The sequence below is a fragment of the Micromonospora sp. IBHARD003 genome (assembly GCF_056106285.1).
Window position 1 is genome coordinate 5,222,452 of record NZ_JBWBBX010000001.1, and the last position, 228,530, is coordinate 5,450,981.

A 228,530-nucleotide genomic window follows, 5' to 3' on the forward strand; every position below is an offset into this window, starting at 1 on the left:
CGCCACCCCCCACAGGAGAGGCCCCGGTCGCCGTCCGGGGGCCGCTGTGCGGCCCCGTACTCCGTTCAGCGCCGGGGGTGCGTTTTCTGTCACACACACGCCCGCCGCAGAATGTTGCAGGTTGTACAAGACATGGACGTACGCAACGGTAGCCGCGTAGCGTGCTTCTGCGCGCAGGGGCGTGCTGTGGCGGTGACCAGCCGCGATGACGAACGGGTAGTGGGAGTGCTGGGGGACGACGCGGAGCTGACCGCCGCGGTGCTCGCGGCTCAGGACGGAAGTGAAGACGCCTTCCGGACTGTGTACCGCGCGGTGCACCCGCGGCTGCTCGGATACATACGCACACTGGTCGGTGAACCGGACGCGGAGGACGTGGCGTCCGAGGCCTGGCTGCAGATAGCCCGGGACCTGGAGCGGTTCAGCGGGGACGCGGACAGGTTCCGCGGCTGGGCGGCACGGATCGCGCGCAATCGTGCCCTGGACCACATCCGGATGCGCGGCAGGCGCCCGGCCATCGGTGGCGACGAGACCGAACTCACCGGAAGGGCCGCCGAGTCCGACACCGCGGACGAGGCCATGGAGGCGCTCGCCACCGGCCGGACGATGGAGCTGATCTCCCAGCTGCCGCAGGACCAGGCGGAAGCCGTCGTGCTGCGCGTGGTCGTCGGACTGGACGCGAAGAGCGCCGCCAAGACGCTCGGCAAGCGCCCCGGAGCGGTCCGCACCGCCGCGCACCGAGGGCTGAAGAGGCTGGCGGAACTGCTCGGCACGGGTGACGGAGATCACGGCGGCGATCGGGATCGCGAAGACCACGGGGAAAGCGCGGGACCGGGCAACGGCACGAGCCGTGCGGGTTCCGGCAACCTGGGACAACACGGCGGGGAACTCGGCGCCGTACCCCCGCAGCGCCGCCCCCGCCGCGGAGTGGCACGCTCCGCAGGTGTGACGCATTCGCGTCTGCGGACGCAGAAGGACATGTGATGGCCGACGAGCGGTACCCATGGCTCGACCAGGAGGCCGCGGAGCGACTGCTGCGCGGTGAGCCGGTCGAGCCCGTCGGCATTGACGCGCGTAGCGACGCGCACCGGCTCGCGGCTGCCCTGGATGCTGCCCGCACCCCCGAGGCCGGAAACGAGCCCCTGCGGGGTGAGGAGGCCGCACTCGCCGCCTTCCGCAAGGCCCGCGACGGTGGAGCGGACGAACTGCTGCCGACCGTAAGGCTCGCGCCGCCCCCCACCCGTCCGCTTCGCTGGGCCCGCCCGTTGCGCTGGGGACTGGCGGCCTCGCTGGCCGGGGTCGCGGTCGGCGGTGTGGCCGTGGCGGCCGGGGCCGGAATGCTGCCCACCCCCTTCGGTGACGACCGCGCGCCGCTCCCCGCGGCATCGGTTTCAGGGCCCGCCACACCGGGGCCGGTCGACTCCGGTCCCGCGACGGACGGCCCCGACGCCTCGACACCGGTCGCGCCGCCGACGGGCGGGAGCGGTGAGGTGCCTCCGCCGTCCTCCGATGCCGCCGAGCCGTCGGCCGGGACGGAGGACCGCAAGCCGAGCCCCGGCGGTGGGCCGGGCACGCAGCGGCGCGGCTCCGGCGACAGGGAGTGGAACGGGCGCGGCGACTGGTTCGCCAAGACCGTCGCGGCCTGTCGCGACTACCGCAAGGGGCGGCTCGACGAGGACGGCAAGGCCCGGCTGGAGGAGCAGGCCAAGGGCTCGGAGCGGATCAGGCGCTTCTGCGACCGTGTGCTCTCCGGCGGTTTCGGCACCTCAGGCGGCAACGACGGCGGCAGCGGCGACGACAACGATGGCGGTGGCCGCGGCGACAACGGTGGTGATGGCGACAGCGACGGTGCGCCGGCCGCTCCGGCCCTGCCGGCCGACCCCGCGTCCCTGCCCCGGCTTCCGGTCGGCGCCCTGCCCGGACTGTCCGTGACGCGCCTTCCCGCGGTCACGCCGTCCGTCGTGCCCGTGTCCGTGGCCGCGCTCTCCGCCCGGGTGACGGCCACCTCTGCCGCCCCGGTCATCGCCGCCTGACTCTGAGCCGGACTCCGAGCCGGACTCCCCATCTGCCTCTGCACCTGACTCTTGGCCCGATTCTCCGCAGTCCTCTGGCCTGCGGTTTTCCTTTCCCGGGAAGAAATTTTCAGCCAGGTGTGACGTTTTTCGGCGGTGCGGCGCAGTACTAAGTGCCGACTGGTCATCGGCCGCGCAAGAGCCGGGGTTCCCCCCGTACCTACGGCTCAGCGCACATGGCGCGGGCGGGACACGTTCCCCCGGTCCCGCCCGCGCCCCCTCCACTCCCGACCGTCTCCAGCGGAAGACAGCGGACGACGACCGTCACCAGTGGACGACGACCTTGTCGCCCTTACGCACCTGGTCGAAGACCTCCGCGAGCTTCTTCTTGTCCCGGACGTTGACGCAGCCGTGCGAGGCGCCCGCGTAGCCGCGGGCCGCGAAGTCCGCCGAATAGTGCACCGCCTGACCGCCGCTGAAGAACATCGCGTACGGCATCGGGGTGTGGTAGAGCGTCGACGTCCACTTCTTCGCCTTCCACCCCACGTTGAACGTTCCTTCACGGGTCGGGGTGTTCTCCGAGCCGAAGCGCACGTCCATCGCCGCGACCACCTTGCCGTCGATCATCCAGGCGAGCGTCCGGCTCTCCTTGCTGATGCACAGCACACGGCCCTTCAAGCACTGCGGATCCGGCTTGTCCAGGGTGTTGGTGGTGGACGGGCGCATCTCGTCGGCGGTCGGCTTGTGGGTCGCCTTGGTCAGACCCTTCCAGGTCGCGGAGTCGACCGACCCGGTCACGGCCAGCCCCTGCTTCTTCTGGAAGGCGCTGACGGCCTCGGCGGTCATCGAGCCGTAGAAGGCGGTGGGAGCGCGGTGGAACAGGTCCATCTGACGCAGCCGCGCCTGCAGCTCGCGTACCTGGTCGTTCTCCGTTCCCTCCCGCATCAGCACCTGCTGCGCCGCCGACCGGTCCGCGGACGGCGAGGCCGACGACGGCGAGGCCTCCGGGGCCCCGCTCGGCTTGGCGTCCGTGACCGGATCGGCCGAAGCGCCGGCCGCCTTCGACGGCGCGCCCTCGGACGGCAGCGCCTGTGCCTTGCCGTCCCCCGACGACTGGGCACTGCAACCGGCGGCGAGAGCGATGGCAATGGCGGCCATCATCGATCTCTTCAGGACGGACGTACGACGCATAGGTGCCCCCCGGGATGGTGTGTGTGTCAGTAGGGATGCGCTCCGGCCGTGCTTGGTTGCGGTCGGGGGAGCATCCTGTGAGGAAGATCCCAGCGTGCGGCCGGTGCGCCGGCAGCAGGCACAGCAGAAACGCGGAAGAACACCTTTAGCAGCAGCTCCAGCGGGAGGCACGGCACATGGCGCGCGAGTCGGAGTCGGGACTGCCCATCCAGCCGGTGTACGGGCCGCACGCCCTGGACGGGTGGGAGGCGGACGGGCGGCTGGGGGAGCCCGGGGCGTACCCGTACACCCGGGGCGTCTACCCATCGATGTACACCGGACGGCCGTGGACGATGCGGCAGTACGCGGGCTTCGGCACCGCGACCGAGTCCAACGCCCGCTACCGGCAGCTGATCGAGCACGGTACGACGGGGCTGTCCGTGGCCTTCGACCTGCCGACCCAGATGGGCTACGACAGCGACGCGCCGATCGCCCACGGGGAGGTCGGCAAGGTCGGCGTCGCCATCGACTCCCTGGACGACATGCGGGTGCTGTTCGGCGGGATCCCGCTGGACAAGGTCTCCACGTCGATGACGATCAACGCGCCGGCCGCCGTACTGCTGCTGCTCTACCAGCTGGTCGCCGAGGAACAGGGCGTCGCGGCGGACCGGCTCACCGGCACCATCCAGAACGACGTGCTCAAGGAGTACATCGCCCGGGGCACCTACATCTTCCCGCCCAAGCCCTCGCTGCGGCTGATCGCCGACATCTTCGGGTACTGCAGGACCGAGATCCCGAGGTGGAACACCATCTCGATCTCCGGCTACCACATGGCCGAGGCCGGGGCCTCGCCCGTGCAGGAGATCGCGTTCACCCTGGCGGACGGCATCGAGTACGTACGGACGGCGTTGGCCGCGGGGATGGACGTGGACGACTTCGCTCCCCGGCTCTCCTTCTTCTTCGTCGCGCGCACGACGCTCCTGGAGGAGGTGGCGAAGTTCCGCGCCGCCCGCAGGATCTGGGCGCGGGTGATGCGGGACGAGTTCGGAGCGCGCGACCCGAAGTCGATGATGCTGCGCTTCCACACCCAGACCGCGGGTGTGCAGCTGACCGCCCAGCAGCCCGAGGTCAATCTCGTACGGGTCGCCGTCCAGGGCCTCGCGGCCGTGCTCGGGGGCACGCAGTCGCTGCACACCAACTCCTTCGACGAGGCCATCGCCCTGCCCACGGCCACCTCGGCCCGGCTGGCGCTGCGCACCCAGCAGGTGCTCGCGTACGAGACCGATGTGACGGCCACCGTGGACCCGTTCGCCGGTTCGTACGCCGTGGAGACGATGACCGACGAGGTGGAGGCGGCGGCGCTGGAGCTGATGGCGAAGGTGGAGGACCTCGGCGGCGCGGTCAACGCGATCGAGCGGGGCTTCCAGAAGAGCGAGATCGAGCGCAACGCCTACCGGATCGCGCAGGAGACCGACAGCGGCGAGCGGGTCGTCGTCGGGGTCAACCGCTTCACCCTGGACCAGGAGGAGCCGTACGAGCCGCTGCGTGTCGACCCGGCGATCGAGGCCCGGCAGGCGGAACGGCTGTCGAAGCTGCGCGCGGAGCGGAACCGGGCCGCGGTCGAGTCGGCGCTCGGCGAGCTGAAGCAGGCCGCGGCGGGTAGTGCCAATGTGCTCTACCCGATGAAGGAGGCGCTGCGGGCACGGGCGACGGTGGGGGAGGTGTGCGACGCGCTGCGGGAGGTGTGGGGGACGTATGTGCCGAGTGATGTGTTCTGAGGTGGGCGTTCTGTGCTGCCGGACCCGAACGGGTGATCCAGGGCCGAGTCCCTGCAGCCCGGGATACGCTCGTGGAGAGTGTTCCCCGAAACGAGGGTGCCGTGGCTGTGATGATGCACGAGACGTCGCTTGTTGATGCTGCCGATCGCCTCCGGGACGAGTTGCCCGGGCACCGGGTGGAGATCCTCAACGGGAGCATTGTTGTGACACCGCCACCGGATGGGCCGCACCAGGAGTCGCTGTTGTGGCTCACGGAGGAGTTCTTCCAAGCCGGTGCGCGACGGGCAGGCATCAAGTACCTCCAGGGCATCGGTCTGTGGCTGCCCACGGGCCCGGACGACTACGCGATTCCAGATCTGTCGGTCGTTGACGCCAACTTCAAGGACGCGCTCGTCGAGAGGAACTGCTACGGGCCGCACGTCTTCCGCATGGTCCTGGAAGTGACGTCCACCAACTGGTCGAACCACATGATCATCAAGGTCGAGACCTACGCCAGGGCCGGGATCCCGGTGTACGTCGTCGTGGACCGCAAACACGACCGGGTCCTGGTGCACACCGATCCCGAGGGTGACGAGTACCGCGTCTGCGCGACGTACAAGCGCGGGATGTCCGTGCCGCTGCCCGACTCGGTCGGCGTCGCCCTGAAGCTGTCCGCCGACCGGCTGCTCGACGGCGACGACTGACCCGGCTTCTTCCACAGGGTGGAGGGCGGCTGTCCACGACAAGGAACGCAAAGGCGGAGTGTCGTACCCATGTGCGACACTCCGCCTCATGCTGGGTGTGACAGATCTTCCGACTTACCTCGCGGGCCTCGTCCTGATCATTCTGCTGCCGGGGCCGAACTCGCTCTATGTGCTCTCGGTCGCCGCGCGCCGTGGTGTGCGCTCGGGATACACGGCCGCGGCCGGTGTCTGGGTCGGGGACACGGTCCTGATGACCCTGTCGGCCGCCGGGGCCGCCTCGCTGCTCCAGGCCAACGCGGTGCTCTTCGGGATCGTGAAGCTGGCCGGCGCGGGCTACCTGACCTGGATGGCGATCGGGATGATGCGGGCGGCCTGGGGCATGTGGCGCTCCCGGCACGAGCACGGAGCCGTGGCCGTGGAGGCCGGGGAAGCGGCGGGCGCCGCGGAGCGGCCGTTCCGGCGGGCCATGGTGGTCAGTCTCTTCAACCCCAAGGCGATCCTCTTCTTCGTCGCCTTCTTCGTCCAGTTCGTGGATCCGGGCTATGCCTACCAGGCGCTGTCCTTCCTCGTCCTGGGCGCGTTCGCCCAGCTGGCCAGCGTCCTGTACCTGACGCTGCTGATATTCGCCGGTACGCACCTGGCGTCGGCCTTCCGCCGTCGCCGCCGGCTCTCGGCCGGAGCCACGTCCGCCGCGGGAGCGCTGTTCCTCGGCTTCGCGGTGAAGCTGTCGCTCAGCAGCGCCTGACGCTGCGCCCATCCCCGGCGGCGTCTGATGTCCGGCGTGGCCCGGGTGCCCCGCCAGGCGGGGCGCCTCCGCCTCAACGCCGCACGACCTTCGCCAGGAAGTCCTCGAGCCCCGCGGTGTCTTCGCCCGCCCAGCCGATGTAGCCGTCGGGGCGGATCAGGAAGAGGCCCTTCCCGTACGCCTCGAGCGGCTCGGTCCGCAGGGTGCGCACGGTGCCGGGCAGGCCCTCGGGCAGTGCGGCTTCCGTACCCGCGGAGAGCAGGACGAACTGCGGTCCGCGGAAGGCGTCGAAAAGCCGGGTGCCGTCCGCGAGGCGTCCGTCGGGGGCGCGGTCCCCGGCCGCCAGGGTGCCCGCGGCGCCGTCGGCGAGCGGGCCGCCGCGGTAGCCGAGGCCCAGCTGGCGGGTGCTGCCGCCGCGTTCCTCCTCGCCCCGGTGGATCCGGGTGGACAGCCCGAGCATCTCGGCCGCGACGGGCCGGCGTTCCTCGGCGTACGAGTCCAGCAGGGACTCCGGCGCACCGTGACGGAGCACCTGGCCGAGCTTCCAGCCCAGGTTGTAGGCGTCCTGGACGCTGGTGTTGAGGCCCTGTCCGCCGGCGGGGGAGTGGATGTGGGCGGCGTCCCCCGCCAGGAAGATCCGGCCGTCGCGGAAACGCTCGGCGAGCGCCGCGCGCGGACGGAAGTCCGAGGCCCAGAGCACCTCGGTGACCTGGGCCGCCGTCAGATGGGTGCGATGGCCGACCAGGGCGCGTACGCCCTCGGCGGAGGTGTCCGGTGCGCCCGTGACGAACTGGGCGACGAGCTGGAAGTCCTCGGTGCCGGGGAGCGGGCAGATCGCGGTGTAGCCGTCGTCCCCGCCGAACATATGCCAGTTGTCCCGGTCCAGAGCCGGTATGCGGACGTCGGCGACCAGCAGCGGCGAGGGGTCGACGCTCTCGCCGTCCATGCCGATGCCGAGGGCCGCGCGCACCGTGCTGCGGCCGCCGTCCGCGGCGACGGCGTACCGGGCGCGGACGACCGTCCCGGACCCCAGTCGCGCCGTGACGCCGCCGGCGTCCTGACCGATCTCCGTGACCTCGTGACCGAAGGCCGTGTCACCGCCGAGCTCGCGGAGCCGGGCGAAAAGGATCTCCTGGGTACGCCACTGCGGCAGCAGCCAGGGCTCCCCGTACGGATCGGCGTCCGTCGGCTCGGCCCGGTCGAACATGTCGTGCTCGCCGTGCCGCTCGCCGTCCTTCCAGAGCAGGGCGAGCGGCGCGCTGCCACCCGCGGCCAGCACCTCGTCGATCACGCCGAGGTCGTGGAAGACCTCCATCGTGCGCGGCTGGAGACCCTTGCCCCGGGAGCCGGGGAACAGGCCCGCGTGCCGCTCGACGACGAGGGCGGCGACTCCGCGGCGGGCCAGGTCCACGGCGAGTGCCAGCCCGGTGGGGCCGGCTCCGACGATGAGGACGTCCGTTTCCTTAACGGTGTTAAGTTCCATGCCCCGGAGCATGCCCTTAACGGCGTTAAACTGTCAAGGTGGGACCTACCAAGATCGACCGTGCCCGCGTCGCCGACACCGCCCTGCGCCTGCTGAACGAGGTGGGCCTCGAGGGGCTGTCCCTGCGCGCCATCGCCAAGGAGCTGGACGTCAAGGCGCCCGCGCTCTACTGGCACTTCAAGGACAAGCAGGCGCTTCTCGACGAGATGGCGACCGAGATGCTCCGGCGGATGACCGCGGACACGGCCGGGTCGCTGTCCGGCGACTGGCGCGAGCGCCTCACGGCGGCGATGCGCGGGCTGCGTGCGCATCTGCTGCGCTACCGGGACGGTGCGAAGGTCTACAGCGGCACGCACTTCACCGACACGAGTTACGCCGCGCCCATGGAGGCCCATCTGCGGGCCCTGACCGAGGCGGGCTTCACGCCCGCGGCGGCCGGGCGGGCCTGGTTCACGGCGTACAGCTACACGATCGGCTACGTCATCGAGGAACAGGCCATGGGCCCGGGCCCGGCCAACGGGCCGGACGGCTACGACCTTCAGGAGCGTGCCGAGCGGCTGGCCGGTCATCCGCTGGCGGCCGAGGCCGGTTTCGAGATCTTCGCGCACCAGGACGAGGGTTTCGAGGCGGGACTGGCCGCGGTGGTGGCGGGCATCGGGCAGACCATGGCCCCGTGACGGCAGGCCGCGGCGAAGGGGCACCGGCTTGCCCCGGCGGCGCGACTGCTATCCGGCCCGGTCCCGTACCCCGGAGGCGGCACCCGATCGCTCCGGGGCAAGATCCAAACGACAGGACCTAGTGCTGTGACCGGATAGGTTCACCGGCTCGCGGTGTCCTGCACGGCGTCTCGCTGCGTTGTCGAATCACCCGAGTACATCCAGTACAAGGCCGATTCTCCGCCTGGCGATACACCGCACCGGACGCCGCGAGCTTCCCGGCAAACCTATCCGGCCACAGCACTAGCTGAGCACGGAGCGCTTCAGGGACCGCGCCCTGCGTGCCACCCGGCGCAGCGTCCCGCTGGCCCGCGCCGTACGGGCGAGCCGGCGCACGGCGGCATGGCGCGGCACCGGGATGCCTCCCGGCAGGCCCAGGACCGTCAGCCGGCGGCGGGTGAAGTAGCGCCAGGTGGCGGGTGACAGATGCGCCGACAGATAGGCCTCCGCCGCCGGCCGCAGATCGGAGCGGATCTGCGGCTGCATGGCGAAACCGACCGCCCGCACCAGCCCGGAGAGCTCCTCGTCCACCGGACCCGGGGTGCCTGCCGCCCCCTCCTCCAGGTCGGGCAGCAGCGCGTCGACGAGGGTGACCGGCACCCGGTTGCTGTTCTGGTACGGCGAGAGCCGGCCCAGCAGCCGCTCGGTGCCGATCCTCGCGACCGGTATGCCGTAGAACGTGCTCGCCGTGAGCAGCCCCGTGGAGAAGCAGCCCACGACCAGCCCCGGCCCGAGGCTCTGGTACAGCACCTCGGCGAGGCAGGGCTGCTCCAGTACGGTCAGCTCCGCACCCAGCCGTTCCGCCTCCTGCTCCAGGGCCCGGGACCACGCCGACGGCGCCACCGGGTGGGGCTTGAAGACGAGGCGCCGGTGGCCGAGGGCGACCGCGCCCCGGACCATCCGCAGATGCAGGTCCTCCTCCTCGGCGGGGGTGAGGATCTCGAGGGCGGCGAGGTACTGCCCCAGCAGCAGCGCCGGGGGCTCGGCGTCCTCGCGCCCCGGGGCACCCTCGGGTCCCGTCGGCGGCGGGGTGGCACCGGCGAGCTCCGGCGAGTCGCCGCGCTCCTCCTCGGCGAGTTCCCCGACCACCTTGGTGAACGCCTTCGTCGGCACCAGCTGCGGCCGGGCGCCGAACTCCGCCAGCAGCAGCGGCTTCAGGCCCGGCACCAGATCGAGGTGGAGCAGCCGCCGTACGCGCCCACCGACCAGCGGGTCGATCTTGTTGCGCGTCGGGCCGTAGCTCATCAGCCCGTCCGCGTACACGTCGAGGCGCGCGTCCGGGAACAACTGCGTGAGCGCCAGCGCCGGATTGACCTGAATGGACTCCACGGCGAGCTCGACGCGGTCGTCGCCGAGCCCCCACGCCGTGCGCAGATGCCGCTCCCACATCGGGACGTCCTCCGGCCGCGGCGTCCAGCCGCCGGGGTGCAGCGGGAAGATCGTCTCGTTCCAGGACCGCACCTCGTCGAAGCGACCGCGCAGCCGCTCGAAACCGGGCATCTCGTCCAGGGCGGGCGTCGTCTCCGGAACCGGCGCGTTGTTGCCGACGAGCAGGATCCGCCGGTCGGCGGGCGGGAAGCAGCCGCTGTCGAGGGCCGCGGCGAGGGTCACGGCGCCGTAGAGCGTGGAGGCGAAGAAGATCTGAGTGGTGCGCGGCGCCGGCATCAGGCGACCGCCCCGCCGGACGCGGCGGCGGCCGGGGCCGCAGCGCCCCGGCGGCGGCGCACCCGGCGCAGCCGGGACGCCCGTTCGGCGTCCATCGATCCGAGTGCGTCGCGAAGAATGTCCTGGGGCATCCTGCGCAGTGCGGCGGCACTCATCGAACGCAATTTCCGGGCCACAGCCGGTTCGTACCTCTCCGTCGATCCCAGATGATGAGAAATGAGCGCACAGTAGGTGCGCACGGCTTTGGGCAGCAGACGCTCGGAATCCGGATCTTTTGTCGTTTCTTCGAGTACTTGATCGAAAGCCCGGATGAAATCGAGCTGGCGGATATCGCCGATCTGTGTGAGCGACGATGCGACACCTCGCCGGTAGAAGATTCCGAGCAGACCCACCGCGGCGAAGGAATCCGTTTCGCGGTGCAGCCGCCAGATCCACGGCCGGTCCTCGGCCGTCCGCAGCCCGTCCGTGAAGTGCAGCAGCCCGCGGTCCAGCAGATCGCGCCGGTAGATGCCCGCCCATGCCATCGGGTAGTCGACGGAGGTGGTGCGGTCGGCCGGCAGGATCGCGTCGCGCGGGTGCAGCACCTCGTTCCTGCGGCTGATCGGCGCCCGGGCCACCTTGCGGTCACGGCCCGTGCAGCGCACGTGGTCGGTGCGGACGAAGTCGGTGCCCAGCTCCTCGATCGCGGCGAGCAGCCCGGTCAGATGGCCGGGCGCCAGCCAGTCGTCGCCGTCGAGGAAGGTGAGGTACTCCCCGCGTGCGGCGTCGAGGCCGGTGTTGCGGGCCGTGGCCAGACCGCCGTTGTGCTCGCGCCGGATCAGGACCGCCCCTGGAAGCTCCCGTTCCGCTCGCTCCAGGATCTCCCGGGTGCCGTCCGTGGAACAGTCGTCGACGAGCAGGAACTCGAAGTCCTCGCGTCTGTTCGTATACAGGCTTCTGAGAGTGTCGGGCGCATAGGGCTGCACGTTGTAGAACGGCACGATGACGGAGAGCTTGACCACCCACCGGACATTAAGCGCGGGCCCGTCATTCACCCTGACACCCGGGCGGACAGTGGGTGAACAGGGCGCGGCGGAATTGTTAACCGGTCGGACCCGCGGGCCTTTTCCCGATTCGTAGACCCGCTGTTAACCATTTGTTGCTGTCCAGTTGGGCCGCCGACCGGAATGCCTTTCTAACGTCCTCGTCGTGCCATCACCTACCAGCGAAGCGCTGCGCGTCGCCGTGCTCGCCGACTCCGACACCCGGTGGAAATGGGGTGCGCTCACCGCGCGCCGGATCACCGCGGTGGAGGCGGGGGACGAAGCCGCGAAGGGCACAGCGCTCACCGGATTCCTGCTGCGCGGCCGTGCCACGCCCACCGCCCGGCAACTCGCCGAGGTCGGGGTCACGGCGGACGAACTGCGCGAGGTGACCGGCGCCGAATTCCTCCGGGCGATACACGACGAGGGGTACGACGTCGTCGTCCTCGCCCTCGTCGGCGGCGCCGTACAGGCGATGCTGCACGGACTGGCCGCCCTGCGGCTGCCCCGCAGGCCCGTACTGGTCACCGGCTATGTCGGCGTGGTCTACGAGAAGCTCGCCGACGGCCTGCTGCTGCGGCACGGCGCCGATGTCGTCCTCGCCAACTCACGCCACGACGCGGAGCGTTTCCGCGCGGTGTACGAGGGCGTCGGCGCCGACGCGTCCGCCGTGACCGAAGCAGCGCTGCCCTTCCTCGGCGGAGCCCCGTACGTGCCCGAGGTCGGCCGCGACACCGTCGTCTTCGCGGCCCAGCCGTCCGTGCCCGAGACCCGCGCCGAGCGCATCCACCTGCTGCGCAGGCTCGCCGCGCACGCCCGGCTCCACCCGCACCGCGAGGTGCTGCTGAAGCTGCGCTCCAGGCCCGGCGAGCACACGACGCACCTGGAGGAACTGCCGTACCAGAAGCTGGCGGACAAGCTGCCCGGCGGACTGCCCCCCAACGTCCGTCTCGTGTACGGGAACATGGGCGAGGTCCTCGACCGGACCGACCTCCTCGTCACCGTCTCCTCCACGGCGGCCCTCGAAGCGCTGCACCGCCGCATCCCGACGGCGGTCCTGACCGACTTCGGTGTCCGTGAGGCGCTCGGCAACCACCACTTCCTCGGCTCCGGGCTGCTCACCTCCTGGGACACGCTCGACGCCGGCCACCGGCCGCAGCCGGACGAGCAGTGGCTGTCCCGGCAGGGAGTCGCCGCCGACGGGACGTACGAGACCGCGTTCGACGAGGCGCGGGGGCGGGTCGCCGCGCTGCTCGCGCTGCCCGGACTCCCGCCGGTCGCCCCGTACTACACGACGGCCACCGCGCCCGGCTATCTGCCCGGCATCCTCGCCCGCCACCACCTCGACGCCGACGGCGCCCCGCTGCCCGGCGCCGCCCCGGCGACCGAACTCACCGGCCTGCGCCGGGTGTTGCGCGACGCGGTGCGGGGAGCGGCGCGCGGCGCCTACCGCCACGGCGTACAGCGCATCGCCCCCGTCATCCGCCGTATGGGCGCACTGTGACCCCCCTGACGGCACCGAAGGAGCCCTCCGCCATGTCCACCGTCCTCGCCGTGATCCCCGCCAGGGGTGGTTCCAAGGGCGTCCCCGCCAAGAACCTGGCCCAGGTGGGCGGCATCCCGCTGGTGGCCCGCGCGGTCCGCGCCTGTCTCGGCGCCCGCCTGGTCACCCATGTCGTGGTCTCCACCGACGACGCCGCGATCGCGGACGCGGCCCGGGCCGCCGGTATGGCCGCCGGCGCGGCAGGCCGGATGGACTGCGTCCAGCGCCCTGCCGCCATCGCCGGCGACACCGCGACCAGCGAATCCGCCGTGCTGCACGCCATGGAAGCCCATGAGGCCATCCATGGCGCCCCGGCCGGTGTGGTGCTGCTCGTCCAGTGCACCAGCCCCTTCCTGACCAGCGACGACGTCGACGGTGTGGCATCGGCGGTGATCGAGGACGGCGCGGACACGGCCGTCACGGTCGCCCCCTTCCACGGCTTCCTCTGGCGCCGCACCCCCGAACTCGCCGCGCTCCCGGCCCAGTCCGGCGGGGCAGCCGCCGCGACCGATGCCGCGACCGATGACAGCCGGGGCGTCAACCACGACAAGTCCTACCGCCCCCGGCGCCAGGACCGTCCCGAGGACTTCCTGGAAACGGGCGCCGTCTACGCCATGGACGCCGAGGGCTTCCGCACCCACGGCCACCGCTTCTTCGGAAGGACCGCGCTCGTCGAGACCGACCCCGCACGGGTACTGGAGATCGACGACCCGCACGACCTGGCCCGCGCCCGTGCGCTCGCCCCGCTGCTCGACGCGGCGCCGCTGCCGGCCGGGGAGGACGTCGACGCCGTCATCCTCGACTTCGACGGGACCCAGACCGACGACCGTGTGCTCATCGACGCGGACGGCCGCGAACTCGTCGCCGTGCACCGCGGCGACGGGCTCGGCATCGCCGCGCTGCGCCGCGCCGGCCTGAAGCTGCTGATCCTCTCCACCGAGCAGAACCCCGTGGTCGCCGCGCGCGCCCGGAAGCTCGGCATCCCCGTTCTGCACGGCATCGACCGCAAGGACCTCGCGCTCAAGGAGTGGTGCGAAGAGCAGTCGGTCGCTCCGGAGCGGGTCCTCTACGCCGGAAACGACGTCAACGACCTCCCCTGCTTCGGGCTCGTCGGCTGGCCCGTAGCCGTCGCGAGCGCGCACGACTCCGTACGCGCCGCCGCCCGCGCCGTCACCACCACCCCAGGTGGCGCCGGTGCGATCCGCGAGATCGCCACCTGGCTCCTCGGCCCCACCCTCAACACCCCAACCCCGTAAGGAAATCCCTCATGAACTCCCGTCTGCGCACCCTCGGCGGCAAGACCGCGGGCCCCGGCCACCCCGTCTACATCACCGGTGAGATCGGCATCAACCACAACGGCGACCTGGAGAAGGCGTTCGCGCTGATCGACGCCGCCGCCGACGCAGGCTGCGACGCGGTCAAGTTCCAGAAGCGCACCCCGGAGATCTGCACCCCGCGCGACCAGTGGGACATCGAGCGCGACACCCCCTGGGGCCGGATGACGTACATCGACTACCGCCACCGCGTGGAGTTCGGCGAGGTCGAGTACCGCGCCATCGACGAGCACTGCGCGAAGCGCGGCATCGACTGGTTCGCCTCCCCGTGGGACACCGAGGCCGTCGCCTTCCTGGAGAAGTTCGATCTCCCGGCGCACAAGGTCGCCTCCGCTTCCCTCACCGACGACGAGCTGCTGCGCGCCCTGCGCGCGACCGGCCGGACGGTCATCCTGTCCACCGGTATGTCGACGCCGAAGCAGATCCGGCACGCCGTCGAGGTCCTCGGCAGCGACAACATCCTGCTCTGCCACGCCACCTCGACCTACCCCTCCAGGGCCGAGGAGCTGAACCTGCGCGTGATCAACACACTGATGCAGGAGTACCCGAACGTCCCGATCGGCTACTCCGGCCACGAGACCGGTCTGCAGACCACGCTCGCCGCCGTCGCCATCGGCGCCGCCTTCGTCGAGCGCCACATCACCCTCGACCGCGCCATGTGGGGCTCCGACCAGGCCGCGTCCGTCGAGCCCGGCGGCCTGCAGCGCCTCGTCCGCGACATCCGCACCATCGAGACCGCCCTCGGTGACGGCGTCAAGAAGGTGTACGAGTCCGAGCTCGCGCCGATGAGGAAGCTCCGCCGGATCGCGGGCGTCGTCGCCGAGGAGGCCGAGCGGACCGAGCAGGCCGAGCAGGCCGAAGCGGTCGCGGTCTGACGACCATGGACCTCGCCTTCGTCGAGAGCCCGGTCCAGCTCCTGAACGTCCTGGAGTGGAGCCATCTCAGGCCCGCCGGACCGCTGCCGTGCATCCCGTCGCAGCCGTCCGGCCCGGACACCGCCGGGAGCCGTGGTCGCGGACGAGCGGTACGTCAGCTCACCGTCGTCGTGCTGTCGCCCACCGACCCCATGTCGCGCGGTCAGCTGCGCCGCATGGCCGAGCTCGCCCGCGACGAGGGCGTCACCCTCCGCTGGCAGGAGGCGCGGGCAGGCGCGGGCGCGCCCCTGCGGACGGTCCGGGAGCTGGCGCCCCTGCTGCGCGACACGGAGCGGGTCGTGGTGGGCGACCCGTTCTCCCGCTATGTGCAACTGCTGCTGACCCTGGTGGGGACGAAGGACCTCACGGTCGTCGACGACGGCACGGCCACCATGGAGTACGTCGCCCAGGTGGCCAGGGGCGAGCGCCTGGTGCGCTGGCACCGCCGCGGGCGGCGGGGAGCACGCGAGCTCGCTCTCGCGCCGGTCTCCGCCGCCGCGCGCCGCCGGCTCTCGCCGTCCGCCACCCGCGAGGTCGAGGTCTTCACCGCGATGCCGGTGGACCCTCCGGCGGGCATCCGGGTGACCGCCAACACCTTCGCCTGGACCCGTTCCCGGTTCGGCCCGCCACGGCTCACCCGGGGGGCCGATCTGGTCGGCACCTCCCTGGTGGAGACGGGCGTGGTCGACCCGGCTCAGTACGAGGAGGCGGTCGCGGCGCTCGCCGCCCAGCACGGTGCCAACCGCTACTTCGCCCACCGCCGCGAGAGCGTCGAGAAGCTGCACCGGCTCGCCGCGCGGACCGGGCTGGAGATCGTCCGCCCCGATCTGCCGCTGGAGCTGATCGCACGGCGGGGCCCGATCGGACGCACGGTCCTGAGCTTCCCGTCGACGGTGGTGCACACGCTGCCGCAGGCCCTCGTGGGCACCGGGGTCAGGGTCGCGGTCTGCGATATTTCGCCCGAATGGCTGAAGGACACCGCATCTCCGCGAGCCCAGGGATTTCTGGCCGGTGTCACAGGCGCGGCCCGTGACGTCCACCGGATCGCGGCCCCCGCCTGAGGGGCACGGTCGCCTGCCGAAGGCCCGGTCGACGGGGCCCCGCGCGGGGCGGTACCGGCCGGTGCCGTCCACATCGTGGGCGTCGTGCAGGTGAATCGCGTGAGCTTACCCACACCGGCAGACGGCTATGCGTCGTCAGGCGTGTTTTCTTTCCCCTATAGGCTGAACTTTTGTTGATCTCGAGTTAGTTGGGACGTAAAGGGGCCTACCCTTCAACAGGTGAACCAGTTGATGTCCCGCGACCCCGATGCCGACCTGACCGGCGCCGCCGTACTGCCCGGCACGCTGTCCGACGCCCTGCGCGCGGAACTGATCCACTTCCGCCGGGACATGCATATGCACCCGGAGCTCGGGAACCAGGAGTTCCGTACCACCGGTGCGCTCAAGGCCCGGCTGGAGACCGCAGGACTTCGCCCGCGCGTGCTCGCGTCGGGCACGGGGCTCGTGTGCGACATCGGGACCCGGGCCGGGTCCCGTCCCATGCTCGCGCTCCGCGCCGACATCGACGCCCTGCCGATCCCGGACACCAAGGTCGGCGTGCCGTACCGCTCGACCGTGCCGGACCGCGCCCACGCCTGCGGACACGACGTTCACACCACCGCCGTGCTCGGCGCCGGACTGGTGCTCGCCGAGCTGGACCGGCAGGGGCTGCTGCCCGTAGCCGTGCGGCTGCTCTTCCAGCCCGCGGAGGAGGTGCTCCCCGGGGGCGCCGCCGACGCCATCGAGTCCGGGGTGCTCGAAGGGGTGGGCCGGATCATCGCCGTGCACTGCGACCCCAGGGTCGACGCCGGCCGGATCGGCCTGCGCGCCGGGCCCATCACCTCGGCCTGCGACCGGCTCGAGGTCACCCTCGACGGCCCCGGCGGCCACACCGCCCGCCCCCACCTCACCACCGACCTGGTCACCGCTGCGGCGAAGGTGGTCACGGATGTCCCCGCGCTACTGGCCCGCCGGGTCGACGCCCGCGCGGGACTGGCCCTGACCTGGGGCCGTATCGAGTCGGGCCATGCCTGCAACGTCATCCCGCAGCACGCCGAGCTGGCCGGCACCGTGCGCTGCCTGGATCTGCACGCCTGGCGTGAGGCCCCCGATCTGGTCCACGCAGCGATCGACGAGGTGGCCACGCTGCACCGCGCCAAGTCGCAGATCAACTACGTCCGCGGGGTGCCCCCGGTGGTCAATGACCCCGAGGTGACCGAGCTTCTGCACGAGGCCCACGCCGCACGCCGAGGGGCCCTGGCGATCGAGGACACCGAGCAGAGCCTCGGTGGCGAGGACTTCTCCTGGTACCTGGAGCACGTTCCGGGCGCGATGGCACGGCTCGGCGTGCGCCCGCCGGGCTCCACTGCCAGGCTTGACCTGCATAGGGGAGACTTCGACGTGGACGAGGAGGCTATTCGTGCCGGAGTGGAGCTGTTCACCGCTGCCGCCCTGCTCGATGGACACCGTTCGTAACCGGTCAGTTCATCTGAGGTTCGTGGAACGCGACGATACGATAACGGCTGTCGAACACTCCTTTACCTGACATCTACGCGCGTTACGATCGCGGAAAACCAGCGCCGGAAGTGGCGCTTTCGGTCAGGTTTAGAAGGAGCTCCCAGTGCGCCGGATCACCAGGATCGCCACCGTGGGCATCGCGTCCGCGGCTCTCGCACTGTCCGCCACCGCGTGTGGCGGCAAGAAGTCGTCCGAGGCTGCCTCGGACAGCGGCGATGTCAAGGTCGCCATCGCCTATGACATCGGTGGTCGCGGCGACCAGTCCTTCAACGACGCCGCCTACGCCGGCCTCGAGAAGGCAGAGAAGGACCTCCAGGTCAAGGGCTCCGAGGCCGAGCCCAGCGAGGGTGAGGGCGACCCGGACAAGATCCAGCGCCTCACCGCGCTGGCCCGCGCCGGCAACAACCCGGTGATCGGCGTCGGCTTCTCCTACGGCCCGGCCATCGCCGCGGTCGCGCCGAAGTTCCCGAACACCACCTTCGGCCTGATCGACGACACGTCCAAGACCGGCAAGAACATCGCCAACCTGGTCTTCAACGAGGAGCAGGGCTCCTACCTGGCCGGTGTCGCCGCGGCCAAGACCACCAAGTCCAAGACCGTCGGCTTCATCGGCGGTGTCGAGATCCCGCTGATCAAGAAGTTCGAGGCGGGCTTCGTGCAGGGCGTCAAGGACACCAACAAGAGCGTCAACGTCAAGGTCCAGTACCTGACGCAGCCGCCGGACTTCGGTGGCTTCGCCAAGCCGGACCTGGGCAAGGCCGCCGCGCAGGGCCAGCTCGACGCGGGCGCCGACGTGGTCTACGCCGCCGCCGGTCTCGCCGGCTCGGGCTCGATCGAGGCCGCCGCCAAGGCGAAGAAGTGGGCCATCGGCGTCGACTCCGACCAGTACAGCCAGAAGGGCCTCGCGGCCTACAAGGAGTCGATCCTCACCTCGGTGACCAAGGACGTCTCCGGCGCCGTGTACAACCTGATCAAGTCGGTCAAGGACGGCAAGCCGCAGTCCGGCGAGGTCCGCTACGGCATCGCCAAGGACGGCGTGGGCCTGGCCGGGTCCAACCCGGCCTTCGCCAAGATGGCCGAGGTGACCGCCGCCGTCGAGAAGGCCAAGGCCGACATCGCGGCCGGCAAGATCACGGTCAAGACCGCACCGTAACCTTGTAGCCGAACCCGGTTCGCGGGTCCGGAGTGTGCGCTGGTGACAGCCCCTCCGGACCCCGGACCCGGTTCTGGCCTCTATTTGGCATCGCTACGCGCGTAGAACGCTCTCGGGCGCGATAATTTCGCTCCACCCCCTGCTCGCGACAGCCTCCTTGCCCTGCCCGCTCCTTCTCTCGCCAAGGAGAGTGCGTCATCAACGCGTCCAGTCCGTCAACGCCGCCGGCTGCTGCTGTAGAACTGCGCGGTATCACCAAGCGCTTCCCAGGCGTCGTCGCCAACCACGACATCGACATCACGATCCACAGGGGCACGGTCCACGCCCTCGTCGGTGAGAACGGTGCCGGCAAGTCGACCCTGATGAAGATCCTCTACGGCATGCAGAAGCCGGACGAGGGCACGATCACGATCGATGGCGCACAGGTCGGCTTCCACAGCCCGGCCGACGCCATCGCGGCCGGTATCGGCATGGTCCACCAGCACTTCATGCTGGCCGACAACCTCACCGTGCTGGAGAACGTCGTTCTCGGCGGCGAGAAGCTGTACGGCATCGGTGGCAGGGCCCGCAAGAAGATCAAGGAGATCTCGGACGCGTACGGGCTGAACATCCGCCCGGACGTCCTGGTCGAGCAGCTCGGCGTCGCCGACCGCCAGCGCGTGGAGATCCTCAAGGTCCTCTACCGGGGCGCCCGCACCCTCATCCTCGACGAGCCGACCGCCGTGCTCGTGCCGCAGGAGGTCGACGCCCTCTTCGCCAACCTGCGCGAGCTCAAGGCCGAGGGCCTCACCGTCATCTTCATCTCCCACAAGCTGGGTGAGGTGCTGTCCGTCGCCGACGACATCACCGTCATCCGCCGCGGCACCACGGTCGGCACCGCCGACCCGCGCACCACCACGCCCAAGCAGCTCGCCGAGCTGATGGTCGGCAGCGAGCTGCCCTCGCCGGAGACCCGCGACTCCACGGTCACCAATGTGCCGATGCTGAAGGTCGACAATCTGCGGCTGGCCGAGACCGACCCCGAGGGCGTCGTCCGCGAGGTCCTCGCCGGTATCGGCTTCACCATCCACAAGGGCGAGGTCATGGGCATCGCCGGCGTCGAGGGCAACGGCCAGACCGAGCTGATCGAGGCCCTGATGGGCATGCGCGACCCGGACGGCGGTGTGATCACCCTCGACGGCAGGGACATCTCGCACGTGCCGACCCGCAAGCGCCGCGAGGACGGCATCGGCTACATCCCCGAGGACCGCCACCGGCACGGTCTGCTGCTGGAGTCCCCGCTCTGGGAGAACCGTATCCTCGGCCATGTGACCGAGCGCCCCAACAGCAAGCGGGGCGTGCTCGACTTGAAGGCCGCCCGCAAGGACACCGAGCGGATCGTGCGCGAGTACGACGTCCGCACCCCCGGTATCGAGGTCACCGCGGCCTCCCTGTCCGGCGGCAACCAGCAGAAGCTGATCGTCGGCCGCGAGATGAGCCACGCGCCCAAGCTGCTCATCGCCGCCCACCCCACGCGCGGTGTGGACGTCGGCGCGCAGGCGCAGATCTGGGACCAGATCCGCGAGGCCCGCCGTGAGGGTCTCGCAGTGCTGCTGATCTCCGCCGACCTGGACGAGCTCATCGGGCTCTCCGACACCCTGCGGGTGATGTACCGCGGCCGACTGGTCGCGGACGCCGACCCTGCCACGATCACTCCGGAGGAGCTGGGCTCGGCCATGACCGGCGCTGCCACCGGCCACCTTGAGCACTACGAGAACGGTGAGGGCCGATGAAGAAGTTCGACAAGGACCGGCTGCTCCTCGGCATCGCCGGCCCGGCGCTCGCCCTGGTCGTGGCCTTCCTGCTCACTTCGGTCGTACTGGTCGTCTCGGGGCTCGACCCCTTCAAGCCGTACTCCCTCATGGTGGAGCAGGTCGAGTTCACCGATGTCCAGGTGCTGATCATCAACCAGACCGGCATCTACTACCTCGCCGCGCTCGCCGTCGCCATCGGCTTCCGGATGAACCTCTTCAACATCGGCGTCGACGGCCAGTACCGCCTCGCGGTCATGCTCGCGGCCGTCGTCGGTGCCGCCGTGGAGCTTCCCGCGCCGCTGCACGTCCTGCTGATCATGATCGTCGCGATGCTCGTCGGCGCGCTCTGGGCCGGTATCGCGGGCATTCTCAAGACGACCCGCGGGGTCAGCGAGGTCGTCTCCACGATCATGCTGAACGCCATCGCGACCAGCCTTATCGCGTGGATGATCCTGCCCGCCAACTTCGGTGTGCAGGAGAAGGGCTCCAACGACCTGACCACCGGCACGATCGCCGAGTCCGGCTGGTTCCCGGGCCTGGAGCTCGAGGGCGGCAGCGTCTACGGCTTCACCTTCGTCGCCTTCGCGCTCGGCATCGTCTACTGGTTCGTGCTCAACCGCACGCGCTTCGGCTTCGACCTGCGCGCCACCGGCGCCAGCGAGTCCGCGGCCCAGGCGAGTGGTGTCAACGCGAAGAAGATGGTCATGACCGCGATGCTGATCTCCGGCGCGGTCGCGGGTCTCTCCGGCATGCCGATGCTGCTGAGCCAGACCCACACCTACAGCCTGAGCTTCCCGGTCGGTGTCGGCTTCACCGCCATCACCATCGCGCTGCTGGGCCGTAACAGCCCTCTCGGCATCTTCTTCGCCGCCCTGCTCATCTCCTTCCTGGAGAAGACCGCGGAAGGCCTCGGCCTCGAGGGCTATCCGAAGGAGATCGCCATGATCATGCAGGGTCTCATCGTGATCGCCGTGGTCGTCTCGTACGAACTCGTCCGCCAGTACGGGCTGCGCCGCCAGCAGCAGAAGGTCGGCGAGCAGCTTGCCGCCCAGGCCCGCAAGAAGAAGGAGGGGGTCGCGGCATGAGCGAGTCCACCAGCACCGTCTCGGCCGCGGCGATCGCGCCGAAGAAGAACGGCGGAAGCCGCAAGCTGTCCCTGCCTGTGATCATGCTCATGATCGCCGGCGGTCTCGCCCTGTTCTCGCTGGTCCGGGTGATCAGCGGCGCCAACGACCTCACCTCCGTCGGCCAGGTGTCCGGCGCGCTCCAGCTGGCCGTGCCCATCGGTCTCGCCGGTCTGGGCGGTCTGTGGGCCGAGCGGGCCGGTGTGGTCAACATCGGTCTCGAGGGCATGATGATCCTCGGCACCTGGTTCGGCGCCTGGGCCGGCTACCAGTGGGGCCCGTGGACCGGTGTCCTGCTGGGCATCGCCGGCGGCGCGATCGGCGGTCTGCTGCACGCGATCATGACGGTGACGTTCAACGTGAACCACATCGTCTCCGGTGTGGCCATCAACATCCTCGCCGTCGGTGTCACCCGCTACATCTCGGAGTTCACCTTCGCCGAGGCCGAGGGCGGCTCCTCCAAGCAGTCCCCGCGCATCGAGCAGATCGCCGACATCACCATCCCCGGGCTCTCCGACGCACTGGCCGATCTCCAGGCCAAGCACTGGTTCTTCGTGTCCGACCTCGCGGGTGTGCTCGGCGGTCTGGTCACCAACCTGTCCCTGCTGACCGTCGTCGCGCTCCTGCTGGTCCCCGCGACCTGGTGGATCCTGTGGCGCACCGGCTTCGGCCTGCGGCTGCGGTCCTGCGGTGAGAACCCCGTCGCCGCCGAGTCCCTCGGTGTCAACGTCTACAAGTACAAGTACATCGCGGTGATCGTCTCCGGCGGCATGGCCGGCCTCGGCGGTGCCTTCCTCGCCATCGTCTCCACGGGCATCTACCAGGAGGGCCAGACCGGCGGCCGCGGCTACATCGGTCTCGCCGCGATGATCTTCGGTAACTGGATGCCGGGCGGGCTGGCGCTGGGCGCCGGGCTCTTCGGCTTCACCGACAGCCTCAAGCTGCGCGGTGGCGCCGAGAACGTCCACGCCATGCTTCTGTTCCTCGGCATCCTGCTGGTGCTCGCCTTCGCCTGGCAGCTGTACAAGAAGAAGCACTGGCAGGCCGCGATCTGCCTGGGCGTCTCGGCTCTGATGTTCGCCTGGTACTCGCTGACGAGCACGCTGCCGAGCCAGTTCGTGGACGCGGCGCCGTACGTCACGACGCTGCTGGTGCTCGCACTGTCGGCGCAACGGCTGCGCATGCCCAAGGCGGACGGAATGCCCTACAAGAAGGGCCAGGGCAAGTGACGTCCGCCCCGGGCCCCGACGCCGCCGAGCCCTTCGACTGGGAGGCCCTGCGGGAGTCCGCGCGGGACGCGATGTCCCGCGCGTACGCCCCCTACTCGGGCTTCTCGGTCGGCGCGGCCGCCCGGGTCGACGACGGCCGCACGGTCATCGGCTGCAATGTCGAGAACGCCTCGTACGGGCTCTCGCTCTGTGCCGAATGCGGCCTGGTCTCGCAGCTGCAGGCCACTGGTGGCGGCCGGCTCACGCACTTCACCTGCGTGGACGGCAACGGCGACGTACTGATGCCGTGCGGTCGCTGCCGCCAGCTGCTGTACGAGTTCGGCGGGCCTGGGCTACTGCTGGAGACCGCCAAGGGCATCCTCACGCTGGCCGAGATGCTGCCCCTGGCCTTCGGCCCGGAGCAGCTGGGCCCTGAGAAGCTCGGCTAGACCCCCGCGGCCCCTCCGCTCCCGGCGGAGGGGCCGCACAGTTTCCGTACACCGCACAGTTTCCGTACGCCACTCGGTCTGCGTACGCCACGCGCCGTGCGCGCACTCTTCGTATCTCTCGCACCACACTGGTTCGTTCCTGGAAGGACCCCAGCACATGGACGCCATCTCCGTCATCCGCACCAAACGTGACCGAGGCGAACTCACCCCCGAGCAGATCGACTGGGTCATCGACGCGTACACCCGCGGCGAGGTCGCCGACGAGCAGATGTCGGCGCTGGCCATGGCGATCCTGCTCAACGGCATGAACCGGGCCGAGATCGCCCGCTGGACCGCCGCGATGATCGCGTCCGGCGAGAGCATGGACTTCTCCTCGCTGTCCCGGCCGACGGCAGACAAGCACTCCACCGGCGGTGTCGGCGACAAGATCACGCTGCCGCTGGCCCCGCTCGTCGCGGCCTGCGGGGCGGCCGTGCCGCAGCTGTCCGGCCGCGGACTCGGCCACACCGGCGGCACCCTGGACAAGCTGGAGTCCATCCCCGGCTGGCGGGCGCTGCTGTCCAACGAGGAGATGCTGAACGTCCTCGACACCACCGGCGCGGTCATCTGCGCGGCCGGCGACGGTCTCGCCCCGGCCGACAAGAAGCTCTACGCGCTGCGCGATGTCACGGGCACCGTCGAGGCCATCCCGCTGATCGCCTCCTCGATCATGTCCAAGAAGATCGCCGAGGGCACGGGCTCGCTGGTCCTGGACGTCAAGGTCGGCTCCGGCGCCTTCATGAAGAACATCGAGGACGCGCGCGAGCTCGCCTCCACGATGGTCGGCCTCGGCACCGACCACGGGGTCAAGACCGTCGCCCTGCTCACCGACATGTCCACGCCGCTCGGCCTGACCGCGGGCAACGCCCTCGAGGTCCGCGAGTCCGTCGAGGTGCTCGCGGGCGGCGGGCCCCAGGACGTCATCGACCTCACCGTGGCCCTGGCCCAGGAGATGCTCGTCGCGGCCGGCATCAAGGACGCCGACCCGGCGAAGGCCCTTGCCGACGGCTCCGCGATGGACGTCTGGCGCCGCATGATCGCCGCGCAGGGCGGTGACCCGGACGCCGAGCTTCCCGTGGCCCGTGAGCAGCATGTGGTCACCGCGCCGTCGTCGGGTGTCCTCACCCGCCTCGACGCCTACGACGTCGGTGTCGCCGCCTGGCGCCTGGGCGCGGGTCGCGCGCGCAAGGAGGACCCGGTGCAGGCGGGCGCGGGCATCGAGCTGCACGCGAAGCCCGGCGAGCCGGTGACGGCGGGCCAGCGCCTGATGACCCTCCACACGGACACGCCGGAGAAGTTCGCGTACGCCCTGGAGTCCCTGGAGGGCTCGTTCGACGTCGCCGCTTCGGACACCGAGTTCACGGCGAACCCGATCGTGCTGGACCGCATCGCGTGATCTGAGGCGGGCGTGCCCGCATATGCCTGTGGCTCTTTCGGGTGAACGGGACCGGTGGACCCCCGCCGGTCCCGTTCGGCATGCTGGGATCGGTGACGCACCAGCAGAGGAGACCGCCGTGAGCGCACTCACCGTCGAAACCGAGCCCGGTCAGGGCTGGGACGATCTCGTCCGTCTCTGGGATGAGACGGATGCACCCGAGGGCTGCAAGGTGGAGATCATCGAGGGGATCGTCACCGTGTCACCTACGCCCGCCAATAGCCACAACAGCGTCGCCGACTTGGTTCAGCGCCGCCTGTACGGGGTGATTCCTGGGGATTGGGGCATCTACCAGACTCTCGCCGTCGCCATCCCGTCCCGCCTGGGGATGTTCATCCCGGATCTGGTCGTGGCGCCCCGGTCCGCCCTCGGCGGGTCCGGGCACGATATCCCGGCAGCTGCGGCCGAGCTGGTCGTCGAGATCACCTCGAGGTCCAACGCGAATCACGACCGGGTCGAAAAGCTGCACGGCTGTGCGACGGCGGGAGTGCCGCTGTACCTGCTGCTCGACAGCTGGCATTCCGGTCGCCCCACCGCGACGCTCTACGGGGAGCCGAGGAACGGGATGTACCGCGTCCTCGACACGGTGAAGTACGGCGAGGACATCCACCTGCCCCAACCCTTCGACCTGACGATCGACACCAGCGCCTTCCCCGCCGACTGAGGGTGCCCGTCGCCCCTTCCGGCGATGAGTTGTCGCCCCCACACCGGTCAGATCCCATGTGGACAGCACTCGGCAGCCCCTCGTTCTCGAACTCACCGGCCGCATCACCCCGGCCGATGTGCCCCTGCTGTGCGCACGGCTGCGGGCCGGTGCCGAAACCCGGGACGGGCCGGGGGAGGTCGTCTGCGATGCCGCCCGGCTCGCCGTGGCCGACCTCGCCGCCGTCGACGCCGTCGCCCGGCTGCGGCTCACCGCTCGCCGCCTGGGCCGGGAGCTGAGGCTGCGCAACGCCGGGCCTGAGCTGCTGGGGCTGCTGGAACTGGTCGGCCTCGGTGAGGACGAGCCAGGCGTCGAGACCGCCCTCAGCCCTCCGCCTCCGCCTCCGCGCTGAGCCGCAGCGGCAGCCCGAACAGCGGGAACCAGCGCTTGGTGTCCAGGAAGAAGTCCATGCCGCCGACCTTGCCGTCCCTGACCTCCAGGACGATCAGCGACCAGGGCTCGTACCCCTCGCCGGACGCTATCGGGTGGTACTGCGCGAAGGCCGGGGAGCCGTTCGCCACGGTCGGCAGCAGCCGGGAGCCCCGGCAGACCTCGCCCACGCCCAGCATCCAGCCCACGATGTCGTCGTGGCCGCGCAGCCACAGGTCGTACGGCGGCATGGACATGGTCGCGTCCTCGTGCAGCAGCGCCGTCAGTGCCTTCATGTCGTATCCCTCGAAGGCGGCGACATAGCGCTCGAGGAGCCGCTGCTGCTCCTCGTCCAGCGAGTCGGCCGGGTCGGACTCCGCGGGACCGTGGTCGGCGAGGGTGGCGCGGGCGCGCTGGAGGGCGCTGTTGACCGAGGCGACGGAGGTGCCCAGCAGCTCGGCGACCTCGGCGGCCTTCCAGGCCAGCACCTCCCGCAAAATGAGCACGGCGCGCTGCTTGGGCGGCAGATGCTGCAGCGCCGCGACGAACGCGAGCCGGATCGACTCCCGCTCGACGGTCCTGTCGGCGGGGTCGGCCACCGAAGGCAGCACCCGCCCGTCCGGCACCGGCTCCAGCCAGGTGATCTCCGGACGGGCGTTGAGCTGGGCCTGGGCCACCGGCGTGGGGGCCGACAGGTCCATCGGGCGGGCCCGGCGGTTGCCCGCGTTCAGCATGTCCAGGCACACGTTCGTGGCGATCCGGTACAGCCACGAACGCAGAGACGATCTTCCCTCGAACTTCTCGAAGCTCTTCCAGGCGCGCACCATCGTGTCCTGGACGGCGTCCTCCGCTTCGAAGGCGGAGCCCAGCATGCGGTAGCAGTAGCCGGTCAGCTCCGTCCGGTGCCGCTCCAGCCGGGATTCAAGGTCCTGCGTCGTCGCCGGATCAGTCATCGGGTCCACCCTCTGTCGCCGTCCGTACCGGCCCATGCCGGCCTCTCCACCAGCTCTTCGGACGCTACAGGAGGGGACTGACAACGGGCTCAGGTCCCGGGCTTGCGCCCGTAGACGTAGACGTCGTCCCCGTTCTTCAGCAGGTTCCAGTACGCCTTCGCGTCCGCCGGTCGCATATTGACGCAGCCGCCGGAACCCGGAGGGTTGTACATGCTCTTGGTGACCGAGTGGAAGGCCTGCCCGCCGTCGAAGAACTGCGAGTACGGCATCCACACCTTGTAGATCGTCGACCAGTGCTTGATGCTGCGGTAGTAGACCTTCTTCGCACCGGTGCGGGTCTCCGCGCCGTCCCGCCCGGTCCGCACCGGCACCGGCCCGTACTTCAGCCGTGCCCCGTCCTGGATCCAGCTGAGCTGCCGGGTGAGGTCGACACAGGCGATCCGGCCCTTGTTCGTCGGGCACTTGCCCGCCTTGTTGGGGGTCCGGCCCGCCGCCCGCTGCGCCAGCATCGTGTTCATCGTGCGCCAGGTGAGCGGGCCCGCGTAGCCGATCGTCGGCGTGATGCCGTGCGCCCGCTGGAAGTTCTGGATCGCCTTGCAGTCGGCGGCCGACTGCCGTCCGTCGACGGGGCGGCCCAGGAACCTCTCGACCCGCGTCTGGTACGGCCCCGTCGACGTGGTGCACGACGCCGCCTGGGCCGGTGCGGCGCCGATCGTGAGGGTCAGGGGCACCAGCATTCCGCTGATGCCGAGGGCCACGAGGCCCCGTCTCCGCATGGTCCTTACATGTTCCACGGTCACCAACTCCCCAGTACGCGCAGTGCGCTTGCTCTGACCTATGGACGCGTACGGGGGAGCTGCGGTTGTAGGAAACGTGCGTGGATTTCCGCGAACCGGCCGCCGCCGGCGACTGCCGCCCCAGGGGCCTCAGGAGCCCCTGGGGCGGCAGTCGCGGGGCTCGGCGCGTACCCGCGTGGTCGTTCAGCCGTGTGCGGAGGGGCGGTTCAGTGGCGTGCCGCCGCGGTGGCGAGCGCCGGCCGCGGCCGCTGCTGCTGCTGTGCCGCGCGGGCCGCGTACGACCCGTACAGCGTGATCGACACGACGCCGAGGACGGCGAGCAGCCCCAGCAGGACCGTGCCGGCCCAGCCGCCGGAGTGGAAGGCGATCGCTCCGAGCGTGCCGCCCGCGCTGCTGCCCAGGTAGTACGCCGACTGGTACAGCGCGGACGCCTGCGCACGGCCGGTCTTGGCGGTGCGGCTCACCGAGGACGAGGCGACCGCGTGGCCCGCGAAGAAGCCGGCGGTGATCAGGACCAGGCCGGTGAGCACGGCGGCCAGCGAGTCCGCGAGCGAGAGCAGCAGTCCCGCCGTCGTCGTACCGACCGCGAGGTAGAGCGCACCTCGCCGGCCCATCCGGCCGACCAGCCCTCCGGCGGCGGCCGAGGAGACCGTACCGACCAGGTACACCAGGAAGACGGAGCCGATGACACCCTGGGAGAGGCCGAAGGGCTCACCGACCAGCCGGTAGCCGATCACCGTGTAGACCGCGCCGAAGACGGTCATGAACAGGGCGCCGATTCCGTAGAGCCGCATCAGCAGCGGGTCGGACAGATGCCCGCGGACGGTGCCCGCCAGCGCACGCGGACTCAGCGAGCCGGCGGTGAAGTGCCGCGCCCGCGGCAGCATCAGCCGGAAGACGCACGCGCACACCAGGGCCATCACACCGACCGCTGCGAGCGCCGCGCGCCAGCCCCACAGCTGCGCGACCCAGCCGGTGACGATCCGTCCGCTCATGCCGCCGATGCTGTTGCCCGCCACGAACAGGCCGATCGCCGCGACCAGTGCCTTCGGCCGCACCTCCTCGGCGAGATAAGCCATCGCCGAGGCGGGCAGACCGGCGAGTGCCGCACCCTGCACCGCTCGCAGTGCCACGAGCCACTCGAGGTTCGGTGCGAGCGGCACCAGCAGACCGACCGCCACCGCGACCACCAGCGACACCGTCATCAGCCGCACCCGGCCGAAGCGCTCGGACAGCGCACTCAGCGGAAGGACGCACAGGGCCAGTGCCGCGGTGGACGCCGACACCGTCCAGCTGGCCGCGCTCGCGGTGACCCCGAAGTCCGCGGAGATGGCGGGGAGAAGGGCCTGGGTGGAATAGAGGAGGGCGAAGGCCGCGACACCCACGGCGAAGAGCGCGAAGCTCATGCGGCGGTAGCCGGGCGCACCCGGGGCGAGCTGACGGGACGACGAGGTGAGGGCACCCACGGCTGTGGGTGCCCCGGTACTGGCGGAAGGCATACCCCGAAGGTAGGCGTCCGCTTTTGATGCGTCCAATGCATGGAACGGCTTTAATCGTTCCCATGGTGCATGACTACAGCTCACGGCCTCGGGTGTCACCGAACAGTTACGAAGAAGACATGCGGTTGCTGCTCGCTCCGCGTCTCGCGTACTTCGCGGGAGTCGCCCGCCACGAGCATGTGACCAGGGCCGCACAGGAACTCGCCGTCCCCCAGTCCACCCTGTCGCGGGCCATGGTCCGGCTCGAAGAGGACCTCGGTGTCGCGCTGTTCGCCCGCAAGGGCCGCACGGTCTCGCTGACCCCGGCGGGCCGCGCCTTCCTCACCGCCGTCGAACGCGCCCTGGCCGAGGTCGAGCGGGCTGCCGAGTCGGTACGCGCCGACGCGGACCCGTCCGCCGGCAAGATCGCCTTCGGCTTTCTGCACACCATGGGCACCGAGACCGTCCCCGAACTCATCCGGGCCTTCCGCGTCGACCACCCGCGCGTCCGCTTCACGCTCGTCCAGAACTACGGCGAGGCGATGATCGAGCGGCTGCGCGCGGGTGACCTGGACCTGTGTCTCACCTCCCCGGTGCCGGACGCGCCCGACCTGGTGGCGCGGCGCCTCGACGAGCAGCGGCTGCGGCTCGTCGTCCCCGACGACCACCGGCTCGCCACGCGCAAGCGCATCCGGCTCGCGGAGGCGGCGGACGACACCTTCGTGACCCTGGAGCCGGGTTACGGACTGCGCCGCATCACCGACGCCCTCTGCGCAGAGGCGGGCTTCACGCCCCGTGTCGCCTTCGAGGGGGAGGAGGCGGAGACCCTGCGCGGACTGGTCGCCGCAGGACTCGGGGTGGCCCTGCTGCCGCCCCCGCCCGTCCCCCGTCCGGGCATCGTCGAGCTGACGGTGACGGCTCCGCGCGCGGTACGCGAGATCGGAGTCGCCTGGCTGGACGGTCATCCGGACACGCCCCCGGTGGCGGCGTTCAAGAAGTTCCTGCTGTCGCGCAGGGGCAATCTGCTGCCGGACTGAGCGGCCGCGTGAGCCTGTGCATGCCGTTCGCGGCCTTGCCGGGGCTGAGTCCCGGGGTCCCGGGGTCCCGGATTCGCTCACCCCGCGCCGAGAGTGGCCTGGATCGCGGGCGCGAGGCCGTTCTCGATCTCCTCCGGGGTCAGCGCGGTGACCGCCGGCAGGCGCAGCAGATAGCGGGACAGGCCGAGACCGAGCAGCTGCGCCGACACCAGACCCGCGCGGGTCGCGGCCCGCTCCGGTCCGATGACGGCCGCGAGAGCCGGGGCGACCTGGGCGGCGAAGATCCGGTGCATGCGCTCCGCGGCGTGCTCGTTGGTCACCGCCGAGCGCAGCAGGACGAGCAGGGCGTCGTCGGCCGGATCGCCCTCCCAGCGGGCCAGGAAGTGGCGCACCATCACGCGTGCCAGATCGGGGGCCGCGACACCGGTGAGGTCGGGAAGGCGCAGATCGATGTCCAGCGCGGCGTCGAAGAGCCCGGCCTTGCTGCCGTAGTAGCGCATCACCATCGACGGGTCGATACCGGCGTCGGCGGCGACGGCGCGGATCGTGGTGCGTTCGTATCCGTGCGCGGCGAACTGTCTGCGCGCCGCGTCGAGGATCGCCGCCCTCGTGTGGTCGGAGCGCCGCGCCGGGGGCGTGTCCGCCGTCTGTCGTGTCATGCCAACAAATGTAGGCCAACGGCTGTTGACTTTCCAGTGCGGGTGGGCGCACCATGCCAACAAGCGATGGCCAACACGCGTTGGCATTCGACGACCGGACAGGATGCGGAGCCCCGCCATGACCACCAGCGCACTTCCCACCCGTACCGAGGTCGCCATCGTCGGCGCCGGCCCCACCGGCCTCGCGCTGGCCGTGACCCTCGCTCGTGCGGGCATCGACTTCGTCCTCCTGGACAAGCAGGCGGAAGGAGCGAACACCTCCCGCGCCGCCGTCGTCCACGCCCGCACCCTGGAGGTCCTGGACGAGCTCGGCGCCTCGTCCGAACTGATCGCCCGCGGAGTGAAGCTGACCAGGTTCGCCGTCCGCGACGGCGCGCGCCGTCTGCTCACCGTCCCCTTCGACGGGCTGCCCACCCCGCACCCGTACACGCTGATGGTCCCCCAGTACGAGACCGAGGCCGTGCTGCTCGACCGGCTGCGCGAGCTGGGCGGCGAGGTGCACCGGCCCTGCGAGGTCGCCTCGGTGACCCAGGACGACGACGGTGCGGAGCTCGTCATGAGCAACGGCGAGAAGCTGCGCGCGAGCTACGCCGTGGGCGCCGACGGCATGCACAGCGTCGTCCGGGAGTCGGCGGGCATCGGCTTCACCGGAAGCAGCTACGACGAGTCCTTCGTCCTCGCGGACGTCGTGATGGACTGGGCCCCGGGTCCCGCCGAGACCTCCCTGACCTTCAGTGCGACCGGCCTCCTCGTGGTCGCGCCGCTGCCCGGCGGCCGCTACCGCGTCGTCGCCACCGCCGACGACGCGCCGGTCACCCCCGATGCCGCCTGCGTCCAGCGCCTGATGGATCAACGCGCTCCCGGCCAGGCCCGGATCGACACACTGGTGTGGTCCTCACGCTTCCGTGTGCACCACCGGGTCGCCGACCGCTACCGCAACGGCCACCTGCTGCTCGCCGGGGACGCGGCCCATGTGCACAGCCCCGCAGGCGGCCAGGGCATGAACACCGGTATCCAGGACGGGTACGCCCTCGGAACGGCCTTCGCCACCGGACGGCTCGACGGCTACGAGGCGCAGCGCCGGCCGGTCGCCGAGCGCGTCGTCGCCTTCACCCACCGCATGACCCGTGTCGCCACCGTGCGCGGTGCCGTCGCGCGCACCGTGCGCAATACGGCCCTCCTACTGCTCGGCCGCTTCACCGGTCTGCCCAGGAGGCTCGCCACCGAGCTCGCCGAACTCGACTACCGGTGAGCCCCCTTACCGCGTCCCACGGGGTCCGGGGGCGGGCCACCTGCAGCGATGCGACGGGAAGCCGCCCGTATACGGTGCGGTCCGTCCCGGCTCCCGGAAGGATCCGGGAGCCACCCCGTCAGCGCCGGTGCCGAAGCGACCGTCCGAAGCCCGCCGCCAGCGGCATCCTCAGACCCAGCGGCGGCGGCGCCGCCAGGGCGTCCGCCACCGGGCGGGCGAACGCCCGCGAGAAGAGCGCGCCGAGAACGAAGTCCGCGGCCAGGGCCTGGACTTCCTCCTTGTACTGGCGCAGGGCATGGCCGTCCGAGTGCACCTCGAAGCGGCAGGTGTCCCGGTTGGCTTTCTTGGCCCGCTCGGCCAGCCGGTAGGAGAGCTCGGGATCGATACGGGCGTCATTGGTGCCGTGAACGATGAGGACCTGGCGGCCCGTGAGCTGCTTCACCGGTTCGGGGCGCGCCGCGACATCGTCTTCCGGCAGCCAAGGGGCAAGAGCCAGCACGGAGTTGACGGCGGCGTGCCCGGCGGCATGCAGCGCGGCCCGGCCGCCCATGCCATGACCGGCGAGACAGACCGGGACGTCCCCGTACCGCCGTACCACCTCGTCCGCCGCCCAGACCGCGTCCTGTGCGAGCCGCGCGTCCGGGCCGTTCCAGCCGCGGCCGCGGTAGCGCACGACATGTGCCACCAGACCGTCCTGCTGTCCCGCCCGTGCCAGTGAGCGGGCCAGCGGCAGCGCGGACGCGTGCGACACCGTCGAAGGGCCGCGCGCCGACTCCGGCTCCCCGTCGGGCAGCAGGAGCACCACCCCGCTCACGGCGCCATCCGGCGCGGCCGGCCCCGGCGCCACTCCCCGGACCGGCCGGCCCAGCCTCGCGGCCGCCGCCCCGCTTCCTTGTGCCGCGTTCGCCCCCGGACGGGCCCGCGCCGCTCCGGCCCTGTCGGCCGAACGCCCCCACCAGCGGGGCAGTGCGTGGTGTGCCATGACAGAACAGTCTCAGAAGTACACGTGTACTCCACCCGGCCGCACGGTCACTGTTACGTATCGACGCGTGATTCGTGTAGCGGCCCTCTACGCGCGTAGGGATTACAGTGCGGAAATGAAGAGCCAGACCACGCACGTGTCCTCCCGGGGGACGGCCCCCGGGCCCGAGGGGCCCACCGCGGACCAGATCCGCCGTGCCCCGAAGGTGCTCCTCCACGACCACCTCGACGGTGGACTGCGCCCCGGCACGATCATCGAGCTCGCCCGTGACGCGGGCTACGCGTCGCTGCCGGAGACCGAACCCGACAAGCTCGGCATCTGGTTCCACGAAGCCGCCGATTCCGGCTCGTTGGAGCGCTATCTGGAAACCTTCGCCCACACCTGCGCCGTGATGCAGACCCGCGAGGCACTCAAACGCGTCGCCATCGAGTGCGCCGAGGACCTCGCCGAGGACGGGGTCGTCTACGCCGAGGTGCGCTACGCACCCGAGCAGCACCTCGAAGCGGGACTGACCCTCGAAGAGGTCGTCGAAGCCGTGAACGAGGGCTTCCGCGAAGGCGAACGCCGTGCCCGCGCGAACGGCCACCGCATCCGCGTCGGCGCCCTCCTCACCGCCATGCGGCACGCGGCCCGCGCCTTGGAGATCGCCGAACTCGCCAACCGCTACCGGGATTCGGGCGTCGTCGGCTTCGACATCGCCGGCGCCGAGGCGGGCTTCCCGCCCACCCGCCACCTCGACGCCTTCGAGTACCTCAAGCGCGAGAACAACCACTTCACCATCCACGCCGGCGAGGCCTTCGGGCTGCCGTCGATCTGGCAGGCGCTCCAGTGGTGCGGCGCCGACCGGCTGGGCCACGGCGTACGGATCATCGACGACATCGAGGTCGCCGACGACGGCACGGTCACGCTCGGCCGTCTCGCCGCCTACGTACGCGACAAGCGCATCCCGCTGGAGCTGTGCCCGACGTCCAATCTGCAGACCGGCGCGGCGGCTTCGTACCAGGAACACCCGATCGGACTGCTGAGGCGGCTGCACTTCCGTACGACCGTCAACACCGACAACCGGCTGATGAGCAACACCAGCATGAGCCGTGAGTTCGAGCTCCTGACCAAGACGTTCGGCTACACGCTCGACGACATGCAGTGGTTCACCGTCAATGCGATGAAGTCCGCGTTCATCCCCTTCGACGAACGCCTCGCGATGATCAGCGACGTCATCAAACCCGGCTATGCGGAGCTGAAGTCGGAATGGCTGTTCCGGCAGACCGCCACGGCGAGTGAGAGCGCGCGCGACGAGAGCTGAGCGGGGGCCGGGGGAGGGCGGCGGCACGGCGCCGGCCCTTCCCAGCCCGGCCCTTCCCAGCCCGGCCGGATCTTGACCCCGGCCGGATCGTGAACCCGCCCCGGACGCGTGACAGTTCCGCGAACCGCTCCTGCCGGACAGCATGATGCGAAGGAAGCGCCGTGCCGCGGCGGAACCCGCCGAGGGGCGCGGTGGTGGTCGGCCGCTGTGCGGGCGTGCCGGGGGAAACCGGTCGGGGAAAATCGGGAACTCGGCGGCCCGGCCCGACAGGTAAGAGGCGACCGCATCAACGCGGACCGGCTCCTGTTCCCCTCTGCCGCTTCAGATCAACGCCATCCCTCACCGGCACGGGTGCTGCGCCGTGTCCGGAAAGGAAGGCACGCTTTGAAGCACACGAGACGGGCGACGGCTGCCGCCGTCGCCTTCGTCACGACTGCCTTGCTCATCGGTACGGCCGGTTTCGTTCCGGCACCCGCGCTGGCCGGAACCGGGCTCGCGTCCGGTGCCGCGTCCAACGCCCCCGGGAAGACGGTCACCCTCGTCACAGGCGACAGGGTGACCCTCGACTCTGCCGGACGGGTCGTCGGTGTGAAGGCCGCCAAGGGCCGGGAAGGCATGGGATTCCGCATTTCCCAGGCTGCCGACGGTCATACGCACGTCGTGCCGCAGGACGCGGGGCGGCTGATCGCGGACGGCACCGCCGACCGGCGGTTGTTCGACGTGACGCGGCTGGCGAGCCAGGGCTACGACGACGCTTCGCGGTCCGATCTGCGGCTCATCGTCACCTACGCCAAGGGGCGTTCCGTTGCGGCACGTGCGCTGTCGGACTCCGGTGCCCGGGTCACCCGGGACCTGCCCAGTGTCAACGGTGACGCTCTGCGGGCCCCCAAGTCCGAGGCGGCGACGCTGTGGCGGACCCTCACCGGCAACGGTGCGGCCTCGCGCTCGTCGGCGGCCACCACATCGCCGAAGGCCGAGAGGATCTGGCTGGACGGCAAGGTCAAGGCGAACCTGGATCGCAGTACCGCCCAGATAGGCGCACCGGGTGCCTGGGCTGCGGGCTACGACGGCAAGGGGATCACCGTCGCGGTGCTGGACACCGGGGTGGACGCCACGCACCCGGACCTGAAGGACCGCATCGGCACCACGAAGAACTTCTCCGCCTCCGCGGACACGGTGGACCGCGTGGGCCACGGCACGCACGTGGCCTCGACCGTCGCGGGCTCGGGGGCCCGGTCGGGCGGGAAGTACAAGGGCGTCGCGCCAGGGTCCCGCCTCATCGTCGGCAAGGTGCTCGACGACTCCGGTTTCGGCAACGACTCCGACATCATCGCAGGTATGCAGTGGGCGGTCGCCCAGGGCGCGAAGGTGGTCAACCTCAGTCTCGGCACTGATGACACCCCGGAGACCGACCCGCTCGAGCAGGCCGTGAACGAGTTGTCGGCGGACTCCGGCGCTCTCTTCGTGGTCTCCGCGGGCAACAGCGGTCCCGGCGCGGCCACCATGGGTTCCCCGGGCAGTGCCGCCGCCGCGCTCACCGTGGGCGCGGTGGACCGGACGGACGCCATCGCGGAGTTCTCCAGCCGGGGGCCCGCCGCCGACGGCTCCTTCAAGCCTGACCTCACCGCACCCGGTGTGGACATCGTCGCCGCGAAGGCCGACGGCTACGTCGCGATGAGCGGTACGTCGATGGCCAGCCCGCATGTGGCGGGCGCCGCCGCGATCCTGGCCCAGCAGCACCCGGACTGGACCGGTGAGCGGCTCAAGGCCGCGCTCACCGGTTCCGCCGTGCCGACCGCCGGTCTGTCCGCGTTCGCGCAGGGTACGGGCCGCACCGACATCACGCGGGCCACGAAGCAGCGGGTGACGAGCAGCCCCGCGCTGGGCTTCGGCACCGTCCAGTGGCCGCACGCCGACGACAAGCCGGTCGCCAAGGAGATCACCTACCGCAACGACGGTGAAGGGCCGGTCACCCTCGACCTGACCGCGAAGGCGGCCGGTGAGGACGGCAAGCCGGCCGCCGAGGGCATGTTCGACGTCTCGCCGAAGCGGCTCACTGTCCCCGCGGGCGGCACCGCGACCGCCGCTGTGACCGCCGACACCCGCGCCGGCACGGTAGACGGCCCGTTCAGTGGCTCCGTTACCGCGACGGGCGGGGACACCACCGTGCGCACCGCCATCGGTGTGGTCCGTGAGCAGGAGTCGTACAACCTCACGGTCAGGCACCTGGACCTGTCCGGCAAGCCCACCGGCGATTCCGAGACGGGCGTGTTCGCCCTGGACGGCCACCTCTCGCGGAGCTACTCCGACCCCGCGGACGGAGAGTTCACGGTCCGCCTCGCCAAGGGCCGCTACTCCCTCGAAGGCCGGGTCTCCACCGGAGCCGGCGGCCTCGCCGAAGGGAAGCTGGCCGTGCTGCTGCATCCGAAGTTCACGCTGACCAAGGACACCACCGTGGTCATGGACGCCCGGCAGGCGAAGCCGGTCCGGATCACCGTGCCCGACAGCGCGGCGAAGAACACCGAAGCCGCGTTGAACTACGGCGTCGACATCGACGGAGCGGGCCACACGACCACGTACATCCTGCGCAGCTTCGAGGACCTGCGCGTCGGACAGCTCGGGGCCCGGCTGCCGGCACGCGAGGCGTTCGCACAGTACAACGGGACGTGGAAGCACGGTGATGTGAACTACCGTCCGGCCTGGAACCGTACCGGCGCCCTCTCCGGGTTCACCGTGAACCTGAAGCGCAAGGACTTCGCCAAGCTGGGAATCACCATCGGCGCACCGGCCGCGGGCAAGACCGGCAGCCTCAGCGCCGCACCGCTCACACCCAAGAACGCCTGGTTCGATTTCTCCCAGGACGAGTACACCCTGCCGCGCACCGTCACCGACTACGTGCTGCCGGGCGTCAAGTGGTGGTACGTCGTGCACCAGTTCGGCGCTCCGGACGCGAACGGCGAGCCGGTGTGGGAGGGCCGCCAGACGGTCAACGAGGCCAGGTCCTACACAGCGGGCAAGGAGTACGCGCAGCCTTTCAATGTCGGCGTATTCGGTCCGCACCTCTACAGCGCGGGTGAGGAGGCATCGGGCGCGATCCGCCGCGGCGACACCTTCGCCGCCAGTGTGCCGCTGTTCTCCGACGGCGCCGGCCATGCGGGCATCTCGGGATACACCAAGGCCACGAGTGCCCTGTACGCCGACGGCAAGAGGGTGTTCACCTCGGACACGCCCCTGACGGGCGATTCGTACACCCTCCCCGCCGAGAAGCACACCTACCGGCTCACCACCGACGTCTCCCGTCCGGCCTCCCTTTCCGCCGTGAGCACCCGGGTGACCGCCGAGTGGACCTTCTCCTCCGCGCATGTGGAGGGAGACACCCAGAAGTGGCTGCCGTTGTCCGCGGTCCGCTTCACTCCCAAACTGGGGACGGCCAGTACGGCCAAGGCGGGTACGTCCTTCGCGGTCCCGTTCACGGTCGAGGGCGCGGCCACCGCACGCACAGCCCGCAAGCTGGCGTTCGACGTGTCCTACGACAACGGCAGGACCTGGACGGCGGCCAAGGTCGTCGACCGCAGCCGCCTCGAACTGCGCCACCCCGCCCGCCCCGGCACCGTCTCGCTGCGCGCAGCGCTCACCGACGCCGCCGGCAACTCGGTGAAGCAGACGATCTACAGCGCCTACCGCACCACCAAGTAGGCACGCACCACCACCTAGTGCTGTGGCCGGATAGGTTTGCCGGGAAGCTCGCGGCGTCCGGTGCGGTGGATCGCAAGGCGGTGGGGGTACCCCCGGCCGGAGGCTGGGGGAGGTCGCCCTTGTACTGGATGTACTCGGGTGACTCGACAACGCAGCGAGGCGCCGTGCAGGGCGCCTCGAGCCGGTGAACCTATCCGGTCACGGCACTAGGCACCCTGTTCTGTGGGCAAGCCCCGGTCCGCCGGCCGGGGCTTGCCCGCTGTGTGGGTCTTCCGGCAGTGACCAGAGCGGCCAGGCCGGCCCGCACATGGACCCGGCGGTCCTCGCCGGCGGTCCGGCTCCGTTCCGCCGGGTAGCGCGGGGCAGCCCTCAGGGAGCGATCCCGATCCGGCGCATCGCCGGGGCCGTCCCCTGCGAGGTGTCCTCCCGCAGCAGGGCGCCGCGCCCCTGGCGCTCGTCACCGGAGCCGGCGGAGCGGCCGGCCCGGCATCTGCGCCGCAGCCGGGCACGGCCCGCGGGCACGACGATCAGATGGGCCAGCGCCACACCCGCCGTGTTCAGCAGCAGCGAGTCCACATCGACGACCTGCCCCGGCACGCCGGTCTGCAGCAGCTCGATGCCCAGCGACAGCAGCGCGCCCGCCGCGACCGTACGGGTCATCGAAGCCCAGGGCGACACGGTGAGCCGCCCGCCCGCCATCGGCAGCAGTATCCCGAGCGGGGCGAGCAGCAGCAGCCCCTCGCCGATCCGGCGGGCCGCCTCCACCGGACCCAGCGCCAGATCCGCCTTGATGCCCGCGAACGGCTCCAGATTCGCCGCCGTCACCCACATCACGTCGAGGGGGCGAAGCGTCAGCCATCCCACGAGTGCCAGATGCGCGAGGAGGAGGACGCCCCCCGCCACGCGGAAGTGGATGGCGGCACTGCCGCCCGAACCTTGACGCTGCACGACCCCCAAGACGACACGATCGGCAGGATCGGTTCCGCCGCGTGACGGATCGCTCAGAAACCGCTCCCGGGGGTGGCCGGACCCGCCGTCGACAGCACCGATTCGGGCCGCTCCTTCACCGCATCCGTACAGCGGTAGCCGCGCGGGGCGTAGTCCCCGGGACCGCCCAGGACGACCGTCCCGCCGGAGGTCGCCACCGCACTGCCGGCGAGGGTGCACACGATCTGCGCCAGGGCGGTCGGCGGCAGGTCCTCCGGCTGCCGGCTCAGCCGCAGAGTGCCCTCGGGGTCGTCGTCCCGGCCCGGACTTACGGTCAGCGGAGCGCGGACGTTCGTGGTGAACCCGGCCTCCCGCTCGTCGGCCGACGGCTCCTCCTCCAGCTCGTGGAGCAGGATCGATGCGGCGGCCACCCGGCCTTCGCCGGGCTTCTCCGGGACCGGGACCGTCCGGTCCACGGCTCCCAGCGCGGACGCGCACACCAGGAACACCCGCACCGTGAGCACTCCGGGCTGTGTCTGCGTGGTCGCCTCCTTCTCCGGGGGCGTGCAGGACATCCGTGACGGCGCGGCCCCGGCGTCCACGGGCACGGAGGTGGTCCTGATACCGCAGCCGGCGACGGTGCCCGCGAGCACGGCGGCCACCGCCACGGCGCCTGCGGCACGCCGTGCCCGCCCTGTTCCTCCGGTCACCGCGCGTCGCCCGCCTCTCCACGGTCGCCGTCCTGGTCCTGGCTCCTGCCGCTCCGGCCGTCCTCGGCGATGTCCGAGGCGTCGCGCGGCAGCCGCAGCACGAACACCGCACCGCCGTCGCCGTCCGTCGAGTTGGCCGCCGTGATGCCGCCCCCGTGGATCAGCGCGTTCTCCATCGCGATCGACAGCCCGAGGCCGCTGCCCTCCGAACGCGGCCGGGAGGCACTGGCCTTGTAGAAGCGGTCGAAGACATGGGGCAGCACGTCCTCCGGGATACCGGGACCGTGATCCCGTACCTCGATGACCAGCTCGTCCATGCCCGTCTCGTCGGTCTCGGTCCGCACCGCCACCCGTACGGGCGAACCGCCGTGCTTGAGGGCGTTGCCGATCAGGTTGGCGAGGATGACGTCGAGACGGCGCGGGTCCAGACGGGCCATGATGCCGCGCTCCGCGTCGAGTTCGACCGCGTCCAGCCAGGCGCGGGCGTCGATGCAGGCGGTGACCTGGTCGGCCACGTCGACGTTGTCGAGGACGAGGCGCGCCGTACCCGCGTCAAAGCGGGTCACCTCCATCAGGTTCTCCACCAGGACGTTGAGGCGCCTCGTCTCGCTCACCACCAGCGCCACAGCCGGCGCGATCATGGGGTCGAGGCTCTCCTCCTCGTCCTCCAGGACCTCGGTCACGGCGGTCAGTGCGGTCAGCGGGGTGCGCAGCTCGTGTGACATGTCGGCGACGAAGCGGCGGCTGGACTCCTCCCGCGCGCTCATGTCCGCGACCTTCTTCTCCAGCGACTCCGCCGCACGGTTGAAGGTCCTCGACAACTCGGCCAGTTCGTCCGTGCCGGAGACATGCAGCCGGGTGTCCAGCTTGCCCTCGCCGAGCTGCCGGGCAGCCTCGCCCAGACGCCGTACCGGCCGGAGCACCGTCGTCGCCGCCGCCTGCGCGATCAGCGCCGAGCCGACCAGCGCGAGCGCCGTGGCGATGCCCAGGGACCAGGCGAGCGAGTTCAGATCCGCCCGCTCCTGCTCCAGCGACTTGAACATGTAGCCCGTAGGCCCGCCGCCGATGATCCGCGTGCCGCCCACCAGATACGGGGTGTTGCCGCGCTGGGTGCGCAGCCAGTACAGGTGGTACGGGTAGGTGTTGCCCGCCGTGACCGGCTGCTGCTCGTTCACCGCGTCCCGCAGCGACTGCGGCACGTCGTCGAGCGTGAACACATCCGGGTCGGACGCCCCGGTGATCGGCTTGCCCGCCTCCCGCTCACCGAGCAGCACCACGCTGTACCCGGCGTTGCCGGACGCCATCTGCTCGGCGGTGGTCTGCAGCTCGTTCTGCGTCGGCCGGACGGGCAGGGATGCGACCCGGTTCTGCATCTCCTGCCGGAAGTCGCCGAGAGCCGCGTCCTGGGTGCGGGTCAGGACGGCCTCGCGGTTGAGCCAGTAGGCGATCCCGGACGCCGATACGGCGGCCGTCAGCGCGACCAGGCCGAAGACGACGACGAGCCGCAGGCGCAGGCTGGTCCAGCGGAGTCCCGCGAGCACGGCTCTCTTCGCGGCACCCTTCTTCTCGGCTTGCGTCACCGGGCCGTCCCGCTCTTTGCCGGAGCCGGAGCCGGAGCCGCGGCGGGAGCCGGAGCCGGCGCCCGGTGGCGAGAGGTGGCCGCGTATGCGTCCCGTACGTCGGTCACTGGGGGACGTCCAGCCGGTAGCCGACGCCCCGGACGGTGCGGATCAGTGTCGGCGAGGACGGCACGTCCTCCACCTTCGCCCGCAGACGCTGCACACACGCGTCCACCAGACGCGAGTCGCCCAGGTAGTCGTGCTCCCAGACGAGACGCAGCAACTGCTGGCGCGACAGCGCCTGGCCCGGCCGGCGGCTCAGCTCGAGCAGCAGCCGCAGCTCCGTGGGCGTCAGCTGCAGATCCTCGCCGTTCTTGGTGACGGTCATCGCGGAGCGGTCGATCACCAGTGAGCCGAACGTCGCCGAGTCCGTGGACTCGCGCTCCCCGCGCCGCAGCACGGCGCGGATCCGGGCGTCCAGCACCCGGCCCTGCACCGGCTTGACCACGTAGTCGTCGGCGCCGGACTCCAGCCCGACCACGACGTCGATGTCGTCGCTGCGGGCGGTCAGCAGGATGATCGGCAGCTGGTCGGTGCGCCTGATGCGCCGGCACACCTCGAAGCCGTCGATGCCGGGCAGCATCACATCCAGCACGATCAGGTCCGGCCGCTGCTCACGCAGCAGTTTCAGGCCGTCCTCTCCCGTCGCCGCGGTGGCCACACGGTGGCCCTGGCGTGACAGCGAGAGTTCGAGGGCCGTGCGGATGGCGTCGTCGTCCTCGATCAGCAACAGGAAAGGCACGGAGGTCATTCTGGCCCATGGGGGTGGCCGAGTTCGACCGTTGGGGGCCGGGCACCTGCTTCGTGACGCGGACCCGGCCCCTGTGACAGCTCTGTGACAGTCGGCGGACACCGGCGTGAAGGTGCCCGGGCAAGCTTTTTCGCACACGGCCGGAAGACGGCCTGAAGCAGACTCCAACCGACGGGGGGCGCGAGATGAACGCACTGCACAGCACCACCTCAAGCGCAGTTGTCACGCGCCTGCACGACGTCGTGAGGAGCACGGAGAAGTCCGGCGTCGTGAACGGGCGGGGGTGCGTTCGCGGCGCCGGGCGCCAGCACAGGACTTCGGTGGCGTCCACGGCCTATATGACGGTCGTGGACGGCGGAGCCGAAGGTGCGGGCGCCGACGGAGGAATTGCGTACGGGGAGGTCAACGGGGAGCGGAGCCCGTCGGGCGCCGGGAACGCCGAGGCGGCGTTCACCGCGTACGTCCAGGAGCGCCGCGCCTCCCTGTACGCGACCGCCTACCACCTGACCGGTGACCGGTACGAGGCCGAGGACCTGCTGCAGAGCGCACTGTTCTCGACGTACCGGGCCTGGGACCGGATCAGCGACAAGGCCGCGGTCGGCGGATATCTGCGCCGGACCATGACCAATCTGCACATCAGCGCGTGGCGCCGCCGCAAGCTGAACGAGTACCCGACCGAGGAGCTCCCGGAGACGGTGGGCGAGACGGACGCGATGCGCGGCACCGAGCTGCGGGCGGTGCTCTGGCAGGCGCTGGCGCGGCTGCCCGAGCTGCAGCGCACCATGCTGGTGCTCCGCTACTACGAGGGCCGCACCGATCCCGAGATCGCGGACATCCTCGACATCAGTGTCGGCACGGTGAAGTCCAGCATCTGGCGGTCGCTCCGCCGGCTGCGCGAGGACGAGGCCCTCAGCCTCGGCCGTGACGAGGAAGAGTCCTTCGGCGAGCTGGTCGCCTGAAGGCAGCACGGGGGAAACGGGGACCCACGGGGGAAACGCGGGTCAACCGGGAAACCAGGGACCCACGGGGGAACGGGGGACCAACGGGGACACGGGGGAAGCACGGGGGAGCCGAGGGGATCACGGGGGATCCCCTCGGTCCAGCGGGGGAGAGGCACGGGACCGGCCGGGACGCATATGTCCCTGCCGGTCCTTCGTGTTCGGATGTGCCGGCACAAGTGCCGGTGCCGCTCCGCCCGTTCGACTGCGGCGTCTCCGTGTCCGTCTGCGACTTCTCTTTCCCTGTCTTGGCCTTCGTCGTCGTCTTCGTCGTCTTCGTTCTCGTTACGCCGCTTCCGGCGCCGGCCTGCGGCAGCGCCCCGCCGCCGCGGCGGCCAGCCGGCCGAGTGCCTCTTCCCTGCCGCAGGGGTGTGCGCCGAGAGCGCACTGGCGGGCGACGATGTTCCGCTCCGCGCGCATCAGACGCCAGCCACGCCGCACCAGGAAGGGGACGGACTTGCGGCCCTCGCGCAGATCGCGCAGCAGTCGGCGGCGGAAGGTGGTCGAGGGGCGTCCGCGCAGACACAGCGCGTCGGCGAGCAGACCGAGTTCCTGGCAGTGGCGCACGATGTCCGCGGCGAAGACGCCCTCCGCGACGAACAGCGGTGTGCGCTCGATGGCGAGCGTCTCCCAGCCGGTCCGGGAGCTGGTGGCGATGTCGTAGACGGGAACCGTCGTCCGCCCGGTGCGGCACAGCTCCTCGATCGCGCGTACCGCCGCGTCCGCGTCCCAGGACGCCGGGGAGTCCCAGTCGATGTCCGTGCTGCCCATGACCAGCGGCAGCGTGGGGTCGTCCCCTTCCTTGTAGAAGTCGTCGAGCCGCAGCGCCGGAAGACCGGAACGCGCGGCGAGGGAGGACTTTCCGGAGCCGGAGGGGCCGGCGAGCAGCACGACACGCGTGGGAAGAGGTTGGGAACTCACGGAACACCAGTGTGAGGCATTGACTCCCGTGGGGGATCCCCCCGGGGTCGAGTTGGTATCGAGCATCACAAAAGAACTACGCTGTGTGGTCGTTCCGTCACTCCAGCAGGCAGGATTCTCATGGCACGACTCACAATGCTCAGGGCCGCCGGCCTCACCGTCACCGCACTGGGCGCGGCGCTCGGCGGCGCCGGCACGGCCGAGGCGGCGCAGCTGGGCGACGTCGAACCGGCCGCAGCCGTAGGGACTCTGACCGGGACGACCGGGGACGTGGGCAACCCCGTCGAGCACATCCCGCTCAACCCGCTCGCGAACACGCCCGTCGATCCGCTGAACAACGGCGTCGCCACCCAGGTCGCCGACTTCAAGACCGTCGACACCCGCAGGGCCACCGGCTCGCTGGACAAGGTGTCGGACCTCCCGGTCGCGGGTCCGCTGCTGGGCGGTCTCACGCCGCGCTAGGGGGTTTCTGATGGGTCTCCGTGGAGGAAGGAGCGGCGTTCGGTGCGTGCTCTCGGAGTGCCGGCTGGAAGCCCTCGTACGGGACGTACTTGGACTTTCGGCCGGTGCGGCGAGAGTGCGTGCCGGGCGTCGCGACGCCGCGGAGATCCGTCAGAAGCCCCCTAGGGCCGGCCGCCTGCGCAGGTGCGGCCGGCCGGACGGGATCCGGCGACGGGGGAGTTGGCAGCCTCTGCCGCGCTGCACCAGGCGTGCGAGAGCCGCGCCCCCTCAGGACGAGGGGGCGCGGCTCTCCGGCTCCGCGGGTCGGGTCAGGGGCCTTCGTACGGATCTTGCCGGGCTCGCATGCCCTGGCCCCGCTCACTGACCCGGCTTGATCCAAACGAAAGACCCTAGTACGAGGAGCCCGACGCGCCCAGCGAGCCCGTGGGGTGCCACACCGTCTTCGTCTCCAGGAACGCGGTCATCCGTCGCGTACCCGGGTCGGCCGACCAGTCCTCGGCGCCCGGCCGGAGCACCCGCTTGAGGTTGTCGGCCGCGGCGACCTCCAGCTCCTTCGCCAACCGCTCGTCCGCGCCGGTCAGATCGATCGCGTTGACGTCCTGGTGGGCGGCGAGCGGGGCGGCGAGCTCGGACGTACGGCCGGAGAGGACGTTGACCACGCCGCCGGGCAGGTCGGAGGTGGCCAGCACCTCGCCGAGGGACAGCGCGGGCAGCGGTGCCTTCTCGGCGGCGATCACCACGGCCGTGTTGCCGGTCGCGATCGCCGGGGCGATCACCGACACCAGGCCCAGGAACGACGACTCCTGGGGGGCCAGCACCGTGACCACACCGGTCGGCTCGGGCGTGGACAGATTGAAGAACGGACCCGCGACCGGGTTCGCCCCGCCCACGATCTGGCCGATCTTGTCGGTCCAGCCCGCGTACCAGACCCAGCGGTCGATCGCCGCGTCCACCGCCGCGCCCGCCTTGGACTTCGACAGGCCCTCGGCGTCGGCCACCTCGCGCACGAACTGGTCCCGGCGGCCCTCCAGCATCTCGGCGATGCGGTAGAGGATCTGGCCGCGGTTGTACGCGGTGGCACCCGACCAGGCACCGAACGCCTTGCGCGCCGCGACGACCGCGTCACGGGCGTCCTTACGGGACGACAGGGGCGCGTTGGCCAGCCAGTTGCCCTTCGAGTCGGTCACCTCGTACACCCGTCCGCTCTCGCTGCGGGGGAACTTGCCCCCGACGAACAGCTTGTAGGTCTTGAAGACACTCAGGCGCGAAACATCAACAGAGCTCATGTGCGCTCCCCCTTCGGGGTCGACGGGGCGAGGTAGGCCTCCAGACCGTGACGGCCGCCCTCACGGCCGAAGCCCGACTCCTTGTAGCCGCCGAACGGCGAGGTCGGGTCGAACTTGTTGAAGGTGTTGGCCCAGACCACACCGGCGCGGAGCTTGTTCGCCACCGCGAGGATGCGGGAGCCCTTCTCCGTCCAGATGCCGGCCGACAGGCCGTACTGGCTGTTGTTGGCCTTGGCGACGGCCTCGTCCGGGGTGCGGAAGGTCAGCACGGACAGCACCGGGCCGAAGATCTCGTCACGGGCGATGGTGTGCGCCTGGGTGACGTTCGTGAAGAGCGTCGGGGCGAACCAGTAGCCGGACGAGGGCAGTTCGCACGGGGCGGTCCAGCGCTCGGCGCCCTCCGCCTCGCCGGTCGCCGCGAGCGCGGTGATCCGGGCGAGCTGCTCGGCGGAGTTGATCGCGCCGATGTCGGTGTTCTTGTCCAGCGGGTCACCGAGGCGCAGCGTGGACAGCCGGCGCTTGAGCGACTCCAGCAGTTCGTCCTGGACCGACTCCTGGACCAGCAGCCGCGAGCCCGCGCAGCAGACCTGGCCCTGGTTGAAGAAGATGCCGCCGACGATGCCCTCGACGGCCTGGTCGATGGGGGCGTCGTCGAAGACGATGTTGGCGCCCTTGCCGCCGAGCTCCAGGGTGACCTTCTTGTCCGTGCCGGCCACCGAGCGGGCGATGGCCTTGCCGACCGAGGTGGAGCCGGTGAACGCGACCTTGTCGACGCCCGGGTGCCCGACGAGCGCCTCGCCCGCGTCACCGTAGCCGGGAAGGATGTTGACGACACCCTTCGGCAGTCCGGCCTGGCGGCAGATGTCCGCGAAGAACAGCGCGGAGAGGGGGGTCGTCTCGGCGGGCTTCAGCACCACCGTGTTGCCGGTGGCGAGCGCCGGGGCGATCTTCCAGGCCAGCATCAGCAGCGGGAAGTTCCACGGGATGACCTGGCCCGCGACACCGAGCGGCCGCGGATTCGGGCCGTAGCCCGCGTGGTCGAGCTTGTCGGCCCAGCCCGCGTAGTAGAAGAAGTGCGCCGCGACCAGGGGCAGGTCCGCGTCGCGGGTCTCCCTGATCGGCTTTCCGTTGTCGAGGGTCTCCAGGACGGCGAGCTCGCGCGAGCGCTCCTGGATGATCCGCGCGATGCGGAAGAGGTACTTGGCGCGCTCCGAGCCCGGCAGCGCCGACCACTTCTCGAACGCCTTGCGGGCGGCCTTCACCGCACGGTCGACGTCCTCGGTGCCCGCCTGGGCGACCTCGGAGAGGACCTCCTCGGTGGACGGGGAGACCGTCTTGAAGACCTTGCCGTCGGCGGCATCGGTGAACTCGCCGTCGATGAACAGGCCGTACGAGGGCGCGATGTCGACGATCGACCGCGACTCGGGAGCCGGTGCGTATTCAAAGGACATGGTCATCTCGCTCAGTCCACCGTCACGTAGTCGGGGCCGGAGTAACGGCCGGTCGCCAGCTTCTGGCGCTGCATCAGCAGATCGTTCAGCAGGCTGGAGGCGCCGAAGCGGAACCAGTGGTTGTCCAGCCAGTCCGCACCGGCGGTCTCGTTGACCAGCACCAGGAACTTGATTGCGTCCTTGCTGGTGCGAATGCCGCCGGCGGGCTTCACACCCACCTGTACCCCGGTCTGCGCCCGGAAGTCACGCACGGCCTCGAGCATGAGCAGGGTGTTCGCCGGGGTGGCGTTGACGGCGACCTTTCCGGTGGACGTCTTGATGAAGTCGGCCCCGGCCATCATGCCGAGCCAGGAGGCACGGCGGATGTTGTCGTACGTGGAGAGCTCGCCGGTCTCGAAGATGACCTTCAGGCGCGCGGCACCGGAGGCCTCCTTGACGGCGAGGATCTCCTCGAGGACCTTCATGTACCTGCCCGAGAGGAAGGCGCCGCGGTCGATCACCATGTCGATCTCGTCGGCCCCGGCGGCGACCGCGTCACGGGTGTCCGCGAGCTTCACGTCCAGGGCCGCACGGCCCGCGGGGAAGGCGGTGGCGACGGATGCGACCTTGACGTCGGCGCCGCCGATGGCCGCCTTGGCGGTGGCCACCATGTCGGGATAGACGCAGACGGCGGCCGTCTTCGGGGTCGTACGGTCGGTCGGATCGGGGTGGACGGCCTTGGCGGCGAGCGCCCGGACCTTGCCCGGGGTGTCCGCGCCTTCCAGCGTCGTCAGGTCGATCATCGAGATGGCCAGGTCGATGGCGTACGCCTTGGCCGTCGTCTTGATGGAGCGGGTGCCGAGAGACGCGGCGCGCGCTTCCAGGCCGACGGCGTCGACACCGGGCAGCCCGTGCAGGAAGCGGCGCAGTGCGCTGTCGGACGAGATCACGTCAGCGAATGCGGGTGCAATGGTGGGCATGGTCACCAGGGGAGCATATCTACGCGCGTAGCGACTGTACAGTCCCGAGCCCGATCGGAGCCGGGACGCGATCCTGTACGCCGATCTCGGCCCCCGGGGCGCGTGAGGCAGAATCGGGGCATGACGACCCCCAGTCCGGGCCCCGAGCAGCAGCCCGCCGAGCCGACGTACGCAGACCGTTCGTACCGGTCGACCACTGCGATGGCCGTCGGCGTACCGATGCTCGCCGTCGTCGGCTGGATCGGCGTCGACGCGCTGGTGCGCGGCGAGGGGCGCGTTCCCTGGCTGGCCCTCGCCGGGCTGCTGTTCGTGGTGCCGCTGATCATCGCGTTCACCCTGCGTCCCGTGGTGTACGCCGGCGACGACCGCCTCCGGATCAGGAACCCGTTCCGGACGATCACGCTCCCGTGGGCGGCCGTCGCCGACGTCAGGTCCGGCTACTCGAGCGAGGTCTTCACCCGGCAGGGGACCAAGTACCAGCTCTGGGCCGTGCCGGTGTCGCTGCGCCAGCGCAAGCGCGCCGCCCGCAAGCAGGCGGTGGCAGCGCAGGACGACCCGCACGGACGCACCTCCGTGACGGCCGACGTCACCGACGCCATGTCCCGGCTGGCCCCCGCCGACCGGACCGTCGCGGATCTGAGCGAGATGGCCGAGCGCGGCGCCTCCCGCCCCGGCGCGCAGGGCGAGCCCCAGGCGCGCTGGGCGTACGAGATCATCGGCCCCGCGGCCGCGGGCGCGGTGCTGCTGGTGGTACTGCTGGCCATCGGCTGAGCCACCGCCCCGCCGGCGTCACGGCGGCCCCGACCACACCAGCAGCATGTACGCCCCGAACCACGCCGACGAGAGCAGCGCCCCGCCCATCACCAGCACGACGACGGCACGCCGCGCCCGCGCCACCGCCAGCGCGATCGGCAGCAGCAGCGGGAACGCGGGCATGAGGAAACGTGCCCGCGGGAAGTAGACACCGCCGCTGCCGAGGACGACGGTCAGCAGTACCCCCGAGAACACCAGCAGCAGCAGCGGCTGGCGGTCCGCCAGGCAGAGCAGGAACAGCCCGACGGACAGCAGCAGCACGAACGACACCAGGACCAGGTACAGCGTGGGCATCGCGTCGTAGGCCAGATGCCCGCGCATCCGCCGCAGCGTCTCCCGGCCGCCGTCCCATTCGTTGTGCCACAGCTTCTGCACGGCGAAGTACCCGTCCCAGCGGCCGATCCGCAGCCCCACCCAGGCGACGTAACCGGCCCAGCCCAGTGGCGCCAGCAGCGCTCCGGCGGCGGCCCTTCGGCTCCGTGTGCGCACACACGCCACCGCCCCGGCGAGGCCGACGGCCACGGCCACGGCGATTCCCGTCGGCCGGGTCAGCCCGGCCAGTGCGGTGAGGGAGCCCGCCCACAGCCACCGGCTGCTGAGCGCCGCGTACAGGGCCCACGCCGTGAACGCCGTGAACAGCGACTCGGTGTAGCCCATCCACTGCACGATCCCGACCGGCGAGGCGCCCCACAGCACGGCGAGCACGGTTCCGGTGCGCCGGCCGTGCAGCAGGTCGCCGACCGCGAAGACCCCCCACGCGGCGACCAGCGACGAGGCCACCGCGATCGCCAGCGCGACACAGGCGCGGGTGCCGGGCGTCACGGCGGCCACGGCCTTCACCAGCATCGGGAAGAGCGGGAAGAACGCCAGGTTGTTGGAGTCCAGGGCGGTCCCGAGCTCCCGCTGGTACCCGTGGTCGGCGATCCCCAGATACCAGCGCGAGTCCCAGGTGGTGGCGAGCGCAGGCCACAGATCGCCGCCCTGGGTGTGCGTCCAGCGGGCGAGCACCAGCAGCCCGCACAGCCGGACCGCCAGATAGCCGAGCAGCGCGGGCGTGACCCGCCGCAGAGCCGTGAGCAACCGCTGCTTCGCGCCCGGTACGCCGCCGCCCCCCGGGGCCGGAGGCCGACGGGAGGCGGGCACGGTGAGGTGGTGTGTTGCGGTGGGGGGCACTGCGGCTGCTCCGGTGGCTCGACGGGCGCTACCGGAGTTCACCTTCGCCCGCGCGGCCGGGGACGGGCACGGGGAGCTGCGTCAACTGCCGTACGGGATTCACCCGCAGGAAGACAGCGCCCGTGCCCGTGCACGGGCCTCAGATACCGGCGGCCGCCGCCAGATCCCTCTTGACCGCCGCGAGGACCTCGGCGGCGCGGCTCCGCGCCGTCGCGAGCTCGCTGGCACCGGCGACCGGGACCACGACCTCCAGGTAGCACTTCAGCTTGGGCTCGGTCCCGCTCGGGCGGACGATGACCCGGGCCCTGAACTCGCCCTCGAGGTGGTACCGCAGACCGTCCGTCGGCGGGAGCTGTGCGGTGCCCTTCGTCAGGTCCTCCGCCGAGACCACCTGCAGCCCGGCCAGCAGGACCGGCGGCCGCTCCCGCAGCCGGCGCATCGCGTCGGCGATGACGCTCAGGTCCCCGACCCGCACCGACAGCTGGTCGGTGGCGTGCAGTCCGTGCTCGACGGCGAGGTCGTCCAGCAGGTCCGCGAGCGTACGGTCGTGTGCCTTGAGCTCCGACACCAGCTCGGCCACCAGCAGCGCGGCGGTGATGCCGTCCTTGTCGCGGACGCCCTCGGGGTCGACGCAGTAGCCGAGCGCCTCCTCGTAGCCGTACCGCAGCCCCTCGACACGAGCGATCCACTTGAAGCCGGTCAGGGTTTCCTCGTAGCCGAGCCCGGCGGCCGCCGCGATCCTGCCGAGCAGTGAGGACGACACGATCGACTCCGCGAACGTGCTGTTCCCGTCCCGGGCGGACACGCCCTTGTGGACCAGGTGCGCGGCGAGCAGGGCGCCGACCTCGTCCCCGCGCAGCATCCGCCAGCCGCCGTCCGCACCGTCGTCGGGCACGGCCACGGCGCAGCGGTCGGCGTCCGGGTCATTGGCGATGACGACGTCCGGCTTGGCCTCGCGGGCCTTCACGAACGCCAGGTCCATCGCGCCCGGCTCCTCCGGGTTGGGGAACGCGACCGTCGGGAACGCCGGGTCGGGCTCGGCCTGCTCGTCGACGAGCACCGGCGCGGGGAAGCCGGCCCGCTCCCAGGCCGCCAGCACCACGTCCTTGCCGACGCCGTGCATGGCCGTGTAGACCACGCGGGCGGTCCGCGGGGAGTCCGCGCTCAGCACCGCGTCCGTACGCGCCAGATACGCGTCCAGGACCTCGTCCCCGAGCGTCTCCCAGCCCTCCTCGGGCCTCGGGACGTCGGCCAGGCCGCCCACCGCGTCGATCTGCGCGGCGATCTCACCGTCGGCGGGCGGCACGATCTGCGAGCCGTCCCCCAGGTAGACCTTGTAGCCGTTGTCACGCGGCGGGTTGTGGCTGGCGGTCACCTCGACACCGGCGACGGCACCCAGGTGCCGGATCGCGAACGCGAGCACGGGGGTCGGCAGCGGCCGGGGCAGCAGGGCGGCGCGCAGTCCGGCGCCGGTCATGACGGCGGCGGTGTCACGGGCGAACTCCGCGGACTTGTAGCGGGCGTCGTAGCCGATGACGACGAGGCCGCCGGTGTGGCCCTGGGCCTTCAGATACGCCGCGAGCCCGGCCGCCGCACGGATGACCACGGACCGGTTCATCCGCATCGGACCGGCACCGAGCTCCCCGCGCAGCCCGGCCGTCCCGAACTGCAGCGTCCCGGCGAACCGGGCCTCGAGCTCCGCCGTGTCCCGGGCCTCGACAAGCCTGGTCAGCTCGTCCCGTGTCTCGGCATCCGGGTCCTCGGCCAGCCAAGCCCGGGCCCTCGCGATCAGGTCCTGCGCCACGGTGATGTGCCTCTCTGACGTCGTTGTGTGCGGTATGGCTACGCCTACCCGTTCGGGGGCGGTGACGCTGCGCTGGGCGGTGGTTGTCGGGCTTGCCCCCTGGCGTGGGCGCGGCCGGGGTGTCCGTCCTCAAGCGCCGGACGGGCTTGGTTGGGCGGGCTTGCCCGGTGCGTGGGGTGCGGGTTGGGGGCCGCTGCGGGCCTCGCGTCCTGGACGGCATGATTTACGTCGTGCCCTACCCCTGCCGTTGCGGCACCGCTCGGGTTGCGCGCCACAATGGGGGTCCCCCCGGACGGAGTCTGGGGGAGCTTTAGTGTCCCGGACACGATCCCTCCGCGTCCCCTCTTCCCGCGGACGGCAGGCGGCCCGGGGTGGGGCCGTGCAAGGTCGGCCCAGTAGGGAGTGGTGGCACAACGCACCGGTGCGCAATCAAGCCCGTCCTGGGGGTCCCCCGGACGAAGTCTGGGGGAGTTTGAGGACGGACACACCGGGGCCCACCCGGTAAGGGGCAAGCCTGAACCGGCCCACCCCGTACCGCGGCGCAGCCTAGATGCGGGCCAGGACCTTGGTCAGCAGCTCGCCCATGCGGGCGGCCGAGTCGCGTCCCGCCTGGAGGACCTCCTCGTGGTTGAGGGGCTCGCCCGACAGACCCGCCGCGAGGTTGGTCACCAGGGAGATGCCGAGCACCTCCGCCCCCGCCTCACGCGCCGCGATCGCCTCGAGGACCGTGGACATGCCGACCAGGTCGCCGCCCATCACGCGGACCATGTTGATCTCGGCCGGGGTCTCGTAGTGCGGGCCGGGGAACTGGACGTACACGCCCTCTTCCAGCGACGCGTCGATCTCCTTGCACAGCGACCGCAGCCGCGGCGAGTACAGGTCGGTCAGGTCGACGAAGTTCGCGCCGACGATCGGCGACGCGGCCGTCAGGTTGATGTGGTCGCTGATCAGCACGGGCTGACCGGGGCGCATGCCCTCACGCAGACCGCCGCAGCCGTTGGTCAGGACGACGGTCTTGCAGCCGGCGGCCACGGCGGTGCGCACACCGTGCGCGACCGAGGCGACGCCACGACCTTCGTAGTAGTGGGTGCGGCCCAGGAAGACCAGCGCGCGCTTGTCGCCGATCTTGTACGAGCGGATCTTGCCGCCGTGTCCCTCGACGACGGGCGGGGGGAAGCCGGGCAGCTCGGTGACCGGGAACTCGGCCTCGGGAGCACCCAGGGCGTCGACGGCCGGCGCCCAGCCGGAGCCCATCACCAGGGCGACGTCGTGGGTCTCGGCGCCCGTGAGCTCGCGCAGGCGTGCAGCGGCCTCGGAGGCGGCGGCATAGGGGTCCGGGGTAACAGAAACGTTCACGGGGAAAGCCTAGCCCGTGAATCCCTACGCGCGTAGATGACGATGCTCACTAGTCTTCGGCCCAATTCTCGTTGTATTCCACAACAGCCCCGCCGGCGGTGCGTGCGTCCACGCGGGGGAACGCGCCGGAGAACCCCCGGCGCGTCACAGCGCCAGATCCTGCCGCCCGGACAGGACCCCAGGGGGCTTCTGGCGGATCTCCGCGGCGTGGTGACGCCTGGCCCTCACTCTCGCGGTTCCGGCCGAAAGCCCAGGTACGTCCAGTACGAGGGCTTCCAGCCGGAATGCCGAGAGAGCACGCACCGGACGCTGCTCCTTCCTCCACGGAGATCCGTCAGAAGCCCCCTAGCAGGGGCGCTTGCGGAGCTCCATCACATAGTCGTGCGGCGCTCCCGCCGACTCGGCGGCGTCGGCGATCTCGCCCAGATAGCGGGCGGAGGGCAGCCCGCCCTCGTATCCGTTCAGGACGTAGACCCAGGTCGGCTCCTCGCCGTCCAGCGTGTGCACCCGCACGCGCATCCGCCGGTATATGTCGAGCCCGACTCCCTCCCAGCGGTCCATGGAGTCCTCGTCCAGCGGGGCGATGTCGTACAGCGCGACGAAGACCTGGGAGCGCGGCGCCTCCACGATGGTGGCCAGCGCTCCTTCCCAGCCCATCTGCTCGCCGCCGAACGTCAGCCGCCAGCCGTTGAGCCAGCCCGTGCCGCGCAGCGGGGAGTGCGGGGCGCGGCGGGTCATCAGCCGCGCGTCGAGGTTGCCGGCGTACGCGGCGTAGAGCGACATGGGATCGAGGGTACGGGAGGGGGAGCGCCGACCGCCTGTCCCGAGGCCCGGTACGAGGACGGGAGCCCCGGTGCGCGGTGGCCGCCCCGGCGCCCGAAGGTGCGTGCCGCGTGCCGCGCACACGGTGTGGCGGGCCTGGTGCGCCGGGCCTTGTGCGGGGGCCGGCGACCACGTCCGGGCGCCGCCCGGACGGGTGCGGGAGCCCGGCAGCGCACCCCGGCGCGTTCCCGGACGGCCCGCATCAGGACCCGGCGCGAAGCACTTTGAGGCGTGCGGGACAATGGGTTCGACGGACCACCCGGCAGAGCGAGAGCGCGAGGCGTAACCCCAGTGACCCGGATCGTGATCATCGGTGGCGGACCCGGCGGATACGAGGCGGCCCTGGTGGCGGCCCAGCTCGGCGCGGAGGTGACCGTCGTCGACTGCGACGGCCTCGGCGGAGCCTCCGTACTCACCGACTGCGTACCCTCGAAGACCCTGATCGCCACCGCCGAGGTGATGACGAACTTCGACTCCTCCCACGAGGAGCTCGGCATCATCGTGGCCGACGACACCCCGCACATCGAGCAGGCCGCCCGGATCGTGGGGGTCGACCTCGGCAAGGTCAACCGACGGGTGAAGCGGCTCGCCCTCGCCCAGTCCCACGACATCACCGCCTCGGTCACCAGGGCGGGCGCCCGGGTGATGCGCGGTCGCGGCCGGCTGAACGGCCGGCAGGCCATGGACGGCTCCCGCCAGGTGATCGTCAGGGCGGCCGACGGCACCGAGGAGACCCTCACGGCCGACGCCGTGCTGATCGCGACCGGCGGTCATCCGCGCGAGATCCCCGACGCGCAGCCCGACGGCGAGCGGATCCTGAACTGGACCCAGGTGTACGACCTGGACGAGCTCCCCGCGGAGCTGATCGTGGTGGGCTCCGGTGTCACGGGCGCCGAGTTCGCCGGCGCCTACCAGGCCCTGGGCTCCCGCGTCACCCTCGTCTCGTCCCGCGACCGGGTGCTCCCGGGCGAGGACCCGGACGCCGCCGCCGTCCTCGAGGACGTCTTCCGGCGCCGCGGCATGAACGTCATGGCCCGCTCCCGCGCCCAGTCCGCCAAGCGCGTCGGCGACCGGGTCGAGGTCACCCTGTCGGACGGCCGGGTCATCTCCGGCACGCACTGCCTCATGGCCGTCGGTGCCATCCCCAACTCCGCCGGGATGGGCCTGGAGGAGGCCGGTGTCCGCCTCACCGAGTCCGGCCACATCTGGACCGACAAGGTCTCCCGCACCTCCGCTCCCGGCGTGTACGCGGCGGGTGACGTCACCGGTGTCTTCGCGCTGGCCTCCGTCGCCGCGATGCAGGGCCGGATCGCGATGTACCACTTCCTCGGCGACGCGGTCGCCCCGCTCAACCTCAAGACGGTCTCGTCGAACGTCTTCACCGACCCCGAGATCGCGACCGTGGGCTACACCCAGGCGGACGTGGACGGCGGGGTCATCGACGCCCGCGTGGTCAAGCTGCCGCTGCTGCGCAACCCGCGCGCGAAGATGCAGGGCATCCGGGACGGATTCGTCAAGATCTTCTGCCGCCCCGGCACCGGCATCATCGTGGGCGGAGTGGTCGTGTCACCGCGTGCTTCGGAACTGATCCATCCCATCTCGATCGCGGTCGACAACAATCTGACGGTGGAACAGATCGCAAACGCTTTCACCGTGTACCCCTCGCTTTCGGGCTCGATCGCGGAGGTGGCCCGCCAGTTGCACACACGGAAGACGGCGGGCGAGGCGTAACGGGGGCATTCGCGGGCCAAGCGGGACGTACCCCGGAGTCGGCGCGACGCTGCCATACCACAATTCGATCCGGCTTGTCCGAACTTTCGCCGATTCGGCGCAAAGCGCTGAAAGGGATCGGCCGGTCAGGTTACTGTCAGTTTCGTGTTCGCTGCAGAACGTCGTCAATTGATCCTCGAAATGGTGCGCGCCAACGGAGCCGTGTCGCTCCGTGAGCTCGCCCGCGTAGTCCAGACCTCCGAAGTGACCGTACGCCGCGACGTGCGGGCGCTCGAGGCCGAAGGACTCCTCGACCGCCGTCATGGCGGTGCGGTGCTGCCGGGTGGATTCACGCGAGAATCCGGCTTCCCGCAGAAATCCCATCTCGCGACCGCGGAGAAGACGGCCATCGCCGACGCCGCCGCGGCTCTGGTCGAAGAAGGCGAGGCCATCGTGGTCGGCGCCGGGACCACCACGCAGGAGCTGGCACGCCGGCTCGCGCGGGTCCCGGGGCTGACCGTGGTGACCAACTCGCTGCTCGTCGCGCAGGCGCTCGCGCACGCCAACCGTGTCGAAGTCGTCATGACCGGTGGCACCCTGCGTGGTTCGAACTATGCGCTCGTCGGCAGCGGGGCGGAGCAGTCCCTGCAGGGGCTGCGGGTCTCGCGGGCCTTCCTCTCGGGAAGCGGTCTCACCGCCGAGCGTGGTCTGTCCACGTCCAACATGCTGTCGGCCAGTGTCGACCGGGCGCTGGTGCAGGCGGCGGCGGAGGTGGTGGTTCTCGCGGACCACACCAAGCTGGGCACGGACACGATGTTCCAGACCGTGCCGACGGACGTCATCACACGTCTGGTGACGGACGAGCCGCCGTCCCACGACGACCGGGCCGCAACGGAGCTGCAGGCCCTCGCGGACCAGGGTGTCCAGATCGCGGTGGCCGGCGGAGGTGGTGAGAGTGGCCGCCCTCGCCATGAGGTCCCCTTGCCGGGGCAGCGCCGCACCCACACGGGACCGGGTCTGCGGGCCGCGGCTGCGGCGGCGCTCGCGGAGGCGCCGGACCGGGCGAGGGTGGCGGACCTCCGCCGACGCTGACGCTGCGCTGGCGGTGCGGTGGGCTGCGCGGGGCCGGTGCGGTTGTTGGGCTTGGCCGGGACCGGGTTGGCGGCCGGTGTGTCCGTCCTCAGGCGGCGGACGGGCTTGGGGTGCGGGGCGTGCCCGGGGCGTGTGCTGGACGTTGGGTGCCGCTGCGGGCCTCGCGCCTTGGACGGCATGATTTACGTCGCGCCCCCTAGCCATACCGTGAAGGCGTCCCTTGCGTTGGGGCGCGCCACAATGGGGGTCCCCCCGGACGGAGTCTGGGGGAGCTTGAGTGTCCCGGACACGATCCCTCCGCGTCCCCCCTTCCCGCGGTCGGCAGGCGGCCCGGGGTGGGGCCGTGCAGGGTCGGCCCCGTAGGGAGTGGTGGCATACCACCCGCCTCGATGCGGATTACGGCGACGCCGCCGCTCCCGAAGGGGACGAGCCCGGAGGGCCCCACCCCACCACCCACCACCCACCACCCACCACCCCCGCCCCAACGCACCGGCCACACCTTCAAGCCCGTCCGGCACTTGAGGACGGACACACCGGCCGCGCCCACGGCAGAGGGCACATACCCAGCCCGTCCGGCGTTTGAGGACGGACACCCAGGGCGCCAACCCGGGCACCGCCAAGGCACCCCCGGACGCCGCGACGCCCTACGCCTTCAGGCCGCGCAGCGTCAACCGCAGGAGGCGGTCCGGGAGGCCCGGGTCCTCGGGGGCCTGCTCCGCGGCCAGCGCGATCGCGTTCGTCAGCTGCATCAGATCGCCGATCGACACATCGCCGCGCACCACCCCCGCTTCCTGCGCCCGGGCCAGCAGACACGCGCCCGCCTCCCTCAGCTGCTCGCTGCACTGCGACAACGACGCCGACATGAGGGCCCGCGCCACACCCCTGTACTCACCCGTATGAGTGATGATCGCGCGCAGCCATTCGACCAGCGCCCCACAGGGCTCCTCCGCGGACGCCAGCTGACGCGACCGCTCCAACAGGGACGCCAGCGCTTCCTGGAAGACCGCGTTCATCAGGGCGTGCCGGTTCGGGAAGTGCCGGTAGAGCGTTCCGATCCCCACGCCCGCGCGCCGTGCGATGTCCTCCAGCGACGCGTCCGTGCCGTGCTCCGCGAACGCGGCACGCGCCTCGACGAGCAGCCGTTCGTAGTTGCGGCGCGCGTCGGCTCGCATGGGCCGGGCCGTGCCGGCCTCCGTGCTCATGGTCATGGCACCCAGCATGCCGTACGCGCGTGTGGGCCCACCGGGCGTACCCGATGGGCCCACACAGGGGACGTCGGTCCCGTCAGTCCTTGATCTCGCAGATCACCGCACCGGAGGTGAGCGACGCGCCGACTTCGGCGGAGAGGCCCTTGATGGTGCCGGAACGGTGGGCGTTGAGCGGCTGCTCCATCTTCATCGCCTCGAGGACGACGACGAGGTCACCCTCGTTGACCTGCTGACCCTCCTCCACGGCGACCTTGACGATGGTGCCCTGCATCGGGGAGGCGAGGGTGTCGCCTGAGGCCGCCGGGCCGGACTTCTTGGCCACACGGCGCTTCGGCTTGGCGCCGCCCGCCGCGGCGGTACGCGCGAGCGTCATGCCCAGGGACGACGGCAGCGAGACCTCGAGACGCTTGCCGCCGACCTCGACGACGACCGTCTCCCGGCCCGGCTCGTCCTCCGCCTCGACCTCGGCGGGGGCGGCGAAGGGCTTGATCTCGTTGACGAACTCGGTCTCGATCCACCGGGTGTGGACCTTGAACGGTCCCGAGGCCGGGGCGAACGCCGGGTCGGACACGACGGCGCGGTGGAACGGGATGGCCGTTGCCATGCCCTCCACCTGGAACTCCGCCAGTGCGCGCGCGGCGCGCTCCAGAGCCTGCCGGCGGGTAGCGCCCGTGACGATCAGCTTGGCCAGCAGCGAGTCCCAGGCGGGGCCGATGACCGAGCCGGACTCGACGCCCGTGTCCAGCCGGACACCGGGGCCGGTCGGCGGCACGAAGGAGGTCACGGTGCCGGGCGCGGGCAGGAAGCCCCGGCCCGGGTCCTCGCCGTTGATACGGAACTCGAAGGAGTGGCCGCGCAGCGGCGGGTCGTCGTAGCCGAGCTTCTCGCCGTCGGCGACGCGGAACATCTCACGGACCAGGTCGATGCCGGTGACCTCTTCGGTGACCGGGTGCTCCACCTGGAGGCGGGTGTTCACCTCGAGGAAGGAGATCGTGCCGTCCGTTCCGACGAGGAACTCGACGGTGCCGGCGCCGACGTAGCCGGCCTCCTTCAGGATGGCCTTGGACGCCCGGTAGAGCTCCGCGTTCTGCTCGTCCGTCAGGAACGGCGCGGGGGCCTCCTCGACGAGCTTCTGGTGGCGGCGCTGGAGCGAGCAGTCACGGGTGGAAACGACCACCACGTTGCCGTGCTGGTCGGCCAGGCACTGTGTCTCGACGTGGCGCGGCTTGTCCAGGTAGCGCTCGACGAAGCACTCACCGCGTCCGAACGCGGCCACGGCCTCGCGGACCGCGGACTCGTACAGCTCGGGCACTTCCTCCAGCGTGCGGGCGACCTTCAGACCGCGTCCGCCACCGCCGAAGGCGGCCTTGATGGCGATCGGCAGCCCGTGCTCCTCGGCGAACGCGACGACCTCGTCGGCCCCCGAGACCGGGTCGGGCGTTCCGGCGACGAGCGGGGCACCGGCGCGCTGGGCGATGTGACGGGCGGCCACCTTGTCGCCCAGGTCGCGGATCGCGGAGGGCGGCGGGCCGATCCAGGTCAGGCCCGCGTCGATGACCGCCTGGGCAAAGTCGGCGTTCTCGGAGAGGAATCCGTACCCCGGGTGGATCGCGTCGGCGCCCGAATCGGCGGCGGCCTGGAGGACCTTGCCCATGTCCAGATAGCTGGCCGCCGGGGTGTCACCGCCCAGGGCGAACGCCTCGTCGGCCGCGCGGACGTGCAGTGCGTCACGGTCCGGATCGGCGTAGACGGCTACGCTCGCGATCCCGGCGTCCCGGCATGCACGGGCAACGCGGACAGCGATCTCGCCCCGGTTGGCGATGAGCACCTTGCGCACGATGGCTCCCTCCTTGCTGTGTTGTGCCGGGGGGATGCCACCCCCGGTCTGCGGCTCCTACGCCGCGGGCCGGTCCCCGGGCCGGTTCGTCCCGACTCGGAGGACTCGGCGGGTCACCGCGCCGAAGACTTCGCTCAAACACGCTGAGTTTAGGGACTACCGACACGGGCTTTCGACCCGTTCCCACTCGTGAGCTTGCCCACACGGAGGGTGATCCGGGACATACCCATACCGTGAAACCCCTTGTCGCACCACGGTACGCCTGGTTCCTGCCGTGCAGCGTAGCCCTCCCGTGTGGTCTAGGTCTCTGACCAAGGATTAAGGCGGGTGACTTGATTCTTTGTGGAGTCCCTACGAATGGGCGAATGATTCTTTGCCCGTGTCCGGGGCCTTGTCCGTGGGTTTACCCGTTAGTAGCGTTCGCCGTGTCATTCGTACTGGTGGTAACAGACGCTCGGAACTGTGGGGTGGGCGCCGTGGCGCGCAGACTGGTGGCCTTCGTGGCCGCTCTCGTGCTCTTCCTGGAAGCCGTGGGGATCGTGGCGCTCAACGGCATCATGGCCACCTTCGTGGAGAAGCAGAACATGTCCCTCGACGGCATGGATCCCGGCGCCATGGCCACCGGCACCTGGGCGATGGGCGGCGTCTTCGGCTTCTATCTGGCCGGCTGCGGCGTGGTGCTGCTGCTCGCCGGTGCCCGCGACCGTGCGCCGGGCCGCTTCGGGCGTGTCCTGCTGCTCGTCTGTGCGGTCTTCCACGGTGTGTTCGGCGCGCTGACGGTGGGGCTGGTCGGCTGGGACGCCTTCGCGTTCATGATGGTGGTGCTGGGGCTGATCGTGCTGACGCTGGTGGCGTACGGGCCGGGCGCGCGGGCCACCGAAGCGGATCCCGAGGCCGGCGGGCCGGAAGGCACCGCAGCCCCTCAGGGCGGCGCGACGCCCGCCTGACGCGACGCCCGCCCGACGCGACCGACCGCTTGACGGGACCGACCGTGTGGTGTTGCCGCGCGCGGGGTGGTCGGCCGCGGTGGTCAGACCCAGAGATCCGTGATCCGGATCCCGAGCTCTCCGAGCAGTCGCCGCAGCAGCGGCAGCGACAGGCCGATGACATTGCCGTGGTCGCCCTCGATGGAGTCCACGAACGGTGACGAGCGGCCGTCCAGGGTGAACGCACCGGCGACCCGCAGCGGTTCGCCGCTCGCCACGTACGCGGCGATCTCGCCGTCCGTCGGGTCGCCGAAGTTCACCGTGGTGGACGCCGTCGCGGAGGCGCGCAGCCCGCTGGCGGTGTCGATGACGCAGTGTCCCGTCCGCAGGACGCCGGCGCGGCCGCGCATGGCCTTCCAGCGTGCGGTGGCTTCCTCGGCGTCGGCGGGCTTGCCCAGCGGCTCGCCGTCGAGGTCGAGCACCGAGTCGCAGCCGATGACCAGGGCCCCGGCGGCCTCGTCCCGGTCCGCCACGGCGGCGGCCTTCGCCTCGGCGAGCACCAGCGCCAGCTCGGCGGGGCTCGGCGCGGCCAGGGCGTCCTCGTCGACCCCGCTGACGATGACCTCGGGGCTGAGGCCGGCGTCGCGGAGCAGCCCGAGACGGGCGGGGGACGCTGAGGCGAGGACGAGACGGCGGCGCGACTGAACGGTCATGCCGGCCATCGTAGGCGGCCGGGTGTGACGTGGTCCGGGGAAGGGGAGGAACAGCGGCTCGGCTGCTCAGCGCAGGCCCACGGCGATCATCCCGATGATCATCACCAGGGCCAGCAGGATGCCCGCCCGGCGCAGCATCGCCTCCATGTCGCGCAACTCCTGGGGCGGTTCGTTCTCCGGGTCTGACCACAGCATGCTTCCGATCGTGCTGCGCGGACGCCGGGTGCGCCTGAGTACGCGTACTCAGGCGCACCTGTGCCGAAGGACTAGGGGGTTTCTGATGGATCTCCGTGGAGGAAGGAGCGGCGTCCGGTGCGTGCTCTCGGGGTGCCGGTTGGAAGCCCTCGTACTGGACGTACTTGGGCTTTCGGCCGGTGCGTCGAGAGTGAGTGCCGGGCGTCGCGACGCCGCGGAGATCCGTCAGAAGCCCCCTAACTCCTGTCCGCCGCCGGACGGCAGCGAAGCCCTCGCCCCCGGCGGCAGATCCGGGGGGAGGGCCTCAGGCCACGACAGGGGCGGCGTCAGCTCGGCCAGAACGTGCGCGTCCAGGCTCGCGGGCCCGGCCGCATCGCCCGGGTCCGGGCGATTCTGGCGGGGTCCGACCATTCCTCGGGCACCCTCGGCGCGCCGGGCGCGGCCGATGCCGTCGCCGCGGCGCGCGCCTGGACCACCGCGAGTGCGGCGGCCAGCTCCTCCGGGGTCGGGTTGCCCCGTACGACCTTGATCACAGTGGCTCCTTCCGACCGGGCCTAGAGGGGGATGTTGCCGTGCTTCTTCGGGGGGAGGTTTTCCCGCTTCGTCCGCAACTGACGCAGGCCCTTCACGATCTGGGCCCGGGTGTCGGACGGCATGATCACCGCATCGATGTAGCCGCGCTCGGCCGCGATGTAGGGGTTGAGGAGCATGTCCTCGTAGTCCTGGATCAGTTCGGCGCGGACCTTCTCGACGTCGTCGCCCGCGGCCGCGATGGTGCGGCGGTGCAGGATGTTCACCGCGCCCTGCGCGCCCATGACCGCGATCTGCGCGGTCGGCCAGGCCAGGTTGAGATCGGCGCCGAGGTGCTTGGAGCCCATGACGTCGTACGCACCGCCGAAGGCCTTGCGCGTGATCACGGTGATCAGCGGGACGGTCGCCTCCGCGTAGGCGTAGATGAGCTTGGCACCGCGCCGGATGATGCCGCCGTACTCCTGGTCGACGCCGGGCAGGAAGCCCGGGACGTCCACGAAGGTCAGCACCGGGATGTTGAACGCGTCGCAGGTGCGCACGAACCGTGCCGCCTTCTCGCTCGCGTCGATGTCGAGACAGCCCGCGAACTGCATCGGCTGGTTGGCCACGATGCCGACGGGGAAGCCCTCGACCCGGCCGAAGCCGGTGACGATGTTCGGCGCGAACATCGCCTGCGTCTCCAGGAATTCACCGTCGTCCAGCACATGCTCGAGGACGGTGTGCATGTCGTACGGCTGGTTGGCGCTGTCGGGGATCAGCGTGTCCAGCTCGCGGTCCTCGTCGGTGAGGTCGAGCAGGGCCTCCTCCGGGAAGGCCGGCGGCTCGGAGAGGTTGTTCGACGGCAGGTAGGACAGCAGGGACTTGACGTACTCGATCGCGTCCTTCTCGTCCCCCGCCATGTGGTGCGCGACACCGGAGGTGGTGTTGTGGGTACGGGCGCCACCGAGCTCCTCGAAGCCGACGTCCTCGCCGGTGACCGTCTTGATGACGTCCGGGCCGGTGATGAACATGTGCGAGGTCTGGTCGACCATCACCGTGAAGTCGGTGATCGCCGGGGAGTACACCGCACCGCCCGCGCAGGGGCCGACCACCAGGGAGATCTGCGGGATCACACCGGAGGCGTGCGTGTTGCGGCGGAAGATCTCGCCGTACATGCCGAGGGCCATGACGCCCTCCTGGATGCGGGCGCCGCCGGAGTCGTTGATGCCGATCACCGGGCAGCCGGTCTTCAGCGCGAAGTCCATCACCTTGACGATCTTCTGGCCGAAGACCTCGCCCAGCGCCCCGCCGAAGACCGTGAAGTCCTGCGAGAACACGGCCACCGGGCGGCCGTCCACGGTGCCGTAGCCGGTGACGACGCCGTCTCCGTACGGGCGGGTCTTCTCCAGGCCGAAGTTGGTGGACCGGTGCCGCGCCAGCTCGTCCAGCTCGACGAACGAACCCTCGTCCAGGAGGAGTTCGATCCGCTCACGGGCCGTCAGCTTGCCCTTGGCGTGCTGCTTCTCGACCGCGCGCTCGGAGCCCGCGTGCGTCGCCTCGTGGACGCGTCGCTGGAAATCGGCGAGCTTGCCAGCGGTGGTGTGGATGTCGATCTCTTGAGGCTCTGCCGGCTCGGACATCGCGCTGCGGCTCCCTGGCTGGTCACGGGGGTACGGGCTACTGACTCGTAGCGTATCGGCGGGGATACGGCGGCGCAGTGCGGCGTTTACCACACCCCGCTGAGCTTGCGTATGTGACGCGACGCGTTCCGGCGGGGCCGGTGTGTGACGCGATCGCGCCGCGGGCGGGCCCGGTTCGCGTGCCGGACCAGGGAGGGGCCAAGCTGTGCGACATGACCCCTCCCGCCGCATCCGAAGGCCGCTGGTCCGATCTCGACCGTCCCCCGCTGAACGCTGCCGCGCTGCGCCGCGCCCTGCTGCGCCCGGGCGGTCTGTGGACGTCGCTCGACGTCGTCCAGTCGACCGGCTCCACCAACTCCGATCTCGCGGCACGGGCCGCGGAGCTCCCGGAGGGTGCGGTGCTCGTCGCCGAGGAGCAGACCGCGGGCCGTGGGCGCCTCGACCGCAGCTGGACGGCCCCCGCGCGCTCCGGTCTCTTCCTCTCCGTACTCCTCAAGCCCGACGTGCCCGTCGCACGCTGGGGCTGGCTGCCGCTGCTCACCGGTGTCGCGGCCGCGACGGGACTGGCCAGGGCCGCGGGCACCGACTTCGCCCTCAAGTGGCCGAACGACCTGCTGGTGAAGATCGGGGGTGAGGAGCGCAAGACCGGCGGCATCCTCGCCGAGCGCGTGGGTGACGGCGTCGTCATCGGCATGGGCATCAACGTCACGCTGCGCGACGACGAGCTCCCGGTGCCCGAGGCGGGTTCCCTCGCGCTCGCCGACGCGATCTCGACCGACCGCGACCCGCTGCTGAGGGCGCTGCTGCGCTCGCTGGAGCACTGGTACGAGCAGTGGCGTGCGGTGAACGGCGACGCGCACCTCTCCCGGCTCCAGGAGACCTACGCGGCGGGCTGCTCGACCCTCGGCCTCCGGGTGCGCGTCGAGCTGCCCGGCGACCGGACGCTGATCGGGGAGGCCGTCGCGATAGACGCAGACGGACGGCTGGTCGTGACCACTCCGGACGGGAAGGACCACCCCATCGGGGCGGGTGACATCGTGCACCTGCGCCCGGGCGGCTGAACCGGGTGGCCCACCCGGACGTGAGCTAGGGCACACCTGCCGTATCGTTGAGGCGCGCCGGTGGGTCCGCGATATGCGCGGGCCGGCACGGCATGACAGATCGGCAGGGCAGTGCGCAGGGAACGGGCAGGAGGCGGCCGGTGACCGTCGACGACACGACTTCCGGTTCCGGCGCGGGCGCCTCCGGGGCTACGGGCGGCTCCGGCGGTCCGGGCGGGGCCGGCGACTCGGGCGCTTCCGGTGCCACCGGCGGTTCAGGAGGCCCCGGCGGGCGCAAGCAGCAGTCGTCGGACTCGGTCTATCCGACCCCGCACCACGAGGTGGACCACACGGCGGAGCCCACCAAGGACCCGCTCGCCATCCGGCTGGAACAGCTGATCCTCGGCGCCGACCGCCGCTACACCCCGTTCCAGGCCGCCCGGACCGCCGGTGTGTCCATGGATCTGGCCTCCCGCTTCTGGCGCGCCATGGGCTTCGCCGACATCGGTCAGGCCAAGGCCCTCACCGAGGCGGATGTGCTCGCCCTGCGCCGTCTCGCCGGTCTCGTCGAGGCCGGGCTGCTCAGCGAGCCCATGGCGGTGCAGGTGGCCCGGTCGACGGGACAGACCACGGCGCGGCTCGCCGAATGGCAGATCGACTCCTTTCTGGAGGGCCTGACGGAGCCGCCGGAGCCCGGTATGACCCGCACCGAGGTCACCTATCCCCTGGTCGAGCTGCTGCTGCCGGAGCTCGAGGAGTTCCTGGTCTACGTGTGGCGGCGCCAGCTCGCGGCAGCCACCGGGCGGGTCGTCCAGGCGGCCGACGACGAGGAGATGGTGGACCGGCGGCTCGCGGTCGGTTTCGCGGACCTCGTCGGCTTCACCCGGCTGACCCGCCGTCTCGAGGAGGAGGAGCTCGGTGAGCTCGTGGAGTCCTTCGAGACCACCTGCGCCGATCTGGTCGCCGCGCACGGCGGCCGGCTGATCAAGACCCTCGGTGACGAGGTGCTCTACGCCGCGGACGACGCGGGCACGGCGGCGGAGATCGCGATGCGCCTGATCGAGACGATGGGGCACGACGAGACGATGCCCGCGCTGCGGGTCGGGATCGCCTTCGGGACGGTCACGACGCGGATGGGCGACGTGTTCGGCACGACCGTGAACCTCGCGAGCCGGCTCACCTCGATAGCCCCGAGGGACGCCGTCCTGGTGGACGGGGCGTTCGCCGAGGAACTGGCGCGCACGGGCGACGCGCCGGTGTCGGAGGCCCAGGCCGCGGAGGAGGCGGCGGTGGCCGAGAAGGAGGGCGAGGAGGCGGCCGCCCCGAAGTACCGCTTTGCGATGCAGCCGATGTGGCAGCGGCCGGTCCGCGGACTGGGGGTCGTGGAGCCCTGGCTGCTGACGAGGCGGTCCACCTAATATCCCTCCCGGTGAACCACCGTTAACCGGGAGGCTTGATCATGTCCGATGCCGTGTCCGATGCCGGGGCCGGAAGCATGTCCGAAACCGTGTCCGAGCAGCGCTTCGGGGAGTTCGTCGTCGTACGCCGCCATGAGGGCGGACATGTCGCGGAGCTGGTGCTGGACCGCCCCAAGGCGATGAACGCCGTCTCCACCGACATGGCGCGCTCGATCGGCGCCGCCTGTGAGGCGCTGGGGGCCGACCGCTCGGTCCGGGTGACCGTGCTGACCTCGTCGAACGACCGTGCCTTCTGTGTGGGTGCCGACCTCAAGGAGCGCAACTCCTTCACGGACGCCGAGTTGGTACGGCAGCGGCCGACGGCCCGCGCCGCGTACACCGGGGTCCTGGAACTGCCGATGCCGACGGTCGCCGCGGTGCACGGCTTCGCCCTCGGCGGCGGATTCGAACTGGCACTCTCCTGTGATGTGATCGTGGCCGACCGCACCGCGGTCGTCGGACTGCCCGAGGTGTCGGTCGGAGTGATCCCCGGCGGTGGTGGCACGCAGTTGCTGCCGCGCCGGGTGGGTGCCGCGCGGGCCGCGGAGCTGGTGTTCACGGCCCGGCGCGTGGAGGCGGCCGAGGCACGGGAGTTGGGACTCGTCGACGTACTGGCCGAGCCGGCCGACGACGCCCGGAGTGCCGCGCTCGGCCTCGCCGCGCGGATCGCGGCGAACTCGCCGGTCGGTCTGCGGGCGGCCAAGCGGGCACTGCGCCTCGGGCACGGTCTGGACCTGCGGGCCGGCCTCGAGGTCGAGGACGCGGCATGGCGCTCGGTCGCGTTCTCCGGGGACCGCGCGGAGGGCGTCGCGGCGTTCAACGAGAAGCGCAAGCCGGAGTGGCCTGGCGAGTGAAATCGCCCTTGATGTCCCTAAGCTGGGGTAATGGGTGAGGATGTGCGATTGCGGGCCGTGGTGGCGCTCGCACAGTCGATGGCCGCTGCGCACACACCGCGCGAGTCATGGCGGGCGGCCGCGCTGGGCGCCTGCGACGCGCTGAACGGGAGCTTCGCCGCTCTGTCGGTATGGGAGCGGGACCAGGGCCGGCTGAAGGTGCTCGTCAACGCGGGGGACCGGGCGCCGGACGAGGAGGAGTTCCCCGACGGTGAGACGTACCCCGTGCACCGCTTCCCGGAGATCACCGAGTTCCTGCACGAGCAGTGGGCGGGGGGCGGTGCGCCGCGGGCCTGGGTGGAGACGGCCGAGGGACCGGTCGCCCCTGAGGCGGCCGGACCCGGTGGAGCCCCGGGCGATACGGCGGGGAGCGCCTCCGGGGAGCACGGCTACAGCCATCAGCGTGTCGACGCGCTGCGCCGGCGCGGGCGGGGCTGCTGCGTCGTCGCGCCGATCGTGCTGCACGGGCGGGCGTGGGGCGAGTTGTATGTGGCCAGGGCGGTGGGACAGCCGGTGTTCGACCGGGACGACGCGGACTTCGCGACCGTACTGGCCTCGGTGATCGCCGCCGGGATCGCCCAGCAGGAACGGCTGGAGGAGGTGCGGCGGCTCGCCTTCACGGATCCGCTGACCGGGCTGGCTAACCGGCGGGCCGTGGACATGCGGCTGGACGCGGCGATCGAGCAGCACCGGGTCGACCGGGCGGTGGTCTCGCTGGTCGTGTGTGATCTCAACGGCCTCAAGCGGGTCAACGACACCCTCGGCCATGCGACGGGCGACCGGTTGCTGGAGCGCTTCGGGTCGGTGCTGTCGCTGTGCGGTGCGATGCTGCCGGGCGCACTGGCGGCGCGGCTCGGCGGCGACGAGTTCTGTCTGCTGACGGCCGGTCCTTCGGCGGACGACGTGGTGAAGGTGGCCGGCGAACTGTGCCAGCGGGCGGGGGAGTTGAAGCTGGGCGAAGGGGTGGCGTGCGGGGTCGCCTCGACCGGCGACGCGATCGGCCCGGTCCGTTCGGCCCGGCGGCTGTTCCGTCTCGCCGACGCGGCCCAGTACCGGGCGAAGGCCGCCCGCGCGCGGGGCCCGGTGGTGGCGGGCCGCGACGACACGGTCCTCTCGCTGGCCGACACGCCCCCGGCCACCGCCCAGGACCGCCGCCGCTTCCGTGACGCACCCACGTGAGCGGCTCCATCCGGGGGCGGGCCTCTCAGGGGCCTGGCCCGTTGGCCGCTGTGCACACGGCGGGATCCTGACCCGCCGGTAAGATGATCGACGTACGGAGGTACGTCCAAGCGGGCAGGTCCGAGTCGGTACCGGCCGGACGGCCGACGGCCCGATGACCGGTCGGCACCGGCCGGTCGCCTGCTGCCGATCACCCTCACGAGCCCCGACGGGGCGGACATGGCCGACGAGGTACGCATCGAACTGCTCGGTGGTTTCCGCGTCGCGGTAGGCGACCGCGAGGTGGCTGCCGGGGCATGGCGGCTGCGCAAGGCCCGGAGCGCGCTGAAGGTGCTGGCCCTGGCTCCCGGCCGCAGACTCCACCGCGAGCAGCTGTGCGCCCTGCTGTGGCCGGACCTCGCCCCCCGGGCTGCGTCCAACAATCTGCACCAGGTGCTGCATGCCGTCCGGCGCGCGCTGGCGACCGCAGGTACGCCCGGCGATGTCCTCGTCCTCCGCGACGACATGGCCGTCCTCGCACCGGACGGCGGCGTATGCGTCGATCTCGACGAGCTCGACGAGCTGGACCGAGCCGCGGCACGGGCACCGGCCGAGGTCGGGGCGTCGGACCGGCGGGCCGCGCTGGCCCTCGCCGAACGCGAGCTGCTGCCCGAGGACGTCTTCGAGCCCTGGACGCAGGACGCGCGCGCCGCTCTCGCGGTGCGGCGCACCCGGCTGAGGCTCGGCCTCGCCGAGGCGCTCGAGCGGGAGGGCGGCAGCGCCGAGGCGGTCGAGGTGCTGGACGCCCTGATCGCCGAGGACCCTCTGTACGAGCCGGCTCACCGGGCGCGGATGCGGGTCCTCGCGGCCGCCGGACGGCGCAGTGAGGCACTGGCGGCCTATGAGCGGCTGCGGGACGCGCTGGGGGACGACACCGGCGCCGACCCGGATCCGCAGACCCGTGAGCTCTACCGGATGCTGCTGGTGGGCTCGGTCGCGGAGCCGGGTGAGCACACCGGACCCGGGGCGGGCCCGGCACTCGGGGCTCCGGCCGGCGGCCCGGGGAACGGGGCGGCACAGGCCCCGGTCCCGGGCCCGGTCCCCGCAGTGCCGCCCCGCCACAATCTGCCCGTCCAGCCGACCACGTTCATCGGCCGGGAGCGCGAGATCGCCGAGGTGGAGGACCTGCTGGCGCGGAGCCGGCTGCTGACCCTGACGGGTCCCGGCGGCTGCGGCAAGACCCGGCTGGCCCTGGCCGTGGCGGCGCGCCGTGTCGGCGTGGTGCGCGACGGCGTCTGGTTCGTGGACCTGGCCGCGCTCTCGGACGCGCGGTTCATTCCCGACGCGGTCGCAGCCGTGCTCGGGCTTCAGCTCCCGCCCGGCGACTCGGCACCCGCGGCGCTGGTCGGGCAGCTGGCCGGACGTGAACTGCTGCTCGTACTCGACAACTGTGAACATCTCCTGGACGCCTGCGCAGCCCTTGCCGCACGGATCCTGGCGCACTGCCCGGACGCCGCCGTGCTGGCCACCAGCCGCGAGATGCTGCACGCCTACGGCGAACGCACCTGGAGGGTCCCGTCGCTGGGGCTGCCGGACCCGCGGCGGCTGCCCCCGCCGGACGAGCTCACGCGCTACGCGTCCGTCCGGCTGTTCGTGGACCGCGCGGCCGACGCCGCCCCGCACTTCCGGCTCGACCCCGACAACGCGCCCGCCGTCGCGCAGATCTGCTTCCGGCTCGACGGAATGCCGCTCGCGCTGGAACTGGCCGCGGCACGGACGCGCATGCTCGCGCCACGCGAGATCGCCGAGCGCCTCGACGACGCCCTCGCCCTCCTCGGCGAGGGCGGAAGACGCCCGGTGACCCGTCAGCAGACGCTGCTCGCGACCCTGCGCTGGAGCCATCAGCTGCTCGCCGCCGAGGAACGGCTGTTGCTGCGCCGGCTCGCCGTCTTCGCCGGCGGCTTCTCGCTGGCCGCGGTGGAGCAGGTGTGCACCCGGGACATCGACCCCGCGACGGTGCTCGACCTGCTCGGCAGGCTCGTCGACAAGTCGCTGGTGCTCGTGGAGCGACGCCGTGACCGGACCCGCTACCGGCTGCTGGAGACCATCCGCCAGTACGCCAGGGAACGACTGCGGGAGGCGGGTGAGCTCGCGCAGACCGAGCAGAGGCACCGTGCCTTCTACCGGGCGCTCGCCGAGTCCTACGACCCGGAGGCGACCGACCGCGACTGCGACGGTGGCGTACGGCCCCGGGCAGGCGGCGACAGCGGCAGCGTCCGGACGTCGCTCGCGCTCGAGGCCGACCACGACAATCTGCGCGCCGCCCTGGCATCCGCCCTCGAGAGCGACCCGGAGGAAGCGCTGCGGCTCGCGGTGGCGCTGCGCGGGTTCTGGCTGGAGCGCGGCCACCTCGCCGAGGGGCGGCGCCTGCTGGACGACGCACTCGCCGCCGCGCCCGAACCGTCTCCCCTGCGGGCCCGCGCGCTCATCGGGCAGGGCGTGTTCGCGATCCGGCTCGGCGACGGCTCGCGGCTGGCCTCCATCGGTGCGGAGATCGTGGCGGTACACGGGGCGCGAGGGGACCGGAAGGCGCTGGCGTACGCCCACTACCAGCAGGCCGTCCTGCTGTGGATGCGCGGCACTTGGGACGAGGCGCGTACGGCACTCGACGAGGCCTGCGCGCTCGCCCCCGACGATCCGGCCGTGCTCGCGCCCGCCGAGCATCTGCGCGGGATCCAGGCGGTGTGCCGTGGTGAGGGAACGGTGGCGCGGGACTCCTTCGCCCGGGCCCTGGACCTGCTCGCGGAGACCGGAGGCGACGACGGGGCGCGTCCGTTCTTCCCGGTCATGACCCCGGGGTACGTGACCGAGGCCGACGACGACGGCACGGTGTCGCTGTTCTTCGAGGAGACCGTGCTCGCCGGGCGCCAGGTCCGGGCCGCCCAGGCCCGCGGCCATGCGCTGGCGGGCCTCGCCTGGGCGGGTCGCCTGGACGGCGATCTCGACGAGGCCGCGGCGGCGGCCGAACGGAGCGTCGGCTGCTTCCGCGCCCTCGGCGACCCGTACGGCGAGTCGCTCGCCCTCGGCACCCTCGGGAACATCTGCCGTACGCGCCGGGACTACGACAAGGCGCGGGACTGCCTCGACGAGGCCCTGCTCATCCGGCGCAGGCTCGGTGACCGCCGTGAGATGGGGATCTCGCTCGGCGCTCTGGGGCTGCTGGCCCTGGCGACGGGCGACGTGGGCCGCGCACGGGCGGCGATCGAGCGGGCCCGTACGGGGTTCGAGGAGACCGACGACATCCCGGGCACCGTCAACAGCCTGTTGCACCTCGGCCAGGTCGCGCGGGCCGCGGGCGATGCCGCGGCGGCACGGAACTTGCTGACGCGGGCCCAGGAGCTCGAGCACGTGGCCGGGTCGCGACATGCCGCCGGGTGGGTCGCCGTCATGCTGTCCCGGCTGGCGGCGGACGCCGGTGACCGTGCCGCTGCCGACGCGGCCGCCGCCCGCGCGCAGGCCCTGTTCACCAGCCTGGGCGACGCGGGGGCTGTCGCCCGGCTGCACGGGGCCGGGCCGGCTGCCGGGCGGCGGATGCCGGATGCGGGATGACAGATCCGTGCGCTCATGCCGGGGAGGGTCGGTACCGGGGTCGCCGCCGCCCGAGCCGGACAGCCGGCGACAGGCGGACGACCCCTTGCTCATCGATTGCCAAACACGTGCTCATCGGTTGCAAAGGAGCGTTTCCTACCTTTTGTGGTGCCGGATGAAACCCACGTACCAAGGAGGCCGGTCATGTCGACCGAGACGACGGCAACGGGTGTCCTCGGGGACGCCACCATCGGTGAACTCGAGGCGGAACTGCGGGGCACGGTGGTGCGCCCCGGAACGCCCGGCTACGACGAGGCCAGGGCGGTCTGGAACGCCTCCCACGACCGGAAGCCCGCGCTGGTGGTGCGTCCGGCCGGTGCCGCCGATGTGATCAGGGCGGTCGAGTTCGCCCGCAGCCAGGACCTGCTGGTCGCGGTGCGGGGCGGCGGCCACAGCATCGCCGGCTTCTCCACCTGCGACGGCGGCATCGTCATCGATCTGTCCGCGATGAAGGGCGTGCGGGTCGATCCCGGGCGCCGCCGGGTCGTCGCACAGCCCGGGCTCACCTGGGCGGATCTGGACCGTGAGACCCAGGCGTTCGGTCTCGCCGTGCCCGGGGGACTGGTCTCGTCGACCGGGATCGCGGGCTTCACCCTGGGCGGCGGTGTGGGCTGGCTCGTCCGCAAGCACGGGCTGGCGTCGGACAACCTGGTCGGCGCCGACGTCGTCACCGCGGACGGCCGGCTGGTGCACGCGAGTGCCGAGGAGAACCCCGATCTGTACTGGGCGCTGCGCGGAGGCGGCGGCAACTTCGGTGTCGTCACGTCGTTCGAGTACGAGCTGCACCCCGTGGGGCCGCAGGTACTCGCGGGGCTGGTCATCTACGGCGCGGACGAGGCGCGGCAGGTGATCTCCCGGTGGCGGGAGGCGACCGCCACCATGCCCGACGAGCTGACGACGCTGGTCAACCTGACCACGGCGCCGCCTCTGCCCTTCCTGCCGCAAGAGGTGCACGGCACCCGGATCGTGGTCATCGGCGCAATGTACGCCGGCGCACCCGACGCCGGGGAGGCGGCGGTCCGCCCGCTGCGTGCGCTGGGCACCCCGATCGCCGACGTACTGGGCCCCATGCCCTACACCGGGATGCAGTCGCTGCTGGATCCGCTGTGGGAGCGCGGTGCGCACAACTACTTCAGCTCCGCGTTCATCGAGCCGTCCGACGCGGCCCTCGACGCGGTGACCCGCCGGCACCTCACCACTCCCACCCCCCACAGCGAACTGCATCTGCACCAGCTCGGCGGCGCCTTCGGGCGGGTCGCCCCGCACGGGACCGCCTTCAGCCAGCGCGATGCGAGCGTGCTGTGCAATGTGATCGCACGCTCCCCCGAGCCGGAGGGGTTCGACGCGCACATCGCCTGGGCGCGCGCCACGCGCGAGGAGATCGCCCGCCACGGCGACGGGGCGATGTACGTCAACTTCACCGGTGACGCGGGCGAGGACAAGGTGCGCGCCTCGTATCCCGCGGGGATCCATGAGCGGCTGGTGCGGGTGAAGGACACGTACGACCCGACCAATCTGTTCCGGCTGAACCAGAACATCCGCCCGTCGTCCGGCGGGTGACGCGACGGGCTCCGCGCGGACCGAATCCCCCTCGGAGAGAGATGGTGACAGAGAGGGATTCAGTCCGTAGGGTGCTGAATATGGATATGCACACTGTCGCGGTGGGGACGTCCGGGACCACCGTCGAGGACGTCATCGCCGTCGCCCGCGGCAACGCGCGCATCGAGCTCACCGAGGGCGCGCTCAGCGCGCTCGCCGCCGCCCGCGAGGTCGTCGACGCGCTGGCCGCGAAGCCCGAGCCGGTGTACGGGGTGTCCACGGGATTCGGTGCGCTCGCCTCCCGGCACATCGGTCACGATCTGCGCACCCAGCTCCAGCGCAACATCGTGCGCTCGCACGCCGCGGGCATGGGGCCGCGCGTCGAGCGCGAGGTCGTCCGGGCGCTGATGTTCCTGCGGCTGAAGACCGTGGCGTCCGGCCACACCGGCGTGCGCCCCGAGGTCGCCCGGACGATGGCGGATGTGCTCAACGCCGGGATCACGCCCGTGGTCCACGAGTACGGCTCGCTCGGCTGTTCCGGCGACCTCGCACCGCTCTCGCACTGCGCGCTGACCCTGATGGGCGAGGGCGACGCCGAGGGCCCCGACGGGACCGTACGCCCCGCGGGCGAACTGCTCGCCGCGCACGGCATCAAGCCCGTCGAGCTGCACGAGAAGGAGGGCCTGGCCCTCCTCAACGGCACCGACGGCATGCTCGGCATGCTGATCATGGCCCTGGCCGATCTGAAGCGGCTCTACACCTCCGCCGACATCACGGCGGCGCTCAGCCTCGAGGCCCTCCTCGGCACCGACAAGGTCCTCGCGCCCGAGCTGCACGCCATCCGCCCGCACCCCGGCCAGGCCGCCGCAGCGGCCAACATGCGCGCCGTGCTGGAGGGCTCCGAGCTCACCGGCCACTTCCAGGAGGAGGAGGCGCCGCGCGTCCAGGACGCGTACTCGGTGCGCTGCGCGCCCCAGGTCGCCGGCGCGGGCCGGGACACCCTCGCGCACGCCCAGCTCGTCGCCGAGCGCGAGCTCGCCGCCGCCGTCGACAACCCGGTCGTCCTTCTCGGGGGCGAGGGCGCCGAGGGCGGACGGGTCGAGTCCAACGGCAACTTCCACGGCGCGCCCGTCGCGTACGTGCTCGACTTCCTCGCGATCGCCGCGGCCGACCTCGGCTCCATCGCCGAGCGCCGCACCGACCGGCTCCTCGACAAGAACCGCTCGCACGGCCTGCCGCCGTTCCTCGCCGACGACGCGGGCGTCGACTCGGGCCTGATGATCGCCCAGTACACGCAGGCCGCGCTGGTCAGCGAGATGAAGCGGCTCGCCGTCCCGGCGTCCGCCGACTCGATCCCGTCCTCCGCGATGCAGGAGGACCATGTCTCGATGGGCTGGTCCGCGGCCCGCAAGCTGCGTACCGCCGTCGACAACCTGACCCGGATCATCGCCGTCGAGCTCTACACGGCCACGCGCGCGATCGAGCTGCGGCGCAGCCTGAGCCCCGCCCCCGCCTCGCGGGCGGCGATCGCCGCGCTGCGAGCGGCGGGCGTCGAGGGCCCGGGTCCCGACCGCTTCCTCGCCCCCGATCTGGCCGCCGCCGACGCGTTCGTGCGAAACGGCAGGCTCGTCGAGGCCGTCGAGCCGGTGACGGGCCCGCTGGCCTAAAGGCCTTTCATCGCGCTCGGGCCCCGGGGACGCAACACCGTCCCCGGGGCCCGAGCCGTCCGGCCGAGCGCGACCGTCGGAGCCCGTCCGTCCGAGCCCGTCCGCGCGGGCCCGTCAGAAGGCGCGTGCGCCCCGGCGGATGGCGAACGACACGAATCCGGCACCGATACCGAGGAACGCGGCACCGCCGATGAGGTACGGGGTCGTGTCCACGGTGCCCGTGTCGGCGAGCCTCAGCTGCCCGGTGGTGCCGGCCTCCGTGCCGCCGCCCGCGGTGCCGCTCTGTGCTCCGCCCGACGCGGAGCGTACGGAGATCGCCGACTCGGAAGTGGAAGCTCCGGACGGCTGTCCGCCGGCGGTGCGCGACGCCTGCGCCGTCTCGCCCTCCGCCGTCGCGTTCGCCGACGGGACGAACCACAGTGCGCAGAGCAGGGTGCCGGCGGCGGTCGCGGTCAGCAGTGGGCGGCGGGCGACGGACACGAAATGATTCCCCTTGCGACAGCGGTGAATTGACCGCGTTCGGTGATGCTGCCGCGATGCTAATGAATGCAGCGGGTCGCAGGAAAGTGGCGGTCGCCCGGGGGCCTACCCTCCGTCGTATGACCACTTCTGAGACTTCCCGCTATGTGCGCCTGCATGTCGAATTGGTACTCGAGGTCACGGAACCGGAAGCCCTGACCGGTGCCGCGCTCGAGCGCGTCGAAGCCGACGAGCACATGCAGGACGACGAGCGCGGCCACGCACGCTCCGCCGTGCGCGAGGACTCCGCCGAGGCCCTCGCCTATCTCGTCGACCCCTTCGATCTCGTCAGCGAGGTTCCGGGCGTCGATCTCGCGCAGGCCTCCTGGAGCTGCGAGCAGGTCGACTACGACCCCGACGCCGAGGGGGACTGGGACGCCGAGGACGACGCCGACGACGCCGACGACGCCGAGGACGACGACGCCGAGGACGACGAGGACGGCGACGCGCGGGGGCGGTGACGCCGAGAAGCGGCGACCCCCGGCGGCGGTGATTCCGAGGGGGTGGACGGGAATGCCGGCCGCGGCCCCGGGCAGGAGAGGCGGCAGCCCCGGTGGCCGTCCGCCCGGACGGCTCGGCCCCCGGGCCCGCCGGGGCCGCAGCCTGGCGGGTGCGGGGATCCATCCGGGAACTGTCCGCCGGTGCCCCTGATCGAGCCCGGTGGACTGTGGCGTGGAACGTGTCTTGAGCGTGGCTTGAACCGGTCCGCTGTGGCGTACGTGCCCCTCTCCGGGGCCGTCGTTGCCGAACCGGAATCTTCCGGGCTGCAACCGTCCGGGAGCGCCGGGCGTCGATCAGTGGTGTTGCCCACATCTTTTCCGAGGTGTGGAACCGGGCGGCCCTTTATGGGTCTTCTTGAATGTAGTTGGCAGGGATCGGCGACGATGGAGAAGCGTGTGATGACGGACAGCAAGCGGCGTAAGGGCCTTGCGGCCGCGTCCGTGGTGCTCGGCAGCGTTCTGGTGCTCACGGGCTGCAGCAGCAGTGCCGACAAGGCTGCCGCCGACGGCTCGAAGAAGTCACAGAGCGACGTCGACGCCGCAGCCGCGAAGGACGCTTCCGATGCCCGAATAGTCATCACGCCGAAGAACGGCGCCACCAACGCGAGTATCAACAAGGACGCCAAGGTCACCGTCAGCGACGGCAAGCTCACCCAGGTCACGATGACCGCGGCGGGTGGCAAGCAGGTCAAGGGCACGCTGTCCGCCGACGGCACGAGCTGGCAGCCCGACGGCCAGCTGGAGCGGGAGACCAGCTACAAGATCGCCGCCACGGCCAAGGACTCCGAGGGCCGTGAGGCCCACGAGAACGCGTCCTTCACCACGGTCTCGCGTTCCAACAGCTTCATCGGGAACTTCACGCCCGAGGACGGATCCACCGTCGGCGTCGGCATGCCGGTCTCCATCAACTTCAGCAAGGCGATCACCGACCGGAAGGCCGTACAGTCCGGCATCAAGGTCACCTCCAGCAGCGGCCAGGAGGTCGTCGGCCACTGGTTCGGCTCCCAGCGGATCGACTTCCGCCCCGACCAGTACTGGCAGTCGGGTTCCACCGTCACGCTGAAGCTGGACCTCGACGGCGTCCAGGGCGCGAAGGGCGTCTACGGCGTCCAGCGGAAGACGGTCACCTTCAAGATCGGCCGGAACCAGGTCTCCACCGTCGACGCCTCCGCGAAGACCATGAAGGTCACCCAGGGCGGCAAGACGATCAAGACCATCCCGATCTCCGCCGGTTCGCCCGACAACCCGACCTACAACGGCCAGATGGTGATCTCCGAGAAGTTCAAGGAGACCCGGATGAACGGCGCCACCGTCGGCTTCACGGACGACGACGGCAAGGGCGAGTACGACATCAAGGACGTGCCGCACGCCATGCGGCTGTCCTCGTCGGGCACCTTCATCCACGGCAACTACTGGGGCCCCGACAGCGTCTTCGGCAATTCCAACACCAGCCACGGCTGTGTCGGCCTGAACGACGTCAAGGGCGCCGGCGACCCGAACCAGCCCGCCGCCTGGTTCTACAACAACTCGATCGTCGGTGACGTCGTCGTCGTGAAGAACTCCAAGGACAAGACGATCCAGCCGGACAACGGTTTCAACGGCTGGAACCTGAGCTGGGCGGACTGGAAGGCCGGCTCGGCGGTCTGATCCGCCCCACGCTTCCCCGTCCCGGCGGCGGCAACGGCGACGGCTCCCGGAGCGCGCTTCAAGCGCTCCCGGGAGCCGTCGCCGTTGTGCCCTGCCCTTGGCCTCTGGTGTGGTGCTCTGCCGTTGTGCTCTGCCGTTCCGGCGGCTCAGCGCGCCACGGAGGGGGCGGAGACCTCGTCGACCCCCCACTGCGCCAGCAGCCCCAGCGACGCCGCCGACGCCGACCCCGGCTCGGCGTGGTACGTCACCAGGTGCAGATCGTCGTCGTCGGGCAGCCGCAAGGTCTCGTAGGACAAGGTCAGTTCGCCCACCAGCCGGTGGTGCAGCCGCTTGGTGCCGTGGCCCTTCTCCTGCACCGTGTGCGCCGCCCACAGCGTGCGGAAGTCGTCGCTCTTGACCGACAGCTCACCGATCAGCGCCGACAGCTGCGGATCGTCCGGATAGCAGCCCGCACACAGTCTCAGCACGCTCACCACCTCGACCGTCTTGCAGTGCCAGTCGAGGTACAGCTCACGGGCGCCCGGATCGAGGAAGACCATCCGCGCCATGTTCCGCTCCTGCGGCGGCATCGCCGCGAAGTCGCCGAGCAGGGCACGCGCCATGGTGTTCCAGGCCAGGATGTCCATCCGGCGCCCGAGGAGGAACGCGGGAACGCCGTCCATGGCGTCGATCAGCTCCTGGAGCTGCGGCCGGACCTTCTGCGCCGCCCGCGCCGCGCGCTTCTTGTGCGGCTTCGGCTTGGCGAGATGGGTGAGGTGGGCGCGCTCCGTGTCGTTCAACCGCAGGGCCCGCGCGATCGAGTCGAGCACCTCACCCGACACGTTCTGGCCGTGGCCCTGCTCGAGGCGGGTGTAGTACGCGACGGACACCCCGGCAAGCTGCGCCAGCTCCTCCCGGCGCAGTCCGGGGACGCGGCGGTGACGGCCGAAATCGGGCAGGCCGACGTCCTCCGGCTTCAGCCGGGCCCGCCGTGACCGCAGGAATTCGCTGAGTTCGGCACGCTGGTCCATACCGTCAAGTATTCCGTCCCCGGTGTAGGTCCACGTGGCTGAACCTGACCCTGCCAGTAGTAGGAACAGCCGGCGTACGAACGACAGAGGGCTGGGTGTCCGGGCGCGAGGGGCGCAGTCTCGTAGCCATGACCACATATGCATCCACGGTTCCCGCATACGCCGCTCCCGCCGCACATGCCCCGCTGGAGCGCACCACCGTCCCGCGCAGGGCGGTCGGCGACCACGACGTGCTGATCGACATCAAGTACGCCGGCATCTGCCACTCGGACATCCACCAGGTCCGCGACGGCTGGGGCGAAGGGATCTTCCCGATGGTCCCGGGCCACGAGATCGCCGGCATCGTCACCGAGGTCGGACCCGAGGTGACCAAATTCGCCGTCGGCGACCGGGTCGGAGTGGGCTGTCTGGTCGACTCCTGCCGCGAGTGCGACAACTGCAAGGCCGGGCTCGAGCAGTACTGCAGCGTCGGCAACGTCCTCACGTACAACGGTCTCGACAAGAACGGCGAGCCGACCCACGGCGGCTACTCCACGCACATCGTCGTGGACGAGGCCTTCACCCTCCGTATCCCCGACGGGCTGTCCCTGGACGTGGCCGCCCCGCTGCTGTGCGCCGGCATTACCACCTACTCGCCGCTGAAGCACTGGAACGCCGGCCCCGGCAAGAAGGTCGCCGTCGTGGGCCTCGGCGGCCTCGGCCACATGGCCGTCAAGATCGCAAGCGCGATGGGCGCCGAACTGACCGTCCTGTCCCAGTCCCTGCGCAAGAAGGACGACGGGCTGCGGCTGGGTGCCGAGAACTACTACGCCACCAGCGACGACGCCACTTTCGAGGCCTTGGCGGGCACGTTCGACCTGATCGTCAACACCGTCTCGGCACCGCTGCCGCTCGACAGGTTCCTCGGCATGCTGAAGACGGACGGGGCGATGGTGAACCTGGGCGCGCCCGAGGAGCCCGTCTCGCTGAACGTCTTCTCGCTGCTCGGACAGCGCAGGACGTACGCCGGATCCATGATCGGCGGTCTGCCCGAGACCCAGGAGATGCTCGACTTCTGCGCCGAGCACGGGCTGGGCTCGGAGATCGAGGTGATCCGGGCCGACCAGATCAACGAGGCGTACGAGCGGGTGCTGGCGAGTGACGTCCGCTACCGGTTCGTGATCGACGTCTCCACGATCTGACCGCGCGGGCCCGCCGGTGCGTCCTCCCCGGACCGGTGCGGGGGGCGCTTCGAACTCCGGGTGGTACATGGTGCCGGGGTGGTACGGGTCGTGTCCCGTACCACCCCGGCAAGAGGAGGGTGAGAGGCGGTGAGTGCAGTGACGCCGGGTCATCTGCCGGGCCGCCACCGGGCTACTTCTCCGTCTCGAAGCGGGTGAGCAGCAGTTCCAGGGCCGCCTGGTCCGGCGCGATCCACGGGGCCGCCCCCGCCACCCCGCACAGGGTGTCGATCATGTGGCCGGTCATCCCCGGAGCCGGTGGCAGATGGGCGGAGAGGATGAGGGCGGGGTCCCGGTCCCGTATCGGCTCGAAGGCGCGGGCGAACTTCCCGGGATCGGCGAACTGCACCCACGGGCTGTCGACGGTGGCCCACAGCAACTGTGTGGCCTCCACGTCCTCGGGGTCGAGCTCGCTCACATCGGCCGCCTCGGCGAGTTCCTCGGTCGGCAGCGGGCCGCCGAAGCAGTGCGAGCTGAAGCAGGCGCCCGAGTGGTCGTCGAAGAAGCCCACGGTGGTCGGACTGGCGTAGAGCGGCGGGCGGAAGCCCGTGAGGGTGCGGTCGCCGACGTCCAGCGACTGTCCCGGGTTCAGCAAGTACAGCCGGTCGACCGGGATCGGCCGCTCGCAGGCGATCAGACCGGCGGTGCCGAAGGTGCACACGACCCTGGCCCTGGGCGCCGCGTCCAGCAGGTCGAAGAGACCGCCGGTGTGATCCCGGTCCGGGTTCGTCAACCAGATCCACCGCACATCCGCCGGATCCACGACGGATCCCAGTGACCGGGGGAAGTCCCGGTCCGGCAGCCCGAGCCCGGTGTCCACGACCACCGGCTCGGCCGCGAACAGCACGAAGGCGTTGACCGGGAGATAGCCGATGCCCGGCACCTCCACGCTGTCGCTCAGCAGGCTGATGTCCGGCCGCACCTTGTGAATGTGCATGCTTCCATCGTCTGCCCCTGCCCATATGCGCGCACCCGCGGCGTACCGGCCGGTCCGGGGCCGGGGGGAGCGGCCGAGCCGGCTGTCCGGTGCGCATGACCGGGGGACGCGGCTCCCGGACGCGTCCGTTCCCGTATCCCGTAGGGAAAGATCAGCCGGACCCCTCGCACTCGTCATACAACGGTACTAATTCCGTCACGCAGACTTCGTGCGTCCTCGACGCGGAACGCCTTGCCGAACAGGCTTCTGTGCAGCCGTGTTCCCGCCGCACGCCGGGGAAACCAGGAATTCTCCGACCTCGCCCGCCCCCTTGATGCGGGGGCATTCTTGGTGCGCCCGCCGGAAAACGCAGAGGCCGGGCGAACGGGGACTTCACACGGAGAGAGTCGAACATGGATGCGGAATGGGTGAAGAGTCTGCCCGATCTCGTCAGACGCAAGAGAGAACCAACGCTCAAAGACGCGGCGAAAGCCGTCGAGTTCATCCGTGAAGCGAGCCAGTGGCTTCACGAGAACCTCCCGCTGCGCCCCGACATCATCGACGAGATGACCTACGAAACGGCGATGTCCTACTTCGTCGAACACCGGCCTCTGGACCCCAGCGTGGCCAAAGGCGCACTGTTGCTGAATCCGCACCGGGAAGGGGCCGTTATCGTACAGATCTTCCTCGACACGTCCAACGAACCGGTGACGAAGCCCGATGGGAAGCCCTACGGCCGGCAGCTCATCGTGCGGCGTCTCGACCCGGAATTGTCAGCCACATTCGCCGGCAAGAAGCTCGTGATCGTCGAATAGGACCCAGCCGTGCCTCTTCCCCTCATAGCCCTGATTCTGATGGGAGCCGCCGCCTTCACGGCGGTGGTGCTCGCCATCGTCTACTACGACGACATCGTCGACTGGTTCAACAGCCGCAACGACCTCAAGAACGCGGACCGGGACCATGTCGGTGTGACGATCAAGACCTGGATGAACGGGGGTGACTACAAGGTCGTACAAGGGATCTTCAACAAGCGCACCGACCAGCTGGCGGACGGCCGCGTCATGCGCACCAAGGAGATCGACGACAGGCTGCGGCAGGTCCACGGCACCAACGAGCTCGTCATCTACGAGTGACCGGCAGGGCGGAACGGGCAAGCGGCGCGAGCACAAGACGCGAGCACACGACACGACGATGGGGAAGGAACACACGGATGGTGTCACCCGGCCGCCGGGAGACCCGGTTCACGGTGTCCGGCATTCCGGGCCATACGCCGGACGGAGTGGCCGCGATATGCCGGTCGCGGCTGCTGGACGCCGCCAACGGGCTCGCCAAGGCCATCGGCGCGGACGATTTCACCCTCGCGGTGGGGGCGGAGACGACCGGAGCGGCGGGCGAATCGACCGCCCAGGTCCCCCGGGCGCGCGCCGAAGAGGCGCAGTACGTCCCGGGGCCGGCGCTCCACCGATTCGACCAACTGGTCGTCCCGGAGGCGGTCGGCCGCGACCTCATGGCGGCGCTGGACGTCCTGAAAGTGCAGCAAAAGGTCTTCGGCGAATGGGGACTTCGGAGTATCGAGCCGTTCCCGCGCAGCGCACTCAACTTCCACGGGCCTTCGGGCACCGGAAAAACCCTCGCCGCCCATGCGATGGCCGACCGCCTGGGGCGGGGCATCCTCGCGGTCAGTTACGCGGAGATCGAGAGCAAATACCACGGTGACGGCCCCAAGAACGTCCAGAGGGTCTTCTCGGCGGCGGAGGAGTCGGGGGCGGTGCTCTTCGTCGACGAAGCCGACTCCCTGCTCTCCAGAAGGCTCACCAACGTCACCCAGGGATCCGAACAGGCCATCAACTCGATGCGCAGCCAATTGCTGATATGCCTCGAGCGGTTCCACGGCATCGTCATCTTCGCCACCAATCTCGCGGAGAACTACGACAAGGCCTTCGAGACCCGGGTGCGCCACATCCGGTTCACGCTCCCCGACAAGGCCGCGCGAGCCGAGATCTGGCGCCGCCATCTGGTCGACGGACTCCCGGTGGCCCCCGACGTGGACCCCGCACTGCTCGCGGAGAAGGCGGACGACGTATGCGGCCGGGACATCAAGAACGCGGTCGTGGACGCGGCCGTACGCGCGGCAGTCGCGCAGAGCGAACCGCTGGGCGTCGACGACTTCCTGGAAGCCGTCGACCGCATCAAGGACGCCAGGATCCAGCAGCCCCGCCCGCTCACCGGCGAAGAACGGCAGAAGGCGGAAGGCACCGTCCGCCGTGCCCTGGGGGCCCGTCAGGGCGCAAGCGGCGAACCCACCGGGGAACCCGGGGCCGGCCCGGTCCCCGGCTGAACGCAGGGCGCCATGCCGGTACCGGGCGGGCGGCTCCCGCCCGGTACCGGGCGGGTCATCCGGCCAGGGGCAGCGCGGCGGCTATCGCGTTCCGCTCCTTGCGGCTGATCAGGGGGAAGATGATCTTCAGGCCCTGCTCGTTCTCCGCCGAGGAGACGACGAACGACGAGTTGAGCAGACGCTCCTTGATCTCCGTACGGACGAGACCGGCACGCGGGATCGTCATCAGGTGCTCCTCCGGCTTGGCGAACGTCGGGTTCGCCCGGAAGACGAAGAGACGACGGTCCGTCATGGCCAGATACATCGGGGTCGGCACCGGGATCACGGACATGGCGCCGGCACTCGCGATGGCCGACGCCGCCGCGAACGCCGCCGTCCGGCGCACGGAGACCGTGCTGAGATTCACGATGGTCGTCACCTCGACCTGCTCGCCGGACTCGAGCATGGGGTCGATGGCGGCCAGAAGAAGGCGGCGGCGTCTTCCGTTCACGGGCGTGCTCCTGACAAGGCGGGGAGGGTCCGTCCGGGACTCTCCCGCACGGTCGGCGACCGTCGGGCCCTGCGCCGGGCGCAGGGCCCCGAGCCGGAGAACACGCAGGCCGGAGACCCCTCGCACGGCCGGGCCGGTGTGAGTCGTCGGCATACCTTGCCACACGCCTCACCGGGTCCCGCGGGCGCCCCGGAACGGAAGATTCCGCAACCTCACCCGGTGACGTCGGCCCTCGGCCTTCGCCACGCAGATCGGGCACGAGCCCCCGTCCCGGCGAGCCCCTGCTGCCGTGTGACCCGAGGGATCAGGCGCGCAGACCCGCGAGCCCCTCATACGCGGCCGTGACGATCGCCAGTCCCCGATTGTCGTCCGCCGGTTCGCGCATCTGATGGGTCACGTACGCCACCGCCATACGGGCGTCAGGATCGACCATGACCAGTGAGCCGCCCCAACCGCCCCACCCGTAGGTGTTGCCGAAGAGTCCGTAGCCCAGACCCCAGCGCATCGGCATGCCCAGGACGCGGTCATCGCCGTGGAACTGCTCCTCCCTGGCACGGTCACAACCCGCCTGCGACAGCAGCCGCACCCCCCGCACCGATCCTCCGCAGGCCATCACGGACTGGACGAGGGCGACCGAGCGGGCGTTGCCGAGCCCGTTCGCCGCAGGGATCTGCGCACGGCGCCAGGCCACGCTGTTCCCGTCCCGGACCCGTATCGGGGTCCCGGCGGCGGGAGTCGCGCCGCCGGCGGCCGCACTCGCGGCGTAGCCGTCGTCCCGGGACTGCGGCGGGATCGCGAGCGCCACCCGGTGGTCGTGCTCGGCGGGCAGGCCTATGTGGAAGTCCGCGCCCAGCGGGTCGGCAACCTCGTCGGCGAAGAACGCGCCCGGGGTCCGGCCGGTGATACGGCGTACGAGCTCGCCCACGAGGAATCCCTGGGTGAGCGAGTGGTATCCGGCCTCGCTGCCCGGCTCCCACTGCGGAGCCTGCGCTGCCAGTCGTTCCGTGGCGGATGTCCAGTCGTACAGCTCCGCCACCGGTCCGTCCCAGTCGGGCAGGCCGGCCGTGTGCGCGAGCAGGTGGCGTACCAGCACCTTCTCTTTGCCCGCCGCGGCGAACTCCGGCCAGTACCGGGCGACCGGCGCGGACAGGTCGAGTTCGCCACGGTCGGCGAGAACCAGCGCGCACAGCGCGGTCATCGTCTTGGTGACGGACCAGACGTTGACGATCGTGTCGCGCTGCCACGGGATCGTACGGTCGGCGTCGGTGAATCCGCCCCAGACGTCCACCACCGGCCGGCCGTCCACGAAGACGGCCACCGAGCCACCGGCGTCTCCTTCGTCCAGCAATGCCGCCAGCGCGCTGGGCACGGCAGTGAACAGATCATCGTACGAGCCCTGAATGTCCGCCATGCCGAGCATCTAGCCAGCCTGGGGTGATGCGAGGCAACTGAATTCCCGGCCCTTGGGGGTGACTATCCCTCAGGGGCTTCCGGCGCAGGAGCGATGCCGATCGGGCACGAGACCCCCGTGCCCCCGATCCCGCAGTACCCCGCGGGGTTCTTGTCCAGGTACTGCTGGTGGTATCCCTCGGCGGGATGGAAGGTCCGCCCCTCCGCCGGGAGGACCTCCGTGGTGATCGTGCCGTGCCCCGCGCCCGTCAGGACCTTCTGGTACGCCTCGCGGGAGGCATCCGCGGTCGCCGCCTGGGCGGGGGAGTGGGTGTAGACAGCCGAGCGGTACTGGGTGCCCACGTCATTGCCCTGGCGGAAGCCCTGGGTGGGGTCGTGGGCCTCCCAGAAGACCTTGAGCAGCTGCTCGTAGGAGACGACGGACGGGTCGAAGACCACCCGGACCGCCTCCGTGTGGCCCGTCAGGCCGGAGCAGACTTCGTCGTACGTCGGGTTCTCGGTGTATCCGCCCTGGTAGCCGACCAGCGTGGTGTACACGCCCGGGACCTGCCAGAACTTGCGCTCCGCGCCCCAGAAACAGCCGAGGCCGAAGTCCGCGGTCTCCAGGCCGTCCGGGTAGGGGCCGAGGAGCGGGTTGCCCAGGACCGTGTGGCGGTCCGGGATGTCGAAGGCAGGGGTTGCGCGGCCGCGGAGGGCCTGCTCACGGGTGGGCAGCTCGGGCACGCGGCGGGACAGGAACATGCTGGGCTCCTCGGTTTTTGGGGTCCGTACCAAGCAACGCGGCCGGACCCCCGGGCATTCCTGGCCCGGACCCTCTCCCGGCAGCTCACGCCCCGCCGCCCGGACAGGACCTATTGCAGCAGCGTCGCCGGGCTGCCGCCGTTCGCCTCGTATCCCGCCACCGCCAGCGCCCGGTACACCGCGTACTCCGCCGCCGGGTCGTTCCCGTGCGTCCAGGGCAGCGCCCCCACGTGCCCGTCCACGAGCACCACCTGGTGCATCGCCTCCGCCCAGCGCTCCATGCGTACCAGGAACAGCACCAGGAGGTGCCGTACCTGCGGGAGCACCGGATCACCGGCATCCGCTGTGTGCGTCGCGTGCAGCGCGCCCTCGACGGCCTTGGTGACCACGGCGCTCTCGTAGAAGCCGGAGACCAGATTGACCTCGGGCAGATGCTCGTACACCGCGAACAGCGGCAGTGCGGCCAGCAGCGAGCCCTGCGGGGCACGGGCGGCCGACGTCGTCGCGAAGTGGTCCGCCTCCTCGCGGGAGCCGTGCCACTTCTCGCACAGGTGGTGCAGGGCCGCGAGATGGGCGCCCATGTGCGTGGGCGCACGGTCGATGACCTTTGCCCACAGCTGGTCGAACTGCTCGTGGGAGTATCCGAGTCCACGGGCGACGGCCAGTTCGACGATGTACGGCACGGGGTCGCCGGGCGCCAGCAGAGCCGCCTCGGCGCAGACCGTGCGGGCCTCCTCCAGGATGATCCGGAAGTCGTCGCTGCCCGAGCCGCCGGAGGCCCGCCAGGCCTGCTGCACCAGGAACTCGGCGTGCACCGCCGCGCCGCCCGCGTCCTTGGGTGATTCCGCGCGCCAGGCGCGCAGCCAGGAGCCGCCGGTACCCGGCTGCTGCTGGAGCTCCAGCGCGGCGGCGCCCGCGAAGGCCTGGACGCGCTGCCAGCGCTGCTCGCCCTCCTTCGGGGTGCCCGCGAGCAGCTGGGAGGCGGCGCGCCAGTCCTGGGTGCGCTGGACGACGTCGAGGACGTCCAGGAGGTCCTGGTCGGGTCCGGGCAGACGAAGATCCAGCTGTTCCTGTCGCACGAAGCCGTACGTGGCGGGGTCGGCGGCGTCCGGTGAGCCGGGGGCGACCTGGCGGACGGCGCCCCGGCGGCGCATGACGAACGGGCCTATGACCGCGACGAGCATCGCCGTCGCGATCAGGAACCAGAGAATCTCCATACCGGCCATTGTCCCGGACCGCGTGGGGATGCGGACGCACCGGGACTACGCTCGAGCTCATGAGTGACCAGTACAGCAACGAGTCCGGCCACGAGCGCGGCTTCGAGACCACCGCCATCCACGCGGGCAACACCGCCGACCCGCTGACCGGCGCGGTCGTCCCGCCCATTTACCAGGTGTCCACCTACAAGCAGGACGGGGTCGGTGGACTGCGCGGCGGCTACGAGTACAGCCGCAGTGCGAACCCGACCCGGACGGCGCTGGAGGAGAACCTCGCGGCGCTGGAGGGCGGCCGGCGTGGTCTTGCCTTCGCCTCGGGTCTCGCGGCCGAGGACTGCCTGCTGCGTACGCTGCTGGTGCCCGGTGACCATGTCGTCATCCCGAACGACGCCTACGGCGGAACGTTCCGGCTCTTTGCCAAGGTCGTGCAGCGGTGGGGCGTGGAGTTCTCCGTGGCGGACACGTCCGACCCGGCGTCGGTGCGGGCGGCGCTCACCGACCGTACGAAGCTGATCTGGGTGGAGACCCCGTCGAACCCCCTGCTCGGGATCACCGATATCGCGCATGTCGCGAGCATCGCCCGGGCGGCCGGCGCGAAGCTCGTCGTCGACAACACGTTCGCGAGCCCCTATCTGCAGCAGCCGCTCGCGCTCGGCGCGGACGTGGTCGTCCACTCGCTGACGAAGTACATGGGCGGGCACTCGGACGTCGTCGGCGGTGCGCTGGTCACGGCCGACGACGGTCTTGGCGAGGAGCTCGCGTACCACCAGAACGCGATGGGCGCGGTGGCCGGACCGTTCGACTCGTGGATCGTGCTGCGTGGCATCAAGACCCTGGCCGTCCGTATGGACCGGCACAGCCAGAACGCGGCGCAGATCACGGAGATGCTGACCAAGCACCCCAAGGTGACGCGCGTCCTCTACCCGGGGCTGCCGGAGCACCCGGGCCACGAGATCGCCGCGAAGCAGATGAAGGATTTCGGCGGCATGGTGTCGTTCCAGGTCGCGGGCGGCGAGGAAGCGGCCGTCGAGGTCTGCAACCGGGCGAAGGTGTTCACGCTCGGTGAGTCGCTGGGCGGTGTGGAGTCCCTGATCGAGCACCCGGGCCGGATGACCCACGCGTCGGTGGCGGGCTCCGCGCTGGAGGTTCCGGCGGACCTGGTGCGGCTGTCGGTGGGGATCGAGTCGGTGGGTGACCTGCTGGCGGACCTGGAGCAGGCTCTGGGCTGACGGCTGACGGGCCCGGTTCCGGCCCGGCCCGTCATAGGGGCACGCCCCTCGCCTTCCGCGAGGGGCGTGCCCCTATGTGCCTTCTCGGGGGTGGACGTCCGGGGGCGGTGCCCCGCGGGGCCCGGCGGTCAGGCGCTGACCTTCTCGTCCTCCAGCATTCCGCGGATCTGTTCGCGCAGCTCCGGGGTGTTCTCGTGGCCGTGGACGGAGGCCGCGTGTTCGGTGGCGGCCCGGAGTACTTCTTCTTCCTCACCCGCGATGGTGAGGCTGCACTTCGTCTCGCTCGGGAACCTGCGGCAGTCGGCGACTTTCCTGGTCATGACGACCTCCCGTGCTGGTGTGGTTGCGCCGCTGATTCCAGACTAGAACCGCTGATTCCGGACGAGAAGCGCGGAACGCTGCGGAAGGGGCGCCGCGGGGAGGCCCTGCGGCCCGGGACCGCGTGCTACCAGCCCACGACCTCCGGGCTGGTCTCGGCAGGCGGCGTGGTCCACGGTTCCGCCGCCGACGCCCAGACGGCGAAAGCGATCACTGCGGCCACCAGCAGGGTCCAGCCGGTCAGGCGCAGGGTGCGGCGGCGGCGCAGCAGCCGTGCGCCACGGGCGGCCACCCGACCGGCGAGATCGGTGGGGACCGGCGCGGGAGGGGTGTCCAGCATCCGCCGGATCTCCTCCTCCTTGCGCCCGTCGCCGTTCGCGGCGCTCATGAGGCCCCCGCGGCCCGGAAGCGGGGGCGTGCCCCGTCCCCGCGCGTGCCCGGGTGGCGCAGCACGGCGACCGCGCGGTTGCAGATCGCCCGTACCCGGTCCACCGGCAGACCCAGCAGTGCCGCCGTCTGCTCCTCCGCCATGCCCTCGTACAGGCGCAGCACCACGATCAGACGCTCCTGGGCGGTGAGCGGGGACAGCGGGCAGCCTGCGTGGGCCCGGTGGAGGCGCCATGCCGAGCGGCCGAAGCGGACGACGAGGTGGGCGAGGGTCCGTTCGTACGGGTCCTCGCCGCGCAGCCGGCTCCACTCCGCGTAGGTGTGGGCGAGGGCGGCGACGAGCAGCCGCTGTGCCTGCGGATTGCGCGAGGGCGGTTCGCAGGTCAGCAGTGTCGCGGTATGCAGCAGCCGCCCCGCCGCGCCCCCGACGAATGCGTCGAAGTCCTGGGAGCGCCCGGAAACCGGGAGTTGCCACGGCTGCTGCATGTGCTCATATCAAGCCAGTCCGAGCACCGGGTCAAGGGGTCGGACACGTCCGGAACGAGCCCCGGCCGCGAACCGGGGTCAGGAACCGGGCTGTGCCTCCGTGTCGGCGGCGGGGAGACCTGCCTGACGGGCCGACAGAGCCGAGTTGAACCGGGTCAGCAGGGTGCAGAACGACTCCCGCTCCTCCTCGGTCCAGCCGTCCGTGACCTGGGCCATCAGCTCGCGACGGGACGAGCGGACCTCCTCCAGGCGGGCCTGGCCGCGCGGTGAAAGCTGGAGCACGACCGCGCGCCCGTCCTCGGGGTGCGAGGTGCGCTTGACCAGGCCGGTGTCGACGAGCGGCGCGACCTGGCGGGTGACGGTCGACGAGTCGATGCCCATCCCGGCGGCGAGTGCCTTGACGCCCATCGGCCCTTCCCGGTCCAGCCGGTTGAGCAGCAGATAAGCGGCACGGTCCATCGAGTTGCGAACCTGGCCCACTCCGCCGAGCCGGGTCTGCTCGGCACGGCGTGCGAAGACGGCCACCTGGTGCTGGAGGGCATCGAGGAGACCGGGGTTCAGATCAGTCGTCATGTCCGGTGATGTGGGCATGGCTGCGGTGGGCTCTCTCGTGCGGTGGTCGGTTGGTGGGGGACAGAGTACGCGGATGGGGGCGGGTGCGTACCGCCCTGCGGAATACTGTGGACAACTGTGTGACCGGGACGGCCGTCAGGCCGCTGAGCTGCGAGACTGGCTGTCATGAGCTTCCGTACGGCAGGCCCCTTTCACCCTCTCATCCTCGACGATGTCAGGGGGGCCCAGAAGATGCTCGCGGGTGTGGCCCGGCTGACCCCCATGGAGGGCAGCCGCTATCTCTCCGACCTGGTCGGATCCCCGGTCCATCTCAAATGCGAGAACCTCCAGCGGACCGGCTCGTTCAAGCTCCGCGGGGCCTACGTCCGGATCTCCGGGCTGCGGCCCGAGGAGCGCGCGGCGGGTGTCGTGGCCGCGTCGGCCGGAAACCACGCGCAGGGCGTCGCGCTCGCCTCGTCGTTGCTCGGTGTGCGCTCCACCGTGTTCATGCCGGTGGCCGCTCCGCTCCCGAAGGTCGCCGCGACCCGTGAGTACGGTGCGGACGTACGGCTGCACGGCAGCGTCGTGGACGAAAGCCTGACCGCCGCGCAGGAGTACGCGCGGGACACGGGGGCCGTGTTCATCCACCCCTTCGACCACCCCGACATCATCGCCGGGCAGGGCACGGTCGGCCTCGAGGTGCTCGAGCAGTGTCCCGAGGTGCGGACGGTCGTCGTCGGTATGGGCGGCGGCGGCCTGGCCGCGGGCATCGCGGTCGCGGTGAAGGCGCTGCGTCCCGATGTGCGGATCGTCGGTGTGCAGGCCGAGGGCGCGGCGGCGTATCCGCCGTCGCTGGAGGCGGGCCGGCCGGTGTCGATCGACGATCCGCTCACGATGGCGGACGGCATCAAGGTGGGCAGACCCGGGGACGTCCCCTACGCGATCGTCGAGGAGCTGGTCGACGAGGTGCGCACGGTGTCCGAGGACGCGCTCTCCTCGGCGCTGCTGCTGTGTCTGGAGCGGGCGAAGCTGGTGGTGGAGCCGGCGGGGGCGAGTACGGTCGCGGCCCTGCTGTCCGAGCCGCGTTCCTTCCAGGGGCCGGTGGTCGCGGTGCTGTCCGGCGGCAATGTCGATCCGCTGCTGATGCAGCGGATCCTGCGGCACGGTATGGCCGCGGCGGGCCGCTATCTGTCGCTGCGGCTGCGGCTCGCCGACCGGCCGGGCGCGCTGGCAAGTCTGCTGGGCGTGCTGTCGGAGGTGGACGCGAACGTCCTGGACGTGGCCCATGTGCGCACGGATCCGCGTCTCGGTCTCTCGGAGGTCGAGGTCGAACTCCAGCTGGAGACGAAGGGGCGCGAACACTGCATGGAGGTGGAGAGGGCGCTGCGCCATGCGGGGTACCGCGTGATGGGCTGAGAACGCAGAACGCAGAACGCAGGACGCAGGACGCAGGACGCAGAACACAGGACGGCGAGGACGCAGGACGGCGAGGACGGCGCGGGAGCGGTGGTTCTCGCGCCGCGGTCCGCTGTGAGGACTCCCCGACCCCCGCGCGTTGGCCGGGATGTATCGTGTCGCCATCCTTGACAGGCCGAAAATCGCCTGCGCGAAATATTTGCCAGGCCCAGACCTGCGCGGAAACGCGGCAGCACCGCGGACGGACCACGACAACGCTTCCCGGCAATGCTGCGCAACGCTTCACAACAGCGCTTCACAACGGCGCCTCACAACAGTGCTTCACGATGACGCTGCGCGACGCTTCACAACAACCTTCACAACAACCCTTCGCAGCAGCGCTGCACACCACCGCAACGCAGCACCTACGCGCCGCCGAGCGGGACGTACGCGGGCTCCGGAACCGCGCGAACTCCGAACTGCCACCGGGAGAACCCACATGCCAGGTGCCATCCACGCCGAAGGCCTGGTGAAGACCTTCGGCGACGTCAGAGCGCTGGACGGCGTCGATCTCGAGGTCCCCGAGGGCACCGTCCTCGGACTGCTCGGGCCGAACGGCGCCGGCAAGACCACCGCCGTGCGGGTGCTGACCACCCTGCTGAAGCCCGACAGCGGCAGGGCGGTCGTCGCCGGTATCGACGTCCTCAAGCACCCCAACGAAGTCCGCCGCTCCATCGGCCTCTCCGGGCAGTTCGCCGCGGTCGACGAGTATCTGACCGGCCGCGAGAACCTCGAGATGGTCGGCCGGCTCTACCAGATGAGTGCGGCCGCCGCGCGGAAGCGGGCCGCCGAACTGCTCGAGCGCTTCAACCTCGCGGATGCCGCGGGCCGCACCGCCAAGACGTACTCCGGCGGTATGCGCCGCCGCCTCGACCTCGCCGCGGCCCTGGTCGTGCAGCCGCCCGTGATGTTCATGGACGAGCCGACCACCGGTCTCGACCCCCGCAACCGCCAGGCGCTGTGGGAGGTCATCAAGGAGCTCGTCGGCGGCGGCACGACCCTGCTGCTGACCACCCAGTACCTCGAGGAGGCCGACCACCTGGCCGACGACATCTGTGTCATCGACCAGGGCCGGGTGATCGCCCGCGGTACGTCGGACCAGCTCAAGGCACGCACCGGAGGCGAGCGCGTCGAGGTCGTCGTGCACGGCCGCGACGAGATCCCCGTCGCCCGCGAGGTGCTGTCCGGTTTCGGCAAGGGCGAGGTCACCGTCGAGGACCACACCCGCAAGCTGATCGTTCCGGTCACCGGCGGCGCGAAACTCCTCGCGGAGGTCATCCGCGAACTCGACGGCCGGGGGATCGAGATCGACGACATCGGGCTGCGCCGCCCGACCCTCGACGACGTCTTCCTGTCGCTCACCGGCCATCACGCCGAGCGGGACGAGGACAACGGCGAGCCGGCGGACCGCCGGGGAACCGGCGACCGCAGCGGAAGCACGGCCATGGCCGACAAGGAGGCCGCGAAGTGACCACCGTCCAGGAGACAGCGGACCGCGCCGCCGCCCCGCGCGCCCGCGGAGGCATCGTCCGGTCCTTCACCGACTCGCTGGTGATCGCCAAGCGCAATCTGATCCGTATGACCCGGATCCCCGAAGTGGTCATCTTCGGGATGATCCAGCCGATCATGTTCGTGGTGCTGTTCAGCTATGTGTTCGGCGGCTCGATGCAGATCGGCGGCTCCACGGCCCCGACCGTCTACCGCGAGTTCCTGATGGCCGGCATCTTCGCCCAGACCGTCACCTTCGCCACGGCGGGTGCGGGCGCGGGCATCGCCGACGACATGCACAAGGGACTCATCGACCGGTTCCGGTCGCTGCCCATGGCGCGCGGCGCGGTGCTCACCGGGCGCACCCTGGCCGACCTCGTCCAGACCGCGCTGACCGTCGTGGTGCTCACCGTCGTGGCCCTGCTGGTCGGGTGGCGGATCCACAACGGCGTCCCCAAGGCGCTCGGTGCGTTCGCCCTGCTGCTTCTGCTCGGGTACGCGTTCTCGTGGATCGGCGCGCTCATCGGCCTGTCGGTCCGTACCCCCGAAGCCGCCACCTCCGGCGGACTGATCTGGCTGTTCCCCGTCACGTTCATCTCGACCGCGTTCGTGGACTCCAGCAAGATGCCCTCGTGGCTGCAGACGATCGCCGAATGGAACCCGTTCAGTGCCACGGTGCAGGCCTGCCGTGAGCTGTTCGGCAACCCGGGGGTCTCGGCGTCCGACGCCTGGCCGATGGAGCACCCGGTGTGGGCGTCGATCGTCTACTCGGTCCTGATCGTCGCGGTGTTCCGCACCCTGGCGGTGCGCAAGTACCGCTCGGCGACCGCCTGAGCGCCGCGCCGTCCGTCCCCCTGCGGCGACCCCTACGAACGAGGCCCCCCGCACCTCCGGGTGCGGGGGGCCTGTACGCAGGCGATGCGAGGCGGCTCAGCTCTGGTACGGCTTGGCCTCGAGGATCCTGACCATCGCGGTCTTGCCGTTGGGCAGCTCGTACTCGGCGTCCTCGCCGATCCTCTTGCCGTTGACGCCCGCGCCGAGCGGCGACTGCGGCGAATACGTCGCGATGTTGCCGGACGCGTACTCGCGCGAGGCCAGCAGGAAGGTCTCGGTGTCGCTCTCGTCGCCGTCGAAGGCGACCGTCACCACCATGCCGGGGGCCACCGTGCCGTCGTCCGCCGGGGCCTCGCCGACCTTCGCGTTCTCGAGGAGCTGGGTCAGCTGGCGCACACGGAGCTCCTGCTTGCCCTGCTCTTCCTTGGCCGCGTGGTACCCGCCGTTCTCCCGCAGGTCGCCCTCTTCGCGAGCCGCCTCGATCTTCTTGGCGATCTCGACGCGCGCGGGACCAGACAGGTACTCCAGCTCGGCCCTGAGCTGGTTGTACGCCTCCTGGGTGAGCCAGGTGACGTTCTCGCTGGTCTGGGTCACAGGTGCTCCTCGTAGGTACTGGGAATACAAAGCATCGCCCTACCCAGAAGCATGTGCCTTCAGGTGCGGGCGAAACCACGAGCCTAACAACGAGTGGCGAAAAGGGGGAGGACCAAAAGGCTTCAAGAATGCGTCAATGCAGGTCAGCGCCGAGTGGGAGTGATGAGTCTCAGTCTTTCGGCCCGCTGTCCGCAGTACATCCGGCCAGCTCCGCACTGGTCGCCCGTGCCGTTGTACGCACGGTGACCACCTGGTCGATACGGCTTTCGGAGCTGTCGAAGCGGACGTCCCTGCGACCGACTTCGGTGCCGTCCTCGGCACGGGAGCGCAGGGTGCAGTAACCCTTGGCGTCCTTGTCCTTGCGGACTTCCAGGTGGACCTTCACCTCGTCGTCCGCGGTCACATCCCATTTGATCATTTCGGCGCTGATCTTCTGGCCGCTGACGTAGTCGTAGCCGAACCAGCCGACCATGGTGAGCATGCCCACACCGAGGACGGCGCCCACGATCTTCAGCCCGCGGTCCGCACGCGCGTCCGCCGGACGACCGTAACGGCCACCGGGGACCTGCGGGCGTGCCGTGGTCATGATCGTCCTCCGGAAACAGGGGAGCCGGAATTTTTCCGCCCTTCGATTCCGTCACTATAGAAGCCCGCTATCCGCCTTCGACCGCCGCCCTGTGCCGAACGTCGTTGTGGGGGGCACGACAATTCGAGGCATCACCGAGGATCCGAGGATCGAGTCTTGACTGAGCAGCTGCGACTGATGGCCGTCCACGCCCACCCCGACGACGAGTCGAGCAAGGGCGCGGCGACGATGGCCAAGTATGTGTCCGAGGGGGTGGACGTGCTGGTCGTGACCTGCACGGGCGGCGAGCGCGGCTCCATCCTCAATCCGAAGCTCCAGGGCGACACGTTCATCGAGGAGAACATCCACGAGGTGCGCCGCAAGGAAATGGACGAGGCCCGCGAGATCCTCGGCGTGAAGCAGGAGTGGCTCGGCTTCGTCGACTCCGGCCTGCCCGAGGGCGACCCGCTGCCGCCGCTTCCCGACGGCTGTTTCGCCCTGGAGGACGTCGACAAGGCCGCCGGCGAGCTGGTGCGGAAGATCCGCGCCTTCCGTCCGCAGGTCATCACGACGTACGACGAGAACGGCGGCTACCCGCACCCCGACCACATCATGACGCACAAGATCACGATGGTGGCCTTCGAGGGCGCGGCGGACACCGAGAAGTACCCGGAGTCCGTATACGGCGAGGCCTTCCAGCCGCAGAAGCTGTACTACAACCAGGGCTTCAACCGCCCGCGCACGGTGGCCCTGCACGAGGCGCTGCTGGCGCGCGGCATGGAGTCCCCGTACGGCGAGTGGCTGGAGCGCTGGAAGGAGTTCCAGCGCGCCGAGCGGACGCTGACCACCTACGTCCCGTGCGCCGACTTCTTCGAGACCCGCGACAAGGCACTGATCGCACACGCGACGCAGATCGATCCGGACGGCGGCTGGTTCCGGGTGCCCATGGACATCCAGAAGGAGGTCTGGCCGACGGAGGAGTACGAGCTCGCCAAGTCCTTCGTGGACACCTCCCTCCCCGAGAGCGACCTCTTCGCGGGCATCCGCGACAATGCCTGACATGAGCGCAAGCGCAAACCTCGCCATGACCCACCTCGTCCCGTTCGCCGCCACGGAACTGGACAAGAACAAGGTGACCCCCGGGGTCCTCGGCTTCATCGTCTTCGCGGCACTCGCCGTGGGCGTGTGGATGCTGATGAAGTCGATGAACCGGCACATGGGGCGAGTGAACTTCGAGGAGGCGCCCGAGGCGGGCGCGCCGGCGGCGCCGAAGGGCACCGTCGGCGGCGAGGCCGCGGCCAAGGAGTAGCGATCGGGGCAGCCGGTTCGCTCGTGGTGCGCTGACGCGCCGGTGGGGGGAGACCCGGGGGGTTCGGCACCGGGTCCCCTCCCGGTGCCCGGGGGGAGTGCGTTACGACGGGGTCTGCTTCCCCGCCTTGGCCCGGTCGCGGAACCAGGCGCCCACTCCCACCAGCACGGCTGCCCCGGCCGCGTACACGGGCAGCCACTGGGTCGTCGTGGCCGACAGGCACACGGCAACGGCGTCATGACTCCGGACCGTCTGCGCGTGCGCCAGAGCGGTGCCGTCCCGGCCTGCCAGGTCCGCCAGCGCGGCCCCCGCCCGCAGCGCCTCGTACCTGCCCATCTCGGTGCACCCCCTGCGGGTGCCCGGCATCGGGAACAGCCAGGCCCAGCGCTGTAGCAGGGGTGCCAGCGTGATCGCTACGCAGAGGCCGGCGACCAGCGAGAACGCGGCCAGATTCCGTGCGTAGGAAGATCGGATGCCAGGCGTCCATTCCGGCAGCCGGTAAAAGGCGAAGACCACCGCGAGAAGCGTCACCCCGATATACGTGGCGAACCACTGCCAGGAACCCTGCGCCAGCGCGGCCGCCAGCACGGCGGCGAGTGCGATGCCGATGACCCCGGGCTGACCGGCGGTGTTGTGACTCGCGCCAGGGGATGCCGGAGTCCTCGCTCCTCGAGTACGGGGGTCGTTCACGGGAATCTCCTGCCGGGGTCGGAGGCCATCAGCATCCGGTACGTCGCCGCGTCGGCCCCGGCGCCATGCCGGACCGACCCCGGTGCCCCCGCCCGGTTGGCGGGCCGTGCACGTCATGCCCGACGTGGCCCCGGCCCGCACCTTCCCGGGCCGGGGTCGCGTCGGCAGCCAGGCCCGGACAGGACCTACGGCTGTGCCGCGTCCAGCGGCACGCCCATCACCTCGCGCGCGTGCCGGTCCGGCACCATCCCCAGCGACCATGCCTGCCAGCCGTCCTCCAGCCGGACCCCGCGCTCCAGGACCAGGGCGAACGCCTCCATGAAGTCCTCCAGCCCGGCGTCGCGGCTCGGATGGTGCCGGGCGCGGAGGGTGGCGAGTTCCTCCTGGGCGACGACCGTGCCGACCTCGACCCCGCCCGCCGACGCGTAAGGGAGCAGGGTGCAGCGCAGGAAGCGCGCCCAGTCGTCACCGCGGAGGTCCCCGTAGGAGGCGAACAGCGCGATCGCCTCGTCGCAGAGGCCCAGGGCCTGCGCCGGGCGGTTGTTGCCGGCGTCGACGACGGCCAGCTCCAGACAGGTCCACGCCTCGCCGTGCGCCACACCGATACGGCGGAAGTCGGCCCGGGCGTCGACGAGCAGCTGCCGGGCGAAGCCGGAGTTGCGCAGATTGCCCGTCTGGGCGGCCCGCTGGTCGCGGGTGGCGCGGCCCGAGTGGTGGCGAGCGCAGGCCAGGCCGTAGACGTCCCGCATCCGCGAGAACATCGTGCGGGCCCGTTCCAGCTCGCGCACCGCCTGGTCGCGGTCGCCGTGCTCCTCCAGGGCCTGGCCCAGGTAGTAGAGCGTCCAGGCCTCACCGCGCGCGTCCTCGCTGTCGCGGTGCCGGGGCAGAGCCTGCCGCAGCTGATCGACCGCCGCCGCCGGATCGCCGTCGACGAGCCGGGCCCGGGCGAGCTGGGTCAGCGCCCAGGCCTCACCGCGGTCGTCATGGGTGCGGCCGTACAGCCCGAGGGCTTCGCGCAGTTCCGAATCGGCCCGCGGCACATCGCCCATCCGCAGACACACCTGGCCCAGCTGGAAGTGCGTCCATGCCTCGCCGTGCAGGGACTCGCCGCCGCGGTGCAGTGTCAGCGCCGTGGACAGCAGCGTCAGCGCCTCCGCGAGGTTCGCCCGGTCGCGCTCCACCGCCGCGAGCGCGTGCAGCGTCCAGGCACGGTCGGCGGCGAGCTCGTCGGACGACTGGAGCGCGATCGCCTCGCGCAGCTTCGCCGCCGCCTCGGCGAGGCTGCCCTGGTGGTGCAGGGTGATGCCGAGGGAACACAGGGCCCGGGCTGCGCCCGCGTCGTGCTGCGCCTCGCGGTACAGGTCCACCACCGACGACAGCGTCGTACGGGCCTTGTCGAGCTCGCCCAGCTGGCGCGCGGCGATACCCGTACGCCACTGGACCGAGCGGATCAGCAGCCCCTGGTCGACGGCCTGGGTGAGTTCGCTGATCTCGCCGAGGCGGTACAGGTCGCCCCGCAGCAGGCAGTAGTCGCACAGTGCGCCGAGCAGATTCAGCACGGCCTGCTGGTCGATGCCCTCCGCGTGCCGCAGCGCCGCCGTGATGAAGCTGGACTCGTCGTCCAGCCAGCGCAGCGCCGCCTCCAGTGATGAGAAGCCATGGCCGTCGAAATGGTCGGCGCGGGTCGAGGTCTTGCCGTCGACCAGCCGGATCACCGAGTCGGCGAGCTCCGCGTACCCGATGATCAGCCGCTCCTGCGCCGCGGTGCGCTCCGTCTGCGGCTCCTCGTCCAGCAGCCGCGCATGGGCGAACGACCGGACGGCGTCGTGCAGTCGGTAGCGCTCCCCGCGCACATGGTCCAGGAGCCCCGCCCTGGCGAGCTCCGACAGCAGCCGCTGCCCCTCCTGCTCGTCCGTGCCCAGCAGAGCGGCGGCCGCGGCCGCGCCGAGCGAGGTGCGCCCCGCGAGGGCGAGCCTGCGCAGCAGCCGGCGGGCCTGCTCGCTCTGGTCCGTGTAGCGCAGCCACAGCGCCCGCTCGACGGGCAGCACCGGCCCGTAGTCGGACAGCCCGGCGGCCAGTTCGTGCATCGTGCGCGTCCCGAGCGAGGACCCGGCGATGCGGAGAGCGAGCGGCAGCCCGCCGCACAACTCCCTTACAGAGTCCGCCGACTGGGAGTCGTACGGTTCCTCGTCGCCCTCCTGCTCCTTCTCCGCGGTGGCCTTGAGCAGCTCCTCAGAGCCCGCCACATCCAGGGCTTCCACGGACAGCTGGTAGACCCGGGCCGGAACGTCCTCCGGCAGCTCCAGCGGCCGGCGCGCGGTGACCAGCACGAGCGAGTCCGACCGCTCCGGGATCAGCGTCCGGACCTGATCGGGGTCGCTCGCGTCGTCCAGGACGACCGTCACCGGAAGTCCCGTCAGATACTGGTGGTAGAGCTCGCTCAGCCGCCGCACCTGCTGCTCACCCGAGGACCGTTCGGTCCGGGGACCCGACGACGGCTCCCGGAACAGCAGCTGCTCGCGGGGGGCTCCGAGCCGGTTCAGCAGATGCAGCAGCGCATCCCGTGTGGGCAGGGGCTGTTCGGCCGCGGAACCACCCCGCAGATCGACGAGGCATGCGCCGCGGAAGTGGTCCTTCAGATCGTGCGCGGCCCGCACCGCGAGCGTGGTGCGCCCCGAGCCGGGCTCACCGTGCAGCACCACCACCGTCGGCTTCGTCTCCGTCGACGCCCGTGCGGCGTGGACCCACTGCGCGATCCGCACCATCGCGTCGCGGCGCCCCGTGAACGGCCCGTCCGGCACGGGCAGATGCCCGAAGGACTGCTCCAGCACACTGCGCCTGCGGGCCGCCTGGCTGCGGTCGGTGCCGCGCAGCGCCGGTGCGTTCCCCGTCTTCTTCACGGGCCGGGCCGCGGCGGCCGTCAGTATCCGCTGCTGGTCGAGGAAGGGGCGGATGCCCCGGACCTCCAGTGCCGTCAGCCACTGCAGCCTCAGCTGCTCCGCACCACCCGGTTGAGCCAGCGCTCCGGCCCTGCGGTGGGCGGCGGGCCAGTGCGAGGCGGTCACCTTGGCCACGGTCGTGGCGGCACCGGCCACGGCGACGACCGCGCCGGCGCCGAGGGCCGTACCCGTCGCCGTACCGAGTGCGAGGTCGGTGCCGATCGCCGCCATCGCCGCAACAGCCGTGACCAGTACGGGAGTCGACACGTTCTGGCGACGGAATCCCTCGGACAGGGACAGCTGCCCCGCCTCGGCGTCCTCGACCGCCCGGAGATACGCCTCGTACTCCTCGCGCGCCGATTCCGCCATCGTCTCCATCGCCGCCTGCGCGCGTGCCAGCAGCGCGGCGGAGTCGGGGCGTCCGCCCGAGCGCCGCGTGTCCTCTTCGACCGCGCGTGCCAACAGCCGCTCGGCTTCCGCTCGATGGCTGTCCCGCATATGGGTCCCCCTCCGAGAGCCTCCGGTTCCGGCGTCAAGTGTCCTGCGTGACGCGCGTCGGCGCGAGGGACTCGGAAGATCGCCCGCGCCGGATCGGGTCCGGGATGGTGTGGTTCGGGGCGGGACGGGGTGGAACATGGCGAAACGGGGGTCGGTGCGAGCGAGCGGTGAAGGCTCCGGAGCATCACCCGATAAGAGGACGTTTGTCCTGGTCTGTGGTGGGCACTTGATCGATAGCGAAGGAACCGACCAGGAAGGAGCACCACAGAGGCGGACCCACCGGTCGCCGCGACCATCGGTCGCCGGAAAGAACCGAGGAGGCCAATGACGTACTGACAACGGTGAATCTCGGGGAAGCGGGAGCGGGAAGAGAGCGATCTCTTCCCGCTCCGCCCGTGTCCGGGCCCCATCGCCGCGCCCGACAGGCACCGCCGCCGCACCTCCCGGCCCGCCACCCCCGCACCTCCCGGCCCGCCACCCCCGCACCTCCCGGCCCGCCACCCCCGCACCTTCCGGAGCCGGATCCTTCCGCCGTACGCGATCCGAGGCCCGGCCGGCGTGGGCTCGGTGACCGGCGTGGGTGGCCGGTGAGGCCGTCCGCGCCGGTGGCGGACGCGGAGGCCCGATGCCACCTGGACCTGTGTGCCCGAACGGGCAGCGGACGCCCAAGCTACTTGTGAGTTCCTCACGGGCCCTTCGTTACAGCTGTGACTGTCGACCGCCCTTCGCCCCGTGACAGCCTCAGGCCGTCAACAGCCGAAGGAGCGAGATGAACAAGGGCTACGCGGTCTTCTGCGATGCCGACCGGCAGTTCTACGACGCCCCGCACCGGCTCACCACGACCGGCGACGGCCTCGGGCGGCCGTACGAGGCGGCGCGGCGCGAGGCGCCGGCCGGCTGGCAGCGGCACCGGTCCGGCGACTGGCTCGCCTTCCGCCCCCTCGATGCCGAACTCCCTTCGCAGGGCTGGAAGATCCATGTCTCGGCCTGCCTCGACAACGCGGAGAAGGTACTCGCCCAGGTCTGGGACTACTGCGTCCCCCGGGACATCGCCTTCAAGTTCATGCCGAGCCGCTATCTGCTGCACACGCGCAACGCCAAGTACGCCGACCGCGCCGGCAGCGGCAAGTTCCTCACCGTCTATCCCGCCGACGACGCGCAGTGCCGCATCGTCGCCGAGGAACTCGACGCACTCCTCGCGGGGGAGCCGGGCCCGTACATCCTCAGCGATCTGCGCTGGCGGAACGGACCCGTGTACCTGCGCTACGGCAGCTTCACCGAGCGGCACTGCCGGGGCGAGGAGGGGGAGTTACGGCCCGCGGTCGAGGACGCCGACGGCCGGCTCGTACCGGACCGCAGGGAGCCCGCCTTCCACCTTCCGCCCTGGGTGACCCTCCCCGAGTTCCTCCGGCCGCATCTGGCGGCCCGCTCCGCGACCACCACCACCGGCCTCCCGTACACCATCGAACGCGCCCTGCACTTCTCCAACGGCGGGGGCGTCTACGCCGGGCGTGACGACCGCACCGGCCGCAAAGTGGTCCTCAAAGAGGCCCGCCCGCACGCCGGGCTGGCCGCGGACGGCGCCGACGCGGTGACCCGGCTCGAGCGCGAGAAGGCCGCGCTGGAACGGCTGACGGGGCTGGCCTGCACGCCCGAGGTGCTGGACTGGTTCACTCTGGGCGACCATCGCTTCCTGGTGCTGGAGTACATCGAAGGGCGCCCGCTCAACAACTTCTTCGCCCGCCGGCACCCACTGATCGAACAGGATCCGTCCCCCGAGGCCCTGGCCGCGTACACCGAGTGGGCGCTGCGCATCCACGGCCTGGTGACGGACGCCGTCGCGGCGGTGCACGCCAGGGGCGTGGCCTTCAACGACCTGCATCTGTTCAACATCATGGTCTCCGAGGACGAATCGTCGGTGGTGCTGCTCGACTTCGAGGCAGCTTCCGGCATCGAAGAGGACCGCCGGCAGGTCATCGCCAACCCCGGCTTCGTGGCACCGGCCGACCGCCGGGGCGCCGACGTCGACCGGTACGCGCTCGCCTGCCTCCGTATCGCCCTGTTCCTGCCGCTGACCAGCCTGCTGGCGGTGGACCGCGGCAAGGCCGCGCACCTGGCGGACATCGTGGCGGAGAACTTCCCCGTGGACCGGACGCTCCTCGACGAAGCGGTCGCGGAGATCACCCGCGGGCATCCCGCCCACGCCACCGCGCGGACGCCTCGACGGCCGGACCCCGCCGCGGGCGGCTATCTGCCCGTCGAACCGGGGGACTGGCCGCGCAGCCGTGACGCGATGGCCGCGGCCATCCGCGCGTCCGCCACGTTCGGCCGCGACGACCGCTGCTTCCCCGGTGACATCGCCCAGTTCGCGGCCCCGGCCGGTGGCGCCTGTTTCGCGTACGGAACGGCGGGAGTGCTCCACGCCCTCGCGCAGACCGGCTGCGGCCGGTGGCCCGAGGCCGAGGACTGGCTGCTGCGTGCCGTGCGCACAACGGCCCCTGGCACCCCGCTCGGCTTCTACGACGGCCTCGCCGGAATCGCCTGGACCCTGGACCGGCTCGGGCACACCGCACGGGCCATGGAACTCATGGACCTCGTCCGGGCCGAGGACTGGTCCGGTATGGCGCCCGATCTGCACAGCGGACTCGCGGGCATCGGACTCGCCCTCGACGCACTGGCGGTGTCCACGGGCGACGACTCCCTGCACCGGGCGGCCCTCCGCTGCGGGCGGCTGGTGTCCGAGAAGACCGCCACCGCCTCCGCCACCGGCAAGGCGAAGCAGCGGGCCGGGCTGCTGTACGGAGGGAGCGGCGCGGCCCTGCTCCAGCTGCGGCTGTACGAACGCACCGGTGACACCGCTCTGCTCGCCCTCGCCGCCGACGCCCTGCACCGCGACCTCGACCGGTGCGTCGTCGGTGCCGGCGGGGCGCTCCAGGTGGACGAGGGCTGGCGCACGATGCCGTACCTCGGCGCGGGCAGCGTCGGCATCGGCATGGTCCTGGACGACTGGCTCGGGTACGCCGACGACGAGCGGTTCACCCGGGCACGGAGCGAGATCGTGCAGGCCGCGCAGGCCAAGTTCTACGCCCAGCCGGGTCTGTTCCGCGGCGCCGCGGGGATGGTGCTCCATCTCGGCCGGACGCAGGCGACCGGCCCCGGCACCTCACCGGCCGACCTCGCCCGGCAGATCGGTGTCCTGTCCTGGCACGCCCTCCCGTACGAGGGACATCTCGCCTTCCCCGGCGAGCAGATGATGCGGCTGTCCATGGATCTGGCGACGGGTACCGCCGGATGCCTCCTGGCGCTGGGCGCGGCGCTCCACGACGCGCCGGTGCACCTGCCGTTCCTGCCGCCGCCCACCCCGGCCGCCGACGCGGCCCCCTGAACTGGCCCCTGGACACAGGGGTCATGGCAAGACATCCGTCCCCAATGAAAGGAAACGACCATGTCGCTTCTCGACCTGCAGACCATGGAGACCCCCAAGGACGAGCTCGCGGAGGAGTTCGGCGGCGGCCACGGTGGCGGCAGCCGCGCGAGCCTGCTGCTCTGCGGCGACAGCAGCCTGAGCATCACCACCTGCAACTGATCTCCGGCACCGCGCGGAGTCCGCTCCGCGCGGCGGTGACCCGGTCCCACCGGTCCCGGACGGACATCCGTCCGGGACCGGTGGGCCCCTCGTACGACGGGGAACGACCATGAGGCACAGTCAGTCCGCCGCCACCGCGCCGTACACCCCCGATGACCATGCCCTCCTCCGAGGAGACGCCGCGGCTCACGAGGAAGCCGAGGCCTCCGAGCGGGAGCACGAGCGGAACCAGAAGCAGGACCAGAAGCAGGACCAGAAGCAGGACCGGGAGCAGGACCGGGAACAGGACCGGGAACAGGAGCGGGAGCAAGCGCAGGAGATCCGCGGCGCCCGCGAGCTGCTCCGCGGCGCCGCGAGGGCATCCGCCGCACGGGTCGTCGCCATCACCGTGTCCGGCATCGTGTCGGCGGGAGCCGCGATCGCACTGCCCGCGGTGCTCGGCCGCACACTCGACCTGGTGCTCGACGCCTCCCCGCACGCCACGACCTGGCTCGTACTCTGCGCTGCCCTGATCGTCGTCGACCTGCTGTGCGACACCGCGTCGGCCCTGCTCACCGGCACGGTCACCGCGCACTCCGCAGCGTGGATGCGCCACCGTGCCCTGCGGCACTTACTGGCGGCCGGGCCCCGTGGAGCCGCCCGCTTCACTCCCGGTGACCTGGTGACACGGCTGACGGGGAACGTGACCGAAGCCGCCGTGGCCCCGGCCACCGTCGCGGCCGCAGCGCCCGCCCTGGTCCTCCCGCTGGGCGGACTGGTGGCGCTGCTGCTGATCGACCCCTGGACGGCGGCCGCCTTCCTCGCCGGAGCACCAGTGCTGGTGCTGCTGCTGCGGGCGTTCACCCGCGACACCTCCACGGCGGTGGCGCGGTACCAGCACGTCCAGGGCGACATCGCCGCCCGGCTGGTGGAGGCGCTCGGCGGAGCGCGCACCGTCGCGGCGGCCGGCACGCAGGAGCGCGAGCGCGCCCGGATCCTGGCACCGCTGCCCGAACTCGGCCTGCGCGGACGGCAGGTGTGGCGGGTGTACGGCACCGCCGTCGCCCGGGGAGCGGTCCTGCTTCCGCTGCTGGAGACCGCGGTGCTCGCGGTCGGCGGACTGCGGCTCGCGGCGGGGGAGCTGAGCGTGGGCGAACTGCTGGCCGTCGTCCGCTACGCCGCGCTGGCCGCGGGCATCGGCGCGGTCGTGGGACAGCTCGCCGCACTCGTACGCAGCCGTGCCGCCACCCGCCGTATCGCCAGGGTGCGGACCGCACCCGTCATCGCGTACGGGAAGCGGAAGCCGCCAGCGGACGGTCCCGGGCGACTGGAGTTCCGTCAGGTCACGGTGGTGCGCGACGGGCGCCCGGTGCTGCGGGACGTCGATCTGGTGGTGCCCGGCGGCGCGTCCCTGGCCGTGGTCGGCCGGTCGGGGGCGGGCAAGACGGTCCTGGCCGAGCTGGCCGGACGGCTCGCCGACCCCGACGCGGGAACCGTGCTGCTGGACGGCATCCCGCTCGCCGGGATCGAGCGGGACACGCTGCGGCGCGAGGTGGGCTACGCCTTCGAGCGGCCCGCGCTGTTCGGCGCGACGGTCGCCGACGCACTCGCCTTCGGCCCCTACGAGCCGGGCCGGGCCGAGCTGATCGCCGCCGCGCGGGCAGCAGGGGCCGACCCCTTCGTCCGGCGGCTCCCCGACGGCTACGCCACCCCGCTCCACAGGGCGCCGCTGTCCGGCGGGGAGACCCAACGCCTGGGCCTGGCCAGGGCGTTCGCCCATGCCGGTCGGCTGCTGGTGCTCGACGACGCGACATCAAGCCTGGACAGCGTGACCGAGCGTCAGGTCGTGCGGGCGCTGCTGCACGACGTACGGCCCGGCACCCGGCTGGTCATCGCTCACCGTGCGTCGTCTGCGGCCCGTGCCGATCTGGTCGCCTGGCTGGACGACGGCACGATCCGGGCGGTCGGGCCGCACGCCGCCCTGTGGGCCCTGCCGGAGTACCGGGCCGTGTTCGCCACGGACACCGGCGACGACCGAGACGACGGCGGTGACCAGGACGGCACCGGTGACCAGGACGACCGACGTGGCCGACGCGACCGCGGCGACCGAGACGACGGCGACGACCGAGACGGCCGTGACCACCGTGGCGACGGTGACGACCCTTGGGGCGGGGCACGTTGACGGCCCGGGAGCACACACGGGCGCCGGGGGGCGCGGCCGGACATTCGACCACCGGGTCGTTGTCGGCCGCCACAGCCGAAACGCCCGGCGCCGCCACGGCCGGGACCACGTCCGCCGCGGTCCGGAAGCGGCACCACGGCGCGAGCAGCCGGCGCGGGGCGCTGCGCCGGGTGCTGTCCCGGGCGGGCCCGTTCCTCCTGCCGCGGCGCCGCGCGCTGCTGGGCCTCGCCGGCTGGTCGCTGCTGGAATCCGGCCAGACCTTCCTCGGCGGGTACGGCATCGCCCAGGCCCTGGACCACGGGTTCCTCGCCGGACGGCCGGGAACGGGCCTGGTCTGGCTGGCGGTCGCCGCGGTGGCGATCGTCGCGGGCGGGGTGGCCACCGGACGGATGTTCCGCCGGCTGGCGGACCTCGTGGAACCGCTGCGTGACGGCCTGGTCCGCCGGGTCGTGACCGGCGCCCTCGGGACCGCGGTCTCGGGAGCCGGTGCCGGGGCCGGTGACGACCGCACGGCCGTGTCCAGGCTGACGCACCAGACCGAGGCGGCGCGGGACGGCTTCGCGGGACTGGTCCTGGTCCTGCGGTCGTTCGTCTTCACCTGCGCGGGAGCCCTGCTGGGTCTCGCGGCCCTCGCGCCCGCGCTGCTGACGGTGGTACTGCCGCCACTGGTCGCCGGTCTGCTGCTGTTCACCGCCGCGCTCGGCCCGATGGCCGCACGACAGCGGGAGTTCCTGCGTACCGACGAGGAACTCGCCCAGCGGTTCGGCGACATCGTGCCGGGACTGCGGGACATCGTGGCATGCGGCGCGGAGGAACGGACGGCCGCGGCGGCCGGGAAGCTGATCGACGCCCAGACCGGGGCGGCTCGTTCGCTCGCCCGGTGGGCCGCCGTGCGTACGCTCGCGCTCGCCCTGTCCGCGCAGATGCCGATCGTGCTGCTCCTCGCCGCCGCGCCGTGGCTGCTCCGGCAGGGGGTCACCGCCGGGGCGCTGCTCGGGGCGCTCACGTATCTGACCCAGGCCCTGCTGCCCGCCCTGCACACGCTGATGACGGGCCTGGGCGCGGCCGGCACCCGGCTGCTCGTGATCCTGGACCACCTCGCCGGCCGCCCCGACGGGCGGGGCCCCTCGGACGGGGTGCCCGCGCCACCGGCCGCGCCCCTCGCTGCACCCCCCGCCGGCGGGGCGGTGCAGGCACCGCGCGTGGAGCTGCGATCGGTGTCGTTCGCCTATGGGCCGGGGGCCCGGCCCGTCGTGGACGGACTCGACCTCGTCGTCGAGCCCGGTGAGCACCTCGCCGTGGTGGGACCCAGCGGCATCGGTAAATCCACACTGTTCGCGCTGGTGGCAGGGCTGCTGCGGCCGGACGGCGGGGACATACGGATCGACGGGGTGCCCGCAGGGCATCCCGGCCGGTGCGCGTCCCCGCAACCGCGGGCCCCGATGGTCCTGATACCGCAGGAGGCCTATGTGTTCAGCGGCAGCCTGCGCGAGAACCTGCTCTATCTGTGTCCCGACGGGGCGCCTTCTGCGGCGGTGCGGTGCGCGGTGGAGGCGATCGGGCTCGAACCGGTGCTGCGCCGCCTCGGTGACCTCGACCGACCGGTCGGCCCGGGGACCCTGTCCCAGGGCGAGCGACAGCTCGTCGCCCTGACCCGCGCCTACCTCTCCCCCGCACGGCTGGTGATGCTGGACGAGGCGACCTGCCATCTCGATCCGGCAGCCGAGGCCCGCGCCGAACGCGCCTTCGCCGAACGCCCCGGCACCCTGATGGTGATCGCCCACCGCCTCACCTCCGCACGCCGGGCCTCCCGGGTGCTCGTCCTGGACGGCGTGCACGCCGCTTCCGGCTCCCACGAGGAGTTGCTGGCCCGTTCGGAGCTGTACCGGGACCTCGTGGGGCACTGGGAGGACACGGGGGCCTGAGCGCCACCTCGCCGACGAGCGGAACGCGGCGGGACGCGGTGGGACGAATCCGGCGGGCCGTTCAGACCCAGCCCGCGTGCTGCGAGATCCGTATCGCGTCGACCCGGTTGCGGGCCCCGGTCTTGCGGGTGATCGCGGACATGTAGTTGCGGACGGTCCCCCGGGACAGATGCAGACTGCGCGCGATCTCGGCCACCGTCGAGCCCTCGGCGGCCAGGCGCAGCACGCTCAGTTCGCGGGGCGTCAGCGGCACTTCGGCGGCCTGGAGAAACCCGAAGGCGAGCGATTCGTCGACGAATCGCTCGCCCGCGGCGACTCTGCGGATGCCGTCGAGTAATCGCTGCGGGCCGCCGTCCTTGCTGACGTACCCCAGTGCGCCGGCGTCGAAGGCGCGCCGCAGCAGACCGGGCCGCGAACCCGTCGCCAGGACCAGCAGGGCGGCGCCCATCTCCGTGATGCGCCGGGCGAGTCCGGCCACCGCGCCGAGCATGGCCGAGCCCGGGCAGTCGATGTCCACGACGCACACATGGGGCCGCAGTGACTGCGCCTGTACGGCGGCGGAGCGCCAGGAGGAGGGAATCACCTCGATGTCGCCCTCCTTCCCCAGCAGGGCGGTCAGTGCCGACCGCATCAGGCTGGTGTCATGCACGAGCAGTACCCGTATCAACCCCGTCGCCTCCCCAACACGCGTGCACGGGGCGCCGTTGCACCGCACACATCTCGTCAGTCCATACAACCCGGTGCCCCGTCGCCAGAGGCCTAGTCGGACTGCGGGGTGCACAGGGGCGCATAATCTTCATACTGTGCGCCGGGCGTGCGCAGGCGTGCACCCGCGTGCGAAAGGCGTTTGGGCGCCCCCTGCATCGGTGAACACGATGGCGGTGGCTTGGCAGCCGGGGAACGGGCCCGGCGTGAGCAAGTCCGGCTCGCGGCTGCTGACCTGGTCGAGCGAGTTGTCACGAGCGGCGAGGCTGCCGTCCACCACGTGAGGGCGCATCACTGCACCTCGGCCAAGCGAGGCAGAGCCCGGCGGGCTTCGCCGATGGGGTCGGGCGTTGTGAGAGGCTGGGCCACATGAACCGGTTGGCTGGCGTGACCTCGCCTTATCTGCTTCAGCACGCTGACAATCCGGTCGACTGGTGGCCGTGGACGCCGGAAGCCTTCGAGGAAGCGCGGCGGCGTGACGTCCCCGTTCTGCTGTCGGTCGGTTACTCCGCGTGTCACTGGTGCCACGTCATGGCGCACGAGTCCTTCGAGGACGAGGCCACCGCCGCGTATCTGAACGAACACTTCGTGTCCGTCAAGGTGGACCGTGAGGAGCGTCCCGATGTGGACGCGGTGTACATGGAGGCGGTGCAGGCCGCCACCGGGCAGGGCGGATGGCCCATGACCGTGTTCCTGACCCCGGACGCCGAGCCGTTCTACTTCGGGACCTACTTCCCGCCCGAGCCCCGGCACGGTATGCCGTCCTTCCGGCAGCTGCTGGAAGGGGTCACCTCCGCCTGGAGCGAGCGGCGGGACGAGGTCGCCGAGGTGGCCGGGAAGATCGTGCGCGATCTGTCGGGCCGCTCGCTCGCGTACGGGGGCCAGGGGCAGCCGGGCCAGGAGGAGACCGCCGCGGCGCTGCTGAGTCTGACCAGGGACTACGACGCGGTGGACGGCGGATTCGGTGGGGCGCCGAAGTTCCCGCCGTCGATGGTCCTCGAGTTCCTGCTGCGGCACTGGGCGCGCACCGGTGCCGAGGGGGCGCTGGAGATGGCCGCCGACACCTGTGAGGCGATGGCCAGGGGCGGGATCTACGACCAGCTCGGAGGTGGATTCGCGCGGTACGCGGTGGACCGCCACTGGGTCGTGCCGCACTTCGAGAAGATGCTCTACGACAACGCGTTGCTGTGCCGGGTCTACGCCCATCTGTGGCGTGCGACCGGCAGTGGGACGGCCCGCCGGGTCGCCCTGGAGACCGCGGACTTCATGGTGCGGGAACTGCGCACCACCGAGGGCGGCTTCGCCTCGGCCCTGGACGCCGACAGCGCCGTCCCCGGGGACGGCGGCGGCCGGCACGCCGAGGGGGCGTACTACGTCTGGACCCCCGCCCAGCTGACCGAGGTTCTGGGCGAGGAGGACGCGGAGTTCGCCGCGCGCTGCTTCGGTGTGACCGAGGAGGGGACCTTCGAGGAAGGCGCCTCCGTGCTGCAACTCCCGCAGGACGGAGCGGTGGAGGCTCCTGGCGCGCCGGAGGACATGCCGGAAGGCGCGCGGGAGGGTGCGGGGGAAGGCACGGGCAAGGACGCCGGAGGGGACGCCGCCCGGTTCGCCTCCGTACGCGAGAGGCTGCTCGCCGCGCGCGAGCGGAGGCCCCGGCCGGGCCGCGACGACAAGATCGTCGCGGCGTGGAACGGACTGGCGATCGCGGCACTCGCCGAGGTGGGCGCACTCTTCGAGCGGCCGGATCTGGTCGAGCGGGCGACCGAGGCCGCCGATCTGCTCGTACGGCTGCACATGGATTCCGGCGCGCGTCTCGCCCGTACCTCCAAGGACGGCCGCGCAGGGGCCAACGCCGGCGTCCTGGAGGATTACGCCGATGTCGCCGAGGGCTTCCTCGCGCTGGCGTCCGTGACCGGCGAGGGCGTGTGGCTGGAGTTCGCCGGACTTCTTCTCGACATCGTGCTGGAGCGGTTCACGGGCCCCGAAGGGCAGTTGTACGACACCGCTCATGACGCCGAGCGGCTGATCCGGCGGCCGCAGGACCCCACCGACAACGCCGCTCCGTCCGGCTGGACCGCCGCCGCGGGCGCACTGCTCTCCTATGCGGCGCACACCGGCTCCGAGGCCCACCGCACCGCCGCCGAGCAGGCGCTCGGCGTGGTCAAGGCACTGGGCCCGCGGGTGCCCCGCTTCGTCGGCTGGGGGCTCGCCGTCGCCGAGGCCCTGCTCGACGGGCCGCGTGAGGTCGCCGTGGTCGGGCCGCAGGACGATCCCGCGACGCGTGCGCTGCACCGCGCCGCGCTGCTCGGCACCGCCCCCGGTGCGGTCGTCGCGGCCGGGGAGCCGGACGGTGGTGAGTTCCCGCTGCTCGCGCACCGGCCCCTGGTCGGCGGCAGGCCTGCGGCGTATGTCTGCCGGCACTTCGTCTGTGCCGCCCCGGTCACCGACGAAGCAGCACTGGTGGGGGAGTTGACCCCTGGGGCGTAAGCGGCCGCGAATACCCCCGGTGGTCCAAGCGAAACAAGCCATTCACCAAAACCAGCCATCGTCGACACGATTCCTGCCTATTCTCTTCACAGCTGACACACAGCTGCGTCGCGCGGGGCCGCAACGACGGGGTTCCGCCGTGCACGCAGGGGGGTTTCAGGGAGACGAGCGCGGTGGGCAAGGGGGCCTGCGGTGGGGGTCACCCTGCTTGAGGGGGGCCAATTGCTCACTTCCATATCCATCGCCGCCGTCTCCATGGTGCTCTTCTGGATGGCGGCGTTCACGCTCTGGTGGCAGATGCACGCCTGGCGTACGCCCGAGACGCTCGCGGCGACGCGCTTCGAGAGTCCGGCCGGCGCACACGGCCTGTCGTTCTCGCTGCTGTTGCCCGCCCGGCACGAGCAGTTGGTGCTGGAGCACACCATCGGCCGGCTGCTCGAATCCACCCACCGTGACTTCGAGATCATCGTCATCGTCGGGCATGACGACCCGGAGACCACGCAGGTCGCCGTGCTGGCCGCGGCCCGTGATCCGGACCGGGTGCGGGTCGTGGTCGACACCCACGACATCAAGAACAAGCCGAAGGCACTCAACACCGCCCTGCCGCACTGCACGGGCGATGTCGTCGGGGTCTTCGACGCCGAGGACCAGGTCCACCCGGAACTGCTCGCCCATGTCGACCATGCCTTCACCGCCACCGGCGCGGACGTGGTCCAAGGCGGCGTCCAGCTGATCAACTTCCATTCGTCCTGGTACTCACTGCGCAACTGCCTCGAGTACTTCTTCTGGTTCCGCTCGCGGCTCCACCTTCACGCGCAGAAAGGTTTCATCCCGCTTGGTGGCAACACCGTCTTCGTACGCACCGATGTGCTGCGGGAGGCCGGCGGCTGGGACCAGAACTGCCTCGCCGAGGACTGCGACCTGGGTGTGCGGCTGTCCAGCAAGGGCAAGAAGGTCGTCGTCGCCTACGACGCCGACATGGTCACCCGGGAGGAGACACCCGGCTCCCTGATGTCGCTGCTCAAACAGCGCACCCGGTGGAACCAGGGCTTCCTGCAGGTCTACCGGAAGAAGGACTGGAGGCAACTGCCCACGCTCGGGCAGCGGATGCTCGCCCGCCACACGCTCATGACCCCGTTCATGCAGGCGTTCACCGGTCTGGTCATCCCGTTCAACGTGGCGATCGCCCTCCTCCTCGACGTGCCCGTCGGGGTCGCCTTCGTCACCTTCCTGCCGTTGATCACGGCCCTGGTGACCTTCGTCTTCGAGATCGTCGGGCTGCACGACTTCGGTGCCCAGTACGGGCTCAGGGTCCGTTTCGCGCACTACCTCAAGCTCATCGCCGGCGGCCCCTTCTACCAGTTGCTCCTTGCGGGCGCGGCCGTGCGGGCCGTGTGGCGTGAACAGCGGGGCCAGCGGGGCTGGGAGCTGACCAGCCATGTCGGCGCGCACCTTTCCCGAGAGGACGTCCACGCGTGAGCTCGACCCTGACCACGCAGGCGCCCCCGGAGGCGTCGCCCGTCCGTCCTGCCGATCCCAAACGGCGTCTGACCGTCCGGCCCGTGGTCCGCTTCCGCTCCTCACGGCCCGATCTGCTGCTGTGCGGGGCGCTGCTGGTGGCGATCCTGCTGGTGCAGGGGTGGAACATCGGGCGGTTCCCGACCCTGAGCGACGACGAGGGCACGTACCTGGCCCAGGCCTGGGCGGTCCAGCAGGGCAAGGGACTCGCCCACTACACCTACTGGTACGACCATCCGCCCCTCGGCTGGCTGCAGATCGCGGCGCTCACCTGGATACCCTCGCTGATCGCGCCCGACTCGATGACCGTCGCCACCATGCGCGGGGCGATGCTGCTGGTCAGCGCAGTCAGCGCCGTGCTGCTGTATGTGCTGGCGCGACGGCTGTGGCTGCCGCGCTGGGCGGCGGGGCTGGCGATGGTGCTGTTCGGCCTGTCTCCGCTGTCCGTCGTCCTCCAGCGGGAGATCTTCCTCGACAACCTCGCCGTGATGTGGATGCTGCTGGCGTTCTGTCTCGCGGCATCGCCGAGCCGGCATCTATGGCACCACTTCGCGGCGGGGCTCACCGCGGCGGTCGGTGTGCTGACGAAGGAGACCATGCTGGTGGTGCTGCCCGCGCTGCTGGTGACGATGTGGCGCTTCAGCCACCGGGACACCCGCAAGTTCGCGGTCACCGGCGCGGTCACGGCGTGTGCGCTGATCGGCTTCTCGTATCCGCTGTTCGCCCTGCTCAAGGGCGAACTGGTCCCCGGCGAAGGGCATGTGTCGCTGTGGGAGGGCATCACGTACCAGATGAGCCGGCCGGGCTCCGGTTTCATCCTCACCGAGGGCACCGGGTCGAACGGTGTGCTGCGGTCCTGGCTGTACTACGACCGGGTGCTGCCGGTCGGCGGTGTCGCGGGCGCGGCGCTGCTGCTGGTCACCCTGCGCTGGTCGGTGACCGCACGGGCCCTCGCCGGTCCCGCCCTCGCGGTCGCGATCCTGACGGCGGTCGCGATGCGCGGCTCCGGCTATCTGCCGGCGATGTACGTCATCCAGGCGCTGCCGTTCCTGGCGCTGGTGCTGGCGGGCGGCGCGGCCAGCGTGGCGCACGCGGTGCTCAACAGACGCCGGGGTGCCGGAGAGCGGCGCTCGCTGACCCTTGCCCGCCGGGTGGTGGCCGTGCTGCTCGTCGCCGGTGCCGCCGTGTACACCGTGCCGCGCTGGTACGAGGGCGACCGCACGGCGATGACCGCGGACGCCAACGCCTCCTACCGGGCGGCCGCTTCCTGGCTGGCGTCCGAGGTCGCCGAACCGGCCCGCACCCGGGTCCTCGTCGACGACGCGCTCTGGCTGGACCTGGTGCACGCCGGGTACGAGCCCGGTCTCGGCGCGATCTGGTTCTACAAGGCCGATCTCGACCCGGCGGTCACCAGGACGATGCCGGGCGGCTGGCGTGACCTGGACTATGTCGTCGCGTCGCCCACGGTGCGGCGAGACGCGCGCGACCTGCCCAAGGTGAAGGCGGCGCTGGAGCATTCGACACCCGTCGCCGTCTTCGGCACGGGCGAGGACCGGATCGAGATCCGCAGAGTCGGGGGAGCTGAACGCAATTGACGCCCCAGCACACAGGAGTCGGGGGACTGGACGATCCCGCCGCCGACGCCGCCGAAGCGCTCACGGAGGCGCACGACACGGAGGCGCACAGTAGGGCGGCGCCGCGCGACGTGGCGGAGCCTGGCGCGGTCACCCTCGTCATCCCCACCTTCAACGAGTCGGGGAACGTACGGGAGTTGCTGCGCAGGCTCGCCGAGTCGGTGCCCGCGCGACTGCCCTGCGAGGTCGTGTTCGTCGACGACTCCACCGACGACACCCCCGCCGTGATCGCCGACGCCGCGCGAGACTGCCCCTTCCCGGTGTCCGTCATCCACCGGGAGTCGCCCGACGGCGGGCTCGGTGGAGCGGTCGTCGAGGGGATGAAGGCGGCCGGGTCGGACTGGATCGTCGTGATGGACGCCGACCTCCAGCATCCGCCGTCCCTCGTCCCCGATCTCGTCGCCACCGGTGAGAAGGAGTCCGCCGATCTCGTCGTGGCCAGCCGCTATCTTCCCGGCGGCAGTCGCGCGGGGCTGGCGGGCGGCTACCGGGTGGCCGTGTCGAGGGGCGCGACCTGGCTGGCGAAGGGGCTCTTCCCGCGCTCCCTGCGGGGCATCAGCGACCCGATGAGCGGCTTCTTCGCGATCCGCCGGGCCGCGGTGACGGCGGAGGCACTGAAGCCCCTCGGCTACAAGATCCTGCTGGAACTGGCCGTGCGCTGCCGCCCCGCCGCCGTCGCCGAGGTGCCGTTCGACTTCCAGGACCGTTTCGCGGGCGAGTCCAAGTCGACGGCCAAGGAGGGTGTGCGCTTCCTGAGGCATCTCGTCGAACTGCGCACCGCATCGCCGCTCGCCCGCATGATCGCGTTCGGGCTGATCGGGCTCACCGGTTTCGTGCCCAACCTGCTGGCCCTGCATCTGCTGGTCGGGGCGCGGGTGCACTATCTGCCCGCGGAGATCCTCGCCAACCAGCTGGGTGTGATCTGGAACTTCCTCCTCATCGAGGTGCTGCTGTTCCGCGACCGGCGCCACCACCGTCACTGGGCGGATCGTGTCGGCCGGTTCGCGCTGCTGGCCAACGCCGATCTGGTGCTGCGCATCCCGCTGATCGCCCTGTTCGTGACGCAGTTCAAGCTCGCCGTGCTGCCCGCGACCGCCCTCGCGCTGCTCACCACCTTCACCCTGCGCTTCATCGGGACCGAGGCGCTGGTCTATCTGCCCCGCAGGAGCCGTACCGACCGGAGCCGCACAGCAAGGAGCACCAGTTGAGTCCATCCCTACGCAGACCGCGCTCATCCGCCCGCAGGACAACTGTGCTGGGTGCCGTCGCCGCCGTGACGACGGCCCTGCTGGTCTCGGTCCCACAGGCCGCCACCGCGGGCCCCAACCTCGTCAAGAACCCCGGCTTCGAGACCGCGGGCACGGGCGACGGCATGCCGCACTGCTGGGAGAAGTCCGGCTGGGGCGACAACGACTTCACCTTCACCACGACCACGGACGCGCACACCGGCTCCGCCGCCATGAAGGTCGAGCTGACCCGGCGGGTCGACGGTGACCGCAAGGCCCTGATCACCGAGACCGCGGCCTGCGCTCCCCAGGTCGTCCCGGAGCGGCAGTACGACCTGTCGTTCTGGTACAAGTCCACGACCCCCGACACCGCACTCACCCTCTTCCGGCACGACACCACCGCCGGCTGGCAGTACTGGACCGACCTGCGGACGCTGCCGATGGAGTCCGGCTGGACCCGCAGCGAGGTCCGTACGCCCGCCGTCCCACCGAACACGGACCAGATCACCTGGGGTGTCTCCGTCTTCGGCCCCGGCAGTGTGACGACGGACGACTATGTGATGGAGGAGGTCGCCCCGCCCGCGCCGGACCCGGTGTGCACGGCGACGGCGGAGGAGTGCGCGAAGGGCCGGTGGGACGTCATGCCCACCAAGAACCCGGTGCGGTCGATGCACTCCGTCGTGCTGCACGGGGGCAAGGTGCTGCTGATCGCGGGCTCCGGCAACGACCCGACGATGTTCGCGGCGGGGACGTTCACGTCCGCCGTCTACGACCCGGTGGCGGGCACGTACAAGAACATCCCCACGCCTGCGGACATGTTCTGCGCCGGACATGTCCAGCTGTCGGACGGCCGGGTGCTGGTGATGAGCGGCAACAAGGGCTATCCGTCGGCCGACGGCAGGATCGGCTACCAGGGCCTGAAGGACTCGTACATCTTCGACCCCGCGACCGAGACGTACACCAGGACCAACGACATGAACGGCGGGCACTGGTACCCGTCGGCGACGGTCCTCGGCAACGGCGACGTCATCTCCTTCGGAGGGCTGAAGGAGGACTCGACGGGCAATGTGACCGCGGAGAAGTTCTCCGCGGCCGAGAACAAGTGGCTGCCGCTCCACCAGGTCAACCAGACCTGGTCGTTCTGGGGCTTGTACCCGTCGATGATCCTGATGCAGGACGGCCGGCTCTTCTACTCCGGCAGCCATGTCTTCGGCAACGGCACCCCGGGCACCGGCGCCTCGGTCTACGACTACGACGCCAACACCATCACCGATGTGCCGGGCCTTCGGAACAAGGACCAGCGCGACGAGAGCGCCAGCGTGCTGCTGCCCCCGGCGCAGGACCAGCGGGTGCTGACCATAGGCGGCGGCAACAACGAGACCAACCCGGTGGCCAACAGGCTCACCGACATCATCGACCTGAAGCAGCCCAGCCCACAGTACACGGCCGGGCCGCCGCTTCCGCAGGGCCTGGTCGACCAGGGTCAGGGCAAGCGTCCGCAGACCGGTGACGAGGGCAAGATGTTCGTCTCGGCCGTACTGCTGCCCGACGGCAAGGTGCTGGAGACCGGCGGCGGACTGCACGACCGGGCCGACCCGGTGTACGAGGCCTCGTTCTTCGACCCGACGACGAACACGTACCAGGAGGGGCTCGCGGCCGACCCGGTTCCGCGGACGTACCACTCGTCGGCGTTCCTGCTGCCCGACGGCCGGGTGATGTCCGTCGGCGACAACCCCGGCAACGGCACGTACAACCACAACGTGTCGATCTACACCCCGCCCTACCTCCTCAAGGGGCCGCGCCCGCGCATCACTTCGGTGAGCGACAGGCAGTGGCAGTACGGGGACACCCAGCGGATCACCGTCGACCGGCCGATCGCCAAGGCGGAGCTGATCCGCCCGGCGGCCGTCACTCACTCCTCGGACCCCAACCAGCGTTTCGTGGACCTGCCGTTGAGCGTGATCGACGACCGGACCGTCGATCTGAACGTCACCGGCAACCCCAACCTCGCCCCGCCCGGCTGGTACATGCTCTTCGGGGTGGACGCGAACGGGCTGCCGACGGTCGCCGAGTGGGTGCACCTGGGAGCCGCCGGGGCAGGTGCCGCGCACGCCCCCTCCGCGCACCAGGCACCGTCCGCGCACGTCCACGACTTCGCGGGCGACCTATCCACGTCGCCCGGGAAGAACGCCCAGAAGCGTGCGTCGGTGCCCGTGAGCCCGAAGATCGCGGGCTGCGACCGGCACTACGGTCCCGCGAACGTGTGCGTGCCGCTGGCCTTCCCGAAGCCGGTGAAGGTGACGACGAAGTCCCGTTGCGACTGGCTGGCCTCGCACGGATACGGCCGGCTGAAAGTCAACGGCAGGGGCGACCCGCTGCGGCTCGACCCGGACCGGGACGGCCGTATCTGCGGGAAGGGGGATCTGGGGAGGTAGGTCACCGGTTCGGCGGGCGGACCGGCTCGGATACCGCCCGCCGAAGCCGGAGTCGTTCACCGGCGGCGCTGCACCGGTCCGCTGGTGGTGAGTTGGCGGAGGTCGATGGCCTCCGCAATGGCGTGGTGTCCGCGGTCGTTCGGGTGGAGATGGTCCCCGGAGTCGAACGCGGGGCGGATACGGGTGGGATCGGCGGGGTCCTTGAGGGCGGCGTCGAAGTCCAGTACGCCGTCGAAGAGGCCACTGCGGCGGATGTGGGTGTTGACGGCCTGGCGGCAGCGCTCGCCTGCCTGCTCGTAGCGGAGAAATCCGTTGTACGGCGGGATGGTCGTGGCGACGACACGGACGCCGCGAGCGTGAGCGCGTGCCACGAACTTCCTGAACCCCCCGATGATCGCCTGCGGGTCGTACTGGTGCGGCGTCTGCTGGATGTCGTTGATGACATCGGTGAGCACGATGGTCTGCACGCCGGGGACCGCGAGCGCGTCGCGTTCCTGGCGTTCCAGGGCGCTGGGATTGCCGTCGTCGTTCCTGGTGAGCAGCCGGGTGGCGGTGACGCTGGCGTTGACCACCGATACGGGTGAGCCGGCGTTCTTGAGGCGCCGGTCCATCTGTTCGGGCCAGGCCGCGCCCGTTGTGGTGCCGTGTCCACCCGAGACCGATGCGCCGATCACCACTACGTCCCGGCCGGAGGAAGGGGAAGGGGCGGACGAAGCGGGGGACGCGCCGGTCTGCGCGGTGACGGTCAGTGCGGTGACCGTCAGGAGCACGCACAGGTTGAACAGGGCAGGCGCGAGCCACGGGGCTCGGGATCGCGTAAGCACCGGAGCCATGTCAGCGTCCTCTCGTGACCGGACGTCCCGCGGCGCGGGGTCCTCGGAGCATCCAGCGTCTGCCGGGCAGCTCGATCCAGCGGTACAGGACGCAGGACAGGCCGAGTGACACGGCGAAGACGGCGGTGGCGAGAGCCAGGGCGGCCCCTGTCCCGAGTTCGGGACGCTTGCCGAGCAGCTGCTCGGCTGCCCGCATGACCAGGATGTGGATCATGTAGAAGGAGAAGGACCACTCACCGAGCCGGACCATCCACGGGCGACGCCACAGCGACCGGGCGCCGTGCACGTCATTGAGTGCCGCCGCCGGTATGAGACAGGCCAGCCCGATCACCGTGAACGCCGCATAGCTGCCGCCGCCGGGCAGCTGATGCGCGAGGAAGTAGCCGATGAGGGTGAGCCCCATGGCCGCCTCCGACCCGGGACCGCGCCACGCCCCGATCCGGACCAGACGGCCGATCGCCGCGCCGAGGACGAACTCGGGGAGCCGGGCGAGCGGGAACGAGTACAGCGTCCAGCCCAGGGCGAGATACGAGTTGACCCAGGGCAGCAGGATCACCGCCCCGGTGCATGACATCGCCAGGGCGGTGAGGCCGCGGGGGCTCAGGCGGCGCAGGCCCGCGTACAGGGCGGGGAAGACGGCGTAGAAGAACGCCTCGCAGGTCAGCGACCAGCTGACCGGATTCAGTGCCTGCCACCACTGCGAGTTCCACGAGCTGACCAGCAGGAGGTTCGACACCGCCTCGGGCAGGCCGCTCGGGCGCAGGCCCGGAACCAGGGCGAGGGCCAGCACCAGGGCAGTCGCCGCGGTGACCAGGTGCACCGGGTAGATCCGGGCGATCCGCCGCCGCCAGAACACCCGGGCGCTGTCTCCCGGACGGGCCGACCACGCCAGCACGAAGCCGGACAGAATGAAGAAGAACGACACTCCCGTCGCGCCGGCTCCGAAGGCCCAGTCGACGATGCGGGCGCTCTCGCCGCCGAAGTACCCGAAGTTCCGCACGTGGTAGACGAAGACCACGAACGCCGCCGCCCAGCGCATGCCGGTCAGGGAGGGCAGCAGCGCGGACCCTGGTGCCGGCGGGGCCGCGGCTGTGTCGGTGCGTATCGCCTGGAGCGTCATGGCCGCACCTGACGTGCGTACGGGGATGGCAGACGGGTGAGCAGGGCAGCACAGTTCAGCGCGTCCATGAAGGGGGTCCTGTCGCGAGTTCGACGGTTCGGACGGCACCTCGTGTATGCAGTGCGCACGGGCGCCGGCAGCGGCAACGCGTGGATGGTTCGGACTGCGGTCCGGCCGTCTGGGCGGACGAGGTGTCGCCGGCGAGGGGGTGCCCGAACTGAGCCGTTCGGGCATCGCTGCAATGCTTCGTCAGCTTCCGAGGCCGGGGAGCTGTCCGCGCTTGTCGGTGACGCTGCGGCTCAGGACCGCGGTGGTGGCGGTGACCTGGCCGGACTCGGTCTTGCCACTGTCCTTGATCAAGACGCTGCGCTCGCCGATGAACTCCAGGGTGCGCTTGTTGAAGATCCACTCGGTGCGCTCGTAGCCCTGGACGCGGGCGACGGCGATGCCGTGGCGGTCTGCTGCGTCCACGGCATCACCCACGACGGTGACGCCGGGGATCTTGGCTGCGGCCTTGTACAGGGCCGCACTGACCTTCGGCGGCGCCAGCTGCTCGCACATCAGCTCGCCGATCGTCTCGAACGCCCGCTGGTCTCGGCCGTCTCCGGCGCCCCCGGCCTCGTCGTAGATCTTCTTCAGCAGCGCGTCGGGGTCGGTGGGCAGCGACTCCAGGTAGCGGTAGGTCGGGTTACTCAGCGAGGGTGCCGGGAGATCCCCGGTGACAAGACGCCCGGCGTCGTCCGTCCACCGGTCGACCAGCTCCACGTTCTCGCCATGCTCGCGCAGCAGGCCGGGGCGGGTTCCGTCGACCGAAAGCCAGACCTGCCGCAAGTGCATCCTGTCCAGGCTTGAAGCCTGCTTGGTGGCGATGTACACGTACTGGTCGTCGCGGACGGTGGGCGCGGGTTTGGACGCGGCGACGGTGGCGATACGGTCCAGCAGCGCCACAGCCGGTGTGGCCTCGGTTCCGGGTGCCGACGGGCCGGAGGCCACGGCCGGGCCGGGGCCCGTGGTGGAGTGCCGGTCGAGCACACCGCCGGCGACCAGTGCGACAGCCATGGCACCTGCGGCCAGCGGGATGGCCGCGAATATCAGGCGGCGACGATGCCGGGTACGGGGCTCGGGGGTGGCGGCGTCGGCGCTGTGCCGGATTTCGCGTACCAGGTGGTCCTTCAGGAGCCCGTGGTGGCGTCCGGGCAGGTCCCGCTCGACCGGGACCGGCAGCAGCCGGGCCAGCTCCTCGCGCTCGGCCTGGGTGGGCGTCAGGGACAGCACGTCCTCGGCTGCCGACCAGTCGCCGGTCAGCCGGAAGGCATGGCTGTGCACGGCCCGGGCGTAGTCATCGAAGAGAGACCCGAACGTGTCGGGATCTCCCGCCCGCATCCGGGCGCGCATACTCAGCTCCATGCCATGGGACTGTCCGGCCGACCTGGACTCGTTCCCGGAAAGTGACGCACGCCATATCGGAGCTCAGGAGTGCGCAGCTCAGGAGTGCTGGTACGCCACCAGGGAGATTCCCACGTAGTGGACGACGAAGGCGGCCAGCGTGAACGAGTGGAAGACCTCGTGGAAGCCGAACCAGCGCGGTGACGGGTTCGGCCGCTTGATCCCGTAGACCACCCCGCCCGCGCTGTAGAGCAGTCCGCCGACGATCACGAGCACCAGCACGGCGATGCCGCCCTTGCGCATGAAGTCCGGCAGGAAGAAGATCGCCGCCCAGCCCATCGCGATGTAGCACGGGGTGTAGAGCCAGCGGGGCGCGCCCACCCAGAACACCCGGAAGGCGATTCCCGCCACCGCTGCCGCCCAGACCGCCCACAGGAGCACCCGCCCGGTGGAGTCCGGTAGGAGGAGCAGCGTCAGCGGGGTATACGTACCCGCGATGATGAGGAAGATGTTCGCGTGGTCCAGCCGGCGCAGTACGGCCGTGGCACGCGGGCCCCAGGTGCCTCGGTGGTACAGCGCACTCACACCGAAGAGCAGACAGGCGGTGATCACGTAGATACCGCAGGCGATCCGGCCGCGGGTCGAGTCCGCGAGGGCCGTGAGCACGATGCCCGCGACGGTGACGGCGGGAAACATCCCGGCGTGGAGCCATCCCCGCAGCCGCGGTTTCACCGGTGGTGATTCGATCTCGTGCACTTCGGGCGCGGCTGCTGTCATGGCGGCATGCTACCTACGCGCCCGTAACTTGCGGCACGGAGTGGCCATGCTCACGTGAGACGTCCTCTGGACATATGGGCAGGCGGCACGGATGATCAGATGAGTGCGGTCGGCACCGGATGAGCGGCTACGAAGCATCCGGGTCGCAGCCCCCACGGGGCAACAAACTTCAAACCCCTCATTTAGGAGCAATCGTGGCGCGCGACATCGCGGCTCCCAGCACCGTCCCCACCAACCACCGGGAACTTCTGGCCTGGGTGGATGAGATAGCAGCCATCACGCAGCCGGACAGGGTGGTCTGGTGCGACGGATCCGAGGCCGAGTACGACCGTCTGTCGGAGGAGCTCGTCGCCAAGGGCACGTTCCGCAAGCTGGACCCGATCAAGCGCCCGAACTCGTACTACGCCGCCTCCGACCCCTCCGACGTGGCCCGTGTCGAGGACCGCACCTTCATCTGCTCCGAGAAGGAGGAGGACGCGGGCGCGACCAACCACTGGAAGGCCCCCGCGGAGATGCGGGAGATCTTCACCGGTGAGCAGGGAATCTTCCGCGGCGCGATGCGCGGCCGGACCATGTACGTGGTCCCGTTCTGCATGGGCCCCCTCGGCTCTCCGCTCTCCGCACTGGGCGTCGAGATCACCGACTCCGCCTACGTGGCGGTCTCCATGCGCACCATGACCCGCATGGGCCAGGACGTCCTGGACGAGCTGGGCGACGACGGCTTCTTCGTGAAGGCGGTCCACACGCTCGGCGCGCCGCTCGCCGAGGGCGAGGAGGACGTGCCGTGGCCGTGCAACAGCACCAAGTACATCTCGCACTTCCCCGAGGGCCGCGAGATCTGGTCCTACGGCTCCGGCTACGGCGGCAACGCGCTGCTGGGCAAGAAGTGCTACGCCCTGCGCATCGCCTCCGTCATGGCCCGCGACGAGGGCTGGCTCGCCGAGCACATGCTGGTGCTCAAGCTGACGCCGCCGCAGGGTGAGCCCAAGTACGTCGCCGCCGCCTTCCCGTCGGCCTGCGGCAAGACCAACCTCGCCATGCTCGAGCCCACCATCTCCGGCTGGACCGTGGAGACGATCGGCGACGACATCGCCTGGATGCGCTTCGGCGAGGACGGCCGGCTCTACGCGATCAACCCCGAGGCGGGCTTCTTCGGCGTCGCGCCCGGCACCGGTGAGCACACCAACGCCAACGCCATGAAGACCCTGTGGGGCAACGCGGTCTTCACCAACGTCGCGCTGACCGACGACAACGACATCTGGTGGGAGGGCATGACGGAGGAGACTCCGGCCCACCTCACCGACTGGAAGGGCAACGACTGGACGCCCGCGTCGGACGCCCCGGCGGCGCACCCGAACGCCCGCTTCACCGTCCCGGCGTCGCAGTGTCCGATCATCGCGCCCGAGTGGGAGGACCCGAAGGGCGTGCCGATCTCGGCGATCCTCTTCGGCGGCCGCCGCGCCTCCGCCGTCCCGCTGGTGACGGAGTCGTTCGACTGGCAGCACGGTGTCTTCCTCGGCGCGAACGTCGCCTCCGAGAAGACCGCCGCCGCCGAGGGCAAGGTCGGCGAGCTGCGCCGCGACCCATTCGCGATGCTGCCGTTCTGCGGCTACAACATGGGCGACTACATGGCCCACTGGATCAAGGTCGGCCAGACCGCCGACGCCGCCAAGCTGCCGAAGATCTACTACGTGAACTGGTTCCGCAAGAACGACGCGGGCAAGTTCGTCTGGCCGGGCTTCGGCGAGAACAGTCGCGTGCTGAAGTGGATCGTGGAGCGTCTGGAAGGCAAGGCCGAGGGCGTCGAGACCCCGATCGGCATCCTGCCGACGAAGGAGTCGCTGGACACCGAGGGCCTCGAGATGCCCGAGGAGGACCTGGACTTCCTCCTCAAGGTCGACGCCGACGTGTGGCGCGAGGAGGCTGCGCTGGTTCCCGAGCACCTCAACACCTTCGGTGACCACACCCCGAAGGAGCTGTGGGACGAGTACCGCGCGCTGGTCGCCCGACTGGGCTGAACCCCCACTCGGAGCTGAGACCGTGGCCCGCACCGTACAACGGCGTACGGTGGCGGGCCCGGTCTTTGTGTTTGTCCTCAGGCGGCGGACGGCCTTGCGTGGTCGGGGGTTGCCCCCTGGCGTGGGCGTGGCCGGTGTGTCCGTCCTCAAGTGCCGGACGGGCTGGGTGGGTTGCCGGTGCCTAGGTGGCGGCCGGTGTGTCCGTCCTCAATCGCCGGACGGGCTTGGTTGGGCGGGCTTGCCCGGTGCGTGTGCTGGGCGTTGGGTGCCGCTGCGGGCCTCGCGCCCTGGACGGCATGATTTACGTCGCGCCTTACCCCTGCCGTTGTGGCACCGCTCGGGTTGCGCGCCACAATGGGGGTCCCCCCGGACGGAGTGGTGGCATACAGCCCGCCTCGATGCGGATCACGGCGACGCCGCCGCTCCCGAAGGGGACGAGCCCGGAGGGGCCCCCACCACCCACCACCCCCATCCCCAACGCACCGGCCACACCTTCAAGGCCGTCCGCCGATTGAGGACGGACACACCGGCCGCCGCAACGGTAGAGGGCACACAACAAGCCCGTCCGGCGATTGAGGACGGACACCCCGGTGCGGCGCCAAGGCCCCGGCCCACACCAAGGCCGTCCGCCGCCTGAGGACGGACCCCCCGGGGGCGCGCCCCCAAGGGTCTGGGCCCGGGCCCAGGAAACGCTGGGTGGCACCCGGTCCGCGCGCCTCCGCGGCCCGCGGACCGGGGCCGTCAGAGGGTGCCGACCAGCTGCGTCCGGTGCAGCGCGGCGGTGTGGGCGTCCATACGCTCGGCGGACAGAATCGCGGCGGCGGTGTCGGCGCGCGAGGCGGCGACGACGAGGGCCCGCCCGGCCAGTGCGAGGGCGCGCTCGTGCAGGGCTTCGGGTCCGGCACCGGTGAGACCCGCGTGCCGCACCGGCGGGGTGCCGCGGAGCCGGGCGACCTGGGTGGCGATGTGCTCCGCCTCGGTCTCGAGCCCGAGCTCGTCGGTGACCGCGAGGAGCGCGGCGAGATGACCCGCGAGCTGGATGTCGAGCTCCTCCTCCCGGCTGCGGTGGGGGAAGTCGGAGGCGACGTCCGTCGAGTGGACGGATCTGGAGCGTATCGGTTCGTACATGGTGGACGGCCTCCCTCACACTGTCAGGAGGCCATCCTACATTGGATTCTGTCTAAAGTTGTGCCGGATCGGGAATCTGTCCGGGAAACTCTCGCCGGAGGCCGTGGCCTGGGCCCGGCAGACCCTGCGGGCCGCGTCAGGGCTGGCTGTACCCGTCCAGGAAGTTCCCTATCCGGGTCACCGCGTCCGCCAGGTCCTTCGCGTTCGGCAGGGTGACGATCCGGAAGTGGTCGGGCTCGTGCCAGTTGAAGCCGGTGCCGTGGACGACCATGATCTTCTCGGTCCGGAGCAGGTCGAGCACCATCTTCCGGTCGTCCTTGACCTTGAAGACGTTCGGGTCCAGCCGCGGGAACAGATAGAGCGCCCCCTTCGGCTTCACGCAGGTCACCCCGGGGATCTGGGTCAGCAGGTCGTACGCCACGTCCCGCTGCTCCAGCAGCCGCCCGCCCGGGAGCACCAGCTCCTCGATCGACTGCCGCCCCTGGAGCGCCGCGGCGACCGCGTGCTGCGCCGGCATATTGGCGCACAGCCGCATGTTCGCCAGGATCGTCAGGCCCTCGATGTAGGACGACGCGTGCGCCTTCGGGCCGCAGACCGCGAGCCAGCCGCTGCGGTAGCCCGCCACCCGGTAGTTCTTGGACATCCCGTTGAAGGTCAGCACCATCAGATCGGGTGCGATCGCGGCCGTCGGCGTGTGGGTGGCCCCGTCGTAGAGGATCTTGTCGTAGATCTCGTCGGAGCAGACGACCAGCTGGTGGCGGCGGGCGATCTCGGTGAGGCCGCGCAGTACCTCGTCGTCGTAGACGGCGCCGGTCGGATTGTTCGGGTTGATGATCACGATCGCCTTGGTGCGGTCGGTGATCTTCCGCTCGATGTCCGCGAGGTCGGGCATCCAGTCGGACTGCTCGTCGCAGCGGTAGTGCACGGCCGTGCCGCCGGAGAGCGAGACGGAGGCGGTCCACAGCGGGTAGTCCGGAGCCGGTACGAGCACCTCGTCACCGTCGTCGAGCAGTGCCTGCATCGACATCTGGATCAGCTCTGAGACGCCGTTGCCGAGGTAGATGTCCTCGACCGACAGCGGGATGCCCTTGGTCTCGTAGTGGCTCATGATCGCGCGCCGCGCGCTCAGCAGGCCCTTCGCGTCGCCGTATCCATGGGCGCCGGCCACGTTCCGCAGGACGTCCTCGAGGATCGCCGGCGGGCATTCGAAGCCGAACGCGGCGGGGTTGCCGGTGTTCAGCTTGAGGATGCGGTGCCCCGCGGCCTCCAGTCGCATCGCCTCCTCGAGTACCGGGCCCCGGATCTCGTAACAGACGTTGGCGAGCTTGGTCGACTGGATCACCTGCATGACGCGAGCTTACGGGGGTGCCGCGCGGGGCGCTCCGTGTTTTGGGCCACGTCGTGGTCGGCCCGGCGGCCCGCCGCAGGTCGCGGGGGCCGTAGGCGCTCACGGTGCCGCCCGTTCGGGTGAGGGCGGCACGGGCTGGAGAGCCTCGGCCGGCCCCGTCAGGGCCGGGGTCCGCCGTCCGCGGACGGTGCGACGATGCGCGCCACCGCCGCCACGACGGCGGCGCGGTAACGGGCCCTGTGCTCTTCGTGCCACGGGGTGCCGTCCGCGTCGGTGGCGGGGCCGCCGGGCGCGGCGAACCACGACTGGGCCAGGGAGAGTACGAGCGTGAGCATGTCGGCGGGGTCGGTGCCCGCGTCGATGCGTCCGGCCTCCTGTTCGGCGGCCACGCCGGCGGCCTTGTGGCGGTAGGCATCGGCGCCGGCCGCCGATGTCCCGGGGCGTTCCAGCTGCTTCCAGGTGACGAGCCGCATCAGCTCCGGCCGGTCCGCCAGATGGTCGAAGATCGCGCCGGCGTAACCGGGCAGGTCCCTGGCGTCGAACGGCACCGACTCGGCGCCCTCCTCCATGGCCTGCTGGAGAACCCGGTCGAAGAGCTGCTCCTTGTTGCCGAAGTAGACGTAGATCAGGCGCTTGTTCGCCCCGGCCGCCTCGGCGATGCGGTCGACCCGGGCGCCCGCGATGCCGTACTCGGCGAACTCGGTGAGAGCCGCGTCGAGCAAGCGTGCCTTGGTAGCGCTGGAGTCCCGTGCCATGCGGAGCAGCGTACCCGGTAACTATCCAGTTATTGACATCGCGCAGAGGCTTGCCTCATAGTGAAACTAACGAGTTAGTTACTTAGCGGGTCGTGACCCGCGCAGAGCGAGCGGAGAGCGTCATGGAGCAGCGTGCACTGGGATCCCAGGGTCTGGTCGTCGGAGCCGAGGGGCTCGGCTGCATGGGGATGAGCGCCTTCTACGGCGCGATCGACGAGGTCGAGGCGCTGGCCACGATCGACCGTGCCCTGGACCTCGGGGTCACCATGCTGGACACCGCCGAGGGGTACGGTCCCTTCGTCAACGAGCAACTGGTCGCCAAGGCGGTCGCCGGCCGCCGCGAGAACGTCGTGATCGCCACCAAGACCGGGTTCGAGTTCACCGACGAGGGCGCCGTCGTCGGTCTCAACGGCCGGCCCGAGTACATTCACCGGGCCGCGGACCGCTCCCTGCGCCACCTCGGCACGGACCACATCGACCTCTACTACCTGCACCGCGTCGACCCGAACGTGCCCATCGAGGAGAGCGTCGGCGCCATGGCGGAGCTCGTCACGGCCGGCAAGGTCCGCTATCTGGGGCTGAGTGAGGCGGCGGCCGCGACCATCCGGCGTGCGCACGCCGTCCATCCGCTCACCGCCGTGCAGACCGAGTACTCGCTCTTCGAGCGGGGCCTCGAGGGTGACGGCGTCCGGGCCGCGCTGAGCGAGCTCGGTATCGGCCTCGTCGCCTACTCGCCCCTCGGTCGCGGCTTCCTGTCCGGTGCGATCACCTCGCCCGACGACTTCGCCGAGGACGACTACCGCCGTACCGACCCGCGCTTCCAGGGGGAGAACTTCGCCCGGAACCTCGCCGTCGTCGACGAGGTGCGGCGCCTGGCCGAGGAGAAGTCGGTCACCCCGTCCCAGCTGGCGCTGGCCTGGGTGCTGCGCCAGGGTGCGGTCCCGATCCCCGGCACCAAGCGCCGCCGCTACCTGGAGGAGAACGTGGCGGCCCTGGACGTGACCCTCACCGCCGATGACCTCGCGTCCCTCGAGGCCGTGGCGCCGCGTGGTGTCGCGTCCGGCGACCGCTACTCGCCCGCGTTCATGCAGATGCTCAACGGCTGACGCCCGGGCTTCTGCCGTGCGGGCCGCGCCCGCGGCTATCGTTCATTTGTTCGGTTATCTGGGTACCCTGGAGGCATGGCAGCCGTCCACCTCCAGGGCTCGCTCTTCGACCAGAGCGACGAGATCCACCTCGGTCCGCTGACGGGCGTCCACCGCACCGTGCTCGGTGCCGGCGCCTGGATCGATGCGCTGTCGGGCTGGCTCACCGGCGCCGACGCCCTGTTCGAGGAGCTGGCCGAGGGCGTCCCCTGGCACGCCGAGCGCCGGCAGATGTACGACCGCGAGGTCGACGTGCCCCGGCTGCTCGCCTACTACCGCGAGCGCGAACCCCTCCCGCACCCCGTCCTCGTCGAGGCGAGGGAAGCTCTGTCCGCGCACTACGCCGGCGAGCTCGGGGAGGGATTCGTGACGGCGGGGCTCTGCTACTACCGCGATGGCCACGACAGCGTCGCCTGGCACGGTGACACCCACGGGCGCGGCTCCCGCGAGGACACGATGGTCGCGATCCTCTCCGTCGGCTCCCCGCGCGATCTGGCACTCCGCCCCCGCGACGGCGGCGGCCCCACGGTCCGCAAGGCGCTCGGGCACGGAGACCTCCTCGTCATGGGCGGCTCCTGCCAGCGGACCTGGGAGCATGCCGTCCCGAAGACCACACGGGCGGTCGGGCCCAGGATCAGCATCCAGTTCCGTCCGTGCGGGGTGAGTTGAGGCGGGGCGTCAGGGCCTCTGGAGTGTCCGGAGCCTGTGTGCCGCGTTCGAACGAGTCCGGAGCAACACCCTTGAAACCGGAGGGTGTTCGTCCGTATTCTCGTCGTTGCGGCTGCTGGACGTCGCCCGAAGGTCCAAGTAGATTCAGCCACTCAGTGGCTGGTTGACGTCTACGCCACGACCGACACGCGCGAGCGATGGTCCGGTGAGTGGTCCCGTCGGGGCCCCTGCGTACAGCAGCAGGGGAGGGGACCCAGGGGGAAGTCGATGGTTCGCAGCGCCCCTTGATCGCCGGACTGACGAGTGAACCAGGAGCAAACCAGGTGGTGCAGTCCGGACAGGACGCCAGATCCCCAGTGGGTGCGGGGGAGGCGCGGACCACCCGTTCCGCGAGCGACGACCTCCTCTACTACGGTTATGACGGCGAACGCGTCGCCGACACCGCCCTCGTACGGATCGTCCGCTGCCGTCCCGCTTCCGCCGACCGGGCAGCCGCAGAGCTGTACGACCGTCACGGCGCTGCGCTCCTGCGGTTCGCGGCGTTGTGCGCGGCCACCCCTCACTCCGCGGGCGAACTCGCCGCTGAGGCCGGCCGGATCGCGATCCGCGACGTGCCAACGTTGTCAGACCTCGCCTGGCGTCCACGGTTGCTCACCGCGGTGCTGGGTGTCGCCGCTTCCTGGATGCGCTCCGGCCGTGGCGCCGACCTCGGCCCCGATCTGCGCAGAACGCTGGAGGCCGGTGAAGGGGGCGGGCGAGCGAGAGGCGACGTCCCGTCGTTGGCCCTGGAGGCGTTCTCCGGTCTTCCGGCGCGCACACAGACGGTGCTGTGGCACGACGTCGTGGAGGGCGAGGACCTGGCGACGATCAGCCGCTACATCGGCGCCGCCGAGGCGACCCCGGGCAGTCCGGCGAGCGCGCGCGACGCCTTCCGCATCGCCTATGTGCGGGTCTACGAGGACCAGGCCGAGGGCGAATGCCGGCACTTCACCCGTATCGTCGTGGCGTCCGCACGGCTCGGTGCCAACCCCATGGACAGCCATCTGAAGTCCCACCTCGCACAGTGCCCGGGCTGCAGCCGCGCCTACGACGACCTCCAGCGGATGCACGGCGGTCACGGCATCCTGCTCGCCGAAGGCGTCCTGGCATGGGGCGGTGCCCGGTATGTCGCGCAGCGCCCGGCCGGTGACCCGCAGGGCGAACGCACCGCCGGATCCCGGCCATCGAGCGGGCGTGGGCTCGCACGCATCGGCGGCGCGGTGCTCATGGCCCGTTCCGGCCTCGCGCCCGGGCTGCCCCGCACACAGCGGGCGCGCCGACTGGCCGCCGTGGGGGCGCTGGTCTGCCTCGCCGTGGGCGTACCGGCCACGATCGTGGCGTTCACCGCGAGCGATCCCGTAGGGCCGCCGGTCGCGAGCGGTGCCCTCGTGCCCGCGACGGCGCTGCCGCCGACCGCATCCGCATCGGCATCCGCGTCGGCTTCGCCGTCGGCCTCCCCGTCCCCTTCTCCGTCGCCGAGCACGTCCACGCTGCCGCCGCCGGAACGCGGGAAGTCCCCACGCCCCAGCGCGTCCCCGAGCCACAAGCCGCCGACGCCCGCACCACCGGTCGTCCCCGGCGCCGTGGTCTCCTGGAACTTCGGGCAGAACACCGGCGCCGCGACCGCCGACGGGTCCGGCAACGGCAACACCGGTGTGCTGGTGGGCGGTCCGAGCCCCGCCGGCGGAGCGCTCCGCTTCGACGGACGGAGCCAGTACGTCGAGTCGGTGCGCTCCGCCGTGGACACCAACCACAGTTACACCGTCGCCGCCTGGGTGAACCTCGGGTCGAAGGGGGCCTTCCGCACCGCGGTGAGTCAGGACGGCGACCGGATCAGCGGCTTCTTCCTCCAGTACGACTCGCGCATCGACCGCTGGACCATGGCCGTCCTCGACGACGACTCCACCCGCGCGGACTACGACCAGGCCGAGTCCGTGACACGGCCGGCGGTCGGCACCTGGGTGCACCTCACGGGTGTCTACGACGACGACGCGGACGAACTGCGCCTGTACGTCAACGGTGTACTGGAGGACACCGAGAGACACTCGGGCGACTGGGGCGCCCGGGGCAACTTCGTCGCCGGACGCGCCAAGTGGGGCGGTGGGGACTCCGACCGGTTCGACGGCCTCATCGGGGACGTACGGGCCTTCCCCCGCGCCCTCGGAACATCGGAGGCCGCACTGCTGGCGAAGAGCCCGCCGCCGAAGTGACCTGAGTCCGGTCGGCGAGCCCGCCGTCAGCAGTCGTCAGCCGTTGTCAGTTGTCGACCGGGCGCAGCCGGCAGCGCGCCGGCCCGGCCGCGCGCAGGGTGATCCCGGCTTCGACGGGAACCTCCCCGTCCACGGCCTCCAGCTCGTACGCCCGCAGGATCATCGAGAGCGAGAGGACCGACTCCAGCATCGAGAAGTGCTGACCGATGCAGGCCCGCGGGCCGCCCCCGAACGGGAACCAGGCGTACCGCGGCCGGTCCTTCTCCCGACCCGGTTCGAAGCGATCGGGGTCGAAGCGCTCCGGCTCCTCCCAGTACCGCGGATGCCGGTGCGTCACCCACGGGGCCACGATCACATCCGCACCGGCCGGAATCGTGAGCCCGCCGACCTCGGCCGCGGCGACCGCCTGCCGGCCGATGACCGGCGCCGCCGGATAGAGCCGCATGGCCTCCTTCAGCACCTGCGTCAGATACGGCAGCGCGTCGATGTCGTACGCCTCGGGCGTCCGGCCCGCCAGTACGCGTACGGCCTCCGCCCGTGCCCGGGCCTGGAGTTCGGGATGCCGGGCCAGCAGGTGGAGGGAGAACGCCAGTGAGGTGGCCGTCGTCTCATGCCCCGCCAGCAGGAAGATCAGGACTTGGTCCCTTATCTCGGACGCGTCCAGGCTGCCGTCCTCGGCGCTCCGCGCCTGCGAGAGAAGGGTGAGCAGATCGTCGCCCTTCGCCCCGTCCCCTTCCGCGCGCCGCTGCTCGATGATCCGGTCGCACACCCCGTACAGCTCCTCCGTCGCGGAGGCGGCACCGCGGTTGGCGGGGGTCGGCCAGCTGCGCGGCGGATTGACGGGCGAATACCCGCGGCGCAGCGTGTAGTTCCCGATCACCGGGAAGCAGCGCTCGATGACGTGCACCGCCTCCTCGACGTCCGTGCCGAACAGGATGCGGGCCACCGCGCGCAGCGCGAGCCCGGTCATCTCGTCGACCACGTCGACGGTGGACGCCGGGGCGTCCTTCCAGCGCGCGAGGAGCACATCGGTCTCGTCGGTGACGGCCGCGGCGTATCCGTCGACGCGGCGGCGCGTGAACAGCGGCTGCATAAGGCGCCGCTGGCGCATGTAGTCCTCGTCCTGGCTGGTCAGCAGACCGTTGCCGAAGGACTCCCGGACCTCCTCGTAAAACGCGTTGTCCTTGCGGAAGTTGGCCGCGTCGGTCGCCAGCACCTGCTGGGCGCCCTCGGCGGAGAACACCCCGTACAGCTCCATCCTCAGCCCGGGCGGACCGGCGGAGAATCTGACGACGTCACCGTGCTCGCGCCGGGCGTTGAGATAGGTGCCGAGGGAGTCCCGCTTGAGGTCGAACAGGGAGCCCAGTAGGGGCACTCCGGCGGGGCCGGGGACCTTGCCGCCCGTGGCCGTCACGGCCGTCATGCGGTGACGCCGTCCAGGAAGGCGGTCCAGGTGGCCGCGGGGACGGCGAAGGCGGGGCTGGTCTCGCCGAGCTTGGAGTCCCGGACGTGGACGGTGTGGGGGCAGGGGCAGGTGGCGACCTCGACGCAGTCGCCGCCTTGGCTGTCGCTGTACGTGGACTTAAGCCAGTCGAGGGCGACTTCGAGGCAGGCGCCGCCTTCGCTGTCGCTGTAGCTTGACTTGAACCATGTGAGACGCTCGCTCATAGTTCCTCCGCCACTTCCCTGATGAAGTTCGCTGATTCCTCGACGCCGAGAGCCTGCATGCGGATCATGCCATGCGTCTCGGCGATGGCGCTTACCTTGCAAGGCTCCGAGTGGAGTGCGCTCGTCTTCGGTGCCTCGACGTAGGCATACCGCTCATGGTCTTCGGTCTCCAGCAGAATCATCGAGCCGTTCAGTGCCAGGCCGTTGCACTTGCCGCGTGGCAGCACCTGGATCGACACATTGCGCAAGGTGCCCATCTTCAACAGGTGTTCAAGCTGTGAGCGCATCATCTCCGGGCCGCCCACCAGCGTCCGGAATGCCGCCTCGTAGAGGACGAAGCTGTACACCGTACCGGTCCTGCGGGTCAGCGCATCCTGTCGCTGAAGCCGTCCCCGGACGCGTTCCTCGACGGTCTCGTCGTCAAGTGGCGGATGGCTCTCGCTGATCAGGGTGCGGGCGTACGCTTCGGTCTGGAGGAGGCCCGGGATCAGAACGGTGTCGTACGAGTGGTGCGCGATGGCTTCCTTCTCCAGCTCCATGAACTCCTGCGCACGCGCCGGAAACGGCTCCGGCTTCAGGAACTCCTGTGCCGCCAGCAGCTTCCCGCCCGCACCCAGCATCTGGTCCGCGACCTGGAGCAGCCGTACGCTCGGCTTTCTGCGGCCCTGCTCCATGGACTTGATGGTCTCGTACTCGTAGTTCGCTTCCCTGGCGAGCTGTTCACGGCTGATGCCCGCCTCCGTACGCCACAGCTTGATCTGGCTGCCGCAGTACCGCCACGCCTCGCTCACGGCTTTGCCTCCCCAGGACGTGGTGGGTACAACCACCGTGCGTACCCATGTCGTTACTTCATGAGGCTAGGCCCGTGCCAGCAGCGTATGCGCCATGAATCAGCACATCGAGTGGTGGCTTTCGCGCCACCCGCGCAGCGTGGGCCGGGCCCGTGCGTTCCTGGCAGCGCAGGCGAAGGAGTGGAAGCTCCCCGAGGAGACGACGGAAACCGCCGTTCTGCTGCTCAGTGAGCTGATGACCAATGCCTGCCGGCATGCCAGGGTGTCGCCGGGCCGGGAGATCCGGGCGCGGTGTGTGCTGCGGTGGGACCGGTCGCTGCGGGTCGAGGTCTCGGACGCCAGCGACGTCCTTCCTGCCCCGCGCCTCGCCGCGCCCGATGACGAGTCCGGGCGGGGCCTCGCGATCGTCGCCGCGCTCGCCGATGCCTGGGGCGCGCGTCCCCGTGCGTGCGGCATCGGCAAGACCGTGTGGTTCGTTCTGTCGCCACCGTCCTGTGCTCCCGCGACCGCTGCCGTCGGTGCTCAGTATCCGGAGGGGCGGACGAGCCCGGTCTCGTAGGCGAAGACCGTGGCCTGTGTGCGGTCGCGCAGACCCAACTTGACCAGAATGCGGCCTACATGGGTCTTCACCGTCTGTTCGGCGACGACCAGCTGCTCGGCGATTTCCCCGTTCGACAGGCCCTGCGCTATCAGGGACAGCACCTCGGTCTCGCGTTCCGTCAGCACCCCGACGCGGTCCTTGCGCGGGGCGCGGGGAGTCTGGGTCGCCCGGGAGAACTCACCGATGAGCCGCTTGGTGATGTTCGGGGAGAGCAGGGCGTCGCCGGCCGCCACCACCCGTACAGCGTGGGCGAGTTCGTCCGCCGACGCGTCCTTCAGCAGGAATCCGGACGCGCCCGCGCGCAGCGCCTCGTACACGTACTCGTCCAGATCGAAGGTGGTCAGGACGAGGACCTTGACGGTCGATCCGGCGGGGGCGGTGATCCGCTGGGTCGCCTCGATGCCGCCGAGGCCGGGCATACGGATGTCCATCAGGACGACGTCCGGGGCGAGTTCGGCGACCTGGGTGATGGCGTCGTGACCGTCGACGGCCTGTCCGACGACCTCGATGTCCGGTTCGCCGTTGAGGAGCACCGTGAAGCCCTGGCGGACCATCATCTGGTCGTCGGCGATCAGTACGCGGATGGGGGTCGTCGTCATACGGGGTCCTCGGTGGGCAGGATCGTGGTCACTTCCCAGCCGCCGTCGGGTGTGCGGCCCGCGTCGAGCCATCCGCCCAGCATGGCGGCGCGTTCGCGCATGCCCAGTATCCCGTGACCGGCGCCCGGCGAAGGCGGAGGCGGCTTGTGGGGCGGGGTGTTGGTGATCCGGAGGGCCAGACGGTCCCCGCGGTAGTCGAGCTCGACACGGACGGACGCTCCGGGGGCGTGCCGTATCGCGTTGCTCAACGCCTCCTGGACGATACGGAACGCCGACAGCTCGACACCCGGTGACAGGGCCCGGCGTTCGCCGGTGGTCTCCGTGGTGACCGTGAGACCGGCGCCGCGGACGTTGGCGACGAGTTCGTCCAGCCGGGCCAGGGTGGGCTGCGGGGCGTGCCGTACTCCGTCCGCCAGGGCGTCCTCGGCTCGCAACACCCCTAGTACGCGGCGCAGTTCGGTCAGTGCCTCCACCGCGTTCTCGCGGATGCCCGCGAGATTCTCCTTCAGCGCGTCCGGAGGATTCTCGACCAGACGCGGGGCGACCTGCGCCTGGATCGATATCACCGACATGTGGTGGGCGACGACGTCGTGCAGCTCGCGGGCGATGCGGTTGCGTTCCTCGAGCAGGGTGCGTCTCGCGCGTTCCCCGGCGGTGAGCACCTGCTGCTCGACGAGCCGTTCCCGGGCGACCCGGCTCGTGCGCTGCGAGGAGCCGATGACGACGGCGACGACGAAGACGATCACGGCCCACTCGGTCTGGCCGTCCTGGGGAGGCGCGACCGCAGCGCGCTGCAGCCCCAGCAGCAGTGTGGCCACCAGCGCCGTCACGGCGGCGACGGGGCGGACGCGCAAGGCGAGAAGGAGCAGCACGAAGCCGTGCAGCACCATCCCGCCAAAGGTCCACGGCCAGTCCACGCCGAACTCGGTAGGCGACCGGAGCAGCGTGAGCAGGAAGAACGCGAGTGTCGACAGCCACCAGGCTGGTGCCGGGCGGAACATGGCCAGAACGGCTGCCGCCGACTGGAGTACGGTCAGCAGACCCACGCTTGGCGGAAGCGGCCCCGGCATCCTGCCGGTGGTGGTGGCCATGTTGAGCATCAGCAGCAATACGGCGAGCAGCACCATGTGGACGTGCGGCAGCCAGCCGAGCCACCCCGTACGCGGCAACGGGTCGCGGGCCACCGTCCACAGGTCCTCGCGCAGGATCCGTGGTGTGGCCCGCAACGCTGCCAGCAGGCGTGTGCCCCTGCCCTTCGCGTCCCCTCGGCTCTTTTCCCCCTCGCTCATGCGTCGCATCCTAGGGACGGATCTTCAGGGCGGCGCGGGCGGTCCGCGGTTCCCGTACGACCCGGGAGCCGCCCCGGCTCGCCCGCTGCCTCTGCTCGTACGTACGGAACGCGGCCCAGCACACCAGCAGAGCGCCTGCGAACACCGGCAGCCAGGCCAGCCGGGCGAGCACCCAGCCGGGGCCGTCCGGGACGGTGTGGAGTCCGGGCAGCGGCTCTCCCGCGAGCAGCCCCGTCGCGGTGACCGCCATCATCGCCGTCTGGTGCCAGAGGAAGACCGTCATCGCGGAGAGGTTCACCAGGGCCACGGCGGCCCATGCGGCGGGTCGGCGCAGCGCCCGGCGCAGCGGTTCGAGCAGCAGCAGGGCCACCCCGCACTGGGCGAGTCCGAAGGTGACGGCGGCGAGGGTCGGCGGGTTGAGGTTGGAGATCTCCGCACCCGGGACGCCGACCATGGAGGCCGGGTAGCCCGCGGATGTGACGAGCAGGGCGGTGAGGGCGGCGCCGCCCAGCAGCAGTGTCCACCGGGTCGCGGGACGCGGCAGTCCCTCCCGGGCCCAGAGCGCCCCCAGGCAGTACGGCACCATCCAGCCGGCCGGCACATTGATCCAACCGGCCATGTCCTGCCAGGCCGTGAACCCTTCGCCGTCCAGCCCGAAACGGAACAGATCGACGTGGAGGACGACGGCGATCGGCCACAGCGGGTTGAGCCTCGCGATCACCGGCGTCGCCGCCGTCAGCGCCGCGAAGACCAGCAGGAACCACATCGGGGACAGCACCAGCTTGAGCAGGGCGCGCACCGTCTCCACGCCCACCCCGGAGACGAGCAGCGCTCCCGCCACCACGGCCCAGACCACCAGCACGGCCGCGACCGGCCGGAACAGCCGGGCCATCCGGGTGCCGAGCCACTGCCGGTACGTTTCGCCGCGGGCGCGCGCCGACGTGTATCCCGTCGCACCGACCTTCCCGCCCACCAGGAAGAACACCGCCAGCGTCTGGAACAGCCAGGAGACAGGGGCGAGTTGGGGCATGTTCTGCAACGGGCTCGCGCCGCGCACCGTGCCGCTGTCGGCGACCAGGGCCGTCACCAGCCAGTGGCCGAGGATCACGCCCAGGATGGCGAAGGCGCGCAGGGCGTCGACGGCGCGGTCGCGGTTCGGGGGAGTGGCGGCCTCGATCCGCCCTGTCAGTTCACGCATTGCCGTTCTCCTCGGAAGAGGCCCGTCCGGAGGCGATCCGCGCGATGGTGCGCAGCGAATCGGTCCCCGGCTTCAGATAGTCGCTGTGGCCGACGTCGCCCGCCGTGAACACCCGGGCGCCGAACGCCTCGGAGACCGGGTCGTTGCTCCCCAGGCCGAGCTGCGTGAACGGCAGGTTCAGCCGGATGTGCGGGACCCAGGAGATCCAGTCGGCGGACCCGCGGCCGGCCCAGACGGTGGCCTTGGTGTGCAGGGACCGGATGGTGTCGACGCCCGCTCCGGGACTGCCGTAGAGCACGATGTCCGAAACGCTGGCCATGTCCGTGGTGTTCGGCCGAGCCGCGGCCACGCCGCAGACCACCGAGCCGTAGGAGTGGCAGAGCAGCGAGATCCGGGCCGTTGCCCTCAGCGCACTCAACTCGGCGACGAAGGCCCCCAGCTGCGGGGCGGCGTCCTCGGCGCGGCCCGGGGTCAGCACCTCCGGGCTCACCGTGCCGGGTGTCTCGTATCCGAGCCAGGCGACCACGGCGACCGGCTCGCCCCGCTCCCGAAGCTCCTGGTGCAGGGCAGCCGCGGCCTTGTGGAAGCGCTCGTAGGTGTCGAGGCTGGTGTCGGAGCCGGGGACGAGCACGGCGATCCGCGCGGCCGTGGCGAGATCGCCGAAGACCTCGGCCGTGCGGCCGCCGTCGCGGCCGTCGAAGGCGAGGAACTGCCGCGACGGAGCCGCCAGGGTGCGCAGCGCGGCGGCGCGCCGGTGGTCGCCGTGCCCTTCGGCCATGCGCTCCGCGGCGCGGATGGCTTCGCGGTTGACGGCGTAGCGCTCGGTGAGGGCGGCGGGCGTTGCCGTCTGTATCGGAGCAAGAGCGGGCGGAACGGGCGCGGGGACGGCGGAGGACCGGGCCGCCCCCGACAGCGGTACGGCCACCGAGGCCATCACGAGCGCGGCGAGAAGGGTGCGGCCGAGCCGGCGCCTGCGCGGGCGAGTTGCCATGGTGGGGTGCTCCTCCTGTACCGGACATCTGTCGTGCTGCCGGTGGTGAAGCTACGGATCACATGATCTGGCTCGCGTCACACCAGGGAGCCCACCTCGTACGTAGCTCCCAGGTATGACTGGTATGCGGTGCCGGTGCCGGTGCCGGTGTCGGTGCGAGTGCGAGGGGCAGTAGCCATAGCCGGCCCAGTCGGCGAGGTTGGAGCGTTTGACCGTAGGGCGTGAGCGTGACCGGCCCGGGAACCGCCCGTCGTGCCCCTCCACGCAACCGGAACGGTCATCTTTCCCTCTATCCCGGCGGAACCGGCGCTTCACGGCGTTCGCCAGGAATCCGGCCCGGCTCTGGACAACGGGAGAGTGGACCACGTGACATCACGTCGGCCCGTCGGCCCGTCGGCACGGGTACGGGAAGAACGGGGCTCCGGGTGCTCACCGCCGGCATCCTGGTAGGCGCCTACCTGACAGGGGTGAGCACGCCTGCTCTGGCGTCGAACGGCACGACGCCCGCCCCCGCCTCCAGCACGACCGCCAAGGACCGGACTCGCGTCGTGACCGAGACCTACGACCTGGGCGACAAGGCCTTCACCATCCCGAACAGCGGCACCGTCAGCGAGATAAGCGTGGTGGTGCACCGCCCGAAGACCGTGCGGGGACGGCTCCCCGTGGTGATCGTTTCCCACGGGTCGTGGTTCGCGTGCACCGACCCCGAGGCCGAGCAGTGGCCCTGCGAGAAGGGCACGCCCTACCCCAGCTACCGCGGCTACGACTACTTCGCGAAGGCACTCGCACAACGCGGCTTCGTGGTCGTCTCGCTCAGCGCGGACGCCATCAACATGACGTCCTTCGACTACGGGGACCGCGCCCGGCTGATCAACGAGCACCTGCGCCTGTGGCGGCAACTGTCCTACGGCAAGGGCGTTCTGGCCGAGCGACTGCCGGCCTTGAGCCGCCACGTGGACATGCAGCGCGTCGGGACCGTGGGGCACTCCCGGGGAGGCAAGGGCGTGATGTGGCAGGCCTCCGACAAACACCGGAACGAGGTACCCGACGGTGTCCGCATCGGGGCCGTCCTGGCCCTGGCGCCCGTCAAGTTCGACGATCCGGAAGGGGACAACAGCGACACCCTCGTCACGGACACTCCTGTGGCCGTGGTCACCGGCGGCTGCGACGGCGCGGTGGGCGAATCCGGTCAGCAGTACCTCGACGACGCCAAGGGACACTCCACCGAACCGGCGTACTCCGTCTCGCTGCGCGCCGGGAACCACAACTTCTTCAACACCCAGTGGACGCCCCCGGCCCAGCTGGGTGAGAACGACAGCACGTGCCCCGCGCGCCAACTGACCCCCGAAAGCCAACAGGGTTCCTTCACCACATACGCCACGGCGTTCTTCGAGAAACACCTCAACGACCGCCCCGAGGGCGAAGACCTGCTCACGGGCAGGAAGCCTCTCCCCGGCGTGGAGTCAACGACCCGTGTGGTCGAACCGGTGACGGACTGACCCCTCGGGACCGTCACCCACACCGGTGACCACACACGGCAGCACCGCGGCATGTGTGGAAGACTCACAACGCATCGAAGCTCCTTTGATGACACGCGACTTGATGAATCGCTCACATCAACGGAGCTTCGGCCTGTCTGGTCACACCAGGCCCAACCAAGGCCTTCGCGAGATCACATCGACCTTGCAAGAGCCCTGCCAGTGTCCCCAAGCAGGTGTCCACCAGACCGAAGCGAGATCACCCCGACGGTTTCGGCTGAGCTCGGCCTTTTGCCTGGCCCGCTGTGCAAGCGCCTCGGCTGCAGCCAACCGGGAAGACACGCAGTGCCGTTGATCCCTTACGCACACACAACAGAAATAGTATTATTTAGACCGATTCCGCGGGTTGCAGAGGTCCTCCAGCAGGGCGAGACGAGCAGCAGATGCATGCGGAGGTCGTTGCGAGACGGATTGAGGGGCCCCGATGGGCAGAACATACGGCCAGGTCATACCAGGCGTGGCAGCAGACGGCTCGGAACTCCGGTCGGGAGTGTTCAATGAGAACGAGGTGCGTGCCGCAGCCGGCCTAACGATGGTTGTCGGCGCTGTGGCGTTCGCCTTCGCCCACTTCGATCGGAACTACATTCCGCTTCAAGTGGTCGCCCATTTCTTCTTCGCCGAGTTCCTGATCCGTGTGACGCTCGGACTCCGGTACAGCCCGGCCGGGGTCGTGGCGCGCCTGCTGACCTGGCGCCAACCGCCCGACTGGGTGTCGGCGAAGCCCAAGCGATTCGCGTGGACGCTCGGCGTGATGCTCTCGCTCTCGATGACGATCATCACGAACAGCGGCGTTCGCGGCCTGCTCCCGCGGACGGTCTGCCTGATCTGCTTGCTGCTGATGTGGAGCGAGGCGGTGCTGGGCATCTGCTTGGGCTGCGAAATCCATGGGTTTCTCATCCGGCGTGGGTGGGCGAAGAAGGACGAGGCGTACGAGATCTGCGCCCACGGCGTGTGTGAGATCCCCGCCGCAAAGCCGCTTACGACCGAGTAGACAGCCCGAGGGGGCACGCTACTTGAGGTGATGTCCTCTGAGGTGGTGTGACCGTGTCGGAGACGTCCCCCGGTCGACTGACGCAGGCGAGCGACGTGGGATCAAGCCGTGAGCTGCGGTCGATCGCGATCGCGATCGAGCTCGGCGAACGGCCTCGGCGTTTGTCGGTCCGAGACGATTCGGCGGCTTCGTGGTCCTCACGATTCCGACTGCGTTCACGGCGGCTCGTGCCGCGACGTGCCGGTGCCGGTACGCGAAGGTTCTGGCGGTGCAGGTTCTGGGCATGTGGGTGGAGGCGCCCGCCGGGTTCCGGTCGGGCGCCTCCTCGGTGGTGCGGGGGTCAGACCTGGCCGGCCTTCTCCAGTGCGGAGCAGCAGGTGTCCACCAGCAGGCGGGTCACCACGTAGGGGTCGACGTTGGCGTTGGGGCGGCGGTCTTCGATGTAGCCCTTGCCGTCCTTCTCGACCTGCCACGGGATGCGGACCGAGGCGCCGCGGTCGGAGACGCCGTAGCTGTACTCGTTCCAGGGGGCGGTCTCGTGCAGACCGGTCAGACGGTCGTCGATCCCGGCGCCGTAGTGCTTGACATGGTCCATCGGCTTGGAGTCCTCGCCCAGCGACTCGCACGCGGTGATGATCGCGTCGTAGCCTTCGCGCATCGCCTTCGTGGAGAAGTTGGTGTGCGCGCCGGCGCCGTTCCAGTCGCCCTTGACCGGCTTCGGGTCGAGCGTCGCGGAGACGTTGAAGTCCTCGGCGGTGCGGTAGAGCAGCCAGCGGGCCACCCAGAGCTGGTCGGCGACCTCCAGCGGCGCCAGCGGGCCGACCTGGAACTCCCACTGACCGGGCATGACCTCGGCGTTGATGCCGGAGATGCCCAGACCTGCGGCGAGGCAGTTCTCCAGGTGCGCCTCGACCACGTCACGGCCGTGGATCTCGTCGGCGCCGACGCTGCAGTAGTAGCCGCCCTGGGGGGCCGGGAAGCCTCCGGCCGGGAAGCCCAGCGGCCGGTCGCCGTCGAAGAAGGTGTACTCCTGCTCGATGCCGAAGATCGGCTCCTGGTTCGCGAACCTCTCCGCGATCCCGGCCAGCTGCGCCCGGGTGTTGGTCGGGTGCGGGGTCATGTCCGTGTTCAGGACCTCACACATCACCAGGATGTGGTCGCCGCCGCGGATCGGGTCCGGGCAGGTGAAGACGGGCTTCAGCACGCAGTCGGAGGCGTGGCCTTCGGCCTGGTTGGTGCTGGATCCGTCGAAGCCCCAGATGGGCAGATCGGCCAGACCGGTCGCCGAACCGGCGGTGAGGATCTTCGTCTTCGAGCGGAGCTTGGCGGTCGGCTCGTTGCCGTCGATCCAGATGTACTCAGCCTTGAGGGCCATGTTTCTCTCCGTTTTCTTTCTCTGTCAGCTCGGGCATGGGGGTGCCGGCCGGGTGTTCGTCCCGTCTGCCGACGGCCGGGCAGGATCCGGCAGCGGGAGTCTGTGTGCGCTGAAGCGTGGATGAGGCGTCAGCTCGATGGCTCGGGCTCGGCCCGGGGCGTGCCGAGTGCCTGCGCCCGTTTGTTCAGCGCATCGGCGACGGCGCCGTGACCTCCGCGTTCGGCGTCGGACACCGGAGTGCCACCCCAGCGGTCTTCCGCGAGGGGGTCGGCATGGTTCTCGAGGAGATAGTCCACCACCGCGCGATGGCCCTCCGAGGCCGCGAGATGAAGGGCGGTCCGTCCGTCGTAGTCGGCGGCGTTGAGGTCGGCCCCAGCCGCCAGGGCGGCCTGCAGGTCGTCGAGATCGCCCTGACTGGCCGACCACAGCAGCCGCATGGTCGTTGCGACCTCGGTCTGGTTCCTGGTGCGGCGGGGGTCCTTCTTGCCCGTGCGTTCGCTGTCCGTGAAGGCGTCGTAGACATGGAAGTTGTAGCGGGCCACCAGCTCCTTGCAGAACTCGACGCCGCGCACGGAGTTCCCGAGTGAGTCGAGCCGGGGTGACCAGATGCAGAAGCCCATGACGCCGGGAACCACCAGCATCAGCGCCCCGGACACGCCGCTCTTCGCGGGGAGCCCGATCGTGAAGGCGAACTCGCCCGAGTAGTCGTACATCCCGCACGAGGACATCAGGGAAAGACACTTGCGGACGGTGTCCGGAGAGAACACCCTGTCGCCGGTGATCGGGTTGATGCCGGAGTTGGCGAGGGTGGCCGCGACCGTCGACAGCGACCGGGCGTCGGCCTCGATGGAGCAGCACTGGAAGTAGAACTCGAGCGTCTCCACCAGGTCGGTGCCCTCGGGGAACGCCCCGTGCTCTCGCATGAAGTAGCCGAGCGCGAAGTTGCGGTCCGCGGTCTTGCGCTCGCTCAGGTACACGGCGTTGTTGAATCCGATGGTCCCGTTGCCGGCCAGGCGCCGCCAGGTCGATGCCACATGGTCGAACCGGTCGGCGACGTCCTGCCGGGGACGGATCAGCGAACTCGACATGATCGCACCGGAGTTGATCATGGGGTTGTGCGGCAGGGCGTCCCTGTTGAGGGTGAGTTCGTTGAATCCGCGGCCGCTGGGCTCCCGCCCCACATGCCGGTGCACGAGGGCGGCACCGTGCTCTTCGAGCGTGAGGCAGTAGTTGATGGGCTTGCACACCGACTGCACACAGAAGGGCGTGGAGGTGTCACCGATGGCGAAACGCTGCCCGTCGGTGGTGCACAGCGCGATGCCGAACTGCTCTGGGTCGACCCTGCGCAACTGCGGGATGTAGTCGGCCACGGCACCATGCCGTTCATGCTTCAGGCGTTCGTACATCTCGCTGATGTCGGCCTGCATCTCCGCGAATTCCGCGATGATCAGGTCTCCGCGTATGGCCTTCGCCACGACCTGCCCGCCGCCCTGGCAGAGGGTGACGAACCTTTCGAAGTCCAGGCTCGGCGCCTGACCTCCGGCGCTCTTTTCGAGAGCGGCCCAGGCGCCCGCGATGCGAGGGTCGTCCGGCTGGATCCCGGACTTCTGGATCCGGCGGAGCAGTTCGACGGGGGAGATGTTGCCGCTGTCGTCGCGCTTGAACGAGTCAAAAAGTCTCCGGTAGTACATGAGCTCGCCCCCGGTCTGAACAGTTCCCCGCTTCGGGATGGGTTGAGCGGAGCGCTTACGCGTCGCCATCTGAGCCTTACGGACAGTGGCCATAGTGTTCCTTTCTGGTTCGAATAGCCCGTATCGCCTCAGAGGCTGAAACGACGTCAGGAAGAGGTGCTCACATCCCGGAACGGCTGGAAAGGGAAAACGGTTCGAATTCGACTGCGACAGATCGGCCCCAACCACCCGTTGTCGGCCCCGCTCGTCGATGTGCGATGCCCGGGCCTGCGGAAACTCCCTGGTGCGGTGTCAAGCGGAGCCATCCCGGAGCCCGTCCGGCTGCGGTAGTCCTCAAGATCGCCCGGACGGGACCTACCGGGACGATAGTGAAGCATTGCCACATGAATGACATGAGTCGGATTTACGCGGCATCTCCCCGTCGTTCGCCCTCAGCCAGGACACCTCGCTCTCCACGGTGAGGTGCACGCCCTTGGCGCTTCGGGCCGGGCGCTACGCTCGGGGTCCGTGCGGCCCGGCCGGTACCTGGCCGGCAGGAGGACCGGTGGGGAAGAACAGACTGCTCATGGGGATGCGGAGTGCGGCCGGTGCGCGCCGGCTGGGGGTGACCGGCTCGCTCGCGATGGCCGTCGGCGGGCTGGGCGCCGGCAGCCTGCCCGCGCACGACCCGTGGGGCCTGTGGGAGCGGCGTGACGCTCTTACGGCCGCAGCCCTCGCCTCCTCCGTCCTCGCGTACGTCGGTCTGACGCTCCTGGTCGTCGCGTGGTGGGCGTACAAGCGGTACGGGTTGCCCCGGGAGCACCGTGTGCGCGACACCGTGGTCACCCTCGCCTGGTGGGCAGCGCCCCTGATCCTCGCCCCGCCCCTCTACAGCGCCGATGTGTACAGCTACATCGCCCAGGGGGCGATGGTGCTCGAAGGCCACGACGTCTATGCGCGCGGGCCTTCGGTGCTCGGTCCCGGCTCGCTCGGCGCCGATGCGGCGGCGAGCGTGGGCGGGAACTGGACCGATACGCCCGCGCCGTACGGGCCGGTCTTCCTGCTGCTGGCGAAGTCAGTGGTCTGGATCACCGGCGGGACCGTGGTGCCCGCAGTGCTCGGGATGAGGCTGCTGTCCGTCGTCGCGCTCGCGCTGATCGTGTGGTCGGTGCGGCGGCTGGCGGTGGAGTGCGGTGCCGACGAGAGCCGGGCGTTGTGGCTGGCCGCGCTCAATCCGCTGACGCTGATGCACGTTGTGGGCGGAATGCACAACGACGGGCTGATGATCGGCCTGATGCTGGCCGGTGTTGTGTGTGCGCTGCGCGGGCGGTGGCTACTGGGCAGTGCGCTCGTCGCCCTCGCGATGATGATCAAATCGCCGGCGGCGGTCGCCCTGCTGTTCATCGCCGTGACCGTTGTGCGCGACGGGCAGGGTCCGGTGATCGCACGTGCGGCCAAGGGGATCATCGGCCCGGCGGCGGTCGCCGCCGCGGTCGCGGTGGGGGCGACGCTGCTCGCCGGCACCGGCTTCGGCTGGCTGCGCACCCAGAGCGTCGCCGCGGCGGTGCACACTCCGCTCTCCCTGACCAGTGACCTCGGCCTCGCGGCCGGGCAGCTGGCACGGCTCGCCGCCGGCACGGACCCGGCCGTGGTCAAGAGCGCGGCCCAGAGCCTCGGTCTCGCCGCCGCGCTGGCGGCGATCGCCTTCCTGGCCGTCCGGTCCCTGCGCGGCCGGCTCCATCCCGTCCACGGCCTGGGCCTGTCCCTGCTGGCGCTCGTCGCGCTCTCGCCGATGGTGCAGCCCTGGTACCTGCTGTGGGGCACGGCTGCGGTCGCGGCGACCGCGGTGTGGGACAGCCGGGTCGTCGGCGCACTGATGGTGCTCTGCACGGCCCTGGTGTACGAGACCCAGCCCTCGGGACACACCCCGGTGTACGGCTTCGTACTCGGCGCACTCGCCGCCGTGATCGCGGTACTGGCCCTGCGCGGGGACGGGAGGCACGTCCCCGACGGAAAGCCCTCGCTGCCCCGGCCCCGCGCCGAGGAGGACCCGCTCAGGGTCACCAGCGGCTGAGGCCCGCACCGCGGCATCCTCCGTCGCGCCGGCCGGTGGGTTCGCAGGTGTGACTGGCCCATCCTGGGCCGGATTCGACCACCTCGAGGAACGGACTGCGCCCCATGCACATCGTCTTCGACGGTCATGTGATCGAGACAAATTCCGGGACGCGCGAGCCGGTCTGTTCGACTCGCGCGTCCCGGTGGGCAGTGCGTGGGTATGGCGTGAGGGCGTGACTCCGTCGACGTCTACCAGGACCGGCCACTCAGTCCGGCAACACCGCGCGGGGTGCCAACGCCGGTCGGTCCGTCGTATCCGGGGACGGCGGTGCACAGGTAGGTGCCGCCGCAGGTGCCGTTGGTCCCTGTGGTGATGTCGTTGAAGGCGTGCGGGCGGGCGTAGGGGTAGGAGTTGGGGTAGGTACCGGGGGCGGGGTCGCCGGCCAGGGCGTACATGGCGGCGACCAGTGCGGTGGACAGGCTGGTGCCGCCGACCACTCGCCAGCCGGTACCGAACGTCCCGAAGGTGTTGTACACCGCAAGGCCGGTCGTGGGGTCGGCGACCGCGGAGACGTCGTTCATGGTGCGCTTGGCACACAGCGGGTCGTGCTGGAAAGGCGGCTTGGGCTCGTAAAGGGAGCAGCCGGAGCCGGTGCGGAACCAGGCGCTCTCGGTCCAGCCGCGACGGTTGCGGGCTCGATTCAGGGATGTGCCACCCACCGAGGTGACGAAGGGCGAGGCGGCCGGGTAGGTCGTTCCGTATCCACCGTTGCCCGCGGGGAAGGTGAAGGCTACGCCGGGGCGGTCACGGAAATGGTGATCGAACGAAGTCTCGAACGGGACTTCCCCGCCGGTGAGGGCCCAGCTGTTCGAGACAACCTTGGCGCCCTGCGTGACGGCTTGGTCGACCGCAGCGAGCAGGTTGCCGAGGAGGTTGTTGTCGGATTCGACGACCAGGATCCGGCAGCCCGGGCAGGCCGCGCTCACTGCGTCGACGTCCAGTGCGGACTCCAGTGCCCAGCCGCTGTTGGTGCCGGACGGGGGAGTGAGACCGCCGCGTTGGTTGATCTGGCGGAGGCAGCCGTTGGCCTTCGTGCAGGGCGGGAGTCTGAACTGGCGTCGGTAGACGGCCAGGTCGCTTTCCAGGTTCGGGTTGTGGAAGGCGACGGTGATGGCCACTGTCCTGCCGTCGCCGTGGCGGCGGGAAAGGTCGTAGGCACTGCGGATGTCCTGGGGACCGTAGCCGGGCGGCTTCGTGTTCGGCGGGGTGGAGTACATGGACGGCGAGTCGGTGCGGATCGTGGCCAGGCAGGCTGTCTGGTCGGGCTCGGACGGTTGAGCGCAGACAGCCTGGCCGCTCGGTTGAGCACCAGCGGGCGCCGCAAAGCCGGGTGCGGCCGGCGGGATGAAAGCCAGGCCCACCATGGTGAGGCTCGTGGCCAGCAGCGACCGGATCGGGCGGACACCGCGCATGACACTCCTTCGGGATCGGACGGCTGTCCCCCTGTTTCCGGAGGGCTGCCGCCGTCGGGCATCCGGGTCGGCGGCCTCCCCTGTCATGTCGCAGCGTCGGCGTCTGTCCGCACGTCCCGTCACGGCGTCTGCCGTGCGGCCCACTGTCGGTCGGGGAGCGGCACAGCGTCCTGAACGTCACCCGATGAGCCGTCAGTTGGCGTACATGAACCACCCGTACAGCGCACAGGCCCAGCCCATACGGTCAAGGAACAGCCGGGAGCCGACCGAGTCGGTCAGTCGCCGGCCGTTTGCCCGCCCGCGCGACCTGCGCGGTCAGAGGAGGGACCTGCTCACCGCGACGGGTGCGTCGTACAGACTCCGCCGGCCGCGCCTGACCGGAGGCATGGGGCAACCAGGGCCCCTCGCCCGTATGAGGCTGCCGGACCGTCCTGTCGGGCCTCCCCTCCCGACCAGGACGGTCCGGCGACCAGCCGAACCTGCCCCCGGCCCCCGAAGCGGCCCGGCACCCGCCCGGAATCACAACACAGCGGCACAGCACAACCCAGCAACACAAGGCAGCAGCTCAGCGACCTCGGGATGCCCCGTAAACGCCGCCCTCGTCCAATCCTTCCAGGTACTCACCGAAGCTCAGATTTCCGACGGCCAGGTTGGCGTCGATCCCCGCGAGCTCTGAGGCGAGGGCGCGGAACGAGCTGCCTGGCTCTTCGTCGTCCAGATCGATGAGGAGCAGGCTTCGATCTTGTGGTCGTCCCGGCGACGCGGTGGTGACTGCATCCACAACAGCCAGGTACGGATATTCGGCCTCATCGGGCACATGGGCAACAAGCTGCTGCGGTGTCATGCCGTGATAGCTCGGGTCATCCACGAACCGCACATCCATGAGCAAGCCTTCGGGGGCCCACGCACGGATCAGTTTGCACACGTCGTCCCATATCTGCTGATGGGAGAAATCCGTACGAATCACCAAGGCGCCTTCGCCGGCGGGGAGCTCCTTCACCGTTTCCACCTCTCGTTCCGTTTCGAAGCCGGACCGGCCCCTGAGGCCGGGCCCAGGGCCACATGCCAACGAAGGCTTACGGCGCTCGATCCCTCACGGTTCACACACGAGCAAGGAGGATGAGAACAGCTTCTCGGAGCCACGGCCACGTCCGGCGCGTTGGGTGTGCGCGACCCGCAGCGGAGCCTCCATCGTTGGGAACCCACTGCCGTCGGCGGCCATCTAGGTGTGCGGAGGGGGACCACAAACGCCCGAGTACGCAAGGAACTTGAGACCCGCCAGTGACGATGAGCGTCAACTCAGGCAGCGGCCTTCGCCTGATGGCCGCGTGCTCCGACCAAGCGCGCAGCCCGGTCTGCCTTCCAGTGGCACGGCTGAGAGTGCCCCCGCCAACGCCGTCGACACTCCCTCCGGCCCCCTCCTGTCCTGAGGAGCGGGGCGAAGCAACTGAACGAACCACGAACCCCACTGCGTGTTAAGGAGAAAATCTGTCATGCGGATCACCCCCATACGCAAGCGCGCCCTCACGGCTCTCACCGCAACAGCCTTGGCGTCCTCCGCGCTGTTCACCGCCGCCACCCCTGCCGCGGCAATCCAGGGCGGCCAGCCGGCCAGGGCGGCGGACTCCCCCTGGGCCGTCGCGGTCAAGCCCGCGTTGATCCCGTTCGCCTTCTGCGGCGGCACACTGATCGCCCCGACCAAGGTCCTCACCTCGGCGCACTGTGTGGACCCCTTCGTCAAGGTCCCAGGACTCCTGGAGGTGGTCTCCGGCCGCGACAAGATGTTGTCCTTTGCCGGCACCAAGGTGACCGTCGCCAGTGTCTGGCGCGATCCGGGTTACTCCACCTTCACCTACAAGGGCGAGACCGGCTACCGCAACGACGTCGCCGTCCTCACCCTCAAGTCGCCGATCAAAGCCCCGACCCTGCCCATCGCCGGACCGAACTCGCGCGATCTCTACCAGCCCGGCCGGACCGCTCGGATCCTCGGCTGGGGCACCACCTCCGCCAGCGCCATCGACGGCGGAGTCCTGCGCGCGGCGACCACCGAGGTGGTTGCCGACTCCTCCTGCGCGAGCGCCGCCTCGTACGGGGACTCGTACGACCCCCACCAGTACACGTGCGCCGGCAACTTCGCCGACGGCGGTGTCGACACCTGCCAATTCGACAGCGGCGCCCCGCTGGTGGTCAACGGTGTCGTCGCCGGCATCGCCTCCTGGGGCATCGGCTGCGGCAAGCCGGGCTATCCCGGCCTGTACACACGTGTCAGTGAGTTCTCCGCGAAGATCAACGAACAGCTCACCAAGTGAAAGACACCGCCTGACAACGGTCGCGGAACGCCCCACCCTCGGGTGGGGCGTTCCGCCCTTCATCCCGGGGGAGCCGTCCTGTGGGTGGCCGCCGCCCACTACGCCGCGACGACGGCCCCGCTTCCCGGACCGCCGTGACCTATCGGTCGGAGCCCGGCAGCCCTTGTGTGCAGCTGAGGCTCACCGTGTCGGCGAAGGTCCTGGCCGGGGGTGTCAGGGCGTCCCAGCGGCGTACGGCCCAGCCCACCCGCAGGTGGGGCAGTTCGGGGACGGGCACGAAGGCCACAGGCCCGTCCTCGTCCGGAACGGGCCGGCCGGGCAGTCGCGGTATGACCGCGTGGCCGAGGCCGAGCCCGGCCAGCAGGATGGCCGTGTCCCAGTCGGCGACGCTGGTGCCGGAGGGGACGGAAACGCCCAGCCCGGCGAAGGCCGCGTCGAGGTGTGCCCGGGAGGCAGAGTTCTCCGGGAGCCGGATGTGGCGCAGGGCGGCGAGTTCGGCGGCCTCGACCGCCGTCCGCCCGGCCAGCGGGTCATCGGTGCGTACGGCCAGCACCCAGGGCAGTTCGACGACGGTGCGCTGCTCGATGCCGCGCACCGGGGCACCGATGGTGATCCAGGCGAGGTCGAGCGCGGCGGCGGACAGTGCGTCGAAGCAACTGCGGCTGGAGTTCTCCGTCCGGAACTCCAGGAGCACCTCGGGATAGCGCCGGTGGAAGTCGACGACGGCGTCCGCCATGAAGTGCCGCACCGTCGTGGCGCCCGTCGTCACGCGTACGGATCCGGCCTCACCCCTCGCGAGCTCCTCGAGGCGGTGCAGCGCGAGGTCGAGTCCGCTGATGCCGTCCGCGGCCGCCGCCTGCAGGATGCGTCCCGCAGGGGTGGGCACGACTCCACGCGGACGGCGTTCGAGGAGGCGGACGCCCGTCTCCCGTTCCAGCCGCTTCACATGGTGGCTCACCGCCGACTGTGTGCAGGAGAGGTCGCGGGCGACGGCGCTGAGGCTCCCGGCCCGGCACACCGCGACGAAGACGCGCAGATCGTCAAGGGTCACAACCCCCAAGCTATCGCTTGGAGATCGTCAAGCTAATTCAAGGATTGACTGGGGTGTGCGAGCTGACTGATGATCAATCCAGGGCCCACGGGCGGCAACCCGCCCCTGTCCCGCCGAGGTCCGGACCGAAGGCGGGAGCAGGGCGGGTGCCGACCCACCCCCGTCCTCGGTCCGGTTCCTCCCACCCCCGCGTCCCCCTCCGTGCGTCTCAGGCGCCGACGGTTCCGTCGATCCCCTCCCTGAGGAAGTCGGCGTGCCCGTTGTGGCGTGCGTACTCGTGGATGAGGTGCAGCATCACGAGCCGCAGCGACACCTCCTCGCCCCATCTGGCCTGGTATCCGGTGACGTCGAGCGATTCCGCCTCGCGCTCGATGCGGCGTGCGTGCCCGACTTCCGTCTCCCACGCGGCGAACGCCTCCGAACGCGTCGCCCCCGTCGCGTCGTACGCCGCCTGGTAGTCGCCCTCGTCCGACCAGACGAGTGGGATCTCCTCGCCCGCGATCACCCGGCGGAACCAGGAGCGTTCCACCTCCGCCATATGCCGGACGAGTCCGAGCAGCGACAGTGTGGACGGCGGCATGGACTGCCGGCGCAACTCGTCGTCGGACAGGCCTTCGCACTTCATGGCCAGCGTCGCGCGGTGGAAATCGAGAAAGCCCCGCAGCATCTCGCGCTCGGCGCCGCGCACGGGTGGCCCGATACGTGTGTCTTCCGTCATGGAGATCACGGTAGGCATGGGCGGGCCGCGATCGTCAACTGACTTGAAAGGGACCCTTGATGAGGCGCGAGGCACACTCGACAATGCGCATGACATGTCCGGAAGCCGCTCCGGACTCTCCTGTCGCAAGAGGGGACCCCCACATGAACAAGCCTCTCGTCGGCGCGCTCCTCGCCCTCACGCTCCTCGGAGCAGGGACCGCGCCCGCGATCGCGTCGGCTCCGGCCGAAGCCCCGGCACCCACGGCGGAGAAGGCCGTGAAGGCCGTGAAGGCGGTCAACTTCGCCGGGACCGTCGCGCTCAGCAACTGTTCCGGCTCCGTCGTCCGTATGCCCGGCTCGGCGGCGAACGACCCCGCCCTCGTGCTCTCCAACGGACACTGCCTCGAAACCGGCTTCCCCGGCCCCGGTGAGGTCGTCGTCGACAAGCCCTCCAGCCGTTCCTTCGGCCTCCTCAACGCCTCGGGCAGCAGAGTCGGAACGCTGCGCGCGAGCAAGATCGCGTACGCGACGATGACGGACACCGACATCTCGCTGTACCAGCTCACCAGTACCTACGCGCAGATCGAGAGCCGCTACGGCATCAAGGCGCTGGAGCTGAACGCCGGCCACCCGGTCAAGGGCACCGCCATCAAGGTGGTCTCGGGCTACTGGAAGCGGATCTACAGCTGCAACATCGACGGCTTCGCCTACCGCCTGAAGGAAGGCGACTGGACCTGGAAGGACTCGGTCCGCTACACCTCGTCCTGCAACACCATCGGTGGTACCTCCGGCTCGCCCGTCGTCGACAACGCCACCGGCAAGGTCGTGGCCGTCAACAACACCGGGAACGAGGACGGCGCACGCTGCACGGTGAACAACCCGTGTGAGGTCGACGAGAACGGCGCCGTGACGGTCCGCCAGGGCATCAACTACGCCCAGGAGACGTACATCGTCGTCCCGTGCGTCGGCACGGGCAACAAGATCGACCTCGGCCGGGCGGGCTGCACGCTGCCCAAGCCGTAGGACGCGACCGCCCCGGCCGTGTGCCGGACACCGACGACGATCGGTGTCCGGCACACGGCATCCGCTGTGCGGATTCCGGCCATCCGGCCGATCCGGCAACGTACTGTTGCTGCCATGGCAAACAACGATGCCGCCGGCGTCGGCGACGATGCCGCTGTCCTGGCCGCCGTGGGCCCGCGACTGCGCGCGCTGCGCACCAAGCGCGGCATCACCCTGACCCGGCTCTCGGAGGCCACCGGCATCTCGGTCAGCACCCTGTCCCGCCTCGAGTCCGGCGAGCGCAAGCCCCAACTCGAACTCCTGCTGCCCCTCGCACGCGTCTACGAGGTGCCGCTCGACGAACTCGTCGGCGCGCCGCCGGTGGGCGACCCGCGGGTGCGGCTCAAGCCGATCAGACGCCGCGACGCGACGATCGTTCCGCTGACCCAGCACCCCGGCGGGCTGCAGGCGTTCAAGATGGTCATGCCCTCCAGCCGCAGCACGCCCGAACCCCGTACGCACGAGGGCTACGAATGGCTGTACGTGCTCAGCGGCAATCTGCGTCTCGTGCTCGCCGACCACGACATCGTGGTCAGGGCGGGCGAGGCCGCGGAGTTCGACACCCGGCTGCCGCACTGGTTCGGCAGCACCGGTCAGGCGCCGGTGGAGATCCTCAGCCTCTTCGGAGCACAGGGCGAGCGCATGCACGTCCGGGCGAAGCCGCGCGGCGGGTAGCCGCGGGCAGGGGGCACGTACCGGCAGGTCACACCGGTCAGAAGAACGTACGGATGTAGTCGACGACGGTCCCGTCCGCCTCGACCACCGGAATCAGCTGCCACTTGTCGAACGAGGTGCACGGATGCGACAGACCGGTGCCCACCCAGTCGCCGACCTCGAGATCCGCGCCCTCCTCCGTGCTGAGCCAGGTGTGCTGGTCGGACAGGCGGGTGACGGTGATGCCGTCGGCAGGGCGCACCTCGCCGGTCCGTGCGTCACGGACGACCTGGGCCTCCGGCAGCCCCAGGTCGTAGGCGGCGTCGCGCTTGCCCGCGTTGGTGAACGCCTGGAGCGCGGACGGGCGGGAGAGGACCTGGGCCCAGAGGCGGAACGCGGGCTCCAGAGCGCCCTCCTCGGGGACCCTGTTGAAGGGGGTGAGGTGCTGGTAGTGGCCGGAGTCGTGCGAGACGTAGGCGCCGGAGCGCAGCAGCTTGAGCACGGGGCGGGACAGCTCGGGGATCTCCGCGAAGACATCGGCGACCGTGTCGAACCAGGCGCTGCCGCCCGCGCTGACGACGATCTCCTGCGCGTCGCCGAACCGGCCGTCCTTGTCGAGGACGGTGGCGAGGGAGACCAGCCGGAGCAGCCAGTCGCGCACCCGCTCGGGGGTCGCGTCCGGGACCTCGCCCTCATAGCCCGCGACACCCACCAGACGCAGGGTGCGCGCGGCCGAGACGGCCTCGGCGACGGCGGCACAGTCGGCCTCGGTCCGGGCGCCGGTGCGGGCGTCCTCGCCCGCGGCGAGCTCGATCACGACGTCCAGGGGGCGGCGGGCCCCGGCGGCGGCGAGCGCCTGGTCCATCAGCTCGACCCCGCGGACCGAGTCCACGTAGCAGACGAGCTCGAAGCCGGGGTCGCGGTCGAGCTCCGCGGCGAACCAGCGCAGGGCGACCTCGTCGACGAGCTCATTCGCGAGGAAGATCCGCTGGATGCCGTACGCGCGGTACACACGGGCCTGGTGCGGCACGGCGGCGGTGATGCCCCACGCCCCGCGCTCCAGCTGGCGCTCGAACAGCTGCGGCGCCATGGAGGTCTTGCCGTGCGGGGCGAAAGCGAGGCCGTGGCGCTCGGCGTAGGTCTCCAGGAGAGCGAGGTTGTGCTCGAGGGACTCAGCGGACAGTGCGAGCACCGGGGTCGTGAAGCCGCCGGTGAACAGATTGCGCCGCTGCGCCGCCAGCTCGCCGACGGTCAGGCCCTCGGCATCCGGCGGGAGCGCCTTGAACCGGTGGTCGACGCGCTCGTCCGCGAGCCGGGTGACGGGCGTGGACGGGGCGGGGGTGCCGGCGTGGCCAGCAGCCATGGGGGCCTCCTCGGGGTACGGCGTACAGCGGCGGTATGTGCAGTGTCCATTGAACATACCCATGGTCGCTGTCCGGCTTCCGGGGCCCCGGACGACCGTACCGGGGCCACCGGGCCACCGGATCATCGCGCACGTTCCTCGCGCACGTTCCTCGTACACGCCGGGGCGTCCGGACCACGACAGGCCCGGACGCCCCCTTGCCTCACGGCCCGAGCCGTGTCATGCCTTGCAGTACTGCTGTTCCTTGCCGATTGACCGGTACATGCAGTCCGCGTTCTCCATCAGCTGCAGCACCGCGTCCCGGTTGCGGTTCGTCTCGCGCTCGATCACCTCGTCGGGCGGGTAGAAGCCGCCGCCGCCGAAGCCCGACGGGTACATCTCGAAGGTGTACGAGAAGATCTTCTGGTTGCCCCACAGCCAGTCGTCGATCGACCCGTCCGTGATGTAGAGGTCGCTCGCCTGCTCGGGCGTGTAGCCGTTGCTCGCGGCCATCTTCTGGCCGACTGCGGCGAACGCGTCCCGGTCGTCCTGGGTCATGCCCGGTGCGGTGTTGGCGGTCGTGTAGCCGTACGGCCACAGCACCAGCTCGCTGTAGGTGTGGAAGTCGATGCCGGCCTTGATCTGCTGCTTGCCGCCGACGACGCGGGAGCGTGTGAAGTCGGCGACGACCTTGACCTCGGGCGCGGACTCGGCGGACCTGCCGCGGTAGGTCTCGGAGCCGGTGGAGCCCGAGGAGCCGCCGCAGCAGCCCCACTTGTAGTTCCAGTTGCGGTTCAGGTCCGTACCGACGTACGACGAGCCCGAGTTCGGCTGACGGTTCTTGCGCCAGCTGCGGTAACGACCGGTGGCGATGTCGTACTCGCCTCCGTCCGGGTTGAGGTCCGGCACGATCCAGATCTCGCGGCTGTTGACCGCGTTGGTGATCCGGGAGTCGCTGCCGTAGTCGTCCCCGAGCTCGCGCAGCAGATAGAGCGCCATCTCGACGGTCAGGTGCTCACGGGCGTGCTGGTGGTGGGTGAAGAGGATCTCGGGTTCGTTCTCGTCGGTGCCGACGTTGTCGCTGACCTTGACGGCGATGATGTCGCGGCCTTCGTAGGACTTGCCGATCACCCGCTTGCTCATGATGTCGGGGTGGGCGGCGATGCGCTGGTCGATCTCCGCCTTCATCTCGGCGTAGTTGTGGTACTTCGCGTCCGCGGACGGGAAGTCGAACGCCTTCGCCGTCGCACCCGCGGCGATGCGGGCGGGCGGTCCCGGCAGGGGTTCGAGCGCATGGCCGAGCGCGCGCAGTCGCTTCGCCTGGGCGGCGTTGGCGCTGACGACGACGGAGTGTTCGTCGGCCTCGTCGATCGACACGCCGGTGGCGGCGATAGCGGTCCGTTCGGCGACGGTGGACGGGCCGTGGATCTCGTACTGCCTGGTCTGCTCCTCCTGGAGGGCCGCGGGAGCGCGGTCCGTGCCGGGGGAGGGGGCTGCGGTGGCGGTGAAGGGCGCGGCTACGGCCAGCGCCAGCAGGGTCGCGAACGCGGCGGACCGCGTGGCGGACCTTCTGCCACCGCCGCGGATACGAAGTCGCATGCTGTCTCCTGGGTAGGGAGTGTGGGGGTTGCTCTGCGACGTGCGGGTGTGACGGGCACATGGTGGGGGTCTGGCATGCCCCGGTCAAGGGTGCGCTTCGGCCACGAGTGGGACGACGACTTGAGTTCGACGACGACTTGAGTTCGACGGCGACTTGGGAAGGCGGGACCCCGGCCCACTGACGGAGACCAAGGCGGAAGGCGCGCAGACACCTGCGGCCCGGACCCGCAAGGCGAGTGGGAAGCATATCGGCCCGGGCGTCGTTGTCGCGGCAACCGGCTTAGGGGGTTTCTGATGGATCTCCGTGGAGGAAAGAGCGGCCGCCGCGCCGCTGTTCCGTGGTGCCGTGTCTGCGGCAGGTGCGTGAACTGCCCTGCAGGCATCCCGTCATACTGGCGTGCATGACGTATGGCGGCCACCCGGACCAGCACCACGCCCAGGGCGCACCCCCACCCCCGGGTTTCGGACCCCCGATCCCGCCTCCGCCGCAGCCGGGGTACGGCCCGGGCGCGCCGCAACAGCCGTCCCCGGCCGGGTACGGCCCGCCACCGCAGGCTCCCTACGGGGCACCGCCCCAGGCCGCCGGGTACGCCCCGCAGGCTCCCTACGGCCCTGCGTACCAGGGCGGTTACGCGGTCCAGCCGCCGGGCCCGCCCGTACCGGACGGCCCTGAATTCATCGCGCACGACCGCCGGAACTCCGTCATCGTCGATGTGAACGGGGTGGCCCTGGAGGTGCAGGGCCACACCATGGAGTTCCCCTGGTCCGCGATCGCCACCGTCCACTTCGCTCCGGCGCCCCACGGCACGGTCCTGATGGTGGCCGTCTCGCACGCGGCCGGGATGCTCTACGAGTGCCGGGTCACCGCCCGTCGCCAACCGCAGCTCCAGCAGTGGCTGGCCCAGCTCGGCCCCGTACTCCACCACTTCCTGGCGAACCGCCCGCCGGCCGTCTGAGAGGCCGGGAGGGGCGGCCCTCCCGGCTCGCCTCCGTCCTGCCGCCCGACGCCCCTACGGCCCGCCGCCGAAGAAGCCGGACCTCAGGTCCTGGACGACGGCGTCGAGTGGATGACCGCTCACGATGAACGGTCCGCTCCAGGGGGCGCTGAGTGCGAAGAGCAACGCCAGGCTCAGCCCGACCACACTCGCAACGCCCACGACGAGCAGCGATGTTCGCAGGCTGCTGCGGAAGATCAGTGCGCCGGCGTTCACGATCAATGCCAGCCCGCTGGCCACGAGCGTGACGACATAGAGGCCGGGCACGTCGCGCGACGCGGCCGCGACGCGGAAGCGCCGGCTGCTGGTGACACTGTCCAGGGAGACCAGCAGCTCCGTGCCCGCCGGTGATCCCAGCTCGGGCCTGGCCGCCTCGGCACGCACGGTTCGCTCCAGCCGTGCGATCGCGTGAGCGGTGGCCGGATCGTCACCGGACGCCGCTGCCGCGCCTTTCCATTCCCTGGCACGCGTGGTCCGCAGATAGTCCAAGAGCGCCGCATGGATCGGCTCGGACTGGACTCGAGGGCTCGTCGCCGCCCACGCCAGCCGGGAGGTCGCGGCCGCCTCGTCGCTCACCAGCCCTTCCGCTGCGCGCAGATAACCGGCCTCGCTGGCCAGGGTGAGTGCGGCGAAGATCGCGAAGGCGGCGCCGAGCGTGGGCATCAGGGGCATGGCGATCTGCGGCACCCGGTCCTGTTCCCCGACCGGTACGAGCGCCCGGACGCCGACGCGTGCCAGGGCCGCGACCAGGAGGGCGACGAAGAGCCAGCCCCCCACCAGCACCAATGCCGGCAGTGAGGTCAACCAGTTCATCGCATCACCTACAGCGCGTTCCCGTGAGCGCCATACGGCGGGGCGACCCTATGGCCCCGCGATGTGGAGCTCCTCGTCGGCCACCTTCAACGAACGCTCCATGATCACAGCTCGGGGACCTCCGGTGCGCGCGACGCCCGGCACGACCCCTCGCTTCGTCGCCGAACAGCCGCGTACGGCCCAGTACGCGGCTGTCCGGTCCGCCTTGCGATCGGCCCGCTCGTGCTACGGCGGTCCGTGCTACGGCAGTCCGTGCACATGCGGTCCGACGGCGTTGGACCAGGCGTTCCCGGCGGTCGCGTCCCAGTTCGTGGACCAGGTCATCGCGCCGCGCAGACCCGGGTACGTACGCGACGGCTTGAAGGAGCCGCAGTTCGTGCCGCGCGTCAGGCAGTCGAGGGCGTTCTTCACGATCTGCGGATCGACGTACCCGCTGCCCGCCCCCCGGCTGGACGCCGGGACGCCGATGCCGACCTGGGACGGGTCGAGACCGCCCTCGAGCTGGATGCAGGCGAGCGCGGTGAGGAAGTCCACCGAACCCTGTGAGTAGACCTTCTGGTCGCACCCCAGCATCGAACCGCTGTTGTAGTACTGCATGTTCACGACGGTGAGGATGTCCTTCACGGCGAGTGCGGTCCTGAAGTACTCGGTGCCGGTGCTCTGCATGTCGATCGTCTGCGGGGCCATGGTCAGCACCAGTGACGAGCCCGCCTTCTGCCCGAGCCGGCGCAGCGCCTTCGTCAGATACGTGGAGTCGACCCCGTGCTCCAGGTCGATGTCGATGCCGCTGAAGCCGTACTGCTGCATCAGCGCGTAGGCGCTGTTCGCGAAGGCCGTCGCGGAGGCGTCGCTGTTGACGGTGACGTTGCCGCGCTCGCCGCCGACCGAGAGCACCACCGACTTGCCCGCCTTCTTCTTGGCGCCGATATCGGCCTTGAACTCGTCGACCGAGCCGTAGCCGACCGCGGGGTCGAGGTTGAAGGTGATCTCACCGGGGGTCGTGGTCGAGTCGGCGAACGACACGGCGATGATGTCGTACTGCGCCTGGACGTCCCGCAGCTTCTGCACGGTCGCGCCGTTGTCGAAGTTCTGCCAGTAGCCCGTCAGAGCGTGCTTCGGCACCCCGGGATCGCCCGGAGTGCTGCCGCCCGGCGAGGTCGACCCGGTGACCTCCGCCGACTTCTCCGATTCGCCGGCCGAACCGGTCGCGCTCACCTGGAAGCGGTACGAGGTCGACGCGGCGAGCCCCGTCACGGTCGCCGATGTCCCGGTCACCGACTGCACCTTGGTCCCGTCGCGGTAGACGTTGTACCCGGTCGCGCCGGCCGAGGCCGTCCAGCTCAGCGCGACGGACGACGAGGTGACCGTGCCGACGGCCAGCCCTGCCGGGGCGCGGGGCACCCCGGGGTCCGGGTCACCGCCGCCGCCCCCGTCCGGCCCGGACACGGACACGTCGTCGGCGTGGTAAGCGGGCTGCCCGTACCACCCGTGGGTGTACACGGTCACCGAGGTCGTGCCGGGGCCCGTGGTGAAACGGGTCGTCAGCTGGGACCAGCCGGACGTCCCCGGCGTCCAGGTCGACACATCCGTGGTCCCGGTGCCGCTCGCCCCGAGATACACGTACGAGCCCTGGACCCATGCGCTCAGGGTGTACGTCGAGCCGGGCTTCACGGTGACGGTCTGCGAGCACTTCGCGTTGTCCATCCCGGCGGGCGTCGCCTTGAGCGCGGAGGCGCCACCGTGCACGGGAGCCGATACCGTCGTCCCGCTCCCGGCGGTGCACGACCAGTTGGCGAGACCGGACTCGAAGCCGGCGTTCCTGGCGGCGTTCACATCGACCGCCTGCGCGGTACCGGCCCCGCCGACGAGCCCGAGCCCGGCGGCCATGGCCAGGGTCAGGGCCGCGCCGAGCAGTCTCCGGGCACCGGTGGGCCTCCCGTCGGCACTGCCTCGGTCACTGCGACTGCCGTGGTGTTCGCGGGCGCGGCTGCCCGCTGTGCTGCGGTCCACTTGCTGCCTCCGTGGGGGAGTTGGGGGGATGGAGGGCATGCGCGTACGTACGGACGACGCAGGGGATGACGGACGTACGCGGAACGGTGGCCACCGCTGACCGTACAAGCTGGTCCAGACCAATCGGGCTGTCAAGGCCTCCGGCATGAGGTCGTATACGGAGGCGTGAAGTCGTGCGTGCGGACAAGGCGTCGCATACGGAGGCGTGAAGTCGTACGCACGGGCATGAGGCCGGCCGCCACCCGGACGCGAGGTCGCGCACGGAGAGAGGGGTCCGGGAATTGACGGACTGCCCGCATCGGCGGTTTCGTATGCCCGCGATCGGGCACTCGATCGAATTCCGTGCCGCCGCGGCTTGTTCATCCTTTCGGGTTCGATTCGGTCGATCGCATGGATCAAGAAAGGGGAATACGGGCTTCTGTGTGCCCATTCTGTCCAGTTTTGGTGGCCGTTTCAGCTCCGAATGCCGTGCGCGATCGCGGAGTTGGGTTCTCCGGTCCGTAAGACGCAGATAAGGTGCTGATACAGCTGTACCGGGCAGCGAACGATCTGCGGTCGTCGGGCCACCGGAGGCCGGAGTGGACGGGGAACACAGAGTGCCGACTGTCATTGCGGCGACCAGTGCCGACCTGGTTCTGCCGCCCACCGACCAGCAGACACCGACCGCCGCCGTCGTCCAGCCCCCCGAGGTACAGCCGCTGGACGCGGCACTCACCGAGATGCACGTCCTCCTGGAGCAGCACGGACATGTGATCGTCCTCTATCCGTCATCCGTGCCCGCCGCCCTGGAGCAGCGGATGTTCGCCGTTCGCGCCATGCTGGAGAGCGACCGGATCGCCCTGCTCAGATCGGATCTGCCGCCCCTCGGCGTGGCGGTCCTGTTACGCCAGCTGCGTCAGCTGTCCATCTGCGACTTCAGTCCGGGTGTCGTCGCCTCCGCGGCACGACTGCTCGCCCATTACATCTACGCGGGTGCGGTGCTGAACTCCGTCGCCCGGCTCGACCGGATGCCCGTCAGTCTCACCTCGCACGCCAAGTCTTGGGTCCCCGGCTCCCAGTTCGCCGTGCTGGCCGGCCCGACCCCCCAGCTGTTCAAGATCGGCCAGAACTCCGGGGTCCTGGGCGGCCCCGAGTTCGGTACCCAGCTCATCGTGGCCGAAGGGCAGATGACCACCGACTGGGTGACGAACACGCTCGCCCCGGCCTGGCGCGTCCAGGGGCTCCACGAGGCGGCCTTGCCCGCGGACTCGCCGCGCTGGTGGGGCACCGCGAAGCTGGTGGAGTTCGCCGCCTTCCTGCCCGACATCTCCGTGCTCTACCAGCTCGTCGCCTCGGTGCGGCGGGCCAGGTGCCACTGGTGCTCCATGGAACTCATCGGCGACCGCTGCGGCTTCTGCTCCGCGCCCCTCCACGAGCCCGACAACCGACCGACCGCGGCAGGCGCCCTCCATCACAGAGTGCTCGCCCGTCCCCGGCCGTGACCCCGCGATCCGCGCACCACACATCCCTGTCCGTTCCGCCCGACGTATTCGAACGAGGTTGTCCGGCCCATGAATTCCCGCCAGCGCCGCGGCGTCATACTCCTGCTGTTGTCACTCCTGTGTGCCTTCGGTGCCTTCGTCGGCGTGCTTTCGGTGATCAGCGACGTGAACTCGAAGGTCGGACCCGAGGTGACGGCATACGAGATCACTTCCGATGTGCCGCCGTACACGGCGCTCAGTCCGAGCCAGTTCGAAAAAGTAACCATGCCCAAACGCTGGCTCTCGCAAAACGCCGTGACCGACCTTTCCGAGATCAGCGGAAAGATCGCGGTCACCCGGCTGAACAAGGGCTCACTGCTCCAGAACGACATGATCGTGGCGCGCCCCGCCCTCCAGCCAGGTGAGCAGGAGATCGCCATCATGATCGATGCGGCGACCGGAGTGGCAGGCAAGATCAAGCCGGATTCGCGCGTCAATATCTACGCCACCTTCGCCGGCGGACGGGAGGGCGCCCCGGCGCAGTCGAAGGTGATCGTGTCCAACGCCAAGGTCCTGGACGTGGGTCGGCTCACCGCACTCGAGCCGGACCGGAACAACAAGGGCAACCAGGCGACCGAGGCGGTACCGATCACGTTCGCGCTCACCACGCTGGACGCCCAGCGGGTCGCCTATGCCGAGTCCTTCGCCGAGCACGTACGCCTCGCACTGATCGGTCAGGGCGGCGACACCACGATCCGTCCGGCCGACCGCACGTACACGCTCGACAAGGACAAGTAGCGCGACCGTAGCGACAGTAGGGACAAGTAGGGACAAGTGAGGATGGGATGACCACCAGGATCCTCCCGGCCGTCGGCGACCCCGATGCGGCCAGGTCCGTCACCACACTGCTGAGCCAGCTGCCCGACGCGGAGCCGGCGGCCCCGGTCGGCGACTCCACCCAGCTGATCGACACCCTGGCCCGCCTCGCGGGCGAGTCGCTCGACGAGTTGCCCGAGGTCGTGCTGGTCCACGAACGGATCGGTCCGGTACCGGCACTGGAGCTGATCCGCGAGGTCGCCCTGCGCTTCCCCGCCGTCGGAGTCGTTCTCATCACCGCCGACGCGAGCCCCGGACTCTTCTCGGCCGCGATGGACTCGGGAGCCCGGGGACTGGCCGTCCTGCCCCTCAGCTACGAGGAATTGGCCAACCGCGTCCAGGCCGCGGCCCAGTGGTCCGTCGGCGTACGACGTCACCTGGGCGCGGGCGCCGATGTCTTCACCGGCCCCGGAGGCACCGTCGTCACCGTCACCGGCGCCAAGGGCGGCGTCGGTACGACCCTCACCGCGGTCCAGCTCGCCCTGGCCGCGCGGGCGTCGGGCCGTACCGTGGCGCTGGCCGACATGGACCTGCAGACCGGTGACGTCGCGTCGTATCTGGACGTGCAGTTCCGTCGCTCGATCGTCGACCTCGCCGCGATCTCCGACATATCCCCCCGGGTGCTGTCGGACGCGGTGTTCAGCCACAGCACCGGCACGGCCCTGCTGCTGGCCCCCGCGGACGGCGAACGCGGCGAGGAGGTCAGCGACCGGTCGGCCCGTCAGATCGTCAGCGCTCTCCGGTCCCGCTACGAAGTGGTCGTCATCGACTGCGGAAGCCAGATGCACGGCGCGAACGCCGCGGCCGTCGAAATGGCCGACATCGCCCTCCTGGTCACCACGCCGGACGTGGTGGCGGTACGCGGCGCCAAACGGATCGTACGGCTGTGGGACCGCCTCCAGATCCGCAAGGCGGAGGAGACGGTCACCCTGGTCAACCGCTACACCCGCAACACGGAGATCCAGCCGGCGCTGATCCAGAAGATCACGGGCACCCGGATGGCGGGCACGGCCGTCCCGGCGAACTTCAAGGAGCTCCAGGGAGCGGTGGACTCCGGACGTATGCATGAACTCGAGGCGAAAAGCACGGTGAAGCAGGCGCTGTGGGGCCTGGCGGGGGAGTTGGGTCTGGTGAAAATCCCCGGGGGAGCCGAGAAGAGCGGTAGGTTCCGGGGCGACCGGGGCTCGATCGGAGGCCGTCGCAGGCGCGGGGATTCCGGGGAGAGGGAGGGGGCGCGCTGACCGATGGCGGGCTTAGGGGAACGGTTCACGAGGTCGGCGGGAAGCGCTGAGGGCCCGGCGGGAGTTCGCAAGCACGGTCCGGGCAGGGGGCGTGACGGGGATCGCGGCCAGACCGCGATCGAGTTCGTGGGCGTCACACCGCTGATCATTCTGCTTCTGGTCGCACTGTGGCAGTGCGCCCTGATCGGCTACACCTTCAGCCTGGCCGGCAACGCGGCCGATCAGGCCGCACGGGCGGGCGCGGTGTCCGAGGGCGGCGGGCAGCAGGAATGCCAGGAGGCGGCGAAGGAGGACCTTCCCGACGCCTGGGCCGCGAGCATGGACGGGACGACGTGCGCCGCCGGGGCAGGTCTCTTCAAGGCGACCGTCAATCTCCAGGTACCCGTGCTCGTGCCCGGCGTTCTCGACTTCCCCATGCCGGTGACGGGCGAAGCGGCCGCCGTGAGGGAGGACTGACATGCGGGCCACCACGGGATCGGCGCAACGGGACCGGAACCGGGCCGGGGCGAGGGCCGCGGACCGGGAGGGCCGGAACCGGGCCGCCGCGGACCGGGGCCAGGTCGCCATCGAGTACCTCGGCTTCCTGCCCCTGCTGCTGCTCGTCGGTCTGTTCGCCATCCAGCTGGGCATCGCGGGCTACACCGCGAACCAGGCCGGGACGGCGGCACGGGCGGCAGCGCGCACCGCGAGCATGGACGATCCGGAGATCAGCCCGGAGCAGGCGGCCAGACAGGCTGTCAGCGGCTGGCTCGCCAGGCGCATGGACCAGCCGCTGTCGCGCTACGGCGAAGACGAGGTGACGTACACCGTGCGGGTCGAGGTGCCGTCGGTCGTACCCGGCGTGGACTGGGGCACGGCCGAGCGTAGCTCCACCATGCCCCGTGGCTGACGTCCACCGGCGGCGCCCGCGCCCACATGCGCGGACAGCTCGACCACCCAGCCCGACCGAGGAGTTACGCACATGAGCCTGCGGGCACGCATCGCCGCCCCCGAGGAGAACGGCGGGGGGCGGGAGGACGGCCATCTGGTCGCCGTCTACCGCACCAAGCTGCTCGAGGAGATCGACCTCGCGGAGATGTCCTCGCTGGCCGCCGCCGAGCGGCGGGCCCGGCTCGAGCGCGTACTCGGCCACATCATCAGCCGCGAGGGCCCGGTCCTCTCCACGCTCGAACGTTCCCAGCTGATCCGGCGGGTCGTCGACGAGGCCCTCGGACTCGGCATCCTGGAGCCGCTCCTGGAGGACGCCTCCATCACCGAGATCATGGTGAACGGCCCGGACCAGATCTTCGTCGAGCGCGGCGGCAAGGTGGAGCAGCTCCCGCTGCGCTTCGGATCCCACGAACAGCTGATGCAGACCATCGAACGCATCGTCTCCACGGTCAACCGCCGTGTGGACGAGGCCAATCCGATGGTCGACGCCCGCCTCCCCAGCGGGGAGCGCGTCAACGTGATCATCCCGCCGCTGTCCCTCACCGGCGCCACCCTCACCATCCGCCGCTTCCCGCGCTCCTTCACCCTCCAGGAGATGATCGGCTTCGGCTCGATCGACGAGCATCTGCTCTTCCTGCTGTCCGGGCTCGTCCAGGCGAGGCTCAACATCATCGTCTCCGGCGCCACCGGCACCGGAAAGACGACACTGCTCAACGCGCTGTCGGGACTGATCCCCGACAACGAGCGGATCATCACCATCGAGGACTCGGCCGAACTCCAGCTCCAGCAGTCCCATGTCATCCGGCTGGAGTCCCGCCCGGCGAACGTGGAGGGCAAGGGGCAGGTCACCATTCGCGATCTGGTGCGCAACTCGCTGCGTATGCGCCCGGACCGCATCGTCGTGGGCGAGGTCCGCGGCGGCGAGTCGCTCGACATGCTCCAGGCGATGTCCACCGGCCACAACGGCTCGCTCGCCACCCTCCACGCCAACAGCGCTGAGGACGCGCTGATGCGCCTGCAGACCCTGGCCTCCATGTCCGAGATCAAGATCCCCTTCGAAGCGCTCCACGACCAGATCAACAGCGCCGTCGACGTGATCGTCCAGCTGACCAGGCATGCCGACGGCGCCCGCAAGGTCACCGAGATCGCGTACCTCGACTCCTATGGACGCGACGCCTACCGCATCGTCACCGTCGCCCGGTTCGAAGCCCGGCCCATGGCCGCCGACGGGCGGGTCCACGGGCGGTTCTCCCACTACCCGCTGCCCCGCCGGCTCGCCGAGCGCCTGTACATGGCCAACCAGCCCGTACCCCAGGCCTTCGGCGTCGCCGCGTCCGTCGATCAGCTCGCCACCCGAGAGGCCAGGTAGGTTCCGGACGATGAACGCTCTCGTACTGCTCACGATCGGCGTCACCCTGGTGTGCTGCGTGCTCGGCGTGCTGGGACTGCAGGCCTGGGCCACGGGCAAGTCCGAGCGCGACGCCCTGGTCGACCGCCTCTCGGGGACCAGGCAGATCGAGGCGGCGGGCCGGCCGCGCCGCTTCCGGGGCGTGGACCGCCGACTGCGCAGGACGGCCCTCGGACGCAGGCTCGAGATCAAGCTCGCCGTCACCGGACTCGACGTCACCCCCGGTGAGTTCTTCGTCTACGCCCTCGCCTCGCTCGCCGCCCTGTGGATGGTCGCCGCGTCCGTCCTGGCCGCGTTCTTCGGCCCGGTGACCGCCCTGATCGGACTCTGGGGCACCAACACCTTCCTCAACTGGCAGCGCGCAAAACGTACCGAGCGATTCATCAACCAGCTCCCCGAGCTCTCCCGCATCCTCGCGAACGCCACGCACGCGGGCCTCGCACTCCGTACGGCGATCTCCATGGCCGCGGAGGAACTGGAGGACCCGGCGGGGGAGGAGCTGGGGCGCGTCGCCCAGCGGCTCGCGGTGGGGGAGTCCCTGGAGGACGCCCTGAGCGAGCTCACCGACCGGCTGCCCTCGCGTGAACTCGTGGTCCTGGTCACCACGCTCGTCCTCTCCAACAGGGCCGGCGGCATGGTCGTGAGCTCGCTGCGCAATCTCACCGAGACGCTCGAGGAGCGCAAGGAGACCCGGCGCGAGGTCAAGACCCAGCTGTCCCAGGTGATGGTCACGGCGTACGCGGTCCCCGTCTTCGGCCTCGGGGCGCTGCTCCTGATGAACGGGGTGATGCCCGGCGCACTGGACCGGATGACCGCGGCCACCATCGGCCAGGGCGCGGTCATCGTCTCGCTGATGCTCTACGCGATCGGATTCGTCGTGATCCGCCGCCTGTCCCGTATCGACGTCTGAAGGGAGGACCGGACATGGCGCTGCTGCTGGCCACCGTCTTCGGTCTCGGTGTCTACGGGACCCTCCACGGCATCCGGATGTACCGGGCCGACGCCAGGCTCCCCGGCGACCTCGCGGTGGCCCTGGAGATCGGCTCCAGCCGTACGTCCGCGGTGGGATCGGGCATCGACCGGCTGGGGATGCGCTGGGCGCCCGCGGTGCTCAGGATGATGGGACCCGGGGCGGTCAACCGGAAACGCCGGCAGATCGATCTCGCCGGCAACCCCGGCGGTCTGACCATCGACCGGTATGCGGCCCGGCGCGCGGTCTACGGCGTACTCGGCTTCCTCGGAGCCCTCTCGATGGTTCTCCGGGGGCAGCTCGTCCTCTCCGCGCTGATGATCGCCTTCGGGCTGTTCTGGGTCGAGGTCGGGATCTGGTCCGCGGTCCGCGTCCGGAGGGACCACATCGAGCGGACGCTGCCGGACTTCCTCGATGTGCTGGCGGTCGTCGTCTCGGCGGGACTCGGCTTCCGGCAGGCGCTGGAGAGGGTCGCCGAGAAGTACGAGGGCCCGTGGGCGGACGAACTGCGCATCACCCTGCGCCAGATGGACATGGGCGTCAGCCGGCGCCAGGCCTTCGACGAACTGCGCAAGCGCAACGACTCGGAGCAGGTGGGGATGTTCGTCACGGCGCTTCAGCAGGGCGAGGAGCTGGGGGCGCCGATCGTCGGCACCCTGATCCAGATCGCCAACGACATGCGCCGCGCCGACGCCCAGAACGCGCGCAGGAAGGCCGCGAAGGCCGTGCCGAAGGCGACGTTCGCCGTGACGTCCTTTCTCCTGCCGGGGACGCTGATCCTGCTGACGGTCGGATTCGTCTACGGCGCCGACGTCGACTTCAGCTTCCTCTCGGGCGGGTGACGGGAACGATGCGACCAGAGCGCGGGGAGAGGTAGCGGGCGATGGCCATCCAACTCAGCGGTATGCACGGCGACCTCGGGGCCGACGTACGCCGGGCGACGGCCGGACCCGGGCCGCAGCCCGCACTGAGCATCCAGGTCAACGCGCTCCAGGCACTGTGCCGCCAGGTCTTCGGATTCCGGCTCGCGATGATCGCCGTCGCCACGCCGTTCGCCATCGAGGGTGCCGCACCCGGGCCCGCGAAATGGCTGATCGGCGCAGCCGTCGTGGTCACGTTCATGGGCTCGTACGTACTCTTCCGGGACTGGGAGCGCTTCGGCCCGCTCTTCCTGCGCCATCCGTGGCTGCTCGCCGTCGACGCGGTCTTCGGGGCGTTACTGCTGATCACGGGAACACCGGAGTCGACGCTCGCCTATGTGACGGTCTGCACCCCGCTGCTCGCGGGACTCGTGTACGGATGGCGGGGAGCCGCCGTCTTCGCCGCACTCCAGACGGTGATCATCCTGATCATCTACGGCGGGAACAAGACCCTGGACGCCGGCAGCGCAACCGCCCTGCTCCTGCCCGGATTCTGCGTCATCGCCGGAGCGGTCGGCGTCACGCTGCGCAATCTGCTTCTGCGGTTCGGCACGGCAAGCCAGGCGCTCACCGAGACACGCGCCCGTCTGGCGGTCAACGAGGCTGTCGAGAGGGAGCGTTCACGGCTCGCGCGCGACATGCACGACTCGGTCGCCAAGACGCTGCACGGGCTGGCGCTCGCAGCCGACGCCCTGGCGAACTCGGCGGACCGCATGGACCCACTCACCGTCAGAAACCAGGCCGAGCTGGTCGCACGATCCGCCCGCCGCGCCGCGGCGGAGTCCCGGGAGCTCCTGTCGGACCTGCGCCGCGAGTCGGGACTGGACGGCGGGGTGGACGTCGGCGCCGAGCTCGCGGCCCGGTCCGCCGACTTCACCCGTCGCCATGGCACGGCCGTCGCCTTCCACCGCCTCGGGGACGCGATCGTGCCCCCGGTGCCGCAGGCCGTGGCCCGGCAGATCCTCACCGTGGCATCCGAGGCGATGGAGAACGCCCACCGCCATGCGGGGCCCACCCGAATCGACGTATCGGCCGGGGTCGACGGCGATGTCCTGCGCGTCAGCGTCTACGACGACGGGCGCGGGCTTCCGCCCGGCACCAGTCTCGACCAGCTCAGACGCGCGGGCCACTTCGGCCTGGTCGGCATGGTGGAGCGCGCGGCGTCCATCGGCGCGCGGATACGCATCGGCCGGGGGCACGCGGTCACAGGCACCGAAGTCCGGCTGGAACTCCCGCTGTCCGCCATCACCCCATGCGGGCCGCACCCGCCGGACTCGTCCGGCACCCCCTCCCCACCACACGCCCACTGATCCGCTCCCACAGTCCCCAAGCCCCCGAGAGGAGGCGACAGAAATGCCGGACGACATCCCCCGGACGCCGGGTCGGCAACGGACCCAGCACACCCCTGTCTCCCCGCACACGTCCTCGCACGCCGCACCGTTCCACTCGGACCAGAGCTCTTCCGGATACCTCGCACCCGCCGAGCCCACGGCAGCCGGAGCGATACCCGTCCTCCCCGCCGCCGCGCCAACGGTCCCCGGCACCCTGAGGGTCGTGGTGGCCGACGACAACCCCGTCGTCCGGGCCGGCCTCGGCGTGCTGCTCTCCGGCCGCCAGGACATCGAGGTCGTGGCCGAGGCCGCGGACGGTCGCGAAGCGATCGAGGCGGCCGTCCAACAGCGACCCGACGTGGTACTGCTGGACGTGCGCATGCCGGGTGTGGACGGTATCTCCGCACTGCCGCACCTGGTGAAGCTCGCACCGGTGATGATGCTGACCTACAGCAGGGAGAGCGACATCGTCCACGAGGCCCTGCGACTCGGTGCGGACGGCTATCTCGTGCACGGCGAGTTCACCGCCGACCAACTCGTCCAGGCCGTACGGGACATCTGGAACGGTCAGGCCCACTTCACCACGACGGCAGCCAACGCGCTGCTCCAGCACATGCGTCAGGGGCTGTCGGGGGCACCGGACGACGGTCCACGACGTCTGCCGGACGACCTCGCAGCCACGCCGAGCGCGGGTCCGCTCCACGAACTCCACGGCATGCCTCAACCGACCGCCCCTGCGGAGCCCTTACACGAGGCACCATTGCACGGTGGTTCTTTGCACAGGGGATCTTTGCATGAACCTGCCTACCGGGGAGGCCTTACGCACGGCAGGCCGGATGTCTCTGCTGCACAGGCGCCAGCGCAACCCGCCAATCAACCCCGAGGTCTTTCGCAACTGCAACCTTCTGTGGCACATTCTTCCATGGCGGGAGGATTGGGGCACCCTGCCAACAGGGAAGTGTTCGGGCTGAGTTCGCGGGAGGTGGAGGTCATGGATCTGATTGCGTCCGGAATGAGCAACCAGCAGATCGCCGCCACGTGCTTCATCAGCGAGAAGACCGTCAAGAACCACATCAACCGCATCTTCACCAAGCTGCACAGCGTCAGCCGCAGCGAGGCGATCGCCCGCTGGCTCGGCACCGCGCCGACCAGCGGACTCGGCCCTGCGGGAGGCGGACGGTCATGACCGAACGGGCGAATCTCCCCGCGTCCAGGGCCCGTACCGCCGCCTTTTGGGCCCTGAAATGGGCCCTGGGACCCTCCGGGGAAAGGACTGCCCCGGCGTACGTTTCGCGTGTCGCAAGCCGCACCGGCCAGGTGGAAGCCGGTAACACAGGCGGCGTCACAGTGACTTACGCGTCGGCCGGCAGGCCGTCGGCCGGACCCAGAGGGGATCACCATGTCGAACACGATGCTGAAGGCCGTTGCCCACACCCAGGTCCGTGTCAGTGGCTGGGCGAACACCGCTGTCACGAGGCTCCAGAAGCGTTACGAGGGCAAGGACCGGGGGCAGACGGCGTTCGAGTACCTGGGGATCATCCTGGTTGTGGTGGCGATCATCGGCGGCATGGTGGCTACGGGCATTGGTACGGCGATCACTACACGCATCACCGGCCTGGTGGCCTCTATTACCGCAGGATGATGCTGATTCTCAAACGCAGCGATCGAGGGCAGGCCTTCCCCATCTACATCATGATGGTGGCGGGCCTGCTCTTTCTTGCGCTTGCGTTCTTCGCGGTCGGCAAGGCATCTGCAACGCGCAATGGGGCTCAGGGCGCGGCGGACGCGGCGGCGCTGGCCGCTGCTCAGGAAGCTCGGACTGAGATGGGGCCAAGGTTTCTTGCCGCCCTCCTGCTGCCTGATGGCCTCGAAGGCTTCTTCCGCGGGGAAAAGTTCGGTGGTGAGCCATGTGTAGTGGCACAGCGATTCGCTGCCGAGAACCGTTCCGACCTGGTACCAAACAACTCCGGTCAATTTTGTTCATGGAGCACCGGTCTCATGCGGGATGAGGTCAAGGTCAAGGTCAAGACTCGCTACACGGTGGGTAGTTCGGTTGTTCCCGGTACGGAAGATAGGCATGCCACAGCCTCGGCATCTGCCGTGGTTGAGTTTCGTCGCTGCTCTTGGAAATCCTCGCCTGAGCAAGGTGGTTACGGTAGTGGGTCGGGTGAGGGGAGCGGCAAGGGCAAGAGGGAGCCGAGTCCGATTGAGTTCGAGTGTAACGACCGTGCCCCGTTCAAGATTGACCCATTGAACCCAGGTCCGTGGGAGGATTTGGCGAAGGTCTTCTTTGCTGTGCATCTGGTCGACTGACAGTGGACGATGAGTAAAGGAAAAGGGAATTATGCGCATTCGGCTCGCCATCGAGGCTCGAAGGGGGGCAGCAGCGATTACCGCGGCTGTCGCTCTGGCCCTGACCGTGGCCGGTTGCGGGGGGGGCGACCCGAAGGGTTCAGGAGCTGACTCTTCGACGCCCGCGCCAGCCGGTAGGGGCGGCCCGAACAACGACACCGCAGCCGGAGACAACAAGGATCCAGATGTGAAGCTTGCCGAAATCAGAGGTGCAGGTGACATTCTGCTCACTATCAATATCGCCAAGCGTGATGCGGGTGGATTCGTTACCGTGTCGGGTGTCGTCAAGAACGAAGGGAGCGAGGTGAAGAATACGAGCGCCTGGGCTGGTACGGAACTCGATGTGCTTTCGAAGAACCCCAATTCGGTTGCCGGCGCAACCCTGGTGGATCCTGTCGGTAGGAAGCGCTACTACATCTTGCGCGACACAGATGGGCGCTGTTTGTGCACCGCGGGGATCACGCCGGTCCAGCCGGGAAAGTCGGTCCCTGTCTTCATGCAGTTCCCTGCGCCTCCGGAGAATACGTCTGAGGTCGACCTGACCCTTCCGACTTTCTCCACGGCCAAGCTGAAAATCTCCGGGTGATCGTTCCATGGCCAATTCATGCGCGAGGGTCGTGACACGGCGGCACGCCGTTCGGTTCGTGAGCGTTGCGGTCCTTATCGTCGGCACGCACAGCTTGTCTGTGGTCAGCGCGCGTGCCGACGACCCGCCGAGCGTTCCTCCTGGTACGGAGGCGTCTGCGCAACCGCCGGTCGAAATCGATCCGAACTCTCCTGGACTCAAGTTGGCTGACGGGGCCGCTCTGGCGCCCGCAAAGGTGCTGGACATCAAGTCTGTCGTCGAAGACCAAGCGGGTGAGGAACGCCGGGAGGACACCAACGCCACGGTGAAGTTCGCCCTCCAGGCCGAAGTGCTCTTCGCCAAGGACAGCTCCGCTCTCAGCCCCGCCGCCAACGCCCGCATCGTGGCCATCGCCGCCGAGATCAAGAAGCAGAACGCGACCAAGGTCCGCGTGTTCGGCTTCACGGACAACCTCGGCTCAGACGCACACGGTGACGTGCTCTCCAAGCAGCGGGCCAACGCCGTGCACGGCGTGCTCAACAGGGAACTCGGCGGCGGAGCCATCACCTTTGAGATCCGCGGCTACGGCGAGCAGTACCCCATCGCCGACAACAGCACCGAAGAAGGCCGCAAGAAGAACCGTCGCGTCGAGGTCTCCTTCCCGCGCGGCGCAGGAGGCTCGTAGACAGGAGGCTCGTAGAGACGGACCACGGCTACGCTCTCAGACCCATCCGATCACTGCCACGAACCCGTACAGCAGCCCCAGCGCGAACACCCCGAGCCCGACGGCGAACGCGGCCGGGGCGAGCACCGGTCCCCACGCGCCCGGGCCCGCCACCGTCGCCCGTTTCTCCGGGGCGGCCGGGTCGTAGGAGACGCGCACCGGGGCGCCGGCCTCGAAGCCGAAGGGCCCCGGGGCGGTGTCGGTGAACTCGATCTCGCGCCCGTCGCCGGTGCGGAAGGCGAAGGCGTACTCCGTGGCGTAACGGCGGTCCATGCCCGGCCCCCGGTCGACGGTGCGGCGCCCGACGCAGCGGCCCTCGGTGTGCTCGCCGTGCCGGACCAGCCACAGCACCCGGCGCAGCCGCAAGGCGGAGCGCAGGGCGAACGCCCCGAAGAAGACGCCGAGCAGGAGCAGGAGTGCGGCCCCGCCGCCCGGGAGGATCTGCATGCGCTGCCTGCCTTATGCCGTGAGATGGGCTACTTGACGGTGATCGACTCCACGAACGTATCGAGTTCGCCTGCGCTGAGGGAGCCCTTCAACGCGTTGATCCGCACCAGGAAGGGCACGCCCTTAGAGTCGACCCCGGCGACCATGACCCCGAGCATCCGAGTGCCCTTCTTCGGGGTCCTCTGCTCACCGCTGGAGGTGAACTCGTAGTCGATGCGGCGCGCTTGGCGGGCGCTCTCCTCGCCGTTCAGCCGCACATCGGTGGTCTCCTCGCGCGTGGCCCCGATGCCGATGACCGCTCCGGCGGCCACGCCCGCCTCCTCCGCGTCGTCGACACCGGTCGAGAAGTTCAACTGCACCGACACCATTCCGGTGCGCAGTCCGCCCTCCTGCTTGAGGGCGACGGCCGCGTTGTGCTTGCTCCGCTCGGCAGCGGGCTGCTCCTCGTACCCCTTCTTCTCCGGGTAGCCGACGCTCAGACTCGTGGTGTCGAGCCTGCCCCAGCCGTCGGCGAGGGCCGCGGCACCGGATCCCGTGCCGCAGCCGGTCAGGGCGGCGGTCAGGGCGGCCAGTGCGGTCACGGCGAGCGCGGCGGTCGCCGCGCCGGAGCCGGCACGCGGTCCGGCACACGGTTCGACAGAGGGTCCGGCACTCGGTCCGAAGCGCCTGCGGAAGTTCCTCATCGTCCTCTTGTCCTCACTTCGCGCAGTAGCTGTACGGCAGGTAGGTGCGCTTGTCGCCCCGGGGTGCGCCGAGGAACCGGGCATCCGTCAGCGTCTCCTTCTTGTGCTCGTCCGAGAGGGAGAACCCGAGGCTCATGCCCAGCGAGATCTCGAAGCCGAACTCCTGGGCGTCCGTCTCGCCGTGGTAGTTCAGGGTGCTCGACAGTCCGGCCTGGAACATCAGTTGCTCGAACGGGTCGTTCCCCGCGGGCTTCTGCTGCAGCGACCGGTCGCCGAACATGTATACGAACGGGGCCGTGTTGTTCCCCGAACCGTCGAGCCACTGCTCTGCGGTCGCGCGCTTCGCTTCCGTCGCCGGGTCGGTCTCCTTGCCGAAGACGAGCGAGTTCGTCTGCACCTCGATCCCGGTCGGTCCGGAGGAGTCGTTGATGCTGCCCTTGCCCTTCTTCTTGTCGTCGCCGTTCTTGCCGTTGTCGTGGCCGACCTCGGTCTTGTCCGACGTGGCGGTGCCTTCCTTGGTCCTGGTCATGTCGATACGGACCAGTTTGCCGGTCTTCTGATCGCGCGTGACCGTGATCGCCCCCGTGTAGGTGTCCTTCGCACCGGCCGTCCCGCCCAGCGGCCCCGCCTCGCCGCTCACCTTGCCCTCGACCTCCAGCTTCGCGGTGTACGTGTACGACTCGTTGCCGTTGACGTCGTCCTTGGTGATCGTGACGTCGGGGGAGAGCTTCGCCTTGCCGCCCAGCTTGGCGCCGAGCTTCGCGTCGGCGTCCGCGCTGATACCGAGGCCGCCGTCGGCCTGGGCGTAGAGGCCGATCGTCGAGTAGGAGATCTTCTTGTCGCCGATCTGCCGCTCGATGTCCTCCTTCTTCTCCGCCCACTCCTTCGCCACGTACCAATTGCCGCCGCCGTAGGCGCCGCTGTGCTTCATCGAGGTCTCCCACATCTTCAACTCCTCGATGTCGTCACGCATCTTCTCGGCGTCCTGCTCGCTCCTGAAGACCCAGGTGTCGCCGTTGGTGACCTTGATGCCGCCGCCGAGGTCGACGTCGGCCTTGCCGAGTTTGCCGAGTTTCACCCCGGGGGTGCTGCCGTTGAGGCCGGCCGATGCCGCGTCCGTGAAGGTGAGGTACACCAGCTTGTCGTCTCCGTCGACCTTTCCGTCCCCGTTCACATCGGTGTTCGCCTGGACGACCTTCTGCTGGAAGCCGTACTCCTCGCCCCACTCGAACCAGCCGATCTTCACCTTGCCGCCGGCGGTGTCGGAGACGTTGGAGATCTGGCACAGCTTCGGCTCGTAGTCGGCGTCGGTCCTGGGCAGGGCCGTGCCGTCCGGGCCGGTGGTGCAGTTGCCGCCGCCGGAGCCCGTGAGGGAGGTGATGGCGCACCGGATGCGCTCCCCGACCCGCCCGCCGATGCCGAGCCCCGGCACCGCGAGGATCAGGGCCACCACGACGACGATGACGCCCAGATACTCGAACGCGGTGGCACCGCGGTCCCGCCAGGTGTACGGATACGGCGTCGGCGCCCGGCCGCCCGTGCCGCGTCCTTCGATCAGCCGGTCCAGCGCGAGACCCGCGACCGAGCCGGTCGTGAGGCTTACGGCGGGCATGAAAATGCCCTCGGGAGAAAGGAGTTGCCACGAGACGGTGTAGCCGTGGACGAGTGCGACGAGCGGCACGGCGAGCGTGGCGGAGAGCCGTACGGGCGAGGAGTCGCGGTACGAGCGGGGCAGGAGGCGGGCCGCGGCCAGCACGGTCAGCGTGATCGTGAGGATGCCCGGCACATGCAGCAGAGCCAGTCGCCAGGTGAAGGCCTCGAGGCGGTCGGCGGTGGCCAGGGGGTCGAGGAGGGCCGCGGCGAAGAGCAGGCCGCAGGCGAAGTACACGATCACGGCGGCGGCCCAGCTGCGTATCAGTGCGAAGAAGCTCCCCGAGCCACCGGGATCGCGACTCCCGGGTGACCGGTGCCCGGCCCCTCCGTAAGTGCCGCCGCCACCGTTCGCGTTGCTGCCCCATTCTCCGCCACCGTTCACTGCGTACCTCTCCGTATCCCCCGAGCAGAGCCCTGCCTGCGGTTGAAGTCGCTGCTGCCGTGCGCTGCGCCCCGCGGTGCGGACCGCGTTCTCCGGGTGAGCTCCGCGCAGCCCGTGTGTGTGCGTGTATGCGGGCGTGTGTGCTCGCTTCCGTCCGCGCCCGGTGCGTGCGCTGTCTGCGCGCGGCGCGAGCGTACGAGCGCGGGCGCGCGGTGGCGTGGGTCCTCGGCCCCAAATCCGGGCCCAATTGCGGTGCCCCTGCCAAGCCCCGTGCCTGGGGTGGATTGATGGCGTACCGGCATCGCGTGGGCCCCCGGGCCCAAGGCCGCTCGCACCGGCCGGGCGGCCGACCCGCTCGAGCGGATGGTGCGAGGGACGGCCGGGCCTTCACCCGGCTCGGGGAGCGCAGCCGCCGGGCGGCCATAATCGACCGCATGTCCCAGCAGCTCAGAGCTCTGTCCGCCCGGCTACGCGACCGGCCCGCCGTCCCCGCGCTCCTCGGGTACGCGGCGGTCCGGCTGGCCGGCATGGTGATCCTCGCCATCGCCGCGACGGCCACCGGAAAGGACGGGCTGCACCGGCTGAAGGGCCGCTGGGACGCCGTCTGGTACGTCCGGATCGCCGAGCACGGCTACGGGTACGAGGTGACGCTCCCCGACGGAAGCATCCACTCGGACCTGGCCTTCTTTCCCCTGCTCCCCGCCCTGGAGCGCGGCTTCTCCGGGATCGCGCCGCTCGTCGACGCGGCGACCGCCGGGCTGGTGATCGCCTGGGTCGCCGCGTTCGCCGCCGCGTGGGGCATCTACGCCGTCGGGGCACATATCGCCGGGCAGCGGGCCGGGGTGCTGCTGGCGGTGCTGTGGGGCGTGTACCCGACGGCATTCGTGCAGTCGATGGCGTACACGGAGACGCTGTTCACCGCGTTCGCCGCATGGTCGCTGTACGCGCTGCTCACCGGGCGCTGGATCACCGCCGGTGCGCTCTGCGCGCTCGCCGGTCTCACCCGGCCCTCCGCCGCGGCCCTCGTCGCGGCCGTCGGGATCACCGCGATCGCGCACCTGGTCCGTACCGGCCTGCGCGCCGGGCTCACCTGGCGGCTCGCTGTGGGGGTGCTGCTCGCACCGCTCGGCTGGCTCGGGTACGTGATCTTCGTGGCCGTACGTGAGGGCAGCCCTACCGCGTACTTCGAGATCCAGGCGGCATGGGGCAACAACATCGACGGGGGTGTCGCCCTTGCCCGCTTCGCCGGTCAGCAGCTGACCGGGCCCCAGCCGCTCGCCGGAGTGGGCCTGATCGCCGTGCTCGGGCTGCTCGGCTGGGTCGTCTGGCTATGCGTGCGGCAGAGGCAGCCGCTGCCGGTGCTGGTCTACGGCATCGGCATCGTCGTGATCTCCCTCATCGGGGCCGCGTACTTCGGGTCCCGGCCGCGCCTGATCATGCCGGCCTTTCCGCTTCTGCTCCCCGCGGCCGTGGCGCTGGCCAGGGTCCGGCCCCGGTCGTCCGTGATCGTGCTGGGGCTGCTCGCCGTCGCCTCCGGTCTGTACGGAGCGCTCACCCTCCTGGGTTCGGGCCCCCCGTAACGCACCGCGATACCGATCCCCGCTCTGCGCTCTACGCGTCGATCGTGAGGCGGACGCCCGGCCGCACCTCCCAGCGTTCCATCGCCCCGGCCTCCGCCTCCAGCACATGACGGGCTCGCGGCCGCAGCAGGCCGAGCCGCCCCGGCTTCATCGTCCGTACCGCGACGACGCGCAACTGCCGGTCCAGATAAGCCACATCGATCGTGAACCGCATCCGGAACGTATGCACGCTGTTGCACGGGGTCAGCATGATCGCCCCGTCGATGCCGTCCCTGCCCAGCAGACCACGGGCCCGTGCCCGGTACGACGCCGCGATCACCAGGTCCACCGGGGTGTCGCGGCCCGGGATCCTCAACTCGCCTTTCCCGTCACGCCAGATGCCCATGGGCGTAGACCGTATCCGCACATGAACCCTCTAAGGGCTGTCCCGCAATACCCGCCAGGCGCGCGACGACAGCTACGGCACTCCCCCAGCTACCGCTGGGAGGCACCCCCACGCTGCGTTGTCGAATCACCCCAATACGCCCAGTATTGGGGTGACCTCCCCCAGCCTCCGGCCGGGGGTACCCCCACCGCCTTGCGATGCACCGCATCTGACGCCGCGCGCTGGTCTGCCGGGTATTGCGGGACAGCCCTTAGGCTCACCGCATGGACATCGGCTACGCCGCGACGACCGCCGCCGCCGGGCTCTGGGGAGCCGCGTCAGGGACGCTGGTCCCGCGCGCCGCGTACCGGCTGTCGGTCGAACCGGAGGAGCCTTGGCGCGGGGCATGTCCGTCCGGGCACGCGATCACGGGACCGATGCGCGGCTGGCTCGGCACGGCCCGGTGCCCGGACTGCGCGGCGGCGGTGCCCGCGACGGCGGGCCCGGCGCCCGGGGCGGTTTCCCACGCCCCCGGTGCGCCCGGCAGCGGTGAGCGCGCCCCCGTGCCGTACCGCGCCTCCCTCGCCGTGCCCGTCGTCACCGCGCTCGTCTGTCTTGTGCTCGCGGCCGCCTCCGGGGTGCGACCCGAAACGGCCGTATGGGTGCTGCTCACGCCCGTCGCCATGCTGCTCGCGCTCGTCGACCGCCGTGTCCACCGGCTGCCGGACCCCCTGACGCTGCCCCTCGCGGCCGCGGCCGCCGTGCTGCTCGGAGGCGCCGCGCTGGTCCCCGGCGCCGCAGGGTCGTGGCCGACGGCGCTGCTCGGCGGACTCGTGCTCGGCGGGGCGTACTTCGTCCTCTTCCTGATCAACCCCGCCGGCATGGGGTTCGGGGACGTGAAGCTCGCGGTCGCGCTGGGGATCGCCCTCGGTTGGTACGGCTGGGACGTGCTGTTCGCCGGCGCCTTCGCCGGGTTCGTGCTCGGGGCGGCGTACGGCCTGGGGCTGGTCCTGCTGCGCCGGGCGAGCCGTAGGTCGGCGATCCCGTTCGGCCCCTTCATGATCGGGGGAACTCTGATCGGTCTGCTGCTGGGAGCCGTGGCGGCATAGGCCCTGGGGCGACGGCAACGGCAACGACGCTGGCGACCGTCCCGCCGCGAGGGCGCCGTCGACCCGTGGCCGCCACCAGGGGGAGACGTCTGGCCATCGGGACAGCGCGGCAGGCCGTGCAGCAGGCCATGCCGTCTAGCATGCGGGCGTATGCGGACATTCTTCGCCAATACGACGGCTCTGCCCGCGTATACGCAGACGATCCAGGCTCCCCCCGCACAGCCCCGCACCGGCCGCTCCGCCGCCCTCCTCGGCTGGGCATGGGCGGCGGCGCTGTTCCTCCTCTATGCGACCGTCTCCGTGCGCCGGCACCAGCTGCTGCGTACGACCGGCTACGACCTCGGCATCTTCGAGCAGGCCGTACGCGCCTACGCCCATCTGGAGGCCCCCGTCGTCCCGCTGCGGGGCGACGGCTTCAATCTGCTCGGCGACCACTTCCATCCGCTGATCGCGGTGCTCGCCCCGCTGTACCGGGTCTGGCCGTCCCCGCTCTGTCTGCTCCTCGCGCAGTCCGCGCTGCTCGCCGTCGCCGTCGTCCCGCTCGCCCGCTGGGCCGCCCGTGCGCTCGGACGTCGCGCCGCGCACGTCGTCGCCTTCGCCTACGGAGCGAGCTGGGGCATCGCATCGGCCGCGGCCTTCGACTTCCACGAGGTGGCACTCGCCGTCCCGTTGCTCTCCTTCGCCCTGGAGGCACTCGGGCAGCGACGCTGGCGGCATGCGGTCGCCTGGGCGGCACCGCTGCTGCTGGTGAAGGAGGACCTCGGGCTGACGCTCGCCGCGATCGGCGGGTACATCGCCTGGAAGGGCCCGCGCAGGCTCGGCATCCTGACCGCCGCGGCCGGGCTGATCGGCAGCGCGATCGAGATCAAGCTGCTGCTTCCGGCGTTCAACCCGGGCGGCGGATACGCGCACGGTGCCAATCTGTCCGAGGCGCACGGCTCACTCCTCGCCACGGTCGCCTTCGCCCCACTGGACGCGCTCCGTCCCGACATCAAGGCCATGACCCTCGTGCTGGTCCTCGCGCCGAGCGCGCTCGTCGCCCTGCGCTCACCGCTCGCGCTGATCGCCGTGCCGACGCTGGGCTGGCGGATGCTGTCGGACAATGCCTTCCACTGGGGTACGGCCTTCCACTACAGCGCCGTGCTGATGCCCGTCGTCTGCGCGGGGCTCATCGACGCCCTCGCCCGCTACCGGGCCGCGTCCGGCGATCCGCTCGCGGCGCGCCATGTCCGTGCCACGCTGCTGACCGTCATCGCCGTGACGGTGGTGATGCTGCCCTCCTTCCCCCTCGCCCAGCTGGCGCAGCGAACCACCTGGCGCACCACCCCGCACATCGACGCCGCGCAGGCGCTGCTCCGGCGCATCCCGGACGGCGCGACGGTCGCGGCGTCCAACCGTCTGGTGCCCCAGCTCACTTCGCGCTGCCAGGTGGTGATCTTCCCGACCTGGCCGGTCGAGGGGCATCTCTACGAGTACGAGAAGAAGCGGCTGCCCCGGCCCACGGCGGAGTGGATCATCCATGACCGCAGGGCACCGGAGGCCTGGCCCTACAAGACGGGCCACTGGCCCTATCCGCTCGAGCAGCAAATGGCGGAGCTGGACGCGGCCAGGCGCTCGTACGGCTACGAGGTCGTCGCCGAGCGGGACGGGATCACCCTGCTGCGCCGCTCGTGAACGCCAGTCCGAGCGCCGGTCCGGCCGGCTCGTCAACAGCGCGCCCGCCACCGCGGGTCCCCCATCGGGAGTAGCCGCCCCCACGTCCGGGTGCGGCAGGAGCCCGGGCGCCGGGCCGTATCAGCGGGGGATTCCCGTCTCCGCAGCGCAGTCCGGCGCTTTCGGAGAGTAGTTGTGGCATGCCGCGGCACGCACCAGCCCTTACGAAGGGTTATGGTGGAAACCCCCCCTCGGGCCGGTCCGTATCCCCCCCACGGACCGGCCCGTTTTTCTTTGCCCGCGACCGGTCAGCTCCGGGCGGCCCAGATGTTCGTGCCGGCGGTGTCCACCGCGAAGGTGTCGATCTCCGCCAGCTCCTCCGCCGACAGCGGGGGCGCGGCGAGCGCCGCCATGTTCTCCTCGAGCTGCCGTACGCTGCTCGCGCCGATCAGCGCGGACGTCATGCGCGGATCACGCAGCACCCAGGCCAGCGCCAGCTGGGCCGGTGACTGCCCCCGGCGCTGGGCGATCTCGTTCAGGCCCCGGAGCCTGCGCAGCACCTCCTCCGAGAGGAGGCCCGGGTCGAGGGACTTGCCCTGCGAAGCACGCGAGCCCTCCGGGATGCCGGTCAGGTACTTGCTGGTGAGCAGCCCCTGGGCGAGCGGAGCGAAGGAGATGCAGCCCATGCCGGCGCCCTCGAGGACGTCGAGCAGCCCGTCGTCCTCGATCCAGCGGTTGATCATCGAGTAGGAGGGCTGGTGGATGAGGGCCGGTACGCCCATCTCCCTCAGCAGTCGCGCGGCATCCGCGGTCTGCTCCGCGTTGTAGGAGGACACTCCGGCGTACAGCGCCTTGCCCTGCTGGACGGCGGACGCCAGCGCGCCCATCGTCTCCTCGAGCGGGGTGTGGGGGTCGAAGCGGTGCGAGTAGAAGATGTCGACGTAGTCGAGGCCCATCCGCCGCAGCGAGGCGTCGAGCGACGACAGCAGATACTTGCGGGACCCCCACTCGCCGTAGGGACCGGGGTGCATGAGATAGCCGGCCTTGGTCGACACGATCAGCTCGTCCCGGTACGGAGCGAAGTCCCGGGCGAAGATCCTGCCGAAGTTCAGCTCGGCGGAACCCGGCGGGGGACCGTAGTTGTTCGCCAGGTCGAAATGCGTCACCCCCAGATCGAAGGCGCGGCGCAGGATGGCGCGCTGTGACTCGAGCGTGCGGTCGTCGCCGAAGTTGTGCCACAGACCGAGGGAGATCGCGGGGAGCTTGAGCCCGCTGCGGCCGCTGCGGCGGTACTCCATCGAGTCATAGCGGCTCGCGGCGGCGCGGTAATGGGGGGAATCGTTCACGCTTCTCTGCTTATCACGGACTTGTGACAGACCGGGTTGGGCCCCCGTGGCCGGTGCCCAGTAGTGTGGCGACGCCGGGGGCAGCCACAGCACGTGAGAGGCGTCGCTGCGCGGCGGGCCGGACCCCATGAGGGATGGCGCCGGCCCGGACGGAACCGAGAGGGTGGACTACGTGAACTTGCGCGACCTGGTGTACGGGCTCTACGCGCGCCGGGTGGAAGGCCGCCTCGACCACGCCCAGGTGCCCAAGCACATCGGCGTCATCCTGGACGGCAACCGCCGCTGGGCGAAGGCGTCCGGCGGCACGACCGAGCAGGGCCACAAGGCCGGCGCGAACAAGATCCACGAGCTGCTCGGGTGGTGCGCCGAGACCGATGTCGAGGTCGTCACCCTCTGGATGCTGTCCACCGACAACCTGGACCGCCCCGAGGAGGAGCTGGTCCCGCTTCTGGGCATCATCGAGAACGCGGTCCGCGGGCTCGCCGCGGACGGCCGCTGGCGGGTGCACCACGTCGGCACCCTGGACCTGCTGCCTGCCCGCACCCAGGCGGTGCTGAAGGAAGCCCAGCAGACCACCGCCGGCAACAAGGGCATACTCGTCAACGTCGCCGTCGGCTACGGCGGGCGCCAGGAGATCGCCGACGCGGTCCGCTCCCTGCTGACGGAACACGCGGCCAAGGGCACGACCTTCGAGGAGCTCGCGGAGATCGTCGACACGGATCTCATCGCCTCCCACCTCTACACCCGGGGCCAGCCCGACCCGGACCTGGTGATCCGTACCAGTGGCGAGCAGCGGCTCTCGGGCTTCATGCTCTGGCAGAGCGCCCACTCCGAGTACTACTTCTGCGAAGTCTTCTGGCCCGCCTTCCGCAAGGTCGACTTCCTGCGCGCCCTGCGCGACTACGCGGCCCGTCACCGCCGCTACGGCAGCTGACCGGAGCGCCGGCGGGCCTGCTCCACCCGGCGCGAGCGCCCCGTGTCCGACCGGAGTGCCGCCACCGACCGGAGCCCCCGGCACACGGACGGCCTAGGGGGTTTCTGATGGGTCTCCGTGGAGGAAGGAGCGGCGTTCGGTGCGTGCTCTCGGGGTGCCGGCTGGGAGCCCTCGTACTGGACGTACTTGGGCTTTCGGCCGGTGCGGCGAGAGTGAGGGCCGGGCGTCGCGACGCCACGGAGATCCATCAGAAACCCCCTAACGGGCCCCGCCCGTTCACGATCGGCGTCGCCCGAACGGCTCAATGGTCGCGAAATCGACCGCCTTTGTTGTGACTTTGCCGAGTTGTGGCCGATTTGTTCGACCGGTCCGCTCTCGCGGGCCATGGGGACGCGGCACTCCCGGACCATGGGTGGCCCGGTCTCCCGGCAGGCCCCCGGGCCACTCGTCCAACGGCGGTTTCCCGCCGGGGACCGTCAGCGGGCGTTCCGCCCGCGGGGCGGTCCGGCCTGTACTTCCCGGGCCGCGCTGTCATGGTCATCGCCTGTTCATCGACGCGTCGTCATATGCCATGGCATGGCTGTGCTTGTTCGAGGGAATATCCCCTGCAGGTCGACATCCGGACAACCGGCCGGATGCCGTTCTACTGCGAGTGGCACCGAGCCGCTCGCCCGGGAGGCCCTTTGCGCCAGGACGACCGTGCGTTCGGCACGGAAGGAACGGAGGGCCGGTGCCCGGCCCGTGCATCGCGGCCGGATACCGGCTCCGTCCTCTGCCTTTCCGGCGAGGAGCCCGACGGCCGCACCGCGGCGCGAAGGCCCCGGACCGGTCTGGGGATGGGGAGACCTCAAGCGCGCGACGTCGTCGCACCCCGATCTCAGCCGAGGGGGTACGTCCTTCCGTGGTGAACAGCACTAAGCGCCGCATGCCCGACAGGCGCACTTACGTTCTCGACACCAGCGTCCTGCTGGCCGACCCGAATGCCGTGGCCCGGTTCGACGAGCACGAGGTCGTGCTCCCGATCGTCGTGGTCACCGAACTGGAGGCCAAGAGGCACCATCCGGAGCTCGGGTACTTCGCCCGGCAGGCCCTGCGCCTGCTGGACGACTGCCGCGTCCGGTACGGCCGGCTGGATGCCCCGATCCCCATGGGGGACCTCGGCGGCACCCTGCGCGTGGAGCTCAACCACTCGGATCCGGGGGTGCTCCCCGCCGGCTACCGACTGGGGGACAACGACTCGCGGATCCTCGCCGTGGCCCGCAATCTCCAGGCCGAGGGGTACGACGTCACCGTCGTCTCCAAGGACCTGCCCCTGCGGATCAAGGCCTCGTCCGTCGGTCTGCTCGCCGAGGAATACCGGGCGGAGCTCGCCATCACGGACTCCGGCTGGACCGGAATGTCCGAACTGGCCCTTTCGGCCGAACAGGTGGACATCCTCTATGAAGAGGAGACGCTGTACGTCCCCGAGGTCGCCGAGCTTCCCGTCCACACCGGTCTCGTCCTCCAGTCCGAGGGCGGCAAGGCCCTCGGCCGCATCACCTCCGAGGGGAACATCCGTCTGGTACGGGGTGACCGCGAGGCCTTCGGCATCCGCGGCCGCAGCGCAGAGCAGCGCATCGCCCTCGATCTGCTGCTCGACCCGGAGGTCGGCATCGTCTCGATGGGCGGCCGGGCCGGCACCGGCAAGTCCGCGCTGGCGCTCTGCGCCGGCCTCGAGGCGGTCCTCGAGCGCAGGCACCACCAGAAGGTGATGGTCTTCCGGCCGCTGTACGCGGTCGGCGGGCAGGAGCTCGGGTACCTGCCGGGTACCGAGGCGGAGAAGATGAGCCCCTGGGCCCAGGCGGTCTTCGACACGCTCTCCGCGGTGGCCGGCCGTGAAGTCATTGAGGAGGTCCTCGGCCGCGGCATGCTCGAGGTGCTGCCGCTCACCCATATCCGCGGGCGGTCACTGCATGACGCCTTCGTCATCGTCGACGAGGCCCAGTCGCTGGAGCGGAACGTCCTGCTGACCGTTCTGTCCAGGATCGGGGCGAACTCCCGTGTGGTCCTCACGCATGACGTGGCGCAACGGGACAATCTGCGCGTGGGTCGCTATGACGGAGTCGTCGCCGTCGTGGAGAAGCTGAAGGGGCATCCGCTGTTCGCCCATGTCACGCTCACCCGCTCCGAGCGGTCGCAGATCGCCGCCCTGGTGACCGAAATGCTCGAAGATGGGCCGATTTAAGGGGTCTGGCGAGATCTGTCAGATCTGGACTGGCCTCGTTAGAGTTCGGCCGAGTATGACGGGAACTGGTCGAATCTGACGGATTGTGGAGTAATCCGTCAGAGTGCGACCCGGCCGTCCTCGCGGAAGAGTTGGCGCCGCCCGGCGAAGCGAAGGAGCTTAGCCGGGCGGCGCTGTGCTGCGCGCCGGTTTCCGTAAAACCCCTGAGGCAAACGACGTGTGAGCTTTCACACGTAACGAGGAATTGCCTTGCGCCCTCGCCTTCCGGCAGAGTCTTGCTTCCGTCAGGCCCCGCATGCGGCACACCTGCATCCTCAGGGATGTGGCACCACACAACTCAACAGACGCCGCCGTATGCCGCCCGAGCACCACGTGGCGCTCCCCGCAGGGGAGTTGCCCACCGGGCCCGTGCCCCCCGTGACCTAGTAAGTAGGGGTGCCAGTGTCAGGGGCACGATTGCGCTCGCGAGGTCACCTGTGCGGGTGCTGCTGGAAGGAAAGCGTGTGAGCCGGATCTCGGTCCGGGGATTCGCGGTGGCATCCGCCACTGCGGTCACCACCGTCGGCGCCGTCGTGGGCGTGGCTTCGGGAGCTTCGCAGACCGCGAACAGCGACTTCGAGGCAACCGCCGCAGACGCGACGCTGCTCGCGGACATCCCCGTCGGTCAGCAGGCCCAGGTTCAGGTCGCCTCTCTGACGCAGCAGGCCGATGCACAGGCCGCTGCCGCGGACGCGGCTGCGAAGAAGTCCGTCGAGGAAGCGGCTCGTGTCCAGGCCGCCAAGGACGCCGAGGCGAAGAAGGAAGCCGCCGAGGACAAGGCCCGCGAGGCCGAGGAGAAGGCCGAGCGCGCCAGCCGCTCCGCGGTCCGTGACGCCTCCAGCTTCGCCACGAAGTCGTCGTACAGCGTTGCCGACGTCCAGGCGATCGCCCGGCAGATGGTGCCCGGCGACCAGTTCCAGTGCTTCAGCAACATCGTGGACCACGAGTCCAGCTGGAACTACCGCGCCGACAACCCCGGCTCCGACGCCTACGGCTTGGTCCAGGCCAACCCCGGCTCCAAGATGGCCAAGTCCGGAGCCGACTGGCAGACCAACCCGGCCACCCAGATCAAGTGGGGCCTCGGCTACATGAACGAGCGCTACGGCGGCCCCTGTGGCGCCTGGGCGTTCTGGCAGGCCAACAACTGGTACTAGGCCAGTACCCGGCACACCGCCGCACCCGGGCTCCGGCACGCGGCAGTTGCACATCCCGAGCCCCCCGCCGTCCACGGTGGGGGGTTTCGTGCGTGTACGGTCGTGACGGACCCCGGGGGGAGAGGGAAGCGACATGTCGAGAATGCCAGGGTGGCTGCGCCAGGTCGGTACCGGTCTGACCCGATGGGGAGAACGGCTGGAGGAGCGACGGGCCGAGGCCCTCGGCGGTGCCGACGACGAGAACGGTGCCACCGCCCCCGAGCAGCCGCCTGCCAGGCCGTCGGCTCCACAACCGTCCAAGGATCTGGTCCCGCCGCCACCGTCGTACGCCCCCGCCGTCGCCGCCGACCCCGACCCCGTCGCGGCCATCCCCTGGGGGATGCGCGTCGCGGCCGAGGCCGGCTGGCGGCTGCTGGTGCTCGCCGGGACCCTCTGGGTGCTGATGCGGGTGATCAGCGCGGTCCAGCTGGTGGTGCTGGCGTTCGTCGCCGCCCTGCTGATCACCGCGCTGCTGCAGCCCACCGTGGGCCGCCTCAGGAGGATCGGTCTGCCGCGCGGCCTCGCCACCGCCGTGACCGCCGTCCTCGGATTCGTCGTCATGGGTCTGGTCGGCTGGTTCGTGGTGTGGCAGGTGCTGGACAACCTGGACAATCTCGCCGACCGGGTCAAGGACGGTATCGAGGAGCTCAAGCACTGGCTGCTCAACAGTCCGTTCCATGTGACCGAGCAGCAGATCAACGACATCGCCCAGAACCTCCAGAACACCATCGGCACCAACACCGAGGAGATCACCTCCGCAGGGCTCCAGGGGGTGAGCGTGATGGTCGAGATCCTCACCGGGATGCTGCTGGCGATGTTCTCGACGCTCTTCCTGCTCTACGACGGGAAGCGGATCTGGCAGTGGTCCCTCAAGCTGGTGCCCACCCAGGCCCGCCCGGGTGTCGCAGGTGCCGGTCCGCGCGCATGGCGGACGCTGACGGCGTATGTGCGGGGCACGGTGGTGGTGGCTCTGATCGACGCGATCTTCATCGGCCTCGGCATCTACTTCCTGGACGTGCCGCTCGCAGTGCCCCTGGCGGTCTTCATCTTCCTGTTCTCGTTCATCCCCCTTGTGGGGGCGGTCGTGTCCGGCGCGCTCGCGGTCATCGTGGCGCTGGTCACCCAGGGCGTGTTCACCGCGCTGATGGTCCTTCTGGTGGTGCTGGCCGTCCAGCAGATCGAGGGGCACGTACTGCAGCCGTTCATCCTCGGCCGAGCCGTGCGGGTCCATCCGCTCGCAGTGGTCCTCGCCGTCGCCGCCGGCGGTCTGACGGCGGGCATCGGCGGCGCGGTCGTGGCTGTGCCGCTGGTCGCCGTCACCAACACCGTCGTCACCTATCTGCGCAGTTACAGCCAGGCGAGGACGGGGCTGATCGGCCCCGCGCCGCACGGCGCGACCGTGATCGACGTGGCGCCGACGCCGCCCCCCGGGCAGGAAGGGGAGCGGTGATCCCGGAGCCGGAACCGACGGCGGTCCGCTGAACGGCGGCTACTCCACCCCCGGTTCTTCCGCACCGGCATCAGGCGTGGCTTCCCGGGGCATGCGCTCGCCCGCCCGCAGCAACTCGGTGACATCGAGGGTGACCTTGGCGCCGATGGAGTCGGGCAGAGTGACGTGCTGTCCCCGGGCGTGGAGCGTGTGGCTCCCGTAGGCGGCCTCGCCCGGGACGGGGTCCGTGAGTACGTGGATCCGGTCGTTCTTGCGGTCGACGATCACATAGACCGGGATGGCGGCGCCGGCATAGGCGGCCACCTTGTTCTTGAGGTCGCTGTTGTAGTTGCTGGAGGTGACTTCCAGGACGAGGCGGAAGCAGACCGGGTCGTAGCAGTTGTTCTCCGCGGCGTGCTCCTCGACGTCCGCGTCGACCACCACAAGGTCGGGGATGGCGTAGTCCTCGGGGCCGGTCGGCAGCCAGAGACCGATCCCCTGGAGGACCTCGCTCCGGCCCTCGCCGAGACCTGCCGCGAGAAACGGGCGCATAAGCCTGGTCAGTGTGCGTGCGTGCGCGGCGTCTGCGGGCGGGGCCACGGTGATGACTCCTCCGATGATCTCGACGCGGTAGCCGGGGTGCTGCTCCGACAGCGCGTTGGCTGTTTCGAGCAGGGTCGGCGGCTCGTCGTCGCAAGGCATGGGCTCGATTGCTGCGGCAGACATCGCGCCTCCTGAGGGCTGGTGTCGAGAGCATCATCGTAGGCAGGCGAACGGCTCCGGGGGAGAAGTCCGGCAATACGCCCGATAGAGTGAGCGGCAATCGCACGGGTGACCGACACCTCCCCGAGGGCCGAGCCGCCACGCCGCTCCCGCCCCTCGACGCCGTACACAACAGGGCGCCCCCGCCGGCTCGAAGCCGGTCGGGGGCGCCCCGTGTGAAACTTCCGGAGTCTCAGCCGCCCAGGACGGCTTCGGCCTCCAGGGTCGTGCCGACCGCCTGGATCACCGAGGCGATCTTGAAGGCCTCCTGGATGACGTCGCGCTCGACGCCCGCCTTGCGGAGCACCTGCTCGTGCGAGTCGAGGCACTGGCCGCAGCCGTTGACCGCGGAGACCGCGAGTGACCACAGCTCGAAGTCGATCTTCTCGACACCGGGGTTGCCGATGACGTTCATCCGCAGACCGGCGCGCAGCGTCCCGTACTCGGGATCCGACAGCAGGTGCCGGGTCCGGTAGAAGACGTTGTTCATCGCCATGATCGCGGCGGCAGACTTGGCGGCCGTGTACGCCTCGGCGGACAGGTTGGCCTTCGCCTCCGGCTCCAGCTCGCGCAGCACGATCGACGAGCGCGACGCGATCGCGCAGGCCAGGACCGTGCCCCAGAGCTGCTGCTGCGGAAGGTCGCTGTTGCCGATGACCGAGCCGAGGTTCAGCTTGAGGTCCTTGGCGTAGTCCGGCAGTGCGGACTTCAGCTCATCGAGAGCCATGCTCACTCACCGGCCAGCAGCTTGACCGCGTCGAGGGTGTTCTCGCCCTTGGTCCAGTTGCAGGGGCAGAGCTCGTCGGTCTGCAGGGCGTCGAGGACCCGCAGGACCTCCTTGGGGTTACGGCCGACGGAGCCGGCGGTCACCATCGTGAACTGGATCTCGTTGTTCGGGTCGACGATGAAGACGGCGCGCTGGGCGAAGCCGTCCTCGCCTTCGATGCCGAGGTCGCGCATCAGCTCGTGCCTGGAGTCGGCCATCATCGGGAAGGGCAGGTCACGCAGGTCGGCGTGGTCCTTGCGCCAGGCGTGGTGGACGAACTCGGAGTCGCCGGAGAAGCCGAGGATCTGGGCGTCACGGTCGGCGAACTCGTCGTTCAGCTTGCCGAACGCGGCGATCTCGGTGGGGCAGACGAAGGTGAAGTCCTTGGGCCACGCGAAGACCACCTTCCACTTGCCCTCGTAGGACTTGTGGGTGATCTGCTCGAACTCCTTGCCGCTCTCCAGCGAGACGCAGGCGGTCAGTTCGAAGGTGGGGAACTGGTCACCGACAGTGAGCACGCGCTCTCCTTGCAGTGGGAGGCCCCTTGTGGGGGCTCCGTGGGGTTGGACGGATCTCCACCCTGGCACAGAGTGCATTGATCAAAGAAATAGCTAGACTCGGTCGCCGTGATCGGAGGTGCTTATCAGTGGTGAACGATGAAGTGGTGATGAGACGGTGGCGGCGGTCGTGAACGGAGTGAACCGGGGCAAACAGCCCAGTCTGTCGCAGTTGCGCGCCTTCGCGGCCGTGGCCGAGCATCTGCACTTCCGTGACGCGGCCGCCGCGATCGGGATGAGCCAGCCGGCACTGTCCGGGGCAGTTTCGGCCCTGGAGGAGGCACTCGGTGTCCAGCTGCTGGAGCGTACGACCCGGAAGGTGCTGCTGTCTCCCGCCGGTGAGCGGCTGGCGGTCCGGGCCAAGGCGGTCCTCGCCGCGGTCGGCGAGCTGCTCGAGGAGGCCGAGGCGGCACGGGCGCCGTTCACCGGGGTGCTCCGGCTCGGGGTGATCCCGACGGTGGCTCCCTATCTGCTGCCGGCCGTGCTGCGGCTGGTGCACGAGCGCTATCCCTCGCTCGACCTCCAGGTGCACGAGGAGCAGACCTCGTCCCTGCTGGAGGGGCTCGGCGCCGGACGGCTGGACCTGCTGCTGCTCGCCGTCCCCCTCGGAGTGCCGGGAGTTGCCGAACTGCCGCTGTTCGACGAGGACTTCGTCCTGGTCACACCGCAGGAGCACTGGCTCGGCGGGCGCCATGACATTCCCCGTGAGGCACTGAAGGAGCTTCCGCTGCTGCTGCTCGACGAGGGCCACTGCCTGCGCGACCAGGCCCTCGACATCTGCCGTGAGGCAGGCCGTACCGAGGGCGCCCCCGTCACCACCACAGCGGCCGGACTGTCCACGCTGGTGCAGCTGGTCGCGGGCGGTCTCGGGGTGACGCTGCTGCCGCGCACCGCCCTGCGGGTGGAGACCGGCCGTAACGACCGCCTGGTCACGGGATACTTCGCCGAACCCGCCCCGACCCGCAGGATCGCCCTGGCGATGCGCTCGGGAGCGGCCCGCCAGGGCGAGTTCGAGGAGTTCGCGGCAGCGCTCCGGGAGGCCCTGACGGACCTCCCGGTGCGGGTCGTACGGGACGGCGACCGGGTCACTCGGTGCGCAGTCCCTCCGGCCGCATCATCCGCAGCAGGGGCGGCAGACTGAGCAGCGTCACCAGCAGCACGACTCCGGCGCCGATCCCCGCCATCGTCCCCACCGTCGCCCAGTCGACCGCCACCGGCGCCGCGACCATCTTCAGGAGCACCGCGCCCAGCGCCACGCCCACGGCCGTGGACAGGAACAGACCGAGCGCGACCGGGACGGTCGTCTGCCACAGTACCGAGAGACTCAGCGTCGAGCGGCGGGTGCCGAAGGCCACCAGCGCCGAGAGCAGCTTCTTGCGTTCGCGCAGCTGCTCAAGCTGGGAGACCAGCAGGCTTGCGCCGATCAGCAGCAGGACGCAGGCCGCCCCGACGAAGAGACCGGTGCGGATCGAGGCGAATCGTGCGGACTGGGACGAGGTCTGCAGGTGGAACGTCGTCATCATCGGATCGGTCTTGAGGATGGCCGTACGCGCGTGCTCGATGGCGTCCGGCACCGACCGGTCCAGCTGGACGTAGATGGTCGCGGACTCGTCCGAGCCGAGGCCCCGCGGCGCCGCGCCGGTCGTGGCGAGGATGCCGCTGCGCGCGACGCCGGTCGGGTCCTTGCGGCTCGTGACCTTCTTCGTGGACGCGGGCAGCGTCCACGCGATCGGGTCGTGGTCCTCATCGCCGTAGAGCCGCCCCACGTACAGCTTCCTGCCGGGCCAGCCGAGAGCCTCGTCCTGGGGAACGAGGCCGCCCGTCAGCACGAAGGTGTCACCGTCCTTGCAGGACGGGAGCGTCGCGAGCTCGCGCAGTGCCGCGCAGCCGCCGACGGTCATGGTGGCGGCCTTCCCTGGGGCCTTCGGGGTGGTGGCGGCCTCGGCCATGATGATCGAGGTCGCCTTGGCCACCCCCCTGGTCTGTCCGATCCGCCGGGCGATGGCATCGCTGCGGGCGGCGGCCCCGGTTGCGGACGGAACCCTCACGTCGATCGCCGCGCGGTTCGGGTCGGCGCCGGTGTTCTTGGTGTACGCGCTCTCGACGCCCGCGAACAGCATCTGCAGCGCGATCGCTCCGGCGACGGCGACACCGATCCCGTTCACCAGCCGGGCAGCGGCCCCGCTGTTCATCTGCAGGCGCCGGACGGCCAGTTGCCAGGCGACAGGACCGGCTCCGCCGAGGCCCGAGACGACGGTCTCGACCAGCCACGGCAGCAGCGCGGTGATACCGATCAGCAGCAGCACCACTCCGCCGATGACCTGCCACTGGCTGAACTCTCCGTTGTCGTTGCCCTGTCCGACCATCGGATACAGCAGGGCCACCCCGGCGACCGGCGGCACCAGCCGCAGCACGATCCGCCGCCGCGGGGGCTTCGCCGTGCGGACCACGCCCAGCGGTTCGATCACCACGCTGCGCAGGGCGAACAGCGTCACCATGACCGCCGCCGCGGATACGGCGACGGCGACGAGCACCGCCAGCCACGGCGAGGGGGTGAGATCCGAGGGGAAGACGCTCACCCGGGACCAGTCGATCCCGGCCGCCGCCTGGCGGGCCACGGCGAAGAAGCCGGCGCCCAGCGCCAGACCCACGAGGGACCCTGCGAGCGCCTCACCCGCCGCGATCCGGCGCGTCATCCGGGCGTCGGCACCGACCAGTCGCAGCGCGGCGAGGCGGCGGTCGCGGCGCTCACCGCCGAAACGCACGGCGGCCGCGATGAAGACGGCGACGGGCATCAGCAGGGCGACGAACACGAGCAGGATGAGCAGGGTGAGGACGGGGTCCAGCGGCTCCTGTTCCGCGGAGTTGTCGAACCCGGTGACCCTGGAGACCTTCCCGTCCACCTGCTTCAGGGTGTCGTCGCCCGCGTAGTAGACGAGGTCGGCGGGGCCGACCAGGCCCTCGTCCCCGATGACCGAGGTGACCCGCTGGTCGAGGCGCTCCCGCAGCAGCGCGCCTTCCTTCGACTTCAGCAGCGCGTCGAGCGCGGGGGAAACGGCCATCTCGCCGTCACCGGGGAACTCCCGGAGCCCGGGCGGGAGGGGTGCGTCCGGCCCCTCCGGCTTGAGGAGCCTGCCGTAGACCTCCTGGTCGCGGAAGCGGGTGTCGGCCTCGCCCGTGAGCAGGGTGCCCGGTCCGGGAGCCTCGGCGGTGGGCGCGGTCTGGTCGCTGCGTGCGTCGGCGCGCGCGTCACGTGCCGACATGGCACTCGGGATCGAGGTCGTGACCAGGAGCAGCGCCACGCCGAGACCCACGCCGACACCGGTGAGCAGGGTGCGGGTCCACCCTTCCCGGCCGCCGCCGACCGCGAACCTCGCTCCCATGAGCAGATCGCGGATCCAGGTCCTCGCGGTCATATGGCCCGCTCCATGTCCCGGGACTTGCCGTCGCGTACGACGATCTCGCGGTCGGAGTAGGCGGCCACCCGTGCCTCGTGGGTGACCAGGACGACGGCGGCGTTGGTGGACCGGGCCGCGTCCGTGAGGAGTTGCATCACCCGCTCGCCGTTGAGCGAGTCGAGTGCTCCGGTCGGCTCGTCCGCGAAGAGCAGCCGCGGGCTGGTGACGAGGGAGCGGGCGACGGCGACGCGCTGCCCCTGGCCGCCCGAGACCTCTCCGGGGCGCTTGGCCGCGAGATCGGCGACCTCGACGCGTTCCATCCATTCCAGCGCGGTGCGTTCGGCCTCCTTGCGCCTGGCGCCGTTCAGCCGCAGCGGCAGAGCGACGTTCTCGGCACAGGTCAGTTCGGGCACCAACTGGCCGAACTGGAAGACGAAGCCGAACTCGCTGCGGCGCAGCGCGCTGCGCTCCGCGTCGCTCATCGCCGACAGCTCACGGCCGTTGTAGGTGATGGTGCCCTCGTCGGGCGGGACGATCCCGGCCAGGCAGTGCAGCAGGGTCGACTTGCCCGAGCCGGAGGGGCCCATGATGGCGACGACTTCGCCCGGGTGGATGGAGAAGTCCGCGCCGTCGAGGGCGTGAGTGGGGCCGTACGCCTTGCGCAGGCCGTCGGCCACGAGGAGGGAACCGGCGGGGGTCATGCGGTGACCTCCTTCGCCAGCCGGTCGAGACGGGCGGCGGTGAGCTCCAGCCAGCGCAGGTCGGCCTCGAGGTGGAAGAGCGCGTGATCGCAGATGAGCTGGTCGGCGAGATCGCCGCGGCGCTTGCGGTCGGTGAGGATGCGCATCAGCCGCAGATGCTCCGAGCGCTGGTTGTCGAGCATTTCGGCGGCACCGCGGCCGGTGAGCAGTGCCAGGACGACCTTGGTGTAGAGGGTCGACTGGAGGTACGGCTCCGGCTTCTCGGGTGTGGCGAGCCACCGGCCGACATCCGTGATGCCGGCCTCGGTGATCGCGTACCGCTTGCGCTCGGGGCCGCCGCCGGCCTCGATGCCGTCGACCTCGACGAGGCCGTTCTTCAGCAGGCGCGACATCGTCGAGTAGACCTGCCCGTAGTGCAGGGGGCGGTCGTGGCCGAACTTCTCGTCGAAGGCGCGCTTGAGGTCGTAACCGTGGCGTGGACCGGACTCCAGGAGCCCGAGGAGCGTGTGACCGATGGACATACCGATGACTCTACACAGCATGTATACGCCGTGTGTATACATGCTGTGTAGAGTCGATCTTCGCGAGGCCGTCGTCGCAGGTCAGGGCCGATTGTCACGCTTTGGAACGGGCGGCTCCGGTGGTCCGGGCGGCTGGGGCCTGTTCCCGGACTTCGGCGGACGCCCCCGGGGCGGGATCGGACCGACCCCGCCCGGCAGCCGACCCGCATCCGACAGTGCGCGCCGCAGCAGGAACTCGATCTGGGCGTTGGCGCTGCGCAGTTCGTCGGAGGCCCAGCGGGCGAGTGCCTCGTACACCGCAGGATCCAGACGCAGGAGCACCTGCTTGCGGTCCTGCCCGCGCCCGGTCACTGGTAGAGGGGGCCTGTGTTGATCACCGGCTGCGCGGCGCGGTCCCCGCACAGCACCACCATCAGATTCGACACCATGGCGGCCTTCCGCTCCTCGTCCAGCTCGACGAAGCCCTCTTCGCCGATCCTGGCCAGGGCCGCCTCCACCATGCCGACCGCGCCGTCCACGATCTGCCGGCGTGCCGCGACCACCGCGCCGGCCTGCTGGCGCTGGAGCATCGCGGAGGCGATCTCGGGTGCGTAGGCGAGGTGCGTGAAGCGGGACTCGATGACCCGTACGCCGGCGGCCTCCACGCGTGCGTGCAGCTCGGCCCCAAGCTTCTCGGTGATCTCCTCGGCGTTGCCGCGCAGCGAGAGGTCGCCCTCCTCGTGGGCGTCGTACGGGTACTCGATGGCGATGTGGCGCACGGCCGCCTCGGTCTGGGTCGACACGAACTCCAGGAAGTCGTCCACCTCGAACAGCGCTTGTGCCGTGTCCTCGACCTTCCACACGACGACCGCGGCGAGTTCGATCGGGTTGCCGTAGGCGTCGTTGACCTTGAGGACCGCGGTCTCGTGGTTGCGGACCCGGGTCGAGATCTTCTCGCGCGAGGTCAGCGGGTTGACCCAGCGCAGTCCGTCCGTGCGGATCGTGCCCCGGTAACGCCCGAAGAGCTGGACCACCCGGGCCTCGCCCGGCGCCACCATGTTGAGTCCCGCCATGGCGAGGAGGGATGCGGCCGCGACGGCCACGCCGAGAACGGCCAGGGTGACCTTCGCCCCGGTGCCCGCCAGCGTGGCGCCGGTCGCGATCAGGCCTACTCCCGCCACCAGGCCCACGAGACCGAGCAGCAGGGCGAGTCCTCCGCCGATGCTGTGGGCCGTGAACTCGCGGGTCCGCGGCTCGGGCATCTCGGGTACGTCGTTGCGTAGAGATGTGCTGGTCATGGGTGTGTCCGTCCCCCCGTCCGACCGGCCGCGTGGGCGGCCGGGATCGCTAGCAATGTGATTACACATTATCCGATACGGCAACCCTGCGCCCTGGTTGTGAGTCGGTTCCACTGAGACAGGTGCTGATTCTCACGTCCGGAAAAGGCCGGATGAGGGAGCCTTTGTCAGCACCGGCGGTGTTAGCTTTCTGAGCTGATTTTCTGACGAGAAGAGTGGAACGGACGGGGCGATGGGCAGAGCGGATGCGCGACGCTCCCGGCAGCGTGAGGCGCGCCGGGACACGAAGAAGGGCGGCATACGCCGCTTCTTCACCTGGAGGAAACTCCTCGGGACCTTTCTCGGGCTCTGCCTCGCACTGATGGCCGCGTTCTTCGTCGTCTACTGGCTGGTCCCGGTACCCAAGGCGAACGCCCAGGCCGAGCTTCAGAGCAACATCTACAAGTACAGCAACGGGAAGATCCTCGCTCGCACCGGCAAGGTCAACCGCGAGATCATCGACATCGAACGGATCCCCCGGCCCGTCCAGAGGGCGTTCGTCGCCGCCGAGAACAAGACCTTCTACGAGGACTCCGGCGTCGATCTGCGAGGGACCGCCCGAGGCGTGTTCAACACCCTCACCGGCAAGGGGAAGCAGGGCGGTTCGACGATCACCCAGCAGTACGTCAAGAACTACTACCTGAACCAGGATCAGACGGTCACCCGCAAGCTCAAGGAGCTGGTGATCGCGCTCAAGGTGGACCAGAACGAGGAGAAGGACCAGATCCTCGCCGGTTACCTCAACACCAGTTACTACGGGCGCAGCGCCTACGGCATCCAGGCCGCCGCGCAGGCCTACTACCGGGTCGACGCGGACAAGCTGACCGTCGCTCAGGGCGCGTATCTCGCCGCAGTGCTGCAGGCCCCGAGCCAGTACGACTGGGCGGTCGCCTCCGCGGCCAGCAAGAAGCTGGTGACGGCGCGCTGGAACTACGTCCTGGACAACATGGTCGAGCAGAAGTGGCTCAGCGCCTCCGAGCGCGCCGGCCAGAAGTTCCCCGTACCCAAGGAGCCCAAGCCGGCACCGGGCATGGAGGGCCAGACCGGCTATCTCGTCGCCGCGGCCAAGGCCGAGCTGGAGAAGCGCTACAACGTCACCGACGAGCAGATCCAGGCCGGCGGCTGGACCATCACGCTCAACATCGACGAGGAGAAGCAGAAAGTCCTCGCCAAGGCCGTCAACGAGCAACTCGAGGCCAAGCTCGACCGCAAGGGCAAGAAGGCCCAGGCGACCGTGCAGGCCGGCGCCACCTCCGTGGACCCCAAGACCGGCGCGGTCGTGGCGATGTACGGCGGCATCGGCGCCACCCAGCACTGGCTGTCCAACGCCACCCGGCGTGACTACCAGCCGGCTTCGACCTTCAAGCCCGTGGTGCTCGCCTCCGCCCTGGAGAACGGGGCCGAGACCCAGGACGGCGACAAGATCACGCTGAACAGCATCTACGACGGCACCAGCAAGCGTCCCGTCAAGGGCAGCGACACCGCCTTCTCCCCGGAGAACGAGGACGACCAGGACTACGGCAACATCACCGTCCAGGAGGCCACGAACCAGTCGGTGAACTCGGTCTACGCCCAGATGATCGTCGACGTCACTCCGGCGAAGGTGAAGAAGACCGCGATCGCCCTGGGAATGCGGGACGGTGACGGCTGGCCCGAGCGGCCCGCGATGTCGCTCGGCACGATGGGCGCCTCCACCTGGGACATGGCCGGGGCCTACGCGACCCTCGACAACCACGGCAAGAAGACCACGCCGTCGATCGTGAAGTCCGCCGAGAACAAGGAACACCCCGGTGGCAAGGTCGACATCGAGAACGCGGTCGGCGAGCGGGTGCTCAGCCGGGAAGCGGCCGACAGTGTCACCAAGGCGATGACCGGGGTCGTCAAGAACGGTTCGGGCAGCCGGGCCCAGGGCGACTACGAGGCCGCGGGCAAGACCGGCACCTCCGAGAACAACAAGTCGGCCTGGTTCGTGGGCTACACACCCGAGCTCGTCACCGCGGTCGGCCTGTTCGGCGAGAAGCCCGACGGCACGGGCCAGGTCACGCTGACCGACACCGTCAACGACGGCCGCGCCAACGGCGGTGGCGTACCGGCTCTGGTCTGGCAGCAGTACACGACCGATGCGCTCGACGGCGGCTCCGAGGAGAAGTTCGACCTGGAGGTCCCGGAATCGTCGCTGGAGCCCGTCCAGAAGCCGTCGGAGTCGCCGGACAAGGACAAGCGCGACAAGGAAAAGGACAAGGACAAGGACAAGGACCGCAAGCCCGGCGACGGCAACAAGCCGGGCAAGCCGGGTGACAACGCCGGTACGGACAACGGCGGCACGGGTACCGACAACGGTGGTACCGGTACGGACAACGGTGGTACCGGCACCGACAACGGCGGCACGGGAACAGACAACGGTGGTACCGGTACGGACAACGGTGGTACCGGCACCGACAACGGCGGCACGGGAACAGACAACGGTGGTACCGGTACGGACAACGGCGGTACCGGCACCGACAACGGCGGCACGGACAGCGGTGTGACCGAAGGGGTGACCACCGGGGCCGGCGGTGGTCGCAAGCCACCCACCACGGGGTAGCCGACCGGACAGTGGGCGGGGCCCGGCGCATTCGCGCCGGGCCCCGCCCACTGTCCGTATCCGTGCGTGCCGTGCCGGACGGCCGGGCCGCCGCCGTCAGCCCCGGGTCGGCAGCTCGAACCACACCACCTTGCCGGTCGACAGACGGGTCGCCCCCCACCGTCTGGCCAGCCTGTTCACCAGGAACAAGCCGCGTCCGCCCTCATCGGTGTCCCGCGCCCGGCGCTGCCGCGGCAACTGCGGCGAGTCGTCGCCCACCTCGCAGCGCAGCACATCGGTGCGCAGCAGACGTAGCGTCACCGGCCGCTCCGCATAACGCACGGCATTGGTGACCACCTCGCTGACCAGCAGCTCCACCGAGTCCGACAGCTCCTCCAGACCCCAGCGGGCCAGCGCCCTGCGGGCGAGCCGGCGGGCCCGCCCCGGCGCCTGCTCCTCGGGCTCGAGGAACCAGTAGGCGACATCGCTCGGCGCGATCCCGTCGAAGCGGGCGGCGAGCAGCGCGATGTCGTCGTCCCGGTCGCCCGGTCCGAGCACGTCGAGGACGTCGTCGCAGAGCGCCTCCAGTGGCGGCGGATGATCGGGCCCGGTGAGCTGCGCGGTCGCGGCCAGCCGCTCCCTGAGCTGTTCGATCCCCGTCCACACGTCCCGCAGCCGCGACTCGACGAGCCCGTCCGTGTAGAGCAGCAGCGTGGCCCCGGCCGGGGCGTCCAGCTCGACGGCTTCGAAGTCGACCCCGCCGACACCGATGGGCGCTCCGGGCGGCACCCGGAGGACCTCGGCCCGGCCGCCCAGATGCAGCAGTATCGGCGGCGGATGGCCCGCGTTGGCGATGGTGATCCGGTGTGAGACCGGGTCGTAGACGGCGTACAGGCAGGTCGCCATGCGGTCGGTGCCCAGACGCTGGGCCTGCTCGTCCAGGTGGTGCAGCACCTCCTGCGGCGGCAGGTCCAGACCCGCGAGGGTCTGGGCCGTCGTACGCAGCTGGCCCATGATCGCGGCCGAGGTCATCGAATGACCCATCACATCGCCGACGACCAGCGCCACCCGGCTCCCGGGCAGCGGGATCGCGTCGTACCAGTCACCGCCCACCCGGGCGGTCTCGGCCGCCGGGAGATAGCGGGACGCGAGCCGCACACCGGTCGGCTGCGGCAGGCCCTCGGGCAGCATGGTGCGCTGCAGCTCGTCGGCGATGTACGCCTCACGGCCGTACAGCACCGCTTTGTCGATGCCGAGCGCGGTGTGAGTCGCCAGCTGAGCGGCCACCAGGAGGTCGTTCGGCTCGAAGGCCGGACGGTCGGGCCGGCGCAGGAAGATCGCCGCCCCGGTGACCCGGCGCCTGCCGCGCAGCGGCGCGAGGATCGCACGGTGGCCGGTCGGCACGGTCTTGCCGTCGCCGAGCAGCTCGGGCAGGGCGGCGCGAGCCGCGGCGGAGTCGCCGAACACGGGCCGTACGCCCCGCAGCACCTCCGCGAGCGCTCCACCGGCCTGCACCTCGCACAGCTCCGCCGCGGGCAGATCCGCCTGCGGATTGAGCACCGGCATCTGCATGGCGTTGGTGACCAGCGAGTTCTCGGTGTCCTCATCGGTTAAACGCAACCGGTCGGTGCGCCGCAGCCGCAGCACGAACGGTGCGACGGGCCGCTCGTCGCCGACCGGCAGCGGGTCGCGCAGATAGACCAGGATCGCGTCCGAGAACGTCGGCACGGTGGCCCGGCACAGGCCCAGCACGATCTCGTCCAGGTCTATCCCGCGCGCGATACGCCGGGTCGCGGCCCCCACGAAGCGCAGGCGGTCGCCCTCGCGCCGGGCGACACCGGCCGGATCCTGTGGAGGCCCCGGTGCGCCCGCCGCGGCTGCCGCCGGCTTCGGAATCGGGGCGGAGGACGCCGTCGGCGCCGCCGGAGAGGGCGGCACCGGCTGCTGGGCGGGGACGCTCCCGCCCGCCGGCGTGGGCGAGTGCGCGGCCGCCTCGTGCCGTGGCCGGGTGCGCTCCTGAGGCCGGGCAGCGAGGGGCTGCCGGCCTTCGTGGGAGGTGGGATGCTCCGTCACGCGTGGGATTCCGTCCGTCCGGGCCGGTAGTGCGAGGTCGGGGCCTGTCTTCCGGATCGTGCCGGGCTCGTCCGGTCGTCGGGCCGAGGCGTCTCGGGTGCCGCAGTGTGGCTCCGGGGGCCCCGGCTCCGGAGGCCGGGACGCTCGTCCCCGGACCGGCGGGCGGAGGGTCCGCCCGTGGCCCGCGGCAGCAGTGTCCTCGGGCTGTCGATACAACCCATACCCAATCCGGGCGGGGCCTCGACACAATCAGGGAGATCCGGGCGCACATCAAGCACGGTTTGCTCCCCCTCGTGATGACTTGCGGTCAGTTCCTGTGCGGTGCTCGGTCGTTGCGGGCGATGCGGCCTTGCGGAGGACGATCCTACGTTTGAACCCCGGGGGCGCATCAAGGGTCTCACGACGTCGTCATGCCGACCTGCGCGCCGGGGTGTGATTCCAGTCGGCGGGCAGCTCGGGGACGGGCCACCCGGGATCGGGCCGCCAGTCCTCCCAGCCGTCCGAGAAAGGCGCTCCCCAGGCCCGGATCAGCTCGACGGCCGACCGCCCGGCGGCCCGCACCCGCCTCGCCTGCCGGGCGTCCATCAGCCCGGCCTGCTGCGCCTGGGCGAACTCGTCCTCGTCCAGCCAGCGCCAGCTGCGGTCGGGGTGCACCGCGATGTCGAGGAAGTGGTCCTCGGAGTCGACCCCGCGGGTCCATCGGGTGCGCGGTTCCTCGAGGTTCACGTACCAGTTCTTGAACCGCCATCCCGGCTCCCAGAACAGCCAGACCGACCAGGGCTCGTGCGGCCGTGCGAGCTTCAGCACACCTGTGCCGAACCAGCGCGAACGGGCCGTGGTACGAGGAGCGGTGTAGCGGGTGGCGAGGGGCTCCTGGTGCACCGGTGTGCCGTCGCTGAGCACGGGCCGTACGCACTCCGTACCCGGCGCCATCCACACGGCCAGCAGGTCGTCGGTGTCCTCGACCACGGTCACGGGACGGCAGATGTGGACGTCGCCGGAGGCGTTGCCGCGGTAGCGCCAGAGGATGTGGTCCCCTGGTGCCCAGTGCCGAAAGCCTGCCGATCCTGTCATGCGCAGATCTTAGGGCTACGGCGCAGTACGCGCTGCGGTGCAGGTCACGGCCTTGCACCCGTCGCGGATGCCGTCACGGACGCGTCATCCGCAACACGTCCAGAGCCTCGTCCAGTTGCTCGAGCGTCAGATCGCCACGCTCCACATACCCGGACTCGAGCACCACCTGACGGATCGTCTTCCGCTCGGCGAGGGACTTCTTGGCGACCTTCGCCGCCTCCTCGTAACCGATGTACCGGTTCAGCGGGGTCACCACGGAAGGGGAGGACTCGGCGTACTCCCGGGCCCGCTCCTCGTTGGCGGTGATCCCGTCGACGGTCCGGTCGGCCAGCAGCCGTGAGGCGGCCGCGAGCAGCCGCACGGACTCCAGCAGATTCCTGGCGATCACCGGCAGCATGACGTTGAGCTCGAAGTTCCCCGCGGCTCCGGCCACGGCGACGGTCGTGTCGTTGCCCATCACCTGGGCCGCCACCATCAGCACGGCCTCGGGGATCACCGGGTTGACCTTGCCCGGCATGATCGAGGACCCCGGCTGCAGATCGGGAAGGGCGATCTCGGCGAGTCCGGTGCGCGGGCCGCTCGCCATCCAGCGCAGATCGTTGGCGATCTTGGTGAGCGAGACGGCGATCGTACGCAGTTGTCCCGAGGTCTCCACGAGGCCGTCCCGTGCCCCCTGCGCCTCGAAGTGGTCGCGGGCCTCGGTCAGCGGTAGCCCTGTCGCCCGCGCGACCTCGGCGATGACCGCCGCGGAGAATCCGGGCGGGGTGTTGATGCCGGTGCCCACCGCCGTCCCGCCGAGCGGCAGTTCGGCGAGCCTCGGCAGTGAGGCCCGCAGACGCTCGGTGCCGTAGCGGATCTGGGCGGCGTACCCCCCGAACTCCTGACCGAGGGTGACGGGCGTCGCATCCATCAGATGGGTACGCCCGGACTTCACGACCCCCGCGAACTCGGCCCCCTTGCGGGCCAGCGCGGCGGCGAGATGCTCAAGTGCCGGGATCAGGTCCCGGGTCACCGCGGCGGTGGCGGCGATGTGGATGGAGGAGGGAAAGACGTCGTTCGACGACTGCGAGGCGTTGACGTGGTCGTTCGGGTGGACCGGGCGGCCGAGGCGCTCACCGGCCAGCGTCGCCAGGACCTCGTTGGTGTTCATGTTGGACGAGGTGCCCGAGCCCGTCTGGAAGACGTCGACCGGGAAGTGCTCGTCCCAGCGCCCCTCGGTGACCTCCGCCGCCGCGTCCTGGATCGCCCGCGCGATGTCCTCGTCGAGGACCCCGAGCTCCGCGTTGACCTTGGCGGCGGCTGCCTTGATCCGCGCGAGAGCCTCGATGTGGGCGCGCTCCAGCCGTTGCCCCGAGACCGGGAAGTTCTCCACGGCCCGCTGGGTCTGGGCCCGCCACTTGGCGTGCGCGGGCACCTTCACCTCGCCCATGGAGTCGTGCTCGATCCGGTAGCCGCCCGCCTCGCCGCCGTGCGCGGCCTCCCCGCCCCCGGCCTTGTCACCGCCGGAACCGGAACCGGACCCGGACCCGAACTCGGCCGCGGCCCCGGCCCCGGCCCCGGCCTCTGGCATCGGCTGAACCTCTGGCGTCTCGCCCATCTGCGACATCGCGAACCTCCTGAACCGGTGAGCACGTGTCGTGATCCTTCTATTCCCCGGTCTCTACCGGGCGGTAGAAACGACCGGCCGGGTGGAAGCGACGCGAGCCCGCGGCGCCCCGGGGCACCGCGAGAGGCACGGGAACGCCGCGCGGTGGGACGGCGAAGGGCCCCGCCGCTGTGCTGCGGCGGGGCCCTTCGGGCGACTTCGGCGCACCTGGCCTGAAGCCCGGCACGGCCTGCGCGGCCCGTACGACGGGCGACGACCTATGCGAGACCGGGACCGCGCACCGGGATGCTGGTGAACGTCGGCGCGGGCGCCGGGTCCTGGAAGAAGTCGCTGCCCTTGTCGTCCACCACGATGAACGCGGGGAAGTCCTCGACCTCGATCTTCCAGACCGCCTCCATGCCGAGTTCCTCGTACTCGACGACCTCGACCTTCTTGATGCAGTCCTGGGCGAGACGGGCCGCGGGGCCGCCGATCGAGCCCAGGTAGAAGCCGCCGTGCGCGTTGCAGGCGTCCGTGACCTGCTTGCTGCGGTTGCCCTTGGCCAGCATGACCTTGGAGCCGCCCGCGGCCTGGAACTGCTCGACGTACGAGTCCATGCGTCCGGCCGTCGTCGGGCCGAAGGAGCCGGACGCGTAACCCTCGGGCGTCTTGGCCGGGCCCGCGTAGTAGACCGGGTGGTCCTTGAGGTACTGCGGCATGTCCTCGCCGGCGTCGAGGCGTTCCTTGATCTTGGCGTGGGCGATGTCGCGGGCCACGACCAGCGGGCCGGTCAACGACAGCCGGGTCTTGACCGGGTACTTGGTCAGCTCGGCGAGGATCTCGTCCATCGGCTGGTTCAGGTCGATCTTGACGACGTCGTTCGCCGCGGAGGAGTCGCCGAGGTGCTCGTCGGTCGTCTCCGGCAGGAAGCGTGCCGGGTCCGTCTCCAGCTGCTCCAGGAAGACGCCCTCGGCCGTGATCTTCGCGACGGCCTGGCGGTCGGCCGAGCAGGAGACGGCGATCGCGACCGGGCAGGACGCCCCGTGTCGCGGCAGCCGCACCACGCGCACGTCGTGGCAGAAGTACTTGCCGCCGAACTGCGCGCCGATGCCGATCTTCTGTGTCAGCTCGAAGACCTTCTCCTCCAGGTCCTTGTCGCGGAAGCCGTGGCCGAGGACCGAGCCCTCCTCGGGCAGCTCGTCCAGATAGTGCGCGGAGGCGTACTTCGCGGTCTTGAGGGCGAACTCGGCCGACGTACCGCCGACGACGATCGCGAGGTGGTACGGCGGGCACGCGGCCGTGCCCAGCGAGCGGATCTTCTCCTCCAGGAACTTCATCATGGAGGCCTCGTTCAGGACCGCCTTGGTCTCCTGGTAGAGGAACGACTTGTTGGCGGAGCCGCCGCCCTTGGCCATGAAGAGGAACTTGTAGGCGCCGCCGTCGGTCGCGTACAGCTCGATCTGCGCGGGCAGGTTCGAGCCGGTGTTCTTCTCCTCCCACATGGTCAGCGGGGCCATCTGCGAGTAGCGCAGGTTGAGCTTGGTGTACGCGTCGAAGATGCCCCGGCTCAGGGCCTCCTCGTCACCGCCCTCGGTCAGCACGTTCTGCCCGCGCTTGCCCATGACGATCGCCGTGCCGGTGTCCTGGCACATGGGCAGCACGCCCGCGGCCGCGATGTTCGCGTTCTTGAGCAGGTCCAGCGCGACGAACTTGTCGTTCGACGACGCCTCCGGGTCATCGATGATCTTGCGCAGCTGGGCGAGGTGCGCGGGGCGGAGGTAGTGCTGGATGTCGTGGACGGCCTCTGCCGCCAGCTTGCGCAGCGCCTCCGGCTCGACCTTGAGGAAGGTACGCCCGTCGGCCTCGAAGGCGGAGACACCCTCGGCGGTCACCAGGCGGTAGGGCGTGGTGTCCTCTCCCAGCGGGAGCAGATCGGAGTACTCGAACTCTGGCATGTACGGCCATTCCTCACTCGGCAGACGGCGGCTGGCATCCCTTGGCAGCGCGCCCACAAGCGTAAGACGCCGGTCGCCGTCCGGGCTTGTGAGGTAAGGCTCAGTCGGTGCCGGAGCGCCGCGCCCCGCTGCCCGCCCCGCCACTGTTGCCCGGACTCGTCACATTCGTCCTTGTTCACCCCTGCCCATCCTGGCCTGATCGGATCCGATCCGGCCTGATCCAACAACAGGACCTAGTCGCGATCTATCGCGTCTCGCTAGGCTTGGGGTGTGGACCTCGAGAAGCATGCATCAGCGGCCTCCGGCCCCGGTCAGTCACCGCGGTCGGCCGTCCCCGCCGAGACCGCCGATCCGGCAGGCGCCATCCGGGCTTCCGACGCCGACCGCGACCGCATCGCGGACATCCTCCGCGACGCCCTGGCCGAGGGACGGCTCGACCCCGACGAGCACGCCGACCGGATCGACGCGGTCTACCGGGCGAAGACTCTCGGTGAACTCGAGCCGATCGTGCGGGACCTGCCCACAGCGGGGCGACGCTCCGAGTCTGCGGTGTACGACAGCGACGCGCAGGCGTCCGCCGGCCCCACCGAGAACCTGATCGCCGTCTTCTCCAGCTCCACCCGTAAGGGCCGGTGGCGCGTGGGTGCGAGGACGAACGCCTTCTCCCTCTTCGGGAACGTCGAAATCGATCTGACCGAGGCGATGTTCGGGCAGCGGCTCACGGTCATCAACGCGACATCGATCTTCGGCAACGTCGAGGTGCGCGTCCCGGAGAACATCTCGCTGCGCGGCGGCGGCACCGGCGTCTTCGGCAACTTCGACGTGGTCACGCTGGAGGCGGCGGACCCGCAGGCCCCGGTGGTCGTCGTCAACGGGTACTCGGTCTTCGGCAACGTCGAGGCCAAGGCGAAGCGCGGCAAGCGCGTCGCCGATCTCCGTGACCGGCTGCGGGGGCGCCTGGACAGCTGACGGCGCCCTGGCGGCGGCTTCCGGAGGCGGTGCGCAACCCGGTGTCCGGAACTCTGTGCCACTCAGTGCATAGGCGCGCGTACAGCGGGTAGGCCTTGCTGCATCGTCTCCCGCTCGCGAAGCCGTCACAGCCGTCGTCAGGAGTAGACCGTGCTGCAACTGCCGCATCAGCCCCTGCAGGTAGCCGCCGTTCCGCCCCAGCGCACCTCTGCTCGGGAAGATCAGGACGCGCCCTGGCACACGGAGGCGGTGTGTCGCCGGGACGAAGCCGGGCTGTTCTTCGCCCCGTCCAAGGAGCCGACGGCCGCACGGTTGTCCCGGGAGGATGCGGCCAAGCGCGTCTGCGGGCGCTGCCCGGTGATGGTCGAGTGCCGCGAGCACGCCCTGCTGCAGCCCGAGCCCTACGGGGTGTGGGGCGGACTCACCGCTGCCGAGCGCCGAGTCGTGCTGGCCCGCCGCAGGCGCCGCGAGACCGAGCTGAAGAAGCCCGCGTCATCGGTCGCCTGAGCCGGTCGCCTGAGCCGGTCGCCCGGCTGATCGGCCGCTGACGTCGACGCAGGGCGCGGACGCGCGCGTGTCCCGCATACGTACGGGAAGTTCTCCCGCACACGTACGAGAAGGGGCGCCCCCACCGCACATGGGGACGCCCCTTTCCGTTGCCCGTCCGGGGCCGTCACGGCCCCGGACAGGACCCAGGTCGAGGCCGGGCGATCTTCGAGGAGAGCCCAGGAAGATCGCCCGGACAGGACCTACTTGGCGCGGTCGAAGTCGATGGCGCTGTACGCGCGCAGCTTCGACAGCCGGTGCGTGGAGTCGATCTGGCGGATGGTGCCCGACTTGGAGCGCATCACCAGGGACTGCGTGGTCGCGGTCTCCGCCCGGTAGCGCACCCCGCGCAGCAGCTCGCCGTCGGTGATGCCGGTCGCGACGAAGAACACGTTGTCACCGCTGACCAGGTCGTTGGTGAACAGTACGCGGTCGAGGTCGTGGCCCGCGTCGAGGGCCCGCTGGCGCTCCTCCTCGTCCTTGGGCCAGAGCTTGCCCTGGATCGTGCCGCCGAGGCACCTGATGGCGCAGGCGGCGATGATGCCCTCCGGCGTGCCGCCGATGCCCATCAGCATGTCGACGCCGGTGCCGTCGCGTACGGCCATGATCGCGCCCGCGACATCGCCGTCCGAGATGAACTTGATCCGCGCGCCGGTCTCCCGGATCTCCTTCACGATGCCCTCGTGGCGGGGCCGGTCCAGGATGACGACGGTGACGTCCTCGGGGGAGGAGTTCTTCGCCTTGGCGACCCGGCGGATGTTCACCGCGACCGGGGCGTTGATGTCCACGAAGTCGGCGGCCTCGGGGCCTGTGACCAGCTTGTCCATGTAGAAGACGGCGGACGGGTCGAACATGGTGCCCCGGTCCGCGGCCGCGAGGACCGCGATGGCGTTGGGCATGCCCTTGGCGGCGAGGGTCGTCCCGTCGATCGGGTCGACGGCGATGTCGCACTCCGCGCCGGTCCCGTCGCCGATGCGCTCTCCGTTGAAGAGCATCGGGGCTTCGTCCTTCTCGCCCTCCCCGATCACGACGATCCCGTTCATGGACACCGTGTGCACCAGGGTCCGCATGGCCTTCACGGCCGCGCCGTCGGCGCCGTTCTTGTCGCCGCGGCCGACCCAGCGGCCGGCGGCCATGGCGGCGGCTTCGGTGACCCGGACGAGCTCCAGGGCGAGGTTGCGGTCGGGGGCCTCGGGCGAGACCTCAAGCTGGGACGGGAGATTGTGCTCGGTCATCGGAGCGCACCTTCCTGTACGACGACGGCCGGAAAGAAGAGGGTGATGCGACTCTATCGGTACGTCGACAAAATGAGCAGTGGGGCCCACGTTTGAGCGGACAGCCTTGATGCGACCATAGTGCGGTGGCAGGTATGCGAGGCAAGCAGACGGTACGCGGAATGATCCAGTCGTTGGCGGTGGTTCTGGCCGCCGCTTTCGTGGTCTATCTCTTCGTGCCGCACGACGACAGTGGGGATCCGGTCAAGGCGGTCGACTACCGCGTCGAGCTGCTGACGGCACGCCGGGCGGCGCCGTATCCGGTGGCCGCCCCGATGGGTCTGCCCGACGGCTGGAAGCCGACGTCGGTCTCGTACAAGCGCGACAGCGACGACGCATGGCACCTCGGTTTCCTCGCTCCCGACGGCCAGTACGTCGCGGTCGAGCAGTCCACCGCACCGGCCGGGAAGTACATCCCGCGCGTCACGCAGCAGGCGCGCAAGACCGAGCACACGCAGCAGGTGGGCGGTGCGGCCTGGGAGCGCTGGGAGGGGCCGAAGTACGACGCGCTCGTGCGGCCCGGGGATGAGAACGGCTCGACGACGGTCGTCACGGGTACCGCGTCCTTCGAACGGCTTGCCCAGATGGCGGCGGCGCTGGAGTCGAAGAAGTCCTGACCCGCGGCCGGGACGGCTGCCGCGGACCTGCCGTCCGGCGTCATCCGTCCGGCAGCCGACGGTCGAACCGCAGGCACACACGTTCACGCACGCACATACGGCGAGGCCGCCGCGCCCGTTCAGGGCTGCGGCGGCCTCGCCGTATGCGCGGAGGTGTCCGGGTGCCTCCGCCGTAGGGTCAGACGGTCTGGACGACCTCGTCGTAGGAGAGCCGCGGGGAACGGGGGAACCAGGCGTTCTCGGCCGGCTTGCCGATGTTGACGACCATCAGCGGGGTGTGGTCGTCGTCCAGGAACTCCTTCTGCACTCCCGCGAAGTCCACGCCGGTCATCGGGCCCGCGGCCAGGCCGGCGGCACGGACGCCCACGATGAAGTACGCGGCCTGCAGCGCGGCGTTCAGCAGGGCGGACCGCTCTCGCACCGGACGCGCGGTGAAGAACATGTCCTTGGCCTGCGGGAAGTGCGGGAGCAGCCCGGGAAGCTCCTCGTGGAACTCGTTGTCGGCGGCGAGGATCGCCACCAGCGGCGCCGCGGCGGTCTTGGCCTGATTGCCCTCGGCCATGTGCGACACCAGACGCTCGCGGGCCTCGGCGGAGCGGACCAGGACGATGCGCAGCGGGGACTGGTTGAAGGCCGTCGGGCCGAACTTCACCAGGTCGTAGATGGCCTGCACCTGCTCCTCCGTCACCGGTTCGTCGGTGAACGCGCTGGCGGTGCGGGCCTCGCGGAACAGGAGGTCCTGGGCCGCGGCGTCGAGAGCGAGGGACATGGTGGAAATACCTTCCGGCTGAGCAAGGGGGGATCGAGCTGTGAGAGTCACCGTACGAGCGATGTAGGTGAATCTTCAACTAAATCCGCGGTCTCGTGAGCCGACTCACACAACTTTCAACTAAATCTGTGCCGGATCTATGCCGCGGGTCTTCGGGCATGGGTTTGTGTCCACGGACCGCACGGTGCCGACCAGTGGTGCTGGGCGCACCCGTGCTCGGGCCGTCAGGCCGAAAAGCCCCTTGAGGGCGCGGCCTGGCGCGCCGAAAGCGCCCTGGGCCCTGGTCACCGGGCGCCGTAGTCGTCGTCAGGCAGCGCCGGTGCAGGCTGCCACTGGAGCCACTGGAGACAGGCGCCTCAACGGACGCGGATACCGCAGCTGCTGCCCCAGGGTGAGGCGCGGCTCGCCGCCGCTACAGGGCGGAATCGTCCTCGTCGGCGTCGTCCGCCGTCATCGCCCCGCCCGTGCCCGGGCGGCTCGGATCGCCCGGCTCCCGCTCCGCCATCGCCGCGTCCAGCCGGGCCCGGGCGCCGTCCAGCCAGCGGCGGCACACCTTCGCCAGCTCCTCGCCGCGCTCCCACAAGGCCAGGGACTCCTCAAGCGTGGTGCCGCCCGCCTCCAGCCGGCGTACGACGTCGATCAGCTCGTCACGAGCCTGCTCGTAACCGATCGCACCCGAGGGGGCGCCGGACCCGCCGGTGGCCGCCGCCCCGGAAACCCCCGCCGCGTCCACCCCGTCGCCCGCGCTCTCGTCCGTCTTCGCCGTCATGCGCTCCACCCTATGCGTGAGGTCCGACAGTGACCGTGAACTCGCCTTCCGCGACCCTGGCACGCAGGTCCTCGCCCGCCGAGACCTCGTCGGGGGCCCTGACGACCGCGCCGTCCGGGCGCTGCAGTACGGCGTATCCCCGATCCAGGGTCGCCGCCGGTGACAGGGCGAGGACACGGGCGCGGGTGTGGGCGAGCTCGGAGTCGGCGCGGTCCAGCAGATGCCGCAGCACCCGCCGGCTCCTGGCGACGAGTGCGTCGATCTCGTGCTCGCGCTCCTCCACCAGTCGGTGCGGATGCTCCATCGACCGCCGGGCGAGGGCATGCGCGAGCCCTCGCTCCTCTCGCTCGACAAGCCCCCGCACCATCCGCCGAGCCCGGTCCCGCAGCGCCCGCACCCTCTCCAGCTCCTCGCCGACGTCCGGGACGACCTTCTTCGCCGCGTCCGTCGGCGTCGAGGCCCGCAGATCGGCGACGAGGTCGAGCAGGGGCGAGTCCGGTTCGTGCCCGATCGCCGACACGACGGGCGTGCGGCAGTCCGCGACCGCCCGGACCAGCTGTTCGTCCGAGAACGGCAGCAGGTCCTCCACGCTTCCGCCGCCACGCGCCACGATGATCACGTCCACGTCCGGGAGCGCGTCCAGCTCCTTCACCGCCTGGACCACCTGCGACACGGCGCGCACCCCCTGGACCGCCACGTTGCGCACCTCGAACCGCACCGCGGGCCAGCGCCGCCGTGCGTTCTCCAGCACGTCCCGCTCCGCGGCCGACGCCCGGCCGCAGACCAGCCCGACCAGCTGTGGCAGAAAGGGCAGCGGCTTCTTGCGCTCCGGCGCGAAGAGCCCCTCGGCGCCCAGGGCCCGCTTCAGCCGCTCCAGCCGTACGAGCAGCTCCCCGATGCCGACCGGCCTTATCTCGGAAACGCGCAGCGAAAGCTGCCCACGCGGGGCGTACCACTCGGGCTTGGCGAGGACGACGACCCTCGCGCCCTCGGACACGACATCGGCGACGGCGTCGAACATCTGGCGGTAGCACGTGACGCTCACCGAGATGTCGTACGACGGATCGCGCAGGGTCATGAACACGACCCCAGCCCCAGGCCTGCGCGACAGCTGGGTGATCTGCCCCTCCACCCAGACCGTGCCGAGCCGGTCGATCCACCCCCCGATGAGCCGCGACACCTCGCCGACGGGCACGGGAGCTTCGGCTGACGTAGTGAGACCCATGTACGCGAGCGTATCGGCCCCCTCCGACAGGCCTCGGCGGAACGCGGCTCGTGCTCGGTGAACAGCGCAGATGAGGAGAAGAAGGGGAGAAGATGGCATGCGGGCGGACGATATGAGGACATCGCGGGTACGCGCTCCCTCAGCCCTGTGGGCGATCGTTGGGCCCTTCGGGGCGCCCTTACGATGGGGGCATGACTGCATCGAACGCCCGCCGCGTCCTGCTCGCCGCTCCCCGTGGCTACTGCGCGGGCGTGGACCGTGCCGTGATCGCCGTGGAGAAGGCCCTGGAGCAGTACGGCGCCCCGATCTACGTCCGCCACGAGATCGTCCACAACAAGTACGTCGTCCAGACCCTGGAGAAGAAGGGCGCGATCTTCGTCGAGACCACGGCGGAGGTGCCCGAGGGCTCGATCGTCATGTTCTCGGCGCACGGTGTCGCGCCGATCGTCCACGAGGAGGCCGCCGAGCGGAAGCTCGCGACCATCGACGCGACCTGCCCCCTGGTGACCAAGGTCCACAAGGAGGCCGTCCGGTACGCGAACGAGGACTTCGACATCCTCCTGATCGGCCACGAGGGCCACGAGGAGGTCATCGGCACCACCGGCGAGGCCCCCGACCACATCACCCTGGTCGACGGTCCCGACGATGTGCAGAAGGTCGAGGTCCGCGACCCGTCCAAGGTCGTCTGGCTCTCCCAGACCACACTCTCCGTCGACGAGACGATGGAGACCGTCGACAAGCTGAAGACCAAGTTCCCGCTGCTGGTCTCCCCGCCGAGCGACGACATCTGCTACGCGACGCAGAACCGCCAGATCGCGGTCAAGGAGATGAGCGCCCAGGCCGACCTGGTGATCGTCGTCGGCTCCCGCAACTCCTCGAACTCCAAGCGTCTGGTCGAGGTCGCGCTGACCGCCGGCGCCAAGTCCTCCTACCTCGTGGACTACGCCCATGAGATCGACGAGGCCTGGCTCGAGGGCGTCGGCACGGTCGGCGTCACGTCCGGCGCCTCGGTGCCGGAGGTCCTGGTCGAGGAGGTCCTGGAGTGGCTCGCCCAGCGCGGCTACGAGGACGTGGAGATCGTCAAGACGGCCGACGAGTCGCTCACCTTCTCGCTGCCCAAGGAGCTCCGCCGCGATCTGCGTTCCGAAGCGGCCGGGCTTCTCGAGAAGTAACCGTCAGCGGTTCCTCGTAACGTTGTGTCCATGAATGTCTTCGGAGTGGACATCGGCGGATCGGGAATCAAGGGCGCTCCCGTGGACCTGGACCGCGGCGACCTCGCGGAGCCGCGTCACAAGGTGCTGACACCGCACCCGGCCACGCCCGACGGCGTGGCCGACGGTGTCGCCGAGGTGGTGCAGCACTTCGGCTGGTCGGGCCCGGTCGGGATCACGTTCCCGGGAGTGGTGACCGGCTCGGTCATCCGAACGGCCGCAAACGTCGACAAGAGCTGGATCGACGTGGACGGCGGCAAGCTGCTGGGCGAGCGGCTGAACCTTCCGGTGACCGTCCTCAACGACGCCGACGCGGCAGGGGTCGCCGAGATGACCTTCGGCGCCGGCAGCGGCCGCAAGGGCGTGGTGATGATGCTGACGTTCGGCACCGGGATCGGCAGCGCGCTCTTCATCGACGGCCGGCTCGTGCCGAACACGGAGCTCGGGCATCTGGAGCTGAACGGCCACGAGGCGGAGAAGCACGCGTCGACCAAGGTCAAGGACGACGAGGAGCTGAGCTGGGAGCACTGGGCGCACCGCGTCCAGAAGTATCTGATGCATCTGGAGATGCTGTTCTCGCCCGAACTGTTCATCATCGGCGGCGGTGTGAGCCGCAAGGCTGACAAGTTCGTGCCGCTCATCAAGCGGGTACGGGCGGAGATCGTCCCGGCGCAGCTGCAGAACAACGCGGGGATCGTGGGGGCGGCGATGGCCGCGCGACGGTAGTCGGTCAGCGGTTCGAGCCGCCGGGGACCGGGGGGACCGCTCCGCCGAGCCCCGGGCGCGAGCGCACCGGGGGAGACCGCTGCTCCGGTCATGGACCTGCGGTCCGTCAGGAACGGCCCCGTGGCCGGCCGCGCTGGACCTGGACCGGCCGTCCGGCCGCCGTCTTCGGCGCCGGACGGCGCCCCGCGCTGCGCATCAGCCGGACCTTCCGCACGGTCGTGATCACGCCCGCGATCAGCGTGCCGCCGTAGAGCCAGCCCGCGTTGACGGCCAGCGCCGTCACGACCGCCATGATGTGGCCGCCGTACCCGCCCGTGCCGCCCGAGATCGGGACGACACCGACGGTGAACGCGATGGGCACGCTGATCGGGGCGGTGACCAGGTCGGCCTTCCGCACCCACAGTGCGGTCACCGCGCTGACCGGAAGGAAGAGCAGGCCGTACACCAGCGCCGAACCGTTCAGCAGCAGCGCGTCCAGCGAACCGAGCAGCAGCATCACGGCAGAGGCGAACAGCCCGGCGCCGAGACCGGTCAGCCGGGGGTTCGGCAGTCTGCGCAGGGCGAGGAGCAGCGGCGGCACCGGACGCCCTGGCCGGGAGGCCGGCCGCCGGGGCTGTCCCGGGCCGCCGGGTCTGACGGTGCGGCCCGGCCGGTCAGGCCGACCGGGCCGGGCCGTGACCCGGTACACCGAGGCGCCCTCGATGAGGGCGCCCTGTCCGGAAAGAGGGGCCTGCGGCCGCGGCCGCTGCTGCGAGGGACCTGTCCTGTGTTCCACGGATCAAACGTAGGTCGCATTGCGTGAGTGTTCCGCCACAAGACACGCCCTTTGGGTGACCTTGGCCATGAGTTCGACGCAAACCCGTCCCCCAGGGGTACGCGAGGTGCCTGCCGCATGTGCCGGTTCCCGTCGTCGCCCTCGGCGACACGCCCGTAAACTGGTGGATCGGCCCACCCGGGGCCGGGCCTCCGGCCCTCCGCCAGTCCTCACCCAGGAAGTCGCCAACGTGTCGCTCACGATCGGAATCGTCGGACTGCCGAATGTCGGCAAGTCGACCCTGTTCAACGCCCTGACCAAGAACGACGTGCTGGCGGCCAACTACCCGTTCGCCACCATCGAGCCCAACGTCGGCGTGGTCGGTGTCCCCGACGCACGGCTGACCAAGCTGGCCGAGATCTTCAGCTCCCAGCGGGTCCTGCCCGCGACGGTCGACTTCGTGGACATCGCGGGCATCGTCCGCGGCGCGAGCGAGGGCGAGGGCCTCGGCAACAAGTTCCTGGCGAACATCCGCGAGTCCGACGCGATCTGCCAGGTCATCCGGGCCTTCAAGGACGAGAACGTCGTGCACGTCGACGGCAAGGTCTCGCCCAAGGACGACATCGAGACGATCAACACCGAGCTGATCCTCGCCGACCTCCAGACCATCGAGAAGGTGCTGCCGCGCCTTCAGAAGGAAGCCCGCATCAAGAAGGACGTGGCTCCCAAGGTCGCGGCCGTCGAGGCGGCCAAGGAGATCCTGGAGAGGGGCGACACGCTGTTCTCGCAGGGCATCGCCCAGGGCTCCGGCAACGAGGAGCTCCTGCACGATCTGCACCTCCTGACGACCAAGCCGTTCCTCTACGTCTTCAACGTGGACGAGGACGAGCTCGTCGACGAGCACTTCAAGAACGAGCAGCGCGCCCTGGTCGCCCCCGCCGAGGCGATCTTCCTCAACGCGAAGCTGGAGGCCGACCTGGCCGAGCTGGACGAGGAGGACGCCATGGAGCTCCTCCAGTCCGTGGGCGCCGAGGAGCCCGGCCTGGCGACCCTCGCCCGCGTCGGCTTCGACACCCTCGGCCTCCAGACCTACCTCACGGCGGGCCCGAAGGAGTCCCGTGCCTGGACGATCAAGAAGGGCGCGACGGCCCCGGAGGCGGCCGGTGTGATCCACACCGACTTCCAGAAGGGCTTCATCAAGGCCGAGGTCATCTCCTTCGCCGACCTGGTGGCCACGGGCTCGGTCGCCGACGCCCGGGCGGGCGGCAAGGCGCGCATGGAGGGCAAGGAGTACGTGATGCAGGACGGGGACGTGGTGGAGTTCCGCTTCAACGTGTGACGCCTGATTCCCTGATCTGTTGAACCGCAGATCAGAAGCATGAAACCCCAGGTCAGGGGCCAGATCGCGAGGTCTGGCCCCTTCCTGTTTTCTCCGCTTGATTCCGGCCTTTTCCGGGGAGTGTGCTGACTTGGTGCTGACCCGCTGACGCTGCCCGTACTGGCCCTGACCTGGTGTTCCTCTGGTGCTCGTGGGTGGCTGCGAGGAGGGGGCGTCCAGGATGGCGGGGCGCCCCTGTGTGGGCCTCTCGCCGTCCGTCTTTATGCAAGAACGTGCATAGTCGCGACAGTGCATGGACGGCCGTGCATGACGTCCGTACGGTCTTTCTAGAGGGCTCTGCAGGGAGCCGGAGACCAGGGGGTTGCGCATGTCCGAACGTGCTGGGCTGACCCGACTGACAGGCAACGGGAACGGGGAATGCGGACAGGGCGACTGCCCGAACGTGTACCGCACCGAGAAGGGGACGTTCGTCGTGCAGGGCGACGTGTTCGACGGCTTCACGCCTCCGCAAGGGGAGGGCCTGGTCGAGATTCCGGAGAGCGTGCTGAGGGAGGCCATCCGTGCTCTTGGCTGGTGAGGCGTGGCAGGCGAAGTTCCGGGACTTCCAGAAGGAAGCGTGGCGGCTGGAGACGCGCCCCGTCTACCGGGTGCCACAGGAAGCCGATGAGCTTGCCAGGTTCCTCGCAGGGGAGCGGTTCCCCGGCCCGTACGAGGACGACTGGACAGCTCTGATCCGCAAGCGTAAGGAAACGGGCGGCACGATCGGCCGCGTGCACGTCGTGACCCGTCCACTCTCGGACTACCTCCGCTTTGAGTTCGAGCGGTATTACCGCCACCAGGCCCCTGTCGGCGAGGACATCCGCATCCTCGACGTAACGGACCGCGAGAGCCCGCTGCCCGGCATCGACGACTTCTGGATGTTCGACCGCTCCACGATCGTCCTCATGAAATACGAGGCGGATGGCACACAAACCGAACGCGAGCTGTACGAGGGCGACCCGGCCCCGTTCCTCGAATACCAGCGCATCGCCATCGCGGAGTCGGTCCCGTTCCTGGAGTACGTGACCGAGTGACGTTCGAGCCCGAGCAGTTGGGGCAGTCCTCCCAAGAGCTCGCCGCGATGCTGCGCAACCTGAGAAAACAGGCCGGTCTCTCCGGGGACCGGCTTGCCGCGCGCTGCAACATGTCGCAGTCCAAGGTGAGCCGTATCGAGAACGGGAAGGTGCGCCCGAGCCTGGTGGACGTAGAGCGGATCCTCAGAGCCTTGGACGCCCCGCCGGCCTTGGTGGCGGAGGTCTCCGCGCTGGCCCGTATCGCAGCCACGGAGTGGCAGGACGCACGCTCGATGCGCCGGAAGGGCCTGGACAAGAAGCAACTGGAGCTGGCCGGACTCGAAGCGGCCTCGACCGACTTCCGGTTCTTCCTGCTCTCGATGCTCACCGCCCTGCTCTCCACTCCGGAGTACATCCGGGCCAGCCTCGCCCACATCCCCGGCGACCACAGCAAGACCGTGGCGAAGAAGCTGGAGCGGCAGGAAGTCCTGTACGACCGTCGGAAGCGGTTCACCTTCCTGGTCACCGAGCAGGCCGCACGCTCCCCGTTCGTCTCCGCCGACGCCATGGCCGTACAGCTCGACCGGCTGGCTTCCCTCGCTCGACTGCCCCACGTGCGCCTCGGCGTTCTGCCCATGGGCACCCGTCTGCAGGGGTGCCCGTTGAACACCTTCACCGTCTACGACGAAGCGCTCGCGACGGTCGAGACGACAACGGGAGTGATGGTCTTCCGCGACCCGAGGGACGTCCGGATGTACCTCGACGAATTCGCTGGCTACGAGGACCGCGCGCTGTTCGGGCAAGCAGCGCAAGACAGGCTGGCTGAGTGGGCGGCCGCCTTCCGCCCGTGAGCTTTAGTCCACATCGCGACTGAAGCATGATTCCACCGCTGCCCCTGGCAAGGATTCCGTGCACGGAAGAACGCGTGGGAAGGCGGACAGCATGCGCAGAGAGCAGACCACCATGTCCGGGCCGGTTCACCTGCCGTTGCCGACGGTCCGACCGGAACCTGTCTCCGGGTGCCGGGACTGTCTCGACCTCGCGGTGCGGCGAGTCAACGCCGTCTCGACGGGAGACCACTCGAAGGCGTCGGACGTGAACGTGTCCCTGCGGGCGCACCTGTACTCGGTGCACGGGGGTCGGTGATGGGGCGGGCTGTGCTGCGGTTCGTGGAGCATCGGATCACTCGGCACCCAGACACGGACGTGACGTTCGAGGCGGAGTGTCTGACCTACCCGTGCGGATGGTCGGCGCAGCCGTCGACGGACGGTGCGGCCGTGGACGTCGAGTGTATGAGTCACACAGGCCGCACGGGACACGGGAGCTTCCGACGCGTGTGCACGTCGTTCGCGTTGGTGGTGCGGACCGAGTGAGCCATCACGGATACCTGATGGTCGAACTGCTGCCCCTATTCCGAGATCCACGGAGATGAGGGCGACCCGTCCGGGTCCAGCCCGTACTCCCACCTTCCGTGGCCCAACAGCGAGCGGATGTGGCCAGCATCGGCGGCGTGTCGGTAGAGGGCGTCAAGGCCCTTCTCGTCCCCAGCCTCGTCCCGCATTCGCTCTAGGTCGCGCAGGATGTAGAAATCACCGGCATCGGCAGCCTTCAAAGCAAGGGATTCGGCGCCTTCTCGGTCCCCGGCCTGCTCCCGCGTTCGTGCCAAGTGGGCCGGGGTGGGTCCGCCGTTGGCCTCAGCGGCTTGCCGGAAGGCAGATTCGGCGCCCTCCAAGTCGCCGTCGTCAAGCCGCGATCGCCATAGCTGCAACAGAGGGAGAATGTTCCCGGCATTGGCGGCTTCCCGGGCGATGGCTTCGGCGCTTTCCCAGTCCCCGGCTTCATCCCGCATTTCCGCGAGGATCTCGAAGCACAAGGTATCGCCAGCGTCGGTGGCTTCCCGGGCGATGGCTTCGGCATCTTCCCGGTCTCCGGCGCGCTCCCGCATCATCATCAGATCGGACAGGGAATTGGGGTCGCCAGCGTCGGCTGCCTGCCGATACAGGACTTCGGCACCATCCAAATCTCCAACCCGTTCCCGCAGCCGTGCCAGGCCGCGTATCGCATCTGGGTCGCCAGCGTCGGCGGCCCGCCGGTAATAGGCGGCGGCGCCCTCCCAGTCCCCGGCCGTCTCTGGCCCGTAGCCCAAGAACTTCAGACCTCTTGGGTCCCCAGCGTCCGCAGCCTGCCGGAATAGGGACTCGGCATCCTCAGGGTCCCCGGCGCGCTCTTGTACCCAGGCGACTTTGATCAGGGCATCAGGGTGACCAGCCCCGGCTGCTCGGAGGCGGAGGTGGTGGGCCCATTGCGAACGGCCCATGTCTTCGGCGGCTTGAGCAAGGTTGTTGAGATCGCCAGGGTGTGCGAGATGGGTGTGAGCTGCGTGCCAGAAGGATGCCGGTGGGCAGAGTAGACGGCGGGTGCTCCTCCCGTGCTGTTCGAGATAGTCAGCGAGGCGGAGCATAGGACCCGTTGGTGGGGTCGCAGCACCTGCCGGCGTTGGATCACTCGGAGGACGACGCGAGGGTCGAGGGTTTGTCCGGCCGAGTGGGACCTGCTTGCCGTGGACGGGGCGGGCGAGGTCCGCGTAGGCGGCTTCTGCCCAGTCGTTGGTGAGTCGGTCCCAGTCGTCGTCAGTGAGATAGTCGGCGGCGGCGTCAGTGACGAACGCTTGGGGAAGGTGGAGCCCCACCCCGAGACGGCGGGCATCCATCGCAGTTTCCAGCAGTGCTCGAACGGCCGGGGCGCCATGCTCGTAGCGACGCAGGAGTTCGGGGGCACCAGCGAGGTCTTGGGCGACGCGGCCGTGAATGCCAGCACGGGAAAGGGCATCCGCCAGCAGTCGGTCACCGTCCTGGGCGAGGACCGTGGCTGTTCGGAGTGCGTCCTGATTGAAGGTGTCGGGGACAGCCACTGTTCGGCCAGCGAGCAACTCTCGGGCTCGGCTGTGCGGGTCTGGGCTGCCAGGTCTGGGCATGGCGCTGTATTGGCCCTCGTACTCGGGCCAGAGGGTTCCGAGGATGAGGACCGGCCCGCGGCTGGAGTCGGTGAGGAGGGTGTGCAGGGCGGCTGCGATGCGCTCGCCTACTTGAGGGTGACCGAGGTAGTGCTGGGCTTCGTTAAGCCACACCACCGTGAGCGGCACGACACGTTCGAGTTCGGCGAGCGCCGCTTCTGCGCGGGTTGGGTCGTAGGGATGCCAGAGCTGCCACCCCTCGTCAGCAAGCGGCTGAGCAGCCTCCCAGCACGCCCGTGTCTTGCCTGTGGACGACGAGCCGACCAGGACCAACATCCGGCTGCGGCCCTCCATGACCTCGCTCACCGCCTCAGCCAACACCTGGTCGTGCGCACGGCGGACGTAGCCGGACAATGCCCGCACCGAGCTGGCCGCTGCGGCGGATCCAGATGGATGAACCTCCAGGTCGTGCGGATCCCACTGTCCGATCGGCCTGCCAGGTCCCTCGCCGTGCCCGGGCACCGAACCGATCGGGTGGGCGGCAGCCCTACGTCGCAGATCCAGCAGCTCTGCTTCTGACACCCCGAGCACTCGGGCCAGCGCCACGACTGTTTCAGCCGACGGGACAGCCCCATCCACCCGGAACGCTTCCTGGATGGTCGTGCGACCCAGCCCTGACTGGGTAGCGAGCTGGGTCTTGGTCAGTCTTTTGCGAGCCAGTCCATCGCTGAGCCTGTCACGCAGCTTGGCCAGCGGGCTTTCCCCTCCATCGTGCTCCTCGCTAGGCATCAGGCCCCCAGTCGCATGTGTTCGCCGATGTTCATCATTGTCCGGCCGAACCACGGCGAACATCGCTTCGGCGAACTTCGGTCACATCAACATCCCACCGTGTGCAGGGAGATCGTCGTGACCCATGTCGCCGTCGTCCTACTGACCGCCGCCGTGACCGTTGTGTTCGCACTCCTGGCCGCCGCTGCCACGGGCACACTGGCCCGCCTCGATGGCGCCACCTACCCGGCCGCTTTGTTGCGTGCAGCCGCCGCTTTCGCCGCTGTGATCACCCTCGCCACTGCCGTCGCCAGCGTGCTCACCCAGTACCTCACCTGAACAGGAGTGAACGATCACCAACAGGCGTGCCCACAGTTGTCAGACCCTCGAACTAGCATCCGCCCGTGAATCCTGAACTCTTCGCCTTCGTAGCTGTGCCGCTCCCGAAGGGCCGGATGATTACCTCTGATGAGGGTGACGGCGACATGCAACCGCTGTGGCTGAGTGATACCCCGGCTTCCGCCGAGTTGTGGACCCACCTGTGCTCCGAGCACAGCGCCTCGGGCCTGTGGCCTCTCCTTCTTGACGCCGATGACCCGAACGACGGCGAATTCCGGCCCTGGGCGTCCGGCGAGTTGTCTCCTGAGCGGATGTCCTCACCCGACGCGCACGACCCGGCGGTTCTCCTGGCGCAGTGGTGGAAGGTGTACACGAGTACCGACGACGACGATGACCTCCTCATGCCCGAGAAGCGTCTCGCAGTCACCGCGCCGTTCGGCCAGACCTGGCCAAGTCCCGCCCGCAGCCAAGAGCCCGTGACAGGTGCTGATGAGATGGCTGCAGAGTACGCGCGGGTCTTCGCCGATCAGCATCCTCGGTCGAGGCTTGGGCTCGTCGCCGCTGCCTGCGGTGCGGACGCACTTACCGCCGTCGGCTGGAACGGTCCCGCCAACTACGACAACGACACGGCCAAGTTCTCCGCCGTCGTACGCGACTGGGAGCGCCGCTTCGGTGCGCGCGTCGTGGCCGTCGGCTTCAGCACCCTCCATCTCAGTGTCGCGGCACCCCCGATGACTACCGAGGATGCCCTCTTGGTCGCCGCCGAGCACTTCGCCTTCTGCCCGGACAACATTTGGCAGGGCTCCCGTCCCTACACCCTGGCCGCCTACGCCGAGCGCATCGTCGGCATGAATTGCTGGGACTTCTGGTGGGATTGACCTCAGCGGCGAGGCACAGGAACGGTCACCGGGCCTCCGGTCGGATGGCGGGGGAGGCACACGCGAGGAATGGTCCAGCCGCCTTGCTCCACGACTCGCCTCGCGCGAGAGCGGCTGCCCCTTCTGTACGCAGAGACTCGACCACGGGCGCCAAGAAGTCAGTTCGCCACTGCCTCACGGTCTCCGGCTTCATGCCGCTGGACTCGACCGCAGTCCCCACCTTGGCTTCGAGAGCGGCGGCGCCCTGCGCCAAGTTGTCGCCGGTCCACTCGTCTACGTGCTCGGCCACTAGGGCCCACGACAGCTTGATCATGCGCGGATCGTAGAGGCGACGGCGAAGAGCAGGAAGAGAGCGGAGGGGGTGGGGTATGACCCCTGAAGTCCCCCCTCCCCGACCGCCTTGTCTTAGCAGCTCGGATCCTGCCACGGTTCCAGAGGTCGTTTGCCCTCGGCCGGCGGGGCGTCATGCGGAGTATCCGCAGGTTAGTGGCCTGAACGGATGGCATGCGGCGGCGGGGTGGTGCAAAGCATCGAGGGCATGCGGCCCTCCCCGCAGCGAGCAGGAAGGGCGTTCCGAATGGTCACGCAGCGCTGGCGTCGACCTTCATGCCGGGGCGATCGTGGAGGTAGGACCAGTAGACGGCCAAGGTGGACGACTCCTTCGCCGCCGGATTGATTCGCAAGCGAGTTGTCGTCTCCCTGTCGAACCGCCGATGGCACTTAAGGCACAGGGGCACGTAGTGCATCGGGTCTGTGCTGTAAGGGATGCCTGCATGCCTCCCTTTCTCGTTGCGTGACTCGTTGGAGTCCAGATGGTCGTACGCCCATTCGGCGCCCTGCTTGCCGCAGTCTCGCCAGCAGGGGCGAGCGCTCGCCTTCCCGCGCTGCATGCGGACGATGCGGTGAGCCTCGACGTACGACATGGGGGCGCGATGCGCCGGACCGCCGCAGGTCTTCGTTCGTCCGCTGGCGAAATTGCTCATGTCGACGTCCTTCACTTCGCCGCAGGCGCAGAGGCACAGGAGACGGCGCGGATGACCCTCTACGCGGCAGATGAAGGTCAGCATTCCCCGGCGCATACCGAGCTCGTACGTCGGACGCGACGGTGCCCCAGCGGCGGAGCGGCGGCGAGAGGGAGAGTTCGTCATCGACTTGCTCAAGAGGTAGAGCCTCCTTGCAGGCTTGCTTGATCTACTGGCTTGCAATGTGGCGGCCCTGATGGGCCGCACCTGGGCTAGCGGGCTTACGACTGGGCCGAGCGAAGCTCGGCTGCACCGGGTGCAGATGCCATGTCGCCAGCGCTGACGCTCTTCCGCCGCTGCCCTAACTAGATAGAGAGGCGACGAATGTTTCCCCAGGTCGGAGCTGGTTTCCGTACATGTCGCGCCTGTACTCGGTACAGGTTTGCGCTGTACCTGTGCGCTAGAGCCGCTCGGGATGCGTGCGGCAGGGCGACGGTGCGCCCTTCTCCTTCTGGAACACATGGCTGCCGAGCACCAGGCAGGCCGCTGACGAACGCGGCGACACCAGGTCGAGGCGCTTCGCGCTGGCGACGGCGCCGGTCGTGCTCTGCTTGCTGAGCCGTGTGCCGTTCCTCGACAGGATGGCCGCGAGCGCGTTGGGTCCGAACTGTGCGTGACCGTGCCTATCGGCCCAGCCGAGTGCGGCGAAGTGCACGCGGTGCGCGAGGGCGAAGCGCTCATCACGTGCCATGCGCCGGTACTCATGTTGCGAGACGGCGCCCCAGGGTTTGCTCAGACCGAAGTTGATAGCCACTCGACGTGGCCCCTTTTCCTTCCTTGTCCGGCGCGGTGCGCCGGCGCCCCCGCCGGATGGCGGGACATGTGCCTCCCTTCGGTGGCTGTGAGTAATGGGGATGGGCTGGTCATGCCGACGCGGGGCACTCCCGGTCAATCCAGTGGTCAACCTCTGACAGCCGGAAGCGCAGGCTGCCGCCGACTTTCCGGGACGGGATGCCGAGCGCCCGGTGGTTGTTGTAGATCCACGCGGGCTTCTTGCCCAGGTACTCGGCCAGCTCGTCAACGGTCATGAGGCGGTGGTGGTGCAAAGGCGGACTCCTGTGGATGGAAGGGCGGGACTTCCACATCCTGAGCGCATCAGTTCGCCCCGGTCAAGTCCGGATCTGTCACATCCGGACTTGACCGGGGTGTGTCATCTGCTTACGGTGCATGCATGAACTCGACACCTCAGCCACCGGGCGACGAACCGCGAGATGGCGTGACCGTCATCAAGCGCATGGGCGCATGGGTCGTGACCATGTACTGGCCCGAGGGCACCAGCGGATCGGTGGGACCGTGCGAGATCCACGTCGTTCCTGCTGGCGACGCTGATCCGCAGGAGATCGCACGCGGTATCTCCAGCACTGTTCTACGGCGGATCAACACCACGCCGAGTGAGGACTTCGCTGCGATGCGGTCACTTGCTGAGGCTGCCGAGCTGGAGATTCGCGAGCTCGGCGAGCGGCTGGCTTCCCTGCCGGGCGGCCTCACGGATGAGCGGCTGGCGGTGCTGTCTGCCCTCTACGTGCACTTCGTCGATGCGGGAGAGCGTGCTCCGGCGCAGCGTCTGGCGGCGGGGTTCGATCTGAATCCGGCCACTGTGAAGGGGCACCTGCGTGCTGCGCGGCAGCGGGGCTTCCTGACCAAGGTCGAAGGCAAGGCGGGCGGACAGCTCACGGACAAGGCAGTGCAGACACTCCAGGGGATGAAGCGTGGCGCAGGTACTGAAGAAGTGTGACTGCCGGAACAAGACCCGGTGCGGGCACCTGTGGACTGTCCGCTACCGCGAGCCCGGCGGGCGGACTGGGCGCCAGCGGGAGAAGTCGTTCCCCACGAAGAAGGAAGCCGAGAGCTTCGGCGTCAAGGCGGAGAACGACAAGCGGGCCGGGGTCTACATCGACCACCAGCTTGGGCAGATCTCCATGCGCAGGTGGGCGGAAGAGTGGCTTGCGCAGCACCAGGTGAACGAGTCGACCCGACGGAACTACCAGGGCTTCATCTCGAACCATCTGCTTCCCGCGCTTGGCGCGCGCACCCTCGCCAGCGTCACCGTCCCGGACGTGAAGAAGCTCCAGGCCGTCATGGTGAACGGCGGGTTGGCGGCATCAACGGTCAATGACCGCATGAACATCCTGCGCGCCATGATGGCGACGGCCGTCAAGGAACGGCGCATACCCGAGAGCCCGTGTGACGGGGTACCGCCGATCAAGACGGCGGGCTCGGCTGTCGACCCGGACGAGATACCGACACTGGCGGACGTATACGCCATCGCTGCCGCCATGTCCGATCAGTACCGGCTCACGGTGTGGCTCCAGGCGGGTGCTGGGCTGCGTATCAGCGAGGCTCTGGGGCTGACCTCGGACTGCCAGCGGTAAGGCTTCCTGCGGCTGCGCAGGCAGATCAGTGCCAAGGCGAACCAGGGCGACTGCGTGACACGCTTCGTGCCGCTCAAGCACCGCACGGCGGACGAGTACCGGGATGTGCCCACGCCGACGTTCCTCGACCAGGAGATCGGTAACCACCTGAAGCGCTGGGGGACGGTCGAAGTCGACGGCGTGGAAGCACTGTTCGCGCCGCGCGAGCGGGGCAAGGGGAAGATGCCCACGGCGTCGACGTACGGCTACCACTGGCGGAAGGCGTGCACGGCGGCGGGCGTGGTCACCCCGGACAAGAAGCCGAAGTACACCCCGCACTCGCTGCGTCACTTCTTCGCCTCGACAGCGCTCGCGAACGGCGTCCCCATCCATGAAGTGAGCCGCTGGCTTGGTCACCGGAACATCAAGACCACCGTCGACACGTACGGGCACCTGGTTCCGGAGGCGTGGGACCGGTGCCGGGACGTGATGCAGCAGGCGCTGCGGCCGTCGCCGGTACGCGCCGTCGCAGTGGCGGCATGACGTGCTGACTGATCGACACGGTGCTGACTTGGTGCTGACCCTGCACCCCTCCAAATGGCAGAAACCCTTGGGAACACTGGGAAGGAAGGGGTTCCATGAACGTTCCGCTTCAACGTCTGATTGGACGTGGATAAACGGCCTGACCTGCGAGAGTGCAGGTCAGGCCGTTGTGCTGTCCGCAGCAGTCCGCAGAACCTGGGGCAGCTACGTGTCGTAGACCGTGGAAAGGCGTCCGACGTGCACGACCCAGCTCCCCGTTGTCGATCGTGTAGACGACGAGAGGGGCCGGAACGCACCTTTGCCACAGGCCGGAAGGGGTCAGGCGCCCGTGGGCCTGATCCCTTCCGGCGTCCGTACCGCCTCCTGCCAGGGGAAGGGGTGGAGGTCGGGTTCCACCCAGCCCGTCTTCGCCTGCGGGGTGGCGAGTGTCGACGAGCGGTAGAAGCGGCTGAGGAGGCGCTTGTCGAGCAGGGCGGGGTGGCGGTCGGTGAACGAGGTGAAATCGTCCGCGCCCTCCGTGGCGTGGTGTCCGACCAGTTCCACCCAGGCCCGGCTGACCGTCGCGTGGTACTTCTGCGGTGCTCCGGCGTAGCGGGCGGTGCGCTGGATTCCCCGGCTGACGAGTCCGATCGCCGCAGGTACGCCGTGACGGATCACGGCCAGCCAGGTCAGATGGACGTGCTCGCGGTGGCCGAAGCGCTCCGCGTCCGCCATCACCTCGGCGACGAGGGCGTCGAATCCGTCGCCCTCCTGTCCTGGGGTGTCGGCGCCGCCCCTGTGCGCGGCGGGTGTGTCGTGTGTGGTCATGCGGTGGCCTCCGTGAGGGCTTGCAGGCCGGCGCGCAGTCCTGAGAGCGCTTCGGCCGGCAGGCGGCCGAGGGCGCGGCGTTCGAGTGCGGTCATGGCCGAGCGGATGGTGGCGGCCGTCTGCCGGCCCGAGTCGGTGAGCTCGATGAGGACGATCCGGCGGTCTCCGGGGCGGCTGCCCCGGGTGATGTGGCCGCGCCGTTCCAGGCGGTCCAGGACGCTGGTCAGCGTGGTGGGCCGGGAACCCACTGCCGCGCCCAGTTCGGACACGGTCCGGCCGCGGCCGTCGGCGAGATTGGCCAGGGCGTTGATCTCGGATGCGGTCAGGTCGAGATCGACGAGCTCGGTGGAGAGCAGCTGCAGGGTGGCGTGAGTGGCCCGCTGCAGTGCGAGCAGGGCGGACCAACCGGATGCCGCGGAATTCGTGTTCACGATATCGGACTATACGATTTCGTAGTATTGAGCGCCGGCGGGAAGCGCCGGCGTCGTGTACGCGCACGGTGGGTCGCGCGCTCGTGCGGTGGGGTCCGGCCCGGTGGTGTGCGGCCGGGAGCCGTTACGGAGCCGCCGCCGGCCCCGTCTTGAGCCCCGCCCCGCACAGCGGCACCACGGCGGTCCGGTCGCCCAGCCCGTATGCGCCGACCGCGGCCCAGGACACCGCCCCGGTGGATTCGACGTACAGTCCGCGGGCGGCGAGGTCCCGTTGGGCCGCCCGGATCTGGTCGTCCGTCACCGTCAGGAACGTCCCGCCTGTGGCCCGTACCGCCGTGAGGATCTGGCGGGCGCGCGGTGGGTGCGGGATGGCGATGCCCTCGGCGAGGGTGTGGGTCGCGAAGCTCTGCGCCAGGACGTCGTCCGCTCCCGCGCGGAACGCGAACGCGAGGGGTGCGACCGAGGCCGCCTGGACGGCGACCAGGGCCGGCTTCTCGGCGATCAGCCCGTGGGAGTGCAGCTCGTCGATGGCGAGAGCGGCACCGAGCAGCAGCATCCCGTTGCCGACCGGCACCACGAGCGCCTCGGGCAGCCGTCCGCCGAGGTCCTCCCAGATCTCGTACACATAGGTCTTGGTGCCGTGCAGGAAGTACGGGTTGAAGACGTGCGAGGCGTAGAATACCCCGTCGTCGCCGGCCGCCGTGCGGGCCGCCTGGGCCGCGGCCTCGCGGTCGCCGGGAACGACCTCGAGACGGGCCCCGTGGGCCTCGATCTGCTCCACCTTCTTCGGGGAGGTGGCGGCGGGGACGTAAACGGTGCAGTCCAGTCCGGCCCTTGCGCAGTACGCCGCGATCGACGTTCCCGCGTTGCCGCTGCTGTCGGCGATCACGCGCCGCGGCTTCAGCCGCCGTGCGAGCTCGGCGAGCATCACCGCGCCGCGGTCCTTGAAGGACAGGGTCGGCATCAGGAAGTCGAGCTTGGCCGTGACGGTGTCGGTGAGCGCGACGAGCGGAGTGCGGCCCTCGCCCAGGGAGACCGCCGCCCGGGCCCCGGAAGCGGAAAGCGGCACGGCCTCCGCGTAACGCCAGAGCGAATTGACGCGCGTGGACAGTGAGTTGCGCGGGACCGCGGACGCCGTGAAGTCGAGGTCCCACGGGCCGAGGCACTGGGGGCAGCGCCAGGCCAGTGCCTCCACGGGGGAGCGGACGTCGCACATCGGGCACTGATATTCCGTCATGTGATCCAGGATGGCAGTTGCGTTGCGCAGGGGGTCGCGCCGTCTTCCCCGTGCGCGCCGGGTCCGTTCCGCAGCCTGTGGTCTACCTGCGGTAAGTCCATGGCCGGAGCGTGGTCATCGCAGCATGTGAATCTCTGGCCCATGCTTGCGGCGGACAACCGACGGTTGCCACGCTGTTGCTGTCTGTCAACCTGTTGGGGAGTGGCCAGTGACATTCGGTGAGCAGCCCGCCTATCTGCGTGTTGCGAGCGATCTCCGACGGAAGATCGTGAATGGCTCGTTGCCGCCGCGTACCCGGCTT

203 protein-coding genes and 3 pseudogenes (1 of these 206 running past the window's edge) are annotated in these 228,530 nt (G+C 70.3%); 108 read left to right on the top strand and 98 right to left on the bottom strand.

What is annotated here, in order from left to right:
• Positions 1-192: 192 nt before the first annotated feature.
• Both ACTWOL_RS23275 and ACTWOL_RS23280 read left to right on the top strand, forming a co-directional pair.
• Entirely contained in the window at positions 193-981 is a 789-nt protein-coding gene (locus ACTWOL_RS23275; protein ID WP_474298692.1) for an RNA polymerase sigma factor, read from the top strand.
• Positions 981-2,030 (top strand): hypothetical protein, encoded by a 1,050-nt coding sequence (locus ACTWOL_RS23280; protein WP_474298693.1) that lies wholly within the window; start codon positions 981-983, stop codon positions 2,028-2,030. The genes ACTWOL_RS23275 and ACTWOL_RS23280 overlap by 1 nt, the downstream gene beginning before the upstream one ends.
• Positions 2,031-2,333: 303 nt before the next feature.
• Here the strand turns inward: ACTWOL_RS23280 and ACTWOL_RS23285 are convergent, their stop codons facing one another.
• Positions 2,334-3,167 (bottom strand): L,D-transpeptidase family protein, encoded by an 834-nt coding sequence (locus ACTWOL_RS23285; protein ID WP_474298694.1) that lies wholly within the window; start codon positions 3,165-3,167, stop codon positions 2,334-2,336.
• A 209-nt stretch (positions 3,168-3,376) separates the two neighbouring features.
• Between ACTWOL_RS23285 and ACTWOL_RS23290 the strand changes: the two genes are divergently transcribed.
• From ACTWOL_RS23290 to leuE, 3 genes are all read left to right on the top strand, one after another.
• Positions 3,377-4,957 carry an acyl-CoA mutase large subunit family protein gene (locus tag ACTWOL_RS23290; protein ID WP_474298695.1) on the top strand — a complete coding sequence of 527 codons (1,581 nt, stop codon included), beginning with the start codon at positions 3,377-3,379 and terminating at the stop codon, positions 4,955-4,957.
• 110 nt (positions 4,958-5,067) lie between these two features.
• On the top strand, positions 5,068-5,640 hold the full coding sequence (locus tag ACTWOL_RS23295) for a Uma2 family endonuclease (protein WP_474301240.1): 573 nt from the start codon (positions 5,068-5,070) through the stop codon (positions 5,638-5,640).
• A gap of 88 nt (positions 5,641-5,728) precedes the next feature.
• Positions 5,729-6,385: a leucine efflux protein LeuE gene (gene leuE, locus ACTWOL_RS23300; protein ID WP_474298696.1), complete on the top strand. Its 657-nt coding sequence runs from the start codon at positions 5,729-5,731 to the stop codon at positions 6,383-6,385.
• A gap of 73 nt (positions 6,386-6,458) precedes the next feature.
• Here leuE and ACTWOL_RS23305 read toward each other — a convergent pair whose 3' ends face one another.
• The gene (locus ACTWOL_RS23305) at positions 6,459-7,868 is read right to left on the bottom strand and encodes an FAD-dependent monooxygenase (RefSeq protein WP_474298697.1); all 1,410 of its coding nucleotides are present in this window, start codon (positions 7,866-7,868) and stop codon (positions 6,459-6,461) included.
• A 38-nt stretch (positions 7,869-7,906) separates the two neighbouring features.
• Here ACTWOL_RS23305 and ACTWOL_RS23310 point away from each other — a divergent pair, with 38 nt between their 5' ends.
• The gene (locus ACTWOL_RS23310; protein WP_474298698.1) at positions 7,907-8,545 is read left to right on the top strand and encodes a TetR/AcrR family transcriptional regulator C-terminal domain-containing protein; all 639 of its coding nucleotides are present in this window, start codon (positions 7,907-7,909) and stop codon (positions 8,543-8,545) included.
• Between the two features lie 282 nt (positions 8,546-8,827).
• Here ACTWOL_RS23310 and ACTWOL_RS23315 read toward each other — a convergent pair whose 3' ends face one another.
• Both ACTWOL_RS23315 and ACTWOL_RS23320 read right to left on the bottom strand, forming a co-directional pair.
• Entirely contained in the window at positions 8,828-10,249 is a 1,422-nt protein-coding gene (locus ACTWOL_RS23315; RefSeq protein WP_474298699.1) for a polysialyltransferase family glycosyltransferase, read from the bottom strand.
• Entirely contained in the window at positions 10,249-11,250 is a 1,002-nt protein-coding gene (locus ACTWOL_RS23320) for a glycosyltransferase family 2 protein (protein ID WP_474298700.1), read from the bottom strand. Before ACTWOL_RS23320 ends, ACTWOL_RS23315 begins: the two co-directional genes overlap by 1 nt.
• A gap of 187 nt (positions 11,251-11,437) precedes the next feature.
• Here ACTWOL_RS23320 and ACTWOL_RS23325 point away from each other — a divergent pair, with 187 nt between their 5' ends.
• From ACTWOL_RS23325 to ACTWOL_RS23385, 13 genes are all read left to right on the top strand, one after another.
• Entirely contained in the window at positions 11,438-12,775 is a 1,338-nt protein-coding gene (locus tag ACTWOL_RS23325) for a DUF6716 putative glycosyltransferase (RefSeq protein ID WP_474298701.1), read from the top strand.
• A 32-nt stretch (positions 12,776-12,807) separates the two neighbouring features.
• A complete protein-coding gene (locus ACTWOL_RS23330; protein ID WP_474298702.1) occupies positions 12,808-14,070 on the top strand; it encodes a cytidylyltransferase domain-containing protein in 1,263 nt (420 codons plus the stop codon).
• A gap of 11 nt (positions 14,071-14,081) precedes the next feature.
• Positions 14,082-15,023 (top strand): N-acetylneuraminate synthase family protein, encoded by a 942-nt coding sequence (locus ACTWOL_RS23335; protein ID WP_474298703.1) that lies wholly within the window; start codon positions 14,082-14,084, stop codon positions 15,021-15,023.
• A gap of 5 nt (positions 15,024-15,028) precedes the next feature.
• Positions 15,029-16,123 carry a hypothetical protein gene (locus ACTWOL_RS23340; protein ID WP_474298704.1) on the top strand — a complete coding sequence of 365 codons (1,095 nt, stop codon included), beginning with the start codon at positions 15,029-15,031 and terminating at the stop codon, positions 16,121-16,123.
• A 231-nt stretch (positions 16,124-16,354) separates the two neighbouring features.
• On the top strand, positions 16,355-17,578 hold the full coding sequence (locus tag ACTWOL_RS23345) for an amidohydrolase (RefSeq protein ID WP_474301241.1): 1,224 nt from the start codon (positions 16,355-16,357) through the stop codon (positions 17,576-17,578).
• A gap of 145 nt (positions 17,579-17,723) precedes the next feature.
• On the top strand, positions 17,724-18,773 hold the full coding sequence (locus ACTWOL_RS23350; protein WP_474298705.1) for a BMP family lipoprotein: 1,050 nt from the start codon (positions 17,724-17,726) through the stop codon (positions 18,771-18,773).
• 296 nt (positions 18,774-19,069) lie between these two features.
• Positions 19,070-20,545: an ABC transporter ATP-binding protein gene (locus ACTWOL_RS23355; protein WP_474301242.1), complete on the top strand. Its 1,476-nt coding sequence runs from the start codon at positions 19,070-19,072 to the stop codon at positions 20,543-20,545.
• Positions 20,542-21,651, top strand: a complete 1,110-nt coding sequence (locus ACTWOL_RS23360; protein WP_474298706.1) for an ABC transporter permease — start codon at positions 20,542-20,544, stop codon at positions 21,649-21,651. Before ACTWOL_RS23355 ends, ACTWOL_RS23360 begins: the two co-directional genes overlap by 4 nt.
• The gene (locus ACTWOL_RS23365) at positions 21,648-22,919 is read left to right on the top strand and encodes an ABC transporter permease (protein WP_474298707.1); all 1,272 of its coding nucleotides are present in this window, start codon (positions 21,648-21,650) and stop codon (positions 22,917-22,919) included. The genes ACTWOL_RS23360 and ACTWOL_RS23365 overlap by 4 nt, the downstream gene beginning before the upstream one ends.
• Positions 22,916-23,347, top strand: a complete 432-nt coding sequence (locus ACTWOL_RS23370) for a cytidine deaminase (RefSeq protein ID WP_474298708.1) — start codon at positions 22,916-22,918, stop codon at positions 23,345-23,347. Before ACTWOL_RS23365 ends, ACTWOL_RS23370 begins: the two co-directional genes overlap by 4 nt.
• A gap of 157 nt (positions 23,348-23,504) precedes the next feature.
• Positions 23,505-24,782 (top strand): thymidine phosphorylase, encoded by a 1,278-nt coding sequence (locus ACTWOL_RS23375; RefSeq protein WP_474298709.1) that lies wholly within the window; start codon positions 23,505-23,507, stop codon positions 24,780-24,782.
• Positions 24,783-24,900: 118 nt separating this feature from the next.
• Positions 24,901-25,485: a Uma2 family endonuclease gene (locus ACTWOL_RS23380; protein WP_474298710.1), complete on the top strand. Its 585-nt coding sequence runs from the start codon at positions 24,901-24,903 to the stop codon at positions 25,483-25,485.
• 58 nt (positions 25,486-25,543) lie between these two features.
• Positions 25,544-25,876 (top strand): STAS domain-containing protein, encoded by a 333-nt coding sequence (locus tag ACTWOL_RS23385; RefSeq protein WP_474298711.1) that lies wholly within the window; start codon positions 25,544-25,546, stop codon positions 25,874-25,876.
• Here the strand turns inward: ACTWOL_RS23385 and ACTWOL_RS23390 are convergent.
• The 3 genes from ACTWOL_RS23390 to ACTWOL_RS23400 all read right to left on the bottom strand — a co-directional run bounded on the left by ACTWOL_RS23390 (position 25,848) and on the right by ACTWOL_RS23400 (position 29,142).
• The gene (locus ACTWOL_RS23390) at positions 25,848-26,846 is read right to left on the bottom strand and encodes a sigma-70 family RNA polymerase sigma factor (RefSeq protein ID WP_474298712.1); all 999 of its coding nucleotides are present in this window, start codon (positions 26,844-26,846) and stop codon (positions 25,848-25,850) included. The genes ACTWOL_RS23385 and ACTWOL_RS23390 overlap by 29 nt on opposite strands.
• 89 nt (positions 26,847-26,935) lie before the next feature.
• The gene (locus ACTWOL_RS23395) at positions 26,936-27,640 is read right to left on the bottom strand and encodes a L,D-transpeptidase family protein (protein WP_474298713.1); all 705 of its coding nucleotides are present in this window, start codon (positions 27,638-27,640) and stop codon (positions 26,936-26,938) included.
• A gap of 209 nt (positions 27,641-27,849) precedes the next feature.
• Complete coding sequence (locus ACTWOL_RS23400; RefSeq protein ID WP_474298714.1) at positions 27,850-29,142, bottom strand: MFS transporter; 1,293 nt, start codon at positions 29,140-29,142, stop codon at positions 27,850-27,852.
• 119 nt (positions 29,143-29,261) lie between these two features.
• Here ACTWOL_RS23400 and ACTWOL_RS23405 point away from each other — a divergent pair, with 119 nt between their 5' ends.
• Positions 29,262-30,158, top strand: a complete 897-nt coding sequence (locus ACTWOL_RS23405; protein ID WP_474298715.1) for a LysR family transcriptional regulator — start codon at positions 29,262-29,264, stop codon at positions 30,156-30,158.
• A gap of 77 nt (positions 30,159-30,235) precedes the next feature.
• Here the strand turns inward: ACTWOL_RS23405 and ACTWOL_RS23410 are convergent, their stop codons facing one another.
• Positions 30,236-30,817 (bottom strand): TetR/AcrR family transcriptional regulator, encoded by a 582-nt coding sequence (locus ACTWOL_RS23410; RefSeq protein ID WP_474298716.1) that lies wholly within the window; start codon positions 30,815-30,817, stop codon positions 30,236-30,238.
• 118 nt (positions 30,818-30,935) lie between these two features.
• Here ACTWOL_RS23410 and ACTWOL_RS23415 point away from each other — a divergent pair, with 118 nt between their 5' ends.
• Positions 30,936-32,069, top strand: coding sequence for an FAD-dependent oxidoreductase (locus ACTWOL_RS23415; protein WP_474298717.1), 1,134 nt, complete (start codon positions 30,936-30,938; stop codon positions 32,067-32,069).
• Between the two features lie 118 nt (positions 32,070-32,187).
• On the opposite strand, the gene ACTWOL_RS23420 is transcribed toward ACTWOL_RS23415, so the two are convergent.
• The gene (locus ACTWOL_RS23420; RefSeq protein ID WP_474298718.1) at positions 32,188-33,051 is read right to left on the bottom strand and encodes an alpha/beta hydrolase; all 864 of its coding nucleotides are present in this window, start codon (positions 33,049-33,051) and stop codon (positions 32,188-32,190) included.
• Between the two features lie 115 nt (positions 33,052-33,166).
• Here ACTWOL_RS23420 and ACTWOL_RS23425 point away from each other — a divergent pair, with 115 nt between their 5' ends.
• A complete protein-coding gene (locus tag ACTWOL_RS23425; RefSeq protein WP_474298719.1) occupies positions 33,167-34,354 on the top strand; it encodes an adenosine deaminase in 1,188 nt (395 codons plus the stop codon).
• Positions 34,355-34,738: 384 nt separating this feature from the next.
• Complete coding sequence (locus tag ACTWOL_RS23430; protein ID WP_474298720.1) at positions 34,739-38,050, top strand: S8 family peptidase; 3,312 nt, start codon at positions 34,739-34,741, stop codon at positions 38,048-38,050.
• A 369-nt stretch (positions 38,051-38,419) separates the two neighbouring features.
• Here the strand turns inward: ACTWOL_RS23430 and ACTWOL_RS23435 are convergent, their stop codons facing one another.
• The 4 genes from ACTWOL_RS23435 to afsQ1 form a co-directional block, all read right to left on the bottom strand.
• Complete coding sequence (locus tag ACTWOL_RS23435; RefSeq protein WP_474301243.1) at positions 38,420-38,998, bottom strand: VanZ family protein; 579 nt, start codon at positions 38,996-38,998, stop codon at positions 38,420-38,422.
• Positions 38,999-39,051: 53 nt separating this feature from the next.
• Positions 39,052-39,687: a hypothetical protein gene (locus ACTWOL_RS23440; RefSeq protein WP_474298721.1), complete on the bottom strand. Its 636-nt coding sequence runs from the start codon at positions 39,685-39,687 to the stop codon at positions 39,052-39,054.
• Positions 39,684-41,267 (bottom strand): ATP-binding protein, encoded by a 1,584-nt coding sequence (locus ACTWOL_RS23445; RefSeq protein ID WP_474298722.1) that lies wholly within the window; start codon positions 41,265-41,267, stop codon positions 39,684-39,686. Before ACTWOL_RS23445 ends, ACTWOL_RS23440 begins: the two co-directional genes overlap by 4 nt.
• 103 nt (positions 41,268-41,370) lie before the next feature.
• Positions 41,371-42,048, bottom strand: coding sequence for a two-component system response regulator AfsQ1 (gene afsQ1, locus ACTWOL_RS23450; protein WP_175257369.1), 678 nt, complete (start codon positions 42,046-42,048; stop codon positions 41,371-41,373).
• 329 nt (positions 42,049-42,377) lie between these two features.
• Between afsQ1 and ACTWOL_RS23455 the strand changes: the two genes are divergently transcribed.
• Complete coding sequence (locus tag ACTWOL_RS23455; RefSeq protein ID WP_474298723.1) at positions 42,378-43,016, top strand: SigE family RNA polymerase sigma factor; 639 nt, start codon at positions 42,378-42,380, stop codon at positions 43,014-43,016.
• Positions 43,017-43,340: 324 nt separating this feature from the next.
• Here ACTWOL_RS23455 and ACTWOL_RS23460 read toward each other — a convergent pair whose 3' ends face one another.
• A complete protein-coding gene (locus ACTWOL_RS23460) occupies positions 43,341-43,976 on the bottom strand; it encodes a uridine kinase family protein (RefSeq protein WP_474298724.1) in 636 nt (211 codons plus the stop codon).
• Between the two features lie 120 nt (positions 43,977-44,096).
• On the opposite strand from ACTWOL_RS23460, the gene ACTWOL_RS23465 reads away from it, so the two are divergent.
• Positions 44,097-44,438 carry a hypothetical protein gene (locus tag ACTWOL_RS23465; protein ID WP_474298725.1) on the top strand — a complete coding sequence of 114 codons (342 nt, stop codon included), beginning with the start codon at positions 44,097-44,099 and terminating at the stop codon, positions 44,436-44,438.
• 389 nt (positions 44,439-44,827) lie between these two features.
• Here ACTWOL_RS23465 and ACTWOL_RS23470 read toward each other — a convergent pair whose 3' ends face one another.
• Genes ACTWOL_RS23470 through deoC form a run of 3 tightly spaced genes read right to left on the bottom strand, consistent with a single transcriptional unit; the run spans position 44,828 to position 48,134 of the window.
• On the bottom strand, positions 44,828-45,724 hold the full coding sequence (locus ACTWOL_RS23470; RefSeq protein WP_474298726.1) for an aldehyde dehydrogenase family protein: 897 nt from the start codon (positions 45,722-45,724) through the stop codon (positions 44,828-44,830).
• On the bottom strand, positions 45,721-47,181 hold the full coding sequence (locus tag ACTWOL_RS23475; RefSeq protein ID WP_474298727.1) for an aldehyde dehydrogenase family protein: 1,461 nt from the start codon (positions 47,179-47,181) through the stop codon (positions 45,721-45,723). Before ACTWOL_RS23475 ends, ACTWOL_RS23470 begins: the two co-directional genes overlap by 4 nt.
• Before the next feature lie 5 nt (positions 47,182-47,186).
• Positions 47,187-48,134, bottom strand: a complete 948-nt coding sequence (deoC, locus tag ACTWOL_RS23480; protein WP_474298728.1) for a deoxyribose-phosphate aldolase — start codon at positions 48,132-48,134, stop codon at positions 47,187-47,189.
• Positions 48,135-48,254: 120 nt separating this feature from the next.
• On the opposite strand from deoC, the gene ACTWOL_RS23485 reads away from it, so the two are divergent.
• On the top strand, positions 48,255-48,905 hold the full coding sequence (locus tag ACTWOL_RS23485; protein WP_474298729.1) for a PH domain-containing protein: 651 nt from the start codon (positions 48,255-48,257) through the stop codon (positions 48,903-48,905).
• A gap of 18 nt (positions 48,906-48,923) precedes the next feature.
• Here the strand turns inward: ACTWOL_RS23485 and ACTWOL_RS23490 are convergent, their stop codons facing one another.
• From ACTWOL_RS23490 to ACTWOL_RS23505, 4 genes are all read right to left on the bottom strand, one after another.
• The gene (locus tag ACTWOL_RS23490) at positions 48,924-50,120 is read right to left on the bottom strand and encodes a mannosyltransferase family protein (RefSeq protein ID WP_474298730.1); all 1,197 of its coding nucleotides are present in this window, start codon (positions 50,118-50,120) and stop codon (positions 48,924-48,926) included.
• 139 nt (positions 50,121-50,259) lie between these two features.
• Positions 50,260-51,924, bottom strand: a complete 1,665-nt coding sequence (locus ACTWOL_RS23495; RefSeq protein ID WP_474298731.1) for a phospho-sugar mutase — start codon at positions 51,922-51,924, stop codon at positions 50,260-50,262.
• Between the two features lie 546 nt (positions 51,925-52,470).
• A complete protein-coding gene (locus ACTWOL_RS23500) occupies positions 52,471-53,280 on the bottom strand; it encodes a purine-nucleoside phosphorylase (RefSeq protein WP_474298732.1) in 810 nt (269 codons plus the stop codon).
• 345 nt (positions 53,281-53,625) lie between these two features.
• On the bottom strand, positions 53,626-54,063 hold the full coding sequence (locus ACTWOL_RS23505) for a gamma-glutamylcyclotransferase family protein (RefSeq protein ID WP_474298733.1): 438 nt from the start codon (positions 54,061-54,063) through the stop codon (positions 53,626-53,628).
• Between the two features lie 330 nt (positions 54,064-54,393).
• Between ACTWOL_RS23505 and ACTWOL_RS23510 the strand changes: the two genes are divergently transcribed.
• Positions 54,394-55,833, top strand: a complete 1,440-nt coding sequence (locus ACTWOL_RS23510) for an NAD(P)H-quinone dehydrogenase (RefSeq protein ID WP_474298734.1) — start codon at positions 54,394-54,396, stop codon at positions 55,831-55,833.
• A 144-nt stretch (positions 55,834-55,977) separates the two neighbouring features.
• Complete coding sequence (locus ACTWOL_RS23515) at positions 55,978-56,904, top strand: DeoR/GlpR family DNA-binding transcription regulator (protein ID WP_474298735.1); 927 nt, start codon at positions 55,978-55,980, stop codon at positions 56,902-56,904.
• A gap of 644 nt (positions 56,905-57,548) precedes the next feature.
• On the opposite strand, the gene ACTWOL_RS23520 is transcribed toward ACTWOL_RS23515, so the two are convergent.
• Positions 57,549-58,112 (bottom strand): TetR/AcrR family transcriptional regulator, encoded by a 564-nt coding sequence (locus ACTWOL_RS23520; RefSeq protein WP_474298736.1) that lies wholly within the window; start codon positions 58,110-58,112, stop codon positions 57,549-57,551.
• A gap of 76 nt (positions 58,113-58,188) precedes the next feature.
• Positions 58,189-59,949 (bottom strand): acetyl/propionyl/methylcrotonyl-CoA carboxylase subunit alpha, encoded by a 1,761-nt coding sequence (locus tag ACTWOL_RS23525; protein WP_474298737.1) that lies wholly within the window; start codon positions 59,947-59,949, stop codon positions 58,189-58,191.
• A gap of 476 nt (positions 59,950-60,425) precedes the next feature.
• Between ACTWOL_RS23525 and ACTWOL_RS23530 the strand changes: the two genes are divergently transcribed.
• Positions 60,426-60,896 (top strand): hypothetical protein, encoded by a 471-nt coding sequence (locus ACTWOL_RS23530; RefSeq protein WP_474298738.1) that lies wholly within the window; start codon positions 60,426-60,428, stop codon positions 60,894-60,896.
• Positions 60,897-60,979: 83 nt separating this feature from the next.
• On the opposite strand, the gene ACTWOL_RS23535 is transcribed toward ACTWOL_RS23530, so the two are convergent.
• The 4 genes from ACTWOL_RS23535 to ACTWOL_RS23550 all read right to left on the bottom strand — a co-directional run bounded on the left by ACTWOL_RS23535 (position 60,980) and on the right by ACTWOL_RS23550 (position 63,933).
• On the bottom strand, positions 60,980-61,588 hold the full coding sequence (locus ACTWOL_RS23535; protein ID WP_474298739.1) for a Maf family protein: 609 nt from the start codon (positions 61,586-61,588) through the stop codon (positions 60,980-60,982).
• Positions 61,589-61,654: 66 nt separating this feature from the next.
• On the bottom strand, positions 61,655-61,783 hold the full coding sequence (gene mmpB, locus ACTWOL_RS23540) for a morphogenic membrane protein MmpB (protein ID WP_474298740.1): 129 nt from the start codon (positions 61,781-61,783) through the stop codon (positions 61,655-61,657).
• A gap of 326 nt (positions 61,784-62,109) precedes the next feature.
• Positions 62,110-62,316 carry an acyl-CoA carboxylase epsilon subunit gene (locus ACTWOL_RS23545; protein WP_474298741.1) on the bottom strand — a complete coding sequence of 69 codons (207 nt, stop codon included), beginning with the start codon at positions 62,314-62,316 and terminating at the stop codon, positions 62,110-62,112.
• 21 nt (positions 62,317-62,337) lie between these two features.
• Entirely contained in the window at positions 62,338-63,933 is a 1,596-nt protein-coding gene (locus ACTWOL_RS23550; RefSeq protein ID WP_474298742.1) for an acyl-CoA carboxylase subunit beta, read from the bottom strand.
• Between the two features lie 212 nt (positions 63,934-64,145).
• Between ACTWOL_RS23550 and ACTWOL_RS23555 the strand changes: the two genes are divergently transcribed.
• The 7 genes from ACTWOL_RS23555 to hutH all read left to right on the top strand — a co-directional run bounded on the left by ACTWOL_RS23555 (position 64,146) and on the right by hutH (position 75,335).
• Positions 64,146-64,994 (top strand): biotin--[acetyl-CoA-carboxylase] ligase, encoded by an 849-nt coding sequence (locus ACTWOL_RS23555; protein ID WP_474298743.1) that lies wholly within the window; start codon positions 64,146-64,148, stop codon positions 64,992-64,994.
• A 140-nt stretch (positions 64,995-65,134) separates the two neighbouring features.
• A complete protein-coding gene (locus ACTWOL_RS23560) occupies positions 65,135-66,391 on the top strand; it encodes an adenylate/guanylate cyclase domain-containing protein (RefSeq protein ID WP_474298744.1) in 1,257 nt (418 codons plus the stop codon).
• A gap of 41 nt (positions 66,392-66,432) precedes the next feature.
• Positions 66,433-67,284, top strand: coding sequence for an enoyl-CoA hydratase/isomerase family protein (locus tag ACTWOL_RS23565; RefSeq protein WP_474298745.1), 852 nt, complete (start codon positions 66,433-66,435; stop codon positions 67,282-67,284).
• A gap of 30 nt (positions 67,285-67,314) precedes the next feature.
• The gene (locus tag ACTWOL_RS23570; protein ID WP_474298746.1) at positions 67,315-68,502 is read left to right on the top strand and encodes a GGDEF domain-containing protein; all 1,188 of its coding nucleotides are present in this window, start codon (positions 67,315-67,317) and stop codon (positions 68,500-68,502) included.
• Positions 68,503-68,721: 219 nt separating this feature from the next.
• The gene (locus tag ACTWOL_RS23575) at positions 68,722-72,090 is read left to right on the top strand and encodes an AfsR/SARP family transcriptional regulator (RefSeq protein WP_474298747.1); all 3,369 of its coding nucleotides are present in this window, start codon (positions 68,722-68,724) and stop codon (positions 72,088-72,090) included.
• A 183-nt stretch (positions 72,091-72,273) separates the two neighbouring features.
• The gene (locus ACTWOL_RS23580) at positions 72,274-73,689 is read left to right on the top strand and encodes an FAD-binding oxidoreductase (RefSeq protein ID WP_474298748.1); all 1,416 of its coding nucleotides are present in this window, start codon (positions 72,274-72,276) and stop codon (positions 73,687-73,689) included.
• An 86-nt stretch (positions 73,690-73,775) separates the two neighbouring features.
• On the top strand, positions 73,776-75,335 hold the full coding sequence (gene hutH, locus ACTWOL_RS23585) for a histidine ammonia-lyase (RefSeq protein WP_474301244.1): 1,560 nt from the start codon (positions 73,776-73,778) through the stop codon (positions 75,333-75,335).
• 114 nt (positions 75,336-75,449) lie between these two features.
• Here hutH and ACTWOL_RS23590 read toward each other — a convergent pair whose 3' ends face one another.
• The gene (locus ACTWOL_RS23590; RefSeq protein WP_474298749.1) at positions 75,450-75,815 is read right to left on the bottom strand and encodes a hypothetical protein; all 366 of its coding nucleotides are present in this window, start codon (positions 75,813-75,815) and stop codon (positions 75,450-75,452) included.
• A 119-nt stretch (positions 75,816-75,934) separates the two neighbouring features.
• Between ACTWOL_RS23590 and ACTWOL_RS23595 the strand changes: the two genes are divergently transcribed.
• The gene (locus tag ACTWOL_RS23595; protein WP_474298750.1) at positions 75,935-76,315 is read left to right on the top strand and encodes a hypothetical protein; all 381 of its coding nucleotides are present in this window, start codon (positions 75,935-75,937) and stop codon (positions 76,313-76,315) included.
• Between the two features lie 423 nt (positions 76,316-76,738).
• Positions 76,739-78,001: a L,D-transpeptidase gene (locus ACTWOL_RS23600; protein ID WP_474298751.1), complete on the top strand. Its 1,263-nt coding sequence runs from the start codon at positions 76,739-76,741 to the stop codon at positions 77,999-78,001.
• Between the two features lie 146 nt (positions 78,002-78,147).
• On the opposite strand, the gene ACTWOL_RS23605 is transcribed toward ACTWOL_RS23600, so the two are convergent.
• On the bottom strand, positions 78,148-79,011 hold the full coding sequence (locus ACTWOL_RS23605; protein WP_474298752.1) for a helix-turn-helix transcriptional regulator: 864 nt from the start codon (positions 79,009-79,011) through the stop codon (positions 78,148-78,150).
• A 128-nt stretch (positions 79,012-79,139) separates the two neighbouring features.
• Here ACTWOL_RS23605 and ACTWOL_RS23610 point away from each other — a divergent pair, with 128 nt between their 5' ends.
• Entirely contained in the window at positions 79,140-80,192 is a 1,053-nt protein-coding gene (locus ACTWOL_RS23610; RefSeq protein WP_474298753.1) for an NAD(P)-dependent alcohol dehydrogenase, read from the top strand.
• 172 nt (positions 80,193-80,364) lie between these two features.
• Here the strand turns inward: ACTWOL_RS23610 and ACTWOL_RS23615 are convergent, their stop codons facing one another.
• Positions 80,365-81,168 carry an MBL fold metallo-hydrolase gene (locus ACTWOL_RS23615; RefSeq protein ID WP_474298754.1) on the bottom strand — a complete coding sequence of 268 codons (804 nt, stop codon included), beginning with the start codon at positions 81,166-81,168 and terminating at the stop codon, positions 80,365-80,367.
• Positions 81,169-81,560: 392 nt separating this feature from the next.
• On the opposite strand from ACTWOL_RS23615, the gene ACTWOL_RS23620 reads away from it, so the two are divergent.
• From ACTWOL_RS23620 to ACTWOL_RS23630, 3 genes are all read left to right on the top strand, one after another.
• On the top strand, positions 81,561-81,962 hold the full coding sequence (locus ACTWOL_RS23620) for a hypothetical protein (RefSeq protein WP_474298755.1): 402 nt from the start codon (positions 81,561-81,563) through the stop codon (positions 81,960-81,962).
• A 9-nt stretch (positions 81,963-81,971) separates the two neighbouring features.
• Complete coding sequence (locus ACTWOL_RS23625) at positions 81,972-82,280, top strand: hypothetical protein (protein ID WP_474298756.1); 309 nt, start codon at positions 81,972-81,974, stop codon at positions 82,278-82,280.
• Positions 82,281-82,357: 77 nt separating this feature from the next.
• The gene (locus ACTWOL_RS23630; RefSeq protein WP_474298757.1) at positions 82,358-83,485 is read left to right on the top strand and encodes an ATP-binding protein; all 1,128 of its coding nucleotides are present in this window, start codon (positions 82,358-82,360) and stop codon (positions 83,483-83,485) included.
• A gap of 55 nt (positions 83,486-83,540) precedes the next feature.
• Here the strand turns inward: ACTWOL_RS23630 and ACTWOL_RS23635 are convergent, their stop codons facing one another.
• The 4 genes from ACTWOL_RS23635 to ACTWOL_RS23650 form a co-directional block, all read right to left on the bottom strand.
• On the bottom strand, positions 83,541-83,975 hold the full coding sequence (locus tag ACTWOL_RS23635; RefSeq protein WP_474298758.1) for a hypothetical protein: 435 nt from the start codon (positions 83,973-83,975) through the stop codon (positions 83,541-83,543).
• Positions 83,976-84,279: 304 nt separating this feature from the next.
• Positions 84,280-85,386, bottom strand: coding sequence for a serine hydrolase domain-containing protein (locus tag ACTWOL_RS23640; RefSeq protein WP_474298759.1), 1,107 nt, complete (start codon positions 85,384-85,386; stop codon positions 84,280-84,282).
• Between the two features lie 62 nt (positions 85,387-85,448).
• On the bottom strand, positions 85,449-86,126 hold the full coding sequence (msrA, locus tag ACTWOL_RS23645; RefSeq protein ID WP_474298760.1) for a peptide-methionine (S)-S-oxide reductase MsrA: 678 nt from the start codon (positions 86,124-86,126) through the stop codon (positions 85,449-85,451).
• A gap of 110 nt (positions 86,127-86,236) precedes the next feature.
• Positions 86,237-87,343, bottom strand: coding sequence for a hypothetical protein (locus tag ACTWOL_RS23650; RefSeq protein WP_474298761.1), 1,107 nt, complete (start codon positions 87,341-87,343; stop codon positions 86,237-86,239).
• A 59-nt stretch (positions 87,344-87,402) separates the two neighbouring features.
• On the opposite strand from ACTWOL_RS23650, the gene ACTWOL_RS23655 reads away from it, so the two are divergent.
• Complete coding sequence (locus tag ACTWOL_RS23655; RefSeq protein WP_474298762.1) at positions 87,403-88,572, top strand: cystathionine gamma-synthase; 1,170 nt, start codon at positions 87,403-87,405, stop codon at positions 88,570-88,572.
• A gap of 128 nt (positions 88,573-88,700) precedes the next feature.
• Here ACTWOL_RS23655 and ACTWOL_RS23660 read toward each other — a convergent pair whose 3' ends face one another.
• The 4 genes from ACTWOL_RS23660 to ACTWOL_RS23675 form a co-directional block, all read right to left on the bottom strand.
• Entirely contained in the window at positions 88,701-88,892 is a 192-nt protein-coding gene (locus ACTWOL_RS23660) for a DUF1059 domain-containing protein (RefSeq protein ID WP_474298763.1), read from the bottom strand.
• A 125-nt stretch (positions 88,893-89,017) separates the two neighbouring features.
• Positions 89,018-89,278, bottom strand: coding sequence for a hypothetical protein (locus tag ACTWOL_RS23665; RefSeq protein ID WP_474298764.1), 261 nt, complete (start codon positions 89,276-89,278; stop codon positions 89,018-89,020).
• Positions 89,275-89,763: a sigma factor-like helix-turn-helix DNA-binding protein gene (locus ACTWOL_RS23670; protein WP_474298765.1), complete on the bottom strand. Its 489-nt coding sequence runs from the start codon at positions 89,761-89,763 to the stop codon at positions 89,275-89,277. The genes ACTWOL_RS23665 and ACTWOL_RS23670 overlap by 4 nt, the downstream gene beginning before the upstream one ends.
• Before the next feature lie 78 nt (positions 89,764-89,841).
• Complete coding sequence (locus tag ACTWOL_RS23675) at positions 89,842-90,336, bottom strand: MarR family winged helix-turn-helix transcriptional regulator (RefSeq protein WP_474298766.1); 495 nt, start codon at positions 90,334-90,336, stop codon at positions 89,842-89,844.
• Positions 90,337-90,501: 165 nt separating this feature from the next.
• On the opposite strand from ACTWOL_RS23675, the gene ilvA reads away from it, so the two are divergent.
• From ilvA to ACTWOL_RS23690, 3 genes are all read left to right on the top strand, one after another.
• On the top strand, positions 90,502-91,731 hold the full coding sequence (ilvA, locus tag ACTWOL_RS23680) for a threonine ammonia-lyase (protein WP_474298767.1): 1,230 nt from the start codon (positions 90,502-90,504) through the stop codon (positions 91,729-91,731).
• A 478-nt stretch (positions 91,732-92,209) separates the two neighbouring features.
• Positions 92,210-93,241 carry an ATP-binding cassette domain-containing protein gene (locus tag ACTWOL_RS23685; protein WP_474298768.1) on the top strand — a complete coding sequence of 344 codons (1,032 nt, stop codon included), beginning with the start codon at positions 92,210-92,212 and terminating at the stop codon, positions 93,239-93,241.
• The gene (locus ACTWOL_RS23690; RefSeq protein WP_474298769.1) at positions 93,238-94,092 is read left to right on the top strand and encodes an ABC transporter permease; all 855 of its coding nucleotides are present in this window, start codon (positions 93,238-93,240) and stop codon (positions 94,090-94,092) included. The genes ACTWOL_RS23685 and ACTWOL_RS23690 overlap by 4 nt, the downstream gene beginning before the upstream one ends.
• 96 nt (positions 94,093-94,188) lie before the next feature.
• Here ACTWOL_RS23690 and greA read toward each other — a convergent pair whose 3' ends face one another.
• Positions 94,189-94,686, bottom strand: a complete 498-nt coding sequence (gene greA, locus ACTWOL_RS23695) for a transcription elongation factor GreA (protein ID WP_474298770.1) — start codon at positions 94,684-94,686, stop codon at positions 94,189-94,191.
• A gap of 169 nt (positions 94,687-94,855) precedes the next feature.
• Positions 94,856-95,272, bottom strand: coding sequence for a DUF4307 domain-containing protein (locus ACTWOL_RS23700; protein ID WP_474298771.1), 417 nt, complete (start codon positions 95,270-95,272; stop codon positions 94,856-94,858).
• 156 nt (positions 95,273-95,428) lie between these two features.
• On the opposite strand from ACTWOL_RS23700, the gene mca reads away from it, so the two are divergent.
• Complete coding sequence (gene mca / locus ACTWOL_RS23705; RefSeq protein ID WP_474298772.1) at positions 95,429-96,310, top strand: mycothiol conjugate amidase Mca; 882 nt, start codon at positions 95,429-95,431, stop codon at positions 96,308-96,310.
• Between the two features lies 1 nt (position 96,311).
• Positions 96,312-96,560 (top strand): hypothetical protein, encoded by a 249-nt coding sequence (locus tag ACTWOL_RS23710; protein WP_474298773.1) that lies wholly within the window; start codon positions 96,312-96,314, stop codon positions 96,558-96,560.
• Positions 96,561-96,662: 102 nt separating this feature from the next.
• On the opposite strand, the gene ACTWOL_RS23715 is transcribed toward ACTWOL_RS23710, so the two are convergent.
• Together ACTWOL_RS23715 and ACTWOL_RS23720 are read right to left on the bottom strand one after the other, a co-directional pair.
• Positions 96,663-97,250, bottom strand: coding sequence for a hypothetical protein (locus ACTWOL_RS23715; protein WP_474298774.1), 588 nt, complete (start codon positions 97,248-97,250; stop codon positions 96,663-96,665).
• A 185-nt stretch (positions 97,251-97,435) separates the two neighbouring features.
• Entirely contained in the window at positions 97,436-100,687 is a 3,252-nt protein-coding gene (locus tag ACTWOL_RS23720) for a tetratricopeptide repeat protein (RefSeq protein WP_474298775.1), read from the bottom strand.
• Positions 100,688-101,456: 769 nt separating this feature from the next.
• Here ACTWOL_RS23720 and lanKC point away from each other — a divergent pair.
• The 4 genes from lanKC (at position 101,457) to ACTWOL_RS23740 (ending at position 108,359) form a co-directional block, all read left to right on the top strand.
• Positions 101,457-104,072 (top strand): class III lanthionine synthetase LanKC, encoded by a 2,616-nt coding sequence (gene lanKC, locus ACTWOL_RS23725; RefSeq protein WP_474298776.1) that lies wholly within the window; start codon positions 101,457-101,459, stop codon positions 104,070-104,072.
• Between the two features lie 60 nt (positions 104,073-104,132).
• Entirely contained in the window at positions 104,133-104,273 is a 141-nt protein-coding gene (locus ACTWOL_RS23730; RefSeq protein ID WP_474298777.1) for a SapB/AmfS family lanthipeptide, read from the top strand.
• Between the two features lie 109 nt (positions 104,274-104,382).
• Entirely contained in the window at positions 104,383-106,434 is a 2,052-nt protein-coding gene (locus tag ACTWOL_RS23735) for an ABC transporter ATP-binding protein (RefSeq protein ID WP_474298778.1), read from the top strand.
• A 59-nt stretch (positions 106,435-106,493) separates the two neighbouring features.
• Positions 106,494-108,359: an ATP-binding cassette domain-containing protein gene (locus ACTWOL_RS23740; RefSeq protein WP_474298779.1), complete on the top strand. Its 1,866-nt coding sequence runs from the start codon at positions 106,494-106,496 to the stop codon at positions 108,357-108,359.
• A 61-nt stretch (positions 108,360-108,420) separates the two neighbouring features.
• Here ACTWOL_RS23740 and ACTWOL_RS23745 read toward each other — a convergent pair whose 3' ends face one another.
• Positions 108,421-109,008, bottom strand: coding sequence for a response regulator transcription factor (locus tag ACTWOL_RS23745; protein WP_474298780.1), 588 nt, complete (start codon positions 109,006-109,008; stop codon positions 108,421-108,423).
• Between the two features lie 425 nt (positions 109,009-109,433).
• Between ACTWOL_RS23745 and ACTWOL_RS23750 the strand changes: the two genes are divergently transcribed.
• The 5 genes from ACTWOL_RS23750 to ACTWOL_RS23770 all read left to right on the top strand — a co-directional run bounded on the left by ACTWOL_RS23750 (position 109,434) and on the right by ACTWOL_RS23770 (position 118,364).
• Positions 109,434-111,551, top strand: a complete 2,118-nt coding sequence (locus ACTWOL_RS23750; protein ID WP_474298781.1) for a thioredoxin domain-containing protein — start codon at positions 109,434-109,436, stop codon at positions 111,549-111,551.
• A gap of 222 nt (positions 111,552-111,773) precedes the next feature.
• The gene (locus ACTWOL_RS23755) at positions 111,774-113,030 is read left to right on the top strand and encodes a glycosyltransferase (RefSeq protein ID WP_474298782.1); all 1,257 of its coding nucleotides are present in this window, start codon (positions 111,774-111,776) and stop codon (positions 113,028-113,030) included.
• Entirely contained in the window at positions 113,027-114,664 is a 1,638-nt protein-coding gene (locus ACTWOL_RS23760) for a phospholipid carrier-dependent glycosyltransferase (RefSeq protein WP_474298783.1), read from the top strand. Before ACTWOL_RS23755 ends, ACTWOL_RS23760 begins: the two co-directional genes overlap by 4 nt.
• A complete protein-coding gene (locus tag ACTWOL_RS23765; protein WP_474298784.1) occupies positions 114,661-115,911 on the top strand; it encodes a glycosyltransferase in 1,251 nt (416 codons plus the stop codon). The genes ACTWOL_RS23760 and ACTWOL_RS23765 overlap by 4 nt, the downstream gene beginning before the upstream one ends.
• Complete coding sequence (locus ACTWOL_RS23770; protein WP_474298785.1) at positions 115,908-118,364, top strand: galactose oxidase-like domain-containing protein; 2,457 nt, start codon at positions 115,908-115,910, stop codon at positions 118,362-118,364. The genes ACTWOL_RS23765 and ACTWOL_RS23770 overlap by 4 nt, the downstream gene beginning before the upstream one ends.
• 56 nt (positions 118,365-118,420) lie before the next feature.
• Here ACTWOL_RS23770 and ACTWOL_RS23775 read toward each other — a convergent pair whose 3' ends face one another.
• The 4 genes from ACTWOL_RS23775 to trhA all read right to left on the bottom strand — a co-directional run bounded on the left by ACTWOL_RS23775 (position 118,421) and on the right by trhA (position 122,480).
• Positions 118,421-119,197 (bottom strand): GDSL-type esterase/lipase family protein, encoded by a 777-nt coding sequence (locus tag ACTWOL_RS23775; RefSeq protein ID WP_474298786.1) that lies wholly within the window; start codon positions 119,195-119,197, stop codon positions 118,421-118,423.
• Between the two features lies 1 nt (position 119,198).
• Positions 119,199-120,317 (bottom strand): acyltransferase family protein, encoded by a 1,119-nt coding sequence (locus ACTWOL_RS23780; protein WP_474298787.1) that lies wholly within the window; start codon positions 120,315-120,317, stop codon positions 119,199-119,201.
• 249 nt (positions 120,318-120,566) lie between these two features.
• Entirely contained in the window at positions 120,567-121,724 is a 1,158-nt protein-coding gene (locus tag ACTWOL_RS23785; RefSeq protein WP_474298788.1) for a CU044_5270 family protein, read from the bottom strand.
• A gap of 78 nt (positions 121,725-121,802) precedes the next feature.
• Positions 121,803-122,480 (bottom strand): PAQR family membrane homeostasis protein TrhA, encoded by a 678-nt coding sequence (gene trhA / locus ACTWOL_RS23790; protein WP_474298789.1) that lies wholly within the window; start codon positions 122,478-122,480, stop codon positions 121,803-121,805.
• Between the two features lie 206 nt (positions 122,481-122,686).
• Between trhA and ACTWOL_RS23795 the strand changes: the two genes are divergently transcribed.
• A complete protein-coding gene (locus ACTWOL_RS23795; RefSeq protein WP_474301245.1) occupies positions 122,687-124,498 on the top strand; it encodes a phosphoenolpyruvate carboxykinase (GTP) in 1,812 nt (603 codons plus the stop codon).
• 741 nt (positions 124,499-125,239) lie between these two features.
• Here ACTWOL_RS23795 and ACTWOL_RS23800 read toward each other — a convergent pair.
• The 3 genes from ACTWOL_RS23800 to ACTWOL_RS23810 all read right to left on the bottom strand — a co-directional run bounded on the left by ACTWOL_RS23800 (position 125,240) and on the right by ACTWOL_RS23810 (position 127,729).
• Positions 125,240-125,626 (bottom strand): SCO4983 family protein, encoded by a 387-nt coding sequence (locus tag ACTWOL_RS23800; protein WP_474298790.1) that lies wholly within the window; start codon positions 125,624-125,626, stop codon positions 125,240-125,242.
• Positions 125,627-125,762: 136 nt separating this feature from the next.
• Positions 125,763-126,974 (bottom strand): pyridoxal phosphate-dependent aminotransferase, encoded by a 1,212-nt coding sequence (locus tag ACTWOL_RS23805; protein ID WP_474298791.1) that lies wholly within the window; start codon positions 126,972-126,974, stop codon positions 125,763-125,765.
• 158 nt (positions 126,975-127,132) lie between these two features.
• Positions 127,133-127,729, bottom strand: a complete 597-nt coding sequence (locus tag ACTWOL_RS23810) for a TetR/AcrR family transcriptional regulator (RefSeq protein WP_474298792.1) — start codon at positions 127,727-127,729, stop codon at positions 127,133-127,135.
• A gap of 122 nt (positions 127,730-127,851) precedes the next feature.
• Here ACTWOL_RS23810 and ACTWOL_RS23815 point away from each other — a divergent pair, with 122 nt between their 5' ends.
• From ACTWOL_RS23815 to ACTWOL_RS23825, 3 genes are all read left to right on the top strand, one after another.
• On the top strand, positions 127,852-128,835 hold the full coding sequence (locus ACTWOL_RS23815; RefSeq protein ID WP_474298793.1) for an aldo/keto reductase: 984 nt from the start codon (positions 127,852-127,854) through the stop codon (positions 128,833-128,835).
• Positions 128,836-128,910: 75 nt separating this feature from the next.
• Positions 128,911-129,543 (top strand): alpha-ketoglutarate-dependent dioxygenase AlkB, encoded by a 633-nt coding sequence (locus ACTWOL_RS23820; protein ID WP_474298794.1) that lies wholly within the window; start codon positions 128,911-128,913, stop codon positions 129,541-129,543.
• A gap of 323 nt (positions 129,544-129,866) precedes the next feature.
• On the top strand, positions 129,867-131,792 hold the full coding sequence (locus tag ACTWOL_RS23825; RefSeq protein WP_474298795.1) for a LamG-like jellyroll fold domain-containing protein: 1,926 nt from the start codon (positions 129,867-129,869) through the stop codon (positions 131,790-131,792).
• A 46-nt stretch (positions 131,793-131,838) separates the two neighbouring features.
• Here the strand turns inward: ACTWOL_RS23825 and ACTWOL_RS23830 are convergent, their stop codons facing one another.
• Genes ACTWOL_RS23830 through ACTWOL_RS23840 form a run of 3 tightly spaced genes read right to left on the bottom strand, consistent with a single transcriptional unit; the run spans position 131,839 to position 134,251 of the window.
• Positions 131,839-133,215, bottom strand: coding sequence for a cytochrome P450 (locus ACTWOL_RS23830; protein ID WP_474298796.1), 1,377 nt, complete (start codon positions 133,213-133,215; stop codon positions 131,839-131,841).
• The gene (locus tag ACTWOL_RS23835) at positions 133,212-133,460 is read right to left on the bottom strand and encodes a DUF397 domain-containing protein (protein WP_474298797.1); all 249 of its coding nucleotides are present in this window, start codon (positions 133,458-133,460) and stop codon (positions 133,212-133,214) included. Before ACTWOL_RS23835 ends, ACTWOL_RS23830 begins: the two co-directional genes overlap by 4 nt.
• Positions 133,457-134,251 carry a helix-turn-helix domain-containing protein gene (locus tag ACTWOL_RS23840; protein ID WP_474298798.1) on the bottom strand — a complete coding sequence of 265 codons (795 nt, stop codon included), beginning with the start codon at positions 134,249-134,251 and terminating at the stop codon, positions 133,457-133,459. Before ACTWOL_RS23840 ends, ACTWOL_RS23835 begins: the two co-directional genes overlap by 4 nt.
• A gap of 94 nt (positions 134,252-134,345) precedes the next feature.
• On the opposite strand from ACTWOL_RS23840, the gene ACTWOL_RS23845 reads away from it, so the two are divergent.
• Entirely contained in the window at positions 134,346-134,810 is a 465-nt protein-coding gene (locus ACTWOL_RS23845) for an ATP-binding protein (protein ID WP_474298799.1), read from the top strand.
• Here the strand turns inward: ACTWOL_RS23845 and ACTWOL_RS23850 are convergent.
• From ACTWOL_RS23850 to ACTWOL_RS23865, 4 genes are read right to left on the bottom strand one after another with little or no spacing between them, the layout of a single operon-like run.
• Positions 134,774-135,451 (bottom strand): response regulator, encoded by a 678-nt coding sequence (locus tag ACTWOL_RS23850; protein WP_474298800.1) that lies wholly within the window; start codon positions 135,449-135,451, stop codon positions 134,774-134,776. The two genes, ACTWOL_RS23845 and ACTWOL_RS23850, sit on opposite strands and share 37 nt — an antisense overlap.
• Entirely contained in the window at positions 135,448-136,740 is a 1,293-nt protein-coding gene (locus ACTWOL_RS23855; protein WP_474298801.1) for a sensor histidine kinase, read from the bottom strand. The genes ACTWOL_RS23850 and ACTWOL_RS23855 overlap by 4 nt, the downstream gene beginning before the upstream one ends.
• A 10-nt stretch (positions 136,741-136,750) precedes the next feature.
• Entirely contained in the window at positions 136,751-137,938 is a 1,188-nt protein-coding gene (locus ACTWOL_RS23860; protein WP_474298802.1) for an acyltransferase family protein, read from the bottom strand.
• Positions 137,931-138,929 (bottom strand): alpha/beta hydrolase, encoded by a 999-nt coding sequence (locus tag ACTWOL_RS23865; RefSeq protein WP_474298803.1) that lies wholly within the window; start codon positions 138,927-138,929, stop codon positions 137,931-137,933. The genes ACTWOL_RS23860 and ACTWOL_RS23865 overlap by 8 nt, the downstream gene beginning before the upstream one ends.
• Before the next feature lie 467 nt (positions 138,930-139,396).
• Between ACTWOL_RS23865 and ACTWOL_RS23870 the strand changes: the two genes are divergently transcribed.
• Positions 139,397-140,428, top strand: coding sequence for an alpha/beta hydrolase family protein (locus tag ACTWOL_RS23870; protein WP_474298804.1), 1,032 nt, complete (start codon positions 139,397-139,399; stop codon positions 140,426-140,428).
• 496 nt (positions 140,429-140,924) lie between these two features.
• Positions 140,925-141,458: a DUF4395 domain-containing protein gene (locus ACTWOL_RS23875; RefSeq protein ID WP_474298805.1), complete on the top strand. Its 534-nt coding sequence runs from the start codon at positions 140,925-140,927 to the stop codon at positions 141,456-141,458.
• Positions 141,459-141,798: 340 nt separating this feature from the next.
• On the opposite strand, the gene glnII is transcribed toward ACTWOL_RS23875, so the two are convergent.
• Positions 141,799-142,833, bottom strand: coding sequence for a glutamine synthetase (glnII, locus tag ACTWOL_RS23880; RefSeq protein ID WP_474298806.1), 1,035 nt, complete (start codon positions 142,831-142,833; stop codon positions 141,799-141,801).
• A gap of 128 nt (positions 142,834-142,961) precedes the next feature.
• Positions 142,962-144,617 (bottom strand): glutaminase A, encoded by a 1,656-nt coding sequence (gene glsA / locus ACTWOL_RS23885; RefSeq protein ID WP_474298808.1) that lies wholly within the window; start codon positions 144,615-144,617, stop codon positions 142,962-142,964.
• Between the two features lie 451 nt (positions 144,618-145,068).
• Here glsA and mptB point away from each other — a divergent pair, with 451 nt between their 5' ends.
• A complete protein-coding gene (mptB, locus tag ACTWOL_RS23890; protein WP_474298809.1) occupies positions 145,069-146,577 on the top strand; it encodes a polyprenol phosphomannose-dependent alpha 1,6 mannosyltransferase MptB in 1,509 nt (502 codons plus the stop codon).
• Between the two features lie 230 nt (positions 146,578-146,807).
• Here mptB and ACTWOL_RS23895 read toward each other — a convergent pair whose 3' ends face one another.
• Positions 146,808-148,031, bottom strand: coding sequence for a S53 family peptidase (locus ACTWOL_RS23895; RefSeq protein WP_474298810.1), 1,224 nt, complete (start codon positions 148,029-148,031; stop codon positions 146,808-146,810).
• Positions 148,032-148,596: 565 nt separating this feature from the next.
• Positions 148,597-149,040 carry a DUF6924 domain-containing protein gene (locus ACTWOL_RS23900; RefSeq protein ID WP_474298811.1) on the bottom strand — a complete coding sequence of 148 codons (444 nt, stop codon included), beginning with the start codon at positions 149,038-149,040 and terminating at the stop codon, positions 148,597-148,599.
• Between the two features lie 484 nt (positions 149,041-149,524).
• Between ACTWOL_RS23900 and ACTWOL_RS23905 the strand changes: the two genes are divergently transcribed.
• On the top strand, positions 149,525-150,340 hold the full coding sequence (locus tag ACTWOL_RS23905) for a S1 family peptidase (protein WP_474298812.1): 816 nt from the start codon (positions 149,525-149,527) through the stop codon (positions 150,338-150,340).
• A gap of 139 nt (positions 150,341-150,479) precedes the next feature.
• On the opposite strand, the gene ACTWOL_RS23910 is transcribed toward ACTWOL_RS23905, so the two are convergent.
• Positions 150,480-151,391, bottom strand: a complete 912-nt coding sequence (locus ACTWOL_RS23910; RefSeq protein WP_474298813.1) for a LysR family transcriptional regulator — start codon at positions 151,389-151,391, stop codon at positions 150,480-150,482.
• Positions 151,392-151,599: 208 nt separating this feature from the next.
• Complete coding sequence (locus ACTWOL_RS23915; protein ID WP_474298814.1) at positions 151,600-152,109, bottom strand: DinB family protein; 510 nt, start codon at positions 152,107-152,109, stop codon at positions 151,600-151,602.
• 143 nt (positions 152,110-152,252) lie between these two features.
• Here ACTWOL_RS23915 and ACTWOL_RS23920 point away from each other — a divergent pair, with 143 nt between their 5' ends.
• A complete protein-coding gene (locus ACTWOL_RS23920; RefSeq protein WP_474298815.1) occupies positions 152,253-153,113 on the top strand; it encodes a S1 family peptidase in 861 nt (286 codons plus the stop codon).
• 114 nt (positions 153,114-153,227) lie between these two features.
• Complete coding sequence (locus tag ACTWOL_RS23925) at positions 153,228-153,827, top strand: helix-turn-helix domain-containing protein (RefSeq protein ID WP_474298816.1); 600 nt, start codon at positions 153,228-153,230, stop codon at positions 153,825-153,827.
• Between the two features lie 37 nt (positions 153,828-153,864).
• Here ACTWOL_RS23925 and ACTWOL_RS23930 read toward each other — a convergent pair whose 3' ends face one another.
• Positions 153,865-155,169, bottom strand: coding sequence for an alanine racemase (locus tag ACTWOL_RS23930; RefSeq protein WP_474298817.1), 1,305 nt, complete (start codon positions 155,167-155,169; stop codon positions 153,865-153,867).
• A gap of 228 nt (positions 155,170-155,397) precedes the next feature.
• Positions 155,398-156,747 (bottom strand): annotated as a pseudogene (locus tag ACTWOL_RS23935) (M14 family metallopeptidase); the annotation flags it as partial.
• A gap of 401 nt (positions 156,748-157,148) precedes the next feature.
• On the opposite strand from ACTWOL_RS23935, the gene ACTWOL_RS23940 reads away from it, so the two are divergent.
• The gene (locus ACTWOL_RS23940) at positions 157,149-157,703 is read left to right on the top strand and encodes a hypothetical protein (protein WP_474298818.1); all 555 of its coding nucleotides are present in this window, start codon (positions 157,149-157,151) and stop codon (positions 157,701-157,703) included.
• Positions 157,704-157,757: 54 nt separating this feature from the next.
• Here the strand turns inward: ACTWOL_RS23940 and ACTWOL_RS23945 are convergent, their stop codons facing one another.
• On the bottom strand, positions 157,758-158,555 hold the full coding sequence (locus ACTWOL_RS23945) for a bestrophin-like domain (RefSeq protein WP_474298819.1): 798 nt from the start codon (positions 158,553-158,555) through the stop codon (positions 157,758-157,760).
• A 240-nt stretch (positions 158,556-158,795) separates the two neighbouring features.
• Positions 158,796-160,565, bottom strand: a complete 1,770-nt coding sequence (locus ACTWOL_RS23950; RefSeq protein ID WP_474298820.1) for a chitinase — start codon at positions 160,563-160,565, stop codon at positions 158,796-158,798.
• A 596-nt stretch (positions 160,566-161,161) separates the two neighbouring features.
• Between ACTWOL_RS23950 and ACTWOL_RS23955 the strand changes: the two genes are divergently transcribed.
• From ACTWOL_RS23955 to ACTWOL_RS24020, 14 genes are all read left to right on the top strand, one after another.
• Positions 161,162-162,046 carry a hypothetical protein gene (locus ACTWOL_RS23955; RefSeq protein WP_474298821.1) on the top strand — a complete coding sequence of 295 codons (885 nt, stop codon included), beginning with the start codon at positions 161,162-161,164 and terminating at the stop codon, positions 162,044-162,046.
• A 69-nt stretch (positions 162,047-162,115) separates the two neighbouring features.
• Positions 162,116-162,823 (top strand): Flp pilus assembly protein CpaB, encoded by a 708-nt coding sequence (cpaB, locus tag ACTWOL_RS23960; protein WP_474298822.1) that lies wholly within the window; start codon positions 162,116-162,118, stop codon positions 162,821-162,823.
• A gap of 47 nt (positions 162,824-162,870) precedes the next feature.
• Positions 162,871-164,142: a CpaE/TadZ family protein gene (locus ACTWOL_RS23965; RefSeq protein WP_474298823.1), complete on the top strand. Its 1,272-nt coding sequence runs from the start codon at positions 162,871-162,873 to the stop codon at positions 164,140-164,142.
• 3 nt (positions 164,143-164,145) lie between these two features.
• A complete protein-coding gene (locus ACTWOL_RS23970; protein ID WP_474298824.1) occupies positions 164,146-164,598 on the top strand; it encodes a TadE family protein in 453 nt (150 codons plus the stop codon).
• 1 nt (position 164,599) lies between these two features.
• Positions 164,600-165,031 (top strand): TadE/TadG family type IV pilus assembly protein, encoded by a 432-nt coding sequence (locus ACTWOL_RS23975; protein WP_474298826.1) that lies wholly within the window; start codon positions 164,600-164,602, stop codon positions 165,029-165,031.
• Positions 165,032-165,103: 72 nt separating this feature from the next.
• The gene (locus tag ACTWOL_RS23980; protein WP_474298827.1) at positions 165,104-166,441 is read left to right on the top strand and encodes a CpaF family protein; all 1,338 of its coding nucleotides are present in this window, start codon (positions 165,104-165,106) and stop codon (positions 166,439-166,441) included.
• Between the two features lie 10 nt (positions 166,442-166,451).
• Positions 166,452-167,390, top strand: a complete 939-nt coding sequence (locus ACTWOL_RS23985) for a type II secretion system F family protein (protein WP_474298828.1) — start codon at positions 166,452-166,454, stop codon at positions 167,388-167,390.
• A 14-nt stretch (positions 167,391-167,404) separates the two neighbouring features.
• Positions 167,405-168,292, top strand: a complete 888-nt coding sequence (locus tag ACTWOL_RS23990; protein WP_474298829.1) for a DUF5936 domain-containing protein — start codon at positions 167,405-167,407, stop codon at positions 168,290-168,292.
• Positions 168,293-168,333: 41 nt separating this feature from the next.
• Complete coding sequence (locus ACTWOL_RS23995; protein ID WP_474298830.1) at positions 168,334-169,680, top strand: sensor histidine kinase; 1,347 nt, start codon at positions 168,334-168,336, stop codon at positions 169,678-169,680.
• Between the two features lie 43 nt (positions 169,681-169,723).
• Complete coding sequence (locus ACTWOL_RS24000) at positions 169,724-170,887, top strand: response regulator (protein WP_474298831.1); 1,164 nt, start codon at positions 169,724-169,726, stop codon at positions 170,885-170,887.
• A 213-nt stretch (positions 170,888-171,100) separates the two neighbouring features.
• On the top strand, positions 171,101-171,343 hold the full coding sequence (locus ACTWOL_RS24005) for a hypothetical protein (protein ID WP_474298832.1): 243 nt from the start codon (positions 171,101-171,103) through the stop codon (positions 171,341-171,343).
• Positions 171,340-172,014 carry a pilus assembly protein TadG-related protein gene (locus ACTWOL_RS24010; RefSeq protein ID WP_474298833.1) on the top strand — a complete coding sequence of 225 codons (675 nt, stop codon included), beginning with the start codon at positions 171,340-171,342 and terminating at the stop codon, positions 172,012-172,014. The genes ACTWOL_RS24005 and ACTWOL_RS24010 overlap by 4 nt, the downstream gene beginning before the upstream one ends.
• Positions 172,015-172,240: 226 nt before the next feature.
• Positions 172,241-172,639 (top strand): hypothetical protein, encoded by a 399-nt coding sequence (locus ACTWOL_RS24015; protein WP_474298834.1) that lies wholly within the window; start codon positions 172,241-172,243, stop codon positions 172,637-172,639.
• A 202-nt stretch (positions 172,640-172,841) separates the two neighbouring features.
• Positions 172,842-173,303: an OmpA family protein gene (locus ACTWOL_RS24020; RefSeq protein ID WP_474298835.1), complete on the top strand. Its 462-nt coding sequence runs from the start codon at positions 172,842-172,844 to the stop codon at positions 173,301-173,303.
• Between the two features lie 36 nt (positions 173,304-173,339).
• Here ACTWOL_RS24020 and ACTWOL_RS24025 read toward each other — a convergent pair whose 3' ends face one another.
• From ACTWOL_RS24025 to ACTWOL_RS24035, 3 genes are read right to left on the bottom strand one after another with little or no spacing between them, the layout of a single operon-like run.
• Entirely contained in the window at positions 173,340-173,789 is a 450-nt protein-coding gene (locus ACTWOL_RS24025) for a DUF3592 domain-containing protein (protein ID WP_474298836.1), read from the bottom strand.
• Between the two features lie 29 nt (positions 173,790-173,818).
• Positions 173,819-174,472 carry a hypothetical protein gene (locus tag ACTWOL_RS24030; protein WP_474298837.1) on the bottom strand — a complete coding sequence of 218 codons (654 nt, stop codon included), beginning with the start codon at positions 174,470-174,472 and terminating at the stop codon, positions 173,819-173,821.
• A gap of 13 nt (positions 174,473-174,485) precedes the next feature.
• Complete coding sequence (locus tag ACTWOL_RS24035; protein ID WP_474298838.1) at positions 174,486-176,507, bottom strand: hypothetical protein; 2,022 nt, start codon at positions 176,505-176,507, stop codon at positions 174,486-174,488.
• A gap of 434 nt (positions 176,508-176,941) precedes the next feature.
• On the opposite strand from ACTWOL_RS24035, the gene ACTWOL_RS24040 reads away from it, so the two are divergent.
• The gene (locus ACTWOL_RS24040) at positions 176,942-178,087 is read left to right on the top strand and encodes a mannosyltransferase family protein (RefSeq protein WP_474298839.1); all 1,146 of its coding nucleotides are present in this window, start codon (positions 176,942-176,944) and stop codon (positions 178,085-178,087) included.
• 31 nt (positions 178,088-178,118) lie between these two features.
• On the opposite strand, the gene ACTWOL_RS24045 is transcribed toward ACTWOL_RS24040, so the two are convergent.
• A complete protein-coding gene (locus ACTWOL_RS24045; RefSeq protein ID WP_474298840.1) occupies positions 178,119-178,472 on the bottom strand; it encodes a DUF192 domain-containing protein in 354 nt (117 codons plus the stop codon).
• A 263-nt stretch (positions 178,473-178,735) separates the two neighbouring features.
• Here ACTWOL_RS24045 and ACTWOL_RS24050 point away from each other — a divergent pair, with 263 nt between their 5' ends.
• Complete coding sequence (locus tag ACTWOL_RS24050) at positions 178,736-179,560, top strand: prepilin peptidase (RefSeq protein ID WP_474298841.1); 825 nt, start codon at positions 178,736-178,738, stop codon at positions 179,558-179,560.
• A gap of 150 nt (positions 179,561-179,710) precedes the next feature.
• Positions 179,711-181,234 carry a DUF2079 domain-containing protein gene (locus ACTWOL_RS24055; RefSeq protein ID WP_474298842.1) on the top strand — a complete coding sequence of 508 codons (1,524 nt, stop codon included), beginning with the start codon at positions 179,711-179,713 and terminating at the stop codon, positions 181,232-181,234.
• A gap of 287 nt (positions 181,235-181,521) precedes the next feature.
• Here the strand turns inward: ACTWOL_RS24055 and mgrA are convergent, their stop codons facing one another.
• Positions 181,522-182,559: an L-glyceraldehyde 3-phosphate reductase gene (gene mgrA, locus ACTWOL_RS24060; protein ID WP_474298844.1), complete on the bottom strand. Its 1,038-nt coding sequence runs from the start codon at positions 182,557-182,559 to the stop codon at positions 181,522-181,524.
• A gap of 172 nt (positions 182,560-182,731) precedes the next feature.
• Here mgrA and ACTWOL_RS24065 point away from each other — a divergent pair, with 172 nt between their 5' ends.
• The 4 genes from ACTWOL_RS24065 to ACTWOL_RS24080 all read left to right on the top strand — a co-directional run bounded on the left by ACTWOL_RS24065 (position 182,732) and on the right by ACTWOL_RS24080 (position 188,399).
• On the top strand, positions 182,732-183,493 hold the full coding sequence (locus tag ACTWOL_RS24065) for an isoprenyl transferase (RefSeq protein WP_474298845.1): 762 nt from the start codon (positions 182,732-182,734) through the stop codon (positions 183,491-183,493).
• A 925-nt stretch (positions 183,494-184,418) separates the two neighbouring features.
• On the top strand, positions 184,419-185,717 hold the full coding sequence (locus ACTWOL_RS24070) for a PhoH family protein (RefSeq protein WP_474298846.1): 1,299 nt from the start codon (positions 184,419-184,421) through the stop codon (positions 185,715-185,717).
• A 503-nt stretch (positions 185,718-186,220) separates the two neighbouring features.
• The gene (locus ACTWOL_RS24075) at positions 186,221-186,910 is read left to right on the top strand and encodes an aggregation-promoting factor C-terminal-like domain-containing protein (RefSeq protein WP_474298847.1); all 690 of its coding nucleotides are present in this window, start codon (positions 186,221-186,223) and stop codon (positions 186,908-186,910) included.
• A gap of 133 nt (positions 186,911-187,043) precedes the next feature.
• Positions 187,044-188,399 (top strand): AI-2E family transporter, encoded by a 1,356-nt coding sequence (locus ACTWOL_RS24080; RefSeq protein ID WP_474298848.1) that lies wholly within the window; start codon positions 187,044-187,046, stop codon positions 188,397-188,399.
• A gap of 39 nt (positions 188,400-188,438) precedes the next feature.
• On the opposite strand, the gene ACTWOL_RS24085 is transcribed toward ACTWOL_RS24080, so the two are convergent.
• The 3 genes from ACTWOL_RS24085 to ACTWOL_RS24095 form a co-directional block, all read right to left on the bottom strand.
• Positions 188,439-189,104 carry a Uma2 family endonuclease gene (locus ACTWOL_RS24085; RefSeq protein ID WP_474298850.1) on the bottom strand — a complete coding sequence of 222 codons (666 nt, stop codon included), beginning with the start codon at positions 189,102-189,104 and terminating at the stop codon, positions 188,439-188,441.
• A gap of 229 nt (positions 189,105-189,333) precedes the next feature.
• Positions 189,334-189,867, bottom strand: coding sequence for an alkyl hydroperoxide reductase (locus tag ACTWOL_RS24090; RefSeq protein ID WP_474298851.1), 534 nt, complete (start codon positions 189,865-189,867; stop codon positions 189,334-189,336).
• Positions 189,868-189,869: 2 nt separating this feature from the next.
• Positions 189,870-190,424, bottom strand: a complete 555-nt coding sequence (locus ACTWOL_RS24095; protein WP_474298852.1) for a peroxiredoxin — start codon at positions 190,422-190,424, stop codon at positions 189,870-189,872.
• 169 nt (positions 190,425-190,593) lie between these two features.
• Between ACTWOL_RS24095 and ACTWOL_RS24100 the strand changes: the two genes are divergently transcribed.
• Entirely contained in the window at positions 190,594-191,604 is a 1,011-nt protein-coding gene (locus tag ACTWOL_RS24100) for a hydrogen peroxide-inducible genes activator (protein ID WP_474298853.1), read from the top strand.
• Here ACTWOL_RS24100 and ACTWOL_RS24105 read toward each other — a convergent pair.
• From ACTWOL_RS24105 to ACTWOL_RS24125, 5 genes are all read right to left on the bottom strand, one after another.
• Positions 191,549-193,879 carry an ABC transporter permease gene (locus ACTWOL_RS24105; RefSeq protein ID WP_474298854.1) on the bottom strand — a complete coding sequence of 777 codons (2,331 nt, stop codon included), beginning with the start codon at positions 193,877-193,879 and terminating at the stop codon, positions 191,549-191,551. The genes ACTWOL_RS24100 and ACTWOL_RS24105 overlap by 56 nt on opposite strands.
• Positions 193,876-194,562 (bottom strand): ABC transporter ATP-binding protein, encoded by a 687-nt coding sequence (locus tag ACTWOL_RS24110; protein ID WP_474298855.1) that lies wholly within the window; start codon positions 194,560-194,562, stop codon positions 193,876-193,878. Before ACTWOL_RS24110 ends, ACTWOL_RS24105 begins: the two co-directional genes overlap by 4 nt.
• Entirely contained in the window at positions 194,559-195,083 is a 525-nt protein-coding gene (locus ACTWOL_RS24115; RefSeq protein ID WP_474298856.1) for a PadR family transcriptional regulator, read from the bottom strand. Before ACTWOL_RS24115 ends, ACTWOL_RS24110 begins: the two co-directional genes overlap by 4 nt.
• An 81-nt stretch (positions 195,084-195,164) precedes the next feature.
• Entirely contained in the window at positions 195,165-195,434 is a 270-nt protein-coding gene (locus ACTWOL_RS24120) for a type II toxin-antitoxin system antitoxin (RefSeq protein WP_474298857.1), read from the bottom strand.
• Positions 195,431-196,360, bottom strand: a complete 930-nt coding sequence (locus ACTWOL_RS24125) for an SPFH domain-containing protein (RefSeq protein ID WP_474298858.1) — start codon at positions 196,358-196,360, stop codon at positions 195,431-195,433. The genes ACTWOL_RS24120 and ACTWOL_RS24125 overlap by 4 nt, the downstream gene beginning before the upstream one ends.
• A 232-nt stretch (positions 196,361-196,592) precedes the next feature.
• On the opposite strand from ACTWOL_RS24125, the gene ACTWOL_RS24130 reads away from it, so the two are divergent.
• Complete coding sequence (locus tag ACTWOL_RS24130) at positions 196,593-198,983, top strand: transglycosylase domain-containing protein (protein ID WP_474298859.1); 2,391 nt, start codon at positions 196,593-196,595, stop codon at positions 198,981-198,983.
• A gap of 96 nt (positions 198,984-199,079) precedes the next feature.
• On the opposite strand, the gene ACTWOL_RS24135 is transcribed toward ACTWOL_RS24130, so the two are convergent.
• From ACTWOL_RS24135 to ACTWOL_RS24150, 4 genes are all read right to left on the bottom strand, one after another.
• The gene (locus ACTWOL_RS24135) at positions 199,080-201,035 is read right to left on the bottom strand and encodes a SpoIIE family protein phosphatase (protein WP_474298860.1); all 1,956 of its coding nucleotides are present in this window, start codon (positions 201,033-201,035) and stop codon (positions 199,080-199,082) included.
• 408 nt (positions 201,036-201,443) lie between these two features.
• Entirely contained in the window at positions 201,444-202,109 is a 666-nt protein-coding gene (gene fomD / locus ACTWOL_RS24140; protein ID WP_474298861.1) for a cytidylyl-2-hydroxypropylphosphonate hydrolase, read from the bottom strand.
• A gap of 73 nt (positions 202,110-202,182) precedes the next feature.
• Positions 202,183-203,679 (bottom strand): class II fumarate hydratase, encoded by a 1,497-nt coding sequence (locus tag ACTWOL_RS24145; RefSeq protein WP_474298862.1) that lies wholly within the window; start codon positions 203,677-203,679, stop codon positions 202,183-202,185.
• 293 nt (positions 203,680-203,972) lie between these two features.
• Positions 203,973-205,649, bottom strand: coding sequence for a fumarate hydratase (locus ACTWOL_RS24150; RefSeq protein ID WP_474298863.1), 1,677 nt, complete (start codon positions 205,647-205,649; stop codon positions 203,973-203,975).
• Between the two features lie 270 nt (positions 205,650-205,919).
• Between ACTWOL_RS24150 and ACTWOL_RS24155 the strand changes: the two genes are divergently transcribed.
• Positions 205,920-206,618 carry a DUF1707 SHOCT-like domain-containing protein gene (locus tag ACTWOL_RS24155; RefSeq protein ID WP_474298864.1) on the top strand — a complete coding sequence of 233 codons (699 nt, stop codon included), beginning with the start codon at positions 205,920-205,922 and terminating at the stop codon, positions 206,616-206,618.
• Positions 206,619-206,768: 150 nt separating this feature from the next.
• Positions 206,769-207,125 carry a WhiB family transcriptional regulator gene (locus ACTWOL_RS24160; protein ID WP_474298865.1) on the top strand — a complete coding sequence of 119 codons (357 nt, stop codon included), beginning with the start codon at positions 206,769-206,771 and terminating at the stop codon, positions 207,123-207,125.
• A 242-nt stretch (positions 207,126-207,367) separates the two neighbouring features.
• Here ACTWOL_RS24160 and glpX read toward each other — a convergent pair whose 3' ends face one another.
• On the bottom strand, positions 207,368-208,399 hold the full coding sequence (gene glpX, locus ACTWOL_RS24165) for a class II fructose-bisphosphatase (protein WP_474298866.1): 1,032 nt from the start codon (positions 208,397-208,399) through the stop codon (positions 207,368-207,370).
• A 134-nt stretch (positions 208,400-208,533) separates the two neighbouring features.
• Between glpX and ACTWOL_RS24170 the strand changes: the two genes are divergently transcribed.
• The gene (locus ACTWOL_RS24170) at positions 208,534-209,055 is read left to right on the top strand and encodes a DUF4245 domain-containing protein (RefSeq protein WP_474301246.1); all 522 of its coding nucleotides are present in this window, start codon (positions 208,534-208,536) and stop codon (positions 209,053-209,055) included.
• Between the two features lie 178 nt (positions 209,056-209,233).
• Here ACTWOL_RS24170 and ACTWOL_RS24175 read toward each other — a convergent pair whose 3' ends face one another.
• The 3 genes and pseudogenes from ACTWOL_RS24175 to xseA form a co-directional block, all read right to left on the bottom strand.
• Positions 209,234-209,824: a malonic semialdehyde reductase gene (locus ACTWOL_RS24175; protein ID WP_474298867.1), complete on the bottom strand. Its 591-nt coding sequence runs from the start codon at positions 209,822-209,824 to the stop codon at positions 209,234-209,236.
• A gap of 481 nt (positions 209,825-210,305) precedes the next feature.
• A pseudogene (locus tag ACTWOL_RS24180) lies at positions 210,306-210,494 on the bottom strand (exodeoxyribonuclease VII small subunit); the annotation flags it as partial.
• 109 nt (positions 210,495-210,603) lie between these two features.
• A complete protein-coding gene (gene xseA / locus ACTWOL_RS24185) occupies positions 210,604-211,818 on the bottom strand; it encodes an exodeoxyribonuclease VII large subunit (RefSeq protein WP_474298868.1) in 1,215 nt (404 codons plus the stop codon).
• Between the two features lie 191 nt (positions 211,819-212,009).
• Here xseA and ACTWOL_RS24190 point away from each other — a divergent pair, with 191 nt between their 5' ends.
• Positions 212,010-212,990: a 4-hydroxy-3-methylbut-2-enyl diphosphate reductase gene (locus ACTWOL_RS24190; protein WP_474298869.1), complete on the top strand. Its 981-nt coding sequence runs from the start codon at positions 212,010-212,012 to the stop codon at positions 212,988-212,990.
• A 30-nt stretch (positions 212,991-213,020) separates the two neighbouring features.
• Positions 213,021-213,755 (top strand): polyphosphate--glucose phosphotransferase, encoded by a 735-nt coding sequence (ppgK, locus tag ACTWOL_RS24195; RefSeq protein ID WP_474298870.1) that lies wholly within the window; start codon positions 213,021-213,023, stop codon positions 213,753-213,755.
• A gap of 106 nt (positions 213,756-213,861) precedes the next feature.
• Here ppgK and ACTWOL_RS24200 read toward each other — a convergent pair whose 3' ends face one another.
• Positions 213,862-214,530 carry a DUF6542 domain-containing protein gene (locus ACTWOL_RS24200; protein WP_474298871.1) on the bottom strand — a complete coding sequence of 223 codons (669 nt, stop codon included), beginning with the start codon at positions 214,528-214,530 and terminating at the stop codon, positions 213,862-213,864.
• Positions 214,531-214,759: 229 nt separating this feature from the next.
• On the opposite strand from ACTWOL_RS24200, the gene ychF reads away from it, so the two are divergent.
• From ychF to ACTWOL_RS24225, 5 genes are all read left to right on the top strand, one after another.
• Entirely contained in the window at positions 214,760-215,848 is a 1,089-nt protein-coding gene (gene ychF / locus ACTWOL_RS24205) for a redox-regulated ATPase YchF (RefSeq protein WP_474298872.1), read from the top strand.
• Between the two features lie 367 nt (positions 215,849-216,215).
• Entirely contained in the window at positions 216,216-216,425 is a 210-nt protein-coding gene (locus ACTWOL_RS24210) for a hypothetical protein (RefSeq protein WP_474298873.1), read from the top strand.
• Entirely contained in the window at positions 216,409-216,921 is a 513-nt protein-coding gene (locus ACTWOL_RS24215) for a DUF6879 family protein (RefSeq protein ID WP_474298874.1), read from the top strand. The genes ACTWOL_RS24210 and ACTWOL_RS24215 overlap by 17 nt, the downstream gene beginning before the upstream one ends.
• Entirely contained in the window at positions 216,918-217,751 is an 834-nt protein-coding gene (locus ACTWOL_RS24220) for a helix-turn-helix domain-containing protein (protein ID WP_474298875.1), read from the top strand. The genes ACTWOL_RS24215 and ACTWOL_RS24220 overlap by 4 nt, the downstream gene beginning before the upstream one ends.
• 294 nt (positions 217,752-218,045) lie before the next feature.
• The gene (locus tag ACTWOL_RS24225) at positions 218,046-218,273 is read left to right on the top strand and encodes a DUF7848 domain-containing protein (RefSeq protein WP_474298876.1); all 228 of its coding nucleotides are present in this window, start codon (positions 218,046-218,048) and stop codon (positions 218,271-218,273) included.
• 35 nt (positions 218,274-218,308) lie between these two features.
• Here the strand turns inward: ACTWOL_RS24225 and ACTWOL_RS24230 are convergent, their stop codons facing one another.
• Both ACTWOL_RS24230 and ACTWOL_RS24235 read right to left on the bottom strand, forming a co-directional pair.
• Entirely contained in the window at positions 218,309-220,219 is a 1,911-nt protein-coding gene (locus ACTWOL_RS24230; protein ID WP_474301335.1) for a tetratricopeptide repeat protein, read from the bottom strand.
• A 210-nt stretch (positions 220,220-220,429) separates the two neighbouring features.
• A pseudogene (locus ACTWOL_RS24235) lies at positions 220,430-220,705 on the bottom strand (helix-turn-helix domain-containing protein); the annotation flags it as partial.
• Positions 220,706-220,759: 54 nt separating this feature from the next.
• On the opposite strand from ACTWOL_RS24235, the gene ACTWOL_RS24240 reads away from it, so the two are divergent.
• Positions 220,760-220,960: a hypothetical protein gene (locus ACTWOL_RS24240; RefSeq protein WP_474298877.1), complete on the top strand. Its 201-nt coding sequence runs from the start codon at positions 220,760-220,762 to the stop codon at positions 220,958-220,960.
• A gap of 95 nt (positions 220,961-221,055) precedes the next feature.
• Entirely contained in the window at positions 221,056-221,838 is a 783-nt protein-coding gene (locus tag ACTWOL_RS24245) for a DUF4253 domain-containing protein (protein ID WP_474298878.1), read from the top strand.
• A gap of 25 nt (positions 221,839-221,863) precedes the next feature.
• On the opposite strand, the gene ACTWOL_RS24250 is transcribed toward ACTWOL_RS24245, so the two are convergent.
• The 4 genes from ACTWOL_RS24250 to ACTWOL_RS24265 form a co-directional block, all read right to left on the bottom strand.
• Positions 221,864-222,151, bottom strand: coding sequence for a hypothetical protein (locus tag ACTWOL_RS24250; RefSeq protein WP_401572051.1), 288 nt, complete (start codon positions 222,149-222,151; stop codon positions 221,864-221,866).
• A gap of 268 nt (positions 222,152-222,419) precedes the next feature.
• Positions 222,420-222,905, bottom strand: a complete 486-nt coding sequence (locus tag ACTWOL_RS24255) for a hypothetical protein (RefSeq protein WP_474298879.1) — start codon at positions 222,903-222,905, stop codon at positions 222,420-222,422.
• A 355-nt stretch (positions 222,906-223,260) separates the two neighbouring features.
• Positions 223,261-223,551: a hypothetical protein gene (locus tag ACTWOL_RS24260; RefSeq protein WP_474298881.1), complete on the bottom strand. Its 291-nt coding sequence runs from the start codon at positions 223,549-223,551 to the stop codon at positions 223,261-223,263.
• A gap of 172 nt (positions 223,552-223,723) precedes the next feature.
• Positions 223,724-223,888: a helix-turn-helix domain-containing protein gene (locus tag ACTWOL_RS24265; RefSeq protein ID WP_401572059.1), complete on the bottom strand. Its 165-nt coding sequence runs from the start codon at positions 223,886-223,888 to the stop codon at positions 223,724-223,726.
• 143 nt (positions 223,889-224,031) lie between these two features.
• Here ACTWOL_RS24265 and ACTWOL_RS24270 point away from each other — a divergent pair, with 143 nt between their 5' ends.
• From ACTWOL_RS24270 to ACTWOL_RS24280, 3 genes are read left to right on the top strand one after another with little or no spacing between them, the layout of a single operon-like run.
• Positions 224,032-224,595: a hypothetical protein gene (locus ACTWOL_RS24270; protein ID WP_474298882.1), complete on the top strand. Its 564-nt coding sequence runs from the start codon at positions 224,032-224,034 to the stop codon at positions 224,593-224,595.
• Complete coding sequence (locus ACTWOL_RS24275; RefSeq protein WP_474298883.1) at positions 224,570-225,232, top strand: tyrosine-type recombinase/integrase; 663 nt, start codon at positions 224,570-224,572, stop codon at positions 225,230-225,232. Before ACTWOL_RS24270 ends, ACTWOL_RS24275 begins: the two co-directional genes overlap by 26 nt.
• A 54-nt stretch (positions 225,233-225,286) precedes the next feature.
• On the top strand, positions 225,287-225,754 hold the full coding sequence (locus ACTWOL_RS24280) for a tyrosine-type recombinase/integrase (protein ID WP_474298884.1): 468 nt from the start codon (positions 225,287-225,289) through the stop codon (positions 225,752-225,754).
• Positions 225,755-226,072: 318 nt separating this feature from the next.
• Here ACTWOL_RS24280 and ACTWOL_RS24285 read toward each other — a convergent pair whose 3' ends face one another.
• The 3 genes from ACTWOL_RS24285 to ACTWOL_RS24295 form a co-directional block, all read right to left on the bottom strand.
• Positions 226,073-226,561, bottom strand: coding sequence for a hypothetical protein (locus tag ACTWOL_RS24285; RefSeq protein ID WP_474298885.1), 489 nt, complete (start codon positions 226,559-226,561; stop codon positions 226,073-226,075).
• Positions 226,558-226,992 (bottom strand): MarR family winged helix-turn-helix transcriptional regulator, encoded by a 435-nt coding sequence (locus ACTWOL_RS24290; RefSeq protein WP_474298886.1) that lies wholly within the window; start codon positions 226,990-226,992, stop codon positions 226,558-226,560. The genes ACTWOL_RS24285 and ACTWOL_RS24290 overlap by 4 nt, the downstream gene beginning before the upstream one ends.
• A gap of 124 nt (positions 226,993-227,116) precedes the next feature.
• The gene (locus ACTWOL_RS24295; RefSeq protein ID WP_474298887.1) at positions 227,117-228,229 is read right to left on the bottom strand and encodes a threonine synthase; all 1,113 of its coding nucleotides are present in this window, start codon (positions 228,227-228,229) and stop codon (positions 227,117-227,119) included.
• Positions 228,230-228,437: 208 nt separating this feature from the next.
• Between ACTWOL_RS24295 and ACTWOL_RS24300 the strand changes: the two genes are divergently transcribed.
• On the top strand, positions 228,438-228,530 hold the 5' portion of the coding sequence (locus tag ACTWOL_RS24300; RefSeq protein WP_474298888.1) for a GntR family transcriptional regulator. It continues 660 nt past the right edge of the window; only the first 93 of its 753 coding nucleotides appear in the window; the start codon lies at positions 228,438-228,440; the stop codon falls past the right edge of the window.

Excerpts from the sequence above, each read along its gene's own strand:
- ACTWOL_RS23675 (WP_474298766.1), bottom strand. The coding sequence starts at position 90,336 with ATGACGACTGATCTGAACCCCGGTCTCCTCGATGCCCTCCAGCACCAG.
- ACTWOL_RS23630 (WP_474298757.1), top strand. The coding sequence starts at position 82,358 with ATGGTGTCACCCGGCCGCCGGGAGACCCGGTTCACGGTGTCCGGCATT.
- ACTWOL_RS23970 (WP_474298824.1), top strand. The coding sequence starts at position 164,146 with ATGGCGGGCTTAGGGGAACGGTTCACGAGGTCGGCGGGAAGCGCTGAG.
- ACTWOL_RS24285 (WP_474298885.1), bottom strand. The coding sequence starts at position 226,561 with ATGACCACACACGACACACCCGCCGCGCACAGGGGCGGCGCCGACACC.
- ACTWOL_RS23670 (WP_474298765.1), bottom strand. The coding sequence starts at position 89,763 with ATGCAGCAGCCGTGGCAACTCCCGGTTTCCGGGCGCTCCCAGGACTTC.
- ACTWOL_RS23345 (WP_474301241.1), top strand. The coding sequence starts at position 16,355 with ATGTCCCGCGACCCCGATGCCGACCTGACCGGCGCCGCCGTACTGCCC.
- ACTWOL_RS24110 (WP_474298855.1), bottom strand. The coding sequence starts at position 194,562 with ATGACCCCCGCCGGTTCCCTCCTCGTGGCCGACGGCCTGCGCAAGGCG.
- ACTWOL_RS23845 (WP_474298799.1), top strand. The coding sequence starts at position 134,346 with ATGAATCAGCACATCGAGTGGTGGCTTTCGCGCCACCCGCGCAGCGTG.
- ACTWOL_RS23610 (WP_474298753.1), top strand. The coding sequence starts at position 79,140 with ATGACCACATATGCATCCACGGTTCCCGCATACGCCGCTCCCGCCGCA.
- ACTWOL_RS24080 (WP_474298848.1), top strand. The coding sequence starts at position 187,044 with ATGTCGAGAATGCCAGGGTGGCTGCGCCAGGTCGGTACCGGTCTGACC.
- ACTWOL_RS24045 (WP_474298840.1), bottom strand. The coding sequence starts at position 178,472 with ATGGGCATCTGGCGTGACGGGAAAGGCGAGTTGAGGATCCCGGGCCGC.
- ACTWOL_RS23865 (WP_474298803.1), bottom strand. The coding sequence starts at position 138,929 with ATGGCAACTCGCCCGCGCAGGCGCCGGCTCGGCCGCACCCTTCTCGCC.
- ACTWOL_RS23575 (WP_474298747.1), top strand. The coding sequence starts at position 68,722 with ATGGCCGACGAGGTACGCATCGAACTGCTCGGTGGTTTCCGCGTCGCG.
- ACTWOL_RS23375 (WP_474298709.1), top strand. The coding sequence starts at position 23,505 with ATGGACGCCATCTCCGTCATCCGCACCAAACGTGACCGAGGCGAACTC.
- ACTWOL_RS23965 (WP_474298823.1), top strand. The coding sequence starts at position 162,871 with ATGACCACCAGGATCCTCCCGGCCGTCGGCGACCCCGATGCGGCCAGG.
- ACTWOL_RS24115 (WP_474298856.1), bottom strand. The coding sequence starts at position 195,083 with ATGTCCATCGGTCACACGCTCCTCGGGCTCCTGGAGTCCGGTCCACGC.
- ACTWOL_RS23720 (WP_474298775.1), bottom strand. The coding sequence starts at position 100,687 with ATGCGGGACAGCCATCGAGCGGAAGCCGAGCGGCTGTTGGCACGCGCG.
- ACTWOL_RS23815 (WP_474298793.1), top strand. The coding sequence starts at position 127,852 with ATGGAGCAGCGTGCACTGGGATCCCAGGGTCTGGTCGTCGGAGCCGAG.
- ACTWOL_RS23665 (WP_474298764.1), bottom strand. The coding sequence starts at position 89,278 with ATGAGCGCCGCGAACGGCGACGGGCGCAAGGAGGAGGAGATCCGGCGG.
- ACTWOL_RS24265 (WP_401572059.1), bottom strand. The coding sequence starts at position 223,888 with ATGACCGTTGACGAGCTGGCCGAGTACCTGGGCAAGAAGCCCGCGTGG.
- ACTWOL_RS23915 (WP_474298814.1), bottom strand. The coding sequence starts at position 152,109 with ATGACGGAAGACACACGTATCGGGCCACCCGTGCGCGGCGCCGAGCGC.
- ACTWOL_RS23615 (WP_474298754.1), bottom strand. The coding sequence starts at position 81,168 with ATGCACATTCACAAGGTGCGGCCGGACATCAGCCTGCTGAGCGACAGC.
- ACTWOL_RS24085 (WP_474298850.1), bottom strand. The coding sequence starts at position 189,104 with ATGTCTGCCGCAGCAATCGAGCCCATGCCTTGCGACGACGAGCCGCCG.
- ACTWOL_RS24050 (WP_474298841.1), top strand. The coding sequence starts at position 178,736 with ATGGACATCGGCTACGCCGCGACGACCGCCGCCGCCGGGCTCTGGGGA.
- ACTWOL_RS24210 (WP_474298873.1), top strand. The coding sequence starts at position 216,216 with ATGTCCGAACGTGCTGGGCTGACCCGACTGACAGGCAACGGGAACGGG.
- ACTWOL_RS24005 (WP_474298832.1), top strand. The coding sequence starts at position 171,101 with ATGTCGAACACGATGCTGAAGGCCGTTGCCCACACCCAGGTCCGTGTC.
- ACTWOL_RS23285 (WP_474298694.1), bottom strand. The coding sequence starts at position 3,167 with ATGGCCGCCATTGCCATCGCTCTCGCCGCCGGTTGCAGTGCCCAGTCG.
- ACTWOL_RS23710 (WP_474298773.1), top strand. The coding sequence starts at position 96,312 with ATGAGCGCAAGCGCAAACCTCGCCATGACCCACCTCGTCCCGTTCGCC.
- ACTWOL_RS23330 (WP_474298702.1), top strand. The coding sequence starts at position 12,808 with ATGTCCACCGTCCTCGCCGTGATCCCCGCCAGGGGTGGTTCCAAGGGC.
- ACTWOL_RS23420 (WP_474298718.1), bottom strand. The coding sequence starts at position 33,051 with ATGGCACACCACGCACTGCCCCGCTGGTGGGGGCGTTCGGCCGACAGG.
- ACTWOL_RS23895 (WP_474298810.1), bottom strand. The coding sequence starts at position 148,031 with ATGCGCGGTGTCCGCCCGATCCGGTCGCTGCTGGCCACGAGCCTCACC.
- ACTWOL_RS24025 (WP_474298836.1), bottom strand. The coding sequence starts at position 173,789 with ATGCAGATCCTCCCGGGCGGCGGGGCCGCACTCCTGCTCCTGCTCGGC.
- ACTWOL_RS23685 (WP_474298768.1), top strand. The coding sequence starts at position 92,210 with ATGCCAGGTGCCATCCACGCCGAAGGCCTGGTGAAGACCTTCGGCGAC.
- ACTWOL_RS24130 (WP_474298859.1), top strand. The coding sequence starts at position 196,593 with ATGGGCAGAGCGGATGCGCGACGCTCCCGGCAGCGTGAGGCGCGCCGG.
- ACTWOL_RS23620 (WP_474298755.1), top strand. The coding sequence starts at position 81,561 with ATGGATGCGGAATGGGTGAAGAGTCTGCCCGATCTCGTCAGACGCAAG.
- ACTWOL_RS24010 (WP_474298833.1), top strand. The coding sequence starts at position 171,340 with ATGATGCTGATTCTCAAACGCAGCGATCGAGGGCAGGCCTTCCCCATC.
- fomD (WP_474298861.1), bottom strand. The coding sequence starts at position 202,109 with ATGACAGGATCGGCAGGCTTTCGGCACTGGGCACCAGGGGACCACATC.
- ACTWOL_RS23855 (WP_474298801.1), bottom strand. The coding sequence starts at position 136,740 with ATGAGCGAGGGGGAAAAGAGCCGAGGGGACGCGAAGGGCAGGGGCACA.
- ACTWOL_RS23340 (WP_474298704.1), top strand. The coding sequence starts at position 15,029 with ATGGACCTCGCCTTCGTCGAGAGCCCGGTCCAGCTCCTGAACGTCCTG.
- ACTWOL_RS23305 (WP_474298697.1), bottom strand. The coding sequence starts at position 7,868 with ATGGAACTTAACACCGTTAAGGAAACGGACGTCCTCATCGTCGGAGCC.
- ACTWOL_RS23390 (WP_474298712.1), bottom strand. The coding sequence starts at position 26,846 with ATGACTGATCCGGCGACGACGCAGGACCTTGAATCCCGGCTGGAGCGG.
- ACTWOL_RS23465 (WP_474298725.1), top strand. The coding sequence starts at position 44,097 with ATGGCACGACTCACAATGCTCAGGGCCGCCGGCCTCACCGTCACCGCA.
- ACTWOL_RS24175 (WP_474298867.1), bottom strand. The coding sequence starts at position 209,824 with ATGTCCCTCGCTCTCGACGCCGCGGCCCAGGACCTCCTGTTCCGCGAG.
- trhA (WP_474298789.1), bottom strand. The coding sequence starts at position 122,480 with ATGACAGCAGCCGCGCCCGAAGTGCACGAGATCGAATCACCACCGGTG.
- glpX (WP_474298866.1), bottom strand. The coding sequence starts at position 208,399 with ATGACCGAGCACAATCTCCCGTCCCAGCTTGAGGTCTCGCCCGAGGCC.
- ACTWOL_RS23475 (WP_474298727.1), bottom strand. The coding sequence starts at position 47,181 with ATGACCATGTCCTTTGAATACGCACCGGCTCCCGAGTCGCGGTCGATC.
- ACTWOL_RS24250 (WP_401572051.1), bottom strand. The coding sequence starts at position 222,151 with ATGATCAAGCTGTCGTGGGCCCTAGTGGCCGAGCACGTAGACGAGTGG.
- ACTWOL_RS23805 (WP_474298791.1), bottom strand. The coding sequence starts at position 126,974 with ATGCAGGTGATCCAGTCGACCAAGCTCGCCAACGTCTGTTACGAGATC.
- ACTWOL_RS24145 (WP_474298862.1), bottom strand. The coding sequence starts at position 203,679 with ATGCCAGAGGCCGGGGCCGGGGCCGGGGCCGCGGCCGAGTTCGGGTCC.
- ACTWOL_RS23640 (WP_474298759.1), bottom strand. The coding sequence starts at position 85,386 with ATGGCGGACATTCAGGGCTCGTACGATGATCTGTTCACTGCCGTGCCC.
- ACTWOL_RS23570 (WP_474298746.1), top strand. The coding sequence starts at position 67,315 with ATGGGTGAGGATGTGCGATTGCGGGCCGTGGTGGCGCTCGCACAGTCG.
- ACTWOL_RS24225 (WP_474298876.1), top strand. The coding sequence starts at position 218,046 with ATGGGGCGGGCTGTGCTGCGGTTCGTGGAGCATCGGATCACTCGGCAC.
- ACTWOL_RS24255 (WP_474298879.1), bottom strand. The coding sequence starts at position 222,905 with ATGCTGACCTTCATCTGCCGCGTAGAGGGTCATCCGCGCCGTCTCCTG.
- ACTWOL_RS23520 (WP_474298736.1), bottom strand. The coding sequence starts at position 58,112 with ATGACCATGAGCACGGAGGCCGGCACGGCCCGGCCCATGCGAGCCGAC.
- ACTWOL_RS23485 (WP_474298729.1), top strand. The coding sequence starts at position 48,255 with ATGACGACCCCCAGTCCGGGCCCCGAGCAGCAGCCCGCCGAGCCGACG.
- ACTWOL_RS24090 (WP_474298851.1), bottom strand. The coding sequence starts at position 189,867 with ATGGCTCTCGATGAGCTGAAGTCCGCACTGCCGGACTACGCCAAGGAC.
- ACTWOL_RS23580 (WP_474298748.1), top strand. The coding sequence starts at position 72,274 with ATGTCGACCGAGACGACGGCAACGGGTGTCCTCGGGGACGCCACCATC.
- ACTWOL_RS23605 (WP_474298752.1), bottom strand. The coding sequence starts at position 79,011 with ATGGACCAGCGTGCCGAACTCAGCGAATTCCTGCGGTCACGGCGGGCC.
- ACTWOL_RS24295 (WP_474298887.1), bottom strand. The coding sequence starts at position 228,229 with ATGACGGAATATCAGTGCCCGATGTGCGACGTCCGCTCCCCCGTGGAG.
- ACTWOL_RS23360 (WP_474298706.1), top strand. The coding sequence starts at position 20,542 with ATGAAGAAGTTCGACAAGGACCGGCTGCTCCTCGGCATCGCCGGCCCG.
- xseA (WP_474298868.1), bottom strand. The coding sequence starts at position 211,818 with ATGGGTCTCACTACGTCAGCCGAAGCTCCCGTGCCCGTCGGCGAGGTG.
- glsA (WP_474298808.1), bottom strand. The coding sequence starts at position 144,617 with ATGGCCACTGTCCGTAAGGCTCAGATGGCGACGCGTAAGCGCTCCGCT.
- ACTWOL_RS23850 (WP_474298800.1), bottom strand. The coding sequence starts at position 135,451 with ATGACGACGACCCCCATCCGCGTACTGATCGCCGACGACCAGATGATG.
- ACTWOL_RS23775 (WP_474298786.1), bottom strand. The coding sequence starts at position 119,197 with ATGGCTCCGGTGCTTACGCGATCCCGAGCCCCGTGGCTCGCGCCTGCC.
- ACTWOL_RS23535 (WP_474298739.1), bottom strand. The coding sequence starts at position 61,588 with ATGACCGTTCAGTCGCGCCGCCGTCTCGTCCTCGCCTCAGCGTCCCCC.
- ACTWOL_RS23985 (WP_474298828.1), top strand. The coding sequence starts at position 166,452 with ATGAACGCTCTCGTACTGCTCACGATCGGCGTCACCCTGGTGTGCTGC.
- ACTWOL_RS23835 (WP_474298797.1), bottom strand. The coding sequence starts at position 133,460 with ATGAGCGAGCGTCTCACATGGTTCAAGTCAAGCTACAGCGACAGCGAA.
- ACTWOL_RS23905 (WP_474298812.1), top strand. The coding sequence starts at position 149,525 with ATGCGGATCACCCCCATACGCAAGCGCGCCCTCACGGCTCTCACCGCA.
- ACTWOL_RS24000 (WP_474298831.1), top strand. The coding sequence starts at position 169,724 with ATGCCGGACGACATCCCCCGGACGCCGGGTCGGCAACGGACCCAGCAC.
- ACTWOL_RS23295 (WP_474301240.1), top strand. The coding sequence starts at position 5,068 with ATGATGCACGAGACGTCGCTTGTTGATGCTGCCGATCGCCTCCGGGAC.
- ACTWOL_RS23995 (WP_474298830.1), top strand. The coding sequence starts at position 168,334 with ATGGCCATCCAACTCAGCGGTATGCACGGCGACCTCGGGGCCGACGTA.
- ACTWOL_RS23470 (WP_474298726.1), bottom strand. The coding sequence starts at position 45,724 with ATGAGCTCTGTTGATGTTTCGCGCCTGAGTGTCTTCAAGACCTACAAG.
- ACTWOL_RS23750 (WP_474298781.1), top strand. The coding sequence starts at position 109,434 with ATGAACCGGTTGGCTGGCGTGACCTCGCCTTATCTGCTTCAGCACGCT.
- ACTWOL_RS23335 (WP_474298703.1), top strand. The coding sequence starts at position 14,082 with ATGAACTCCCGTCTGCGCACCCTCGGCGGCAAGACCGCGGGCCCCGGC.
- msrA (WP_474298760.1), bottom strand. The coding sequence starts at position 86,126 with ATGTTCCTGTCCCGCCGCGTGCCCGAGCTGCCCACCCGTGAGCAGGCC.
- ACTWOL_RS23555 (WP_474298743.1), top strand. The coding sequence starts at position 64,146 with ATGACCCCTCCCGCCGCATCCGAAGGCCGCTGGTCCGATCTCGACCGT.
- ACTWOL_RS24150 (WP_474298863.1), bottom strand. The coding sequence starts at position 205,649 with ATGCCAGAGTTCGAGTACTCCGATCTGCTCCCGCTGGGAGAGGACACC.
- ACTWOL_RS23940 (WP_474298818.1), top strand. The coding sequence starts at position 157,149 with ATGACGTATGGCGGCCACCCGGACCAGCACCACGCCCAGGGCGCACCC.
- ACTWOL_RS24105 (WP_474298854.1), bottom strand. The coding sequence starts at position 193,879 with ATGACCGCGAGGACCTGGATCCGCGATCTGCTCATGGGAGCGAGGTTC.
- ACTWOL_RS23980 (WP_474298827.1), top strand. The coding sequence starts at position 165,104 with ATGAGCCTGCGGGCACGCATCGCCGCCCCCGAGGAGAACGGCGGGGGG.
- ACTWOL_RS23405 (WP_474298715.1), top strand. The coding sequence starts at position 29,262 with ATGCGGTTGCTGCTCGCTCCGCGTCTCGCGTACTTCGCGGGAGTCGCC.
- ilvA (WP_474298767.1), top strand. The coding sequence starts at position 90,502 with ATGAGCTTCCGTACGGCAGGCCCCTTTCACCCTCTCATCCTCGACGAT.
- ACTWOL_RS23785 (WP_474298788.1), bottom strand. The coding sequence starts at position 121,724 with ATGGAGCTGAGTATGCGCGCCCGGATGCGGGCGGGAGATCCCGACACG.
- ACTWOL_RS23810 (WP_474298792.1), bottom strand. The coding sequence starts at position 127,729 with ATGGCACGGGACTCCAGCGCTACCAAGGCACGCTTGCTCGACGCGGCT.
- ACTWOL_RS24040 (WP_474298839.1), top strand. The coding sequence starts at position 176,942 with ATGTCCCAGCAGCTCAGAGCTCTGTCCGCCCGGCTACGCGACCGGCCC.
- ACTWOL_RS23650 (WP_474298761.1), bottom strand. The coding sequence starts at position 87,343 with ATGGAGATTCTCTGGTTCCTGATCGCGACGGCGATGCTCGTCGCGGTC.
- hutH (WP_474301244.1), top strand. The coding sequence starts at position 73,776 with ATGCACACTGTCGCGGTGGGGACGTCCGGGACCACCGTCGAGGACGTC.
- ACTWOL_RS24030 (WP_474298837.1), bottom strand. The coding sequence starts at position 174,472 with ATGAGGAACTTCCGCAGGCGCTTCGGACCGAGTGCCGGACCCTCTGTC.
- ACTWOL_RS23735 (WP_474298778.1), top strand. The coding sequence starts at position 104,383 with ATGAGGCACAGTCAGTCCGCCGCCACCGCGCCGTACACCCCCGATGAC.
- ACTWOL_RS23280 (WP_474298693.1), top strand. The coding sequence starts at position 981 with ATGGCCGACGAGCGGTACCCATGGCTCGACCAGGAGGCCGCGGAGCGA.
- leuE (WP_474298696.1), top strand. The coding sequence starts at position 5,729 with ATGCTGGGTGTGACAGATCTTCCGACTTACCTCGCGGGCCTCGTCCTG.
- ACTWOL_RS24170 (WP_474301246.1), top strand. The coding sequence starts at position 208,534 with ATGCGAGGCAAGCAGACGGTACGCGGAATGATCCAGTCGTTGGCGGTG.
- ACTWOL_RS23290 (WP_474298695.1), top strand. The coding sequence starts at position 3,377 with ATGGCGCGCGAGTCGGAGTCGGGACTGCCCATCCAGCCGGTGTACGGG.
- ACTWOL_RS23415 (WP_474298717.1), top strand. The coding sequence starts at position 30,936 with ATGACCACCAGCGCACTTCCCACCCGTACCGAGGTCGCCATCGTCGGC.
- ACTWOL_RS23700 (WP_474298771.1), bottom strand. The coding sequence starts at position 95,272 with ATGACCACGGCACGCCCGCAGGTCCCCGGTGGCCGTTACGGTCGTCCG.
- ACTWOL_RS23820 (WP_474298794.1), top strand. The coding sequence starts at position 128,911 with ATGGCAGCCGTCCACCTCCAGGGCTCGCTCTTCGACCAGAGCGACGAG.
- ACTWOL_RS23925 (WP_474298816.1), top strand. The coding sequence starts at position 153,228 with ATGGCAAACAACGATGCCGCCGGCGTCGGCGACGATGCCGCTGTCCTG.
- ACTWOL_RS23780 (WP_474298787.1), bottom strand. The coding sequence starts at position 120,317 with ATGACGCTCCAGGCGATACGCACCGACACAGCCGCGGCCCCGCCGGCA.
- ACTWOL_RS23730 (WP_474298777.1), top strand. The coding sequence starts at position 104,133 with ATGTCGCTTCTCGACCTGCAGACCATGGAGACCCCCAAGGACGAGCTC.
- cpaB (WP_474298822.1), top strand. The coding sequence starts at position 162,116 with ATGAATTCCCGCCAGCGCCGCGGCGTCATACTCCTGCTGTTGTCACTC.
- ACTWOL_RS23655 (WP_474298762.1), top strand. The coding sequence starts at position 87,403 with ATGAGTGACCAGTACAGCAACGAGTCCGGCCACGAGCGCGGCTTCGAG.
- ACTWOL_RS23990 (WP_474298829.1), top strand. The coding sequence starts at position 167,405 with ATGGCGCTGCTGCTGGCCACCGTCTTCGGTCTCGGTGTCTACGGGACC.
- ACTWOL_RS23505 (WP_474298733.1), bottom strand. The coding sequence starts at position 54,063 with ATGTCGCTCTACGCCGCGTACGCCGGCAACCTCGACGCGCGGCTGATG.
- ACTWOL_RS24190 (WP_474298869.1), top strand. The coding sequence starts at position 212,010 with ATGACTGCATCGAACGCCCGCCGCGTCCTGCTCGCCGCTCCCCGTGGC.
- mmpB (WP_474298740.1), bottom strand. The coding sequence starts at position 61,783 with ATGCTGTGGTCAGACCCGGAGAACGAACCGCCCCAGGAGTTGCGCGAC.
- ACTWOL_RS23945 (WP_474298819.1), bottom strand. The coding sequence starts at position 158,555 with ATGAACTGGTTGACCTCACTGCCGGCATTGGTGCTGGTGGGGGGCTGG.
- ACTWOL_RS23365 (WP_474298707.1), top strand. The coding sequence starts at position 21,648 with ATGAGCGAGTCCACCAGCACCGTCTCGGCCGCGGCGATCGCGCCGAAG.
- ACTWOL_RS23315 (WP_474298699.1), bottom strand. The coding sequence starts at position 10,249 with ATGCCGGCGCCGCGCACCACTCAGATCTTCTTCGCCTCCACGCTCTAC.
- ACTWOL_RS23975 (WP_474298826.1), top strand. The coding sequence starts at position 164,600 with ATGCGGGCCACCACGGGATCGGCGCAACGGGACCGGAACCGGGCCGGG.
- deoC (WP_474298728.1), bottom strand. The coding sequence starts at position 48,134 with ATGCCCACCATTGCACCCGCATTCGCTGACGTGATCTCGTCCGACAGC.
- ACTWOL_RS23920 (WP_474298815.1), top strand. The coding sequence starts at position 152,253 with ATGAACAAGCCTCTCGTCGGCGCGCTCCTCGCCCTCACGCTCCTCGGA.
- ACTWOL_RS23660 (WP_474298763.1), bottom strand. The coding sequence starts at position 88,892 with ATGACCAGGAAAGTCGCCGACTGCCGCAGGTTCCCGAGCGAGACGAAG.
- ACTWOL_RS23930 (WP_474298817.1), bottom strand. The coding sequence starts at position 155,169 with ATGGCTGCTGGCCACGCCGGCACCCCCGCCCCGTCCACGCCCGTCACC.
- ACTWOL_RS24270 (WP_474298882.1), top strand. The coding sequence starts at position 224,032 with ATGAACTCGACACCTCAGCCACCGGGCGACGAACCGCGAGATGGCGTG.
- ACTWOL_RS23410 (WP_474298716.1), bottom strand. The coding sequence starts at position 30,817 with ATGACACGACAGACGGCGGACACGCCCCCGGCGCGGCGCTCCGACCAC.
- ppgK (WP_474298870.1), top strand. The coding sequence starts at position 213,021 with ATGAATGTCTTCGGAGTGGACATCGGCGGATCGGGAATCAAGGGCGCT.
- ACTWOL_RS23860 (WP_474298802.1), bottom strand. The coding sequence starts at position 137,938 with ATGCGTGAACTGACAGGGCGGATCGAGGCCGCCACTCCCCCGAACCGC.
- ACTWOL_RS24070 (WP_474298846.1), top strand. The coding sequence starts at position 184,419 with ATGCCCGACAGGCGCACTTACGTTCTCGACACCAGCGTCCTGCTGGCC.
- glnII (WP_474298806.1), bottom strand. The coding sequence starts at position 142,833 with ATGGCCCTCAAGGCTGAGTACATCTGGATCGACGGCAACGAGCCGACC.
- lanKC (WP_474298776.1), top strand. The coding sequence starts at position 101,457 with ATGAACAAGGGCTACGCGGTCTTCTGCGATGCCGACCGGCAGTTCTAC.
- ACTWOL_RS23565 (WP_474298745.1), top strand. The coding sequence starts at position 66,433 with ATGTCCGATGCCGTGTCCGATGCCGGGGCCGGAAGCATGTCCGAAACC.
- ACTWOL_RS24260 (WP_474298881.1), bottom strand. The coding sequence starts at position 223,551 with ATGGCACGTGATGAGCGCTTCGCCCTCGCGCACCGCGTGCACTTCGCC.
- ACTWOL_RS24125 (WP_474298858.1), bottom strand. The coding sequence starts at position 196,360 with ATGACCAGCACATCTCTACGCAACGACGTACCCGAGATGCCCGAGCCG.
- ACTWOL_RS23400 (WP_474298714.1), bottom strand. The coding sequence starts at position 29,142 with ATGCCTTCCGCCAGTACCGGGGCACCCACAGCCGTGGGTGCCCTCACC.
- ACTWOL_RS23550 (WP_474298742.1), bottom strand. The coding sequence starts at position 63,933 with ATGTCCGAGCCGGCAGAGCCTCAAGAGATCGACATCCACACCACCGCT.
- ACTWOL_RS23425 (WP_474298719.1), top strand. The coding sequence starts at position 33,167 with ATGAAGAGCCAGACCACGCACGTGTCCTCCCGGGGGACGGCCCCCGGG.
- ACTWOL_RS23800 (WP_474298790.1), bottom strand. The coding sequence starts at position 125,626 with ATGTACGAACCGATACGCTCCAGATCCGTCCACTCGACGGACGTCGCC.
- ACTWOL_RS24055 (WP_474298842.1), top strand. The coding sequence starts at position 179,711 with ATGCGGACATTCTTCGCCAATACGACGGCTCTGCCCGCGTATACGCAG.
- ACTWOL_RS23600 (WP_474298751.1), top strand. The coding sequence starts at position 76,739 with ATGGAGAAGCGTGTGATGACGGACAGCAAGCGGCGTAAGGGCCTTGCG.
- ACTWOL_RS23595 (WP_474298750.1), top strand. The coding sequence starts at position 75,935 with ATGACCACTTCTGAGACTTCCCGCTATGTGCGCCTGCATGTCGAATTG.
- ACTWOL_RS23830 (WP_474298796.1), bottom strand. The coding sequence starts at position 133,215 with ATGACGGCCGTGACGGCCACGGGCGGCAAGGTCCCCGGCCCCGCCGGA.